A 230,686-nucleotide genomic window follows, 5' to 3' on the forward strand; every position below is an offset into this window, starting at 1 on the left:
GGCACATCGCGGCCGGTAAATGGTCAGCGCAAAAATACATCAACATGGCGCCGCTCTACCAAGAGCAGAACCAAGCACACGGAGCCGTCGCCTGAAAACGAAAGTGCGAAAGATATTTGACACTACCGGCGCTCAAGAACGCTCCCAAGAAGTTGAGTGTCCGGGGGTTGCCTGGCTTCCAGGCGAAAGCCATTTTCAGCCTCTGGTCCGCTGATCTGGATCAGCGGGCGTTTCATCGGAACCGATTTCACGCCCAGAACTGCTCACTTCTTGAGTGGCCGCGCATCTTTGGGGGTTCAATCAAAGTGTCCGATGCGCTAGTCGACGATGCTTTCGCAATAGGTGCGCGCGGCCGCCAGATTGGCGTCGTCAGCTTGAACTTCAATGCGAAGGATCCGGCCATTGGCGCGGGTCAGAATGGCGAGACTGCAATCCTGGCGCGGCGCGGCGGATTTGTCTGCCGTGAGGGTCTTCCGATTGACTGATGACCAGTAATACACCAGCTCTTTCGGGTCGGATTGGGTGACTGTGAGCGGATCCGTACCGGGCGGAACAGCCTCAAACCCGATCACCTGATCGGGTGGACCATATTTCAGGAAGAAATCAGCAGATGGTTTGCCGATGAAGCGGCTGTCGAGCCGGGGACTGGACGATCCGCCGGCGCATGCAGTGACGGACGCCGCCAGGGCGAGGATGCACAAAATTCGCATGGGCCTCGAGGTCTGCACCGTGGTTGACACCTCAGCAGAATGCCATGACGCGCTGTCCCGGTCGACAAGACTGTGCCGCATCGGCAACCTTGACCCCAGAATCGCACCTGATAGGTCAGATGATTTGAAGTTGAAGCGACGGGTGGAGGCGCTGCAGGTTCTTCAGGGATTTCGACTGCCAGGGGATCGACTTCGAGCCCAGAACCTCAATCGCTATACTCGGCTTCTTGCGGACTTCGATGGTGAATTTCGCTAGCAAGTTGATCCCGGAGCTGTTCAGGAACTCAAGCCCGGTCAGATCCAGGCAGATCGCTTCCGGGTTCGAATTCAAAACGTCGTTCATCAGGGACAGGATCGGAGCATATGCTTCCGTACCGGACAACCGCATGGTGCCCTCATAATGAATTTTGGCTCCCTCCACCCAGACACGATAGTCGTTGGTGCTGATTTCCATAATTGTTCCGTTCCTTGAGAAACTTGCGAAACTCACGAAAGCGCAAAAGCCGCGACCGTGGTCAGTTGAACCCTTCCATTTGCATGTTCGGCATCAAAACGCCAGCCTAGACGTGCGTCGTAGTCGTTCATGAGCGTTAAAAGTCCAAGGCCCGATCCACCGGATTCCGGGTCCAGGGCATTTGCTTCGATCCGCTCCAGCAGAAGCTCGCCCGGATCCCGCCCGAGAATGCCATCCAGATAGGTCCTGAACTTTTGTGCCGCTTCTGCACCGATCACATTTTGGATTCGCGCCTCGAACCGATGGTCTTCCAAAGAGCAGGTGACTTCGATGTCACCGGTCTCCCTGAACTTCACGGCGTTTTCCAGAATCTCGTTCAAGATATAGCCGATGCTATGGCGGGCATCGACCATGTCGATTGAGGGGCCGGCGGCCCGGGCAAAATATTCGCCCAAGAAATCGGAAGTGGTTCCGCAATGATGCCAGCCGATGTCCAGCTTGTCCGCCACAAGAAGAACGCGGTATTGGCGGGCGTGTTCGCTGTTTTCAAGTTGGGTAAGCCCCAGAGTGTCCGCCATGGTTTACCTGTGCTTTAGAACAACAAGAGTAATATCATCATAAAGTTTATGCGATCCGATGTGATCCTTCACATCCCGGATGATCGCAGCTGCAATTTCCTTGGCGCTCTTGTGGCTGTTGGCCCTTGCGCAGTCCGACATTCGATCAAACCCGAAGAATTCCCCGTCGGCATTTTCAGCTTCTGTGATCCCATCCGTGTGCAACAGCAGCACATCATCCTGGTTGAAGTCCAGCGTCATGGTTCCCAGGAAGGGTGAAATATCGGCCTCCAGGCCGACGGGGAAACCTAGATCCACTGTATCGATCCGCTCGACGTCGCCATTGGCGCGGATGAGAAGCACCTCTTCATGCTGGCCCGACACGGTGACCTTGTTGTCCTCGTAGTCGACAAAGGCGAGCGTCATGTGTTTGTCGGAATCGGTGCGTTCGATGTTCTTGAACATGCTGCGATTGACGACATCGAGGAACGCAGCAGGGTCGTCGCCGCCCTTTTCCTGCAGCGCACGGGCCACCGATTGGACCATCAGCATCAGCACACCGCTCTCCAGACCGTGCCCGGTGACATCGCCGATGCCGATCTTGATCCGGCTGCCATTCTGCAGGACGTCGTAATAGTCACCGCCGACCTCATCGGCCGGTTCCATGAAGGTGGCGATCTCAACATCTGGAATGTTGTCGAGTTCGGTTGCCTTGGGCAGCACCATCTCCTGAATGCGTTTGGCCACATCGAGTTCCGCCCCAAGCCGCAGGTTTTCCGTCTGGAGGCGTTTGTTCAGTTCGACGATTTCCCGATTGGCGGTCTCGAGTTTGGCGGTGCGCTCCTCGACCAAGTTTTCCAGATTGTTAGTGTAAAGGCTCATCTCCTCGGCCATCCGGTTGAAGGCCGTTCCAACCGCCCCGACTTCATCCTTGCTCGGGATCTGGACGCGCACCGAATAGTCCTTGTTCTGGAGCGCGCGCGCGGCGCCCGCCAGGGCGCTGAGACCCGCAGTGATCCGTCCGGAGATGGCGTAGACAGCGACGAAAACGATTACGAGGCTGATCAAAAGGGCCGCGATCTGCCACTGCACGATGTTGCGTGTCGCATCGGAAATCTTTTCCTGCACCTCGCCGAGCGTCTCGTACATTTCCTGTTCGGAAACCAGAAAGCCGAGGGTCAGGCTCTCCGCGACAATTGTGGAGCCGTTCCACAGGTTGACCGGATCGAGGCGTTTCAAGACCACGATGTAGTTCTGCGGCCCGCCTCCGGCATCGATTTCGATCGTGTCGATTATGGTGTTCGCATCGGTCGGCAGAAGGAGATTGGAAATGGCGGGATACCGGCTCTGGTTCAAGAAGCGGTTGATGCCGGTAACGCCCTGGCCGGCGGCATCGACCGAGATCAGGCCGAGCGTTTGGGCGCCGGCATCGCTGACGGCGATGACGTTGCCGGCGGAACTGGTCAAGAAACCGAACCCAGTATCGGCGATCTGAACGTTCTCCACGAGCTGGCCGAACTGATCAAGGGTCACATCTACGGCCGCCATGCCGGCCACGTCGGTCCGATCCTCGGTCCAAAGCGGCTGGAAGAAGCTGACGATGAGTGCGCCGGTGATCGCGTCGATATAGGGTTCGGTCGCAACAATGTCCCGGGCCACGGGGCGCGAGGCGGGTTCGCCGATCCACGCCTGCCAACCCTCATAAACACCGGGAAAGAAGAAATCCCAGAAATTGGCTTCGTTGTGGCCGGGGTAGAGACGGTCAAAGGTCTGCGCCTGGGTCGTGTAGGGGGTCGTGCGCATGATCGGCGTGTCTTTGGGGCCGACATAATACATTTGGAGCTTGTTGGAGCCGGAGGACATGAGGGCCGGAGCGATCAGGTTGAACGCGGCGCTGTCGATCACCTCCTCCTCGGCACCTGGAAGCAGGTTCCCCTGATCATCCAGAAGGTACCCCCAGATACTGACCACGGACGGGCCGGACAGGTTCTGAGCCCAGCCGCCCTGCGGATCGAATGTGATGTTCTGGTCGCCAAGATCCGGATCGCTTTCCACGGCTTCGCCGATGCGGATTTCGGTTTCAGGGTGATCGATCAGGGACTGGAGCGAGCTGCCCAGCACCTCGACTTCCGAATAGGTCTGATCCAGAAGAAGGTTCGTTCTGAGCGCCGTCGTATCGATATAGGTGTTGAGATATTCCTGCGTTGCCTCGGTCAAACCCTGGCTGACGGTCTCTGTCGCATCACGTGACAGGCGCTGAACGTTCCAGATCGCCACGCCGCCGGCCAGCATGATGTCGAACAGCACCGCCGCTCCGACGACGAGCATGAACTTCGCCCGGAAGCTGTGGCGCGACAGCGGGGTGATTTCTTCCGGCTGCCGGGTCTCAGAGGACGAAGCGGTTTGCAGCATCTGGCTCATAGTGGTTTGCGTCCCGAGGCCGCCCAAATGGGCCAGCCCGCATATCCTTTCGGATGCAGGGCGGCGAAGATGTGATCCTGAAAGCCCTTCCGGAATTCGGCTATCTGCTCAGGACTGTCACCGCGCTCGACGGCCATTTGCCCGGCATAGACATCCTCCCAGGATTGGATGATGTCGGCGAAGTCCTGCGGATTGCCATCAAGGTTCGTGACCATGAAGCTTTCCATGAGAATGTCGTCGAACCCGGCGTCGAGCAGGTAGCGGCGGCTTTTGGGACCGAGTTCGATGTCCATGTTGAAATGAGCCCAAAGCTTTGCAAGCTCGGTATAGGTTTTCTGGATGCTGTCCGCGCGCGGTTCGCCCAGGCAATGGGAGTTCTTTTCGTTGGTGATATAGACCCGGCCACCCGGTTTGCAGATCCTGAAGAGTTCGCGAAGGATCAGTTCCGGACGATCGAACACCTGCAACGCGTGCCGGCAGGTGACAAAGTCGAATTGATCGTCCTCGAGCAGCATGTCCGACGCGTCGCCGTAGACATAGTCGATCCCCTTGATCCCGAATTCCGCCGCGACCTCGCGTGCATAGGCAAGGCTGCTTTTGGAATGGTCGAGCGCGACGATCCGGTCCGGCTCGTATTCCTTCTGCATCAGCACGGCGAAATCACCGATGCCGCAGCAAATATCGGCAACCAGCATGTTGGGCTTCAGGCCGTGCCGGGCCAGCATGGTCTTTTCATGGTGCCAGGTCAGGTTGGTTTGGGTGCGCAGGATCGGGATGAACCCACCTTCCTCCAGGAAATTCTGACCGGGATAGAAATCGCTGTCGTACTCGCTGACGACAATGGCTGGTGCCTGGTCCTGCAGCGAGGAAAATTTCTGCGTGGCCCAGCCGACGACGCTGGATGTGGTCACGTGAATGTTCAGGTCGGGACGTTTTGCGACCGTGTCCAGCAGAGTTTGCGCAAGGGCCTTGAAGGCCACGTTGTTCATCCGCACCAGCCGCCGGACGTTGAGGTAAAGCCGCCCGCGGGCGCGCTGAGCGGCCCCTTTCAACTCATCGAGGCAGGTCGAAAGCTCCTCGGCACGTTGCGGGCGCAAGGCGCCTTGCACGGCAAATTCCTGGTTGTTTTCATTGAACTGCCAGGAAAAGCCCCGATTTTGAATCGCCGTGTTGGTCAAGACGTCTCGTCCTCGATTTCAAGATCCGCGAGGATGCGGATCCGCTGATTGGTGGGATCTGTTTGGAGGGACAGGCGGGCATCGTAATTCAGGGTCAGTTCCAGAATGCCGAGACTTGGATCGAGCCCTTCGGTTTCGAACAGGCACCGGAAATAGGCGTCCCGTGCGTTTGCGGTCTGCGCCTCGGCGACCGCCGTTTCATAAAACCGGGTAACGGTGTCGCTGCTCGGCATGTCGACCTCAATACGGTCGTGGGACCCTTCGCGGAAAAACCGGCAGACCAGCGGCCCGTTGTCACCGTGAACCCGGAAAATGGTTTCCAGTAATTCGTTCAGCGCGGACGAATACAGATTGGCGAAAAGCAGGGAGTCCCGGCGGTTGCTGCTGACCATCTTCGACACATAGGTGGACATCAGGTCGCAGTTGTCCCAAACCCTTGAAAAATCTTCGATATCGACGTCGAGTTCGAGCATGCAGTTGGAAACGGGGGAGGTGGTCTGGCTGGCGATCATCGGCTCAAATCCGCCCTGTCGAACCTATTAGCGGCCGGGCAAAAAAAAAGTGTTCCTGGAATTGGCCAATCATAATCTTCCCCCTGAGATGCGCTGTGATTTGAGGATCGGGCGCAAACCTTGCGTCATCGCTAATTCATGTATTTAACAGAATGGTGTCATTGGGCTGGTATGTACTCACAGATTAGACCCGGGCCGATGACCGGTTCCGGAAATCTCCAACAGATTGCGTAATCTTGCGCAAAACTGTGCCGGATGCGCAACTAACAAATCCTTAGGATGCCGGGAATAGGCGTCGCTGGTGACCCAAATCTGAATGCCGTCTGGTTCCGTCGCGTTCTTTGAACCAAGGTCAAATCGAAGGATATGATCCGCAAATCCGTTTGCTGAAGTAGTCTCGGAATGGAAACTCTGTGAGGGGCGCGCGCAATATTGCCATCGGGATTGTAGTGGCCCGAGCCAAATAAAAGATCACGGTTAGGACCTGAAAGTGAACACTGAAACGATGACCAGTGAATTGGAAACACTGCGTTCGGTACTTGAAAACCTCCGCGCCGAACACGCCGATCTTCAGCTCCTCTACGAAGCCACGATAGAACATGGCGAAGCGGTGGAAGACCAACTGGCCGAAAGCAATATCCGGCTTCAGCTAATGCAGGACCGGCTCACCGCCGAACTGAACGATGCCGGGCGCTATGTCCAATCGATTTTGCCCGACCGGCGGATCAAGGATCCGCAGACGGATTGGCTGCTGGTGCCGTCAACGGAACTCGGTGGCGATTCGTTCGGTTATCATGACTTGGACCAGGACCATTTTGCAGTCTATCTGATCGACGTTTGCGGGCATGGTGTTGGCGCCGCGCTGCTGTCGGTCTCGATCATCAACGTGCTGCGGGCGAGCGCGCTTCCCCAAACGGATTTCAAGGACCCGTCAGAGGTCTTGTTCAAATTGAACAATGCCTTTCCGATGGAACGTCAGGACAACATGTTCTTCACCATCTGGTACGGGGTTTACCAGCGGTCGGCGCGCCTGCTCCGGTTTGCCTCGGGTGGGCATCCGCCCGCCATTCACCTGAAGGCGGATGGCGGATTTCAGATGCTCGGAACACCGGAAGGCATGGTGATCGGGGCCATCGCCGATATGACATTTGAACAGGGCGAGGCCGAGATCCGGCCACAGGACCGTTTGCTTGTCCTGAGCGATGGAACATTCGAAATCGATGTGCCGGGGCAGGGGGTGCTGTCGGTCGAGGATCTGGCCAGATACGCATGTGCGGTGCCGGACGGTGTCACCCCGGCGTTGTTCGAGTGGATCGGCTCGCTTGCACACCAAGCGGCCCTCCCGGACGACTACACCATGGTGGAACTCCGGTTTTAGGATCCAAAGGCGGGAAACAGAAGGTGGCTGCGCATGCATGTGTGCCGGTCCGCCTTAGGGTGCTTCCGCGCCCGTGTCCCGGCTGGGCACCGGCAATCGCACATGGGTCACATTCGTGCCGGTTTGGCGGGTGTTGGTGACCGAATCCGCCAATTGATGAACGAGAAAAAGCCCGAGTCCGCCGATTTCCCGTTGTTCGGCGGATGCCGTTCCGAACTCCACTTCCCGCGCGATTCCCGCATCAAATGCGATGCCGTGGTCCGTCAGGGTGACGTCGGCATGGCGGGTGTCCAGCAGGATCTCCAGCCGGATCTGATCCGCCGTGCCGTGCGGATAGCCGTAGCTCACGGTGTTGGTGAACAACTCCTCCACCACCAGGGAAATGGTCCGGCGCAGATCGTCGCTGGCGCCGGAGCGTTTCGCGAACTGGTCGATGAAGGCGTAAAGGGCCAGAAGGCTGTCGAGCTTGTTTTCGACTGTGATCTGGTCGCTGCTGATCTGCATCCCGCCGGATCCGTTCTGCGGCCTACCTGCCGGTTGGAAAACTCATGTCGCGTTTGCCTTAGAGGCGCCGGAATGGACGAGCGCTTCCGCTTCGCTATCGGCAACGGTGACGATCTTGAGAAACCCGGATATCCGCAAAACCTCAAGCACGGAGGCATTGACGCCGAAGAAGACCAGCTTGTGGCCTGAGGGCGCCAGTTTCTTTGCGACGATGAGGATGGAGCGCAGGCCGAAGCTGGTGACGTAGTCGACGCCGCCCATGTCCACCAGCAAATGGGCGGGTCCGTCCGCCAAAGCGCCGTTCAAATGGGCTTCGAAGTCCTTCGCGGACAAGGTTTCCAGTTTTCCAACCGGACAGATGATGCGAATCCCATCTTCGAACCTGTCGGTGATCGTCAGCAGTGTTGTCTCGGTGGTCATCGTTTCATCCATAAAACTGGCGCGCGGCACCGGTCCGTGTTGGTGTCAAGCCTTGTCGCGGGCATCGGGTGAAGGAAACATGCCCGGGTCTGGCGCTGTCAATCTCCCAAGTTTGTCGATATCCGAAAGGATGGACCTTTTTGTAATTTTCTTGAAGGCAACGCCATGCAAAGCTTGGCTCAATCCAATGGCATATCGGCAATGCGGGGCATCAAGGCATGGCGGACGAAGCGGCGGTTCCTGATCTGGACGATCCGCGCTGTGGTATCGGCGAGGCGCCGCTCCCCGACGGAGCCGCGCCGGATGACTTCCGTGACACGGCGCTGTTCGAACAGCTTGAAGGCGAATTCCGCAAGATGGAAGTCGACGGTCCATCGGCCGTCAACTGGAAAATGCTGAATGAGAAAACGCTCGACGTTCTGTCAAATCAGTCGAAGGATCTCGTGCTCGCAACTCGCCTCGCCTATGGCCTTTACATGGAGGAAGGGTACGGCGGGCTTGCAGTTGGCGCGCGCATCCTCAAGGGCATGTCGGCGTCTCATTGGGAGACCATGATCCCCCCGCTGCGACGCGAACGCGGACGGGCTGGGGCTTTTGACTGGTTTGCCGAGAAGCTCGCGGTTGTGGTCGAGGCTCATCCGCCGGAAGCCGCTGATCTGACCAAGGCGCTATGGGCTCACGATGAAATCGCCGGCCTTGACGCGACGCTTGAGCAGAAATTCACGACAGCGTCTGCCGCACTCGGCCCTTTGATCCGGGCCCTCCGGCCTTTCGCGAAGGAGGCTCGATCGGCGCTTGAGGAAGCGGCCCGCAAAAAGGCAGAGGCCGAAGCAGCCGCGGCGGCCCGGGAAAAGGTGGAAGAGGCAGCTTCCCAGGCGGCCGAGTCCCAGACCGATGGTCCCCAGACCGCGTCGTCGGACAGCCAGCCGGAACCGGCAGCGTCCGGGGCCGCGGCACCGCCGCCGTCTCCCGCGCCCCCTGCTCCGGCGTCGGCCGCGCTGATGGCGGCACCGGCGATTGCCGCTGACGGACCGTCCTCAGAAGCGCTTCAATCTCTGTTCAACGCCGCCTCCAAGATCGCCACGGGCTTGCGGCAGGAGAACCCCGCCGATCCGGGCGCCTATCAATGCAGCCGGTTTGCCCTGTGGGGCCGCATTCGCCAGACGCCGCCGAACCAGGCAGGAAAGACAGCGCTGCCGCCGCCGCAAAAGACGAGAGTCCAAGAACTGGCCGCCTTGAAGGGCGCGGCAAATCATCAAGGCCTGGTCCAAAGCGCTGAGGCCGCCTTCGTCTCCGCGCCGTTCTGGCTGGACGCGCAGCGCCAGCTTCACGAGGCCATGACCGCCCTTGGACAGGATTATGAGTCGGCGCGCCTGGTGGTCGAAGGGGAATTGGCCGCGTTCTTGAAGCGGTGTCCGGGGCTGTTGGATTTGAGCTTCAGCGATGGAACGCCGTTCGCGGACGCAGCCACCCGCGCGTGGATCGCCGAGACAGTATCGGCCGGCGGCGGCGCGGCGACCCAGGCCCCGGACGGTCTGGAAGGCGCCGTGTCCGAAGCGGCGGCCCTCATGCAGGCGGGCAAGCTCTTGGAAGGGCTTGGTCTGATGAAGGCGCATGCATCGGCCTGTGCCCAGGAACGGGACTGGTACCGCGCCCAGGTGCGGCAGGCGGAACTGTGCCTTCGTTTTGAAATCATGGGGCCGTTGTTCGCCCTTTGCGCGCGTTTGCTGGCCATGGCCGAGGAGCGGCAGTTGATGCGCTGGGAGCCGGATCTGGTGGTTGGGCTATGCAGGGTCTATTGGCAGGCGCTGCAGCACAAGAATGCGCGCCAGTATGTTGCCGACGCAGAGGCCGTAGCTCTGAAGCATAAGGTTATGGAAACCATTTCGACATTGGATCTGAGTGCAGCAGCAGAATTGACAGGGAAGAAATAGCGGTAATTCCGTTCTGTTTGCGAACTGGTTGGAGAAAGTAAATTTCTGCCGGTTAAAACAATTGACACGAAGCGCACTTAACAAGGCACTATCGTCTGCACGAAGTGACCGGATGTAACGTTTACGGAATGTCGGACAGCCTCTGGGCGAGATGTGAGGAGAGCCTATGTCGAAAGAATCTTCGGTTGCCCCCAAGGAGCGGGTCAATATCAAGTACAAGCCCGCGACGGGAGACGCCAAGGAGGAGGTCGAACTGCCGTTGAAGATGGTGGTTCTGGGCGATTACACACTGCGCCCGGACGATACCCCGGTCGAGGATCGCGAGCTGATCAACGTCAACAAGGACAATTTCAATGAGGTGATGAAGAGTCAGAACCTCGCCTTGGATATGTCCACCGACAACAAGCTGGTCGATCAGGTAGAGGGCGAAGAGCCCGAGAAGATGACCGTATCGATGAAGTTCGAGAGCCTTGCCGATTTCTCACCGGAAGCCGTGGTCAAGCAGACACCGGAGCTGAACAAGCTTCTGGAACTGCGCGAGGCTCTGGTGGCCCTCAAAGGCCCGCTGGGCAATGTGCCCGCGTTCCGAAAGGCGATCCAGAATGTGCTTGGCGACGAACAGGCCCGAGACAAGCTCTTGGCCGAGTTGACCAACGCCACCGGCAAGCCATCCGGGGATGCCAGCTGACCGATGCCAACTGACCGGCAGGCGGCGCCGCGCCCCGCGCGCTGCCATTCTGCCGGAACAGCCGCCATTTGCCGCAACCCTTCGACGGGAGCAATGAAATGTCCAACACCGATACGCAGCAACAGGCTGGGGTCCAGACCGAAGAACTGGATGCGTCCCTGCTCGACCAAATCCTTCAGGAAACCAAGCTCGCTCCGACCGACGACGGCTACGACGTTGCCCGCAAGGGGGTCGCCGCGTTCATCTCCGAACTGTTGAAGCCAACGTCCGGCGAAACACAGGTCAACAGCGCGGCGATCGACATGATGATCACCGAGATCGACAACAAGCTGAGCCAGCAAGTCGATCAGATTCTCCACCACGAGGATTTCAAGAAACTGGAATCCGCCTGGCGCAGTCTCAAGTTCCTGGTCGACCGCACGGACTTCCGCCAGAACATCAAGCTGGAGATGATGAATGTCTCCAAGGATGAACTCCTTGAGGATTTCGAGGACAGTCCCGAAGTCGTCAAATCCGGCCTTTACAAGCACATTTACACTGCCGAGTACGGTCAGTTCGGTGGTCAGCCCGTGGGCGCCGTGGTGATGAACTATGACTTCGGCCCGAGTTCGCCCGACATCAAGCTTGCCCAGTATTGTGCCAGTGTCGGTGCCATGTCCCATGCTCCGTTCATCGCCGCGGCGTCCCCGGCCATGTTCGGTGTCGATTCTTTCGAGGAAATCCCGAACCTGAAAGACATGGAATCGATCTTCGAGGGACCGAAATACGCCAAATGGAATTCGTTCCGCGAATCCGAGGACTCCCGCTACTTCGCCCTCGCCATGCCGCGCTTCATGCTGCGCACGCCCTACGGGCCGGAGACCACTCCGGTCAAAGCCTTCAATTACGAGGAGGAATCGGGCAACAGCAGCGACAACTACCTTTGGGGCAACGCGTCGTTCGCGCTGGCCTCGAAACTCAGTGACAGTTTCGCGAAATACCGTTGGTGCCCGAACATTATCGGCCCACAATCGGGGGGCGCGGTCGAGGACCTGCCGGTCCACACCTTCGAGGCGATGGGGCAGCTTCAATCCAAGATCCCAACCGAAGTTCTGGTATCCGACCGGAAGGAATTCGAGCTGGCCGAACAGGGCTTCATCTCGCTGACCATGCGCAAGGGCAGCGACAACGCGGCCTTCTTTTCGGCGAACTCCGTCCAAAAGCCGAAATTCTTCGGGAACACGGCCGAAGGCAAGGAGGCAGAGCTCAATTACAAGCTCGGCACGCAGCTCCCCTATATGATGATCATCAACCGTCTGGCCCACTACATCAAAGTGCTGCAGCGGGAAAATATCGGCAGCTGGAAGGACCGCGGCGAACTGCAGACCGAGCTCAACAACTGGATCCGCCAATATGTGTCGGATCAGGAGAACCCGTCGGCGGATGTCCGCTCGCGCCGGCCGTTGCGCAAGGCTTCGATCACGGTCTCGGATGTGGAAGGCGAACCCGGCTGGTACAGTGTCAGCATGGCCGTTCAGCCGCACTTCAAGTATATGGGCGCGGACTTCACGCTGTCCTTGAAGGGCAAGCTGGACAAGGCCTGAGCCTGATCAGGCCGTAACTCAAATGCACTGGGGCGCCACACATGGTGCCCCTTGTTTTGCAAGGAGGACCAGTCGTGCCGGTGAGCCTTTTCCAACGCCTAGAAGAGGACATCACGCTGGGCGACTTCAGGTCCCCCGACGAGGCGCAAAACGCCCTGATGGACAGCGTCCTTCAGGATTTGCGCGTCTTGTTGAATTCGATGGCCGGCTGTTGTGAGATCCGGCCCGACTATGGGCTTGCGGATTTCAACTCCGTTTTCCAAAGTCATCGAGACACGGCGCAGGAGCTGTGCCGTGACATAGAACGTCAGATCCGTGTGTTCGAGCCACGCCTGAAAAACCCAAGGGTTCGCGCCGTGGACGATCCGGACCGGCCTCTTGAGTTCGTGTTCAGTGTCGAGGCCCAACTCGAATATGCGGGGCGTTCCGTTCGGGTCCGGATCGATTCGGTATTGGACAGCAGCGGGCAGATGCGCGTCACCGCCTAATGGGAAGGAGCCCTCTCGGGCATGTCGGTCAATTCCTACTATCGGGATGAACTGAGTTACCTCAAGGAGATGGGGGCCGTATTCGCACGGGCCAACCCGCGCCTGTCGAAGTTTCTCGCCGACGATCCGATGGATCCGGATGTCGAGCGGTTGATGGAGGGCTTTGCGTTTCTGGTCGGGCGTCTGCGCCAGCGGCTGGATGCGGAAATGCCGGAAGTTGTGCAGAGCTTGCTCAAATTGATCTGGCCGCATTATCTCAGGCCCATCGCGCCGATCACGACGGTGAAGTTCAAGCATGCGACCGGCGTCAGCGAATTGGCGATCAAGGTGCCGAAGGGCACGCAGGTCCAGACCGCGGTCGTCGATGGACAGGCCGTGCCGTTCCGCACGACCATGGACCTGGTGGTCCTGCCCTTCGAGGTGAAGGACCTCAAATTCGAGAACCGGAAGGAAAGCGCGCAGCTCGATATCGGGTTTTCCAAGTCGGCGGGGGCCGGACTTCAGGCGTTGGAGGCGGGGCCGCTTGTGCTCTATCTCGGCGGCCAGGCGGATGGCACGACCTCCCGGCAGCTTTTCCTGGCCCTGATGGAGCGCTTGCGCTCGGTTCAGATCGTTCCGAATGGGCAGGAGCCGATCGAAGCCGATGTCACGATAGAGCCGGTTGGCTTTCAAGCCGCCGAGGCGACGCTTCCCTATCCGCCGGGCGCCTTCGAGGGGTTCCGGATCATGCAGGAGTATTTCGCCTGCCCGGAAAAGTTCATGTATGTGCGGGTGGCCGGGCTGCAGAAATACGCCTCCATCCAGTCCGACGGTTTCCGGCTGGTGTTCAATTTCAAGCAGGCTCTGGCGGATGTGACCCGGATCATGCCCTACCAGATCCAGACCAACACAACCCCGGCAATCAATCTGTTTGAGGCCGAGGGGCAGGCCTTGATGGTCGAGCACGACCGAACCGAGTATCCTGTCCGTCCGGTCGGCGGTCCCCACATGCGCAGCGTTCATGAGGTGATTGCGGCGACCGGGTGGGTCCAGGGGTCGAACAAGCGCGTCACCTATGACCGGTTCGAGTCCTTCAGCCACGACGCCGCTGGCCATGACAAGCTGTACTTTCGCACCAGCATCCGTCCGTCGGTGCTCGGCAGCGGGGTGGAACACTATATCTCGTTCCTGACGCGTATGAACCAGACCGGAGTTCCACCCACCGAGACCATTTCCCTCTCTCTTTTGTGTTCAAATGGCCCGCATGTGTCGAACTTCGGTGTCGGCGCGGTCAATCAGCCGACTTCCAGCACGCCGGCCAAACTTGTCTTTTCGAACATCACGCGCATTCAGGGCGAGGTGCCGCCGCCGCTGGACGACCGCGTTCTTTGGACCTTGATCGCAAATCTGTCGCGCAACTACGCCTCGCTCATCGATGTCGATGCCTTGCGCACCGTGATCGGCGCCTATGACTTCCGGGCGTTGGTTGACAAGCAATCCGCGCTTCAGCGCGATCAGCTCTTGCAGAGTTTTCAGAGCTTTCAGCGCAAGGGGGTCGACATATTCCGCAATGGACGCCCCGTGCGTGCCTATGAACTCGTTCTGCGCTTGGCGGAAAGCGCCATGGGTGGAGAGGCGGAAATGTATCTTTTCGGTTCGGTTCTGGACCGATTCTTGAAATCCTATGCGAGCATCAACAGCCTTCACCGCCTGACCCTTGTCGGGACGGATGCGAACGCGACCCTGAAATGGGCCCCGAAAGAGGGGAGCGCTGCGCATCTATGACGGTTCAGGGTCAACCCGAAACACTTGAGGACGTGGACCGGGCCGCCTCGATGGCCCTGTCGCATCATCTGGCGCAAAGTCAGTTTTTCCAGATGGTCCATCTGATCGGGTTGATCCATGCGGATTTGAGCCAGATGGGCCCCGGACACGACCCTGCGGGGGAGCCTGTCCGGTTCCGCGCGACCCGCTCCTTGAGCTTCGGGCGCAGCGATGTGTCCCAGGTTGTGTATGACGCGGGTGCGAACCGGTTTGAGATCCGCGTTAATTTCATGGGGCTGTATGGTCCGGCGTCGCCGATGCCGCCCTATCTGACCGAGCGGATCATCGAGAGGGACGAGGCGCCATCCTCGCTCGAAGACCTGCTGGACATTTTCAACCATCGGCTCATCACGCTGCTCTACCGCATATGGGAGCGCTCCCGCCACCACATCCGCTACCGGGCAGACGGCCTCGACCCGACCTCGAAGTGTTTCCTGGCGCTGTGCGGGTTTCCCATCGAGGACCGGGCGCGCATCGGATCGGTGTCGCGTTCCGCGCTGTTGCCTTATGCGGGGTTGATGTCGCTCTATTCGAATTCGGCCGCCGCGGTTTCGTCCATGTTGTCCGGGTTTTTCGGGATTCTGTGCGAAATACTCGAATATGCGCCGCGAAAGGTTCTCCTGGATGCGGACTCGCGTATAGCCTTGGGTGTGTCGAACACACGGCTTGGGCGCGACATGATTTTGGGAGAGAGCGTGGAGGACGACCTTGGGAAGTTCACTGTGCGTCTCGGCCCCGACCGGTTCGAGACGGTAGCCCCATTCTTCCCGGGTGGACGCAGACACCATGAGATCGGCGAATTGCTCGCAATGGTCGTGAGCGATCCGCTCGACTGGGATGTGGAATACAAGATCGAGCGCGATACGATTTCTCCGGCCGTTCTTGGCGGTGCAAGGCTTGGGGTCTCTTGCTGGATGGGGTCGGAGCAGGGCGACTATCTCGAGACGCCGATCCGCCTTGCCCCCTTTCACTCAGCCGGCGCCGATGCCGGATTGGAGCAGGGGGCTCCGCCCGAGAGGGAACGGACCGGACGCACGAACCAATTGGAGGCCTTCACGTGAGCGCCGAACTCACCTTGACGTGCGCCGCAGTTGGCAGTCAGCACGTGTTCGGTCCGTCCGGTGGCACGTTCGGGCGCTCGAAACGCTGCGACTGGGTCTTGCCGGATCCCTCCCGCACCCTGTCGTCTTTGCACGGGCGCATTATCTGCCAGAACGGGACCTTCATGCTGGTGGACGAGAGCACGAACGGAACCTTTATGGCAGGTTCACCGACACCGGTCGGCCGCGGTCAGGCCATGGTGCTGATGGATGGATCTGTGTTTATTGCAGGACCTTACGAGTTTGTGGCCAAGGTGACGCGCAGCGGGATTGGTGCGGCCAATCCTCTGTCTCAGCCGGGCGGTGTGCCCCTGCCGCCTCAGTCGCGGCCAGACCCTCAGTCGCAGGGTCAGCCGGCGCTGGGGCCCATGGTGGATCCGTTGCAGGCGCTTGGCTCGACAACGCCAACCGCGCACGGTCCACGCCCCGAGGACCAGCTGTTGTCGCGGCAGTCGCCATATGGCGTGCCGACCCGCGGGGCGCCGTCTCTCGATCCGCTCGATTATTTGGGCGGCGGACCGGCGCCCGCGAGCCCGCCGCCAGCCCAGGAAACCATCCCGCCCGGGTTCTACCAGCCCCCCGCACCGGCACAAACGCCAAGTTTACAACCGGCGCCCGGACACCCGGCAAATGCGCCTGCCGCCCAACCCGCGGCCGGTCCCGGTGCTTGGCCGGCGGTCAACCCCGGACAAGCGGGCCCGTTCTCCACGGACGCGGCGCCTTACGGGACGCGGCCCGCACCCCAGATCCCGGATGGGGCAATGCTTTTGCCGGGGCAGGGACCCACGCCGCCGGTGGTTGCGCAGTCCCAGCTGTCAATCATGGCGTCCCCGGCCCAGCACTCGAATTCCCCTATGGCTTCCGGACAGCCCAACAATCCCGCAGCAAATCCTGCTGCGGCCAGTATTCCGGAAGATTTTTGGGCGTCTTTGACCGGAAGCCCGGCACCGGGGTCCGCGGGGGCGCATCCTGGAGGCAAGCCGTCGCGACCTGGCGCCTCCCATCCGGCCGCCTCCCATCCGGCCGGTGAGGCCGGGTCTTTCGGTCCGCAGGCCCCGGCACAACCGCCACAACCGGAACAACCTGCACCTGCAGGACAACCTTCGTCAGCGGCAAACATCCCGGCTCCAGGACAACACGGGTCCGGTGGGCTGGCGGGTCCTGGTGCGGGGCCTGCGCCCATGACTGGTCATCCGCCGGGCATTTCGATGCCGGTTCCCCCGTTGCCTTCCATGCCTGCCCCAGCCGGGCCGTTACCTCCCGGGCCAGGGACGGCGGGCGGGTTGTCCCATCTCGACGCTCTCAAGGCGCGCCGCGAACAGCGCGAGGCCGCTCTGGACGCCAAGGCGAGGGGAGACGGCGCGCCCATTTCGCCAGCCCCTGTTTCGCCAGCCCCTGTTTCGCCGCGGTCCATGCCGCCGGTTCCAGCTTCACCGCCCGCCCCGCCGATCGGAGCACCTTCGCTCGGCGGCGGCCGGAGTGATCCCGCGGCACAGCGCGCCACACGGGCAACCGGTCAGGCTCAGGCGGCGCCTGCGGGCGTCTTGCCGCAGGACGCCATGGTGTTGCAGGCTCTGTTGACCGGTCTCGGGTTTCCCGACGCGGATCTGGAAGCCCATCAGGCGGAAAAACTGGCCAGCGACGCGGGAAAAACCGTGCGCGAGATGGCCTCGGGAATGATCGCGCTGCTGGCGGCCCGAAAGATCATGAAATCCGAATTCCGGATGGACGAGACGCGGATCGAGCCGAAGGAAAACAACGCGTTCAAACAGTTCAAAGTGGCCGAACTTGCGCTCGACGAAATGCTGCTGCGGCAGAACGAAGGATATCTTCCTCCCGACCAGGCGGCGCGGCAGGCATTTCAGGACCTGCAGGATCAGACCATGATCACGGTTGCCGCCATGCAACGGGCCCTGCGGCTTCTGTTCGACCGGATGTCTCCGGACAATCTGGCGCGCGCGGCGGACGATGATGGGGCGATGCGCCTGTTTGGCGGGCGGCGCGACAAGTGGGATCAGACGAAACAGTCCTACGAGCGGTTCAGGTCCGATTTTGACGCGATCATGCGCCAGATCATCATTGAGGCTTTCACGCAGGTGCAGGAAGAGACCGCGCGCCAGCGATCCAAGGACTATTGGGGGAACAAGAAAAAATGAAACTGACACGCCGCTACATGTGTCATGGTTTGCTCATGCTGCCGGCAGCCGGTCTGATCGGATGCTCGCGTGTGCCGCCTCCGACACCGGTGGAGGTGCAGCTTCAGGCCGACGAGAATGTGAACCCGAACGAGAATGGTGATCCGGCGCCGGTTGTGGTGCGGGTCTATGAACTCAAGGGCATGAGCGCGTTCAACAACGGCGAGTTTTTCGATTTTGCCGATGACGATACCAAGCTGCTCGGCGGCGATCTCATCGGCAAGCAGGAATACGAGCTGACACCGGGTCAGACCAAGGAATACGACCGCAGCGTTTCAAGCGAGGCGACCCATATCGGCGTGGTCGCCGCTTTCCGTGACATACAATCCGCGCAATGGCGGGATTCCATTGAACTCGATGCGGAGAAGAAAAATGAGTTTGTCATATACGTGACAAGTCTTGCGGTTCGTATCCAGAAGTTGCGTCGCCGCCGCCTGGGTGTCTTCTAGATGAGTAGTCCGTGTGTATCTGCTGAATCGAAATTGCGAACATTTCCGTTTTTCAGATACTTAACCTTGAGGCACATTACGCTTATGACGAATCGACGTTTCAAAGGTCACGGGGCGGGGGTTACCCATTGAACGCGAGCGGAAAACCGCTTTGGTTGGAGGGCATGTTCCTCAGGCCTCAGCACCTTCAGCAGCATGACCGCTGGGTCGAGACCAGCCTCGAGCAGAGGGTCAAGAACCTGTCCCCCTTCACCTGGGGCGTGCGGCGGCTGGAATTCGATCCGGACGCCATGCAGATCGGACAGCTCCGGGTTGCGCAGCTCGATGCCATTCTCCCGGACGGTACGGTGTTTTCGACAGCCCAGGACCATCGGGTCGCGACTGCCCGGGAAGTCCGGCCCGAGCACCAGGGCAAGAAAGTCTATCTGTCCGTCCCGTTGCATTCCGCCGGAAACGTGGATGTATCTGTGGAGGGATCCGCCCATCATCGCTACGGCCGCTCCGAAACCGAGATTGTCAATTCAAGCGAGGCTGACCGTCCCACGGCGGTGATCGCGGTCGGTCAGCTAACCGGGCGCCTTGTGCTGGAGGGCGAGAGCCTGGACGAGGCAACCTACATTGCGCTCGGCGAAATCGAAGCCGTCGATGCCCAAGGGTCGATCCAGTTGGCCGGAACTTTCATTCCTCCGGTGCTTTATGTCGGCACAAGCCGCCGGATCATCAATCATCTGGAAGAGGTGCGCAGCCTGCTGCGCAAGCGGGCCGAGATCCTGGCATCCAATGCTTCCGGTGAAGGAACCAGTTCCCGCGCCGGGCTTCTGGACCTGATGATGCTGGGTGCGGTAAACCGCTATGAGGTGCTCCTCACGCACATGATCACCTGTGGTCTTCATGCGCCGGAACAGGTCTACAGGGAGCTTTTGGCGCTGGCCGGCGAGATTGCGACCTATGGCACGGACAGCCGCCGTCCGCCGGAACTTCCCGTCTATGATCACCGGGATTTGCGGGCCACTTTTCAGCACCTCCTTGCCGTACTGCGCGACATGCTCAGCTTCGTCGTCGAACAGAACGCCGTCAGCATCCCGCTGACCAAACGGGACTATGGCGTTTGGTTGGGCGACACGTCCGACAAGATGGTGTTTGAGAACCGGGAATTCGTGCTCATCGCCCACGCCAATGTCAGCCTGGAGGTGCTGCGAACGCAAATGCCCATCCAGATCAAGATCGGGCCGGTCGAAAAGATCCGGGAGCTTGTCAATCTCCAACTGCCGGGCGTCGGGATCACGCCCCTGTCCGTGGCCCCGCGCCAAATCCCGTACATCCAGAACGCCGTGTATTTCTCGCTGGATGTGAGCAATGAACTGTGGCCCCAGTTCCAGACCTCCGCCGCGTTTGCCCTGCACCTGAGCGGGGATTATCCGGGCTTGGGCTTGGAACTGTGGGCCATCCAGAAGGGGCAGTAGCGAAAGGCTCATGACCGACGACGACCTGGAGCATCCGACCGTCGCCCGCCGCCTGAGCCCGCGCGCGCGCACCACGTTGGGCGCCGGCGCGGCGCCCCAGGCGGACATAGAGGATGAACCGACCGTCGCCTTCGTCACGACGCCCGATCCGGCCCAAGCCGGGGCTGCACCGGCGCGGGAGGCCTTGCAGCCGGCCAACACATTCCAGGAAACCACGACGGTCCTGCGGCAACTTGAGCCGATCCCCGAACGGGCTCTCGTTCGCGCGGCGGCCCCGCTTCTGCTCTTGATCGCGCAGTTGCGCAACGCCATCGAACAGGCAGATGTCCGGGCCCTCCGGCAGAACGTGGTTGCGGATATCGATCGGTTCGAACAACTCGCCCAGAAACTGGGAGTGGAAGCCGGCGATATCATTGCCGCTCGCTATGTTCTGTGTTCGACGCTGGACGAGACCGTCTTGATGACGCCCTGGGGCAGCCGCAGCGAATGGAGCTCCAACAGCTTGCTGAACCAGTTTCATAACGAAACCTGGGGCGGCGAAAAGGTGTTTTCCATCCTGGAAAGGATCATGGCGGATCCAGCGAAGAAACTGCCTTTGCTGTTGCTGGTTCAAGCCTGCCTCAATCTCGGTTTTGAAGGCCGGTTCCGTGTTCTGGAAGGCGGGCGCGACCGGCTCGAGGACCTGAGGAGCGACCTGTCCCGCACCATCCGGCGCTACAGCAGGGTCAAGCCGGACCAACCCTTGTCCGAGATCAGGGAGGGCTACAAGCGCGGCAAGGCCGTTCACTCCTATCCGCCGATCTGGCTGGTGGCGCTGATCGGAGTGGCCGCGATCATCGTGGTGCGCGCCTATTCGGACTTCATGTTGGATGGGGAACTTGTGCCGGCCCTGGCCGACATCGAATCCCTTGAGGTGAAGTAGGACGCGCCATGTTGAGAACCTACTTCGCCAGCTTGCTCAGACCTGCCAGCCTGCTCATTTTCTTTTTCCTCTGCCTCCTGGCGGCGGCCGTCTATTTCTTTGGCGGGTCGCTGTCTGTCGCCGGGGTAACACCGCTGCAGGAAAGCCAGGTGCGGATCGCCGTCATCATCGGCATTTTCGTGCTGTTTTTTCTGCTGACGTTTCTCCGCCACTGGCTGGCACGGCGGGCGAACGCCAAGCTGATCAACTCCATGCTTGCCAATGACGAGTTGGTCGCCATGGGGCCGGACCGGTCTGCCGACGAGGTGGAATTGATCCGCGAGCGCTTCGAGGCTGCGCTCAAGAAGCTGCGCGACAATCCGCTGGACGGAAATAAGAAACGGAATTTCCTGTTCGAGCTGCCCTGGTACATCATCATCGGCCCGCCCGGCACCGGCAAGACCACGATCTTGCGCAACTCAGGCCTGGAGTTTCCGCTCGCCGAGGACGGGCAGGATGCGATTCAGGGGATTGGCGGCACGCGCAATTGCGATTGGTGGATTTCGAACGACGCGGTCCTGATCGATACTGCAGGCCGCTACACCACCCAGGACGTCAATCAGGGCATCGATTCGGCCGCTTGGAACGGCTTTTTGGAGTTGCTTCTGAAGTTCCGCCGGCGCAGGCCCGTCAATGGTGTCGTGCTGGCCATCAGCATCGCGGATGTGGCCATGACCAGCGAGAGCGAACGCGCCCGTCAGGCAGACATCCTGCGGCAGAGGCTGCGCGAATTGCACCGTGCGTTCGGCATGCGCCTGCCGGTCTATGTGATGTTTACCAAGTGCGACCTTGTGGCCGGTTTCGATGAATATTTCGATCCCTTGAAGGAAAAGGACAGGGAACAGGTCTGGGGCGTCACATTCCCTTATGACGAGAAGCAGGTCACCGTGGGGCCGGCCTTCGAAAGCGGCTTCATCGATCTTGTCGGACGTTTGGAAAAGCAGTTGCCTGACCTAATGGCAGCCGAACGCAACAACAGCCGCCGCTGCCGGATTTACGGCTTTCCCCACGAGTTCGGCAGTCTCGCGCCGGTGCTGCGAAGTTTCCTGTCCGACGTGTTCCGGGTCAGCCGGTATGAAGCGCAACCGCTTCTGCGGGGGGTGTATTTCACCTCCGGCACTCAGGAAGGTACGCCTTTCGATCGGCTTTTGGGAGCCATGGGCCGAAGCTTCTCGATCGCTCCGGCACAACAGCTGCCGCTCAGCGGTCAGGGGAAAGCCTTTTTCATCAAGGACATGCTTCAGAACATCATGTTCGCGGAGCAGAACCTGGTTGGCAAGAACACGCGTCTGGAGCGGCGGCTGGCCGCGCTCTATGCGGGCGGCGTTGCTGGAATTGCCGCGCTTGTGCTTGGTCTGTCGCTCTATTGGCTCGCCGGCCTCAATCACGCCGATCAAACGGCAGACCAAGTGGAGCAATTGGCTCAGACGCTGAGAACCGAGCAGCAATCGGCGGATCAGAACCGGTCCCTGATCAACATTCTACCGACCTTGAACGCCGCAAAGGCGCTGCGCGACGACGTGATCGATCAGGAAAACTGGCTGACGGTGACGCCCATCAGCATCGAGTCCAGGTCGACCCTTCTGCCCGCCGCGCAAAAAACCTACGAGTCCTACCTGACCGGCTATCTGTTGCCGGCCATCACCTCGCGCCTGGCTGCCCAGATTCAGTTGGTGTCGACCGCCCCGGACAGCAACAGCAGCTTGCTTCGCGATCAGCTGGAGACCTATCTCATGCTGACGACGGGTGAAAATTTCAATGCCGGCAAAGTCCAGGACGCCCTCAAATCCCAGAACGAGGCCGCGTTCATTCTGAATCCGGAAAACCGGAACAACATGCAGGCGCACATGGATGCTCTCCTGGCCCTGCTTCCCGTCCGGACGGCGGCGAACATTCCCATCGTTGACGCGGCCCGCAGCCGGATCCAGCGCGTGCCTCAGGCGACGGACATCTACAACCGGATGGTGCGCGATGCGGCCCAGCGCTTCCGCCTGGCGCCGATCGACATGGCCCGGACGGTCGGTTCGGGCGCCCTGTATATCGACACGGCTGTCGGCGGCGGCCGTTCGATCATTCCTGGATTTTACACTAAGGACGGCTTCTACAATTTCTTCCTTGCGCGCCTGCCCGAATATATCCGCTCGTCCACCGGATCCGATTGGGTGATGGGCAGTGGCGGCATGGCGGACAGCACGTACAAGACGCTTGCGAACCAAATCGTCAAAATGTACACCGACGACTACATCAAGACATGGCGCGAGGGCGTGGCCTATATCCGCCTTGTCGAAATCGGGTCCCTGGGCCGCGCGCAGATTGTCCTTCAGGAATTGTCCAGCCCGGATTCGCCCCTGACCAATGTGCTCGGGGTCTTGCGCACCAACACCCAGCTTCCTTTGCCAGGGTCCAGCGCCGATCAGGCGGCAAGCGCGGCAGCGGGCGCCGCACCTCCGGCAGCGTCCGGCGCGGTGAGCGGTTTGGTAGATTCGGCCAGCGAAGCCGCACAGAAGGCGGCCGTTCAGACTGCATTCGGGGATGCGCCCTGGCCGGGGCTTGCCATCGAGGACGCGTTCCGCCCGCTGAACACTCTGGTGGATCCCACCAATGGACAGGCGGCGCTGGACAAGGTTCAGCAACTGTTTGGCGACCTTTACGGAAATGTGTCCGGCGTGGTCACGGCCCCCGATCCGGGCAAGGCGGCTTTTGACTTCGTGAAGGGCAGGGCCCAGTCGCCCCGCAACGACTCGTTCACCAGCCTGCGCTCCGAGGCGGCGATCAAGCCGGAACCGGTGCGCTCGCTCGTGCTCTCGATCGTCAACCGGACCTGGGAGCTGCTCAATCGCACCACCTATGTCTACATCAACGACCGCTGGCAGGATGAGGTGGTCCCCGTTTGCAACGACATCATGGCCGGGCGCTATCCGTTCGTACCGGATGCCAAGGAAGATGTGAGCCTGCAGGATTTCACCGATCTGCTTGGGCCGGCTGGCGTGATCGACAAGTTCTTCAAGGACTTCATGGAACCCTTCGTGGTGGTGCGGGGGCGCCAGTTTACCGAGGTCCAGACCCATGGCAGCGGTCTGGGCATCTCCAACGAAGCGCTGTCCCAACTGTCCAGGGCGCAGACGATCCGGGATGCCTTCTTCAGCGACGGCGGCACGAGCCCGCAAGCGAAGTTCACGGTCATTCCGACCTTTCTCGATCCCAAGGCCCTGAGGTCCACATTCAAGATCGATGACGACCAGATCGTCTATCGGCATGGGCCGGAGCGGGCGAAGGACTTCACCTGGCCGAGCCAGTTCGAGGGAAGCACCGCTCAGGTCACCATCACCTTGCTCGACAACAAGAGGAAAACCCTCGAGGAGTCGGGCACGTGGGCGATCTTCCGCGTTCTTTCGGCCTCCGGATTGTCATCCGTTATCGGCCGGGACCGGTTCGAGTTCTCGATTGAATTGGAAAGCGCGCTGGCAACCTACCGGCTGACGGCGGGAAGCGTCGTCAATCCGTTCAATCTGGGGCTCTATTCCTCGTTCCGGTGTCCGCCGTCACTTTAGAGGCCCAGCCCGCGATTGGCGGCTTTGCTGCCTTTGGGGCCAAACAAACGTCGTTGCAAGAAGGGGCCGGGCCATGCGCGTTTGCGGATATTTCGGAAAACGGCCTGGGGATCGCGATTTTCTGTTCGATGGCTTGCCGGCACGGGTCGCGGACCGATGGGCGGCCATGCTCTCCGGCTGGCTCCAGGCCGCGCAGGCGAGGGACCCGGAGAACTGGCAGCGGCACTATTACGGGGCGCCGATCTGGCGCTTCGCGCTGGCGCCGGGGCATTTGAACGATCAGATCTGGGTCGGGGTGATTGCCGCCTCGGCAGATGCCTTTGGCCGGAGTTTCCCGCTTTCCGTGCTGATTTCCGCGGAAAAGGCGGGGTTGCCGGATTATCTGACCGGCCCGGTGGATCAGCTGATGGATCGGATCGAACGGCAGCTTCTGTCCTTTCTCGACGGTGGCTTGGGCCGTGCGGAGATGTTGAAGGACCTTGAGCGCGTGTCGGATGAACTGCGCCGGGCCCTGGACGTGCCACCGAAAGAGCACCTTGTCATGCTTCCGTCGCTCAGGCCTGAGGAGTTCGCCATCGCCCTTCCGGTTGCCGAACTGCAGGCCAATCCGGAGCGCCCGGGCGCAATGGTGCAATGGCCGGCGCAAACCCGGCGGCGCGAGGAACCGGACCCGTGCTACTGGTGGCACGAGGGCACGGAGACGAGACCTGCGGAACTATGCATTTCGGCGGGACTTCCATCGGGGAGCCCGACTTCTGCGTTTTTCCTGGGGGATTGGACGGGGGCTGGGTGGCGAGCCCGTGTGCATGACAGCGGGATGGAGTAACCTAAGGCACGTTCGATCGCAGCTTGAGCCCCGACCATCGAGACATCCAGTTGGAAAACGCAAGACCGAGCACCAATGCCGTGACCATTCGCGCCGAAGCCGTGACGCATCGCGGGCCACGGCATGCGCAGAATGAGGATTCGTTTTTCTCCAGTCCGGAAACGGGCCTTTTCGCTGTCGCCGACGGCATGGGGGGGCACCGGGACGGACATTTGGCCAGTGCGGCGGTGATCGAAGAAATCGCGGGCCTGCGGCAGTATCCACTGGCCCAGGCTTTCGGCCACAAAGTGGCGGCCGTAGACGCGGCCATTCACCGGGCGAACGAGCGCTTGTACCGCGCCTATCTCGACCAGCCCGAGCTTGGCATCACCGGAACCACGGTTGTCAGTCTCGTGCTGTGCGGCGATCTGGCCACCTGCCTGTGGTCGGGTGACAGCCGGCTTTACCTGTTTCGCGCCGATCATCTGTTCCTGTTGTCAGAGGACCATACCGACAACGTCGGCCGGCTCACCAATGCGATCGGGGCCGATGCGGATCCCGGGCTGGAACAGCGGACCATCGAGGTACTACGCGGCGACACGTTCGTTCTGTGCACCGACGGTTTGTTCAAGGGCATAACCGAAACGGAACTGGCCGACTGTCTGGCGGATTGGTCGGACGGGGCCGCGGACCGCTTGCTGTTCAAGGCGATCGATGGCGGCTCGCGCGACGACATCACTTTCATCATTGCCCAGGTGGCCGGGTGATGAGCGGCCTGTCCAGCCTTCAAGCGAGCAAGATCTATACGCTGGGCGGCGAAACCCCGCCGCCATTCGAGGGGGCACCGGCCCCCGGATGGGTCCTGAAAAGCCGGTTTTTGCTGCTCAAGGAAATCGGGAAGGGCGGTCAATCGCGGGTCTTCAAGGCGCTTGATCTGGTCGCCTGGAAGGCCGGGCTCTCCACCGGTACCGTCGCGATCAAACTGATGGTTGCCGACGAGGAGGGGGTCGAGCCGGATTTCATCGCGCTCATGCACCGGGAAGCGCGACGCCTGCGTGATCTCGTTCATCCCAACATCGTTCGCGTCTACGACATGGACCGTGTGGGGCAGGTTCACTTCATGGTCATGGAGTATCTGCAAGGACAGCCGCTGTCCCGGCTGATCCGGGACGCTCCGGACAGGATCCTGCCGGCCCCGATGGTCAAGCGTTTGATCACCGATGTCGGCGAGGCTCTTCATTTTGCGCACGCGCAAGGCATCGTTCACGCCGACATCAAGCCGGGAAACATCTTCGTCCAGGACAACGGCGTGATCAAACTGATTGATTTCAATATCGCATGTCCCATCGCCCGGTCCATCCGCCAGGATGAAGAGGACACCTTGCGGATCCTGATCCGTATCGGCGCGATCACACCGCAATATGCCTCGCCCCAGAGACTGCAGGGCGCGGAGCCGTGCGAGGCGGATGATGTGTTTTCATTCGCCTTGCTCATATATCTGACACTGGCCGGGCTGCGTCCCTTTGGACCCAAGAACGCGCTTGAGGCGATGGAGGCCGGTGTTCGCCCGAAGCCAATCGACGGTTTGCCCAAGCTGCAATGGGACTGTCTAGCGCAGGGACTGGCCTTTGACGATGCGGACCGGACGTCCTCCATCGGGGCCTTTGTCGAGGCATTCCTGCGCGGCGGCCCGCCCGGGGGACAGAGATGGGTTTGGCCGCGGCTGCCATGGGCGGCCACGGACGCCCGGGAATAGGCTCGCAAAGGGTGGCCGATTCCAAGCACGGGCTACAATCCGATGAAGAACCCGAATTCCTTCGTTGTGGATCCGCCCTGCGCCACATGGGCGTCCACGGCCAGACCATCCGCCCCGGTTTCGTCCGTTTCATGGTGCACGCGAAACGAGACCCCGCCGCCGAGCGAGGCGCACAGGTCGGCGAGGGCATCGGCCAGGGCCGTCGCGCTGGAGTCCGGGTTGTCCCGGTCTGGAGGCGCCGCCACGAAGGCCAGTTGAAGCACCGTGTTGAGCCGGGCAAGCGTGAGGGCATGATTGAGGCTTCCACGGCCATCCTCTTCGCCGGCGGACACGCTTTTCAGAACGGGAGCCGCGCGGAAGAACACATTTGCGCGGTTGGCTTGTCCCTCCAGGCAGCAGATCCCTGCCGAGGCAAGGCTCTCGGCCGTCCCCGGCGCGAGATGTGCGCGTCCAATGCTGGCGACCACGCCTTTTGAGTGCGGGTGTTCCAGAAGTTCCAGATTGTCGAACGAAAACCGAACTCCGGTCGGCAAGAGGGGCCATTGATGGCTTGCCTGTCCGGCAAGGACCGCCAGAAGGCCAATCCAGGCTGCGGGAGCGAAAAGCGCGGGAAAGCCGTCTTCTGCCGACCGCACACAGGCATCGTTCCAGACCAAGGCCAGATGGCCGCCCGCCGTCTCCTGGCGCAATCCGCGATAGGCGGCGAACGCCTCACCCTCGAGGGTCTGATGGGGGGCGTCCATCGCCGCTAGGGCTCCAGCAGGAACGCCCGAAAAATCGGGCTCCAGACTTGTCAGGGCGCAGGTGGCGTTTTCCTCCGCAAGGCGCGTGATGGTTTTGATCAGGCCAGCAGAAGGACCCGTCAGGTCCACCGGGTTGGCGAACAGAACAAGGTCGAACGCCGCATCCGCGAACGGGCCGTCCGGATCGCTCAGCCGGTCATGCGCCGCCTCTGAGCCGGCCGTCCGGTCGAGTTGATAGAAGAAAAGCCGGACCTGCGACGTCTCCGGCAGGTTGCTCAGCAAGATCTTCAAGCCCTGCCAGTTTCCATAGACGGTCTTGAAACGCGGCTGATCCAAGAACAGACCCGCCTGATGGATCAGGGCCGCTTCCAGCGTGCTAGACCGGTCTCCGCTATGCCTGGGCGCGGCGGGCGAGGAGGTGGCGGTGGACGCGATATACGCATTCAGAAGGTTTTTTGCGGCATTTTGATCGGGGCCCTTTTCCGTCGATTGCGCCGGGGGGTCGACCATGGAAAAAAGCCGGTCGAGATCGTCATCTCCGCTATCTGGCGGTGCGGGGTTGCCAGAAGGCAAGGGGGGCGAGCCGGCCGGGGATTGGTGGACCGGGACGCCGGGGGCAGGCGTGTCCCCTGCCGCTGCGCCGATCCGGTCGAACCGCGTGTCGGTCCGCAAATTGCCTGACCGGTCGGCGGCCCGCGCATCGGCGGCAAAGGACATGGTCTTCAACAGGTGCGCGGGACGCAGGTCGCGCGGCTGGGTGAGGCGCAGCGTTTCCGACAGATGCACCGGCATGGACCCAAGATGGTTTTCGGCCTCGATCGTCAGTTCCGGAGCAAGACGCGCCATCAACTCGGACAAATCAAGGCCGCTGATCTCGCACAAGCCGGTTTCGGGCGATGCCAGGTCTCCAATAATCAGCACACGGTAGGGCGGCGGCGGGAGGACAGCCCGGGCGGGGGCGGTGCCGTCGCCTAGTCCCACGGTAAAGGACTTGATGCCAGAAGCCTTTGGATCCTGCTCGTCAACCATGCCTGACTACCCCCTGACGTTCACCCGGGTGGGCGTTGCCTCGATGGCCAAAAAGGCGAGCGACGCCTGATCGATCACCACCCGTCCGTCCACCGAATACCCGGCCGACCGCTCCGCAACATGTCCCGAAACGGCAAAGACGATACGCGGCCGTCCGTTTGACTGGTCGACACCGACCGGCGCAAGGGTCAGGTCGAGGGTCAGCGGCTCGCCATTGCTCATAGTCTCTGTGGTTTTGCCAAGAGCACGCGGTCCGTTGCCGCCCTCAAGATAGACCTTGGGCGCCCGGTTGCGCAGATAGTCATAGATGCAGGCCCGCAACGGATCCGGTTCACGTGTAGCAGGTTTCCAGTTGGCCATGGCGTGTCCTTAGCTGGGGCGGTTCTTGCCGCCGGAGGCGAGCAGGTTGAGGGCCGCGGTCCGGATTTGCGGAACAAGGTCCGGCATGAGCGTCGCCAAGCGGCCATTTTGCGGCGCGCCGACCGGCACGATGCTGGGATACCACAGGCAGTGGCCGTCCCGGTCCGCCCAATACCACGGACGGTCAAAGGCAAGGACCACCACGCCGGGCGTTTGAAGAGCGCCCGCGGCATGGAGCGCAAGGGTGTCCGGCCCAATGACGCAGTCGAGACAGGCCGACAGCGCAGCCAGATCATGCAGGCTGCTAAAGTGCTTGCCGCCGTCCAGAATGCCCGTTCTCCCGTTCAACTGGTGGCGGGTGTCGTCCCAATTGACCGCCACCAGTGTGCCGCCCAGATCGGTGAGAGCCGGCATCAGTGTGTCCAGGGTGATCTTCGTCGGATCACCGTCCCATGCCACGCCAATCCAGGGCTTCGGGTAATCCGCCAAGGCTGTCCGCCAGCGCCCAATCCGGCCGGGATCGGCTTCAAGATAGGGCACAGGCGCTGAGACCTCGCCCCGGACCGCGGCCGGAAGCGCGGTGAACTGGGACACCGGAAAACTGGGTTTGGGGTCGCCGGGCCTGGGGTCGGTGGTCGGGACATCGTTGGCGATAAAGCTCTGGAACCCGAACAGGTCAATCAGCTGGCCCAGCGCCGCCGGTCCGACGATATGAGCGGTCTTTTGCGGGCTGAACACCCTGGCGAACCGGATCAGCGTCATCAGTTCAAGGTTCGAGGTCGCCGGGTCGATCACAAAGGCGGCTTCTTCAAGCCTGGCTTTCAGCCGGCCCGGGTCCTGAATGTCTTCGGGCGGAATCCGCAGGGCTTGGGCAATGACCGGTCCGTCAAGCGTTGCACCGGCCGCATCGACCTGCCCCGTTGCTAGCAGACTGTTGCGCATCAACGCCATGGCTTGGCTGCGCAGGGCCGGGCCGAGTGTTTGCGCGCTCGAAAACAGCGGCGCGAGCAGTTTCAAGGCCTGCGCCGGATGGCCCGCCAGACGGTAGGCGGTCGCCAGCGCCAGTGTGGCCATTGCGGCATCGGGTATACGCTTGGCGATGGGCATGAAAGCCCGAAGGGCCTCCGCCGCTTCGTTCCGCCCGGCCATGATCTTGATATAGAGGAGCCAGCCGTCGACCGACTCGGGAAACAGCAGGGTCGCCCGTTTCGCCAGCCGCAGCGCTTCGCTCGTCTGTCCGACCTCTTCGCAATTTGCCGCCAGCCCAAGCAGGTAGGTCGGGTTGTTGGGCCCGGCCAGATGCGCCTTCTCGAAGAACGGCGTGGCCTTGGCGTGATCGCAAAGCCGGGTCAGAAGATCGGCGACAAAGGCATTTGCATTGGCCTGACCCGGCGCGGTGCGGACAGCGTCCTGGGCCACTTCGAGAGCCGGGCCCAGCAGACCGTAGCCGGCATAAAGGCGCGCAATCGCAAGCAGCACATCCGTGTTCGCGGGGAGGTGATTGCGCAGCGTCGTGAGAAGTACCTCGGCCTCCGGGATCTGACCGGACGCGGCGAGGAACTCCGCTTTCATCATGACCGCGTCAGGGTACGCCTCATCAAGGGCAAGCGCCCGGTCGACGAACCGTTCCGCGTCTTCCGTCTTGCCGCTCAGCATCATGACCTTGGCACACAGGGTCAAAAAGCGGGGATCTTGCATGGTCCTGGACGTCGCGCGGCCCATGCGCTCGCGAGCCCCGTCCAGATCTCCTTCCAGAAGCCGCTGCTCCAAAAGGTGGCAGAGGGCCTCCGGATGCCCCGGCGCGATGTCGAGAATCCCTTCATAGAGGATCGTGGCGTTGTCGTGCCGGCCGGCTTTCGCGTGATCCCGCGCGGCGGTGAGGCGATCATCTACCAGAAGCATCTAACGCACTGTCCTTAAGCAATTTCGTTTTTCACGGCTCCCTGCATCATCCTACGCTGACCCGCTTGGCATCAAGGCGGACATCTTCCTTGGCTGTGACCATCGAGATGTCGCTGGTCTGCGTTGCAACGCTGTCGATGTTTTGAACGAGAATACCGGCTTGCAGCGTGTCCGTTTCCTTGATGGCGCTGGTTCGTGTTGCCGCATTGGTGTTGATCGTGCGCGCCGAAACAAACTTGTCGACGGTTGTTTCCAGCGTTTTGGTGAAGGTCTGAATAAGCTGTTTTCCGGTTTTGGTCAGCGTTTCGGAAATGAGGCTCAGGCGCCGGGCCGTCACGGTCACCTCCGGTGCGGCAAGGTCCAATTGCCTGGCCGCCTTTAACGCCACATGGCTGGCACCGGAGACGGAGAGGGTCGCTTTGCCATCACCGCCGCGCGTGAGGACAGACAGCACGTAGGCTTCGTGCGGGGCCCGATAGAGCAGAACCGTATCGCCGATGTCCGGTTGCAGCAGGCATCCGGCCGCCTGCGCCGCATGGCACGTTTCGTCGGTGTCGAGCCGAACGAGCATCTGCGACCCGGTCACAAGGGCGGTGACCGTGCCGGTTCTCAGGTCGGGGACCTCGCTGGGTCGATCCTCGGCGGTTACGGGCACGTTCAACTTTTGCGGAAAAGGCGTCAACGGTTCTCTCCGGTATCTCGATCCGCGGCGCGGGCGGTTGGCGAGCCGCGCACCGGTGTCAGACCTGGGCGGTGCTTGCGATCTTGGCTTCCCAGAAGGCGATCATGGCTTTGACGTTTCCCGTCTCCGCGGCGACCGCATTGGTGTTCGCGACAGTTGCCTGTGTCTGGGCGGCAACCGCTTCCGTGCGGGCCGTGGTGGCTGTGGTGTCGACCTGGACAGCGGATGAATAGTTGCTGATGGCGTTCGTTTCGATCTTGCCCTTCTTGAATTCGGTCTTGAAGGCGCAGAAGTCGATTTTCCAGTATCCGATATCGGTCTTGATGCCGTACAGCGTGATTTTTGAGACAGGCGCGATTTCGACAGCCCCCGCCAGCAGAACGGCGATCGACGCACCCACATGGGTTGTGAGCTTGAAACCGAAAAAATAAGTATAGCTCGCGCCCAGATGGAGCGTATCGGTCCGGCTCCAGACCTCCTTGTACGAACTGGCGTGATAGATCGAATAGGAGGCGGCTTCGTAATACTTGCGAGATACGCTGTTGACGATCGTGTATTCTTCGCCTCGGACGTCTCGCGTATAGGCTTTTGCCGTGATGTTGACCTTGCCGCGCTTGGTGTTGTCAGTCGCGTTGCCGGCGATAATGTCGATATTCTGGTTATCGCCGGACTTGAGCTTGATGGTGCTGTTGGTGCTTTCGATACCGATCTCGCCCGCCGCGTTGATGAAAAGCTTTTCACCCGCTTTGACCAGCACGCGCCCGTCGCACGCCAGAAGAATGCCCTTTCCGCCGCCGGCGGCATTGGTGTAGATGCCGGTCCCGCTTTCGGCGGCCAGATGCTGGGCCGGATAGTAGCTGGAGTGGGTGTTGCCGGTGTAGGCGGCTTGTTCCATGTCCGAGTATTCGCCCAGGCGGATGAAGCCCCCAAGGCCGGTGTCGTCGCTGAAAGATGTGTTGTCGCCGCCCAGTGTCTTCGGAACGTAGAAATAGGTATAGGCCGTCTGGTAATGCGTCCCGGTATCGGCATCGACAAGGGCGTCGCGGGAGGTGCTGCGCTGCAAATCGTTGATGTCGTCTCCCAGGTCCGAAACGGTATTTGCCAGTTGATCGAGCTGCTGCTGTGTCGTCGACATGGTGCTCTCCTGCGTGAGGATATCTCGTTTCGGGTTCAAGCCGATCCGTCGCTGATCTGCATGATGATACCGGAGGCCGTTCGCGTCCGGTGGGCTACATTCTGATTGGTCGCCGTGACCGGGTTCGTCTGTTCGCTATTCGATACCGCGCCCATGATGGCCGGGCGGTCCGGATCCCCTTCGAGGAAGGCAATCAGCACTTCCGTCCCCACCAGAAGGGTTGAATGGGACCCATAGCCGTCGCCACCGCCGTAAGGTTCCATCTTTCGGACCGTGTGGCTGGCCCGTCCCTTGGACAGACCGCTTTCATCCGACAGGAATTTCACCCGGTACCTGCCCATGGAATCGAGTTCGGCCCGTTTGCCGTCGGATTCCCCGTCGATGATCGCGATCATGTATCCGGATACGATTGGTTTCGGTGTGTCCAGTGCCGGCCGGTAACCCACATCGAACGGAACGCAGACAAAGCTGTTGCGGTAGGGTTCGGGCGACATGTCCGAGGAGCTGAAGCCGAGCGGCGTGCTCTCGATACAATGATGGTTGACTTCGACCACGGTATAGATCCCGTCGAAATCGCGGATCGGATGATCCTTCAACTCGAAGAAAATGCCCGGCCGAAGATTGGGCACATTGCTTTCACCGCGGAAAGTCAGCCGCTCGCAGGTCAGCCGCTCCGCGCGGCGTTTGGCGATAAAGTGCCCCTCGGCGGTCGTCGGGTAATTCTCGCCGTAGCGGGTCATCACTCCCTGGCTTTGAAAACCGGTGTTTTCACTGACGGCGAGCGAGACCTTGGGCGTTTCGGGGTTGTACTCGCGTAGCGCCACCGTGCCGCTTTTGGTGCTGTAGGTGCAGTTGAAGGACCAAAGACCGAGTTCACCGGTCCCCAGAACCTGTTGCTTGCTGCGGTACGGGAGCTTTTCGCTGACCACCTTGCCGGACAGTTTCTTGAAGTGCTCCTTGCGGTCCCCGAAAACAACCTTTTCCTGCCCGGAGGAATGATCGAAGGAAAAGAAGATGCCGAAGCGCTCGCACATGCGGCTGAGAAAATCGAAATCGGTTTCCCGGTACTGCATGACGAAATCCAGCTTGGGATAGTCGCTGCTGCTGGCCAGCATGTCGTGCACGATCTGCCGCGGGACCCGGTCGGAACTCGTGCTGGACGAGGCCTTGTTGGCGTCGCTCAATTCGCCGGCGATGATTTCAACCACCGTCAGATCCTTGTCTGTGCCATAGACCTGATCTTGCGCGCTGTGGCGCAGCAGGGCGAGTTCCGGCTCAACGGTGACCCGGTAGCAGAATTCCCGCGAGGGTGTAGGGTCGAGGCTTTCGGCGCGTCCGATAACGCCGATCACTTGCGTGCTTTCATCGCCGACCTCGATATCGATCGTCGCCGATTTCGCGATCATGTCCTCGAGGTTCAGAATGTCCTTGCTGAGAAAGCTCACGTCGAAGCGGTAAGCTTTTCCGAGCGCCTCATGGCCGCGCAGGGCTTCCACATGCACGTCGTTCTTGGACTTGCCGGGGAGGGTCAGGAAAAGACGGTTCTGCGGGACGACGGTATTCATCTGGATGTCTCCAATTCGTCCATCGGGCCTAAAGGCTAGGGTTTAAAAATCGGATTTGGGACGGCACCAGCGTCATGCCGACAGAGTTCGGGCTCACGCCGTTTTGCATGGTCGGGTCCATCAGCGCGCGTGTTGCCGGCATGCATTGCAAGAACAGCTTGGTCGATCCCTTCACATTTCGGCTGTTGGAGCACACCATGCCGGACGCGACCCCGGGGCCTGGCCCGCTGACCGTCACCGGTGCGAGATTGGTCATGTTGTGCGCGGGCATGCACATGATGAGAGACCGGAAACAGGTCGGGATCTCGGTCATCCGGAACCCCATGGAAAAAAGAGGGATGGGGATCGGCCCGACCGGCGTGGCTTGCAGGTAGACGTCGGGGACAGAAAAATCCATTCCCGGAATGGGCCCTTGCGAGTTGACGAACGGCATCAGTAGATCCCTCCACCGGGTGTTGCTTCGCCATCCAGCCGGACGTGTTCCGGCTTGTAGAGCTCGGCGATCGCGCGGTCTTGATCGGTCTCGATGCGCGAACCCGAGGTTCCCAACATCACCGTTTGATTCACCTGCGCGGCATGCAGTTTGGTGTTGAAGAAGGCGCTTGCCGACAAGGACGCGGCGGACAGATCGGCGTGGGAAAAGTCCGCCTGCTGAAGATTGCATTGCTCCAGCAGGACCGCGCGGCAGTCGGCCTCCTGAAAAACGGCGGAATACAGATTGGAGCCGTTCAGCCGTGCGCCGGACAGGCTCGCCCCTGCAAAATTTGCCATCGGCAGGCGGCTCGCGCTCATGTCCACGCCGTCCAGCTTGCTTTTCACGAATGCGGTTGAGTTTCCGGACACGCCCCGAAGGCTCGCACCGGAGAAGTCGCATTCGGCGAAGACCGAGGCATCCAGAAGCGCTCCGTCCAGATTGGTGGTCTGGAACTGGCCCTTGTGAAAGGTGCAGTGCTGCCAGCTTTGCCCGGACAGATCCATGCCGGAGAGGTTGGCATCCGCGAAAAGGGCGATGTCGATATGCGCGCCCGACAGGTCGGCGCTCCGCAGATCGGCCTCGGTCAGCATGAAGTTGGACAAAACGCTGTTTTCCAGCCGGATATTGTCGATCTGGCAGGACAACGCCACGGTCCGGTAGAACGCGGATTGAGAAAAATCAGTATCCTGAAGGTTGGCCTTTGCGAAGGAGACCTCCGAAAACTGCGTTCTGGAGAAACTGCCTTTCGAGGCATCGCTCGATACAAGCTGGAACCGTTCCAGCATGGTGTCCGACAGGTCCACCGATTGCAAATTGCAGTCGACGATTTGCGCTTCGCGCAAGGTGGCGCCACCAAGGCGGACATTGGCCATGTTGCAGGAAACCAACTGCGCACCGGTGAGATTTACCCGCTCGAAACTGCAGGCGGACAGGTCGCAGGAAATGAACCGGATTTTGGTCAGGTCGCGTGCGGACAGATCGAGCCCGGATGCGTCGCGTTCGATGATCGGCTGCTCATGTTCCCAAAACGCGAGCACGTCTTCCAGCGAGATCGGGATTTTGGGCGGCCGGTCAAGCATGGGTTGGCTGCTCCAACAGGGTAAGTGCGAGGTTCGCGCCGGTGAAATCGCAACTGGCGAGTTTGGCCTCCAGGAGATTGGCGGCGTAGAGATTGGCATTGCGCATGGAGCAGCGGCGCAAATCGGTTTGCGTCAGGGACGCTCCGTACAGATGCGCACCGAAGAAATCGCTGTCGCGCAGCACCGACTTCCCGAACAGGGTGTTGTGAAACGATCCCAGGCGGAAATCGGTAGCCTCCAGCTGGCAGGTATTGAAGAAGACGGAATTGCATCTGGCGCGCAAGAAGCAGCTTTCCGCCATTTGGGCCGTGTTCCAGGAGCTGTCTTGCGCGGAAATTTCGGAAAAGTCGCTCGCGGTCAGGTCGCTATTGCCCATGAACCCCACCGACAGCATTCTCGCGCCGGCAAAAGTGCTGCCCGGCGCTTGAATTTCCGTGAACCCGATGCGTTCCAGGTCGCTTTGGGCGAAATTCGCCGATCCGAGCGAAACCGTGACGAAAACGGCCCGCTCGACCCGGCTTGCGCGCATGGACAGATCCAGAGCGCTGCCGGAAATCAACTGAAGATCGCGGATTTCACTTTCCGTGAAGGCGGTCCGGTCGAGAGTGCATTCGATGAAACGGACCATGCTCAGGACCGCTCCGGTCGCTTTGGTCCCACTGAAATCCGATCGTATGACCACAAGGTCGTCGAGGGTGGCGCGGTCCAGATTGGCCTCCAGCATCCGGACCCCGCTCAAATTGGCCTTGCTCAGGTCCGCATCCGACAGATTGGCCTTGTCCAGACACGCACCGGTAAACACGGCACCGGACAGGTTGGTCCGGGCAAAATTCGCCCCGGTCAGGTCGCATTGTTCGAAGAAGGTGTCTCGCAGGTCGCACCCGGAGAAGTCGATCCCCTGCAATTGGGCTCCAGCCAGGTCGGCGCCCTTGAACGTGTGACCTTTCGCCCGCTCGTCGCGGACGAACGCGCCGAGCCTGTCAGGAACGCCCTCCGGCAGCGCCTCCATCGGGAAAATCGCGGCGGGTGACTGCTGCCGGGCGACTTTCAGGCTTTCCGCGATCTGGGTCTCCGCCTCGTCGAAGCGGATGCGGCCGTCGTCCATGGTTTTCCGGGCAGCTTGCGATGGAGAGAGGCCTTCAAGATCGGCTTTGCCCGCTGTTTCGATTTCTCCGATCACGCCCATCAGGTCGCCCAGGACATCGGCCCCGTCGTCCCGTGTCACAAACGGCATGTTCATGTCCCGAAGCGCTGCTTCGAGCTGATCCGCCAGTTCCTTTGTCTTGGCCTTGCTCTCCTCGCTGACCAGCGGATCGTCAGTCAGGATGCCGGCCCGGGTGAGGGTTTCGGGGGACCCGCCGTCCGGGCCGACAGCGGGCTCGGCGCGTCCGGCCTCGCCAACGAGCGCGGCGAATGTGTCGTTCATTGCGCCGGGCGGCCGTTCCGGCCCCTTGTCAATCTGGTCGATCGCGGACAGATCGAGAACGTTGAGCGTCTGGCGGGCATCATGCAGGATCGACCCCTCCGGCAGTCCCAGCGCCCGCGCGACTGCCTTCCGGTAATGGGTCTCAATGACGTCAGGCCCTTCGCTGGAGCCGTTGTCAAGGTCGTCGAACGCCGATTGCAAGGCGGCCTTGAGATGGTCGACGGCCTCAGGGTTGCCGATTTCTTCGGCGGGAGGAAACGTCGCGCCGGTTTTCGCCTGGTCCAGGCCCCGGCTTGCCGCCTCCAGAGCGTCCTTGACGGACGGGTCCAGCTCGATATCGGCATAACGCGCAAGATGCGCGTCATCGACGATCTCGCGGCTGACATCGCCCGACATCATCCCGGCAGGTAGGGAAGCGACAATGGCACGCCGCTGCAATTCAGCCTGGGCAAGCTCCCGGTTTTGCCGTTCGGTCAAAGCGTCCTGGAGAACCTTCATATCCTCGAGCAGCTCGGCCAGATCGAGGTCTCCGTTTTCGATTTCCTCGGCCGTGGGAATGCCGACCAGCGGAATATCGTCGATCACACTGTCGTCGGGCGGGGGAAGGAGATTGGCGGGCAGCCCCTGGTCTTCCAGGGTCTTGCGCAACCCCCAGTTCTGATTGGCGAGGAACCGGTCGCGGTCCGCCTTCGCCTTTTCAAGCTTTGCCTTACGCCGTGCACTGATTTCGGCCGCATCCCGCTCCGGCATCAACTGAAAATCCGCCAAGGCATACTTGTGCGCCTCGTCCTTGGAGGTGCGCCTGGCGTAAACATCGGCATAGTAGGATGGGTCGCGCGGCGGCGCGCCGGCATCTTCCAGAGCGACCATGACCGCGCTGATGTCTTCAGCGAACCGGTCTTGCCCCCGGACCAGAGCCCGGAAGGTCATGGTGGCCTTTTCGACGTTCGGAAACAGCGTGATCGTGTCGCAGCGCATCTGCGTTTCGATCAGCGCGTTCTCGGCCAGGTTGAAGTAAAAGCAGCGCCCGCGCAGGCGCGGTATCGTACCTCCGACGGCGGGCGCGCCGCACGACATGCCGCTGACGCTAAAGGTCTCGCCGCCCTGGAAAAACGCGTCCAGGCGCTGGTCTTCGGGCGCTTCGCAGTGATAGAGCGGATTGAAGTCGTCCGGTTTGCATGGCGACACCGACTTGATCCACGCTTCATCATAGGTGCCCAGATAGGTTAGGCGCCGCGCGTCATCCGCTGGCAGCGGTCCGAAATGGGCCGGGGCCGGGCAATCATCCACCGATCTGATCAAGGCGCGGGGATCTTCAATGTTCGGCAGCGGCGCATCATAGCCCGCGTCGACGAGCGCGCGCGCACCGTGACCCTTGCCGCGCCGGTTGGCCGCATAATTCTGGCCGCCAAAGGCCTGAACGTCTCCGATCGGCATTTTCAGAAAGGGAACAGGCCGGGACATTTCGATGCCACGGTCGGTCAAGCGCCAGACCCTGTCGCCAAACACCGCCAGGGACTTGGTCAACGCGCCAAAGCGGAGCGTCACCTGCGTCGCTTCCACCGGAGTGTCGGATGGCGACAGCGCGCACCCGGCGACCAGCACCTCAGCTTTCGGTTTGAGCTGTCCCTTGTCGAAAACGGCACCGTTGGGCAATTGTTCGGCAACCATCGGCCAAAGCGCTTGTTCCGTCAAAAGACGCCCGGGTTCGGCGAGATCAAACAGCACGTGCGCGCTCACGGTGGTGTGCGCGCCTCCGCGCACCGGTTCGGTCACGTAGGCAGCGGACACACGTGTGGGTTTGACGATGGCCGGCACTTGGTTCCTCCGTTGACGACGCGGCGCTTGCACCGGTCCCATCAGGGTCACCTGTCTCACAAGTATATGTCAGACACGCGTCCCTGCCGCCGACCAGGGCATGACCAGATGACGATGCTCCCGATCCTGCGGCTTGCCAGCGCTCAAGGTGCGGGACCCGGTCATGACGGTCAATTCCTATTTCTGTTCACACTGTCAGTTTCCGCAAGCCTCCGGTATTTTGAAAAACCCCGGAAATCCGCCGTATTTTGCCGCGGCTGCGGGCGGCGAGGCACGTGTGTCCGGTTCCGGAAGCCGCCAGCAGGCCGCTTTTGCGCGAGAATATCTGCGCGCTTTCTCCGGTATTGTGCAGTTTCCTGCACAGCGTCATATTTTAACGATTAGGGGCATGTCTTGGTTAGGGAATTGAATCTAAAGGAATATTCATGTAGAAACGTGTTTGGCACGGCGCTTGCGTTGAGGGGGTATGCTGGCAACGGCCGTTGGCAGCGCAGGGTTTCAAACCACTGAGAACGGGAGCATCCCATGCCAAACATCGCATATGTATCCATCAAAGGCGCTACCCAGGGCGACATTACCTCGGGTGCCGGCACCGCCGATTCCATTGGCAACAGCTGGCAGGAAGGTCATGAAGACCAGGCTTTGGTCTACAAGTTCGAGTGCAACGCGCTCGTCCCGCGTGACCCGAACTCGGGAACGGCCATGGGAACGCGCAGACACCAGCCTTCCAGCTTCATCAAGCCGCTCGACAAGTCCAGCCCGCTGTTGTGGCAGGCATTGTCCACTGGCGAAAACCTGGAAATCGAGGTGCATTTCTGGCGCACCGCGACCACCGGTCAGCAAGAGCACTATTTCACGATCAAATACACCGATGCGGTTCTGGTGGAGGGTCGGACCCTGCTCCCGGATGTGAACGACGACAGCAATTCTTCCCGCGGTGATCTCGACCAGTTCTCGTTCTCCTACCGCAAGGTGGAGTGGACCCACGAGAAAGCGGGCACTTCGGCATCCGACGACTGGCGGGCTCCGGTGACCTGATGTCCCGGCCGGGACCACAATCTGTGTAAAGTGGATGGCCGCCCCTTTCGGGCGGCCTTTCCCATGCGTCACCATGAAGCGTTAACGACTTTCCAAGATTGTCATCGATGGATGATTCTGCGATCGGAAAAATCGAAGAACGCCTGTCACACATAGCGAGTACCTGAACACCAGACTTTTCATCAAAAAGGGATTGGACAGAGCCGTGCTTGACCTAGACCTGCGCCGCCTTATCGGACGCCTTAATGCCTATTCACGCCGGTCCCTCGAAGCTGCGGCCGGGCTAGCGGTCACCCGGGGGCATTACGAAGTCACCATCGAGCATCTGCTTCATGTGTTCGCGGAAGACAGTCAGCACGACGTGCAGAGTGCCTGCCGGCAGTTCGAGGTCGATCCTGCCAGTTTCAAGAAGGAGCTGCATGCGGTTCTGGAGGGCATGAAGCGCGGCAATCAGGGCCGTCCTGTTTTTGCACCGCTCTTGATCGAGTGGGTTTCCGATGCCTGGCTGATCAGTTCGGTTGAGTTCGATCTGGATCAGGTGAGGTCCGCAACGCTGTTCGGTGCAGCGCTCGCGCAGCCCAACCGGTATGCCGATACCCGATGGCTCGATGTTTTCGATGGCCTGACCTTCGCCCGGTTCAAGACCGAGTTCGCGAACATTCTCGAAGGGTCGGAGGAGACAACCTCCGGGACCGGACGCGGCCATGCGGCGCCCAGCGAGGGAAAAGGGGCGGTCGCGCCGGGAATGAGCCCGGACAGCGCGCTTGCCCGGTTCTGCACGAATTTCACCCAATTGGGGCGCGAGGGCAAAATTGACCAGGTCTTCTGCCGTGACCGCGAAATCCAGCAGATGATCGACGTCCTGGGGCGCCGCCGCAAGAACAACCCGATCTGCGTCGGGGAGCCGGGCGTCGGCAAGACAGCTGTTGTCGAGGGGCTGGCCCGCAAGATTGCCGAAGGCGATGTCCCGGACATGCTCAAGGATGTCGAACTGATCGGGCTCGACCTTGGCATGCTGCAAGCCGGCGCCGGGGTGAAGGGCGAGTTCGAGAACCGCCTCAAGGGGATCATCGACGAGGTGAAGAGCTCGGCCAAACCGATCATTCTATTCATTGACGAGGCGCACATGCTGATTGGGGCCGGCGGTTCAGCCGGCGGTGCGGATGCGGCCAATCTGTTGAAGCCGCCCTTGGCGCGCGGCGAATTGCGAACGGTCGCAGCCACGACCTGGAGTGAATACAAGAAGTATTTCGAGAAGGATCCCGCGCTGGAGCGCCGCTTTCAGCTGATCAAGCTGGACGAGCCCAGCCCGGACCAGGCCATCACCATCATGCGCGGTCTGCGCGGGGCATATGAGAAGAACCACGGTGTCTATATCCGGGACAACGCGGTCGTGGCGGCAGCGAAGCTTTCGGCCCGATATATTTCCGGGCGCCAGCTTCCGGACAAGGCGGTCGATGTGCTGGATACTGCCAGTGCCCGCGTCAAGCTGTCCTTGTCGTCAAAGCCGTTTCTGATCGAGTTGAAGGAAAAGCAGCTCGGCGAACTGAAACGCGAGCGCGATGCGCTGATGCGCGATTTTCAGGCGGATTTCGTCTCCGGAGACGAGGCCCTCGGCGAAGTTGACGGCAAGATTGCCGCAGAGGAGGCCGAGATCGCCGATCTCACACAGCGTTGGGGCCAGGAGAAGGCTTTGGTCGACGAGATCTTGAAGATCCGACACGATCTCGGGCTGAGCCTGGAAGAGGTCGCCGGTGAGATCGCCGAAACGAATGACAACGCGCAACCGGACCAGGTGGCTGCGAATGACAGCGCCGATCCTGACACAGCTTTCGAAGCTGGCGAGGCGAGCCCGGAAGCGGATCCCGAGGCGATGAAGGTCCGCTACGCGGAACTCGCCCGTGCCCTGAAAGATGTTCAGGCCGGCGATCCCTTGGTCTCCTTCGAGGTGACGGAAGACGAAATCGGACAGGTGATCGCCGACTGGACGGGGGTTCCGCTTGGCCGGATGGTTCAAGACGAGGCGGAATCCATCCTTTCCCTGTCGGAAAACCTCAAGGCGCGGGTGATCGGCCAGGACCATGCGATCCAGTCGATCGATGAAGCCCTGCGCACCGCCAAGGCCGGTGTTCAGAACCCGGATGCGCCCATGGGGGTTTTCCTCTTTGTCGGCCCGTCCGGCGTCGGAAAAACGGAACTGGCAACGGCGATCGCCGATCAATTGTTCGGCGGCGAACGGTTTCTCGTGTCAATCAACATGTCCGAATTTCAGGAAAAGCACACCGTATCGAAACTCGTGGGCTCGCCGCCGGGCTATGTCGGCTATGGTGAGGGCGGCGTGCTGACGGAAGCCGTCCGGCAGCGTCCCTATTCCGTCGTGCTTCTGGATGAGGTCGAGAAGGCCGATCTGGAGGTGATGAACCTGTTTTATCAGGTCTTCGACAAGGGCGTTCTGGCCGATGGCGAAGGCCGCCAGATCGATTTCAAGAACACCATCGTCGTCCTGACCAGCAATCTCGCGACCGATGTCCTGACCGAAATGGGAACCTTACCCCAAAAGCCGTCGGTCGATGAATTGACCGCGGCGATCCGGCCCATCCTGAGCGCGCATTTCAAGCCGGCGCTTCTGGCGCGCATGCAGATCGTGCCGTTCTATCCGCTGATCGGCGAGCCGCTGGCCAAGATCGTCCGGCTCAAGCTGAACAAGGTCGGCAAACGGCTTTCGGATAACCAGAAGATGACCCTGGATTACTCACAGGCCGTGGTCGATACGATTGCGGCACGCTGCACCGAGGTCGAGACCGGCGCCCGGAACATCGATCACATCGTGAACCGCACCATCTTGCCGCAGCTTTCGACTGAGCTTCTGACCCGACTGGGGGCGCAGGAGGCCGAATTCACCAAGGCCATGATCGATGTCGGTGCCGATGGACAGTTCACCTATACGCTGAGCTAAGGACCGCATGATTCACACATGCGGATGGAGGAGACAATAACGGCTTGGTTTCCTTCATTCCTTTTTCTTGAACTAGATATGGTGGTTATCAATGGTTCTTGAAAACTTGCTTGAACTGACCTCGGCCCTTGCGGAGGACCGGAAGGTCGAATCGGTGATCGAACTTGTGCTTCAGGCCACCATGAAGCTGACAAAAGCCGACGGCTGTTCCCTCTACACGCTTGATACTCTAGGTCAGCATCTCCACCGGGCCTCCTCGATGTACAACGGGCCAGTCGGGATCATGCCGATTGGTGAGCGTATCCCGATCTACCGGCCGGATTTCTCGCCCAACCTGCAGGAGCCGGCCACGTTGGCGGTCTCCACGGGGGCAACCGTCAACATCAACCATATCGAACATGCAGTCGGTTATGACTTCGCCCGGATCCATGAGGACGACAAGTTGGGCGGCACGGTGACCCAATCGCTTGTGATTGTCCCGCTCACGGTTCAGCGCGACCGGTCGATCGGGATTCTTCAAATCGTCAATCCGCGCAATGGCGCGGGGACGCCGGCGGCCCTGTCGCCGGACACCTTGAAAGCGGTGGCAGGCTTCGCCACCCATGTCGCCCTTCGTCTTTGGAACGGGCGCCTGGTGGAGGAAAACACCCGCCTCAAACGCCAGTTCGACCGCTATCTTGCCGACCTGCCGAAACAGCGGCGCAAGCAAAAACCGCTGCCTCTTCTAAAGAAGCCGCAGGACCTTGTGGGAGACAGCCCGCCGATCGAGCGGGCGATTTCGTTGATCGGCAAGGCTGCGGCCTCCGACATTCCGGTTCTGCTGCGCGGTGAGACCGGGACGGGCAAGGAGATGATGGCGAGCTTCATCCACACCTCCAGTCCGCGTGTGGACAAGGCATTCGTGGTGCAAAACTGCGCGGCGCTTCCAGAGGCGCTACTGGAGAGCGAGTTGTTCGGTCATGTGAAGGGCGCTTTCACCGGTGCGGCGACCAACAAGCAGGGCCTGGCCCATGAAGCGCATAACGGCACTCTGTTTCTCGACGAGATCGGCGACATGCCGCTCGCGCTGCAGGCGAAGGTGTTGCGTTTGCTTCAGGAAGGAGAGGTCCGCAGGGTCGGCGCCACGAAGACGGAGTATGTCGATGTGCGGATCGTCGGCGCGACCAATGCCAATCTAGAGGAAAAGATCGAAGCGGGCGAGTTCCGCAAGGATCTGTACTACCGTCTGAATGTCTTTCCGATCAACATACCGCCGTTGCGGGAACGGCCCTCGGATATTCCGGCGCTGATCGATCATTTCCTGAAGCGCGCGTCGGCCAAGGCCAACAAGCCCGTTCCAGTTGTTGCGGCCGACGCGCTGGAAGCGCTGATGTGCTGGAGCTATCCGGGCAATGTCCGAGAGTTGAAGAACATTCTGGAACGGGCGCGGTTGATGGCGGATGAAGGTTATCCGATCGAACTCCGGCATTTGCCGCCCGAACTGGCGGGCGCCGGGGATGATACGCGCATGTCCCAGATGATGAGCCGGATTCCAGACGGCGATCTCAAATCGATTGTCGGTCAGTACGAAGCTCTGGTGATCGAGGCGAAAATGCGCGAAGCTAACTGGAACAAGAGCAATGCGGCGCGCAATCTCAAGGTCAGCCGCCGGACCATCATTGAAAAGTTGAACCGATACAACATTCACCGGCCGTCGTCGTGAAGGCGCCTTGAGGACCTCCTGACCGGATTGACCCGCCTCGCGGTCATTCAAGCCGGTCAAGGATTTTCAAGCACTTCAAGATGAGCGAGCAACTTTTCCGGTCAGATTGGAGCGTGCCGCTTCAGTCTGGCCGGGAACTGCACGAGCGGGGACAACAAAGCTGAGACTGCCCGGACTGAAATCGCGATCCCGCGCGTCGGAGGAACAGCCGTATGGCACGGCGGCCAGCCTGCAAGCCTTTCTGGGTGGCCGTCTGCCTTATGACGATCTCCTGCGGGGATTGAAGGAAAGCGCGTCGCAGTCCGCGGAAGCGGTTCGCGAGATCCACGCGGCGCTTTCGGAAGCCGTGGAACTGGGCCGCTTGCCGCGCGATCTCGAACTGATCATCAAGACACAGCTTCCAAAACCCGATCCGGTGGATGCAGATGCCGCTGGTGCTATGGCCGGGGCCAGAGCGGGAGCCGGTGAGGGAAACGCGCCCGGGCCGGTGGGACGCCCCGAAAACATGGCTTCTACTGAGAGCGGGGCCGAAGATGATGATCTGGACGCGCCGACCGTGCCGCATGCCGTTGTGGGCACCTCGTCCTTGCCGCATCCGGGTGCCGGGGCGCCGGGGCGCTCCTATCTTCCCCCCTTGCCGTATCTCACCACACCGCCCGCATTGGCCGGCGATGAGATGCGGGCCAAGGTCGATGAGGTCGTCCTGGGCTCCCTGGTCGGTGACTACAAGGGCTTCCGCAAGGCTCGGGAAACAGGGGAACTGCCGGTCCGGAGCGCAGAAAAGCCCGAGAAAGTCGATCAGTTCCTGACCGGTTTCAAAAGCGCCCGCTTTCGCTCCGATGCCCGCCGGGCGGCCTCGGGCCGGTCCCGCGGCGCGGCCAGTGTCGAGGATTTCGACGGCGGCGGGCAGCCGCGCGCCACAGTCGGCTCGATCCTGCGCAACCGGTTCATCCTGGACGAGGAGATCGGCCGGGGCGGGATGGGCGTTGTCTATTCCGCCGTCGACCGGCGCCGGCTCGAGGCCGGGCATGACCAGCCCTATGTGGCCATCAAACTGCTCAGCGATGCCTTTCGCTCCAACGCGGATGCGCTTCGCCTGATGGAAGCCGAAGCCCGCAAGGCACAGTCGCTGGCCCATCCGAACGTCACCAGCGTGTATGATTTCGACCGGGACGGCGGAGAGGCCTTCATCGTCATGGAACTGCTGCAGGGCAAGGTGCTCGATCGCCGCCTGGCGGAACGCGTCGGCCAGGCCCTGCCGGGCGAGGAAGCCCGGCGGATCCTGCGGGAGTTGTGTTCCGGCCTGGCCTACGCGCACAGCCGCGGCGTCATCCATTCCGACTTGAAGCCAGGCAACATCTATGTGTTGCCGGACGGCAGCGTCAAATTGCTGGATTTCGGGCTTGCCGCGGCAGCCAAGGCGGCCGACGGCGCGCAGGATCTGGCCGGTGCCCTGACAACCTCCTATGCCAGCCCTGAAATGTTCGAAGGCGCGCCGCGCGACCCGCGGGACGACATTTTCGCCCTTGGGTGCCTGGCCTATCAGATGCTGTCGGGCCGTCATCCCTTTGCCATGCGGCCGGCCAATGAGGTGGCCGCGTCCGGGGAGCGGCTCAGGCCGCTCGACCGCACCGATCCTCGCCTCTGGGAGGCGATCCGGCGCGCCTTGAGCTTCGGGCGGGACCAGCGGCTTGGAAGCGTCGCCGAATTCCAGGCGGCACTCCCGGGCTGACGGCGGCCCGGCCGCTGGACGGCGGGCGCCGCGGCGTCACGCGATCAGGTCGACAATACCCTCGATGGACCGCGTGAAGGGGTGATCGGGTTCCAGTGTCCGGATCAGGCCGGTGCTGCCGATCTGGATCAGATCGGTGGTCAGCGGCAGGACAGCGGCCACCGGGGTCCGGTAGTTCGAGAAGATGCGCTGGGAAAGGTCCTGGAAGTCGAATGTTTCCAGCGCCTTGTTCACAACAAGATAGAGTTGGGGAACCTCGAGCTTGCGGGCCAGCTCCAGGGTGACGGCGGTGCCCTGATAGTCCTGGATATCTGGGCGGAGGATCAACAGCAAAGTGTCCGAAATGGCGATGGACAACAAGGTTTCCTCGTTCACCCCTGGATGCGTGTCGATCAGCAGGTAATCAAGCTCAAGACCCTCGCACAGTTCCAGAAAGCCGCGATTGAGATCTTCGACATCGTATTTTTCCTTCAGGATCCGGGCGATTTCACCGGTCTTGATGGAGGATGGCACGAGGAAGACCTTGCCGCTCTCGGGCAAAACCGCGTTGCCGTTGGCATCGACCACGCCCGGCGACACGTCGATCGCCGTATCAGTGATCTTGCAGTGGCCCCACAGGTAGTTGTTCAAGGTGTTGACGACCGGTTGCAGATCCACTTTGAACAGGGTGTGGATGCCCGGCGACTGAATGTCGGTATCGACGATACAAACCCGGCGGCCTTGCAAGGCAAGGGATGCCGCAAGGTTCGCGGTCACGTTCGATTTGCCCGTTCCGCCACGATAGGAGTGGGTGGAGATGATCTTGGTCACGGAAGCTCCTGGCAGCTTGGCCCCGGTCAGGAGGACTTGAAGCGGGATCTGAGTTGCTTGGCGCGCGATTGAAGCGATTTGAAATAATCGGATTCCGCCACCTTCTGAACTTCCATTTGCGCCTCGGTTTCGTCATAGGCGACCTCGAACTTGTCGAGGCGAGTCTTCAGTTCGGCGTTTTCCTTGCGCAGCTTCGCCTCGGCGATTTCCAACTGACGTTTGGTCTCGCTGAGATCGGAAATGAGCTGGCTGGAATGGAATTCCCGGGCTTCGACCTGCACCACCATGCCGGCGAAACTTTCGGCAAGGGCCCGGATCTCGCCCGGCACGGCCTCATTGGTGATGACCTCATACAGGTCGTCGATGTCGTCGAAGCGTCCGTTCGCTATGGCTTCGCAGGTTTTCGCCAGGCTGGCGAGAGCGGCTTCCATGGTCATGGGCGTTCCGATGGGGTGTGCGGATCTGCTTTGTGCTTTGCGCATTCTTACAGGAACGCGGCGCGGTTCAAAAGGGGGTTGGCCCTGTGCCCGGCGTCTACCACCCCGGCTGGGGGTCTGGATCAGCTTGATGTCAGAACGGCCGGCAGGCGGGCCTTGCGGTTTTCGGCCGTCATGTCCGGAGGCCTCAGGGTGTCTGCCGCTGGACCATCGCGTTCTCCCATTCCTCCAGAAACGCCCGCTTGTTGAGCGGGTCGAGATAGATCATGAGGGCAGGGCCCAGGCGGATCGGGCCAAAGCCGGGGCTCGTCGTTTCCGGTGTGTGATCGAGCAGGGGGAGCGCCCAGGAGCCGGGCCGATTGCCTTGACCGGCGGCGATCAGGCCATCGACAAAAGCTCCGGCGGCCGCAATGTTCTGTGCCGTTGCAGGAATGATCGCCGTGCGCAGGATCACGTTGGAAAAGTCCTGCATGCGCAGGATCTGGACGCGGCCCGAGGTTTCGTTCGCCGCCTGTTCGGCGGCATAGCTGCCCAGCACGTTGTATGCCAGGGCAAGCTGACCGTTTGCCACGTCCTCGATCATTTGTCCCGAACAGCAATAAAGACGCGGCGCCAAACGTCCCAGCACCTCCGACAAACGCCAATAGGCGTCGGTCGATCGGGCTTCCTGGGTGGCGAAAAGATAGCCGAGGCCGCTGTCGCGCACATCATAGGTGCCGATCGCCCCCTTGAAGCGGTCTGGATTGTCCCGCAACACAGAGATCACCTCCTGGCGGGTTTCGGGGATCGGAAGACCCTGGAAGCGTTCCGCCGAAATGACGACGACTGCCGGCTCCGCCGTGAAGGCGAAGATCTGATCCCGCCAGCGGGCCCAATCGGGCAGGCTGGCTGTTTGCGCGGAGCGGTAGCTCTTGGCAAGGCCGTCATTGACCAACTGGAATTGCAGGTCCATGGCCGAGGAGATCGCGACGTCCACATTTGCCCCATCGCGGATGGCCCTGTGAAGTTCCCCGGAGGAGACGACCGAGTATTCGATGCTGATCTGGGGGTTTCTTGCATGAAAGCTGGCCAGAAAGGGGCTGAACAAGGCCAGGTCGCCCGTTGACAGGATCCGCAAAACGCGTTCGCCCGTCCCCTCCAGGCGCTTGTATTCCTCGACGTCGAGGCTGCTGGCCGTGCCCGTCCACACGGTTACAATCAGGCCGATAAGATAAGCGAGACGCATGCCCCTTGTCCTTCCGGGCCCTTGCCCAGTTCGAGCCGGCCACCATGCGCCTGTATGGCGGCCTCGGCAATGGTCAACCCAAGGCCAGAGCCGACAATACCCTCCACATTGCAGCCGCGCCGGAAGCGTTCAGTCAGGTGTTCAACCGCGCCGTTGCCCAAGCCCGGCCCCTGGTCGGTCACGCTAACGCGGACTGTCTCCACATCCTTCAGGACACGCACAGTCACGGTCGTGTCGTCCGGTGAATACTTGATGGCGTTGTCGAGAATGTTGCGCAAGGCATTGTCGATCAGGATCGGGTCTCCCCTGACGATGGCCCGCTGTGTCTCGATCCGAAGCGCGATGTCCCGCATGGCGGCGGTCGGCTCCAGCGCGTGCGCGCATTGCCGGGCGACCTCGCCCAGATCGACCGGATCCCGTGCCAAAGCTTCGGCCCGATAGACAACGGTCGCGTGATCGAGCAATTGACCTGCCGAGCGCGAGCTTTCATCGACCGCCCTGATCATCTGCCGGAGCCGCTGCCGTTCGGCATCTCCGGTGGTCGCCCGCAGAAGGATCTCAGCCTGGACCCGCACTGTCGCAAGCGGTGTGCGCACCCGGTGCGCGGCTTCCGCGATGAAATCCTCCGATCGACGGATGGATTGCCCCAGTCTTACCATGAGCCTGTTCAACGCATCGAGCAAGGGCGCAAGTTCGGCTGGCGCCTTGTGGTGCAGCGGGCTCAAGTCGGCTGGACCGCGCCGGGCAACGTCGGCCGTGATGGTCTTCAACGGCCTGAGTGAGGCCCGTGCCACAAGGGAGGTGAGGCCGGCGGCCACGAGAAAGAACGCGATGGACAAACCGGCGGCGTGGCGTGACAGATCGGAAGTGATCGCGCCGATCCCGTATCTGGTCTGGGCGACGGTAACCGTTACGGGAACCGGACTGTTGCCGGCTTGAACGAACCGCGTGAGGGAGGCCATCCGGATGTCTTCCCCCAGATAGGACCCGGTGGCGAACCTGACGCGTCCGGGACCCTGGTCCGGTCCGTATCCGGAGGGCACCTGCAGGTCGGCGTAGCCGGTCAGCAAGCGGGAGCCGGCCACGACCTTGTAGAACACCCGGTCCTGGCTGATCGCGCCTAGCATCGAAAAGGCGGAATAAGGCAGCTCGAGGCGCACTTCGCCCTGTTCGGTCCGCAGGGTTTCGGCGATGGTCGTGACCGAGGCCGAAAGGACGTTGTCCTGGGTCCGTTCCGCCGCCTGCCGGGCAAGCCCGGTCACCATGCTCCAGGACAAGACCGACAGCAGGGCAGCCACTCCCGCCAGCAAGAGCGTCAGTTTCCGGCCGAGCGACGTGGTCGCAATCATGGCGACTGCGCCTCGATCCGGTAGCCAAGGCCGCGGACCGTTTCGATCTGAAAGCCCATGCCCTCGATGCGCTTGCGCAGCCTGCCGATATAGACCTCGATGGCGTTTTCGGTCACCGCCGAATCGAAGGTGAAAAGACGGTCCATCAACTGCCCCTTCGACAGGATCTGTCCCGGGTTCAAGGCGAAGACCTCGAGCAGACGGCTTTCCCGGCTTCTCAGGTCCACCTTCGTCTCACCCCGCCGCAAGGTACCGGACAGGGGATCGAAGAGCGCCGGCCCCAGGGCTATCTCGTTCTTGGCGGACCCGCCGCGCCTGCGCAGCACAGCCCGGCACCGGGCTTCCAGTTCGGAGAAATCGAACGGCTTTGTAATGTAGTCGTCCGCGCCCTGGTCCAGCGCGCCAACCCGGTCGGAAACCTGGCTGCGCGCCGTCAGCATGATCACCGGCACGTCCAAGCGCTTGCGGCTTTGGGCCAGAAATTCCCGGCCATCCCCGTCCGGTAGCATAACGTCCAGAAGAATGAGGTCGTAGTCCGCCGCGGCCAGACAGTCTTTGGCCGCCTCAAGGCTCGCCGCATGATCAACCGCGTGCCCATCCATGGCAAGCCGCCGCAACACCGCCTCGGCGAGTTCCTGATTGTCTTCAACCAGAAGATAGCGCAACCCGCCCTCCCAACAAAAGGTGCGCCCGCATTCGCCGGACTGTGTCAGGTTTATGTCAGCTTACTGTGGCGATGATAAGCGGCTGTCTAAATTAAAAAGTCAATTGGGAGGACTTTCATGACACTTTTGAGCTGGACTCGGCGCGGGTTCATCGCCGCAGCGGCGGCTACCATGGTAATGGGCGGTGCAGCCCAGGCCCAAAGCGAGCAGATCCTCGAACAGCTTCATTTCATCGTCCCCGGCGGCGCTGGCGGCGGTTGGGACGGGACGGCGCGCGGAACCGGCGAGGCCTTAACCAATTCCGGACTTGTCGGGTCCGCAAGTTACGAGAACATGTCCGGTGGCGGCGGCGGCGTGGCGATCGCCTACATGATCGAGAATGCGGATAGCCTGGACAACACCTTGATGGTGAACTCCACCCCCATTGTGATCCGCTCGCTGACCGGGGTGTTCCCGCAAAGCTTCCGCGACCTGACGCTCGTTGCCGGAACCATCGGCGATTATGCCGCGCTGGTCGTGCCGGCCGACAGCCCGATCGAGAACATGGAGCAACTGCTTGCGGCCTATGAAGAGCAGGGCAGTGGTTTTGCTGTCGGCGGCGGATCGGTCCCCGGTGGGATGGACCATCTGGTCGCGGCCAAGGTCATGCAGGCGGCCGGGAAAGACCCGATCGCGGTGAACTACATTCCGTATGACGCGGGCGGCAAGGCCATGGCCGGCTTGCTCTCCGGTGAAATCGACGCCCTGTCCACCGGTTTCTCCGAAGCCATTGCACTCGCGGACCAGGGGGAAGTCCGGATCCTGGGCGTGACCGCGCCCGAGCGTGTTCCATCCTACGACAGCGCTCCGACATTCGCGGAGCAGGGGATCGATGCCACCTTCATCAACTGGCGCGGGTTCTTCGCGGCGCCGGGGACCTCCGACGAGCGGGTAGCCCAGTATATCGCGGCGCTCGAAGCGATGTATGAAACGGAAGCTTGGGAAGAAGTCCGGTCCCGCAACGGATGGGTCAACATCTGGAACCCGGGCAGCGACTTCCGGACCTTCCTGGAAGAGCAGGAAAAGGAAATCGGCGACCTGATGCGGACGCTCGGGTTCCTTTAAGGCGTGAGCCCCCACGGGGCTTTGTTTCGGCGGTACCGCCGATCCGATTGCCCGGGCCGCGAAAGGATGCGCGGCCCGGGCCACATTCAAAAAAAACAAAGGGGAGGGGGACCGCCATGGCGCTCGATCGCTGGATTGCGCTGGTCTTCGTGACGTTCTGTTGTGCCTATGGCTACTTGGCCTTTGCGACAATGGACCAGCTGCTGCCACCATTCATGCAACGGAACCCGGTCTGGCCCTCGACCTTTCCGAAGGTTTTGGCCATCCTGGGCGTTATTGTCGGTCTGGTTGTTCTGTTCGGGCTGGAAAAGCCGGACAGCCAATCCGAACCGTCCGCGACCGATATCAACTACCGGCGGCTTCACGAGTACAAACTTGGCCAGGCCCTCATGCTGCTCGGGCTGATGGCGCTTTACGCCCTCTCGCTTCGGCCTATGGGCTTCCTCCTGTCGACGACGGTTTTCCTGATGGCCGGCAGTGCGATCCTCGGCGAACGCCGCTGGGTGATCATGTTCGCGGTGTCCGCCGTTGCGGCCGGGTCCGTCTGGTACCTCGTTCAGCAGGTGCTTGGGATTTTCCTACGCCCGCTGCCGTTCTTCCTTGGAGGCTGAGCCATGCTTGAAGGTATCTTGATCGGCCTGTCCGCGGCCTTTTCCATTCAAAACATTCTGGTCGTTATCGCTGGGTGCCTGATTGGCACTTTCGTCGGCATGCTTCCCGGCCTTGGACCGATGTCGATCATCGCGATCATGATCCCGGTGGCGATCACGCTCGGAGATCCGGCCGCGGCCCTCATCTTGCTCGCCGGTGTCTATTACGGCGCGATCTTCGGGGGGTCGACGTCCTCGATCCTGCTGAACGCGCCCGGTGTTGCCGGAACGGTCGCGACGTCGTTCGACGGCTATCCGATGGCCCGCAAGGGGCAGGCCGGCAAAGCCTTGACCATTGCGGCCGTCGCCAGTTTTTCCGGGGGCGTGATCGGTGCGATCCTGTTGATGGTTTTCGCGCCCGCCCTGTCGTCGGTTGCGCTCCTGTTCCACTCGGCGGAGTATTTTGCGCTGATGGTGGTCGGCCTGTCCGCCATCGCCGCGTTCGCCGGCACCGGCCAGGTGGCCAAGGCGCTGATGATGACGGTTCTGGGTCTCATCCTGGCGACCGTGGGCGAGGGTGCCCTGTTCAACATGCCGCGCTTCACCCTCGGCATGATGGATCTGCAATCGGGAATCTCGTTCATCACACTTGCCATGGCCATGTTTGCCTTGCCCGAAGCGCTCTTCCTTGTGTTGAATCCGGCGCGCGGATCGGCCGCGCAGAGCGGCGGCGCTGGCAAGATCACCGGTTTGCGTTTCTCCAGGGCTGAAGCGAAGGCGATGGCCCCGGTGATTGGGCGGCAGTCGGTGCAGGGGTTTTTCATCGGCGTTCTGCCGGGTGCGGGCGCAACCATTGCCTCGTTTCTCGGCTATGCCGTGGAACGGAACATCGCCAAGGGCGAGGATCAGGCGGAGTTCGGGAAAGGCTCGGTCAAGGGCCTCGCCGCGCCGGAAACAGCCAACAACGCGGCCTGCACGGGTTCGTTCGTCCCGCTCCTGACGCTCGGCATTCCCGGGTCGGGAACGACCGCCATCCTGCTCGGGGCCCTGATCGCGCTCAACGTGACGCCGGGGCCGCGCCTGATGACCGATACCCCGGAGGTTTTCTGGACCGTGATCATTTCGATGTTCATCGGGAACCTGGTGTTGCTGGTGCTCAATCTGCCCCTGATCCCCTATATCGCGAAAGTGTTGGCGATCCCGCGGAACTATCTGATCCCGTTCATTCTCTTCTTCACCTTGATGGGCGCCTATATCGGGCAGAACAACGCGACAGAACTCCTTATTCTGGTCGGGTTCGGCGTGGTCGCGACAATCCTCAGATTCGCGGATTATCCCTTGGCACCGCTTTTGATCGGGTTCATCCTCGGAACAATGCTCGAAGACAATTTCGCCCGTTCCATGCAACTCTACCAGGGGCTTGATTTCATTATCGAGCGGCCGATGACCCTCGCGCTGCTGGTTCTTGCGGCACTTCTGGTTCTGCTGCCGAGCTATCGCGCCCGGCGGGCCCGGAAGCGGGCCGAAGGGGTGGCCGATGGGGACTGAGCCGCAAGAGCGGCCGGGCGCGGGCACCCGTCCCCTTGCGGGGATCCGCGTCCTGGATCTGACGAACGTTCTGGCCGGGCCCTTCGCCTGTCATCAGCTTGCGCATCTTGGTGCGGAAGTGATCAAGGTCGAGACGGTCGGGCGGGGGGATCTGGCCCGCAATCTGGGGTCGGACCCCGAACTCTCCCGCAAAGGCATGGGGATCAGTTTTCTGGCCCAGAACGCCGGCAAGAAATCGATCACACTCAACTTGAAGGATCCCCGAGGCAAGGACGTTCTGAAGCGGCTGGTCCGGCAGGCGGATGTTCTGGTCGAAAATTTCCGGCCGGGCGTGATGGATCGGTTGGAACTGGGCTATGAGCGCCTGCGTTCGGAGGCGCCTCACCTGATTTATTGTGCGATATCCGGGTTCGGCCAGGATGGGCCTTGGGCCCACCGTCCGGCCTATGATCAGATTGTGCAAGGCGCTTCCGGCGTCATGTCGATCACTGGCGATGCCGGGTCCGCGCCTTTGCGGGTCGGCTATCCGCTCGCCGACACGGTGGGCGGCTTGACGGCGGCCATGGCGATCTGCGCGGCCTTGAACGCGGGCAAGCGCGGCGCATTCATCGATGTGTCCATGCTGGAGTCCGTTCTGGCAACCATGGGCTGGGTCGTCTCCAATTACTTGATCGGCGGGCAAACCCCGCAGCCACAAGGCAATGAAAATCCGACATCGGCGCCCTCCGGCACCTTTCAATGCGCCGATGCGCCGATCAATATCGCCGCGAACAAGGATGAACAATGGGTTGTTCTTGCCCGTCATCTGGACCGGGCCGACCTGATCGACAATCCCGATTTCGCAACCCGGGAAGACCGGAAGACGAACAGGCTGCGTCTCAAGGCGGAATTGGAAACCGCCTTGACCCGCCGGCCGGCGCGCGATTGGGCCAGGGAACTCAACAGGCTGGGGGTTCCGGCGGGCGCGGTGTTGAGCGTTCCGGAGGTGCTCTCCCATCCTCAGGTGGTCGGCCGGAATTTTCTGGGTCATTTCGAAGAAACGGGGGACGTCGGCCGGCCCATCGATGTGGTGCGCATTGGCGCTATGATCGGCGGCGAGCGGCCTTCGGTGGACACAGCGCCGCCGTCTCTGGGCGCGCATACCGACGAGATCCTGGAACAGCTTGGATATTGCGCGTCCGAAATCGGGGCGTTGCGGGCGGAGGGCGTCATTTGAGCGGAACAAACGACGTTTCGGACTGGTGGCGGACATCGATCATCGACATGGAGCCGGGCAGGATCTCCTTGCGCGGCCATGCCGTTCAGGACCTGATTGGAACGACGGGATTTGCCGAGATGATCTGGTTGATGGTGACCGGAGACAGGATTTCCGGCCCGCGCGCCAAACTCTTCGAGGCGGCTTTGGTCGCGGCGGTCGACCACGGACCGCAAGCTCCGTCCATCGCAGCGGCGCGGATGGCTGCGACTTGCGGCATCGGGCTCCAGTCCGCCATGGCGACAGGTTTGAACATGCTGGGCGACGTCCACGGAGGGGCGGGCGAACAGGCGGTCGAGCTTTATCGCCGGATCGATGGCGCAGGGCACGATGGGCTTGTCGCCACATTGGACGCCTGGCGGCAGCATCATGGAAAATTTGTCCCCGGCTTCGGGCACCGGTTCCACAAACCGGTCGATCCGCGCGCGCCGCGATTGCTGGCCCTGGTAGGGGAAGCGGCCGGGCAGGGGGCTGTCTCCGGACGGTTCGCGGAAATAGGCCGGGCCATCGAAAGCCGATTGGCCGAGGAACGGGGAAAGCCGGTTCCCATGAATATCGACGGCGCGACTGCGGTGATCTATGCCGAACTGGGGTGCCCGGCCCCTTTGGCCCGCGGTTTCTTCGGCCTGTCCCGGTCTGTCGGGATCCTCGCCCATGCCTGGGAACAAACCGAGCAGGGCGGGCGGAACAAGGGGCCAACCCCGCCCGGATACCGTTGGACCTATGACGGCGGCTAGGATCACGCTCCAGGAGAGCGTGCCGACCCTTTTGATCGGGGCGGGCGGAGCGCTGCTGTTCTGGCTCATCGGCTTTCCCGCCGCGATCCTGACAGGTCCGGCGGCGGCCGTGTCCTTGGCCTCGGTTCTGGGGTTTCGCAGCCATATTCCCGGCCGGGTGCGGGACGCGGTCTTTCTGGTGATCGGGGTCTCGATCGGCAGCACGGTCACGCCGGAAGTGATCGAAACTGCGCTGGCCTGGCCCCTGTCGCTTGGCGTGTTCATGATCACGCTGGTGGTGACGATCCTTGTGGTCCGGGTCATGTTGCGCCGGGTGTTCGCCTTTGATCCCATGACGGCCCTGTTGTGTGCGGCGCCTGGGCATTTGAGCTATGTGATGGGGCTGTCCGTCGACATGAAGGTCGATGTCACCCGCGTTGCCCTCGTGCAGTCCGTTCGTGTCTTGCTGTTGACCCTTCTGGTGCCGGTCATCCTCGTCTTCTGGGGAGCGGAGGGGACCGCGTATATGCGGACCTATGGCATGATCGGGGTCGGACCGGCCGTCGCCGTTTTCGGTCTGGCGTTGGTTCTTGGGCTTGTGTTCAAGCGCCTGTCCGTGCCCGCGCCGCTTCTGCTGGGAGCGATGACCGTCTCGGCTATTGGCCATGGCTCGGATCTGACCCCCGGTTCATTGCCGGACTGGCTCACCGTCGCTGCCTTTGTGGTGATGGGCAGTCTGATCGGGACCCGGTTTCGCGGGCTCACCCGAGCCCAGCTGTTCGGGGCTCTGGGCGCCGGGGTCGCGACCACGCTGGTCGCCTGTTTATTGGCGGCGGCCGGCGCCTTGATCGCGGGCCGTATTGTCGATATGCCGCCTGCGGCCTTGTTGCTGGCCTTTGCCCCCGGAGGCGTGGAGGTCATGGCGGCACTGGCCGTGGAGACCGGGCTTGAACCGGCTTTTGTCGCTGCCTGTCACGTTTTCCGCCTGGCTCTTCTGAGTATTCTGCTGCCGCTTTTCCTGGTGGATCTGAAACGGCGGCGCCGGCCTTGAGTTACGGATGGGCCGAACAGGCGAAACACTATTTCGAATTTATGTATTAACACCTATTCATAATTGCGTTAGTTCTGCTTTTGGGCACATATTATATCCGGGCCAGGAGGGGTCCGTTAAAAAATGCCCGGGAGGAAACATGACTATTCGTAGAATCGCGCTTGCCGTGACGGCAAGCCTTGCCATGACGGCGTCGTCCGGCGCTCAAGAAGTATTCGAAATGACATCCGCATTTGGCCGCAATCTCCCGATCCTGGGGACCGGCGCGGTCAAATTCGCGGAAAAGATCAATGCCATCTCCGAAGAAGTGGAGTTCGAGCAATTCGATCCGGGCGAGTTGGTTCCGGCCCTTGAAGCGCTCGATGCCGTCTCCAACGGATCCGTGGACGCCGCTTATACGACGGCCGGCTATTGGCAAGGCAAACTGCCGGCCGCCGCGCTCTTTTCAGCCGTTCCGTTCGGACCCGAGACCGGCGAGATTCTAGGTTGGATGATGTATGATGACGGACGGGAACTCTATCAGCGTCTGTATGATGAAGGCGGGTTCAACGTCCATGTTATCCCGTGCGGTGTCACCGCGCCGGAAACCTCCGGCTGGTTCAAGAACGAAATCAACACCGTTGAGGATCTTCAGGGTCTGAACATGCGGTTCTTCGGCCTTGGAGCCGAGGTCATGCAACGGCTCGGCGTGTCGACAAGCCTTCTGGCAGGCGGCGACATTTTCCCGGCGCTTGAGCGTGGCGCGATTGATGCGACGGAGTTTTCCATGCCGGTCGTGGATGCGCGTCTCGGTTTTTACAATATCGCCAAGTACAACTACTTCCCCGGTTGGCACCAGCCGGCCACGATCTACGAATTGCTGATCAACAAGGACCGGTGGAACGATCTTTCCGAACGCGCCCAGATGCAGATCGAGATCGCCTGCATGGCCAACCTGACGGACAACTATGCCGAGGGCGAAGCCACCAACTATGCCGCCATGGTGGATAACGTTCAGAACAACGGCGTCACGATCAAGCAATGGTCGCCGGAAGTGCTGAACAAGCTGGAAGAGACCTGGACCGAAGTGGCCCTGGAACTGGCCGCTGAAGATGCATTCTTCAAAGAGGTTTGGGACGACCTTCAGGAATATCGCGCCAACTACAAGGTATGGGGCGATAACATCTATCTGCCGCGCCCGCGGAATTAACCGACAGCCATAGTAGGGTCCGGCATTGCCGGGCCATTGACTCTGGCGCCGGGGCGTTTTCGCCCCGGCTGTTCGCGGGGCGCCGTCTGGCGTCCCGTTTCATGGGCCAGGGGAGCCACGATGGATAAGCCCGAAGAAGTCATTTCGCCCGACGGCAGCGTCGCGATCACCGACCCCGGTGCAGTTGGACGGCAGGAACACAACAGCGGTGACCGGCTTGTGGTGCGGATCTCCAACGTGGTCGCGTGGATCTTTCCGATCCTGATGCTCGCCATCTGCGCCCAGGTGGTGTTGCGCAGTGCGGGGATGAACCAGGCCTGGCTGGATGACTTCCAGTGGTGGCTCTATGGCGTGGCTGTTCTGGTCGGGATCGCCTATGCCGTGACCACCGATAGCCATGTCCGGGTCGATATCCTGTTCGAGCATTTTTCGCAGGAAAAGAAACTCCGGACGAATATCTTTGCCTTGATGTGGCTGTTTCTGCCGTTTGTGATCCTGTGCTGGGACGTGACGTTTCACTATGCCATGACCTCGATCGAGGCCGACGAAGGGTCTGACAGCCCGAACGGGCTGCACAATCTTTGGATACTGAAAAGCTTGATGAACGTGTCCTTCATTCTGATCGGGATCGCAACCTGGGCGATCTACCTGCGTTTTCTTTCCAAATTGACCCGCCCGGTGCTTTGGAAACAGCTTCTCTACGCGTTTCCCTCCACGATGTTTCTGGTCAATCTCGCCGTCTACTATGCAATCTGGTGGGGGGTATGGCTGACAAGCCCTGCCGGCACGGACGTCCGGGAAGTCGGGCGCCACGTGTTGTTCGACGAGGTCGAACTGGGGAACTACGACATCAAGTACACGATCATGATCACGTTGATCGCGACCCTGGCCGTCATCGTGGCGACCCGGGCTTTTGACCGCAAGCGGACCGCGTGAGGATTGAGCAATGTTGGGATTTGTCGGTCAATACCTCACCATGAACGAAATCGCCGTGATGGCGATGTTCGCGACCTTCATCTGGATGCTGTTCCGCGGCATTCCTGTTGCCATGGCCCTGGTGGGCGTGAGCCTCGTCTTCGTTTTGTTGGCGGAGTTTCTGCTCGATCCGAACCGGTCGTTCTTCCGTGGCATCATCGAGTTTGACCGCACCGGGATCAACTACCAACGTCTGCAGGCGCTGTCGGGCCGGCTGTTCGGCAACATCGTCAAGAACCCGGTTCTGGTTGCGTTGCCCATGTTCATTTTCATGGGATTGATGCTGGATCAGTCGGGTGTTGCGCAGCGGATGATGCACGCCATGCAAAAGCTGTTCGGCGGGCTGCGCGGCGGATTGTCCCTGACCGTGCTGCTGATCGGCATCATCCTGGCGGCCTCGACCGGCGTGATCGGCGCATCCGTCACCCTCTTGGGCGTGATGGCCCTGCCGGCGATGATGAAGCAGAACTATTCCAAACCGATTGCGACGGGAACGATCGCGTCGGCGGGTACGCTGGGGATCCTCATCCCGCCATCCATCATGCTGGTCATCATGTCGGACCAGCTGGCCATCAGCCTCGGCGATCTGTTCATGGGCGCGCTGTTTCCGGGCCTCATCCTTGGTGCGCTTTATATCGTCTTCATCATCATCTACGGCCTGATCAATCCAAAGGCGATGCCCGCGCCTGAAAAGGCCGAGGAAATCACGTGGCAGGACATCCGTGATGTCTTGCTCGCCGTTGTCCCGCCGCTGTTGCTGATCCTGCTTGTGCTTGGATCGATCTTCGCCGGGTTCGCAACGCCCACCGAAGCCTCAGGCCTCGGCGCGCTGGGGGCAACTCTGCTCGCCTTGGCAAACGGCCGGTTGAACCTCAAGGTCTTGGCGGATGTCAGCCGCTCCACCTTGAACACAGCCGGGTATATCGTCGGGATCTTTCTGGCCGCCAACTTCTTCGCGTTTGTCCTGCGGCGCTATGGCGGCGACGAGATCGTGCAAAACCTCGTTTTGTCCGTGTTCGAAGATCCCTACATGACGGTTGCCTTCATCCTGTTCATCGTGTTCCTGCTGGGTTTTCTCCTCGACTGGATCGAGATCACGATCATTATCATGCCGCTCATGCTGCCGATCATCCTGGCCCTTGAACTGGCCATTCCCGGCTTCGATCAGGTGCGGGACCCGTCGGTGGTATGGTTTGCCATCCTGGTCGCGGTGACGCTGCAAACGTCGTTTCTCACGCCCCCGGTCGGGTTTGCGTTGTTCTATCTCAAGGGTGTTTGCCCGCCGGGCGTGACGCTTGGGCATATCTATCGGGGCGTTGTGCCTTTCGTCATGCTGCAGTTGCTGGGGCTGCTGATTGTCTTCCAGTTTCCCGCGTTGACGACATGGCTGCCGTCAGTCGCCTATGGCAATTAGCGGGGAAGCATGAGCGCAGACATATTGACTTTGAGCGCGATTGAGTTGAGAGACCGGCTCGCCGCAGGACAACTCACCGCACAGGCTGTGACCCGGGCCTGCATCGCCCGGGTCGAGGCCCGCGACCCGGAGGTCCGCGCCTTTTCGTGGTTCGATCCGCAAGCGGCGCTCGCCCAGGCCGAGCGGCTTGATGCCCTGAAGGCGTCCGGTGCACCGCTTGGACCGCTGCACGGCCTGCCGGTCGGGGTGAAGGACATCATCGATACCGAAGGAATTCCGACAGAGAACGGATGCCCGGTGGATGCCGGACGCGTCCCGGTCCGCGACGCGGCGGTCGTCCGGCGGCTAAAGCGTGCTGGCGCTGTCATGTTCGGCAAGACAGTCACAACCGAACTCGCCTTTCTGCACCCCAACGTCACCCGCAATCCGAACAATCTGGACCATACACCCGGCGGCTCGTCGTCGGGGTCGGCCGCCGCGGTTGCCGATGGCATGGTGCCGCTTGCCATTGGAACGCAGACGGGTGGATCGGTGATCCGCCCGGCCTCCTTTTGCGGCATTACCGGCTACAAGCCGTCTTTCGGCGCGATCTGCAAAGAGGGAGTGCTCGTGCAGTCCCACAGTCTCGACACGCTCGGGACCTTCGCGCGCGATCCGGCCGGTGCGGCGCTCCTGGCGGATGTTCTGTTCGATCCTACGGAAGGCGAGGGCGGGGAAGCGGGCTGCCGGCTGGAAACGGCGGCTTCCAGCCCGTCGGACCGGGCTCCGGTTCTCGGTTTCGTGAAGCTACCGGGATGGGAGCGGGCCGATTCGGCGCTGCATGGCGCGTTTGACGCGCTTGTTGAAAGAATTGGTGGCCAGGTGGTCCATTTGTCCCTGCCTGACGTGTTCGGCGATGCTGCGGCACATCGCGCGGTGATCAATGCGGCCGAAATGGGATACCACCTCAAGCGCTATCTTGACGAGGGGGCGGCGCATCTCGGTCTTGCGACCCGCACCGCCATTGCCGAGGGGCTCGAAGTGCCGGCAGTAGATTACCTCGCGGCCAAGGCCATTCAGGCCAAGATGCCAGAGGCGCTCGTGCCGCTGTTTGCCCAGTGTGACGCCATTTTGTGCCCTGCCGCACCGGGACCTGCACCGGTGAGCCTGACCTCGACCGGCGATTCAATCTTCAACGGTCTGTGGACCATGGCTGGCACGCCCGCGATCACTTTGCCGCTGCTGAAAGCGGAAAACGGCTTGCCCATGGGCGTTCAACTCGTTGGGGCGGTTGGCCGCGATGCGGACCTGTTGGCGGCTGCGGGCTGGCTTTGGTCGAAGCTGAAGACCGGTTGACGGGCGTGGGAGCCCGCTAGTTAGCCCGCCGCGCGCGCCACGCGCTTTTCCTGGTTCCTCTTTGCAAAACAGCGCACAAGGCTTATGTCATCGGTATTCTACGATGTAACGGGTGCGCGTCCTGCCGCGTTCGCCCCTTCTGCCCACTATATTTCCAGGAGAATTCCGCTCATGAGCGAGACCTCGTACACGCCGCCGAAAGTCTGGACCTGGGAACAGCCGAGCGGCGGCCAGTTCGCCAGCATCAACCGCCCGGTCTCCGGCGCCACCCATGAAAAGGACCTGCCTGTCGGACAGCATCCGCTGCAGCTCTACTCCCTGGCCACCCCTAATGGCGTGAAGGTCACGGTGATGCTTGAGGAGTTGCTCGAGCGCGGTTTCGAGGGTGCCGAGTATGATGCCTGGTTGATCCGGATACAGGAAGGCGACCAGTTTTCGAGCGGCTTTGTTGGGGCCAATCCGAATTCGAAAATTCCAGTTCTTGTCGATCGCAGCGGCGAAAAGCCGGTCCGGGTGTTCGAATCCGCGTCCATCCTGTTGCATCTGGCTGAAAAATTCGGGGTTTTTCTGGCCAATGGCGGGCCTGCGCGGACCGAGACGCTGAACTGGCTGTTCTGGCAAATGGGCTCGGCACCCTATGTTGGCGGCGGCTTTGGGCATTTCTATGCCTATGCACCCGAAAAGTTCCAGTATCCGATTGATCGGTTCACGATGGAAACCAAACGCCAGCTTGACGTGTTGGACAAAACGTTGGCCGAACGCCCCTTCATAGCCGGTGATGAATACACCATTGCCGATATGGCGATTTGGCCCTGGTACGGCGGTCTTGTGCTCGGGCGTCTTTACAACGCGGCCGAGTTCCTGTCCGTCCAGGATTACACGCATGTCATGGCCTGGGCCGAAAAGATCGATGCCCGTCCGGCGGTTATTCGCGGTCGAAAGGTCAACAAAACCTGGGGTGAAGAGCACGAGCAGGTGCCCGAGCGCCACAGCGCTTCCGACCTTGATTCCGCGCTGTCCGTGGCCAAGGCGGGCTGATAATCCTGGCGCGGCCGTGGTCGCCGCTGCCGCGCGGTCCTTTGACGGGAGCGGTGGCAGGTTCGGCGACTGGCGCGGGGGCTGGTTCGGTGGTTGGCGCGTTGCCTGCGGCGCGCCCCGTTCCGCCTGTATCCGTGTCCGGCCCATGCGCTGACAGGGCAAGGCCACAAAAACCCGTGGGTATCGAACACTTTACCCGGCAAAACCTATGGTGAGCGAGCCGTCTCGGGTATCGTGAAGGGCAGTCTTCAACGGGCTGTCGGGCCGGACCGGTGCATGTGCGTTCTTATGCACCGAAGGGTTGGGCGGGTCCAGTGTCGCTGCATCCTCAGCCTCCGGCTGGAGCGTAACGCCCCGCGCCTTCGAGGGGCTCCGGCATCAAGTCCACGGCGGGCCATGAAATCGATTGCGATCATACCAGCGCGCGGCGGCAGTGTTCGGGTTCCGGGCAAGAATCTGGCGCTGTTCAGCGGCAAACCGGCGCTGGCTATCGTGTTGGAAACCGTTCGGCTCTCAGGTGTTTTCGAGAGCGTTCTTGTCAGCAGTGACGATGCCGAAATCCTGGATGCCGCCCGCAGGACCGGGGCCGAGCCGGTCACCCGCCCAGCGCATCTGGCGGATAACATCACGCCTATCCTGCCTGTGGTCCAGCATGCTTTGGAAGCCTGGAAGGGGAATGCCGATGCCGTGTGCATGGTGGTGCCCACCGCAGTGTTCATCGAGCAACGGGACCTGATCCGTGCGGGCGAGCTGTTGAGCACCGAGCCCGAGCTTGATTATGTAATTGGCGTCAAACGCTTCGAGTCCGCCCCCCAGAGGGCCTTGTCGATGACGCCGGACGGGCATGTTGGGATGGAGAACCGGGCGGCCGTCGACACCCGGTCTCAAGATCTGGCACCCTTGTTCCACGATGCGGGGATGTTCAGCTTTGGCCGGGTGGCTGCCTGGCGGCGCGGCGTCCATTCCTTTCTCGCCCGCACCAAGGGCGTTGAAATCGAACGCTATCGCGCGATCGACATCGACACCCCGGAGGATCTGGAATTTGCGCGCGCGGTTTACCACTGGCGAAAGCAGATGCCATGACCGACGTGCTGCTCCGCTGCGATTTTTCCCCGGCATCCGGGCTCGGTCATCTCAAGCGCTGCGTGGTGTTGGCCGGAGAACTCGCGTCACGGGGTCTGAAATCCTTGATCCTGGTGGATCATGATGCCCCGGACCCGGCCGTTTTCCTCAAAGGCGATGTGGCGATCGAACGGATCCCCGAGGCGCTGAGCGCTCCCGACGAGGCGGATCTTTTTTCGCGCCGTGTTTCAACGGATCAAATCCGCTGTGTCGTCTGTGACAGCTACACCCGGCTGCCCTTCATGGAACAGGCGCTCGGGGATCGGGTGCCACTGGTGTGTTTTGACGATCTTGGCCAGGCTGCGGCATCGGCGCTGGTGATCAACTACACGCCCGGCGCGCGGCCACCGCATGCCCTGAAGCCATCGTCGCGGTTCCTTGGCGGGCCGGCCTATTTCGTCACGGATGTGGCACGCGCCGACCGCGCCTCGTTGGTTTCGGCGGAAAAGCCAAGACTACTGGCGCATAGCGGTGCATCCGGAAGGTTTGACCACCGGGCGGGCGTTTACCGGAGTATTCAACGGGCGGCCATCGCCAACGACGTCTCGACCGATTGGCTGTGCCCAACCGCTGAAAGCCGGTCTTGGGTTTCGGGCAACATCGAGTTGCGGCGGGGGGATCGCCTCATTGACTGGTCCCGCGACGGCGGATCGGTCTTCGGCCGGTATGACTATGTGGCCGGGCCGAGCAGCACCTCCCTTTATGAAACGCTGATGCAGGGCGCAATCCCTATTTCCTTCGTTTTGTCAGGCACGCAAACGGATGCGAAACCGGCCTGGGCTCGATTGGGCCATCTGCTTCATCTGGACATGGCCGATCTTCAAGAACCGGATGCAATTGAACGGACAATTGCCCTCGCCGTAGCCCAGCGTTCCGCTCTGCTTGAAGTCCTGCAGGAGGGGGCCGCTGTCCTGGATGGACAAGGCGCCGCGCGGATCGCCGGCGAGATTGTGGTTCTGACGACGGGTGCCCCCGGGAAGGACAGCCGCCTGGAGATCCTTGAAGATCCTCCGGTTGACCTGATCCGGTCTTGCGGTCCCGGCGACGCTCCGGCGTGGTGGCAGGCTCGCACTGCGCCGCTGGTCCGCGCCCTTTCGACCCATCCTGACCATCGGATTTCCTGGCCGGAACATGTGAACTGGTGGCTCTCCGAGCCTGCGGGCCGTTTCGCGATCCTCCACCCCGACGGCAGCTACGCGGCCTTTTTCTGGCACAAGGAGCGTTGGATCGGCGATACGCCATATCTCTATGGCGGCTGGTTTCCCGCCTCGGACCGGCCGATTTTCGCAGAGGTGATCCGGCTGCTGGAATGGCAACTCGAGCATTGCGCGGCGCATTTTCCGGGCCACCGCTGGGTGGCGACCATCGATCGCGGCAACCGCGCGGTTCTGGCCTTGAACCGGCGCATGGGCTTCACCGAGGCCGGACCGGAGGCGCGGGCTGCCGCGCGCGTTCTGTTTCCCGGTACAAATGACAGATTCGAAATCCTGGAGCGCTGTGCATGAGACCACTCACCATCGGGTTCATTGGCGGCGGAGAGACTTCCGCGGTGGGCAAAACACATCTCGCAGCGGCTCGGATGGACGGGCACTGGCGGGTGGGACCGGCCATGTTCTCCCATCTCGAGGAGGAAAACCGGGCGTCCCATGCCTTTTATGGACTGGAGTTCAGTCGCCACTACGCGAGCCTGAAGGAGTTCCTCGATGCGGAGCGCACAAAGTTCGACTTGGTCGCCCTGCTGACACCATCGCCCGATCACGCCGACCAGCTTCTCACCCTGATTGAGGCTGGCGTTCCCACGCTGGTGGAAAAGCCGATTGCCTGCACCCCCGCGGAAGCGGACCGGATCGAAACGGCCCTTGCGGGGTCACCACAAGCCTATGTCCGTTTCGTTCACAACTATTCCGCCTATCCGATGGTGCGCGAACTCATGCTGCGCCGGTGGGAGGGCGCCATCGGGGAGGTTCGCGACATACGGATCAGCGTTCCGTCCGATGTTTTCGCCCGTGAAGCCCTGATCGGTCCGCCCCAGCCCTGGCGCCAGGCGGATCCCGAAATCCCGATGCTTCTGCTGGATCTGGGCACACATGCCTATCACTTGGAACGCTGTATCCTGCCACCCAGCCCGGCCCGGGTAGCGGCGCGCATGCGGCGGACGGCGAACAGCTTTGGCGTCGTGGATGCCGCAGAGATCTGGGTCGATCGGGCCGATGGGGTGGGCGTCAGCTATTGGCTGTCCAAATCGCATCTCGGTTTCAAGAATGGTTTGACCATCGAGGTCTATGGCAAGGACGGCGCTCTGCGATGGGTTCAGGAGGATCCAGACCACTTCGTGGTGTCGGACATGCAGTCGGCCCGCAAGCTGGTGACCCGCGGCGAGATCCGGCCCGACCTGGCAAGCGGCGACCGGTTCAAGGCCGGGCATCCCACCGGTTTTGTTGAAGCATTCGGCTATTTCTACCGCGATCTTGCCGAAGATTTCCGGGCGTTCCAAAAGGGTGAGGACGGCGTGTCGTGGATGAGCGGACCGGATGAGGCGATCGACGGTATCCGCTTCCTCAATGCGGCCTCGGCGGCCGAGCGCACATCAACCTGGGTATCGCTATGACCGATCTCGTCAGACTGTTTGATTCCGATGTCCCAAGCCTGCCGCATATTTGCGCGGAAATGAGCGGCAACCATCAAGGCGACCTCGGCAAGGCGTTGTCTTTCGTGCGGGCGGCGAAACAAGCCGGGGCCGACAGCCTGAAAGTTCAGGTCTACCGCCCCGATACAATCACGCTGAACAGTGATTTTGAGGACTTCCGGCTTGCGCCGGACAATGACTGGGCCGCTTACAAGACCTTGCACGCCCTTTATGAAAAGGCGCACACGCCCTGGGATTGGATCGCCGCCATGTTCGAAGTGGCGAAGGAGGTTGACCTGCCGATCTTCGCCTCCGCCTTCGACACAACGGCCGTCGACTTTCTTGAAGGTCTCGATTGTCCGGTCTACAAGGTCGCCTCGCCGGAGATCACCGACATCGGATTGATCGAACGGTTTGCTGCTACCGGCAAACCCGTGATTCTGTCGACCGGGCTTGCGGAAGAGGAAGATGTCCGCCGGGCGGTGGCGCCGCTGCAGCACGCCGGCACACCGTTCATCATCCTCAAATGCACCTCGGCCTATCCATCGCCCCATGAGGCGCTGGATCTGGCCGCGATCCCTTATCTGGCGCGGACCTTCAGCTGCCCTGCCGGGTTTTCCGATCATACCAAGGGGGCCGAGGCGGCGATCGTCGCGGCAGCCTTCGGTGCCAGGCTCATCGAAAAGCACTTCAAGCTGCCCGGCGACGACACGTCCGTGGATGCGGCCTTTTCGATGTCGCTTGGTGACTTGCCCGCCTTCAAGCGCTCGGTGCATCTTGCCGCCCAATCCGTGGGCGAGGCGGGCCTGAGAATATCCGAGGCGGCCCGGCCGTCGCTGTCGGGGCGCCGATCGCTCTATGTGGTGCGCGATGTTCGCGCCGGAGAGGTCTTTTCTATTGAAAATGTTCAGTCCAAGCGGCCAAGTTTCGGAATGCCCCCGCGCTTCCTGCCCGATATCCTGGGGCGAACGGCGCGCCGGGACGTGCGGGCCGGCGAACGCATGTCCTGGGACTTGATAGACGGAGGGTCACCAACCGATGACGCATGATGCAATGCTTGCGGAGGCCTTGAGGGCCATCGGCAAGGCTGGTCCGGCCGATCCGGATGCCTGTCTTTACCGGAGCGGCGTGCTGGACAGTTATGACCTCATGCAGCTTTTGCTCGAGATCGAGATGCGCAGCGGTGCACGGCTCGATCTGGCGGCCTTGGTCGAGCGGCCGATTACCCTGGCAGCCCTGGAGGCGGCGGTCGAAACCGCAACGGCCCGCTGACAGCCAACCGGCGTTGCCCAGACACCGATCAGGATTGACGATGATAGACAGATCCCTCTGGCAGCGTTTTGTGGAGATCGCGGACCGCGATCCGAACCGGCCCGCGATCATTGATGTCACCGCGCAGGCGGAATGGACCTACGGGATGGTCCGCGAGCGGGCCGAAGGCGCGGCCGAAATCCTCGCAAGCTGTCAGGAACAATTCATTGTCCAGATTGGCGAACCGGATGGCGCATCCCTGCCTCTGGTGCTTGCGGCGACCTGCGCGGGCAAAACCTTCGTCCCGTTGAGCGACCGTGAGCCACCGGCCCGGCTTGCGCAAATGATCCAGGGGTTCGGCGACAGACTGGTCGTGTGTCCGGATGCCGGCTGTGCCGACGCGCTCGGTCTTGGCCAAGACCGGATCGGCTTGGGTCTTGACGGCCTGATGGCCTGGCGGGTGGCAGATGATGCCGCCGCCTTGGAGGGAACGGACGCGCCCTTCCTGATCACCCACAGCTCCGGCTCGACCGGCCTGCCGAAGGCCATCGCGATTTCGCAGGCCGTGAAACTCAAGCGCAGTCTCCAGTCCATCGAGTTGTTTGGCATCACGCCGGACGACCGCGTGCTCAGTGTCTCTCCGCTTCATCACAGCCTCGGGCAACGGCACCTGTTCGTTTCCTTGCTGAGCGGGGCAGCCCTCATCAAGGCCTATCCCTTTGTCCCGGACCGCTGGATCACGGCCGCGCGAGCCTATCGCAGCACGCTCGCGATCGCGGTGGCGACGCATTTGAAGGTACTTCAGCCCGCACTTTCCGCCGATCCCGGAATCCTCGACAGTTTCCGGGTGATGGTAACAAGCTCGGCTCCCGCCGAAGCGGAATTCAAGACCAAGGTGCTGGATGCAGCCGCTTTTGAATTCTGGGAAATCTACGGCATGACCGAAGCCGCCTGCGTGACAGCCGTGCGCTATCAGAAAGGGCTGGATACCGCGCATCTGGGAACTGCATTGCCGGGTGTGGAGATCCGGATACGGGACGGCGAGATCCAGCTGAAGTCGGCCTACCTTTGCGACGGCTATTTTGGCGCACCCGCCCGGTGGCAGGATGCCTTCACCGAAGACGGCTGGTTCCGCAGCGGTGATCTTGGCCGGATCGATGAGCGAGGCCGGCTCTACTACCTGGGGCGGCAAGGGGAGAGCTTTCAGTCGGCCGGGCTCGTTGTTTTCCCGGCGGAAGTCGAAGCCGGCCTTCAAGGCTGCCGGGATGTGCTGGATTGTGTTGCCTTCGGCGTTCCGAACACGGTCTTTGAAAACCTTGTGGGGCTGGCCTATGTGCCAAGCCACGACGCGGTGACAGACCGCGATATCCTGGCCTTTGCCAGGACCGCACTGCCCAAACACTGCGTCCCGGCGAGGATTTGTCGGTTTGAACGGTTCCCGACCCTGACCAGCGGGAAGCTCGATCGCAAGCAGATCGTTTCGCTCAGCCTTGAAGCGCTTAGGGATCCCGTTGCGCGCGTGGATATTGTGCAATGAAATTGACGGTCATCATGCCGGTTTTCAACGGTGCGCAAACCGTGTCCCGTGCCGTTGCCTCGGTTGGCCGTCTCAGTTCTCTCATGGATGGTGAGTTGCGCATGATCGCGGTCGACGACTGTTCGACCGACGACACCCACCCGATCCTGATGACGCTCAAAGCCCGGCATCCGTTTCTCGAAGTCTTGCGGTTGCCGCGAAACGGGGGGCCGGGCCCCGCCCGAAATCACGCGCTCGATCAGGTATCGGAGGGATGGATCGGGTTCATCGATGCGGATGACGAAATCATCGCCGAACCTTATGCCGATGTCCTGCGGCGCGGCGAACATCTCAATCGCGATTTCATCACCTTCAATGGCTATTTCATCAGTGAAGACACAGTGGCGCGGAAGTACGATTTCGAGCGGATAGCCGACGATCGCCGCCTGATGGCCAAGACCAGCTTGCGGTCCGAGCTGGATGGATCGGTCATCTTCAGCATCTATCACTCAAAGCTCGTCCAAGCCCATGACCTCAGATTCGGCCGCGACTTCTACGAGGATATCGTTTTTTCCAATCTCGGTTTAATCTTGGCTGAGCGACGTTTGATCCTGAATGCATATTGTTACAAGAAGCACTGGAGCGGGATTTCGATTGTCAACACGGTTTCGGAAAGACACATCAAGGGTCTGCTCGGAGCGATCGTGGACCTGCGGAACCGGCTCTTGGAAAAGGGTTTGTACGGTGCGGATCTTTCGGACGACTTCGCCTATGGCGCGCATGGGTTGTCCACTTAACCTTCTTTCCATGCTATTTTTAGGAAGGAGGAACACGCTATGGGTCAATCATCTACGGCTAAGCGGACGGGGTCCCGTGATGCGGTCAGCAAAGTCGCACAGCAGCGGCTGAGCGTTCTGGAACTGGCCGGGGAACTTGGCAATGTAGCTGAGGCGTGCCGGCAGCGGGGAATGGACCGGAGCAGTTTCTATGAATGGAAGCGCCGGTTTCAGACGCAGGGTTTCGAGGGCTTGAAAGACCTGCCGCCGATCCACAAGAGCCACCCGCAGACGACACCGCCGGAGGTGGTGGAGAAGATCAAGGCGCTTGCGCTGGCCCATCCCGCCTACGGCTGCAACCGGCACGAGGCGATGCTGGCACTGGAGGGGGTCCGGGTCTCGGCGATCACCATCCAGAAGATCCTCCATGATCTGGGCCTGGGTACAAAGATCGACCGCTGGCTGGCTCTGGAGGCACAAAATGCCGGGAAAGCCATCGAGATCACCCCGCAACAAGCCACGTTTCTGGAGAAGCTGAACCCGTGTTTCCGGGAGAGGCACGTGGAGAGTTCCGCTCCAGGTGAGCTGCTCTCGGCCGACACGTTCTTCGTGGGCAACCTGAAGGGTGTCGGCAAGGTCTATCTCCACGCGGTGGTCGACACCTTCGGGTCCTACGCCTTTGGCTTCCTGCACGTCTCCAAACAGCCGGAAGCTGCCGTGGCGGTGCTGCACAACGACGTGCTGCCTTTCTACCGCCATCTCGATCTGCCGGTTAAAGCGGTTCTGACGGATAATGGCCGGGAATTTTGCGGCACCGAGCGCCACCCTTACGAACTCTATCTCGACCTCAACGGCATCGAACACCGCCGCACCAAGGTCAAGACGCCGAAAACCAATGGCTTCGTCGAGCGGTTCAACGGGACCGTGCTGGACGAATTCTTCCGCATCAAGATGCGCGAGACCTTCTATGAAACCGTCGAAGCGCTTCAGGCAGATCTCGATGAGTGGCTCGTCCACTACAACACCCAACGCCCGCATCTGGGCTATCGAAACATGGGACGAAGACCAATCGAAACCGTCATGTCATTCGTCAGTCAAGAAGGTTAAGTGGACAGGTAAATAGAGGCGCTCATCTGTCTTTCTTTGGTGTCAAATGAAGGAAACGCATAAGACACGGACGTCTTTCTGACGAAACCAACAGACGGTTGTCGTCTGTGTAACTCCGAAGCAATTCAATGCTTTGTGTATTTCTTTCTGAGGGCGAAATAATCGCAATATCAAAAAATCTATCAAGATTTTTCAGTAAATCTGGATACTTGTTTTCAAATCCATCAATCCAATTATGTATCTCAATTATTACGGTGCACTTCCCTAGCGCCGCAATTACTTTTTTTGAGAGTAATTGAAATTCAAATCCCTCAATATCAATTAATACAAGTGTTTTGTCTGTTAAATTCGAGGCAACTGACGCAATATTTTTCTTGGTTGCTTCACCGTGAACTTCAAGTTCTCCAGGTTTCTCATTTCTCTGCCAGTTTTCGTTGATTGCGCGTTGTCCTTCTTCGGAAATTTCAAAACATATCGCTTTTCTTGTCTTTTTAGCGTGCAATAATCCAACAGCGTAATAGCCATCTGCAGCCCCTATATCCAAGAAAGTATCGAACGGTGCTCGAGCAGAAATAAAGTCCAAAATTTCCTTTTCATATAGCCCCAGGCATTGCGCACCAAGGTCACTTTTTCCCCACCAGGCATCTCTATTTAGCTGCAGCCCCTTAAACAGTCCTTGTGAAACAGTTCCCTTACAAAGATCATAAGTTTCAAGCGAAACTCGCTCTAGTCTTTGAGCAACGGTTTCTTTACGCCAAGCTTCTCGCGCTTCCTGTGTAGCTTCCTTCTGCCGCTTCAATATCGGCTCGAAGTATTCAAGCTCACTTGAAATGAGTTTATCTAACCTCACCCAGGCTCACCTTCTTGGAAGACCTCTAGTCAATTTTTCATTATCTGAATGAAAAACAATGCTTGTGCTACCGATTGAAAATAGGCATCGATCGTAAGATAATTTATCTAAATATTTTGTGACTTCAGTATGCACTTTCGAGCCATAGTCATGCCAGACAATGCAACCACCCTTTGCGAGCATAGCTAATGCCAACTTAGTATCGTTTTCGATAATTTCTGATGTATGACCACCGTCAATGAAAATTAAATCATATCTGCCCTTACGATGAGAAACGTCTAAACTCATTGAATTATTTTTTAAAAGTTCAACTGAAACGCCAAGGGATCTGGCAACTTCTTTAATTTCAAGGTCGACACTGGCTTTTCGAATTCGCGTCAAGAATCGATCATTCTCTACATCGTTAGATAAATCAAAGTTCTCTCTGGAAATCTCTCCCTCAAAATATTCTAGGTCAAGAGTCGCGACGCTCTCCCCAATTTTATTGGAAATGAAGAGCTTAGTTGTTTCGCCTTTGAAAGTCCCAAATTCAAAAACACTTTTAGCTTCTACTAATCGCCCCAGAACTACGAGGCAAACCTTTTCAAGCATGGATGTTGATCCGATATCTCCGTCTGGAATTTCTGAAACAAAAGCGCGCTGCAAGTCACAGTTATTGAAGAGGGTCAACAAATGTGATGGACGAATCACGTTAATTTTTGACATAATTCCCTCTCATCTCCGATTTTAGGCTTTGAATATTTAAATTTTCTTTTGTGCTTGGAGATCTCATCAAAGCTTGTTGTAGCTTTCTAAGATTATAATGAGGAACTGCTGGAGCCAAATGATGCTCGCTGTGAAAATTCATATTCCAATAAAGTGCCCTTAGGAAAAAGGGCAAGTTCATAGATACCGAGGCTGAAAGCTGAGTGTATTTATTTGCTTCTCCAATTTCCACATTATGCTGAGAAGAGGCCAATAAGTAAGTTGGATATTGAGCAATAAATGATGGCACTGTGAGCAGTAGTACTGGGTAATAGCTGTTTATTGAATAGGACAAGTAGATCATTAAACTGTGAAAGCTTATCGTCGAAAGTGCATCAATTTGAATATTGCTCTTCTGTTTTTCGTCCAAAAGACTTTTCAGTTTCGGATTCTTAAAAGTACCAAGTGCAGACAAAATTGTATAATAAACACGTTTCGAGACATTTGAAGGAGAGAAGAAAATTTTGCCAATTATTTCGAGACTTTTTAACCGTTTACCGTGGCCTAATGTTCCCTCAAGATCATCCTCAAAAAGGAAATTACGATGATGGTTTAAGTGAGTGGCTTTGAACATTGATGCATTGGTCCAAGTAAGGATGCCTAATAGTTTAAAAAAGAAACTGTTTATACTTGTTTGGGTAAAAACGGTGTTATGCGAGAATTCGTGCATAGCGCCGGCGGTACCTAAAAAATTAAATGCGCTACAATAAAGCATAAAAATTAATAAAGAAAGTGAATAGATTTCACTTTGCATGCTTATATTTAAACATGTACCAAGAAAAAAAAGAACGGCAGTATGATAAAGAAGATATGCTGTCGCCACCATATCGTTTTTTTTAGCAAGATTCCGATATTCATCTTTCCTCAAGATCTTTGAAACCGCTATAGGTTCGTATTTGGGATTAATTCTTTTCATGGTAATCATCCCATTTTTCGTCGGGTCGCAAACTGGACTTCAGGCTGCTGCTTTCAGTTTCATTGCTGGCGTCATGCCGCCGATTGCCATGTTGGGCCCCTCGTTGTTGTATGTCCATAGCCAACGCGTGGCTTGGTCCTGTGCATGATTGATCGTTTCGAATATGTTCTGGCCGAGCCATTCATGGCGGACAGTCCAGTTGTAGCGTTCGACATAGGCTGTCTGTTGATTTTCACTGAGAACTGACCCAGTATTTCCACCGAGAATTAACCCGCCTTTTGTGTATTGAACGGCAGTTATGTCGCGGTCAAGATTTTGGTTTTCTCCCTTCGTTGTCGGCCTGATTTGCGGTGCTGTTTTTGAAGCGGAAGCTTTCGTTTCCGGTTTCAAGGATATGGCAGTGATGGGTGAGCCCCATGACCGCCTTCTGATAGGCTGTCTACTTAACCTTCTTTCCACGCTATTTTTAGGACGGAGGAACACGCTATGGGTCAATCATCTACGGCTAAGAGGACGGGGTCCCGTGATGCAGCCAGCAAAGTCGCACAGCAGCGGCTGAGCGTTCTGGAACTGGCCAGGGAACTTGGCAATGTAGCTGAGGCGTGCCGGCAGCGGGGAATGGACCGGACAGGGGGGCTTCGACCGCGCCGGTTTGGCTAAGTTGAGCCGGCTTATAGGAGAAAAGGTATAGGCCGATGAAAAGCTGCACCTATCTTCAAAGCGCGCTTTACATCGCGCCCGATGATGTCCGCACTTGTTGCCAACGGTTTTTTGTGGACGGCCAGTTGAAGGGTGATGTGTCATTAAACATTTCCCCCGACCAGGGAGAACTCAGCTTTGAAAGCTTGGTCGAGGCCAAAAAGGATCTTGTCAGGCAGATCAACGCAGGGACGGACACCCGGTGCGATGGATGCCCGCACCTGAAAGAGGCGGACTGGGAACCCATCGATTAGGAGACCATCAAATACATCTCCTTCGAATACCATCCCGTCTGCAACATGAAATGCACCTACTGTTCCGAGGTCTATTACGGCGGGGTGCGGCCGAAATTCGATATCATCGGATTTGCCGACAGTGTTGAGCGGGTCAGCCCCGACCTGCACATTGCCTGGGGCGGGGGCGAGCCGACGGCCCTGCGAGACTTCGATCAGGTGTTTTCGTTCGCGCAAGAGCGTTTCCAGCCAAAGACCCAGCGGATCTTCACCAACGCCTTGAAGTACTCGCCCGTGATTCAGGCTGCTGTCGATGAGAGGCGTGTGTCCCTGACCACCAGTATCGACGCGGGCACAGCGGACACCTTTGAAAAAATCCGGCGGTCGTCCGGAATGGAAAAGGTATTCAAGCACCTTCAGGCCTATTCGAGGCAGTCGCCCGATCTGGTCACGATCAAGTACATCTTCGTTTCGGAAAATCACGCGAGCATGGAACTCGACGGCTTTGTCGACAAGATCATTGCCCACGATCTGCAGGCCTGTTCCTTTCTGATCAGCACGGATTTCAAGATCGAGAACGAGATTTTCTCCTATCTCGACAGCATCATGTATTTGTTCTTCCGGCTGCAGGAAATCGGGGTCGGGGCGGTGTCCCTGGACGATCATGTCTTCGCCAGGCTGAAGGAAAGAGGGTTTGCGGGACTGCAAGCCGAAGAGACGCCAGACCCGGACCGCAAGATGATCAAGGACCGGATCCAGAAATCGCTCGATCGTTTTGCCGGTTCGGATGTGATCCTGTGGGGAACGGGCGAGTTCGCGCGGCGGCTCCTCGACAATCCGAGCTTCCGCCGGAACTTCAATGTGATCAAGGTTGTCGATCCGAGCCAGACCCGGCACGGGATGGATTTTCAGGGGCACACCGTCCGTCCGGTCTCGGATATCGGTTTGGACGAAACGAACATTGTGATTGGCTCGGTGAACTTTTACGGTGAAGTGTTCAATGAACTGAAGCGGATGCAGATCGACCGCACGAGGGTCGTGCCACCGTTCCTGGTCTATTGAGGCAAGCCGGCTTGCCGCAAGGGGTGCGGGCCGAACACATTGCGGGCAGCGGGTCTGCGTTGCCACTGGCTTTTTTTGAATAGGGAATGAACCGATGAAACTCCTCCGTCATGGCGCCCCTGGGTCCGAGCGGCCCGGACTTCTGGACGAGCGGGGCGTCATCCGTGACCTCACAGGCATCGTGCCTGACATTGGTCAGACGGTTCTCTCCGACGCGGGACTGTCGGCCCTGCGTGGGATTGACGCGGGCAGTCTTCCGGAAATCGATCCGGCCACACGCCTTGGCCCGCCGGTCGCCGGGACGGGGAAGTTCATTTGCATCGGTCTGAATTACGCTGATCATGCGGCGGAAAGCGGGTTGGACGTGCCGCCAGAGCCGGTCGTTTTCATGAAGGCGACCAGCGCCATGTGCGGGCCCCGCGATGCGCTCATCCTGCCGCGTGGCAGCACCAAGACGGACTGGGAGGTCGAACTGGCCGTGATCATCGGCCACGAAACGAAATACGTCTCCGAAGCCGACGCGCTGGATCATGTTGCGGGCTATTGTGTCGCCAACGATGTTTCCGAACGGGCTTTTCAGATCGAGCGGGCAGGGCAGTGGACGAAGGGCAAGTCCTGCGACACGTTCGGTCCGCTCGGGCCTTGGCTGGTCACGCGGGACGAGGCCGGCGACGTTCAGGACTTGGGTATGTGGCTCAAGGTCAACGGCGAGACGATGCAGCAGGGCTCCACGCGCACCATGGTCTATGGCGTTGCCTTCCTGATCTCGTATCTGAGCCAGTTCATGACGCTGCATCCAGGCGATGTCATTTCCACCGGAACGCCGCCGGGCGTTGGAATGGGGATGAGGCCGCCGCGCTACCTGACGGCGGGGGACATCGTGGAATTGGGCATCGACGGTCTCGGCCAGCAGCGCCAGGAGGTGGTTGCCGATTAAGGGGGGAGCCGGACTACCGCCGCCAGGCCCGTGCAAGGGCCCGGTAGGAGGCCTTGGGGGTGCGTGTCTGGCTTGCGAAGTCCACATGCACCAGCCCGAAACGTTTCTCATAGCCGAATGACCATTCGTAATTGTCGAGCAGCGACCAGCAGATGTAGCCCTTGAGCGGAACGCCTTCCGAAATCGCGCTCCGGGCGGCCTCGAAGTGGCGCTCCAGATAGTCGATGCGCGCGGTGTCCGGCATGCCGGGCTCATCGGCGTTGGCCATGCCGTTCTCCGTGACATATAGGGGAAGGGCACCGGTATAGTCTTGCACGGTGCGAACCAGGAACTTCTTGAGGCCCGCTGGATAGATCTCCCAACCCATCTGGGTCTTGGGCAGCGGGCCTTCGACATCTTCATAGCTGGGCCACGCGCTGTCACGGTGACGGATGCGCTTGCGGGTGTAGTAATTCAGGCCCAGCCAGTCGATCGGTGCCATGATCGTGGCGAAATCGTCCTGCCACCCGGGGGGCAGATGTGCCGCAAAGCCGTCCAGCACCTCGTCCGGATACCGCCCCTTGAACAGGCCTTCCAGGAAAAACCGGTTGTAGATCGCGTCGTAGCGTCGGGCCGCGAGGACGGTTTCGGGGCGCTCATCGGCCGGGTCCGCCCATTCGAAATTGCAGACCGCGCCAAGGTTGGTCATGCCCAGGCCGCGCATGACCTCAATCGCCCGGCCATGGGACACAAGCACATGGTGCATGGCGCGGGCTGTGGCCCGGATATCCCGCAGGCCCGGAGCATGCACGCCCTCGAAGTGGGACAGCCAACCGACGCACCACGGTTCGTTGATTGGAGCCGCGGACCAGATCCGGTCGCCCAGCCGGTCCATGGCCAGCTCTGTGTAATCGGCGAACCAGTTGGCCACGTCCCGGTTTCGCCAGCCGCCCTGATCCTCCAGAGCTGACGGCATTTCCCAGTGGTAGAGCGTGACCGCCGGTTTGATGCCCCGTTCCAGCATGCCATCCACGAGCCGGTCATAGAAGTCGAGCCCGGCGTCGTTGACCGGCCCGCGTCCTTCAGGCAGAACCCGGGCCCAGGAAATGGAAAACCGGTAGATGTCGGCGTTCAGATCCCGCACAAGATCGAGATCCTCGGTCCAACGGTTGAGGTGATCGCAGGCAATCGCACCGGTTTCACCGCCAGCCACGTTTCCTGGCGTTGCCGCGAACGTGTCCCAATGGGTCGATCCGGCGCCCCCTTGGGCGTGGCCCTCGATCTGATAGGCAGAGGTGGCGACCCCGAACTCAAAGTCGGGGGGAAAGTCGTCTCTGGTGAAACGCACGGCATGCTCCTCTAGAATTGCGTTCAGCCGGGCGGCGCCGGTCCCGTCGAATAGCCAACGGTCAGTTCGGGCTCCCAAAGCTCCTGGACCGGCCCCGTCTCTGGCGAGACAATGATCTTGATGAGGATTTCAGCGCACCGGCGTCCGGCGGCGCGGACCGACGATTTGGTCGCCGTGAACGCCGGTCCGTCCCGATCGTTGTTCAGGTAGGACAGGACATCGTCGTGGGTGATCAAGGAGACATCCTTGCCCAGCCGCAGTCCGGCATCGCCAATCGCCCGTCGCACGCCCATGGCCGACATCACCGAAGACACGAGAAAGGCGGTGGGCCGCAAAGCGGAGCGCGCGAGCATGTCGGCCGCGGCCAGGTAGCCATAGCCCTCCGTCATGGTGTCCGAGCGCATGAAGGCCGGGTCTGGCGCGATCCCGCGATCCTGGAGCGCGGTTTCGTAGCCCTTGCGCCTGCGGATCGCGAAATCCATCGTCTCCAAACCATTGATGAGTGCGATCCGTGTGTGGCCCAGATCCAGCAGAAACTCGGAGGCCCGCTTGAAGGCCCTGAAATTCGCGATGTCGAGCCAACTGTAGCTGTCATAGTCACCCGTCCGGCCATGGACGAGAAACGGAAGCCCCAATGTCTGCACCAGCGGGATTCGCGGGTCTTCGCGCTTTGGCCCCTGGATCATCACCCCGTCCACCGAGCCGTTCGCGGCCATTTGCCTGAAAGCGCGTTCGACCTCGCTTTCCGCAACGATCGACAGCAGCAGATCATAACCTTCCCGCGCATAGACTTCGCCCGCACCGGCCAGAAAATCGCTGAAAATCGGATTGACCATGTCGGATTCCCCGCTGAGCGGGATAACATGGCCGATGGTCATGGCACGGCCCGTTGCAAGGCGCCGCGCGCGGGCATTGGGCTGATATCCGGCCGCCTTCGCCGCCGCTTCGACACGCAGCCGGGTTTCCTCCCGCACTTCCGGGTATCCGTTCAAGGCCCGGCTGACCGTTGTCTGGGACAGACCGAGCGAGGCCGCCAGCTCCTTGAGATTCATATTTTTTACCGCCGATTCAAAGCGCTTTAAATTTTTCTGGAGAGTAGCCGGGGCAAGGGCCGGCTGTCAAAGGTTCCGCGTTTTGGCGCGGGTTGGGGACAGGAAAATCCCGGCATTTTCGCCAGATGCAACCTCCGAGATTGACTTCCGTGCGGACATGACCGACGCTAGGAACAGAGCCAAAGCGCTTTGGATTTGGTTTGAAGAGTTCTGATCACGCAAAAGCCCTGCACCAGACAGGGCCGTGGAACGGGAGGAATGGCATGAGAAAGACCCTGTTTTCAGGGACGGCGGCGCTGGCCCTGTCCGTCGGCATGACGATGGCCCAGGCGTCCGGGGACCTGATTGTTCCGGTCGGCGAGGGCGCCTTCACATGGGACAGCTACACCGCGTTCGCGGATGGCCATGATCTGTCTGGTCAGAGCCTGACCATCGCAGGGCCCTGGTTGTCGTCCGAAGCGGATCGCTTTGACAATTTGCTCGCCTATTTCGAGGCCGCCACCGGGGTCGATGCGACCTATACCGGATCCGACAGTTTCGAGCAGCAGATCGTCATCGACGCAGAGGCCGGTTCGGCTCCGAACATCGCGGTCTTCCCCCAGCCTGGCCTTGCCGTGACCATGGCTGCCCGCGGGCTGTTGACGCCGCTTGGAGAGGAAACCGGAAACTGGGTGGGCGAGAATTTCGCCGCAGGCGAATCCTGGGTCGATCTTGGCACCTATCCAGATCCGTCGGGTCAGGACCAGTTCTACGGCTTTTTCTTCAACGTCAATCTGAAGTCGCTGGTCTGGTATGTGCCCGAGAACTTCGAGGATGCGGGCTATGAGGTGCCGACAACCATGGAGGAGCTGAAGACGCTCTCGGATCAGATCGTGGCTGACGGCGAAACACCATGGTGCATCGGTCTGGGCTCGGGCGCGGCGACGGGCTGGCCCGCCACCGATTGGGTCGAGGATCTCATGCTCCGCACCCAGCCGCCTGAAGTCTACGATACCTGGGTGACCAACCAGATCCCGTTTGACGATCCGCGGGTTGTCGCGGCCATCGAGGAATTCGGGTCGTTCGCGCGAAACCCCGAGTATGTGGCCGGCGGTGCGGGCGCCGTGGCGACCACCGATTTCCGCGACAGTCCCTCCGGTCTGTTCGCCGCGCCTCCTGCCTGCTACATGCATCGGCAAGCCTCGTTCATTCCCGCCTATTTCCCGGAAGGCACGGTGATTGGCGAGGATGCGGACTTCTTCTATTTCCCGGCCTATGCCGACAAGGACCTTGGCAATCCGGTTCTGGGCGGCGGAACGCTGATGGCTGTCACCAATCCGAACGATGCCGCGATGGCCTTCATCGAGTTTCTGAAAACACCGTTCGCGCATGAAATCATGATGGCGCAGGGCGGCTTCCTGACGCCGCATCAAGGCGTGAACATCGCAACCTATCAGGATGACACTGTGCGCGGGCAGGGAGAGATCCTGCTGGGCGCGACAACCTTCCGGTTCGATGGCTCCGACTTGATGCCGGGCGCCATTGGTGCAGGGTCGTTCTGGACGGGCATGGTGGATTATGCGGGCGGGGCCGAAGCTGCAGCGGTTGCCGGCGAAATCCAGAACAGCTGGGACGCCATCAAGTAGACCGTGAGTCTGCCAGGTGACCTGTGGATCCGGTTCCGGGTCACCTGGCATGGTTCCTCGGGCGCACTGTGAAGCCGGGAGGTGGTCATGAATCCAGCCGTGCAAGGCCTGCTGACAATTGTGGTCGGCGTCGGCGGGTGTATCGGGTACTTCTATCTTTCCAATCTGGTGCTGGACAAGGTGCTGTTCCCGCCGCACGGGCCGAACGCGGGCCGGAATATCAACCGGGCGAATGCGATCCGCCCCTGGGTTTTCCTCGCGCCCGCCCTGTTCGGGCTGGGGCTTTACCTGGCCTATCCGGTGATCGAAACAATTCGCCTCTCGATCACGGACCAAGCGGCGGGCGGGGCCTTTGTCGGCCTCGACAACTACGCGCAAATGTCGGGCGATCCGAAATTCTGGGAAGCATTGCGCAACAATGTGCTGTGGTTGCTGGTGGTGCCGGCAGCATCGACCTTTTTCGGTCTTCTGGCGGCTCAACTCACCGACCGCATCAGGTGGGGCAATTTCGCCAAGTCCCTGATTTTCATGCCGATGGCGATTTCATTCGTTGGCGCGGCCGTGATCTTCAAGCTGGTTTACGATGCCCGTCCCTTGGATCAGGAGCAGATCGGCATCTTGAATGCCGTCTATCTGGCGCTTGGCGGCAACGAGCCGCAGACCTGGCTGACCATCCCGTTCTGGAACAACTTCTTTTTGATGGCGGTCCTGGTCTGGATCCAGACAGGCTTTGCGATGGTGATCCTGTCGGCAGCACTGCGCGGCATTCCGGAAGAAACCGTCGAAGCCGCGATCGTCGACGGGGCCAATCCCTTTCAGGTCTTTTTCCGCATCAAGGTCCCCCAGATCACGGGCACGATCGTGGTCGTTTGGACCACGATCACCATTGTCGTCCTGAAGGTGTTCGATATCGTCTTCGCCATGACCAATGGCCAGTGGGAGACCCAGGTCCTCGCCAACTACATGTACGACAAGCTGTTTCGCGCAAATGATTGGGGCGTGGGGTCGGCGGCTGCGATGATCATCATGCTGATGGTGACGCCGATCCTGGTTTGGAATGTTTACAACGCCCGCAAGGAGATGCGGTGATGGACAATATTGCGGGGACCAAGTCCCGCCTGACATGGGCCGTCAACATCTCCGTCGTTTTTCTGGTTCTGCTGTGGGTGCTGCCAACGGTTGGGCTTCTGGTGTCGTCCTTTCGGACAACCGAACAGATCCGCTCGTCCGGCTGGTGGGCCGCGCTGTTTCCGGCCGAGATCAATCAGACCCTGCGGGCGGCCGATCCCGATGACAATCGAACGGCTGATGGCGCCGGCCGCTACACGGTCGAGGGAAATCTGTTCGTTGCCGGCGGCCACGTTCCGGACGCCGAACAGGTGAGCGCCACGATCCGATCGTGGGGAACTTCATCGCGCGCGATAGACGCGTACCGGCCCGGCGAGACGGCGGATCTCGGCGATGGGGAAACCATGACCGTTCGGTCCAATGGAGACTATTCGTGGTCCGGGAACGGGGATCAGATCAGCGGGCGGGGACAGCGCGTGTTTGTCACCGCCGAGACGCCCCCGGATCTGACCTTTGACAACTACCGGAAGGTGCTTTTCGAACCTGGTAACCGCGAAGGCATGACCAAGGCCTTCTTCAACACGTTGACCGTCACCATACCGGCGACGATCATCCCGATCCTGTTTGCCGCTTTTGCCGCCTACGCGCTTGCCTGGATGGACTTCCCCGGCCGCGCCATTTTGGTCGCCGGGGTGGTGGCGTTGCTTGTGGTGCCCCTGCAACTGGCCCTGATCCCCCTGTTGAAGCTTCACAATGAAATCGGCATCGGCAAGGGCTATCTCGGCGTCTGGCTGGCGCATACCGGGTTCGGGCTGCCGCTCGCGATCTACCTGTTGCGCAATTACATGGTCGGGTTGCCGCGCGAGATCATCGAAAATGCCCGGGTGGATGGTGCCAGCGATTTCCAGATCTTCGTGAGGATCGTTCTGCCGCTCAGCTTTCCCGCGCTCGCCAGTTTTGCGATTTTCCAGTTCTTGTGGACCTGGAACGACCTGCTGGTGGCGATGGTGTTCCTGATCGATAGCTCGGGCCAGACCACGGTCATGACGCGCCAGATCGTCGAACTTCTCGGGACCCGTGGCGGGGATTGGGAAATTCTGGCGACGTCCGCCTTCGTGTCGATCGCGGTTCCGCTCATGCTCTTTTTTACAATGCAGAGATATCTGGTGCGCGGCCTGCTGGCCGGCTCGGTCAAATAGAGATCACACAAAATGAACCTGATGCAGGATATCGCCCGCGATAAGATCGTGGGGCTCGACAAGGACTGGTGGCGCGGGGCGGTGATCTATCAGATCTACCCCCGCAGTTTTCAAGACAGCAATCATGACGGCGTTGGTGATCTGGCCGGCATCATCCACAGGCTGAACCACGTCGCGGAACTGGGCGCGGACGCGGTCTGGATTTCCCCGTTTTTCCGCTCGCCGATGCTCGATTTCGGCTACGATATCTCGGACTACCGCGATATTGATCCGATCTTCGGGACGCTCGGCGACTTCGATGCGCTGATCGATCGTGCGCATGCGCTCGGTCTCAAGGTGTTGATCGATCTGGTCATCTCTCACACATCCAACCAGCACGCCTGGTTCGCCGAAAGTCAGTCCAGCCGGGATAATCCCAAGGCGGACTGGTATGTTTGGGCGGACGCGAAGCCGGATGGAACACCGCCCACCAATTGGCTTTCCGTTTTCGGCGGCTCCGCCTGGGAATGGAACGGCGAGCGGATGCAGTACTATCTGCACAACTTTCTCAAAGAGCAGCCCGACCTCAATTTTCACAATCCGGAGGTTCAGAAGGAGGTTCTGGACATCGCGCGGTTCTGGCTGGAAAGGGGCGTCGACGGGTTCCGCCTCGACACGATCAATTTCTACTTTCACGACACGGAGCTCCGGGACAATCCGCCCCTACCGCCGGAGCAGCGCACGGCGAAGGCTGCGCCGGAGGTCAACCCGTACAATTGGCAGGACCACATCCGCGACAAGAACCAGCCGGAGAACCTCGACTTTTTGAAGCGCTTGCGGGCGATCATGGATGAATATCCCGCGACCGCTGCGGTGGGGGAGGTTGGCGACGGCCAGTATGGCCCCCAGCTCCAGGCCGCCTATACCGGCGGCGGGGACAAGATGCATATGTGCTATTCCTTCGAGTTGTTGTCGGGTCAGACGCCCACCGCCGAGAGCTTGCATGGGATCATTGACGAACATGAGCGGATGATCGGCGACGGCTGGTCCTGCTGGGCCTATTCCAACCACGATGTCATTCGCCACGGGACCCGCTGGGTCCTGAGCGACGCCGCCTATCGTCTTTATGCCGCTCTCCTGTTGAGCATGCGCGGCTCGGTCTGTCTTTATCAGGGGGAGGAGTTGGGCCTGGGCGAAGCCTATGTGGCTTATGAGGATCTTCAGGATCCCTATGGCGTCCGGTTCTGGCCGAAATTCAAGGGCCGCGATGGATGCCGCACGCCGATCCCATGGATCGCGGAGACGCCTCACGGAGGCTTCACGGATGTGAAGCCCTGGTTGCCTGTTGCTGTTGAGCATATCCAGAGTTCAGTCGGCATCCAGACTGGCGATCCGGCTTCCATGCTGTCGTTTTATCGTGACATGATCGCGTTTCGCCGGTTGCATCCGGCCTTGGCGAAGGGCGACTTCACCTTCGTCGAGGCAAAGGACGGGGTGTTGTCCTTCATTCGCAGCCACGAGGGGCAAGAGGTGTTTTGCGCTTTTAACCTGAGGGACACGCCGGTGTCGCTTCACATGCCGCAAGGCGTCTGGACACGGGATACGCGGGCGCCGTTTTCGGCGGACGCGATCGAAGGCGGCGGTGTGCTGCCCGGTTATCAAGCCTGTTTTGCAACCAGGGCACAAGACTAAAACAGCGGGCGGGCAACGCCCCGTCGGGAGGAAGTGATGGCCGAGCTGAAGCTCTCCAAAGTGGAAAAATCCTACGGCAGCGTTCAGGTGCTGCATGACATCGACCTGGATATCGATCAGGGGGAACTGGTCGTGTTCGTGGGGCCGTCCGGCTGCGGCAAGTCCACGCTGCTGCGCATGATCGCCGGTCTGGAAAAGATTTCCGGCGGCGAGCTTCAGATTGACGGGGTTCGGGTCAACGATGTGCCACCAGCCGAGCGGGGGATCGCGATGGTGTTCCAATCCTACGCGCTTTATCCGCACATGACGGTCTATGATAACATGGCTTTCGCCTTGAAGCTGGCGGGAAAAAAGAAGGCGGAGATCGACGGGAAAGTGCGCGCGGCGGCCGACAAGCTGCAATTGACCCCGTTTTTGGACCGTCTGCCGAAGGCCCTTTCCGGCGGGCAGCGCCAACGGGTGGCCATCGGACGGTCGATTGTCCGGGACCCGAAGGTCTATCTGTTCGATGAACCGCTCTCCAACCTGGATGCCGCTTTGCGCGTGGCAACCCGGATCGAGATCGCGCAGCTCAAAGAACAGATGCCGGATTCGACGATGGTCTACGTCACGCACGATCAGGTGGAGGCGATGACCCTGGCCACCCGCATTGTGGTTCTGGCGGGCGGCAGCATTGCGCAGGTGGGGGCGCCGCTAGAATTATACCAGCGCCCCAACTCTGTTTTTGTCGCCCAGTTCATTGGCAGCCCGGCGATGAACCTCCTCGACGGCGAAATCGTGGAAACCGGAGAGACAACCCGTTTGAAGCTCGACCGCGGCGGCGGAACGATCCTGTCCGGTTATCCATCCCGGCCGGAGGACAAGGGTGCGCGTGTTCAAGTGGGCATCCGGCCCGAGGATATGGTGATCACGCAGGACGAGACCTTCGCCTTTCACGGCACGGTCGCGATCACGGAAGCGCTGGGGGAGGTCACACTCCTCTATTTCTCCAAGAACGCTGAGGGAAACGGTGGCATTGTCGCCAAGTTGTTCGGGATCCATACGCAGGTGCGCGGGACCGAGGTCCGGCTCACCGCTACGCCCGACAAGGTTCACGTCTTCAAGGACGGGATCTCGCTTCTATACCGGGACGTGTCTGTGTTCCTGCCCGGGGTCGCGCCGCACTGACCGAACGCATTTGGTTGCAAAATGAGTTGCGGGAACAATCGGCGTGCTCCGTGACCTGAGCCGCTCGTATGGGCCGCATCGAGCCACGTCAGGTCATGGCTGGGCCATGTGCCGCCGGCTCTGCTGGCCGTAGATATCTGAACAGGCTTTTTCATCCGAACTGGCCGCCCGCGGGAGTGTCAGGCTCACCCAGGGGCAAGCCAGCGATCCCCAAATCGCTGATTTGAAGAATTGCTTCGTGATCTGGTGTTCAACTGACCGGCGGCGTCGAAAGATTTCGAATCTTTTGATCTATTAACGCGGCATATAAGAATTTACACTTAGGGTGCCCCTATAATAACAGGGTCCCGACGCATGAAATCAATGGCGATCAGACAACTTTGGAAAGCCGTTCTGCTGCTCGGCCTGGTGATGACGCTCGCCATCACGGTCACCGGCTATTCGGATCGCGTGGCCAATGAGCGCGCAGCCACCGAGAAGGACGCGCGCTTCGTTGCCCGCCAGGCGTCGGCGGTCCTGCAGACGGTGAAACTGGCCTTGGATCAATTGGCGCTGACGATTGCCGAGGACGGCGCGGTCCAGACACAAGCTTCTTTGGCCAATATCGAGGCCGCGCTTCCGGCGCTGAGTGACATCATCGTGGTCAATGCCGAGGGTGTTGTCGTTGCGGAACGCCGGGATGATCTGTTGGGTCTGGGCCTTGATGTCTCCGACCGCTCCTACTTTTCTGTTCATCGCGCGGTCGACCCGGGCAGCCGTGTTCCGCTGTATGTCGGCTCCCCGCTTCAAAGCCGGGTCGATGGCAGCCTGTCCATTCCCGTCAGCCGTCCGGTCCTGGATCGGCAGGGACAGCTTTCCGCGGTGATCGCTGTTGCCCTCAGGCGGGAGTTCCTGAGCCCTGTTCTTGATGCGATGGAAACGGCTGGCGGCTCATGGGTTTTCTTGAAGAGCCAGAGTGCCGCTCTGCCGCTGAGTGGAGGACAGACACAATCTGATCCAGTCCGCCCGGATCAGGCCACGGCGGTGGCCGGTCTCAATCAGCCCGCAGACGCCTTTGCCGTTGCTGAACCGATAGACGGCTGGCCGTTGTCTATTGTGGTGCAGCGTCCGCTTGATGACATTCACGCCCGGGCGCTGGGGGGCAGCTATCTGCAGGGACTGCTTGGTATACTCGCCACTCTGGCGGCAGCGGCGGGAGCCCGTCTTTACGGTCAAGCCTATCGGGCGATGGAGGAGCGCAAGGCGGAAGCGGAAGCCATGGCCGAGCGCCTCGAGCTTGCCAGCAAGGCCGGCCAGATCGGCATCTGGGAATACGAGTGCGACAGCGAAACCCTTTTTTGGGATGAAACGTTGATGGGGCTCTATGGTGTGCCAGCCGGGCAGTTCTCCGGTGAAATCACCGACTGGTCGGGTCGCGTTCACCCCGATGACCTCGAACTGGCCCAAGATCTGTTTCGCAATACCATCGAAAACGGCATTCTTTATGACACCGAATTCAGGATTGTGACGCCGGCTGGCGAGACAAAACACCTGAAAGCCTATGGTATGGCGGTTCGCAACGCCGCTGGGCGGATCGTTCGCGTGACAGGCGTCAACTATGATCTCAGTCTGCTGCGCCGGGCCGAATTGCGGGCCCGTGACAGCGAGCGCCGCTTCAAGGATATTGCCGAAAGCGTTCCGGGCGCCGTGTTTCAGTACGAAATCCTGCCCAACGGCGCGGATCGGGTCCTGTATCTCAGCCCCGGCTGCTTTGATATCTGGGGACTTACATCCGCCCAGATTTCCGGAAATCCGGGCGCTCTTTGGGCGATGATTCTGCCCGAGGATCTGCCTGGAATGCAGGCCTCCGTCGCCAGCTCGGCCAGCAGCCTGTCTGCCTGGGACCACCGGTGGCGGATCGTGACCGCGGAGGGGCAGCACAAGCATCTGCATGGCCGGGCCACGCCCTATCGTCTGGCCGATGGGACGGTCCGTTTCAACAGCATCATTTTCGATGTAACCGAACATGAAGAACAACGGGGCTTGACGGAGAGGGCCCGTCAGGATGCGGACATGGCCCGTCAGCGGTTGGAGCACGCGTTCGAATCTCTGGAGGATGCTTTTGTCGTCTTTGATGCGGATGAGCGGCTGGTGACAGCGAATACGGCATACCGCTCGCTTTTCAAGAACCCCGAAACACTGTTCACGGACCATATGACCCTTGAAGGCCTTGTGCGGACCCTGGTCAGGGAAGGCGTTCGCCCGGATGCGGATGGCAAGGAAGAGGAATGGATCGCCGAACGTCTCAGGAAGTGCCGGTCTCCGGAAGGACCTTTTGAGATGTCGTTTCTGGATGACCGGTTTTTTGAGGTCCACGACAGCCGCAGCGCAAATGGCGACATCGTCATCCTGGGGATCGATATCACGGAAAAACGGCGGCAAACGCGGCGTCTTGAAGAGTTGACCCGGGATCTGGAGCAAGCCAAGGAACGCGCTGTCCATGACAGCTTGCATGATGCCCTGACCGGGCTGCCGAACCGGCGGCATCTTGACCAGTATCTCTATCAGTTGGCCGCAGTATCGGACCCGGGCCGGGAAATCATCGCGATCCACGTGGACATCGACCGGTTCAAGCTGGTGAATGACACGCTTGGCCACGCAACGGGCGACAAAGTGATCATGCAGGTCGCATCGCGCCTTTACGACATTCTTCCCCCAACGGCATTCCTGGCCCGGTTTGGGGGCGACGAGTTCGTCATCGTATGCCATGGATCGGCGGAACACGAAGCGATCTGTCACACAGTCAAGGACGCTTTTGCGAAGCCATTCGAGATTAATCGGCAAACCATCCGCATAACGGGAAGCCTGGGGGTTGCAGTTCTGCCAGCAGACCAGGCGCCCGGCATATTGAAAAACTCCGATATCGCCTTGCATAAGGCCAAGGACAACGGCCGCAACCGGGTGGAGGTTTTCACGCGCGACCTGCAGTGGGAGATGGCGGAGCGCAAACAGCTCGCCGACGAAATCCTGCATGGGATGGAGCGAAATGAGTTTTTCGCGCATTTCCAGCCGCAGTTCGATGCGAAGACACGGGCGTTTTCGGGCCTTGAAGCGCTCATAAGGTGGCGCCATCCGCAACGGGGCATTCTGCCGCCGGCCGCCTTCATGGAGGTTGCGGAAGACCTCAAGGTCATGGGTGATCTGGACCGTGTTGTCCTGCAACAGGCGATTGCCGCATGTTCTCGGCTAAAGTCGGAAGGGATAACGACGCCAAAAATGTCGGTCAATATCGGGTTCTCCCGGATCAGCGACCCGAGCCTCGCGGCGGAACTCGAGGCGATGGATACATGCGGATCCTGGCTGGCGTTCGAGCTTCTCGAAACCATCTTGCTCGATGAGGACTGCGACGAGATCGGCTTCAACATCGACCGGATCCGGGAGCGGGGCATCCAAATCGAACTGGATGATTTCGGCAGTGGCCGCGCCTCGATGATCAGCCTTTTGAAACTCCAGCCGGACCGGATCAAGATCGACCGGCAGTTGGTCATGCCGCTGCTCGACGAGCCGGGGCAGATCGACCTGGTCCGGGCCATCCTTGAAATGGCTACGGCCCGGGGCATTCAGGTGACGGCCGAAGGGGTCGAGACCATGGAACACGCCCGCATTCTCACGGAGTTGGGATGCACGACCTTGCAGGGCTATGCCTTTGCAAGGCCAATGCCGGTGGAAGACCTCGCCCGTTTCCTGCATGACGAGCGTTGGCTCAGCGCGGCCTGAGCGCGCTGCATGTTAAAATAGCTCTTCCAATGGAAGCTCAACCGGGCCTTGCAGCGCCCGGGCTGAGCGATCGTAAAATGTCAGCGGGCGGGTCTAACCCAAGGGAAATATTCAGTTCTTCTTAAGAACGGGGCCATAGAAAGGTCCCGAAGAGGAAACGCGCATGGAAGACCAGCACCCGACGCGATGGGGCTTTGTCGGCGGCTATTTTGTTGCGGTTTGCCTGCTGATGATTGTCGCCATTCTTCAGCCCGTATCGTCCGGACGCGTCGCGGTGTTCGCCGCGCCATGGAGTGACCGGTCGGCGGTCGAGATCATCGCGGCGGCCGGCGGCAGCATCGTGTCCACCAGCGAAAGCGGCATGATCGCGATGTCGGAGGCCGACCATTCAGGCTTTGTCTCATCGCTCTACGCCAACGGTGCGATCTTCGTCGGTTCGGCGGTGGCAATCGCCGCGTGCCTCAATTTGCCTTGGGCAACAGGAGCCATCCAATGACTGAACAAACCTCTACCGCCACAGGGCTCGCAAGCCTTCGGGACGCTTTTTCGAAGTACATGGTGTATTTCGTCTGGCTGAATGTCGTGCTGGTGATCGCAACAACCCTTGTCGTTGGCACGATGCCCGTCTGGGCGCTTGGCGGCTGCGCTGTCCTGGTGGCCGGAGCGGCCACGCTCGCCTGGCTGAAATTCGGCAGTGCCGTTGAGACACGTTTGATCACGTCCATGTCCCTTGCGGTTCTGGTGGCGCTGTTCGTCGCCGCGCTGTCGAACCCGGATCCGGTCGCGTCGTTTCAGCTTGATGGACACCTCTACTTCTTCGCAGTCCTGGCAATCCTTGCCGGTTATGTGGATCGCCGGGCCATCGTCGGTTATGCGGCGGTTGTCGCGGTTCATCATGTCGTTCTGGACCTGACCTTTCCGGCGCTGCTCTTCCCCGGCGGAGAGAATTTCGCCCGGGTGATGATGCATGCGGTCATCGTCGTCGTCGAAGCCGCCGCCCTGATCTGGGTTGTCGGCCGTTTGGAGGCGGCATTTGAGTCCGCGGCGGCCGCCATCACGCAGGCGCGGGCCGCGCAGGAACAGGCGAAGGCCATGCAGACGGCCGAAACCGAGCGCAACGAGGCGGATCGGCAGAACCAGGTCCGGATCGGTCAGCGGATCGAAGACTTCCGCCACGAAATCGAACAGAAGATCGCGGGCGTTCTGGCGCAAGTGCAGGAGATGCGCAGCGCGTCAGGCGAGTTGGGAAGCGTTGCGGAAAATACGGCGGTGGAGGCGAACGAGGCCTCCACAGCCTCCCAAACCGCGTCGTCGAATGTTCAAACGGTGGCATCGGCCGCCGAGGAACTGTCCTCCTCCATCGCCGAGATTTCACGTCAGGTGGACCAGACCACGAAGATCGTCAATGACGCCACGCGCGGCGCGCAAAACAGCAACCAGAAGATTGCCGGTCTCGCGGAGGCCACAAACCGGATCGGAGAAGTGGTGACCCTGATTCAGGCGATCGCCGAACAGACCAACCTGCTTGCTCTGAATGCGACGATTGAGGCGGCGCGCGCCGGTGAAGCGGGCAAGGGGTTCGCCGTGGTTGCGGCGGAAGTGAAGGAACTGGCGACCCAGACCTCCAAGGCGACCGAGGAAATCAGTTCCCAGATATCCTCCATCCAGGCGGAGACCCAGGAAGCGGTCCAGGCCATCGGCGCGATCGCAAGCACAATGGATCAGGTCAACACCTACACGGCCTCGATTGCTTCGGCGGTTGAGCAGCAAGGGGCAGCGACCAATGAGATTTCCCGCAATGTCGGGGAAGCGGCCAATGGCACCAACCGGGTTACGGAAATCTTCGGCAGTGTCAGCAAGGCGGTTGAGCAGACCAGTCAATCCGCCAGTATCGTTGGCAATGCCGCAAGCGAACTGGAAGCCGAGGCGATCAGTATGCGCCAGGCTGTCGAGGATTTCCTTCAAGATGTCAGGGCCGCATGATCCGCTGCCTAGCATATAGCCTCACCGATCTGGCCTGGTCCGAGGAATGCTGACGGCTCTGGAGCAAGCCGGCATACGTCCAAGTTAGCCTTTGCAGCGGGTCTTTACGCGACGTAAACTATGGATTATTCGCCGGCTTCGGACCATTTTAGTGGCTGCTTCACCGGATCGGCGCAGTTTTGGACTGCATTGCCCGCGCGGGCAGGCCGTTAGTGATAAGAACGGGCAAGCATGAAAAGCGAGATGCAAGACCTTCCGCGGCCGGCTGCCTCCCTCTCATGGCCGTTCCCGGACAAACCCGGATCCGGTGACGGTTTTGATCTGGCACGGCGTCTTCGCCATGCCATCTGGGTGTATGACATCGACCGGTGCCGGGTCGTTCTGGCGAACGCGGCGGCCCTGCATCTTTGGAAAGCGAGCTCTGAAGCCGAGCTGGCCGCACGTGATTTGTCAAAGGACATGTCGACGACCGTCGCCAACAGGCTGAAGCAATATCAGGCCGGTTTCGAGGAGAGCGATGCGACCTTCAGCGAACTGTGGACCCTTTATCCCCATGGCGAGCCGGTTTCCGTCGATGTGATCTACACGGGCTACCGCCTGCCGGATGGGCGTGTCGCGATGATGTGCGAAGCCACCGGAATCGCAGAGGACACCCCGGAGACGCTGAGAAGTGCTGAAGCGCTGTTGCACACCGACGTCATGATTTCCTTGTTCGCGGCAAGTGGCAGGGAGCTCTACATGAACCCGGCCGCCCGCAACACGTGGCGGTCCGAAAGCACGCACCTGTCCGACATCTTCGTCGACCCGCATGATCTTGAGTGCATTTTGCGCGATGTTGAGCTGAACGGCGATGCGCGGCGCGTGGTGAGGATCAAGACGGATGCCGGGTTGGCATGGCACGATATGTCCTTGAAGAGTTGCCGGGACGCGGCAACCGGCGAACCGGCCACGCTCGTCACGTCGATTGATGTTTCCGAACTCAAGCGCGCCCGGGACCGTGCGGCCTATCTGGCCGACAAGGACCAGCTGACCGGCTGCTACAACCGGTCCTATCTCCAACGGCATCTGGACGCACTCGGCCGCGAGGACCGGGGCGCCCCGATCGCGCTTCTGTATCTGGACCTGGATAAATTCAAGCAAACGAACGACAGATATGGCCATGATGCGGGGGACAAGCTGCTGGTCGAAACGGCCCAGCGGATCATGACCTGTCTGACCGATGCCGACCTGCTGGCGCGGATTGGCGGCGATGAATTTATCGTCCTGCTCTTCGGCGCGGACTCTTCCTCGGAACTGAACGACCGGATCGACCGGATCAGGGACGCGGTTTGCCAACCGATATCTTACAAGACCGTCATGATCGAAGTCACCACCAGCATCGGCGTGGCGCGGCTGCCGGTCGATGACCTGGATTGTGAGAAATACGTCCGGCACGCGGATATCGCTCTTTATGAATCCAAACGTCTCGGCCGGAACCGATGGTCCCTGTTTACGGACGACATGGGACGGATTGCCGGCGAACGGCTGCGCACCGAGGAGGAACTCGCTTCCGCGTTCCGGCTCGGAGAAATCGTTCTCCATGTCCAGCCTTGCGTCGACTTGGTCTCGGGACAGGTCGTCAGCGCGGAAGTTCTAGCCCGATGGCTCCATCCGAAACGCGGCCTTTTGCTGCCGGTTGATTTCATTGGGGTCTGCGAAGAGACCGGCCTGATCGAGGCGCTGGATCACTTTGTCCTGGAACAAGGCTGCGCGCTGGCCAAACTCTGGAAGAAAGCCGGCCTGAACATCGGTCTGTCCTTGAATGTCTCACCGCGCCAGTTCCTGGACGACGGTTTCATGTCCGCCCTGGCGCTCCACGCCCGCGACCCTGATTTTGTCCCCGGTTCCATCCAACTCGAAATCACGGAATCCGTTCTGGCGGAAGATCAGGATCAGGTCGCCGGCAGGCTGCGTAAAATGACCACGCTCGGATACCGGATCGCGGTCGATGACTTTGGAACGGGCTACTCCAATCTGGCCTATATCTCCAAGTTTCCGATCAGTTGCATCAAGATCGACAAGTCATTCACCGAGACGATCCCGGATTCGGTCCCTGTCATCCGCCTGATTCAAAGACTTGCCGAGGAAATCGGCGCGCACACTGTCGCCGAAGGAATAGAGGACACCGCGGCGCTCGAGACGCTCTCACAGATCGGTTGCCGCCAAATTCAGGGAAACTACTTTTCCGCGCCGATCCCGGTAACCGATATTCGCGAGGCGGTGCGGCGCATCGAACGGCGGATCGCGACCGCCGCATCCGGGCGATAGCCGGCGCGTGCCCGCGCATTACTCTTGAAGGCCGAGGCGGCGCAGGCGGGAGTACAGCGTCGTCGGCTTCATATCCAGCAATTCTGCCGCTCCGCCAGGACCCGAAATCCGGCCGCCTGCGGCTTCGACTGCGGCCTTGAGGTTGGCCACCTCCCGCTCGCGCATTTGGGCATCGGTCTCGATTGCCGGGGCACCGGCCATATCGCCGGTCAGGGCAAGCCTTTGAGGGTGAATGGGAAGCTCGAAGCTCAAACGCCCCCCGCGCGACAAGATCGCCGCCCTTTCAATGACGTTTTCCAGTTCACGCGCGTTTCCGGGCCATTCATAGGCCATCAGGTCCACCACATTGGCCCGTGACAAGGCCGGTTTCGCAATACCGAGGCGCCGGCAGCACAGGTTCAGGAAATGCTCCGCCAAGGGCGGAATGTCGTCCCTGCGGTCCCGCAAGGGCTTCAGGAAAATCGGGAATACATTCAGCCGGAAATAAAGATCTTCCCGGAACCGGCCGGCCTCCACCTCGCTTTGCAGATCCCGGTTGGTTGCAGCGATGATGCGCACATTGGTTTTGCGGGTCTTGGCCTCGCCGACCCGTTCGTAGGATTTGTCCTGAAGCACCCTGAGGAGCTTACCCTGGAGTTCCATCGGGATTTCGCCGACCTCATCCAGAAACAGCGTTCCGCCATCCGCCAGTTCGAAACGTCCCACCCGGTCCCGAAGGGCGCTGGTGAAGGCGCCGCGGACATGTCCGAAAAACTCGCTTTCGAAAAGCTCCCTTGGGATGGCGGCGCAATTGACCCGGATAAGCGGTCGTTCGCGGCGCGCGCTGTCATCATGAATGGCCTGCGCGACCAGTTCCTTGCCGGTTCCGCTTTCGCCGATGATGAGCACATTCGCCTCGGTCGGGGCGACAAGCTCGATCTGCCGGATCGTGTCGGCGATCGCATCGGAGCTGCCGATGATTTCCCGATGATTGCGCTGAGCCCGAATTTCTTCCTGCAGATAGGCGTTTTCCATTTCCAGCCGGCTGCGCAGCCGGTCAACTTCCGCCAACGCTTCGGTCAGTTGCCGTTCCTGTTCCTTTCGCTGGGCAATGTCCCGGAACAAGATCACCGCCCCGAGAACGGCATCGCCGTCTATGATCGGCGTTGACGTGTATTCGACCCGAACCGGTTTTCCGTCCTTGCGCCAGAAGGTTTCATCGTCGACCCTGTTGATCCGGGCATAATGAAAGGAATTGTAGATCGGGCATTTTTCAGCCGGGTAGACCGATCCGTCCGCGTGCTTGTGGTGGATGGCCGAATGCATGTCCCTGCCGATCAGGTCGGCGGCACTCCAGCCCAGCATCCGTTCGGCGGCCGGATTGACGAATGTGGTTTTGCCAGTTGCGTCCACGCCGTAAATGCCGTCGCCGGCCGCGGTCAGGATCAGGTCGTTCAGCCGCGCCATTTCGTGAAAGAACTGCTGTAGCCGGTGCCATTCCATAATCCCGGACCGATGAGCGGAGGTTGTATCCGTCTCGATGTCGCGGCGGGATTGCTCGACCAGATCGGTGGCCGTCAGGACCAGAAGAGTGCGATCCGCCGCGGCGACCGGCTTGCAGACATATTCCAGCGCAAGGCTGTTGCCGGTCCGTGCCCGGCCTTCCAGCCGCCGCGTCCAGGCGGTGCCGCGGTGGATTGCCTCTTCGGCGAAAACCGCGATGTGGGGTTCGCAGCCCGGGTGCAGGCCTGTGAAGCTGCGTCCCTTGAGCCGGTCATAGCCGAACAACCGGCATGCGCCCTCATTGGCGGCCTCGATCCGGTCCCGGCCCGGATCCACCACGAAGGTGGCTTTCGGCATGAGCGAGACGGTCTGGGCCAAGAGATCGCCGGGGCAGGGGGACATGTCCGAAGCAGGCGTGTCCGAAGCGAGCCTGGGCACCAGGTCGGTTTCGTCATGGTTACTCATTTGCATAATTCCGATTATTCAAAATCGTAAATTACAATATTGCATAATTTTCGAATTTCACAGAAGAACTGACAAGTAACAGAAAACGAATAGGAAAATAGATTATCGGGTTCTGGCACGCGCTTTGCAAATTTGAAACCAGACCGGCGCTCTGCCCGAGCGCCCTGGCACTTCCCGGTCCCATGCGGACCGTTTCAGGCAAAGGCGGAAAGGAACCCCAATGGCAGTCAAGAGTCTTGGAAACCCCTACGATGGCGATGTGGATCTGGTCCATGGTGCGGCTTGTGAATGCAAGGCCTGCAGCGCCGGCCACGCACACCACCACGACACACCGCGCACGGACCAGCTGCCCAGCAGCACCGAAGCGATGATGGAGCGGGCGATCGAAAGCGCCGTGGTGCGCTCGGTCTTCGGTCAGAATGAGTTTTCCCGGCGGTCCTTCGCCAAGATGCTGGGCGGAACCACGCTCGCCGGAGCCCTTGCATCTGTGTTCCCGATCGACAAGGCCAAGGCCCTGCTTCTGGACGAATTGGGGGCGCCGGAAAAGACCAAGCTCAATATCGGCTTCGTTCCGATCACCTGCGCCACGCCAATCATCATGGCGCAGCCCATGGGCTTTTACCAAAAGCATGGCCTCGAAGCGGACGTCATCAAGACGGCCGGCTGGGCCGTTGCGCGCGATAAATCGCTGAACGGCGAATACGATGCCAGCCACATGCTGACCCCGATGCCCCTGGCCATGACACTGGGAGCCGGGTCGACCGCCGAACCCTACATCATGCCCGCGGTGGAGAATATCAACGGACAGGCGATCGTCCTGCACAACGATCACATGGACAAGCGCGATCCCAAGCAATGGAAAGGCTTCAAGTTCGGAGTGCCATTCGAGTACTCGATGCACAATTTCCTGTTGCGTTACTATGTGGCCGAACATGGCCTCGACCCGGACCAGGACATCCAGATCCGGGTGGTTCCGCCGCCGGAAATGGTCGCCAATCTGCGGGCCGGCAATCTGGACGGCTATCTCTCGCCGGATCCGTTCAACCAGCGGGCGGTTTGGGAAAAGATCGGCTTCATTCACATCCTTACCAAGGACATCTGGGAAGGCCATCCCTGCTGCGCCTTTGCCTCCAGCAAGGCCTTCGCAGTCGAACTGCCCAACACCTACGGCGCGCTGCTGAAGGCGATTGTCGATGCCACCCAATATGCGGCGAATCCGGACAACCGGGTCGAAATCGCCGAGGCGATCTCGCCGGCCAACTACCTCAACCAGCCCGTTCCGGTGGTACAGCAGGTGCTGACCGGACGGTTCGCGGACGGTCTGGGCAATGTCCTGAATGTACCGGATCGAATCGATTTCGATCCGTTCCCCTGGCATTCCATGGGGGTGTGGATCCTCACCCAGATGAAGCGGTGGGGGTATATCGAGGGGGATATCGACTACAAGAAGGTGGCCGAAGAGGTCTATCTTGCCGCGGACTGCGCAAAGGTGATGAAGGAACTCGGCTACGAGGCACCGTCCACCACCTATGAAAAATACACCATCATGGGCAAGGAATTCGATCCGGACAAACCGGACGAATATGTCGGCTCCTTCGCCATCGGACGGGCCTGACCATGGAGGGGTTGTCCAAGCCTCTGCCGCTCCGGGTGCGATCGATAATTGTATCGGTCGCCATCCTGGTCTGCGCCTTGGGATTGTGGGAGTTGTCCATTCCGCCCCAGCAAGCCGCCGGAGAACTGACGGAATACGAATTGCTGACCGGTGGCGGTGCGCCGAAAGCGGGCATTCCGCCCCCTTCGCAGGTCATGACAAAGGCCTGGGAGCAGCTGTCCGATCCGTTCTATGACGCCGGCCCTAACGACAAGGGCATCGGCATTCAGATCGGCTATTCGCTCTATCGGGTCCTGACGGGATATTTCCTGGCTGCGGCGGTTGCCATTCCGCTCGGATTTCTGATTGGCATGTCGCCGCTGATGTACCGGGCCCTCGATCCCTATATCCAGATCTTGAAACCCATCTCCCCCTTGGCCTGGATGCCGCTCGCCCTGTTCGTGATCGGCGACAGTCAGGCTTCGGCGATCTTCGTGATTTTCATTTGCTCGATCTGGCCAATGCTGATCAACACGGCCTTCGGGGTGGCGAATGTGCGCAAGGATTGGATCAACGTAGCGCGGACCCACGAACTCGGATCGCTCAAGACAGCCTTCATTGTGATCCTGCCGGCCGCCGCGCCGACAATCCTGACCGGCATGCGCATTTCCATCGGCATTGCCTGGCTGGTCATTGTCGCGGCCGAGATGTTGGTCGGGGGAACCGGGATTGGCTACTACGTCTGGAACGAGTGGAACAACCTCGATCTCACATCGGTGATCTTTTCGATCCTGATGATCGGCGTGGTCGGCATGATCCTTGACGCAATCTTCGGCGCCGTTCAGCGCGCCGTTCAGTATGCGGAGTGAACAACGACCCATGGCAAAATCATTTCTAAGCATCGAGGGGTTGGCGAAGAGATTTCCGGCGCCCTCGGGGGGCGGCGGACCGCTGACGGTGTTCGAAGACGTCAGTTTCTCGATCGAAAAGGGCGAATTCGTCTGCATCATCGGGCATTCCGGCTGTGGAAAGTCGACCATCATGAACGTGCTGGCCGGGCTGGACGAGGCGACCGAAGGCGGCGTCATCATGAATGGAAAGGAGGTCCGGGGCCCCAGTCTCGACCGAGGGGTGGTGTTCCAGAACTACTCCCTGCTGCCCTGGCTTTCCGCGCTGAAGAACGTCACCTTCGCGGTGAAGGCGCGGCACAAGAACTGGTCGCGCGAAGAGGTTCTCGCCCATTCCTACAAGTATCTGGAGATGGTGGGGCTGTCGGGTGGAGCTGAGCTGCGCAAACCCTCGCAGCTGTCCGGCGGCATGCGCCAGCGCGTGTCGATCGCCCGCGCGTTCGCGATCCAGCCCGAGCTGCTGTTGCTGGACGAGCCGTTCGGCGCCCTGGACGCGCTGACGCGCGGCACCATCCAGGACGAACTCTTGAAAATCTGGCGCGGGACCAACCAGACCGTGTTCATGATCACCCACGACGTGGATGAGGCCATATATCTCGCCGACCGGATCCTGCTCATGACCAACGGACCGGAAGCGCGGGTGGCTGAATCGGTCGAGGTCGGCATTCCGCGGCCCCGGTCGCGGGACGAAATCGTCGAGCACCCCCACTACTACAAGGTCCGCAATCATCTCGTTCATTTTCTCGCCCGCCGGTCCAAGGAACTGGCGGGGACGAAAAGCACCGCGCCGGGTGGCAAGCCCGAAACCGTGCGCTTCGGCGCGGAAGATGGTGAAGAACCGGCTCGTCCGAGCATCTACGCAATCAATCAATGACTTGAGGAGAGGAATTCATGAATAAGATGATGACAGCCGAGCCGATGATGACCAAGGATGACGTTGCGGCCCTCATTCTGGCCGCCAAGAAGCAATCCGGCCTGAGCTGGGCGGAAATCGCGGACAAGATCGGGATGTCGCCCGTGTGGACCCATTCGGCGTGCGTGGGGATGAACTCCATGCCGGCGGACAAGGCGCAGGCCCTTGTGTCGCTTCTTGGATTGCCGGCGGAGGCCACTGGGGTTCTGGAGGAATGCCCCACGAAAGTATGGGCGCAATCCATTCCGACCGATCCGTGCATTTACCGGCTCTATGAGATTGTCGGCGTCTACGGTCCGACCATCAAGGCTTTGATCCACGAAGAGTTCGGCGACGGGATCATGTCCGCGATCGACTTCGACATGTCGATCACCCGTATCCCCAATCCCAAGGGTGACCGCGTCAAGCTTGAAATGACCGGAAAATTCCTCGGCTACAACGCCTGGTAAGGTAACCAACGCGGCGCCGGGGCGGTTTCATCGCTCGGGCGCCACCCAAAGTCCTGCATTCCACCCGCATCGGACCAGACGATCGGAACATGTCCCGTCCCCCGTTTCCCCCGTTTACGGAACAAACCGCGCGCCAGAAGGTTCGAATGGCCGAAGATGCCTGGAACAGCCGCGATCCGGTGAAGGTCAGCCTTGCGTATACCCCGGACAGTGTTTGGCGAAACCGGTCGGCTTTCTTTCAGGGGCGCGATGCGATCGTGGAGTTCCTGACCTTGAAATGGCAAAGGGAGCTGGACTACCGCTTGATCAAGGACTTGCACGCGTTTGCGGGAAACCGGATCGCGGTCCGGTTTCGCTACGAGTGGCGTGACGCCGACGGCCGATGGTGGCGGTCCTACGGGAATGAAAACTGGGACTTCGACGGCGCAGGCCTGATGCAGCGGCGCGAAGCAAGCATCAACGATATTCCCATTGCCGGAGAAGAACGGCGGTTTCACTGGGCCGCGCCTGGCCCGCGTCCGGACACTGTGCCCGGTCTCGACAACACGCCTTTCTAACGGTTGCTCGGTGCTGTGAGGAACACCGCCGTGTGCTTCGGCCTCTGGACACCGTGGTCCCGCCGCTTGCTCCCGGTCACTTGGTCCCGGTTCCCTGGCCGTGCCTGGCACGAATCCTTGAGGTTCGCCCGGAAGCGGCGCCTTTTAAAGGCACCCGTGAGGCGCCGCGCAAGCCTGCGGGAGGCTTGCGGCGCGCCGAAAAAAGTAGCGGGAAGGTGTTGCATTTGGCGGGCTGTTCACTGTATACGCCCGGCATTCGGCGTGCCTGGTCTTGGAGGATAGAGCACGCAATCGGTTTTGGGGAATAGGTTAACGGTAGACCCGCGGACTCTGACTCCGTTAGTCCTGGTTCGAATCCAGGTTCCCCAGCCAGTTTTTTCTCAACAGAACGCCCGCCAAGCGCGAACCGGATTGTTCGGGTTCCGCCGCTTTTTATGTCCGTCCCATTTGGCCGCACGCCGCCGCGGGTATACCTGATCCAAAACCAAGACGGCAAGCTGGCCCGCCTGTGGTCCGGTATCCAGTCCGCGCCGGACGAGGGGCGCAACCAGGGCTTTGCCAAGCTTCGACAAACTGCTACTGTTTTGGCAACGAAGGAAAAGCGTGGTGCGCGCCGGCTTTTGTGAGCCCAGGCATGAGCGCCGCAGCGAAAGGCAAAAACGTGACTCAGTCAGGTCAGGAACCGCCCGGAACCGGGCCGGCGTCCGCCAGCGGGTCCACAGCGTCTTCCGGCACGAGGCGGGAGACATCTTCCAAGCGGCGGCGCGCCCGTCGCGGACGGAAAAACGGGGCAGGTCCGGATCGTGCAGCAGAACGCCGCGAATTGGCTGGCGTTGATGCGGGCTCCAGGACCTCAGGCTTGACCGGGTTGTCCGGTCCGGCTGCACCGGCTGATGGGCAGGCAGCGCGCGCAGACGCGGCGAAGCGGCCAAAGGGCAGGCGCCCGCGCCGCAGAAACAAGTCCGCTTCGAATGGCGAAGCGGCGGCCTTTGCGGCGGATCATCCGTCTGTCCGGCCGTCAGATGCTTCCCGCAAATTGCGCGAATCGGGTTCCGAACCTGTGCCCGCGATCGGCGATGCCATTTCCAAGAAGGGACTGAAAGCGGGGCGGCGGCGGCGGCGCAAGGCGAAAGGTCAATCGTCCGAGCACAACAGCGCGCAGTCGAACGCGCGGCCAGCCGCGCAAGGTGATGCGGCCGCGCGCAAGGCTGCGCACGGCACACAGAACGTTTCGCGGGCCACTGGCGCTCAGGAGGATATGGCCTTATTCCAGCGCCCAGCGGGTTTTCCGGCAGGCAAGGCCCGTGAGGCGCGTTTGCCCGCGCTCGGGGACTCGATCGGAAGTGCGCAAACGGGACGCCGAGGGCGGCCACCCTCAGGTCAACTCGACCCGGTCCGGCGGTTTTCCGAACCGGATGGCCCGCTTTACGCCGCTTTGGATCTTGGCACGAACAATTGCCGTTTGCTGATCGCCCGCCCGCAGGAGCGGGGGTTTCGCGTCGTGGATGCCTATTCCCGTATTGTCCGGCTGGGCGAGGGGGTTGGAGCCCGCCGGCGGTTAAGCCCGGAGGCAATGGACCGGGCCGTGGAAGCCCTCGCGAATTGCCACCGCAAGCTCGAAGAACGCGGGGTCGAACGGTCGCGCCTGATCGCAACAGAGGCCTGTAGGGCGGCGGAAAACGGGGCCGAATTCATCGACAGGGTCAGAAGGGAAACCGGTCTTGCGCTTGAAATCGTGAACCGGGAAACGGAGGCCCGTCTTGCGGTCGCGGGATGCGTGTCGCTGGTCGACCAGCAGGCCGAGGGGGTCATCCTGTTCGATATCGGAGGGGGCTCCTCCGAGATCGTGTGGCTGGACCTGCGCAACCGCTGCGGGGCGCGCGGTTACGCGCTGACCCGCTTTATCCGGTCTTGGGCTTCCCTGCCGGTTGGCGTGGTCAATCTGGCCGAACGCCATGGCGGTGTCGACGTCACCCCGCAGGTGTTCGAGGCCATGGTCGACGATGTCAGCGACCACCTGGCGAGTTTTCACCTGGCGGATGATCTGAGCGCGGCGATCAGCGGGGGCGGGGTTCACATGCTGGGGACATCGGGCACGGTCACCACGCTGGCAGGCGTCCATTTCGGTTTGAAACGCTACGACCGGCGGCGCGTCGATGGCGCCTGGCTCGATGACGTTCAAGTCACCACCATGATTGATCGCCTTCGTGACATGCCCTACGAGGAACGTGTCGAAAACCCGTGTATCGGTGCCGACCGGGCCGATCTCGTGTTGGCCGGTTGCGCCATTCTGGAGGCAATCCGGCGCCGGTGGAGCTGTCCGCGCCTACGTGTCGCCGACAGGGGGTTGCGTGAAGGAATACTGACCGAATTGATGGCCGCTGACGGTGTTTGGGCGCGGCCGTCGCAGGCACGGCGCGGCTGGAAAGGCCGCTATAGGGGCAAGTCATGAGCAACAATAAAAAGGGGTCGGGCGATCGCGGTCTGCATGTGCGGGTGAAAACCGCGGCGGGGCGGCGTGAGTCCTCGACCCGTTGGCTGGAGCGGCAGTTGAACGACCCCTATGTCCGCCGCGCCAAGGTGGACGGTTACCGGTCACGCGCGGCGTATAAGCTGATCGAGATGGATGACAAACAGCGGCTGTTGAAGCCGGGCTACAGAGTGGTTGATCTTGGCGCTGCGCCCGGCGGCTGGTGTCAGGTGGCCGTGAGCCGGGTCAAATCGACACCGGAAGCCCCTAAGGTTGTCGGCATCGACTACCTCGAGATGGACCACATTCCCGGTGTCGTCCTTTTGAAAAAGGATTTCCTCGACGACGATGCGCCCGAAGCCTTGCTCGAGGCGCTGGGGGGGCTGCCGCCGGATGTGGTGTTGTCGGATATGGCGGCACCCACGACCGGCCACCGCCAGACGGATCATCTGAGAACCACACACCTGTTCGAGGTGGCCGTGGACTTCGCCCGCCAGAACCTGGTGCCCGGCGGCTCCTTTTTGGCCAAGGTTTTCCGGGGCGGTACCGAGAACGCGCTGCTGTCGGACATGAAGCGCGATTTTAAAAGTGTGGCGCATATCAAGCCGCCGGCCAGCCGCAAGGAGAGCCCGGAGCTTTATGTGATAGCAAAAGGGTTCCGGGGCCGGTCAGAGGGGTAGGTGATGCCCTTTTGGCCAACGGGTCCTGGCCCGGGCATGCCGGCCATTGCCGCCCGCCATGCCGCGGAAATCGCGACAAAGAGGGCAGCTTTTGAACGGCCCCTTTTCATTCCGTCACCCGCATGTTAATCACCCGCGCCAACTTCTCCGGCACAGCCGAACCGACTCGCTGCGGCGCGGGGCCAAATGGCCCGGCGTCCGCCGCAGGCATTTTGAAAAGGGAAATTGGCCATGGCGTCCATCTACATTCCATCGACCGGTGCCGAAGCACTGACCTTCGATGATGTCCTGCTCTTGCCGGGCCACTCCACGGTGATGCCCGGAGAAACGGACCTTCGCAGCAAGGTGACCCGGGATCTGGAACTGAATCTGCCCATCATTTCCTCTGCCATGGATACGGTCACGGAAGGGCGACTGGCGATCGCGATGGCCCAGGCCGGCGGGATTGGCGTGGTGCATCGCAACCTGACCCTCGACCAGCAGGCCGAGGAGGTCCGCCGGGTGAAAAAGTTCGAATCCGGCATGGTGGTCAATCCATTGGTGATCGGACCGGATGCCGCCTTGGAAGATGCGCTGAGCATTATGGAAAGGTATGGAATATCCGGTGTACCCGTTGTGGAAAACGGCGGGACAGGTGGCCAGCACACGGGACGCCTGGTGGGCATTCTGACGAACCGTGACGTGCGATTTGCATCCAATCCCGCCCAAAAAGTTCATGAACTGATGACCCGCGAGAACCTTGTCACGGTGCGCGATACGGTGAGCCAGGATGAGGCAAAGCGGTTGCTCCATCAGCATCGCATCGAAAAACTGCTGGTCGTCGATGCGGATGGAAACTGCATCGGTCTGATCACGGTCAAGGACATCGAGAAGGCAAAGCTCAATCCAAATGCCTCCAAGGATGCCCAGGGCCGTCTGCGCGTGGCGGCGGCCACCAGCGTGGGCGAGGAGGGGTTTGCGCGGGCCGAACGCCTGATTGATGCGGAAGTCGACTTGATCGTCGTGGACACCGCGCACGGCCATTCCCAGCGCGTTTTGGAAATGGTTTCCAAGGTGAAACAAATGTCCAACACGGTGCAGGTTCTGGCCGGCAATGTGGCGACACGCGATGGCACCATGGCGCTGATTGATGCCGGTGCCGATGCCGTGAAAGTCGGCATCGGTCCGGGCTCGATCTGCACGACCCGCGTCGTTGCCGGTGTCGGCGTACCGCAATTGACCGCGATCATGGATTCGGTCGATGTGGCTCAAAAACACGGCATTCCCGTCGTTGGCGATGGCGGCATCAAGTTTTCCGGCGACGTCGCCAAGGCGATCGCAGCCGGCGCTTCGACGGTCATGGTGGGATCGCTTCTGGCCGGGACCGATGAAAGCCCTGGCGAGGTCTATTTGCATCAGGGACGTTCGTACAAATCATACCGGGGCATGGGGTCGGTCGGAGCCATGGCGCGCGGTTCGGCTGATCGTTACTTCCAGGCCGAGGTCCGGGATACCCTTAAGCTGGTTCCCGAGGGCATCGAGGGGCAGGTGCCCTACAAGGGGGCGCTCTCCAGCGTCCTGCACCAGCTCGCGGGTGGCCTGCGGGCGGCGATGGGCTATGTGGGCGGAAAGTCGATCCCAGAGTTCCAGGAGAAGGCGGTGTTTGTCCGCATTTCCAATGCCGGACTACGCGAAAGCCATGCGCATGATGTGACCATCACGCGCGAAAGCCCGAATTATCCCTCATCGGTTTGAAGTCAGATCTTCCCCCGCCATTGAAGGGGGGAGACGTCATGGAGTTGAGCATGCGAGATGGTGGACGGCTGGCGGCGGCCATTGAAGTACTTCAAGACATGGAAACACGCCATCGGCCGGCCCAGGTTGCGCTGCGCGACTGGGGAGCGAGCCACCGCTTTGCGGGCTCCGGAGACCGGACGGTGATCGGCAATCTCGTGTTCGATGCGCTTCGCCATAAGGCGAGTCTTGGAGCCGCGCTCGGCACGGCGGACATCCGCGCCCTGGTGCTTGCGACCTATGCCCATACCTGGGGCATGGGAATGGATAAGCTCGAAGAAGTCTTGACCGCCGATCCCCATGCGCCCGACCGTCTGAGCGAGACTGAAAAAACAGCGCTTGCAGGCGTGTCGGCCATCAATCTTGACGGAGCCGCCGCCTCCGATGTACCGGAATGGCTCTGGCCGAGCTTTCAGGCGGCTTTCGGAACCTGTGCGCTTGCCGAGGGCCGGGCGCTGGCCCAACGGGCGCCGATCGACTTGCGCGTGAACACTTTGAAAGCCGACCCAGAGCGCGTTCTGGAACGCCTGCGCCATACGCACCCGGTCCCCGGGACCTTCGCCGCCACGGCGATCCGTATCAAGCCGCGCCCCGGGAGCGGACGTATGCCTCATGTGCAGGCGGAGGAGGGCTACCGAAAAGGCTGGTTCGAATTGCAGGATGAAGCCAGTCAGATTGTTGCCTTGCTGTCCGGCGTCAATGTGGGTGACCAGGTGCTCGACTTCTGTGCCGGCGGCGGCGGCAAGACCCTCGCCATGGCCGCCGTCATGGAAAACAAGGGGCAGATTTATGCACATGACGCGGATCGGCTCCGGCTTGCGCCCATTCACGAAAGACTGCAACGGGCGGGCGTCCGGAATGTCCAGGTCCGCGACCCGGCGTCATCGTCGCTGGACGATCTGAAAGAAGGTATGGACACGGTGTTCGTGGATGCGCCCTGCTCGGGAACGGGTGTCTGGCGGCGGCGGCCGGATTCCAAATGGCGCTTGTCGGAAGGCGCTCTGAAGGACCGGATCGCCGATCAGAGGTCTGTGCTTCGGGAAGCGGCGGGCTTCGTCAAACCCGGGGGGAATTTGGTTTATGTGACCTGCTCGGTTTTGCCGGAGGAAAATGACCATCAGATCGAAGAATTCCTAGCCGAGCATGCCCAGTTCCAGCCGGCCTCGGCCCTGGCGCGATGGCGAGCGGTCTTTCCCGGAAAAGTGGAACCGGTCTATCGCTCAACCCGCGGCGATATCCTGTTGACGCCGGCGACGACCGAAACCGACGGGTTTTTCTGCGCGCTGCTCAAACGAAAACCGGCGTGATCCGGGAGGTGGGGCTCACCCAGCCTTTTCGGGTTCGTTTGTGGTGCCGGTTTCTGGCATTTTGGGTGTCAGCGGCAATTTTGCGTCTCTGTCCATCACTCCCCGGATCCGGGCCAGCGTATCAGCGTCCAGCCGGGCCCAGTTTGCCGCGCATTGCAGAACCGTCCGACCGAGTGTGCTTTCTCCAAGGCCCGTGAGCGCTGCTCCCAAAGCGTTGAGCGCAGCCTTGTTGCCGGGATCCATAACGACCGCGGCAAAGGCGTGGGCCAAGGCGCGGCCAAGCTCCCCAAGCTTGCGGCTCACGACACTCAGACGAACCAGATGGCTTGCGTCGCCAGGAGCCTTTCGGTGCGCTGTGTCAAAGGCGCGATAGGCATCTTCAAATGCCCCATTCAGCTGGAAGGCCTCCCCAAGGATTTTCCAAGCCACGGGATTGGCGGGGTCCAGCCGGGTGGCCTCTTCCGCAAGGCCACGGGCTTCGGGGCCGCGCCGGCGGCGGATCAACAGGTCCGCAAGACCGGTCAGGGCTGGTGCGTAGGACCGGTCGATGGCAAGCGCTTTGCGAAAGGCGGCGATGGCGGCGGACGCCTGTGGATCGTGCGCGCGTGTCTCCGCATAAAGGGTCAATGCGGGAACGCTGTCGGGGATCAAGGCAGCAAGCTGGGTCGCAGGCGCTTGCGCGGCTTCGGCACGGCCTTGTTTCAGACGCACGGAGGCCAAACCGTAGAGAGCGTTGTGGTTGTTCGGCGCGACCTGAAGAACGTGCTCGAAATTCGTTTCGGCGTTGCCCAGATCACCAAGGAGCAATTGGCAGTTTCCGAGGTTGGCCCGGGCACCGATGTGATCCGGATCGACGAAGACGATCCGGCGCAGCTGGGAAACGGCCTCGTCCAGATGCCCATTGCGCAACAGGGCCGTGGCCGCCCGATAGGCGATGTCCATATTCTCCGGGTCGAGATCCAGCGCATCCAGATAGGCCCCGAGCGCGGCCTCGCATTGTCCCGCCTGTTCGAGTGAGAGGGCTTTTTCAAACACCGGGCGGGCGTCAGGCTTCATGAGGGATCCCATCGACTCGGGTGCGACCGAGCCGAATCATATGCCGGGACGGACCGCAACTGCCTCATATTTATGGAGGTTTGGGAAACGCGTACAAGTTGGAACGGGAGCCCGGGGTGAAGCTCTTGTGGGCAGTTTTTCGCCGGCTTGGAAAACCAAGGGCTTACTGGCGGCTTGCCGGTCCCGGCGATGGTGGCGCTTTGCCGCGAAAAACTTTGTTTGTGGCCGAATAGTGGTTCAATTCACCCGTCGAAGAGGATAGAAGCGCGCCATGACACATCATCACGACCGCCTACTCATTATTGACTTCGGATCGCAGGTGACGCAGCTGATCGCGCGGCGCCTGCGCGAACTGAACGTTTATTGTGAAATCCATCCGTTCCAGAACGTGACCGATGCGTTCCTGGCCGGATTTACGCCGAAAGCCGTGATCTTTTCGGGTGGCCCGGATTCGGTGACGCGCGACGGCTCGCCGCGTCCGCCGGAGAGCGTCTATAACCTCGGCGTCCCGATCCTCGGGATCTGCTATGGCCAGCAAGTGATGATGCAGCAGCTGGGCGGCGAGGTGCATGGCGGCAAGATTTCCGGCGGTGGCGGGACGGCCGAATTCGGCCGAGCATATGTGACGCCTGCCGGATCCGATCTGTCGATCTTGAAAGGCTGGTTCGAGGGCGGCAAGGAGCAAGTCTGGATGAGTCATGGCGATCATGTCGCCAAACTTGCCCCGGGTTTCGAGGTCTTCGGCACCTCGCCGAACGCCCCTTATGCGATCACCGCGGATGTGAGCCGGAACTTCTATGCCGTTCAGTTTCATCCGGAAGTCCATCACACGCCCAACGGCAAGACGCTCTACGAGAATTTCATCAAGCTGGCGGGTTTTTCCGGCGACTGGACCATGGGCGCCTACAAGGACGATGCGATCGAGAAGATCCGTCAGCAGGTCGGCGACAAGAAGGTCATCTGCGGTCTGTCCGGTGGTGTCGACAGCTCTGTTGCCGCTGTCCTGATCCATGAAGCAATCGGCGATCAGCTCACCTGCGTGTTCGTCGACCACGGCCTGATGCGTCTGAACGAAGCAGATGAAGTCGTCTCCATGTTCCGGGACAACTACAACATTCCGCTCATTCACGCCGACGAAAGTGAATTGTTTCTCGGGGAACTCGATGGCCAGTCCGACCCGGAGACCAAGCGCAAGATCATCGGCCGTCTGTTTATCGACGTCTTTCAGAAGCATGCCAATGAGATCGAGGGCGCCGAGTTTCTGGCTCAGGGCACCCTCTATCCGGACGTGATCGAAAGCGTGAGTTTCTCCGGTGGCCCGTCGGTGACAATCAAGTCGCACCACAATGTCGGCGGCCTTCCGGAAAAGATGGGCCTCAAGCTTGTCGAGCCGCTGCGCGAGCTTTTCAAGGACGAAGTGCGGGCACTTGGCCGGGAGCTTGGCCTTCCGGAGAGTTTCATTGGCCGGCATCCGTTTCCTGGACCGGGGCTGGCCATCCGCTGCCCGGGCGAGATCACCCGCGACAAGCTCGAAATCCTGCGGAAAGCGGATGCGGTCTATATCGACCAGATCCGGAAACACGGTCTCTATGACGAGATCTGGCAGGCATTCGTGGCCATTTTGCCGGTGCGCACTGTCGGCGTCATGGGCGATGGGCGAACCTATGACTATGCCTGCGCGCTGCGCGCCGTCACTTCGGTGGACGGCATGACAGCGGATTACTATCCGTTCAGCCATGAGTTTTTGAGCGAGACCGCGACCCGGATCATCAACGAGGTCGAAGGGATCAACCGCGTGACTTATGACATCACGTCCAAGCCTCCGGGCACGATCGAGTGGGAATGATCCGGTTTTGTTGAGGTGAAGCGGAGCCGGGGCAAACCGCCCGGAAATGTGGATCGGCGTTTGGATTTTCTGTAACCTCTTGACCCGGCCAATGTATGATTCTAGCCCGGCGCGGCTTCATGCCGGGGCGCTCTGCTTGGGTTGAGGCCCCGGTGGTAAACCGGAGAGTTTTTCGGAAGAACCGGCCGCGGTGGCCCGGGGCGCAGAAAAGGGGGGGGGAGCATGAAGTCCTACTACCGGCATCTGCAAAGCACGCTCACCTTCGGTGAAGACATGCCGGCCGACTATCGGCCGACCATGCGCAGCAGCGCCGCGTTTCCCTTGCGGTTCGAGGCGGATACGATCGACACGGAAGTAACCTTCATGGGTTACTGGCTGTTGAAACGGCAAATGAAAGAGGTCGGCATCGTGCTCACGGTGCGGGACGATCAGGGCCGAAAGCTGCATGTGCAACACCTCGTTGTCTCCAGTCCGAAAGCCTATGTCTGGCGGGCTTCCGCCTTGGCCGGGACCGGCAAGATCGGCCGGGTGTTCTTAGGGTCGGTCGAGGTTGAAGTGTTTTCCACCCGGGACATGGTCTATCCGTATCCGGCGATCACCTTTTCCTTTATTTCGCCGATGGGGCGCGCCTTTGTCCACACTTGTGGTCGGATCTACAATGATTTGGAGGATTTGCGCGAGAATGACGAAGTCACCGTGCCCGAGGCCGGGTTCGATCTGATCCCCGACGATGGATATGAACCATTTTTTTCTTTCGTGAATGGCCCGCTCGACCAGAGCGGATCTGAGATCGAGCTGGAATTCGTCAACCAGGCGGGGCAGTCCTTGGTGATCCCGCGCCGGCTTGGCAGTTTGCCGCCTTATGGAACCGCCTGGATACGCGCTTTTTCTTCGGACCAAGAGCGGGAGCATTTGGGCAGTGGTTTTGGAACGGTCAAAGTCCGCCATGACTTGAAAGGTTTCTTTCCGCGCCTTGTGGCCGGCAATGAGCATATCGGCCCAAAAGCGCTTTCTCTCACGCACAGTTATTACGACACGAGCAGCGAAACGGGCGCCGTGACCTACTGGTCAAACAGCCATCCCGACGCCTTTCACGATGCGGTGATGCCGGTCGCCGTACCGGCTGTGTTTGAGCGCGTGGAGATCGTCATTTACCCGATCTATCCCAGATCGGGCGTATGTCTGCATTTCGACTTTTACCGGCCGGACGGAACGTTTCTGTTTCGCGACCAAACGCCGAGAAGTCTGGCCGAAGGACCGCGCCTTCAGTATGTCAATTGCCGCGCGATAGCGGATGCGCACGGTTATGCGGGCGCAGACCTTCTTTGCAGGGTGATCGTCGAAGGCAGGGGCAAATGCCCCGCACGGCTGAAGTTCGGGATCAACTACGGCAACCGCGGCCGTATTGACATGCCAAGCAATATTTGCAGCAGCGCGTCCATGGCAAATCCGAAATTCATGGGTAAACCCGGGACCTTCAAATGGTGTTCGATCTTCGAACCGGACAACGAACTTATTTATCTGACAAACACCGGGTTTCCCAAGGGCAGTCTCGAGGCGGCCAATGCGCGGGTGCGGCTGTGGCGCCACGCGGACGATACGTCAATCGAATGGGACATCACCGTGCCCTGGAACGGGGTTCTTGAAGTGTTGGGAGACCGGAAAACGGAAATCTCGCAGTTCCTCGGCGGAGAGGTGGGCTGGATGACCTTCACCAGCGACAATCCGTTCCTCAACGGGTTCTATATAACCGATCATGGTCATGGCCTTGTCGGCGCCGATCACATTTATTGACCTAGAACGTCTCCGGCCCGCCTGGCGTCGTTGCTCGCCGTCAATCGCGGGGCCGGATCAGCGGGTGTTCAACCGGAGGCGATGGAGGTCGGGCCGCGTCTCATGAGAGGAACCGGTCCGTGGCGAGGCTGAAGAGGGCGCGGATTGGAAGGGGCTTGGCGCCGCAAGCTGTTGAGAAAAATTTTGTCGGCACCGCGGTCTGTCTGTCCTTAGATCCCTCGTGAATAACACCGGATCGCGGCGGCTGGGCCCTTGCCCTCCAACTGGGATTCGAACACATAATTGGCGCGACGGCTTTATTTTCTCCAGTTCAATTTACAATAAGTCACGGCGAAGCGCGGAGTGGGTTGTGGAAACACCATCTAATCTTGAGATCTACGATCAGTTTCTGGCGCAAACCACTCCGGATCGCCTGCAAAAAATATTGGCCCGCTACGAGCTGTTCAAGATGACCATGGATGTGCCCGGCGACATAGTCGAGTGCGGTGTGTTCAAGGGGTCGGGCTTCTTCACTTTCGCCAAATTGATCCGTCTGTTCCGGCCGAATGACAGTCACAGGTTGGTGGGGTTTGATTTTTTCGAAACCAGCCGGGACATGGATTTCCGGTATGACATCGACAAGACCGTTTTGGACGACCATGGCTCAGGATGGACAAGCCGAGACGAGATCATCCAGACCTGTGGCCGCTGGGGGCAGACCAATGTGCTGCTTTATGCCGGCAACGCCGCCGAGACGACCGCGCAATATGCCAAAGAGCAACTGGGTGCGCGCATTTCGCTCCTCTACATCGATGTCGACAATTATGAAGGGGCTCTGGGCATTTTGAACAACCTTTACGATCTTGTCCCAAGAGGGGGCATTATCGCGCTGGATGAGTATGGGCTACGCGGATATGGGGAATCGGACGCCGTGGACGAGTTCTTTCGGGAACGCGACGTCCGGCTCAAGGCCTTTCCCTGGGCAAACACCCCGTCAGCCTATCTCGTGAAGTGACCGAAGCGTCGATTGCGCGCGGATCGTGTCGATGGGTCGCGGATGGTCCCGGGGACCATATCGCGCTAGGTAATCCCTTGATTTGTCCGTTGCTGTGACCCGATTGTTGTGAAAGGGAGCCATGGCGGGGCGACATTGGCCTCCGCCACAGCCGCGTCCTGTGCGATCCGCAGGGCGTTCAGCGGCTTGCCTTGAAACAAATGGCCTGCGCCATTTTCCCAGGCATCGGGCTCGGCTATATCCTTGTCGCCGTTCTGTGAAAGACGAGGGCTTCTGTCGATTACCGGAACCCCGCCATTGTGCCGTCCGGCCCGGCGTTGCAAGTTGAGCGTAGGCAAATATGAGATTCGGACGGGTGGGTTTCCGGGGGCGGCTTCATGACCTATGACGAGATGAATAGGTTGTTCGATGAGCTTTGGCCGATCGCGCGGTCGATCACCGGGCCCGGCATCGCGTCTTCCCTGGGCATTTTGCAAAAGCACATTCCGCTCATCGTGCACGAGGTTCCAACCGGCGAGCCCGTCTTCGACTGGATTGTCCCGCCAGAATGGAAATTGAATATCGCCACCCTTCATACCGAAGACGGCGAGCAGATCCTCAGCACGGAAGATTCGAACCTTCATGTCCTGAACTTCTCCGAACCCTTTTCGGGCCTCGTCGATTTTGAAGAACTCGACAGCCATCTTCATTCCGATCCATCGCTGCCTGAAGCCACCCCCTATGTCACCAGCTATTACGTCCGGCGATGGGGCCTTTGTCTTCCACACACCCAGCGCACCAAACTGAAACGCGACATCCGGTACCGTGTGAACATCGATACGGAAATCTTCGACGGTCATCTGCGGTACGGTGAGGCCGTCTTGCCGGGGCAAACGGATGAAACGGTCCTGCTGTCTTCGTATCTCTGCCACCCCAGCATGGCGAACAATGAACTGTCCGGTCCGCTGGCGCTCGTCGCGCTCTATCACAAATTGCTGGCGCAGACCGACAGGCACTACACGTACCGCTTTCTGATCATCCCGGAGACCATTGGTTCGATCACTTTTCTAGCCAGGTCTTCGCGGGCCGAACTGGACAAGATCAAGGCGGGGATCGTGTTGACATGCCTGGGTGGGGCGTCGCCGGCGATTTCGTTCAAGCACTCGCGCAGGCATTGGCTTGGGCAGGTCTCACAGATTGACGCTCTGGCGGAGGCCTTTTGCCGCTATGACGCGCACAACTTCACGGCACGGCCCTTTACCCCCATCAACGGCAGCGATGAACGCCAATTCTGTTCGCCGGCGATCAATCTGCCGGTCATTCAGGCGGCGCGCACGGTTTACGGCGGCTATGACCAGTACCATACCAGCTTCGACACCAAGGATATGATGCGCATCAGCTCGGTTATGGACTCGGTCGAAAAGATCAGGCTGGTTCTGAAGGCCTTCGATCTCAACCGATCGCCGCTTACGTCGGAAATCGGAGGCGGCGAACCGATGCTGGGAAGGCGGAACCTTTATCCGACGATGAACAGCTCGCAGATAAGGAACATGTCGGCGGACGGCTTTTCCGATCACCGCTCGCAACTCAACCTCATGCTTGAGGTCTTGTCGTTGATCGACGGAACGCGGAAGATCCTCGAAATCGTCGAGTTTCTGGGCAAGCCCATCGGCGCAGTTGTCCCGATCGTCGAAACCTTGATGGAGGATGGAATGGTGAGGATCTCGGGGTGAGCATCTGCCTGATTACTGGAAGCCATCCGCGGCATCTGTTCCTGGCCCGCGAACTGATACGGACCGGAACGGTCTGTGCGTGGATCATGGAAGAACGCGAGGCTTTTGTGCCCGAGCCGCCGCCGGGATTGGCACCCGATCTCGCCGGTTTGTTCAACCATCATTTTGCGGAAAGGGACCGGATCGAGCAGTTGGTGTTCACAAGGGCGGGTGGTCCCGACAAAACACCGGATTTCGTCGTGGGGACGTCCGGGCTCAATGACCCGGAAACCATCGCCTTTGCGAGGAATTCCGGCCCCCAACTGGTGGTGAGTTACGGTTGCTCCAAGCTGTCGGAGGGTTTTCTCCGCACGGTGGGGTGCCGGTTCTGGAATGTGCATGGCGGGCTTTCGCCCGACTATCGCGGCGTGGCGACGCATTTCTGGCCGAGCTACTTCCTTGAGCCCCAAATGACGGGTGTGACGCTGCATGAGACAACTGATTTCCTCGACAGTGGTGCATTGATCCTCACCACGAGCGCGCCCATGACCCGCGGCGACAGCTTGCACAGGCTGGCGGCCCGGAACATCGAGCATTTCGCTGAGGTCTTTTGCCGGTCTGTCCGGGGATTGGACTTCGCCAGCCTGCCCGACGGCAAACCCCAGAAGAAATACGGCAAGGCCTTTCTGTCGGGTGATTGGCGGCCGGAACATCTCCGGTTGATCTATGAGGTCCATGACGACCGGATCGTCGACCACGTGCTGGACGGAAAGCTGACGGGCAGGGTGCCGCGGCTGATGTCGGTGCTCGACTGAAGACGCGGGGGCAGGCCGGGCCGGCACCGGTGGATGAAAACCTTTCTCAAGAGCGAGTGGATTTAAACAGATGTCGACTGGCGACCGCCCCACCCGAACCGATCAGGCAAGTAACGCGCCTGTCGCTGCCACATATGCGACCGACCAGGAAACCTTTTGGGCCGGTGAATTTGGCGATGACTATATCTCGCGAAATCAGTCCGATGTGTTTTTTCACCGCAAGGTTGCGGTTTGGGCACGCATGCTCGGGTCGGCGCACGGCGTCGGGTCGATCATGGAATTCGGGTGCAATATCGGACTGAACCTGCTGGCCATCCACAAGCTGACACCGTCCGTCACGCTCCATGCCCATGAGATCAACGCCACCGCCGCAAAACGCGCCGCCGAACTGGGCATTGCCTCGATCCACCGGGGCAGCATTCTGGAACCGATGAAGGGCGAGCCCGTTGACCTGACATTCACCTCCGGAGTGCTGATCCACATCGCACCCGATCAGCTGGACAAGGTGTATACAAACCTCGTCCGGATGAGCCGTCGTTATGTGCTGGTCGCCGAGTACTATAATCCAACACCGGTGACGGTGCCCTACCGGGGCCACGAGGATCGGCTGTTCAAGCGCGACTTCGCTGGCGATCTGATCGACGGTTACGGCCTGAAACTGGTGGACTACGGCTTCGTCTATCATCGGGACAACATGGCGCCGCTCGACGATTCCACTTGGTTCCTGCTGGAAAAATAAGGCGCGCCTGTTCTGCCGGACCGGTGAGGACCGTAGACCTTCCGGGCCGCGCGTTTGCAAAGCGGACGCGGAACGCGCGGTGTCCTAACTGAAATGGGGCTTCACAAGCGTGACAACCCCGTCCGCCACGAATTGAACGGACAAGGCGGCGAGCAACACCCCAAGCAGCCGGGTAATCACAAGCTGGGCGGTGTCGCCGAGCCGCCGTTCGATCTGGTCGGCCAGGAGAAACGCCCCGAGACAACTGATCAGGATGATGACAATGACGCCGCCCAGGCCAGCATAGGCAACCGTGTCCGGCGCCTGGCTGGACAACAGGATAATGGCCGAAATAGCCGCTGGTCCCGCGATGAGGGGGATTGCCAGAGGAAACACCGCGAGCTCATAGATGGTTCCATGGTGCGCTTCCACCGATTCGACAGCTTTTTCAGCCGTTTGGCTTTTGCGGGCCTGTCTTTTGCCGAATACCATCTCAAGAGCGATTACGAACAACAAGATCCCGCCGGCGATCCGGAAAGCCGACACCGAGATGCCGAGAACATTCAGGACGGTTTGCCCGGTGGCATAGAAGACCAGCAGGATGGCCGCACCCGTTATGGTCGCGCGCACGGCAATCTTGCGCCGGTCAGACGCCGACATGCCCGCCGTCAGTGCCAAAAACATCGGGGCCAGACCGACCGGATCGATCGTCACGAACAGGGTTGCAAACGCGTTGATGAAATAGTCGGTCATGGTCCCGTTCCGCTCCCCGAACTGCTATGTCCGGACATGTTCTACCCGGCTTTTGAAGGCGGCATAACAGGTCAAGGCCCGCCGCTTCAAAACTGCTGGTGGATATTATTTTAAGATATTGAAATTAATGCATTATTGAGGTCTGAATTCCCGGGTGAAAATTTGGTTCTCAGGCCGGAATCGTCTATAAGGTTGAAACAACAACAACAGTGACATGAGAACAATCCTTGGCTGATCAGGACAACAGCACTCCGGCCGGTGGCAGGCATTCGGATATCAAGCCGATTTCGATCGTCGATGAAATGAAAGCAAGCTACCTCGATTACGCGATGAGCGTGATCGTGAGTCGCGCCTTGCCTGATGTGCGCGATGGCCTCAAACCCGTCCACCGGCGCATTCTCTATTCGATGAATGAAAACGGCTACGAGTGGAACAAGCCGTACCGCAAGTCGGCCCGTGTGGTTGGGGACGTGATCGGTAAGTATCACCCGCATGGCGACAGCGCGATTTACGAGGCGCTGGTGCGCATGGCGCAGCCCTTTTCCTTGCGGCTGCCGCTGATCGACGGGCAGGGCAATTTTGGTTCGGTTGACGGCGACCCGGCCGCGGCCATGCGCTACACCGAGTGCCGGCTTGAGAAGGTGGCCCATAAGCTTCTGGACGATATCGATAAGGATACCGTCGATTTTCAGGACAACTACGATAACTCCGAAACAGAGCCGGTCGTTCTGCCGGCCAAGTTTCCGAACCTTCTGGTCAATGGCGCGGGCGGCATCGCCGTGGGCATGGCGACCAACATCCCGCCCCACAATCTGGGCGAAATGATCGACGCGGCCATCGCGATCATGGAAAATCCGGGCATGACGGTTCAGGAGCTTCTGGAGATCGTGCCTGGTCCGGATTTCCCGACCGGTGCCATGATCCTCGGACGGTCCGGCATCCGCTCCGCTTATGAAACGGGTCGTGGCTCGGTGGTGATGCGGGCCAAGGTCGAGGTTGAAGAGGTCCGCAAGGATCGCAACGCTCTGATCGTCACCGAGATCCCTTATCAGGTCAACAAGTCGACCATGATCGAGAAGATCGCGGAACTGGTCCGTGAGAAGCGGGTGGAGGGGATCTCCGATATCCGGGACGAGAGCGACCGCTCGGGCATGCGGGTTGTCATCGAGTTGAAGCGGGATGCGGTGCCGGATGTGGTCTTGAACCAGCTTTACCGCTTCTCCCAGCTCCAAACGTCGTTCGGCTGCAACATGGTGGCCTTGAACGGCGGTAAGCCCGAGCAAATGAACTTGCCGGACATGCTCAAGGCATTTGTCAGCTTTCGGGAAGAAGTTGTTCAAAGAAGAACGAAATTTCTTTTGAAGAAAGCCCGGGACCGGGCTCATATCCTGGTCGGTCTGGGCATTGCTGTCGCCAATATTGACGAGGTGATCCATCTGATCCGCACAGCGCCGGATCCGGCGACGGCCCGGGCAGAGCTCATGGAGCGGGATTGGCCGGCCAAGGATGTGGAGCCCCTGATCAAGCTGATCGACGATCCCCGCCACATGGTTCTGGCCGATGGAACCTACAAGCTCTCCGAGGAACAGGCTCGCGCCATTCTGGATTTGCGCCTGCAGCGCCTGACGGCTCTCGGACGGGACGAGATCGCGGACGAGCTCAACAAGATCGGCGGCGAAATTGCCAACTTCCTCGAAATCCTGCGGTCGCGCGCCCGCATTCAGGAAATCGTGCGCAACGAAATGCTGGAGATCAAGGACGAGTTTGCGACGCCGCGCCGGACAGAAATCGTGGACGGCGGCGCCGACCTTGAAGACGAAGATCTCATCCAGCGCGAGGACATGGTCGTGACCGTGTCGCACAACGGGTACATCAAACGGGTTCCGCTCGCGACCTATCGTGCCCAGCGCCGTGGAGGCAAGGGCCGCTCCGGCATGGCCACGAAGGACGAGGATTTCGTTACGCGGCTGTTCGTTGCCAATACGCACACCCCTGTGCTGTTCTTTTCCTCGCGCGGCATCTGCTACAAGATGAAGGTCTGGCGTTTGCCGCTTGGCGGGCCGACGTCGCGTGGAAAGGCATTGGTCAACATGCTGCCGCTCCAGCAGGGCGAGTGGATCACCTCGATCATGCCTCTGCCCGAGAACGAGGACAGCTGGGCCAATCTCGATGTCATGTTCGCCACGGTGCGCGGCACCGTGCGGCGGAACAAGTTGTCCGATTTCGTTCAGATCAACCGGAATGGCAAGATTGCCATGAAACTCGACGAGGGCGACGGCATCGTCGGTGTGGACACCTGTTCCGAACATGACGATGTCATGCTCACAACCGCCACCGGGCAGTGCATCCGCTTCCCCGTCAACGATGTCCGTGTCTTTGCCGGGCGCAATTCCGTCGGGGTTCGGGGCATCAAGCTCGCCGATGGCGACAGCGTCATTTCCATGCAGATCCTGCATCACCTCGACGCCAGCGCCGAAGAGCGGGCCGCCTTCCTCAAATACTCCCGGGCGCTGCGCGGGGAAACGGAAGAGAACGGTGGCGGTCAGGACGAGGAGTTGGTCGACGCCGGTCCCCTGAGCCAGGAACGTTATGCGGAAATGAGCGCCGCCGAGCAAATCATTCTGACGATCTCGGAAAATGGCTACGGCAAGCGAACCTCCTCGTTCGAGTACCGCGTGACCGGGCGTGGCGGAAAGGGGATCACCGCCATGGCCGTGAACGACCGGAATGGCAACCTGATCGCCTCGTTCCCGGTGGAGGACAACGATCAGATCATGCTGGTCACAAATGGCGGCCAACTGATCCGCTGCCCTGTCGAGGGCATCCGGATTGCCGGCCGGGCGACCCAAGGGGTGATCGTCTTCAAGACCGCCAAGGATGAAAAGGTGGTCGCTGTTGAGGGGATCTCCGAGGTCGACGATGAGGACGGCGACGAGAACGGGCAGGGTGACGCGGAGCCCATTGCCGGCGGACCCGATGACCCCGACCAAGGAACCATTGGCGAAGCTTCCGATGACCAAGCTCCGGAGACCGACAGCTGAGGCCGGTCACCGCTCTATAGATCAGAAAAAAACGGCCGGGCATCCTATCGCCCGGCCTTTTTGTGAGTTGGGGACTTTGGTGCTCGCGTGCGATTTCAATGCGATGCCTGAACCCGTGTCAGGATTGTCTCGTTGGCAAGGCCGGACGGATGCTCAACCGTGACGTAACCGACGCTGCGGATTCTGGTTGCTCCCGAAAGGGCGGCCGCGCAGGTCGCATCCCACGCACCCCAGGCTTGCCCCTGGCAGGCACTCGGACCGCGATCGCCCTTGGCCGCCATCGATGCGGCTTCAACCGGGGAAACCGCGTTGCTGGACTGCGCCTCGCCGAATGTCAGCAACGCCGCGATTGTGACCGCAAGAAAGCCGGTGATGAATATGGCGGCGAGTTGCCGGCCGATCAGTGAACCGGCGTGAGCGTTGCCGTTGCGGAATTTCGGTTGCCGATGGATACCACGCATAACCCTGCCTCCGTTTATTGGTGGCTATCAGTTTCCACTGTCAGGATCGAATATGGGGACGGAGCCGCCGGCATGCTGTGACGGGTGTCACACAAATTGGTGTCTCCCTGCGATCTGGGTGTTTGCAGCGGGTTGCCGCCAAAGGGGCGGGAAGGTATGCAAGAGCCTATGAACCACACTGCGCTTTATCCAGGGTCCTTCGATCCGATCACGAATGGCCACCTTGACATCCTTCACCAGTCCCTGGCTCTTGCCGACCGGGTGGTGGTTGCCATTGGCATTCATCCGGGGAAGGCGCCGCTCTTTTCGTTCGAGGAACGGGTGGAAATGATCCACACCGCGGCGCGCGAGGCCTTCGGTTCGCAAGATGCGGCGCGGATAGAGGTGATTGCCTTTTCCAATCTGGTGATCGAGACCGCCCGCCAGCATGGCGCGGCCTATCTGGTGCGCGGCCTGCGCGATGGAACCGATCTGGACTACGAGATGCAGATGGCGGGCATGAACGGGACCCTTGAGCCCAGTATCCGGACAGTCTTCCTGCCCGCGTCTCCCATGGTGCGGCACATCACGGCGACCTTGGTGCGGCAGATCGCCAAGATGGGGGGCGACATCACCGCGTTCGTGCCGCCCTCTGTCGTGCCAAGTCTTGTGGCCCTTGCGTCGGGCACACCCGCAACCGACCCGGGCAATTGATTCCCCAACATTGATGGAGTGACCATGTCACGTATCTTTAGAGTTGTTGCGTTGCTTGCCGCCATGGCATTCATGCCTGCGGTCGCCGGTGCCCAGTCTCCGGATCTGGAAAACACGCTTTATCTGGATTTGAAAGACGGCCGGGTCACCATCCAGCTCCGTCCCGATCTTGCTCCCAACCATGTCGAGCGCATCAAGAAGCTGGCGCGGAACGGCTTTTATGACGGGATCGTGTTTCACCGCGTCATCGATGGTTTCATGGCCCAGACCGGCGATCCGACCGGGACCGGCATGGGCGGGTCGGACGAGCCGGACCTTGCGGCCGAATTCTCGAACGAGCCGTTCCGCCGGGGCGTGCTGGGGATGGCACGCTCGCGCAGTCCGAACAGCGCCAATTCCCAGTTTTTCATCATGTATGCAGACGGCGATTGGCTGAATGGTCAATACACAGTGTTCGGCGAAGTGGTCGACGGCATGGAGCACGTGGACGCGATCACCAAGGGCGAACCCCCGGCAAACCCTGACAAGATCCTGAAAATGCAGGTTGCGGCCGACGCTGGTTGATTGGCGGTCCGCGCAGTTCCCCAAATATTTCCATCAAAAACGGAGGACATCATGTCCGAGATCAAAGATCCTGAAAACACCTTGCTCATGGAAACCACCCAGGGTTCGGTCATCATCGAGATGAGGCCGGACCTGGCCCCGAATCATGTGGCCCGCATCAAGGAACTCGTGCGGGAGGGGTTCTACGATGGCATCGTCTTTCACCGTGTGATCGAAGGCTTCATGGCGCAGACGGGCTGCCCGAATGGAACCGGCACGGGGGGCTCCGGCAAGAAACTGAAGGCCGAGTTCAACAAGGCGAACCACAAGCGCGGCGTCTGCTCCATGGCGCGCGCTCAGAACCCGGATTCGGGCGACAGCCAGTTCTTTATCTGCTTTGCTGACGCGTCTTTCCTCGACGGGCAATACACCGTGTGGGGCGAAGTGCTTGAAGGCATGGAGAATGTCGACAAGATCAAGCGCGGCGAACCGGTCGTCAATCCGGACAAGATCACATCTTTGAAAGTCGCCGCCGACGCGGCATGACTCGGGCCGGTTTCATCGGTCTGACTAGGCGCGGGCGGTTATCCGGCCGCGCCTTTTTCATCCGCGCCGCGTTTTTTCTCCCCGACTTTCGGAAAATGCTGCCGGCAGTTGGCTGACACGTAGAGACCAACCGGGAAACGCTCAAGAACCGTTTCCGAAAACTCCAGAGACTGGCGCTCTGTTGAACCCGCGGGAAAGCCGCTCAAGGTGGTGTTGTCAGCGAACGCATAGTCGACCCGGCCGGCAAGCAGCAGTTTGATGCCCTGTTGCACGGTTTCCACATCCACAAACTGGGCTCCAGCGGTTTCGATGGGTGCCAACAGGCCTCCGCTTGTGCGGGCGCGTAAAACCGCGATTTTCCGGTTTTTGAAATGTCCCAGATCTGTCCACAGAAAGGGACCGGGGATCTTGCGGCGCAAGAAACCGACATCGATTGCCCGGTTGCTGACTTGGATAAAATGACCGATTTCCGCTGGTGGCGGGTAGAGACTCGCGCACCATGCATCCGACCGCACCATAACTTGAGCCCTTGCGGGAGGAACAAAGACGGGCACAAGCGTCAAATCCAGTGCTTGGTCTGCCAGCCATTGCCTGATTTCAGCAAAAACCGTTCCTCCGTCCGCTCTTGTGGCGGTCGTAAAGGGTGGGTATTCGACGGCGATCACCTCGACAGACTGCGCGTGCGCGCATGCGGGCCAAGCGAAGGCAATGAGGCAGAACCAGAGCACTGTCAGTCTCATGTAATCTCCAATTTGCTTGCTCGCCGGAGCAGCGCGGCCGGAAATGGTTATATCACGCTACGGCAAAGCGGCCCGTTCGGTTTTCCATGCAGGTTAACCAAGCGGAAGTCTGTGTTTGAGTTGACCCGGCGCAAGCCCTTGGATATGGACCCAGCGATCCCTCCGGATGCACAGCGCCGTCCGGACAGGCCAGTTTCCCCAAAAGGACCGTAGCCACCATCATGCGCGTAGATGATTTTGATTTTGAGTTGCCGAACGAACGGATCGCTTTGCGGCCGGCACGTCCGCGTGATTCCGCCCGCATGCTTGTCGTGCGGCCGGGTAGCGCGCAGGAGCTTTCAGACCTTGGTGTGCGCGACCTGCCCGGTCTTCTTCATCCCGGAGACGCCTTGGTGTTCAACGACACGCGGGTGATCCCGGCGCAACTGGAAGGGCACCGTTTTCGGGACGGGGTGAGCGCAAAGATCGGCACAACCTTGCATATGCGCACCGGACCTGATCGCTGGAAGGCTTTCGTGCGGCCGGCCAAGAAGCTGCAACAAGGGGACGAGATCGTTTACTCTTCGCAGGACGTGACCTTGACCGCAAGGGTCGCCGAAAAAGGGGATGGCGGCGAGGTTTTGCTCGCGTTCGACCAAACCGGACCCGCGCTCGACGAGGCCATTGCCGCGGTCGGGCATGTGCCCTTGCCGCCATATATCGCGCAAAAACGGGGGGAAGACGAACAGGACAAGCAGGATTACCAGACCATGTTCGCCGAGAAGGACGGAGCCGTCGCCGCGCCGACCGCGGGCTTGCACTTCACACCGGAGCTTCTCAGGGCCCTGGAAGAGCGTGGGATCGAACAACACCGGGTGACGCTACATGTCGGCGCCGGGACTTTTCTGCCTGTGAAGGCCGACGACACCGATGATCACAAGATGCATGCCGAATGGGGCGAGATCTCGCGGGAAACGGCGGATGCCCTTCGCGCCGTCAAGGCGCGCGGCAACAAGGTCGTGAGTGTCGGCACGACATCATTGCGGATCCTGGAGAGCGCCGCGCAGGGCGGGCAGGGTATTCAGCCGTTTCGGGGCGAAACGGCCATATTCATCACGCCCGGCTACCGTTTCCAGGCCATCGACGCGCTGATGACCAACTTCCATCTGCCGCGTTCGACCCTGTTCATGCTGGTGTCGGCCCTGTCCGACCTGGATGTCATGCGCCGCGCGTATCAGCACGCGATTGACGGGGAATATCGCTTTTACAGCTATGGCGATGCCTCGTTGCTTTTCCCTGCCACGGCTGGCGACCAAGGATTGACGCATGGCGGCTGAGACAAAAGCCTTTTCCTTTGAGCTTTTGAACACCGATGGCATGGCGCGGCGCGGACGGATCACCACGCCCCATGGTACGGTTGAAACGCCGGCCTTCATGCCCGTTGGAACTCAAGGCACGGTCAAAGCGATGTATCCGGGGCAAGTGCGCGACCTGGGGGCCGAGGTTGTGCTGGGAAACACCTATCACCTGATGCTGCGCCCCGGGGCGGAGCGGGTGGCCCGGCTTGGCGGCCTTCACACCTTCATGAATTGGCCGCACACGATCCTGACCGACAGTGGCGGGTTTCAGGTCATGTCGCTGGCGCAGCTGCGCAAGCTCGACGAAGAGGGTGTGCGGTTCCAGAGCCATGTGGATGGGCAGAAATACCACCTGACACCCGAACGGTCCGTCGAGATCCAGGGACTACTGGGATCCGACATTCAGATGCAGCTCGATGAATGCATCAAGCTGCCCGCCGAGCCCGACGATGTCAAACGGGCCATGGAGCTGTCTGTTCGATGGGCCGAGCGATCCCGGCGCCAGTTCGAGGATATGAACGGACCGGCGAAAGGGCAGGGCCTTTATGGGATCGTTCAGGGCGGAGACGTGCCCGACCTGCGTTTGAAATCGGTTGAAGCGCTTCTGCAGATCCCATTCGAGGGCTATTCGGTCGGCGGCCTCGCCGTTGGCGAGCCTCAGGAGGTCATGCTCAAGATGCTGGAGGTGACCACACCCGCGATGGCGGCGGATAAACCCCGCTACCTCATGGGTGTGGGGACGCCGGATGACTTGCTTGAAAGCGTCAAGCGCGGGATCGACCAGTTTGATTGCGTGATGCCAACCCGGGCGGGGCGCCACGGTCTGGCCTACACCCGTTTCGGCAAGGTCAATCTGAAGAACGCGCGTCACGCGGAAGATCCGCGCCCTCTCGATGCGCAAAGCGCGTGTGAGGCGGCCAATACCTATTCGCGTGCCTACCTGCATCATCTGGTTCGCACCGGCGAGGCGCTTGCGTCGATGCTGCTCACCTGGAACAACCTCGCCTATTACCAGACACTGATGGCCGGAATGCGGGCGGCCATCGAAAATGGCTCGTTCGAGGACTTCTACCAGGAAACCAAGGCCAACTGGGCACGCGGCGATATAGCCGCCCTTTAGGCACCCGGACCAGCGTTGGCTTCTTCCGGAACTTTACGCTGAAAAACCGGGGTCCTTGGTCAGATAACAGCCGGATATCCGCCATGTTCCGTCGGGCTGTTTCTCGAAGCTGTAGATCGCCCGCCATGTCTGGCCCTTGGGTCCCGTCACATAAACCTCCTGAACCGGACCATGCGGTGTCGCCTTGGATTGTCCGAAGATGACGTTGCTGGGCCGATAGACGGGCGCATATCCGTTCTTGACCATCTGGATGAAGACATCGGGGGTCTGGAACTGTTGTTGCAGGCGCGGCGCGGCATGGGAAAAGGCCCGCACGGCGTCGCCACTTTGAAATGCATTCATCTGATCGCGGATTATGGACTGGAATGCGCCGCTGTCGATTTCCTGCGCCATCACGGGGCGCGGTCCAACCGTGGCATCGATGACGGCGAAACTGCCGAATGTCAGCACGGCGGACAGGACGAACGCCCGAAAGACATGAAAGATCCGCATAACTGGCCTCCTTTTCCAGAGCTCCCGAAAGTGTACGACGGAGCGAGGGAAAAGGACCTAGCGAATCTCAGGAAAGATGAATGCCCGGTTTCATCATAACCGCCAGAGAGTGACCCCGGGGGGCGTTTCCTCCCTCGGCATGCGGGCCGGCAGATCGGCAACCAGGCCGCGCCCGCCGCGCAGCAGGGGCGTCACGTTTGCCCAGGCGTCGCCACGCTCGAAAAACACGTCGTGCGGCACGGCCAAAATCACGGCATCGGAGCCGTAAAGCTCTGACAGGGAAGCGAGTTCTAGGCCATATTCGGCACGGGTTTCCTCCGGATCGGCCAGCGGATCATGCACGCGGATGTCTGCTCCGAAGTCTCGAAGTTCCCGGACGAGATCGATCACTTTCGAATTCCGGGTATCGGGCACATTCGCCTTGTAAGTCACACCGAGAATGGCGATTCGGGGCGGCATGGGACCGCCGAGCTTCACGCATTTTTGAATGACCTTCCCCGCAACGAAAGCAGGCATGGCCTCGTTGGTTCCCCGTCCTGCGAGAATCACCTGAGGAGTCAGGCCGATTTCGTGTGCCTTGTGGGTCAGGTAGTAGGGATCGACGCCGATGCAGTGACCGCCGACAAGGCCGGGCTGAAACGGCAGGAAGTTCCACTTCGTGGCCGACCCCGTGAGCACGTCCCGCGTATCGATATCCATCGCATTGAACAGGATGGCCAGCTCATTCATCAACGCGATGTTCAGATCGCGCTGGGTGTTCTCGATGACTTTCGCCGCTTCCGCCACCTTGATCGACGGGGCCTTGTGAATGCCGGCGGACACCACCGATCCGTAGAGCGCCGCGAGCCGGTCTGTGCATGCCTTGGAACTTGCGGCGACAATCTTCGTGATTTCGCTGAACCCGCGCACGGTGTCGCCGGGATTGATCCGTTCGGGAGAATACCCGACCTCGAAATCCGCGCCGAAGGCAAGACCTGACCGCGCCGCCAGGATTGGCACGGCGATCTCCTCCGTTGCGCCAGGGAAGACCGTCGATTCGAAAACGACAACCGCGTCCTTGCCCAGGTGGTCACCGACCGTTTCGGCAGCATTCCTGAATGGTGTCAGATCGGGACGCTTTGCGGCATCGACCGGGGTTGGAACCGCGACAATGTAGATGTCCCGCCCGCGCAGATCGCTGGCAACGGACGACAGCCGCAAGTTGGACCGCGTCAGTTCGGCAGGCGTCACTGATCCGGTTCGATCGTCGCCAGACATGAGCGCCCGCACCCGCGCCTCGTTGATGTCGAACCCAAGGACGTCGTAGCCGGCTTTTGCGAAAGCGCAGGCGACGGGCAGGCCGACATAGCCAAGACCGACTATCGCCAGTCGCGGCAGAGAGGAAGGGGTCTGCATCATGAAGTACATCCTTGGCGGGAATCGCTCGGTGCCGGAGCATTAGCCGAAAAGATCTGCTGCAGGAACGGTCTTTGCGCCTCGGCCTTGGCAACGTTACGCACCCGCAGGTCCGCGGGTGCGGTGCCGGGTGCCAGCTGTCGGCGGCACCCGCAACAGTACAGAACCGTCAGCCGCCGGCTGGCCGGTCCGCCAGCATGGTGTGCAGCAGAGGCACAAGTTCCGCGGCAAGCTCCGGATTGTCCAGCGCATAGGCGATGTTGGCGCTCAAGAAACCGGCCTTCGATCCACAGTCATAGCTTTCGCCATCAAAGCGCAAGGATGCGAATGACTGGCTGCCCATCAGTTCGAGCATGCTGTCGGTCAGCTGGATCTCACCGCCAGCGCCGGTTTCGTGCCGTCCGAGAAGGTCGAAGATTTCCGGTTGGAGAATGTAGCGGCCGGTGATCATCAGGTTTGACGGCGCCGTGCCGGGTGCGGGCTTTTCGACCATGTTCGAGATACGGCTGGCCCGCTCGTTGATCGTCTCCGCCAACTCCACAATCCCGTATTGATGGGTCTGATCGTCCGGAACCTCTTCAACGGCGATGATGTTGCCGCCGTGGTCGTTATAGACCTCCACCATCTGCTTCAGGCAACTGACCTGAGACTTGATGATCACGTCAGGCAGAAGTACCGCGAAGGGTTCGGCGCCGATAATGTCACGGGCGCACCAGATCGCATGTCCCAGCCCGAGCGGATCCTGTTGCCGCGTAAAGCTTGTCGACCCGGCCGGTGGACGGATTTTCTCCAGGAGTTCGAGGGCCGCGCCCTTGTTGCGGCTCTTCAGTGTGTCTTCGAGTTCGTAGGCCCGGTCGAAGTGATCGGCGATCACCGTCTTGTTCCGGCCCGTGACGAATACGATATGCTCGATCCCGGCGGCCAGTGCTTCGTCGACCACGTATTGCACGATCGGCCGATCCACGATCGTGAGCATTTCCTTGGGAACCGCCTTTGTGGCGGGAAGGAAACGGGTGCCCAGTCCCGCAACGGGAAGGACAGCTTTACGAATGGGCTTGTGCATTTGGTATCCAAATTCTCCCTGTCGAACCGCGCCTGTCGCGTCGGACCCGGATCGCGGTCACTGACGCGGTGGTTAGCATGGTTTCGATGTCCTGACCAAGGCTCGTTTGGCCGGTCGCGAAAGTCCCGCCGTCCCGCGCCGCGACGGCTCCGGGGAACCGTGCCATTGTCCCGGTCGAAGAAGCTTCGGCGGTTGCGGGTCGTGACAAACCAAGATAAGGAACGCGCAGCTTCAAGCCCTTGCCGATGAGCGTTGTCCGCCATGTCACATGCCAATTCCGTCGTAGAGATCGGCTCCGTCCGCTTCTCCAATCGTCTCCCGTTCAGCCTGATCGCCGGGCCCTGTCAGTTGGAAAGCCGGGATCATGCGCTCGAATGCGCGGCGGCGATCAAGGAGATCGCCGGCGGATTGGGAATCCCGGTCGTCTTCAAGGCATCCTTCGACAAGGCGAACCGCACGTCGATTTCGGCAACACGCGGCGTCGGTTTGAGGGAGGCATTGCCGGTTTTCGCGGAAATCAAGGAAAGCCTCGGCCTTCCGACGCTGACCGACATCCACAATGCGGATCAATGCGCGCCGGTGGCCGAGGTGGTGGACGTGTTGCAGATCCCTGCCTTCCTCTGCCGCCAGACGGATTTGCTGGTTGCCGCGGCCCGGACCGGGGCGGTTATCAATGTCAAGAAGGGCCAGTTTCTTGCTCCCTGGGACATGAAAAACGTTCTTGGGAAAGTGGTTGAAAGCGGCAATCCGAATGTGCTTTTGACCGAGCGCGGGGCAAGCTTTGGATACAACACCCTAGTCAGTGACATGCGGGCTCTGCCGATCATGGCGGAGACGGGGGCGCCGGTGGTGTTCGATGCAACCCATTCCGTTCAACAGCCGGGCGGATTGGGCACCTCGTCGGGCGGCGACCGGCGCATGGTGGCGGTCTTGTCGCGGGCAGCGGTTGCGGTTGGGGTCGCCGGGCTTTTCATGGAAACGCACCCCGATCCAGACAACACCACATCCTCGGACGGCCCCAACATGATCCCGCTCAAGGACTTGCCGGCCCTTCTGGCGCAGTTGACGGCCCTCGATCGTGTAATCAAGACCGCACCCGAAGCGCCCTGATCGGCGATTGACCGATCTGCCGGGCACACCGTGTCCACCTTTGCCTGCCGCCCGACCGGCGCCGGCGCATGGATTCAACAAGGCTGGTTGGAACTGGAAACCGGCCGCAAGGAGTGAAGACCGATGACCGCAATAATCGACATCGTTGGCCGCGAAATCCTCGACAGTCGCGGGAACCCGACCGTGGAAGTGGACGTTTTTCTGGAAGACGGCTCCTTCGGCCGCGCTGCGGTTCCCTCTGGAGCCTCGACTGGCGCGCATGAGGCGGTGGAACTGCGCGATGGCGGGGACCGGTATCTGGGGAAGGGCGTCCAGCAAGCTGTTGACGCGGTCAATGGAGAGATCTTTGACACCATAGGCGGCCTGGAAGCGGAAGATCAGTTGAAGATCGACAGTGCCATGATCGATCTCGACGGTACGCACAACAAGGCCCGCCTTGGTGCGAATGCGATCCTCGGCGTGTCACTGGCGGTTGCCCGTGCGGCCGCGCAGGCCTCGGGACTGCCCCTTTACCGGTACGTTGGGGGCACCTCGGCCCGCACCTTGCCGGTGCCGATGATGAATATCATCAACGGTGGGGCCCATGCGGACAACCCGATCGACTTTCAGGAATTCATGATCATGCCGGTCGGGGCTGAAAGCCTGAAGCAGGCCGTGCAGATGGGCGCCGAGGTTTTCCATACGCTGAAAAAGGCTTTGAACGCGGCCGGCCACAACACCAACGTGGGTGACGAGGGCGGGTTCGCGCCGAACCTCGCATCGACCGACGAGGCCATCGGATTCGTCATGAAGGCGATCGAGACCGCCGGCTACACGCCGGGCGAGGACATTTTCCTGGCCCTGGATGCCGCCTCGACCGAGTTTTTCAAGAACGGCAAGTACGAACTGGCCGGGGAGGGCAAGTCTCTCGATCCGGAACAGATGGCCGGATACCTTGAAGATCTGGTCAAGCGCTATCCGATCATCTCCATTGAAGACGGTCTGGCGGAAGACGACTGGGCCGGCTGGAAGGCGGCGACCGATCTGTTCGGCAACAAGTGCCAGCTCGTTGGCGATGACCTGTTCGTGACCAATTCGGCCCGTTTGCGTCAGGGCATCAAGCAGGGCGTTGCCAACTCGATCCTGATCAAGGTCAACCAGATCGGAACCTTGTCTGAAACCCTCGATGCGGTCGAAACGGCGCACAAGGCAGCCTACACCGCGGTCATGTCGCACCGGTCCGGAGAAACGGAAGATGCGACCATAGCGGATCTTTCCGTTGCGACGAATTGCGGGCAGATCAAGACTGGATCGCTGGCGCGATCCGACCGGTTGGCGAAGTACAACCAGTTGATCCGGATCGAGGAAGAACTCGGCGGACAAGCGGTTTATGCGGGCCGGACCATCCTGCGCGGGTAACCATCCGACTTAAAGAAAGCCGGCCGGGGCTTCCGGCTGGCTTTCAGCCCGGTGACAAACCGTGTCCGTCCTCTTGAATGATCACGGCAATGCGCGGTGCGACACGGAATCGGAACGCAGCAGCTCATCGCGTTGATGCAAGGGTGGTTTCGTTGCTTCTCGATGCAAGATCGCTGCAGTCCGCTGTCCGAAAGAGCGGGACTTGCCGCCAAGAATAAAATCCGCGAATTGCCCTGGCCGGGTTTCTCTCACTGATCACACAATTCATGCCTGCTCGCCAGCCTTTGTGGCTTCCGCATGCATGATGGCCGCGGCAATGGTCTCCGGCTTTTCGGCACCGGCAACGGCGAACCGCCCGTCGATTATAAAAAAAGGTACTCCGGTCACGCCCATCTCATGGGCTTGGCCGATCTGTTTTTTTGTTTTTTCCAGATCGGAGTCCGTTTCAAGAAGCTGTTCGACAAGATCGGCCTCCATGCCGGCATCTTCCGCGATCTGCACAAGCGTCCCGGGTTGGGTCAGGTCTTCTCCGTCGATGAAGTAGGCTTTGAACAACCGTTCGACCACTTCGTTTTGCAATCCGTCGGCTTTGGACCACAGGATCAAACGGTGACTGTCGAGTGTGTTCGGAGAGGTCTGGATCCGGTCGAAGGCGAAGGGAATGCCCTCTTGTTTGCCGGCTTGGGAGATCTGGCTGTAGACCGCCTGCGCCCGCTCGCGTCCGCCAAACTTGTCGCTCAGATACTGGCTCCGGTCCTTGCCCTCCGCAGGAAGAGTGTCGTCCAGTTGGAACGGATGCCAGCGAACCTCGACCATCACATCGGGCACCGATTTCAATGCCGATTCCAGCCGGCGCTTACCGATATAGCACCAAGGGCACATGACATCCGAAATCACATCGATGGTCAACGGGGTCGAGGCGGTCATAAGGCAGTCCCTTTGAATCTGTCCAGGACAAGGATAACCGGAGTTCCTCGCAAGTGCCAGCGATGGCCAGTTGCTCAAAAAACGGTGTGGGACAGGATCGCATTGATCCGGGCCATGATCCGGGCCTTGCCGCGATCGGACTTCAGAACCGCGACCGGCCCCTTGCCGGCGACCACGCACACAAGGTCTTCTTCCCGGCTAGTGGCATCCGCAATCGTCATAAGGGTGGCAAACACGTTGGACGTATCGCTTTCTCCTGATGGGGTCCCCGGCAGTCCTTCTGCCGGTGCGAGCCAGACTTCCTCCAATCGCAAGCCGCGAAGCTCCAATCCGCTTTGCGTCCTGTCGAGATAGGCTTGATAAACGCTTTCGGGCACCCCTCCGGCGGAGGCTGTCTGCATCAGCCATTTACGGCTTTCAGCCAGGATCCGGTCGGCCAGCCGGCGGCGCTTTCCGGCCCGGATCAGGACCCTCATCCGGGCCTTCAGGTTTTCGGCTGTGATGCCTTGCGGAAGAACATCGGTCGCACCCGCCTCCACCAAGGCATGCGCCTCACCTTGCCCGGAACTAAAGACGAGGACGGGAAGCGTCGCAAAGCGCGCATCGAACCGAAGTTGCCGCAAGGTCTCCAGAGCGTCGGGCAATCCGCCGTCCAGAATGACCGCGTCGAATGCCCGTTGTTTGAGATAGTCTTCCGCAAGGCGTTGATCGAACGCGCCGACCACATCGACCTTGTCTTCCGCCGTGGCTTCCAATTCCAAAAAGCGGTGTCCGACGCCGATCACCAGAAGCCCGCTCGGCCCGCTATGGTGCGGGGCCGGCGCCGATCCCGCCAGGCGGCCGAACACAAGCCGCCGGACCCGGGCCTCCTCGAAACGCAAGAGATTGCGTTGCAGTGCGCAGACCCGCTCGAAGACATGTTGCGGTGCCATACCGAAATGGATGACTGCGTCGGCCCGTGGTCGCTCCGGAACCACATCTTCCGGTCCAATGAAGAGGATCAAAGGCACTTCGCAAGCAAGACCGGATACCAGAGCGTCGAGCCACTGGAAAAACGCGCTCTGCTCTGTCGTCGTGCCGAGCAGGGTCGGTGTAACCGCTATGGCGGATGGAAGCGCCCCGGAGGGATGCGATCCTGCCTGAAAATGCGTCAGAAGATCCTCATCGGTACGAAGCCCGGGAATTGCCCCGGACAATTCCGCTGGCCGGAAGCCCGCATACCAAAGCGGGCCGTGCCACATCAATGAGGGATCTGCGTCCATATCGGCTGCGTCGGTCCTCAAGCAACTGCGGCAGGCAGGCGCTGTGCCCGCATGCTCAACCGCTCCCGGTCCGGGCTTCCGTTTTCCAGCGCCGGCAGCGCCTGGAGAATGAGAACACGGTGCGGCATCTTGGCAAGATCGACCCCTTCTGCATCCAGATAGGCGAAGAATGCACGCACATCCGGCACCGTGCCATGGGCCGGAACAAGGGCAGCGTGTAGCCGCGCGCCGAGGGTCGGTTCGTCAACCAGGAAGGCGGCCGCCTCCCGGATGCCAGGAAAGCCGGAATAGATTTCGTCGATCACCCTGAGATCCCCGGTCGCCACGGCATATCGCCCGGGTATTCCAAACCCGGCGAGACCGCCCGGGATCGGTTGAACCTGAATGCCGGTGTTCAGATAGCCGTCGGCATCGGGCTGCTTTTTCCGGTTCGGCAAAGTCGGCCAGCCGACTTCGCCAACCATGGCACCCTTGACGAGGAGTTGCGGTTGGGTCTCCGGAAGGTCTGTCCCGGTAATGTCGATTTCCAGTAGGGTTGGCCTGCTCTCACACCCGTTCGGCCCGCTATGCTTTCCCAGCGCGGTGGCCTGTATTCTCGCGGACGGGCCGCGGGCCTTGGCGACGAGTGCGTACTCGTCCGCCAGATGCAGATCGACGATCGAATGCCGGGGAACGAACGCGGCCGGTTCAGGCGCGGCGATGTTCCATGCGGCCACGATCGTCGCTGTGTTGGAGGTCAGCCCCTTGTCCATCAGCTGGACGAGGGGCCCGGGCGTCAGAACCAGATCCGCGTTCACCGCATTGGCGTGTTTGGTCAAACCTGAAAGCGATGTGGGGTGATGGAGATGGAGCGTGCCGCCGGTCAGCAGCCAGGGAACGATCCCGGCCCCAAGACCCGTCAATCCGCTGAGCGAATAGGGAACGAGCACGGACGGGGCCTCGGGAAGGGAAACTGCGCCAAGAATATGCGATGCGGCGGCAATCCAGTGATTGTGACAGCGGGTGACTGGCACCGTCTCTTCCCCGGACCGGCTCCAGCAGATGGTGGCCGTGCGGTCTGCCGAGCTCTCGAGCGGGCTGTCGGGCAGATCGTCTCCCATCTCGGCGATGACCGGCCCGAGCTCAATCAATCCGTCCGGAATATCCTTTCCGAGCCCGAAAACGAACCGCAAGCCGAACAGTTCGGCGGCTATGTCGCGCGCCGAGGTGGCCACCTGCCGGGTTTCGATCCGGTCGGCGGCGATCAACCCCTTTGCGCCAACACCGTTGAGAGCGTCGAGGACATTTTTCTGGCGCCAATGCTGCGGCAGCGGCGACACGATCAAGCCCGCGCGCAAGGCGCCGAGCAACGCAAGAACGGTCTCGACCGTATTGGGGGCCTGAATGCCGATCACGTGATCGGGCCCGAGACCGATGGCGGCGAAAAACGCGGCCAGACGCCGGATATCCAGCTCGGCCTCCGCATAGGTCATCTGGCGCGGCGCTCCCCCGGTCCAGTTGACCCTGTCCGGTGCGTCAACGATCGCGACCCGGTCCGGATAGGCGGCTGCCGTATCCCGGAACAGGCCATCCAGGCTCTTGTCTCCCCATGCGCCCGTGGCGTGATAGGCGGCGATAAGCGTGTCAGGCGTCGTTTTCATCGTCTCGGTCCATTGGCCCGGTCATTTGGCCCGGTCATTTGGAAGGCGCGTCTTTCGACCACCAGGTGTCGAACTGGTGACCGTAGAGCGAATGGGATTGCGGCGGCACGACCGTTGTCCAGTGACCGAGCCAGTCATCGGGTATGTGGAACAGCGGCACGGCGTAGGCGCCGGAAATCAGCACCCTGTCCAGGGCGCGCACGGCGGAAACGAATTCGTCGTCAGTTCGCGATCCGACCAGCGCATCGATCAATGAATCGATCGCGGGATTGCGCGCGCCAACGAAATTGAACGTTCCAGGTGCGTCGGCCGCCTCCGAGGACCATCGGCCATATTGCTCGGCCCCAGGGGACAGGGAGGCGGTCCAGGTATTGAACACCATGTCGAATTCGCGCTTCGTGCGCCGATCCTCGAATTGCGAGGGATCCACGGTGCGGGCGGCGACGGAGATACCGATCAGTTCCAGGGTCCGGATATAGGCGAGGGCAAGTTTTTCCTCGTCTTCGTTCTTGGTCAGGATCTCGAACGCCATTTGCTGGCCGGTGTCGGCATCAACCAGGCGCCGGCCGTCGAGCGTGAAGCCGGCCTCTTTCAGCAATGCCAGGGCCGCCCGCAGGACGCCGCGGTCACGGCCGGATCCGTCGCCCTCGGCCGGACGCCAGGTCCCGGCCATAACCTCTGGCAGAACAGCATCTGGATGGTCCGCAAGGAGCGCCAGTTCCCTCTCCATGGCCGGGCGTCCGATGGACGACAGGACGGAGTTGTCCCAATACCCTGCGGTCCGCTTCACAAGGCCGAAATAGAGGTTCCGGTTCACCCACTCGAAATCGAACACCATCGACAGCGCCCGGCGGACCCTGACATCGGAGAAGATGTCCCGGCGCGTGTTGAAGGCGATGCCCCGGACATTCGGCGGTACCTGAAGCGGTATCGCCAATTGTGTCACGCGGCCGTCCTGGGCTGCGGGAAAGTCGAAACCTTGTGACCAGCGCACCGGATCGCGAAACTGAAGAGCGTCGATCAACCCCTTTCGGAAAGCTTCCTGAAGCGTCGTCTCATCGCGAAAATAGTCGATCCGGATCTCATCGAAATTGTCGAAACCCGCCTTGATCGGCAAATCCTTCGCCCAATAATCCGGGTTCCGTTCATAGACGACCCGCCGGCCCGGATCGACTTCCTTGAACATGTAGGGGCCGGACCCGACCGGCGGCGTCAAGGTTGACTTGTCGAACGCGTCCCGGTCCGTATGCGCCTTCGAAAAGATCGGTGCGAGGGACACCAGAAGAGGAAGTTCCCGGTTGTCACCGTTCTTGAAGGTGATTTTCAGCCGGTTCTCGCCGGTAACGTCCATCCGGCTGATTTCACTGTACCAGTTGCGGAAGGGCGGGCGCCCCTTGTCGCGCATGAGTTCCAGCGAGAAGATCACATCGTCCACACCCAAACGGCTGCCATCGGAAAACCGGGCCGCAGGGTTCAGCTCGTACTCGATCCAGTCGCGGCTATCGGGCATGCGGACCCTTTCGGCGATCAGACCATAAAGCGTGAACGGCTCGGCATAGGAGCGTGCGAGCAGGCTTTCGAAGATATTGTTGCCGAACTGCCGTTCGCGCATGCCGCGGGCGGACGTCCACCCGCCCTGAATGATGAAGGGATTGAGACTGTCGAACGTGCCCTGGACGCCAAGCTTCAGGACGCCGCCTTTGGGCGCTTTTGGATTGGCATAGGGCAGGGCGGTGAAATCGGCTGGAAGCGCCGGTTCGCCGTGCATAGCGATCGCGTGCGTCCAAGGCACGGCGTTTTCCGCATCGGCATGTGTTGAGGCGGCAAACGCGGGGGCGGCAGGCGGGAGGAGCTGCAGGACCAGAACGAGGCCGCCCAGAACGAGGCTGCCCAGAACTAGGCTGCCCAGAACTAGGCTGCCCAGGGCAAGCCCGCCTTTGGCGCTCGCATGCGCAAACGCCATTACCCCCGCAAGGTGGGACCTGAATTGGCCCGTTGATTGACCCCTGATTTGGCCAATGACCTGGAATAAACGCATGGCAACCCGGCGTGAGGTTTGATTCTGTGCTACAAGCCTACCACAGACGGCGAGGGTGAGAGCGCCCGGCGCGCGCATTTCGCGGGATATGCAAAACTCTTCTTGAAACGTGCGTTGCATATTCGTCACCCTCTGGCCGCAATTCACACAATACACTGAGAGTTGAGGGTTCTGGGCGTCTGCGGCCTTGAAGTCGGTTTCCGGATGCAGCAGAACAGCGCAATGTCAGCGGTCGCGTGATTGAGGGTGTTTCAAATGCTGAAAGTTTTCACCAGAGGATTGATGGGCTGCGCTCTTGGGGCGCTGGCGATCTCCTCGGCGGTTAGCGGTGCACATGCCCAGGAGCAGGAGTCGCCGTGGGTCAAGGTCTGCAACCAGGATCCCCAGGCCAACAAGCAGGTTTGCCTGATCACTCAGGAATTGCGCACGAACACCGGTCAGTTTCTGAGCTCGGTTGCAATTCGCGAAATCGAGGGCGAAGCGCGCAAGACGTTGTTGATCGCCGTGCCGACAGGGATGCTGATCCAGCCGGGCTTGCGGGTGCAGGTCGACAGCGGCCAGCCAGCCCAGGCCAAATATGGCATCTGTTTCCCCAATGCCTGTTATTCGGAGCTGGTGATCGAGGATTCGTTCATCCAGTCCATGAAACAGGGGGGCAAGCTTATTGTGACCGCCTTGAACCAGCAGGCGAAGGCGGTTCCGCTCGAATTGACCCTGATCGGCTTCACCAAGGTCTATGACGGCGAGCCGATGGATGTCGCGGAACTGGAACAGAAGCAGCAGCAGCTTCAGTCCGAACTCCAGCGCCGGGCCGATGAAGCCCGCCAGAAGCTCATCGACGCTCAAAAAGAAAGCCAGTAGGCTCTTCTATAGGGTGCGACATGCAGGGCCGAAGCCGGCGGGCCATCCGCCGGCACTTTCGCTTGGACGGATGCTTGACCTATCGAATGGGTAGGTTGGGCTGCGGATACGGCCATGGGTCTTCCCGATATCAGTCCTCGACATCGTGGATGTCCGGAGCAGGAGCTGATCGCTCAGTTTCGCCTACCGACCGGTAGCCAACCGGTGTTTTGCCCCGGAAAGACCGTTCAGTCCGGCTTATGAAAACTTCAAGTCGGCAGCAATCAACACCACCGCCCGTTCCGTCGGTGTAATTTCACGCCAAACCGCATCCGGCGGCAAGTCAAGCCTAATGCATGTCGACGCTGCGCGGCAGGTAAGAGCCGTCCGACTGCTCCTCGAAGATCTCGTCGACCTGCGGATGGCGAATGGGTTCGCCCGTCATGTCGGGAACGAGGTTTTGCTCGCTGACATAAGCGACATATTCTGTCTCTTCATTTTCCGCCAGCAGATGGTAAAAAGGCTGGTCACGGACCGGCCGGACATCTTCCGGGATCGCCTCCCACCATTCCTCGGTGTTGGAAAAGGTGGGATCGACATCGAAAATGACGCCCCGGAAAGGATATATCCGGTGCCGTACGACCTGACCGATACTAAATTTTGCCGTACGCATGGTCTGACTTCCGTTCAACGCTTCCTCGCCCACATACCGTGCTCTCCGCAGGCTTGCAAGTTTTCCAATCTCCCCCAACATCCCCAGTCTAGCAAGCGACCGTCTAAAGACCGTAAACTTGCGCGAGATCCGGGTCCTTGGAGGCAACTTGGGTTGCAAGATCGACAATCACCTTGGCCTGTTTCCAGGTCGCATCGTCCTGCATCTTCCCATCGATCATCACCGCGCCCGTGCCGTCGGGCATCGCCTCCAGGATCTTCAGCGCGAACGCAACCTCTTGCGGGTCCGGGCTGAACACGCGTTTCGCGATGTCGATCTGGCTCGGATGCAAGGACCATGCGCCCAGACAGCCCATCAGGAAAGCGTTCCGGAACTGGCTCTCGCAGGCCTGCGGGTCCGAGAAGTCACCGAACGGGCCGTAAAACGGCTTCAGGCCGTACGATAGGCAGGCATCGACCATCTTGGCCACGGTGTAGTGCCACAGGTCCTGCTGATGAGCGGTGCGCTGCTGGCCTTCCGCAGGGTCGCTGAGAACCATGTAGTGCGGATGCCCACCGCCCACGCGGGTCGTTTTCATGCCGCGCGAGGCGGCAAGATCGGCCGGGCCAAGGCTCATGCCGTGCATGCGCGGCGAGGCCGCAGCGATTGCCTCCACATTCTTGACGCCTTCCGCCGTTTCCAGGATAGCGTGGATCTGGATCGGCCGGGCGATCGCGTGTTTCGCCTCGAGTTGGGCCAACAGCTGGTCGAGATAGTGGATATCCCAAGGGCCCTCCACCTTGGGAAGCATGATGACATCCAGCTTGTGTCCCACAGCGGGGACGATCTCCAGAATATCCTCAAGGAACCAGGGGCTGTTGAGGCAGTTCACCCGGGTCCACAACCCGGTTTCGCCGAATTCCGTATCCTTGGCCATCGCGATGAAGCCGCGGCGCGCGGCCTCCTTGGCATCGGAGGGGATGGCATCCTCCAGATTGCCGAGAATGACATCCACCTTCGCCACCAGATCCGGCACTTTCGCGCGCATCTTTTCCAAATGCGGGGGCACGAAATGGATCATGCGTTCAAGCCGGACCGGATTCTCGCGGAACGGCGCGGGCGCGCCGATGGCGAGCGGCAAATAAAAGGAACGGGGGCTTTTCATTGAGGCACCTGGATTGTGGACTTCGACAACACTGGCCTCAAGCTATAGCGGCTGGTGTGCGGTGCAACCATTCCCCGAAAGGCGAAGGAGCGGTTCACCCGTTCGCCTTCGCCCATTTGCGGTGGATCCACATCCATTGTTCGGGGTGCTCGCGGATCCAATCCTCGAAGATCGCATGGATGTCCGCGGTGCCTTTCTCGATATCCGCCTGCCGGTCGTGTGTGACGGGAACCTGGTATCCGCGCCCCTCGATCTTGAAGGTTGAACCGGATTTGCGCACGGTCCGGCCGAGGATGATCGGAACGCCGCAGCTGCGGGCGAGCGACACGGGCACGGGATTGGCAAAAGCGGGGCGTCCGAAAAACGGAACCTTCAAGCCTCTGGTTTCGCGCAAATCGCCCATGATCGCAACGACGCCGCCCTTTCTCAGGATGCTGATCAGCTTGCGGGCGGTCTGATGTCCCTTGGAATGCAGGCCGCCGGCATAAAGGCTGTGGCGCATGTCGCGGAGCATTTCGTCGGCGATCGGGTTCTTCAGGGCTTGATACACCCCCGCGATCTCAACGCCGTTTGCGGCCGCCGGCTGGACGCACAATTCCCAGTTTCCGGTGTGCAAAGACACGAAAATCGCGCCCGTTTCACCGTTCAACACCCGCCGGGTGGCTTCGTCGGCAACCGGCTCGAAGCGTTTTCCGTCCTTGAGCAGACGGTCGATGAAGAATGTTTCGGCCGCGACCCGCCCCAGATTGTCCCACATGCCCCGTGCGATTGTCTCGCGCTCTGTGCCGGTCAGCTCTGGATAGGCCGTTTCGAGATGGGCCAGGGCCCGCTTGTGGCGGTGGGTGAAGGGCGCGATGGTGCGCCACAAGAACCCCATGATCGACGCGGCCAAATCGACAGGGATCAGACGGAACAAGCCGACGGCGAGCCGCAGAGCGATCGCTTCCATGCGGTGGAGAAGACGGGTCGGGAGGGACACGGCGGATGTCCTGGACATCGAAATCGAGCTCGGCGGGTGGCCCGGGCGCCGGAGGCCGCGCGGGCGAGACATTTTGAAGAGGCGTACCGCAACGGAGCCTCGCTAGATTGACCGGCATGGTCTGACGGGTTACGCGTCAGTACCCAAGCTCCTGCCGGGATGCAAGCGTTGGAGGACGAGCCGCTGGTTCTCCACACCGTTGGCCCGGCCAAAGGCTTCCGTCGGACCCGTTCATGCAAGACGTCATTTCGCTCGCTTTTCCCTTTTTCGGACTGATTTTCTTGGGGTTTCTCGCAGGAAAAATCGCCAAGCTGCCGGAGAGCGGTTTGGCCTGGATGAATTTCTTCATCATTTATGTCGCCCTTCCGGCGTTGTTTTTCCGCCTTTTGTCGCAAACACCGATCGAGGAACTGACGAACCTTGCCTATATCGCGGCGACAACCTTCGCCACCTATTGCGTGTTCGCGATCGCCTTCTGCATCGGGGTTTTGGCGACCCGCGGCAGCATTCCCGAATCCACGATCCTCGGGATCGCTGGCGCCTATTCGAATGTCGGCTATATGGGACCGGGCCTGACGCTGGCGGTGCTGGGGCCGGAGGCCACCGTTCCGACCGCCTTGATTCTGTGTTTTGACAACATGCTCATCTTCATCCTCGCGCCGTTGATGATGACCATGGCCGGCACCGAAAAGGAACGATTGTCGCGGACCCTTGGCCGGATCGCCTGGCGGGTGCTGAGCCATCCCTTCATTCTGGCAACGATTGCCGGTGTCACGGCAGCCGCGTTGAAGGTCCAGCCGCCGCAGGCGATTGATACGATGCTGGAGTATCTGAGCAACGCGGCCGCGCCGAGCGCCTTGTTCGCCATGGGGGTGGGGGTTGCGCTTCGGCCGGCCGGCCGGTTTCCGATCGAATTGCCAGCGGTCCTCGTGGTGAAGCTCCTCGTCCATCCGGTTCTGATCTATCTGTTGTTGCTGTGGATCGGCGGCATCGACCCGATCTGGGTGGCCACAGCGGTGCTGATGGCCTGTCTGCCGCCGGCGACCAACGTCTTCGTGATCGCGCAGCAATACAATGTCTATGTTCAGCGCGCGTCCAGCTTCGTTCTGATCGGAACAGTCGTCTCCGTCGTGACGGTGACTGGCTTCATATGGGCGATATCCAGTGGATTTCTGCGCCTGTCATGATGCGTGTCAGGGGCGCTGATGGGCAAGGGGAGGAGGACGGATTGCAGCCGCTTGAGGGTTTGACGGTTCTGGATTTCACAACCTTGCTGCCCGGCCCGCTGGCCAGCTTGATGCTGGCGGAAGCGGGGGCGAGGGTGATCAAGGTGGAGCGGCCCGGGGGCGAGGACATGCGCCGCTTTCCTCCCTTCGTCGATGGACAATCCGTGCTGTTCGCGCAACTCAATGCCGGCAAGCAGATCGTCACCCTCGATCTCAAGACATCCGAGGACCGGAGAAGGCTGGACCTGCTGATTGCCGGCGCTGATGTTCTGCTGGAACAGTTCCGGCCGGGTGTCATGGCCCGGCTGGGTTTAGACTATGAAACTCTCAGCGCTCGCCAGCCGGGCCTGATCTACTGTTCGATCAGCGGGTATGGCCAGACCGGGCCGCGCGCCGGCGCCGCCGGCCACGATCTGAACTACCAGGCGCTGACCGGACTGCTCGCGCAATCTTGCGGTACAGCGGCTCACCCGGCGCTTCCCCCGGCGCAGATCGCAGATATCGGCGGCGGATCGTTTCCCGCCGTGATGAACATCTTGCTTGCCGTGCTGCAACGGCAGAAGACGGGCAGGGGATGTCATTTGGACGTTGCCATGAGCGACGCCATGTTCACCTTTGGCCTGTTCGCGCAGGCGCAGAGAATTGCCCGGGTTCCGGTCGATGAACACGGGACCGGTCTTTTGACCGGAGGCTCACCGCGTTATCGGCTATACCCCGCCTCAGATGACCGCCAGATCGCCGTCGCAGCCCTGGAAGACAAATTCTGGTGGGCCTTTTGCGATGTGATCGGCCTGCCTGACGCTTTGCGTGACGATCGAAAGGATCCCGGTGCGACGGCTGCGGCCGTTGCCGGGATCATCGCATCCCGTTCGTCGGACGACTGGGGGCCCATGCTGGAGGCGGCCGATTGCTGTGTGTGCGTGGTCCGGCAGGTCCACGAGGCGCGCGCGGATCCGCATTTCGTGGACCGCTGGCTTTTCTCGCGTACGATCTCACCAGGGGATACGGCGATGGAGCAGATTGTGCTGCCGGTCGATCGGGCGTTCCGCGGATGAGGCCGCCCGTCCGGCCTGCAAGCGCGAGCCGAGGGAACGTTGGCCTTTTGCCGGAGGCCGGCCGGCTTTTGGGCAACAGGATCCCGGTCGCGGATGTCACGCCCGGCCGCTGACCTGCCGCAAATCGCCGCGGCGCAGGCCCGGCGCCATACCTTCGCGCATTAAAATCCTGCGCAGGAACGGTACCTTGTCGGCCATGTAGAGACCCGCGCTTCGCGCCAGCTGGAACGGCAGCAGATCGCTCAGCAGCGACCGGTTCAGCGCGTCCACCGCGCTTGTCCGCGTCAGAATATCGGCGCGGCGCTTGCGTTCGTAGGCTTCCAGAACCTCGCCTCCGCCGACATCGCGCCCGGCCCGCCGGGCCTTCGCGGCCATGTCCACAAGCGTCGCCACATCGCGCATGGACAGGTTCAGCCCCTGTGCTCCGATGGGTGGAAAGACATGGGCCGTTTCGCCGATCAGGGCGACCCGGGTGCCAGCGAGGGACCGGGCATTTAGGCCCGAAAGCGGATACATCTGCCGCCGCGTGGCGATGGTGAACTTGCCGAGGATGGAATGGGCCCGGCGCTCCAGTTCAAGGGCGAGGTCGCCGTCGGACATCTCCCCGAGCCGAAGCGCGCCTTCCGCCGTTTCCACGCACACCAGCGAGGAACGCTTGCCCGGAAGCGGGACCAGGGTGAACGGGCCGGTCTTGCGATGGAATTCGGTGGAGATGTCATGATGCGGGCGCTCGTGCTCCAGGTTGAGCACCATCGCGACTTGCGGGTAGGACCAGGTGCGCACCTCGATGCCCGCCGCCTCCCGCAGCTTGGAATTTCGTCCATCGGCCGCCACCGCCAAACGCGCCGTGACATGACCGCCTTGATCGGTGGAAATCTCAACACCATCGGCGGAAAAAGCGAATCCCGCCGCATGTCCGGTCACGACGGTCAGGTTGTCCGTGTTTTCCGCCCGGTCGGCCAGAGCGCCGTTCAGGTCCGCGTTGCCGATGTTGTAGCCAAATGCTTCTAGGCCCAGTTCGGTGCTGTCGAAGGTGACTTCCGGTGCCCGGAACAGCCGGCCCGTATCGTCGATCATCCGCATCCGGGCCAGGGGGGCGGCCTTTTCTTTGAGGTCAGCCCAGACCCCAAGCTTGTCAAGCAAGCTGATCGAATCCTGCAACAGGGCCGTTGTCCGTCCATCCGTCCGGTTGACTTCGGGCGCGATCAGGGCGGTGGACAAGCCTTCATAGGCAAACAACAGGGCGGCGGTCAGCCCGGACGGACCTCCGCCAACGACAACGACGTCATGATCCGGCAATGTGGGCGTATCTGCGTTCATTTGGCTATCCATTGAGTTGACCCGCCCTCCGAGAATGGGGCGAAAGATCCGAATGGCAATGCCCGGCATCTTTGCGAAAAGGGGCCGTTTGCCGCAGTCTGGTACTGCGACTGCCGGAAACCTCCATGAGAAATATCAAAGCCCTAGTGGTGGGAACAAGGTAATTTGCGCTGATAGTCGGGATTCCGAGGTCTGCTGAATGAGTAAAATGGGGTTTGCGGAAGCGCAAAACGGGCGTCCATCCGAAACACGCGGACCGCGCCATGGGGCGAGGGACGGGACCTGGCTTGCTGTTCTGGTCTGCATTTTGGGGCTGACATTTGCCGGCTGGGCCTATCTTGGGGCCATGGTCGCCGACATGGTGCCCGTGATGGATATGACCGATGCCGGCCCGGGCATGGTGATCTTCAACGCGTTCAACCAATTTGCCGGCTTGCCGCCGGAAGCACGGGCCGCGCTCGCGGCCATTTGTCTGCCGACCTCGGCCGCCACGTTCGGAATGCCCTCCGGTCTGTGGACCGCATTCGATCTCCTGAAGGTGTTCATGATGTGGCTGATGATGGCGCTGGCGATGATGCTGCCCGGCGCCATTCCCATGCTGCGGGCCTATCATCGCCGTGCCGCCGTGAGGGGTCGGCCAAGCGCCGTTTCCACAGGGGCGGTGGCGCTCGGGTATCTCGGCGTGTGGACCGGCTACGCGGTGGTGGCGACCGGCCTTCAATGGGGTCTCACCATGATCGGGGCACTCGACCAGATGATGGCTCCGGCGCATATGTCCTTGGCGGCCTGCGTCCTGTTGCTGGCCGGGGCCTACCAGTTTACCGCGGCCAAGCAGGCCTGCCTTGAGCGCTGCTGGTATCCGCGCTGGAACTTTATCAACCTGACAACGGATCAGCGAACCCTGCGCCTCGATTTCAAGGAGGGCTTGGCCCAGGGGCTTGTCTGTCTTGGATGTTGCTGGGCGGTGATGACAGTGATGTTCGCAGTCGGGCTGATGAATGTGATCTGGATCGCGGTGCTGGGCATTTTGATGGCCGCGGAGAAAGCATTTCCGACCAAATGGCTCGCGCCGGCGATCGGCGCCTTGATGCTCGGTTGGGGCGGCGCCCTGGTTCTTTTGATTGTCCAGCCGTAAACGGCTTCGACCGGACCCCTGATCCTCTTTCTACAACAATTGACCGCAACGCCCTGTTCTTTGCGTCACAAAAATGAAATGCTGCCCGTGAGGTCGTTTGGCGCGCACGGGAACACCCTGCACTTGCGCAACCTGCCTGCAGCCAGGCGGACGGGCTCAAGACTATCAGCCTTAATGGATGCACCGTGACCGATATCACCCCGGAGAAAGACCGCCGCGAACCGGCCCTGTTCCTGATCCATCTTCTGACAGCATCCGGTGCGCCGATCGCACTGATTGCCCTGCTGGCCGGATCCAGGGGGAATTGGGGCGAGATGTTCGCATGGCTGGGGCTCGCTCTTGTCGTCGACGGGATCGATGGTCCGCTGGCGCGGCGTTTCAGGATTGCGGAGCGCTTGCCGCGATGGTCCGGGGCGTCACTGGATTTCGTGATCGACTACGCGACCTACGTGTTCCTGCCCGCATTTGCCTTGTCCGCAAGCGGCATGCTCGACCAGCCCTGGAACTGGATCTGCGGGGGGCTGATCGTGTTCACTGGAGCGCTTTATTTCGCCGATAATGGAATGAAGACCCCCGACGGATCCTTCAAGGGCTTCCCCGCCGGCTGGAACATGGTTGTGTTCGGACTTCTGGTCCTGTCCCCATCCCAAACCTTCACCATCGTCTTTGTCGGCCTGTGCTGCGTTCTCACCTTCATGCCGGTCCGGTTCGTGCATCCTGTCCGCGTGAAACGGTGGCGGACGGTGACGTTACCGGTCACGTTCGTTTGGCTCGGGCTGGCAGCCTATGCCGTCGGCAACGGGATGGTACTGCCCGATGCCCTGGAGGCCTTCTTTGTGGCCACGAGCCTTTACCTGTTTTCCGTGTCGGCGGTGCACCAGCTTCTTGAGCGTTACGGTTAGACCGACCGCCGGCAAGGCGCAGCCGACGTTTTCCCGGATGCTTCGCGCTTGGTGAGCAGACCGATATTTTTGGGCCGCGCCCCTTCTTGCCCTCTCCGGGTCCGGCTCCTAAGGTCTCGCCCTGATCCCGGCCGGCATCGTGCCAACTGGGTATAGTTTTGGTCAAGGAGAGGCAATTCATGACCCATGCCATTCGCGTGCATCAAACCGGCGGTCCGGAGGTCCTGACCTGGGAAGAGATAGAGGTCGGGGAACCCGGTGCCGGCGAGGCGCGGATCAGACATACCGCGATCGGTCTGAATTTTATCGACACCTATTTCCGTTCAGGCCTCTATCCGGCGCCGAACGGCTTGCCGTTGATTCCCGGAAACGAGGGTTCGGGCGTTGTGGAAGCCGTGGGGGAGGGCGTGGACCATATCAAGGCCGGGGACCGGGTGGCCTATGTGGGTCCTCTGGGCGCCTATGCGCAGGAGCGGGTTTTGCCGGCGGACCGTCTCGTCAAGGTCCCGGACGGTATTGATGACAAGACCGCCGCGGGCATGATGCTGAAAGGAATGACCGCGCAATATCTTCTCCGGCGGACTTATCCGGTGACCGGCGAAACCGTTCTGCTGTTTCATGCGGCCGCCGGCGGTGTCGGTCTGATTGCCGGACAATGGGCGGCGCATCTGGGTGCGACAGTGATCGGCACGGTCGGGTCGGAGGAAAAGGCGGCTTTGGCCAAGGCAAATGGCTATACCCATGTCATCAACTACCGGACCGAGAATTTTGTCGAGCGGGTGAAGGAGATCACCAACGGCCGCTTGTGCGATGTCGTCTATGATTCGGTCGGCAAGGACACCTATCCCGGCAGCCTGGATTGTCTTAGACCGCGTGGCCTTTGGGTGAGCTTTGGCCAGTCATCCGGCCCGATCACCGATTTCAATCTGGCGCTTCTCGGCCCCAAGGGGTCGCTTTTCGCCACGCGGCCGACCCTGTTCAATCACATCGCCTCGCGCTCGGATCTCGAGATGACAGCGGGAGATCTGTTCGACGTGGTCGCCTCCGGCAAGGTCCGGATCGATATGAACCAGGAATACAAGCTGTCGGATGCCCGTACCGCCCACGCCGATCTCGAAGGGCGCAAGACGACCGGCACCACGGTTTTTCTCCCCGAATGAGCCAGCGCGGCACTGTCACGGGTCCTGAGCGGGCGCGTAATCTTTATGCGCCCGCCATGCGTTACTTCGCGATGGTGGCGGAATGCGGCTCGATCCGCGCCGCCTCCCGGGCTTTGAATGTCGCGTCTTCCGCCGTGAACCGGCAAATCCTCTGGCTGGAGGATGCCTTGGGCTTGCAACTGTTCGAAAGGGTTGGGCGGCGGCTTCGGCTGTCTCAAGCCGGGGAGGTTTTGCTCGCCCATGTCCGGCGGACCTATTCCGACTTCGATGGAACGATGGCGGAACTGGATGCGTTGAAAGGACTGCGGCGGGGCACCGTCAATGTGGCGACGGTCGAAAGCGTATCCGAACTGTTGCTGCCCTCCGTTGTCGGCAGCTTCCGGAAGTCTTTCCCGGGCATCTACCTGAAGGTTGTTGTAACGTCATCCCTAGAGGCGGCACGCCTCGTGGAGGCGGGCGAGGCGGATGTCGGTTTCACCTTCGATCCGCCCGAGACGTCCGCCCTCACCGTGGCCTTTCATCAGGATCTGGTGATCGGCGCGCTGATGGCACCCAATCACCCCTTGTCGGTGCGCGACACGCTCACTCTTGCGGACTGCCTGAAATATCCGGTGGTCCTGCCGGCCGAAGGCCTTTCCCTTCGCACCCGCATCGATGCCGTGCGCCGGACGATCCCCGGCGCATCGAAAACCTATGTGGAATCCAATTCGCTGAAATTCATGCGCGCGCTCGCCCGTCAGGAGCATGTGATCGGTTTCCAGACACGGATCGGCATGGAACAGGATATCGCGGACGGACGTCTGGTTTTCCGGCCGCTCACGGACCATCCGCTCCAGAACGACCGGCTCTGCGTGGTGACATCCTCCCTGCGGGCTCTGGCTCTGGCCCCTGGCATGTTTTTCAATCATGCGGTGGCCGCTTTGAAGGATCATCTTCCTTCCCTTGATGCCGAAAAGGCATCATAACGAGCGCAAATGAGCGCTATGGTAGCGCGACAATTTGCGGCACCTTTTCATGACAGTTCTGTGGCGGGCCGTGAGCGCACGGCCGGTCTTGAGGGAGTAGGACCAAGATGGGGCGTTTGACGACGCATGTACTGGACACGGCGCTGGGGTGTCCAGCGGAAGGCTTGACCATCGAGCTGTGGTCGGTGGACGGCGATCCCGTTCATCTTGCGACCCATGTCACAAATGCCGACGGCCGGATCGATGGGCCGATCCTTGATGGCGATGCGTTCGATGTCGGCCAGTATGAACTGCGGTTCCATGCCGGCGATTATTTGAAAACCTCCGGACAGACATTGCCCGATCCCCTGTTTCTCGACATCATTCCGATCCGGTTCGGCATTGCGGAGGCCGGTGGCCACTATCATGTGCCGCTTCTGCTCTCGCCGTTTGGCTATTCCACCTATCGCGGGAGCTGAGGAATGCGCGAGACGATCCGGTTCTTAAAAGGCGGCGAAGTCATCGAGCTTTCCGATGTGCGCCCGACGGAAACCGTTCTCGATTATTTGCGTTTGCGGTGCCGTCTGACCGGAACCAAGGAAGGGTGCGGGGAGGGCGATTGCGGTGCCTGCACGGTCGCGCTCGGCCGCCTTGTCAATGGCAGGATGGTGTACCGGCCGATCAACAGCTGCATCCAGTTGCTCGGCATGATCGACGGCGCCGAACTGGTAACAGTGGAAGATCTGGCCGCCGATGGGCGTCTGCATCCCGTGCAACAGGCCATGGTGGATCTGCACGGGTCGCAATGCGGCTTCTGCACACCCGGTTTCATCATGACGCTGTTTACGCTCTACCACGCGGAGGGGGAGGAGAAGAGCCGCAAGACGGTGTGCGATTGGCTTGCCGGAAATCTGTGCCGCTGCACGGGCTATCGTCCGATTGTCGACGCTGCGCTCAATGCCTGCTTCGAGGCCGCCGGCGATGCTTTCGCCTGGCGGGCGAACGAAACGCGCGACAAACTTCGCGCGATCATGGACAGCCGTGACATCTACATCAATCGTGACGGGTTTTTCGCATCGCCCGCCACGGTCGACGGGCTTGCGTCTCTTTATGCGGCCAACCCGGATGCAACGCTGGTTGCGGGAGCGACAGATGTCGGGCTCTGGGTCACCAAGCATCTGGCCGATCTGCCGAAAATCATCTGGCTGGGACGCATCGCGGGACTGGACCGGGTGGAGGAAAGCCCTGCAGGTGTGCTGATGGGAGCCACGGCCACCTATGCCGACAGTGAAGCGGCGATGGCGGGATTGTCACCTGCCCTTGGCGAACTCTGGCGCCGGATCGGGTCGAAGCAGGTGCGGGCGTCCGGCACGATTGGCGGCAACATCGCCAACGGGTCGCCGATTGGCGATACCCCGCCCGCCCTGATCGCGCTTGGAGCCACATTGGAACTGCAGTCGAAGGACAATGAACGGACCTTGCCGCTTGAGGACTTTTTCTTGGAATACGGCAAACAGGACCGCAAACCGGATGAATTCGTTACTGGCGTGTTCGTGCCCCGTCCCGATGCAAATCAGATTTTCCGCTGTTTCAAGATCTCGAAGCGGTTCGATCAGGACATCTCCTCGGTCATGGGCGCGTTCCGGTTCACCGTCGTCAGCGGGACGATCACCGACGCCCGGATCGCCTATGGCGGGATGGCGGGCACACCCATGCGCGCCAAAGGCGCCGAGACCGCGTTGATCGGGGCGGTGCTCGACAACCCGGCAAGCTGGGGAACGGCGATGAAGGCGCTGGTGTCCGACTTCAAGCCCTTGACGGATATGCGGGCATCTTCCGAATACCGGATGGAAACGGCGCGCGCCTTGCTCGCCAAGGCGTTGATGGAGGCCAGCGGTTCGGATCCGGCGGGCTTGAACGTGCTTGATCACAGGGAGGCCGCCGATGACCGCGCCGCTTGATCCACGCAAGGGACAGCCCGCTGCGGCCGCGACACTGGCTCAAGTGCGCAAGCCCCTTGCGCATGACAGCGCCCAGAAACACGTGACCGGGACGGCGGCTTATGTCGACGATGTGGTCGAACCGGTTGGAATGCTGCATGTCGCTCCGGGTTGGGCCCGAAACGCCGTGCGTGGAAAGATCCTGAACCTCGATCTCGACAAGGCAAGGGCCGTAGACGGCGTGGTTGCGGTTCTGACCGCCGCCGATGTTCCAGGCATCAATGACTGTTCGCCAGCTCTCGGCGATGATCCGGTCTTCGCCGATGGCGAAATCCAGTTTTTCGGACAGGTCGTTTTCGCCGTCGTCGCCGAGACCCGCGATGCCGCCCGCCGGGCCGCGCGGCTGGCAGCAGTGGAGATCGAGCCGATCACGGCCATCATCTCGCCCGAAGATGCTGTGGCGGCCGACACCACGGTCCTGCCGGACTATCAATTCCGCCGGGGGTCGCCCGAAACCGGAATGACGGCGGCAGATCACATCTTGTCGGGCGTCATGCATATCGGCGGCCAGGAACACTTTTATCTGGAGGGACAAGCCGCCTTTGCCGTGCCGCAGGAAGACGGGGGCATGTTTGTCCACTCGTCCACGCAGCATCCCACGGAAGTGCAGCACACGGTTGCCAAGGTCTTGGGCGTGCCGGATGCGCTCGTGACCACCGAAGTGCGGCGCATGGGCGGCGGCTTTGGCGGCAAGGAGAGCCAGGCGAACCAATGGGCGGCGATCGCGGCGATTGCCGCCGCTCACACCGGCCGGCCGTGCAAGCTGAGGCTTGACCGTGATGACGACATGATCATGACCGGCAAACGGCACGATTTCCGGGTCGAGTGGCAGGTGGGACATGACGGTGAAGGCCGGATCCGCGCCGTCGAGCTCGATTTTCTGGCCCGCTGCGGCTATTCCGCAGACCTGTCGCTCGGCGTGAACGACCGCACCATGTTCCATGCCGATTCCAGCTACTTTTATCCGGACGCGGCAATCCGCAGCCGGAGGCTGAAGACCGACACCGTGTCCAACACCGCGTTTCGCGGCTTTGGCGGCCCTCAAGGGATGCTGGCGGCCGAACGTCTGATTGATGCCATCGCGATTTCCACCGGCAAGGATCCGCTGGAGGTCCGCAAGATCAATTTCTATGACGCTGAGCGGAATTTCACGCCCTATGGCATGCCGGTGGAAGAACATCATGTCTTGCACGACCTGATCGCCCAGTTGGAGAAGAGTTCCGGTTACTGGGACCGGCGGGAGCGCGTCCGGGCTTTCAATGCGGCGAGCCCGGTGCTCAAGAAAGGCTTGGCCCTGACCCCGGTGAAGTTCGGAATTTCTTTTACACTTAAGCACTTGAATCAAGCCGGGGCGTTGGTTCACCTCTATACCGATGGCTCGATCCAGCTCAATCATGGCGGCACCGAAATGGGGCAGGGGCTCTATCAGAAGGTTGCCCAGGTAGTTGCCGACGAATTCGGCGTCGGCCTCGACCGGATCCGCATCACCGCGACCAACACGTCCAAGGTGCCCAACACCGGCCCGACGGCCGCTTCATCGGGAACGGATCTCAACGCGATGGCAGCCAAGCGCGCGGCAGAGGCGATCAAGGCCCGGTTGATCGGATTCTTGTCAACCGAGCATCAGGTGCCGGAAGACCAGATCCATTTCGCCTCCAACAAGGTGTTCGCCGGCGAGAAGGTGCTGACGCTTGCCGAAGTGGCGAAGGCCGCGCACATGGCGCGGATCCAGATGTCCCACGCCGGTTTCTATGCGACCCCGGGCATTACCTGGGAGCGGGAGAGCGCAACCGGCCGCCCGTTCCTCTATTTCGCCTATGGCGGAGCGTGCGCGGAAGTCACCATCGACACCATGACCGGTGAAATGACCGTGGACCGGGTCGATATTCTCCATGACGTTGGCCATTCCATCAATCCTGCCATCGATATTGGGCAGATCGAGGGCGGGTTCGTTCAGGGGATGGGCTGGCTTACGACGGAGGAACTGTGGTGGGACGACGCTGGACGGCTGCGGACACATGCGCCATCGACCTACAAGATCCCGACGGCGTCGGATATCCCGCCGGACTTCCGCGTCGCCCTTTACGAGGGCAACGGCAATCCGCAGGACACAATCTATCGTTCGAAAGCGGTCGGCGAACCGCCCGTGATGCTCGCGAATGCCGTGTTCTGCGCCATCAACGATGCGGTCGCCAGCCTCAAGCCCGGGATGATTCCCGAGTTGAACGCCCCCGCCACGCCGGAAGCGATCATGAAGGCGGTGAGAGGCATGCGGAGAGCCAAGGCGCCGCAATCGCACGAACCGGTGCAGGCATGATCGTCTGGGCCCATATCGCGGAGACACTGGAAACGGGAGCGGGCTGTGCCCTGGTGACAGTGGCCCGCGCGGAAGGCTCGACGCCGCGTGAGGCCGGGGCCCGGATGGTGGTCCGGCAGGATGGTGCCTTTTTCGGCACGATTGGCGGCGGGAGCCTGGAATACGAGGCGATAAAATGGGCCCGGGAGGGTTTGGCCGAAAAGGTGCCGGGCTTGACCATCAAACGCATGTCTTTGGGACCGGACCTTGGCCAATGCTGCGGCGGGCGGACGGATATCGCCATCGAAGTGCTCGGCCCGGGCGCGCTCGACACCGCGCGCCAGCTCGCCGCGTTTGAACGGACCGGCGGGCGGTTTTCCACCGTCGCCCGGATCGTGGACCATGGTCCTATCATCCGCAGCATCGAGGAGGCGCCGGACAGCCCCGACTTCGAGTTGGATGGGCATGGACGGCTGCGCGAGCGTTTCGGAATGGACCGCCGCCCGGTCTTCTTGTTTGGTGCCGGCCATGTCGGCAGGGCACTGGTCCTCGCCCTTGCGCCTTTGCCGTTCCAGGTGACCTGGATCGACAGCCGCGCGGAGCAGTTTCCCTCTGCCGTTCCTTCCAACACGCAAAAACGGCTTGTCGACCGGCCTGCGGAGGTGCTGGCGCACGCGCCGGCTTCGGCCTTCATTTTGGCCATGACCCATTCCCATGCCCAGGACGAGGACATCATGGCCGCAGCCCTGGCGCAGCAGCGCTTTGCCTATTGCGGTGTGATCGGCAGCCGAACCAAACGCGCGCGCTTCGTCAAAAGACTGAAACAAAGAGGAATTCCTGAGGCGATCGTGGCATCGATGGTCTGTCCCATCGGCCTTCCATCGGTGCGGTCGAAGCTGCCCGCCGCCATTGCGGCCGGGGTCGCCGCAGACCTTCTTTTGCGGGATGAAGCAGCTCATCAACAGGCCGGTGCTGGCAAAGGGCTTGCACAACAAATAACACATGGTCAATAAAGCGGCAGAACCTTGGGGGTGAACAGGTGGCAGAGGTGTTGATGGCGGGCGAGGAAGACCGCACCCACGCCCAGAAAAGACCGGAAACGGGCACGCTGCTCGATGCGCGTGGCTTGACCAAGCGCTTTGGTGACATCCTGGCCAATGACCGTGTCGATCTGGCGATCAACACCGGCGAGATCCATGCGCTTCTGGGCGAGAACGGGGCCGGGAAATCCACCCTCGTCAAGATGTTTTACGGATCGCTGGAACCGGATGGGGGGGCGATTTCGTGGCAAGGGCGGACGGTCGCCATCACAAGCCCGGCGGAAGCCCGTGCGCTCGGCATCGGCATGGTGTTCCAGCATTTCTCCCTGTTCGAGGCCCTGACCGTCGCCGAGAACATCGCATTGGCCTTTCCCAAGCCTGGAAACATGCGCAAACTGGCGGCCCGCATCCGCGAGGTGTCCGAAGACTACGGCCTGCCGCTTGACCCTGACGCGGTGGTCGCGGATCTGCCGGTCGGTATTCGCCAACGGATCGAGATCGTCCGCTGTCTGCTTCAAGAACCGCGCCTCATCATCATGGATGAACCCACATCCGTCCTGACACCCCAGGAGGCGGACCGGCTGTTCCTCACTTTGCAACGGCTGGCCAGCGAGGGCTGTGCTGTGCTGTATATCTCCCATCGTCTGGAAGAGGTTCAGCGGATCTGCCATCACGCCACGATCCTTCGGCACGGCAAGGTGGTTCGCGAATGCGATCCGACCCGCGAGACGGCCGCTTCGCTTGCGCGCATGATGGTCGGAACAGAGGTCATGGGCGTTTCGATCACCGATCACGAACCCGCCATTGGCCGAACCCGTCTGGCCCTGAGAAACCTGACTTCCCCCGCTACCAACCCGTTTGCCACCGAATTGCGGGGCATCAACCTGGATGTCCGGGCGGGGGAGGTGGTTGCCATCGCGGGCGTTGCCGGCAATGGCCAGGGCGAACTGTTCGATGCCGTTTCCGGGGAAGTGCGCGTTGGGCCGGACATGGTCTGCCTGGACGATGGTCCGTGCGGCAACCGGGACATCACCTGGCGGCGGCGCAGGAACGCGGCATTCGTGCCCGAGGAACGCCTCGGGCACGGCGCCGTGCCGGGCATGAAGCTGTCCCAGAATGTCATCCTGACGCGCCACGGCACGGGCGATGGCTTGTCGAGTGCCGGTTTTCTTTCCAGCAAGATGGCTGTCGGCATCGAGCAGCGGATCAAGAAAACCTATGACGTCCGCATGTCGCATGATGATCCGGAGGCCCGTTCGCTATCGGGCGGAAATCTGCAAAAATTCGTGGTTGGCCGGGAACTCGACCGCAAGCCGGGCATTCTCGTCGTCAATCAGCCGACCTGGGGCGTCGACGCCGGCGCGGCCGCTTTGATCCGCCAGGCCTTGATCGATCTGGCACGGTCCGGATCCGCCGTACTGGTGATCAGCCAGGACCTTGATGAGATCTTCGAGATCGCTGACCGCATTGCGGTCATATCGCGCGGGCATCTGTCCGGCGCCGAAGATGCCCGCACCATGACCCGCGAGCGCATCGGCCTGCTCATGGCGGGTGATGCGGAAAAGGCGGGAGCGGCGTGATGCGGATCGAACTCGTCAAACGCAAGGAACAAAGCCGGGCGATGCTGCTTCTGTCGCCATTGATCGCGGTCGGCCTCACCTTGATCACCGCAGCGCTGCTGTTCATAGTGACCGGCAAGGACCCGGCGCTCGGCCTCTACAAGTTTTTCATCGAGCCGCTGACAGACACCTGGTCGCTTCAGGAAATCGTGGTCAAGGCGACCCCCCTCATCCTGATTGCCTGTGGATTGTCGGTCTGTTTCCTGTCCAACAACTGGAACATTGGCGCCGAAGGCCAGTTTGTTTTTGGCGCCATTTGCGGCTGCTTCCTGCCAATCCTTTTTCCTGAATTCGCAAACGGGGCGACCCTGCCGCTGATGCTGCTGTTCGGGGCGCTCGGTGGAGCAGCCTGGGCGTTCATCCCCGCGATCCTTAAGACGCGCTTCAACACCAACGAGATCCTCACAAGTCTGATGCTGGTCTATGTCGCCGGCCTTCTGCTCGATTATCTAGTGCGCGGTCCCTGGCGCGATCCAGGCGGCTTCAATTTTCCCGAATCCCGGATCTTTTCAGATGCGGCAACGCTGCCGGCCATCGGCGATGGACGGATGAGCCTGTCCGCCCCCATTGCCCTGATCGTCGTTGTGGTTCTGGCCATCGTGCTCGCCAGGACCATGAAGGGATTTGAGATCCGCGTGATGGGCGAGAGCCCGCGTGCGGGCAGTTTCGCGGGATTTTCCGCCAAGAAGCTCACGCTTTTTGCCTTCGCGTTTGCTGGCGCGATGGCCGGTCTGGCTGGAACGATGGAAGTCTCCGGATCACTCAACCAACTCCTCCCGAGCATTTCTCCCGGGTACGGGTTCACCGCGATCATCGTTGCTTTTCTGGGCCGGTTGAATCCGGTCGGGATCCTCGTGGCGGGGTTCATTCTGGCTCTGTCCTATATTGGCGGGGAAGCCGTGCAGGCCTCCATGGGAGTGTCGGACAAGATTGCCAGCGTGATCCAGGGGCTGCTGCTTTTCTATGTGCTCGCATGCGATACGCTCATTCTCTATCAGGTCCGTTTGAGCCGCGCGCGTCCAGCGGCAATCGCCGGGGAGGCGGAACATGTTTGAGGCCGTTCTTCTCACAGTCATCACTGCGGCTACGCCCCTGCTGATCGCCGCCATCGGCGAACTGGTCGTCGAGCGGTCGGGCGTTCTCAACCTCGGCGTCGAAGGCATGATGATCATGGGTGCCGTTGTCGGCTTCGCGGTCGCCAACCAAACAGGCTCGGGAAGCCTGGGCGTTGTGGCAGCCATCGGAGCGGGGATGGCCATGTCGGCCCTGTTCGCGTTCCTCGTGCTGGTCATGGTGACGAACCAGGTGGCAAGCGGCCTCGCGCTGACCATCCTTGGACTGGGGCTGTCCGGCATGATCGGCGAGGCCTTTATCGGGGTTCCCGGTCTCAAATTGCCCGAACTCCATATTCCGTTTCTTTCGGACCTCCCGTTCATCGGGCCTGTGGTGTTCCAGCAGGATGCCCTAGTCTATGTGGCCTTCGCTTTGGTTGCCGGGGTCAGCTACATGCTCTTCCGCACCCGCATGGGCCTGGTGCTGCGTTCGGTTGGCGACAATCACGCCTCCGCGCATGCCCTTGGATATTCGGTCATCAAAGTGCGGTTCCTGGCGATCCTGTTTGGCGGGGCCTGTGCCGGACTGGCCGGGGCCTACATGTCGCTCGCCTATACGCCGCAATGGGTTGAGAACATGACGGCCGGACGGGGCTGGATAGCCCTGGCCCTGGTTGTCTTCGCCTCCTGGCTGCCCTGGCGTGTGGTTGCCGGCGCCTACCTCTTCGGGGCCGTGACCGTCCTGACATTCCACGCTCAGGCGCAAGGTTTCGGTATACCGTCCCAATTCCTGTCCAGTCTGCCGTATCTTGCCACCATCGTGGTGCTTGTCTTGATTTCGGCAAATCGCAGACTGACGCTGGTCAACACTCCGGCCTGCCTCGGCAAGCCGTTCGTACCGGACCGGTAGGGCCTCCCAGCCGCCGGTTCATGCCAGGCCCGCCGCGATCCGGGCTTTGGCAAACAGCATGATCGCCGCAAATAGATCAACCAAGAGGGGAAGTCGTGTAATGAAAAACGTTCTGAAATCCGCTGTCGCGGGTCTGGCCCTGATGGCCGGTGCCTCCGCCGCGAATGCCGCCGACCTGAAGGCCTGTTTCGTCTATGTCGGACCCGTTGGGGACTTCGGCTGGAGCTACCAGCATGATCAGGGCCGTCTTTCCGTCGAAGAACATTTCGGCGATCGGGTTGAAACCGCCTATCTGGAAAGCGTGAAGGAAGGCCCGGACGCCGAGCGGGCGATCGAGCGCTTTGCCCGCGACGGATGCGGCATCATTTTCACCACCTCCTTCGGGTTCATGAACCCGACGATCAAGGTCGCCGCAAAGTATCCGGATGTGAAGTTCGAGCATGCGACCGGATACAAGACCGCGGAAAACGTCGCGACCTATAACTCAAAGTTCCATCAGGGCCGCTACATCATCGGTCAGATTGCCGCCAAGCAGTCAAAGACCGGTGTTGCCGGCTACATCGCCTCTTTCCCCATTCCGGAAGTCGTGTCGGGCATCAACGCGTTCATGCTGGGCGCCCAGTCGGTGAATCCGGACTTCCAAGTGAAGGTTGTCTGGGTGAACACCTGGTTCGATCCGGGCAAGGAAGCCGACGCGGCGAAGGCCCTGATCGACCAGGGCGCGGATGTCATTTCCCAGCACACCGATTCCACGGCGCCGCTTCAGGTCGCCCAGGAGCGGGGCGTTCACGGGTTCGGGCAAGCGTCCGACATGATCGCCTTCGCACCGGATGCGCAATACACCTCGATCATTGACGAATGGGGTCCATACTACATCCACCGGGTCGAGGAAGTGTTGAACGGGACCTGGAAGAGCCATTCTTCCTGGGAAGGGCTGGCTGAAGGCCACGTGGTGATGGCGCCATACACCAATCTGCCCGAGGATGTCGTTGCGATGGCCAAGGCAACCGAACAGAAGATCATCGATGGATGGGAGCCCTTCACCGGCCCGATCACCAAGCAGGACGGCACCGTGGCCGCCGAAGATGGTGTCCGGTTGGATGACGGCGCGATTCTTGGGATGAACTGGTATGTAAAAGGCATCGACGACAAGCTGCCGCAATAAAACGGTCTCGGGCCGCCGCCGCATCCCAGCGGTTCCGGCGGCCCGGTTCCTGACCCTGTTTGCGCGCCGGGAGACGGGCTTGACCCGGCCGGTGCGCCCCTCATCCGCATTTCTTGGACGGAGCGCGCATGACCCTTGCCTTTGCAATGGATTGGTTGAACCTGCTGTTCCGGTGGGCCCATCTCGTTGTTGGGATCGCCTGGATCGGGACTTCCTTCTACTTCATCGCGCTCGATCTCTCGCTGAGAAAGCGCGAGAAAATGAAGGAAGGTGTGTTCGGCACCGCTTGGGAGGTTCATGGCGGCGGCTTCTATCATGTCGAAAAATACACGGTCGCGCCCAGGGAGCTTCCCGAAGATCTGATCTGGTACAAGTGGGAGGCCTATCTGACCTGGGTCACGGGCTTCGCCCTGCTGATTGTCATGTACTACTTCAATGCCAGCGCCTATCTGATCGATCCCGCGAAAATGGACCTGCGTCCGCTCGATGCGATTGCAATATCGGTTCTGTCGCTGGCTGCGGGATGGCTCGTCTATGACCGGTTGTGCCGTTCGAGGATCGGCCAGAACACGGGGTTGCTCGCGATCTGCGTGTTCCTGCTGATCATGGCGGCCACCTATATGTACACCCATGTCTTTTCCGGCAGGGGCGCGTTGATCCATGTGGGCGCCTTCATGGGAACGATCATGGCGGTCAACGTCTTCGGCGTGATCATCCCGAACCAGAAGAAGATCGTCGCAAGTCTTCTGAAAGGCGAGGCACCCGATCCGGCACTGGGAGCGATGGGCAAGCAGCGTTCGGTGCACAACAATTATCTGACCTTGCCGGTGCTCCTGATGATGGTGTCGAACCATTATCCCATGTTGACCGGGCACCCCCAGGCCTGGCTGCTGGTGGCCCTTGTTCTGGTGATCGGCGGCATGGTGCGTCATTTCCTGAACCGGCACGATGCCGGTGACAGTATCCGGAAGTTCTGGTGGACCCTGCCGGCTGCCGCCACCGGTCTGGCGGTTGCCCTCGTGATGACCGCTCCGCGCGACTTTTCCAGCATCGGCGGCCCGCAGATCGCCGATGCGACCGTGGTTGCCATCACACAGACCCATTGCGCGACCTGTCACGCGGCCACTCCAACTTATGAGGGCTTCGACGAGGCGCCCAAGAATATTCAACTTGAAACGGTGGAAGATCTTCGCCGCTATGCGGATCTGGTCATGGCGCAGGCCGTCCAGTCGGATGCCATGCCGCTTGCAAATGAAAGCGGCATGACACGCGAGGAGCGGGATACTCTGGGTCTCTGGTTGGCGCAGCAACGAAAATGAACGGCGCGGGGGAGGGGAATGTATACGATCGAAACGGTGAATGGCTGGGACAAGCAGGCCTTCGTCGCCGCCTTTAGCGATGTGGCCGAACATTCACCCTGGGTGGCGGAACGGGCTTTCGCCGCCCGTCCGTTTGCCTCGCGCGACGGCGTGATCGCTGCTTTCGAAGCCGCCATGCACATGGCGGCCGAACAGGACCAGATCGCGCTGGTGCGGGCCCATCCGGATCTTGCGGGAAAGGCGGCGCTGGCCGGCGAACTCGCCGAGGATTCCAGGCGTGAACAAGCCGGGGCCGGGCTCGACAGCCTGACGCAGGAAGAGTTCGACAAGTTCACCGCGCTCAACACCCGCTACAAGGAAAAGTTCGGTTTTCCCTTTATTTTCGCGGTCAAGGGCGCCACCAAGGATCAGATCCTGACGGCCTTCGAACAGCGATTGGAAAACGACGGCGGAACGGAATTCGAAACCGCTTTGAAACAGATTGCCCGCATTTTCCGGTTCCGGCTGGAAGACCGCATCACGGGAGCTTAGGTTCATCGGCAGATCCGGCAGTGCAACGGTGCTCTAACGGTTGATGGGGCGGGCGATGGGCGGGCGATGATTGGGCGGCGCGATGTTCTATCCGGAGCGAAGGTTGCCGGCGCGTCTCCGGCGGCCGCCGGGGCTGGTTCTGGGGCTGGTGCTGGTCACATGCCGTCCTTAGAAACGTCCTCTTTCCAGTCCGGGATGAAACCGGGAAACGGCGGGTTTCAACTCGCGCTCGGCGGCGGAGCCGCCAAGGCGTTCGCTCATATTTCGGTTCTGGAATCAATTGATGAACTCGGCATCCGGCCAACGGCCATCGCCGGAACCTCGATGGGCGCTATCCTTGGCGGGTTCTATTCCAGCGGGATGCCGGCAAGCGAGATCCGGCGTTTCGCGGTCGAACTGTTTAAACGAAGGAGCCAGCTCTTCCAGAAGCTGTTCTTGACCGGTGGCCGAACCTGGGCGTCATTGCTCGATTTTGGCCGCCCCTCAATCATTGATCCGCTTGTCTTGTTCGAAACGGTTTTCCCGGCAGGACTGGCAGAAACCTTCGAGGACCTGGACATCCCACTGCACGTCGTTGCCACCGATTTTCACACCCAGTCGGAAACGGTGCTGTCATCCGGTCCTTTGCTGCCGGCAATTGCAGCCTCGTCGGCGCTGCCCATGCTCCTGACGCCGGTCGTGATCGGGGGGCGGGTCTTGATCGATGGCGGGTTTGTCAATCCCACCCCCTTCGACGTGTTTGCCGACAAGGAGGTGCGAACGGTTGCGGTCGATGTGACCAGCAGCGACTTTTCCACGATCAAAGGCCTCCCAAGTGGTATCGAAACCTGGCTCGGATCCATCTCCATCACGTTCCATTCGCTTGTGGCCGCAAAATTGGCCTGCTCCCGCCCGGACCTTCTGATCGAACCGCCAATCGGTCATTTCAAGACGATGGACTTTTTCAAGATCGAGGAGATCCTGTCGGCTGCGGACGCTTCCAAGGAGATTTATAAACGTCAGGTTTCGAACCTGCTGGATATCCGCTGAACTTTCCTGACACACAGACTTTCGCACCGGAACGGTTTTTGGAATGTGTGCAAGGTTGCCGCCTGATTCAGCCGGGAGCATCCGCAACGCAGGGTGAACCGCGACTGCCGTTGCCCTGAACCGGCGTGCGTCGCTTTGAGACGGATCCACCGGCAGAAAAGCCGAAACAATCGGAGGCAAAATATTTAGAGCTGATTCAGGGCTTTGTGTTTCAGTAGCGTCAAATGGACGTGGATTACTGGACATGTCCGATCAGCCGCCGGCCGAGAGAAAAGGATGATCTTGGCAATACTACGCAACCCATATGGTCCCGCAATGATGGCTCTGGAGGGCCGGTCTTGGCATGCGACGCCGGTTTCAAGGCGCGCTGCCGGCCGTTCGGCCCCTGAGGCCTTTGGCCTGTTCTTGCCCGTGATTGTGGTCTTGATGTGGGCGCTCTGGTCCGCACCTGCTGCCGCTCAGCCGGTCGCCGAAACCTCTGTGCCGGTGTCCTTTGCCGTGGTGATCGCATCATGGGCCGCAGCATTGTTTGCCACTGGCGCGGCTGTCCTGATCTATTCCAAGTATCGGGCCCTTCGGCGAAGACTGCTGGAAGAGACACGTCATGGCCAGTTCTTGAACGACCATGACATGCTGACCCAGTTGCCCAACCGGCAGGCCTTCAACATGCGGGTCGAAAGCGCGCGCGGCGCGATGCTTGAAGGCGACCGGATCGGCATCATCGCCTTCGATCTTTCTGCGCTTCGCCGCATCACCGACAGTCTCGGATACGCGGCGGGCGATGCGCTTTTGAAGGAAGTGGCCGATCGCGTGGGCGTGCACCTGGCCAATATCGATCCGCGAAACGTCCTGGCCCGGGGAACCGGCGCGGGATTTCTGTGCATGGTACGGATCGACAGGGACAGCGGGACGGACCTTCTCAAGATCGCACACGATATTGCCGGCCTGTTCCGCCAGCCCATTGAAACCGCCTACGGGACGATCCTGGTCAGCCTGTCGATTGGGGTGGCGCGCACTGGCAGGGTGGACGACGTCTATACCGATCCGGTTCAGAACGCCGAACTCGCCCTCAATGCCGCAAAGCGCAAGCCGCAGGGTCAAATCGTGACCTACAAGCCGATCATGCGCGCTGAACTGCAAAGACGGCTCATGATCGAGGCCGAACTGGGAAAGGCCATCGACCAGTGTGGTGTCATCCCTTACTACCAGCCGCAATTCGATCTCAAAACCGGTGAGATCAGTGCTCTGGAAGCTCTGGCGCGATGGCATCATCCCGATCTTGGCTGGGTCTCGCCCGCCGAATTCATTCCCGTGGCCGAATCCAGTGGTGACATTGTCCCACTCGGCCGCCTGATCCTCGAGACGGCTTGCACCGAAGTGCAGCTTGTCTCTGACAGCCTGCCGGTCTCCGTGAACCTGTCGGTCTCCCAGATCTTCAATGACGATGTCTGTGGAATGGTGCGCGAATGCCTGGCGCGCACGGGGCTTCCGGCGCATCGCTTGAAACTGGAAGTAACCGAGTCGGTTTTCATGACCGACATTGATCATGTCTATGAGACGCTGCAAACGCTCAGCGATTTCGGCGTTGAGATATCCCTGGACGATTTCGGCACCGGGTATTCGGCCCTGTCTTATCTCAGCCGCTTCAAGTGGAGCGAACTCAAGATTGACCGGTCATTTGTCAATCAGGCTTTCAAAAACGATCTCACGCTGGAAATCATCGCCATGATGCTCGCGCTTGCCCGCAAAATGGATGCGGGTGTGGTCGTGGAGGGAGTGGAGACGATTGAGCAACGGGATTTGTTCGCATCGCTCGGATGTGAGTTCGGGCAGGGCTATCTGTTCGGCGGCCCGATGTCGATCGAAGACATCGCGCTCTTGTTCTTCGACACGGAGGCGGCTGTCGGGGCCTCCTGATCTGGCAGCTTTCCCAGACGTTCCCTAACGATGACAGCCTGCGGCTGAACGGCGTTTTCGCGACCCCATCAGGCCCGGCTCAAGAGCGCATGGGCGGCCCCTTCAAACGCAGTGAATTATTCTCAAAGCGCCGTTGGTTTGTGGTCACAACGCGGATGCCGGAAACCGTCTGTTAAGTCTAAGACGGCACCATGCCTCTACAAAGCCCAAAGTACATGTGTAAGGGTTTCCTCCGTGCCTGCACCAACCCGTCAGCGTAAAAAATCCACTCTCCGCCGTCTTGTCGTTCCGGCGGCGGCTCTTGCCGCCTTGAGCTATTTCGGATTTCATGCGCTAAATGGAGAACTGGGGCTTGTCGGCAGGGCCCGTATCGAACATGAAGTGCGCGCACTCGAGGTGGAGCACGACCGTCTTGTCAAGCAGCGCGAAGCGCTGGTTGCGCAGGTGACACTGCTTCGGCCCGAGAGCCTGAACCCTGACATGCTGGACGAACAGGCGCGCCGCAACCTGAATGTGGTCCAGAGCGATGAACTGGTCATTTTGACGACCGGCAGGTAGAGGCGTGCAATTAACTCGAAAACGATTAATGGACGACTGTTAATCGGATTTCAGTTTACGACTAAATATCCCATCAAAACAAAAAGATATCAGTATTTGTGCGTGCTACATGCAGACTTGGATTGAAGTCTGTGACGGGCTACGTTTTGCTCTGATGTCTTAGGGGAAACGTCACGTCGAGAAGAGGGTTATGGCCACAGCAACAAAATCCACCACCGGCACGGGTGCAAGAACCACCGGCCGGTCCCGCGGAGCTGCCAAGAAGGCCGCGCCCGCGATCGCCGAGTTCGACAAGGACCAGGAACTCCACGCCTACAAGGAAATGCTGCTGATCCGGCGGTTCGAGGAAAAAGCCGGTCAACTTTACGGCATGGGCTATATCGGTGGCTTCTGCCATCTTTACATCGGTCAGGAAGCCGTCGTCGTCGGGATGCAGATGGCCAAGAAGGACGGCGATCAGATGATCACCGCCTATCGCGATCACGGTCACATGCTCGCGATGGATCTTGACCCGAAGGGCGTGATGGCCGAACTCACCGGACGCAGGGGCGGCCTGTCCAAAGGCAAGGGCGGCTCCATGCACATGTTCTCCAAGGAAAAGCACTTCTACGGCGGCCATGGTATCGTCGGCGCCCAGGTGTCGCTCGGCACCGGCATCGGCTTTGCGAACAAATACCGGGAGAACGGCAATGTTTGCATGACGTTCTTCGGCGACGGCGCCGCCAACCAGGGCCAGATTTACGAGAGCTTCAACATGGCGGCCCTCTGGAAGCTGCCGGTGATTTATGTGATCGAGAACAACCGGTACGGCATGGGCACCAGCGTCGAACGGGCGTCGTCGACCACCGACCTGTCCCAGCGCGGCGTGTCTTTCGGCATCCCGGGCGAACAGGTGGACGGCATGGACGTGCGCGCGGTGATGGCCGCATCCGAAAATGCGCTCGAGTACTGCCGCGCCGGGAAGGGGCCGTTTATCCTTGAAATGATTACCTACCGCTATCGCGGCCACTCCATGTCCGACCCCGCGAAATACCGGTCCAAAGACGAAGTCCAGAAAATGCGCACGGAGCACGACCCGATCGAACAGGTGCGGGCACGGCTGCTGGACGCCAACTGGGCAACGGAGGACGAGCTGAAGGCGATCGACAAGGACGTCCGCGCGCGCGTTGCCGAAGCGGCCGAGTTCGCCCAGACCGATCCGGAGCCGGATCCGTCCGAACTTTACACCGATATTTTGCTTTAAGGGCGGGGGACACCATGCCGATTGATATTCTCATGCCGGCCTTGTCGCCGACCATGGAAGAGGGGAAGCTCGCCAAGTGGCTGAAAGCCGAAGGTGACACCGTCTCTGCCGGGGATGTGATTGCCGAAATCGAAACCGACAAGGCCACCATGGAAGTGGAGGCTGTCGACGAAGGGGTCTTGGGCAAGATTCTGGTTGCCGAGGGCACCGACGCCGTCAAGGTCAACGAAAAGATTGCTGTTCTGCTGGGCGAAGGCGAAGACGCCTCAGCGCTGGACGCGGCCGCAAGCGCCCCGGCTCCTGCCGCGGACAACGGTCCCGCCCCGGTGCCGGCACAACCTGTGGCATCGGCTCCGCATCCTCAGGCCCCTGCCATCGACACACCGGCGGATCCGGAAGTGCCGGAAGGCACGCAGATGAAGTCCAGCACGGTGCGCGAAGCCTTGCGCGATGCGATGGCCGAAGAAATGCGCCGCGACGGCGATGTCTTCATCATGGGCGAGGAGGTAGCCGAATATCAGGGCGCTTACAAGATCACCCAGGGCTTGCTGGACGAATTCGGCCCCAAACGCGTCATCGACACGCCGATCACCGAGCACGGCTTTGCAGGCCTTGGCGTTGGAGCGGCCATGACAGGTCTGAAGCCTATCGTCGAGTTCATGACCTTCAACTTCGCCATGCAGGCGATCGACCAGATCATCAACTCCGCTGCCAAAACGCTTTACATGTCGGGTGGCCAGATGGGCGCGCCAATCGTGTTCCGCGGTCCGAACGGCGCGGCGGCCCGGGTCGGAGCCCAGCATTCACAGGACTACGCATCCTGGTACGCGCATGTGCCGGGCCTCAAGGTGGTTCAGCCCTATTCGGCCGCCGATGCGAAAGGTCTGCTGAAGGCCGCGATCCGCGACCCGAACCCGGTCGTCTTCCTGGAAAACGAAATCCTGTATGGACATTCTTTCGAAATCCCCGACATGGAGGACTTCGTTCTGCCGATTGGCAAGGCGAAGATCGAACGCGCCGGCACGGACGTAACGCTGGTGTCTTGGGGTATCGGCATGACCTACACCATGAAGGCAGCGGATGAGCTGGCCGGCATGGGCATTTCCGCAGAGGTGATCAACCTGCGCACCATCCGGCCGCTCGACATCGACACGGTTCTCGCCTCTGTCCGCAAGACGGGCAGGATCGTGACCATCGAGGAGGCCTTCCCGATGTGCTCGGTCTCCGCCGAGATTGCCTATCAGGTACAGGAACAGGCCTTTGATTATCTCGATGCGCCCGTTTTGCGGGTAACCGGCAAGGACGTTCCGATGCCGTATGCCGCCAATCTGGAAAAGCTGGCCCTGCCGAGCGTTCCGGAGGTCATCGACGCGGTCAAGGCCGTCACTTACACGGCTTAACGAGAGCAAGGGAGGCAAACATGCCGATCAATATCACCATGCCCGCGCTCTCGCCGACCATGGAAGAGGGCAATCTGGCCAAATGGATGGTCAAGGAAGGCGACACGGTCTCGGCCGGCGATGTCATTGCCGAGATTGAAACCGACAAGGCGACCATGGAAGTGGAAGCCGTCGACGAAGGCACCGTCGGCAAGATCGTCGTTCCGGAAGGCACAGCCAACGTGAAGGTCAATGCGTTGATCGCCATTCTTCTGGAAGATGGCGAAGACGCCGGCGCCATGGACAGCACAGCTGGCTCCGGTACGGGTGCGGGCCCGGCACCGGCAGCAGACGCGGTTCCGGCCGCTCCGGCCAACAACACGGTGATCGAGGTTGGCGCGAAGGCGGCGACCGATCCGATGCCTGCCCCGAAAACAGCCGATGGCGGACGGGTTTTTTCCTCGCCTCTCGCCCGCCGGCTTGCCAAGCTGAACGGCCTTGATCTTGCGCAGCTCAGCGGATCCGGTCCGCATGGCCGGATCGTGAAGAAGGACATCGAGGCGGCCCTTGAAAAGGGGATTGGAAAGGCTGCCCCCGCAGCTGCCGCAGCTGCTCCGGCCGCTGCAGCCCCCGCGCCCGCAGCCGCGGCCCCCGCTGGTCCCTCCAAGGATCAGGTGCTCAAGCTGTTCGAGGAAGGGTCCTACGAACTCGAGCCGCATGACGGAATGCGCAAGACGATCGCCAAGCGCCTGACCGAGTCCAAGCAGACCATTCCCCATTTCTACGTGACGGTGGACTGCGAACTGGATGCCCTTATGGCCTTGCGGGCGCAGCTCAACGGCTCGGCCTCCAAGGACAAGGACGGCAAGCCGGCCTTCAAGCTGTCGGTGAACGACATGATCATCAAGGCTGTCGCGCTCGCGCTGAGGGACGTGCCGGATGCCAACGTGTCCTGGACCGATGAGGCGATGGTCAAGCACAAGCATGCCGATGTCGGCGTTGCCGTGTCGATCCCTGGTGGCTTGATCACCCCGATCATCCGGCAGGCCGAAATGAAGCCGCTCTCCGTCATCTCCAACGAGATGAAGGACATGGGCGCGCGGGCGAAGTCGAAGAAGCTGCTGCCGCATGAATATCAGGGCGGCACCACCGCCGTGTCCAACATGGGCATGATGGGCGTCAAGAACTTCTCCGCTGTCGTCAATCCGCCCCACGCCACGATCCTGGCGATCGGCGCGGGCGAGAAACGGCCGATCGTCAAGGACGACGCGCTTGCGATCGCCACCATGATGAGCGTGACGCTCTCCACCGACCACCGCTGCGTGGACGGCGCCCTGGGGGCGGAACTTCTGGCGGCCTTCAAGGGCTACATCGAAAATCCGATGAGCATGCTGGTCTAGTCTGACCGAACCGGCGGCGCGGCTTTTGCTGAAGGCCGCGCCGGTCTTTCTCAATCGACAAAAGGATCGATCAGATGGCTGACAACGCATATGACGTCATCATCATCGGCTCGGGCCCGGGCGGCTATGTGACGGCCATCCGCGCGGCCCAGCTCGGACTGAAGACCGCCATCGTGGAACGCGAGCATCTGGGGGGCATCTGCCTCAACTGGGGCTGTATCCCGACCAAGGCGCTGCTGCGCTCGGCCGAAATCATGGATCACGCAAATCACGCCAAGAGTTTCGGCCTGACGCTGGACGGCACCATGAAGGCCGATGTGAAGGACGTGGTCGCGCGCTCGCGCGGCGTCTCCGCCCGGCTCAACGGCGGTGTCGGCTTCCTGATGAAGAAAAACAAGATCGATGTGATCTGGGGTGAAGCCAAGCTCACCAAACCGGGTGAAATCGTCGTCGGCAAACCGTCCAAGCCTGCGGTCGAGCCGCAGCATCCGGCCCCGAAAGGAACCAAAGGCGAGGGCATCTATACCGCCAAGCATATCATCGTGGCGACCGGCGCGCGTCCGCGTGCCCTGCCGGGGATCGAGCCAGATGGCAAGCTGATCTGGACCTATTTCGAGGCGATGAAACCGGAAAAAATGCCCAAATCGCTCGTGGTCATGGGGTCGGGGGCGATTGGGATCGAATTTGCCTCGTTTTACCGCTCGATGGGCGTCGATGTGACCGTCGTGGAACTGATGAAGAACGTTATGCCGGTGGAAGACGAGGAAATCTCGAAATTCGCCCGCAAGGCGCTGGAAAAGCGCGGCCTGAATATCCTGACCGAAGCCAAAGTGACCAAGGTCGACAAGGCCGCGAACGCCATCACCGCCCATATCGAGGACAAATCCGGCAAGGTGACCCAGATCACGGCCGACCATTTGATTTCCGCTGTTGGTGTTCAGGGCAACATCGAGAACCTTGGCCTTGAAACGCTTGGCGTGAAAACGGACCGGGGCTGCATTGTCATTGATGGTTATGGCAAGACCAACGTCCCAGGCATCTACGCAATTGGCGATGTAGCAGGTCCGCCAATGCTGGCGCACAAGGCCGAACACGAAGGCGTCATCTGCATTGAAAAGATCGCCGGCGTGCCGGGCGTTCATCCGATGGACCACCGCAAGATACCGGGCTGCACCTACTGTAATCCGCAAGTTGCCTCGGTCGGGCTTACGGAAGCCAAGGCCAAGGAACAGGGTCATGACATCCGCGTTGGCCGCTATCAGTTCAACGCTAACGGCAAGGCGATCGCGCTTGGCGAAGACAACGGCATGATCAAGGTGATCTTCGACAAGAAGACCGGCGAGCTTCTGGGCGCGCATATGGTTGGTGCGGAAGTGACCGAACTGATCCAGGGTTTCGTGGTGGCCATGAACTTGGAGACAACCGAGGAAGACCTCATGCACACGATCTTCCCGCACCCGACTCTGTCGGAAATGATGAAGGAATCCGTGCTGGACGCGTACGGACGTGTGCTGAACGCCTGACGTCTTTCATTGAAGCTTCATTAGACCCGGACGGTAAAATGGTTACCGTAACGCCGCCCAGGCAGTATCGTTTTCAGGAGGACCTTATGGACGTAAAGGCAATTTTGATTTGGGTCGTGATTGGGATCGTTGCTGGCTGGCTGGCCAGCGTTGTTGTCGGTGGCGGGGGGTTGATCCGTTATCTGATCACAGGCCTGATAGGTGCGTTTGTCGGGGGCTTCTTGTTCAAATTGGCAGGGATTAACATCAACCTCGGCCATCCCCTCGTCAACGAAATCGTTGTTGCCGCGATTGGTGCGATCGTGGTCGTTCTGCTGGCACGTTTGATCGCCTGATTGACTTGAACAAGGAGCACCCGCGATGGGTCTGATCGTTACCGTTATCATCGGCCTGATTGCGGGTGCCATCGCACACCGGGTTCTGAACAGCCGGGGCGGGTTCCTCGGAAGCCTTGTGGTTGGCCTCGTTGGCGCGTTCGTCGGCGGTGAACTGGCGCATCTGCTGAACCTCAATGTGACCGGCGGTTTCCTTGACCAGTTGATCGTCTCGACCCTCGGCGCGGTGCTGTTTCTGTTCCTCTGGAAAAAGATCTTCGGCTGAGGAGCAGATCGACCGACCATGACAGAACCGGACAACGCCACGCCCGCGATCGAAGCCTATCCGGTCCGGACCCGGGACAAGCTTCGCTATGCCGATACCGATAGGCAGGGGCATGTGAACAATGCGGTCTTCGCCACGTTCCTGGAAACCGGGCGGGTCGAATTCCTGTATGACGAAACCGGTTCTAGAGGCGATGCCGGCTGTACATTCGTCATCGCGAAGCTGGAACTGGAATTCCTGCGGGAAATCAATTGGCCGGGAGACGTGGAGATCGGGACCCGCGTTGCCCATGTGGGCCGCAGCTCGTTTGCGCTCGACCAGGGCGTCTTTCAGAATGGTGTCCTGGCGGCGAGCGCCCGGACGGTGATTGTTCAGATGAATGAAGAAACGCGCAGGTCTCACCCCTTGTCGGACGCGCTGTCGAACATGTTGAAAAAACTGGGCTGATCTGCGGCCCGCGCATGGCGGATGCGGCCAAATACCGCTTGATTTTTAAGCAGGAGGACGACACTTAAGGCCCATGGTTACGATCCTCGACACGCTCAATCGCCCGCGGGACGCTGACAAAGAGCGGCCTCGCCATCCGGAAAAGGCGCATCGTCCGGATAACCCGGTCCAGCGCAAGCCCAAGTGGATCCGGGTGAAGGCGCCCACGTCGCCTGTATATCGCGAGACCCAACAGGTTGTGCGCGAAAACAATCTGGTGACCGTTTGCGAGGAAGCCGGCTGCCCGAATATCGGGGAATGCTGGTCCAAGAAACACGCCAGTTTCATGATTTTGGGCGACACGTGCACCCGCGCCTGCGCCTTCTGCAATGTCCGCACGGGCATGCCGGGGCCGGTCGATCAGAACGAGCCCACCGGCGTCGCGGAAGCCGTCTCCCGGATGGGTCTGGAACATGTGGTCATCACGTCCGTGGACCGGGACGATCTGGATGACGGTGGAGCCAAACATTTCGCCAATGTCATCAAGGCAATCCGCCAGCGCTCGCCGGGCACCACGATCGAGGTCCTGACGCCTGACTTTCTGCGCAAGACCGGCGCGCTGGAAACGGTGGTCGAAGCGCGTCCCGATGTGTTCAACCACAACCTGGAGACGGTTCCCTCCAAGTATCTCAAGGTGCGCCCCGGTGCGCGGTATTTCCATTCGATCCGGCTGTTGCAGCGGGTCAAGGAACTCGATCCGGCCATGTTCACCAAATCGGGCATCATGGTCGGTCTCGGCGAGGAGCGCAACGAAGTCCTGCAACTCATGGATGATCTTCGCTCCGCCGAAGTGGATTTTCTCACAATCGGTCAATACCTTCAGCCGTCCAAGAAGCATCACCCGGTTCTGTCCTTCGTGACGCCGGAGGAATTCAAGGCCTATGAGCGAATTGCCTACGCCAAGGGGTTTTTGAAGGTTTCTGCCAGCCCGTTGACCCGTTCTTCACATCATGCGGGTGAAGATTTCGCCGAACTGAGAGCCGCACGGGCCGCCAAGCTCGGGCATTGAAACGCGCTCGCGAACGGAAAGAACGAATAGGACGAAAGAAACGGGATGCCCAGTTTCTCATCCTCCCACAAGGTCAATCACAACGCGGAAGACATGTTCAGGCTTGTCGCGGACGTGGAGCAATACCCGCAGTTTGTTCCGCTCTGCCAGAACCTGCATGTGCGTGGCCGGAAGGATCTCGGCGACGGCCGAACCGTGCTGATCGCGGACATGACCGTCGCCTACAAGGTGTTCAAGGAAACGTTCACCAGCCGTGTTGAGCTGCGGCCAGCCGATAAGGTCATTCTGGTGGAATATCTGGATGGACCTTTCCGGCACCTCGAGAACCGCTGGACTTTCGAGGATGCGGGCGAGGACATTTGCATCGTCGGTTTTTACATCGATTATGAGTTCAAGAGCCGGACTTTGGGATCGTTGATGGGCGCCATGTTCGACCGCGCGTTCCGGAAATTCTCAAGCGCATTCGAGGCGCGGGCGAACCAGGTTTACGGCGCGTGAAGGCCAGACGACAGGTTGCGCAATCGTAACTGGCGGTGAACGCGGTTACTTGAAATCCTTGAAAGCCTCGCTGATGATCCTCAAGCGGTTTCGCACTGGCGCTTGAGGATCGCTGTTGTCCCGCAAGACCTCGATCTCGGTCTTGGGCAGTCCCAGGCTGTCCAGATTGACGTAGGTATGCGCATCGGCGCAGATCAGGTCCCGTCCGGAGCGGGTCTCGGCCTCGACCACGAGACGGCGTCCGGCGGCAGCTTCCCGCTCCGTCCAAAGCACCGTTGTATCACTGACCCAAAACGTCCGGTCACAATAGTTGACCTTGAAGTAGCCCTCTTTGGGACGGGGAAGGATCTCGTGGAACCCGCTGAACTGTCCGCGCGCCACTTCGGATCGGATGTAATAATCCCCGCCCGCCGCAAGAGCCGGCAGGCATAGACCCGCGGTCCCGGAAATTGAGAACCAAATCACAGAGCGCTTGAGCATGGGACCGTCCAACCTGTTCGACAGTGCTGGGAATTGCTGCAATCAACTCCATTTGGCTTTCCCGGGCCTGATCGCATAGGCCGGGAAGCACGAAACTCGTTATTGTGAGTTCAAGATGGTTAGGATTTGGTTTACCCAGCGCCTTTGTCTCGGGTGCAGGTCTGCAAACCGTTCTAAGCCGCTGCAACGGCCTTGAAGCAAACCCCTTTCCCGGCAAGAACCATGTCCAGTTCATCGCCCGCCGATTTACTGGCCGTGATAGCTGCGCGCCGCGCGGCCGCCGGAAGCGCCGCGAAACGATTCGGCAATTGCCGCAAATCTGTTGACCCGCTTAAGGCCGGCATCGCTGGAACCCAGAACGTATCGCGGCTCCATTTGAAATCCGATATCGGCGACCGTGACCTGGTCGCCGGGCCGATTGCAAAGCGGGCGCCAGCCCAGGCCTCTGTTGTATTCGATACGCACAAAGCGCTTGTTGGTCTGCTCAATCTGGGACCAGGCGACGGTCTGCGGCCGCACCCAATAGGCTTGGCCGCAATATTGCACCTGGTGAAGGCCGGACGCCGCGCGAAGGAAGATCTTGTGGCTGCCGAGGAACTCGCCGGTCGAGCCGCGGGAAATGATGTAAAAATCACCCTCTTTCGAACTTGCCCCGGCCGCTTGCGCCGGACCGAACGCAGCGAAGAGCGCGAGCATTGCGCCGATCCACGATTTCATATCGTTCCTACCATCCGTTTGACATTTCGGAGTGCGGCTGCGGGCTCGAAGAGGTGCGCAGTCAACCTCGGTTGGAAGCAACACTACAGGCAGGATCTAACGACCGTCCTTACCTCCGCCGCGCAGTTTGATGAAAATTCGAACCAATAGCGGCGGGAAACGGCGGTCAGTTGCCCCGGAATGCCCGGCCGATCGCGCCAAACCGGCTTTCCAGCGTTTGGCTTTCGCCCTGATCGAACGTCACCTGGCTTGGATCAATATCAATCCCGAGGTCCGCAAGGGTCACCTGTTTCTGAGGGTCCTCGCAGATCGGGCGCCATCCCTTGCCCCAATTGTATTCCACCCGAACATGGTTTCCAGATTCCGATTGCAGCTGTGTCCATGCAACCGTATGGGGCCGGACCCAATAAGTGCGCCCGCAATACTGCACTTCTTTCATGCCATCCGCGGCGCGCTGGAAAATCTTGTGGCTCGACCGGAACTGCCCATCCGCGTTCCGGGAGATCATGTAGAAATCTCCCGGCTCGGGCATATCCTGAGCGGTGGCCGGCAGGAGGGTTGTCAATGTCAAGCAGGCGGCGAAGGCTGTTCGGACCATGGCGTTTCCCATTAGAGTTGCACCAAGGTCCATGAATGGGGTTTCCAAAGACCTAAACCGCTCCGCGGCGCCCACCGTTGTTTGTCGACAAGATTAACCGCCCGTCGACACGGGCAGGTGTTTTGTAATCAATTCGAGGGCTTCGAGCACCGTCTGAAAGCGAATGGTCCGCCGTCCCGCATCTGGAAACCGGACATGCACGTGCTCCACGGGGGCGCCGGTTCTTGCCAGCCCAAAATGAACTGTCCCAACCGGCTTTTCCGGCGATCCGCCACCCGGTCCGGCAACGCCGGTGACCGCGACCGCGATATCGGCCCTGGACCGCTCGAGTGCTCCCACAGCCATCCGTTTCGCCACATCGGGGCTGACCGCGCCCTCGCGCAGGATCAGATCCCATGGCACGCCAAGCAACTCGGTTTTCGCTTCATTCGAATAGGTCACGAAGCCGCGGTCAAACACCGCTGAAGATCCGGCCACCTCCGTGATCGCGGCGGCAATCAGCCCCGCGGTACAGGATTCGGCTGTCGCTATCATCAGTTTCGCCGCCCGGGCCCGGGCAACCACTTGGCCCGCCTTCTCCGCAAGGTCATCCAGATCGGGGGCGCCGGCCGGCTTCTGGTCAAACGGCATGGCCGGTCTCCTCACTGTCGTCGAACGGCAACCGGACGGTTGCGGTTGCGAGAGCGGCAATTCCTTCGCCGCGGCCGGTAAACCCAAGGCGCTCGGAGGTTGTCGCCTTGACCGAAACCCGCGACACGGACAGTTTGCAGATGTCCGCGATCGAAGCCCGCAGCGCCTCCCGGTGCGGCCCGATCTTGGGCTCCTCGCACACGATTGTAACGTCGACATGCGCCACCCGCCCGCCGCGCCGGGCGACCCTTCCGACGGCGTCGACCAGGAAACGGTCGGACGAAGCGCCTTTCCACTGGGGATCCGACGGCGAAAAATGGCTGCCGATATCACCGTCGCCGAGGGCGCCCAGAATGGCATCTGTAATCGCATGCAATACGACGTCGGCATCCGAATGGCCCTTCAGGCGCTTGTGATGCTGAAGGGTCACGCCGCCGAGAATGACCGCCTCTCCGGGCTCGAACGCGTGGACGTCGTATCCTGTGCCAACGCGCACATCGCAAAGGCTGGATAGAGGGGGAAGGCGGCCGGGGGCCGGAGAGTTGGAAGCTTGAGACATGGCTAGGATCCGTTCGGCGCGGGGCAGGTCGGCCGCGGTTGTGACCTTGAAATTGTCGGCGTCGCCTTCTATCAGCTGGACCGGCACACTGGCCCACTCCATCAAGGCCGTATCATCGGTAAAATCGGACAGACCGCTGGTCCTCGCTTTCAGATGGGCATCGAGAATGGCGTCGAACGCGAAACCTTGAGGCGTTTGGGCGGCCCATAGATGCGTCCGGTCAACGGTTTTCAAGGGTGCCGCTGGGGCGTCCGGCCCGCCGCTGCGCTTGAGGGTATCGACGACCGGCACCGCGGACAGAACGGCCTTGGCGCCGTCCGCGAGCGCGGCGATGACGCGGTCCAGGATCGCGGAGGTGACGAGCGGCCGGGCGGCGTCATGGATCAGAACCAGACCCGGCGCCTCGGCCTCAAGGGCCGACAAGCCGTGAAGAACGGACACCTGCCGGGTTTCGCCGCCTTTGACCGGGGCGGCGCATTTTGGCAAAAGAGCCGGGTCGATCTCATTCAGAACGGCGGCAAACAGGGCGCCATCCTGCGAACCGATCACAGGGACGACCCTGGAAATCGCGGGATGGTGGAGAAAGGCTTCCAAAGTGCGTGTAAGGATCCGCTTCCCCGCAAGGGGACGATACTGCTTGGGAAGATCGGAGTGCTGGCTGGACAGTCGCGTCCCCCGGCCAGCTGCCACGATCACGGCTGCCACGCTTTGGGTCATGAGGATCTCCGTTTGGCCCGCATGAGCGGTGGATGGGATGTATTCCGTCTTCAACCACGTTGGGCAACGGGAGGCAATTTGCCTCTTGCTGCCCGGATTGATCTGTCTATTATGTGGGCAATACAAAGAGTGCACATCATATGAGCATGGAATTGGCAAAAGGCCTGAAACAGAACCATAATTCAATACGGATCGGGCCTCATGTGTTACCCAATCGGGCCATACTGGCGCCAATGTCCGGGGTCAGTGATCTGCCGTTCCGCCGGCTGGCCGCCCGCTTTGGTGCCGCCATGGTGGTCTGCGAGATGGTTGCCAGCGAATCTTTCGTGAAGGGGGACGCGGAAACCCAGATGCGGGCGGAAGGGCAGGAAGCTGGGCTTCATGTCGTGCAGCTTGCCGGCCGCGAATCCCGCTGGATGGGGGAGGCGGCAAAGGTCGTCGCCGGATTGGGCGCGGACATCATCGATATCAACATGGGTTGCCCGGCCAAGAAGGTGACCAGTGGCTACTCCGGCTCGGCGCTGATGAAGGATCTCGATCATGCCCTGACCCTGATCGAGGCCACGGTTGCCGCGGTCGATGTGCCCGTCACCTTGAAAATGCGCCTTGGTTGGGACGAGCGAACGATAAACGCGCCGGAGCTCGCACGCCGTGCGGAGGGCGCGGGGGTTCAACTCCTGACCGTGCACGGGCGCACCCGAAACCAGTTTTACAAGGGCACGGCCGATTGGCGGGCCATCGCGGCCGTGAAAGACGCCGTTAGCGTGCCCGTGATCGCCAACGGGGACTGCGTCTGTTTCGAGACAGCCGGCGAAATGCTGCGTCAGTCGGGTGCAGACGGGGTGATGATCGGACGCGGTGCCTATGGACGCCCCTGGATGCCGGGCCACATCGGCCATTATCTGGACACCGGCATTCGAAAGCCTGCTCCGCAGCTGAGCGCGTTGGCAGATCTGGCGGAGGAACATTACACGGCCATCCTCGACCACTACGGCACCGAGGCCGGTGTCAGGATCGCGCGCAAGCATCTGGGTTGGTATCTCGATCAGGCGCCAAGCCGATCCACGCTGGTGGACAAGATCCGGACTACGATCCTCACCAGCACCCAACCGGATTGGGTGATTTCGGCTTTGCGTAGGTGGGGCACGCAAACGGGTCCGGAAAGGGCGGCAGCATGAGTTCGGCAGTGAAATCTGGGCGGGCCGCTGCTTTGTTGAGCGATGGTCCGACCATTTTGGACGCACTTCCCCATCCGGTGCTTTTGGTCGCCCCGGACGGTGTGATTGAATCCGCGAACATGGCGGCCGAAATCTTCATGCGGGCAAGTGTGGCTGTCCTGCGCCGTCATCCGATCAGCGACTTCGTTCCGTTCGGCAGCCCGCTCTTGACGCTGATCGATCAGGTGAGGGACCGTGGCGCGGCCGTAAACGAGTACAAGGTCGACATCGGAAGCCCGAAGATTGGTGCTCCAAAGGTGGTCGACATCAATGCCGCGCCCGTGACGGACCGCCCCGGAGCCGTCGTACTCATGTTTCAGGAGCGGACCATGGCGGAAAAGATCGACCGTCAGCTCAGCTCGCGGGGGGCGGCCCGCACCGTGACCGGGCTTGCCGCAATGCTGGCGCATGAAATCAAGAATCCGCTGTCCGGGATTCGCGGCGCGGCGCAGCTTCTGGAGCAATCGGCCAATGAGGATGACCGGGCACTGACGCAGCTGATCACGAATGAAACCGACCGGATCGTGAAACTCGTTGACCGCATGGAGGTGTTTTCGGACGAGCGGCCGATCGAGCGCGATCCGGTGAACATTCATGTTGTTCTCGATCATGTCAAACGCCTGGCCGACAGCGGTTTCGCACGCCACCAGAAGATCACTGAAGAATACGACCCGTCTCTTCCGGCCGTTTATGGCAACAAGGATCAACTCATCCAGGTCTTCCTGAACCTCATCAAGAATGCCAGCGAAGCGATCGGAGAGGCACCCGAAGGCGAGATCAAGATTTCGACCGCATACCGCCCCGGGGTCCGGCTTTCGGTTCCAGGAACCAGCCAAAGGGTCAGCCTGCCGCTTGAGTTCTGTGTCGAGGACAACGGTCCCGGCGTACCGGAGGAGTTGGTTCCTCATCTGTTCGAACCGTTCATTACCACGAAGATCAATGGTTCCGGCCTCGGGTTGGCGCTTGTCGCCAAGATCATCGGGGACCATGGCGGTGTGATCGAATGCGACAGCCAGATCCGCCGGACCACGTTCCGCATCCTGATGCCTGCCTATGCCGAGCCGGCCAGCCCCCATCCAGCCCCCGACAGGACAGATTGACATGCCCTCAGGCACCATCCTCGTTGCCGATGACGACGCAGCCATCCGGACCGTTCTCAACCAGGCGCTTTCAAGGGCCGGCTACGCGGTCAGGCTGACCTCGAATGCCACCACCTTATGGCGCTGGGTGAGTTCCGGTGAGGGCGATCTTGTCATCACCGACGTTGTGATGCCCGACGAGAATGTTTTTGACGTGCTGCCGCGGATCAAGAAGTTGAGGCCGGACTTGCCGGTCCTGGTGATGAGCGCTCAGAACACGTTCATGACGGCGATCAAGGCATCGGAAAAGGGGGCCTACGAATACCTGCCGAAACCGTTCGATCTGAAGGAGATGATCAGCATCGTCGGCCGCGCCTTGGAAGAACCCAAGCTGCGCCGGCCGGAACCGGAGGCTGACGGCGGCGAGAACATGCCGCTTGTCGGACGTTCGCCGGCCATGCAGGAAATTTACCGGGTTCTGGCGCGGCTGATGCAGACCGACCTTACGGTCATGATCAACGGCGAATCCGGCACGGGCAAAGAACTGGTGGCGCGCGCGCTCCACGACTATGGAAAACGGCGCAACGGACCTTTCGTTGCCATTAACATGGCCGCCATTCCAAGGGATTTGATCGAGGCGGAGCTTTTCGGTCATGAAAAGGGGGCTTTTACCGGGGCGCAACACCGCAGTTCCGGACGGTTCGAACAGGCCGACGGTGGCACTCTGTTCCTGGACGAGATCGGCGACATGCCGATGGAAGCGCAAACGCGTTTGCTTCGTGTGCTTCAACAGGGGGAATACACGACCGTGGGCGGGCGTACGCCGATCCAGACCGATGTCCGGATCATCGCGGCGACCAACAAGGACCTCCGGCAACTTATCAACCAGGGTCTGTTCCGTGAAGACCTTTATTTCCGTTTGAATGTGGTTCCGATCCGGATCCCGCCTCTGCGGGAACGGATCGAGGATATTCCGGACCTTGTCCGGCATTTCTTTGCCCTGGCTGAAAAGGAAGGCCTGCCACCCAAACAAATGGACCAGTCCGCCCTGAACATGCTGCGCCAGTACCGCTGGCCGGGCAATGTCCGAGAGCTGGAGAACCTGGTCCGGCGGCTGACTGCGCTTTATCCGCAGGATGTGATTTCCGAGAGCCTACTCGAACATGAACTGAGCCAACCGACCGTCACCTCGCTTGACGAGGAGACGGGTGAACCGGTCAATCTGGGCGCGTCGGTCGAGCGATATCTCAACACGTATTTCGAAACCTTCGGCGATGCGCTGCCGCCGCCCGGCCTCTATCACCGCATCCTGCGCGAAGTGGAGTATCCGTTGATCGGCGCCGCGCTTGCCGCGACTCGCGGCAACCAGATCAAGGCTGCGGAATTGCTCGGGGTCAATCGCAACACTCTGCGCAAGAAGATCCGGGATCTTGACGTGCAGGTACTCCGCAGCGCCCGCTAAAGATCGGCCCCAACGCAATCTTCAACAGATGACTGGCGGTCCCAAGGCTTCAATGTCTCAATTTCGCAACAATGTGTGGTAAGTGTGCCGCAGTTTTTCGTTGCGTTCCCGGCCGCTGACTCGGCCGGCTGCGCCAGACAGCAGGTCTCATGATCTTAAGCGCTGCACAAGAAACAGTGGATGGCTACGGAAACCGGAGCCGGATTGGCCGCCGCGTAGGTCTGGCAGTCATGATTTTTGCGCTGACCTCCATTTTCGTCACCTTCGCGATTTTGATGGGGTTGACGCCCATAGCCCCGACCCAGGGCGTGGTTCGCAGCGCCATGAGCGTCAACGCGATCCTGGCCCTGTTGCTCTTCGGCGCCATCGGTTGGGAAATATGGAAACTGTTTTCGGCCCGCCGCAAGGGACGGGCGGCGGCCCGTCTTCATGTCCGCATCGTCGCGCTTTTCAGCGTGATTGCGGCCATTCCCGCCGTCCTGATGGCCATCCTGGCCACAGTCACCCTCGATCAGGGGTTGGATCGCTGGTTTGAAGACCGCACGCGCAAGATCATCGACAACGCGCTGACCGTTGCCCAGGCCTATCTCCAGGAACACGCCAGGGTCCTTCAGGGCGATGTGATCGCGATGGCCAACGACATCGACCGGGCCAAAGCGATTTACGATTTTGAACCGACACGGTTCGATAGCTTCTTCCGCGCGCAAACCTCTGTCCGGGGACTGTTGGCGGCTTTCATCATGGACGGGGATGGACGGGTCGTGACCCGTGTCGTCACCGACCCGAGGGCCGATGTGCTCCTGCCGCCAGCCGATACGTTCGAAAAGGCAGCCAATGGCGAGCCGGCCTTGATCGCGCCGGGTGATTCAAACCTCGTCGGCGGGGTGATGAAACTGTCCGCCTATGACGATTTTTACCTCTATGCCACACGGGTCATTGACCCGCGCGTTGTGGACTACATGCGGCTGGCCGAGGCGGGCGCCTCGGAATACCGGGAGATGGAAATCAGCCGCTTCGGCGTCCAGGTCGCGTTCGGTCTCGTCTATCTAGGGGTCGCGCTGGTTCTCGTTCTTTCCGCCATCTGGATCGGCTTCGGCTTCGCGAACCGTCTTGTCGCCCCCATCCGCGCCTTGATTTCGGCCGCCGACGCGGTCTCGAAGGGTAATCTTGCGGTCAAGGTCGAGACACACAAGGCCAGCGGCGATCTCTCCAATCTTGGGGCCACGTTCAACAAGATGACCGGTCAGTTGCTCGGCCAAAGGGATGCGCTTCTTGCCGCGAACGAGCAGATCGACCGCCGTAGGCGGTTCAACGAGGCGGTCCTGTCCGGTGTCTCGACAGGCGTTATCGGTATTGACGAAGAAGGCGAAATCCGTCTGGTGAACCGCTCCGCCCAGGAACTTCTGGAAGTCGCGGAAGTCGCCATCTTGAACCAGCCGATCATCGAAGCCGTGCCCGAACTCGCCGAATTCGTTGATAAAGCGTTGACAGACGGACCCGACCGCACTCCGGAGACCCAGATCGAGATCAAGCGCGGAGGCCGGCTGCGCACAGTGAATGTCCGGATCACCAGCGAACAATCGACCCGTCAGGAACACGGCTATGTCGTGACCATTGACGATATCACCGATCTGGTCTCCGCGCAGCGCAACTCGGCCTGGGCAGATGTCGCCCGGCGGATCGCGCACGAAATCAAGAACCCGCTCACGCCGATCCAGTTGTCAGCGGAGCGGATCAGGCGGCGTTACGGCAAGAAGATTGAAGATGACAGCACGGTGTTCGATCAATGCATCGACACGATCATCCGTCAGGTTGGCGATATCGGACAGATGGTGGATGAATTTTCCTCTTTCGCCCGAATGCGCAAGCCCAAGAAGACCGAAGCGGACCTGCGCAACACGGTGCGCGAAGCCGCGTTCATGCAGACTGTCGGAAACCCGGATATCTCGATCACGACCGACCTGCCCAATGAAGAAGTGCGTGCGACCTTCGACACACGTTTGATCGGTCAGGCCTTGACCAACGTGATCAAGAACGCCGCTGAGGCAATCGAGGGGCGGGAGGGCACCGACCTTCCCAAGGGCAAGATCGTCGTGACGCTCCATCCGGTTTCGGACGAAACCATCGTGATCGACGTCACAGACAACGGTCGCGGCTTGCCCGATGAACATCGGCAGCGATTGCTTGAACCCTATATGACGACCCGGGAAAAGGGGACCGGACTTGGGCTGGCGATTGTCCGGAAAATCATGGAAGACCACCAGGGTGGCGTGGAACTCCTCGATGCTCCAAAACTGGCCCCCACCGATACCGGAACACGGGTTCGCCTGCGCCTGGCCGCCAACGCGGAACCGGACCGCGATGAAAAACAAGAACCAGAAACTGGAACAGTGATCGAACATGGCACATGATATTCTGGTCGTCGACGACGAGACCGACATTCGGGAAATGATAGCGGGCATCCTCGATGATGAAGGATACGGCACCCGGATGGCTGCGGATTCCGACAGCGCGATCGCAGCCATCAAGAACCGGCGGCCATCCCTGATCGTTCTTGATATCTGGCTCCAGGGCAGCCGGCTCGACGGCCTGGCGCTCTTGGATGTCATCAAGAACACGGATGCCGATCTTCCCGTGGTGATCATTTCCGGTCACGGAAACATTGAAACGGCCGTTTCCGCCATCAAACGCGGGGCCTATGATTATGTCGAAAAGCCATTTAAAACAGATCGCTTACTTCATATTATTGAACGAGCACTTGAAGCTACCAGCCTCAAACGCGAGATCCGTGAACTGAAACAGCGCAGTGTCGATACGTTCGACATCATCGGGGAATCGGGCGCCGTTCATCAGCTGAGGCAGACCATTCAGAAAATCTCGGCGACCAACAGCCGCATTCTGATCACCGGGCCGTCCGGCTCGGGGAAGGAGCTCGCCGCGCGCATGATCCATCAGACGTCGCCCCGCTCGAGAAGTCCTTTTGTTGTGCTGAACGCCGCGACCATCACACCGGAGCGCATGGAAGAGGAACTGTTCGGCATCGAGGACGAGGCCGGAAACCTGAAGAAGGTCGGTGCTCTCGAGGAAGCCCATGGCGGAACGCTATATCTGGACGAGGTCGCGGACATGCCGGCGGAAACGCAAGGCAAGATCCTGCGGGTCCTTGTCGATCAGAGTTTTGCCAGGGTGGGCGGCACCTCGAAGGTCAAAGTGGATGTGCGGATCCTGTCTTCGACCTCGAAGGACCTGGAAGGCCATATTTCAGCGGGTTTGTTCCGTCAGGATCTTTACCATCGGCTCAGCGTCGTGCCGCTGACTGTTCCCGGCCTGGCGGAACGGCGGGAAGACATTCCGGTTCTGGTGACCCATTTTATGGAACAGATTTCCACCGCGTCAGGCATCCCGCTGCGTCCGATCGCGGATGATGCGATGGCCGTCTTGCAAACCCACGATTGGCCGGGCAATGTCCGGCAGTTGCGAAACAACGTTGAGCGGCTCTTGATCCTCAGCCGGGGAGATCCGGACAGTGTGATCACCGCGGATCTCCTGCCGGCGGAAATTGGCTCGATGCTGCCGAACCTTCCCACCACCGGCGGGGGCGAGCATCTGATGTCGGTGCCCTTGCGCGAAGCGCGGGAAATGTTCGAACGCGACTACCTTCAAGCGCAGATCAAACGGTTTGACGGCAACATTTCCCGGACCGCGGAATTCGTCGGAATGGAGCGATCCGCCCTCCACAGAAAGCTGAAAACGCTCGGCCTGTCTTGACCAAAACCTGACAAGGGGGCATGGATCGGAACCCAATCGGTGCGGCATGCCTGTTAAGAGGACAAGTCCATGAAGGTCGTGATCTGCGGAGCCGGACAAGTGGGTTACGGCATTGCCGAACGTCTGGCGGCCGAACAAAATGATGTGTCGGTGATCGATTCATCGCCCAGGCTCGTCCAGGTTATCCAGGACAGGCTCGATGTTCGCGGCTTTGTCGGCCACGGTGCGCATCCCGATGTCCTCGCCCAGGCTGGCGCGGAAGAAGCGGACATGATCGTGGCTGTGACCCTCTACGACGAAGTGAACATGGTGGCCTGTCAGGTTGCCCATTCCCTTTTCAACGTTCCGACCAAAGTCGCGAGGATTCGGGCCCAGTCCTATCTGCAGGGCCGGTGGCGCAACCTGTTTTCGCGCGAAAACATGCCGATTGACGTGATCATCTCCCCGGAGATCGAGGTCGGCGAGATGGTTTTGCGCCGGCTGTCGCTTCCCGGCGCTGTCGAAACGGTTCGTTTCGCCGACGATCAGGTGGTTGTGGTCGGGATCATGTGCGAGGATGACTGCCCGGTCGTGGACACGCCGCTGCGGCAGTTGACGGAACTGTTTCCGGATCTGGGCGCGGTGGTGGTCGGCATTTATCGGGGCAACCACCTGTTCGTTCCGAAAAGTTCGGACTCCATATTGGAAGGGGATCTCGCCTATGTCGTGGCCCGGCGCGATCAGGTCCGCCGGACCCTTGGAATTTTCGGACATGAAGAACCCGAAGCCAGCCGGGTTGTGATCGCCGGTGGGGGAAATATCGGCCTTTATGTCGCCCGGGCGCTGGAACAGCGGCAGAAAAGCACCCGCATCAAGCTCATCGAATCGTCCCGTGAACGCGCGGTCGCCGTTGCCGATGAGCTCAAGCGGTCTGTGATCGTCCATGGCAGTGCGCTGGATCTCAACATCCTGGAAGAGGCCGATGTGGGAGACGCGGACACGCTGGTCGCCCTGACCAACGAAGACGAGGTCAACATCCTGTGCTCGGTCATGGCAAAAAAGCTGGGCTGCCGGCGGAATCTTTCGCTTCTCAACAATCCAAGCTATCCCGCCTTCGCCAATGCCTTGGGGATCGATGCATTCATCAACCCGCGTGCCGTCACCATTTCGAGGATTTTGCAGCATGTGCGCCGCGGACGGATCCGCGGGGTGCATTCACTCCAAAATGGGGCTGCGGAAATTGTCGAGGCCGAGGCACTGGACACTTCGCCCCTGGTCGGCCGACCGCTTCGGGATATCGACTTGCCGTCCGGTATCAGGATCGGCGCGGTTTTCCGAAAGGGAGAGGTCTTGACTCCGAACGGAGAGCTCCAGATTCAGGCGCAGGATCGGATTGTCATTTTCGCGGTCGCCAGCCGTGTCCGGCAGGTGGAGCAAATGTTCCGGGTGAGTATCGAATTCTTCTGATCCAAGCCGCAAGCACCGAGCCGGACTTGTCAATTTCATTCGGGCGCGCCAAACATGCGCGTCTGGAAGCGCGTGGTGATCGCCGGGGAAGCGGGCCGTCCCGCGGGGTCGTCCAATACCAAGGGGAACTGGAATGAGCCGAATTGCATTCGTGAATGGTCAATATGTCCCGCACAAGGATGCGGCGGTGCATGTGGAAGACCGGGGCTACCAGTTTGCCGATGGTGTCTATGAGGTATGCGAGGTCTGGAAATCGGCCATTATCGACATGCCTCGCCATATGGACCGCCTCGACCGGTCCTTGCGCGAGTTGCGCATTGACTGGCCGTTGCACCGCAAGGCCCTGGAATTCGTCATGGCGGAGACCGTGCGCCGCAACAGAGTGTCCGATGGCATAGTCTATGTTCAGGTCACGCGCGGTGTCGCCCGGCGGGATCATTTCTTCCCTTCAGGCGATGTCGCCCCGTCGATTGTGGTGACTGCCCGCAGCGCCAATCCCAAGGTGGCCGACAAGCAGGCTGAAACAGGGATCGCGGTGGTGACCTATCCGGAAAACCGCTGGCCGCGGGTGGATATCAAGACCGTGGCGCTGCTGCCGAATGTGCTGGCGAAACAGAACGCGAAGGAACAGGGCGGCAAGGAGGCCTGGTACGTCGATCAGGACGGCAATGTGACCGAAGGCGGGTCGACCAACGTCTGGATCGTGACCAAGGAAGGCACGTTGGTCACGCGCCCGGCGGAAAGCGGGATTTTGAAGGGCATCACGCGCGCCGTGGTGCTGGACCTGGTGGAACGGCACGGCATTGCCTTCGAGGAACGCCCGTTTTCGCTGGAGGAAGCCAAGCAAGCGCGGGAAGCCTTTGTGACAGCGGCGTCAACTTTGGTCATGCCCGTCGTGAAGATTGACGGTTCGCCGGTTGGCAACGGTCATCCGGGAAGCGTTGCGACCGCATTGCGTGATCAATTCCATACTGCTACTGATTTACACAGGTTGTAAATTGGCAGCCGGTCACCGGCACGGATCGCGCGTCGGGGGCCTTGAGACCTGAGGAACAGCAAGCGGCTTCGTCTATGGACAAATATGCGGAGCACAATAAAACTTCTAAGACCGGCGGGGGGCAGCTTCTTCCGAAAAGCACTCGCAGGCGGAAACTCGGATGTGTGGATGCACAGCCGCATCCACGATAAACAGGAAAAAATAAAGCATGGCTGAGCGCGCGCAAAACCTCCAAGACACTTTTCTCAATTACGTACGCAAGCAAAAGACCCCACTGACGATTTTTCTGATCAACGGCGTCAAGCTTCAGGGGGTCGTGACGTGGTTCGACAATTTCTGCGTGTTGCTGCGCCGCGACGGGCACTCGCAACTGGTCTACAAACACGCGATTTCCACGATCATGCCAAATGGTCCGGTCCAGTTGTTCGAACCGGCCGAAGACACACAGGAAAAGGCAGGCAACTAATTGGAACCGAAGTCTCGGGATGACGACTTCTCCAAACACGATATCTCTGCCGGTCGCAAGGACCAGCGGCCGGGAGTAGATCGTCGGCCGCAGCCCTATCGGGCCATCATCGTCGAGCCGGTGCTCACCGGCCGCCGGGAGCAGGCGGACGACCTGCGCGCAAACCGCAGCCCCGAAGCACGTCTTGAAGAAGCCGAGGGCCTGAGTGCGGCGATCAATCTGGATATTGTCAGCGCGGGTGTAGTGAAAATCGCCGCGCCAAAACCCGCAACCTTGTTTGGTGAGGGCAAGGTGGCCGAGCTTGCCGGCATCGTCGCCGCTGAAGACGCGGACCTGGTCGTTGTCGATCATCCGTTGTCGCCGATCCAACAACGCAATCTGGAGCGGCGGCTCAAGACAAAGGTGATCGACCGGACCGGGTTGATCCTGGAAATCTTCGGGGACCGCGCGCGCACAAAGGAAGGACGGCTGCAGGTCGATCTCGCCCACCTGACCTGGCAGAAAAGCCGGCTGGTGCGATCCTGGACGCACTTGGAGCGGCAGCGGGGTGGTGTTGGATTCATGGGTGGCCCGGGCGAAACCCAGATCGAGGCCGACCGCCGCCAGATCCAGGAACGGATCATTGCTCTCCAGAAGCAACTCGATCAAGTCCGCCGGACACGCGACCTGCATCGGCAGAAGCGCAAGAAAATCCCGCAGCCGGTCGTCGCGCTGGTCGGCTATACCAATGCCGGCAAGTCCACCTTGTTCAATCGCATGACCGAGAGCGAGGTCTTTGCGAAAGACTTGCTGTTTGCAACGCTCGATCCCACGCTCAGGCGGATTCGCCTGCCACATGGGCGCGAGGTCATTCTCTCCGACACGGTGGGCTTCATCTCGGATCTCCCAACCCATCTGGTCGCCGCGTTCCGCGCAACCCTCGAAGAAGTTCTGGAAGCCGACCTGATCCTTCATGTGCGGGATATCTCACACCCCGATACGGAGGCGCAGGCTCAGGATGTTCGCAAGACCCTCGATGACCTTGGGATCGATGCCCAGACCGGAGCCCCGGTGATCGAAGTCTGGAACAAGATCGACCGTCTCGATCCGGCTTACCGCCAAAAACTGTTAGCCGATGCCCGCAGTGACGGGCCCGTGGCCCTGTCAGCGGTGACTGGAGAGGGCATTGAGCAGCTGTCGGCCCGGATCGACTCCTTCATTGCCCAACACGATGACGTCATGACCGTGCGGGTCCCGATTTTCGAGGGGGCGTTGCTCGCGAGGCTTTACCAAATGGGCGAGGTTTTGGAGCGAACGGATGGCGAAACCGCAGTCGATGTCGAGATTCGCGTATCGGACAAACAACGTGGTCCCTTCCGCGATGCATATGGCAGATTCGTCGTGGAGTGATGCCGACCTGGGGCGCCGCGCTGTGCTTGCGCGCCAGCTGTCAATCCACCCGGATCGACTTGTCGTGAGACGGACAATCAAGCACGCAGATCTCGACGAACTGCTCCGGACCGGGCAGATCGATCGTCTCAAGCAGCATGTTCGCGCTTCTCGCGAGTTCCGGCTTCACCGCCAGTACCAGCGGGATCTCCATGCTCACAGTGCTTTTCAGAGCATCCGGCTCGAAGCCCAGGCGATCGAACACGTTCCTGATGACAAAAGGGTCGGTTAGCGCGACATCTATCCGCCTGGCATGAAGCAGACGCGCGAGATGCGTTTCATCAATCGCACCGCTCACAGTCGCAGAGTGTTTTTCGATCAAATCTTGAATCTGTGGCGGATAGCTGTGCGGGGTTAAAACGCCCACTCGGGCCTGAGCAAAAACATCTTCGAAACTCCACCAGCCCTGAGCCTGTCCATCGAGGGTATTGGCCGAGAGTGTGGAGGTGGCAATCGGCTCGGATGCCTGGAAACCTACCCTAACCTCCCAGGGCCAGGCAGGGAAATAGCCCGCATAGTCCGGCGCAAGTGCCACGCGCTGCGCCCGGGTGAGGGGATAGTAGGAGACGTCAAGCCCGATCCCCAGGTCAGCCAGACGGGACTGCAGTTCCATGACCGCCGTCCCGCCGCCAGGAAGCCCTGGCCCGCTATAGGGAGCCCATTCGGGGGCGGCGACCCGCCACGTCTTCTCGCTCGCGATCGCATCAAAAGGAAGCATCATGGCCACGACGGCCACGCCAATCCGCATCATGTTGTTTCCAATGCAACAGGCTCCGAGCAACCGCTAATGACAGGCAGACTGACATATTTTTTGAAAAAGGTCACTACAAGTGTGGCATACTTTTATGCACGTTTTGATTTAGCGCGCTGCCAGGCTTCCTCCATCTCGTGAAGTGACATGGCTTCCAGTGTTTTCCCGCTTTCGGCGGCACTGTCCTCAATCGACGCAAACCGAGTTCGAAACTTCCGGTTGGTTCCACGCAAGGCTTCTTCAGGATCGATTTCAAGGTGTCGGCCCAGATTTGCGAGGGCAAATAGCGTATCGCCGAGTTCGTCGGCCAGCCGGGCCTTGTCCGGTGCGGGCGCGGCCAACTCGTGTTTGAGTTCTTCGGCCTCCTCGCAGATCTTGTCGAGCACCTGCAACGGATCGGGCCAATCAAATCCGACCTTGGCGGCCCGCCTCTGCAGTTTCTCGGCTTCCTGAAGGGCCGGGAACGCGGTCGGCACCGTGTCCAGAAACCGGGTCGTGCCTTCTTCGGCAAGTCCGAGTGCCCGCCGGCGCGCAGCGCGCTCCTCTTTTTCGTCCGCTTTGATCCTGTCCCACATGCCTTTCGCCATGCCGGCCGAGCGCGCATCCGCGTCTCCGAAGACATGCGGGTGCCGGCGGATCATCTTGCGGGTAATTCCTTCGACAATATCGCCAAACGCAAAGTGGCCGGCTTCTTCCGCGATCCGGGCGTGGTAGACGACCTGAAGCAGCAGGTCGCCGAGTTCCTCGCAAAGATCGGTCATGTCATCCTTTTGGATGGCGTCCGCAACCTCATAGGCTTCTTCCAACGTGTAGGGTGCGATGGTCTTGAAAGTCTGTTCGAGATCCCAGGGGCACCCGGTTTCGGGTGTCCGCAGGGCGGCCATGATTTCAAGAAGACGGGTAATTTCTCGGCTGGGTGTCATCGGCGGGCCTGTGTATCGCGGTCGGGGAATGAGGGGCAAGACAGGGCTTCTGGTTAGCGGAAAACGTCCGCGAAAGCCAAGGCCGCCGCTGACACCGGGGCGAAAAAACGTCTCTCTGGCGGTTGCGTTGTCTTTGCAATGTCACAATTCGCTTCTAGCCCTAGGGAACACCCACGGCGTCGCAGAACACGGCGCCGTTTTTCGTTATCCGTAACCTCCGGTCCGGCCAAGGCGGAGATGCCAGATCAACTCCAGAAGACAAAGGAGCCTCCCATGTCCCGAAAATTCTGCCTCGCCGTTTTTGCCGGCGGCATGATCTGGTCCGGCGCAGCTGTTTCCGAAACTTGCGGCGACATAACGATTGCGGAAATGAACTGGGCCTCCGCCGGGGCGATGGCGCAGATTGACAAGATTATTCTGGAGGAAGGGTACGGCTGTTCCGTCGAATTGATTACCGGCGACACCGTGCCGACCTTCACTTCCATGGTCGAGAAGTCCGAACCCGATATTGCCCCTGAAATCTGGATCAACTCGGTTCGGGTGCCGCTGGAAAACGCCGTTCAAGAGGGAAAACTGATGATCGGCGGAAAGGTGTTGCGGGAAGGGGGCGAGCAGGGCTTCTGGATCCCGTCCAACACCGCACAAGAGCATGATCTCAAGACGGTCGATGACGTGCTTGCCAGACCGGACCTCTTTCCGGGCGCCGAAGACAAAACCAAAGGCGCCTTCTTCACGTGTCCGACCGGGTGGGACTGCGGCCCGATCAGCGAAAACCTCCTGACTGCCTGGAAGGCCGAAGACAAGGGGTTCGAAATCGTCCCAACGGGGTCGGCGGCTGGCCTGGACGGCTCCCTGGCCAGGGCCATGGAACGGGGGGAAGGCTGGTTCGGCTACTATTGGGGCCCAACCGCTATGCTCGGCAAATATGACATGACCCGCCTCGACTTTGCCGTGCCCTACGACGATGCCGAGTGGCAGAGATGTACCTCGGAACCCGGTTGTACGGACCCGAAGAAAAACGACTGGCTGCCGGGTGACGTCTATTCCATCGTCACGACCGGTTTTGCCGAAAAGGCCGGGGTCGGGCTGGACTATGTCAAAGCCCGGAGCTGGGACAACGCGACCGCCAGCAAGGTGCTTGCCTGGATGGAGGAAAACCAGGCCAACACCGAAGATGGCGCCTATTATTTCCTCGAAAACTTTGAGGACGTTTGGACCGAGTGGGTTCCTGCGGAGGTTGCCGAGCGGGTAAAAGCCGCGATCTGACGCTCGCCATCCGATGCTGCTGCAGGCCAGTCCGGGGGGCTCAGGCCACGATCATTCGATCGTGGCCTTTTCGTTTCCCGGGGGAGAGGAGAGAACGGTGGCGTTCTTCTCGTCTCCCAGCATGACGACCGCCAGGATCCGCGCGGCGGTTTCGCCGGTATTGCGCGCCTGGTGGATCGTGTCGATGGCTTCCAACAGGCCGTCGCCGGCCTCAAAGACTTCCTTGCCGTGACCGTCATAGGTCACCGTGACCTCACCCTCCAGAACATAGGCGAACATGGGTGCCTGGTGCATGTGCCAATCGGTGGTTTGCCCAGGCGTCAAAGTGACGACATAGGCATGCAGCGAGGGGTTGACCTGCGGGAATGCCAGCGGCCCGCCGGTTACCGTCTGACCGGTTTTCAGCACATCCTGAACCGCCGGATAGGGGGTCTTGGCCGCTTCTTCCACTGCTTTTGCCGCGGCTGATCCCGGTTTGGCATCGGGGGACGCCGGGCCCGGTTTGCTGTCCGGCGTCAGCGATTTGTCCGCCGCATACCCTGGACCTGGACCGAGGGCGAGCGCCGCGAGGAAGGCGGCGGCCAGGCCGGAAACGAACACCTTTTGTTTGCAGGTCATGTCAGCTCCATCTAGATCCGAAAGTCACATCCGTGACCGTCAGGATGCGCGTAAAAGCGGTAACTTTTGGGCAAAGGTGCGCAGACCCACCGGTTTTAGTCCAGTCAATCCGGTCGGTTTCCCATCACATATCGCGGTCCCCGGCCGTGCCGGGCGGCCGCGTCTCCCGCGTTGTAGAGCTGGCACGACTTCAAGGACAGGCAGCCGCAGCCGATGCAACTGTCCAACTTGTCCCGAAGAGCCATCAAACGGTCGATCTTGTCATCCAGATGGGCACGGAAACCTCTGCTGATTCTGGTCCAATCGGCTTTGGTCGGGGGTCGTCCGTCAGGCAGCTTCGCAAGCTGGTCCGAGATTTCGGCGATGGTGAAACCGAATTCCTGCGCGGCCAGAACGAAAGAAAGCCGCCGAATATCCGCTCTCAAGAACCGCCGCTGGCCGCCCGCGTTCCGGATCGGGTGGATCAACCCCTTGGTTTCATAGAACCGGATTGCGGTCACGCTCAGACCGGTCCTGTCGGCCAGTTCGCCAATCGAGAGGATGTCCGAGGATTTCATGATTCCTCCATAGGAAACCGCACAAATACCTTGACCTCAAGTTAGCTTAAGGAATTATCAAAAGTGTTCCAAGCCGGAATTGGCCGGCAAGTGGCGTGAACTTTAAAAAGGAGAGATCAAATGCCCACTGCGTATCTGGAACATGTCAATTTCACCGTCGAGGACCCGGCTGCCACTGCCAAGCACCTTGAAACCTGGTTTGGCTGGAAGGTGCGTTGGAAAGGCCCGTCCAAGGACAATGGCACCACCTATCATGTGGGCAACGCCACCAGCTACATTGCCCTTTACACCAAGGGGGACCCGGCCGGGCAGACCCAGGACAGCTATGACACCAGGGGCGCAATGAACCACCTGGCAATCGTTGTCGACGATCTGGATCAGACGGAAGAAAAAATTCTTGCCGATGGCTTCAAGACCCACAATCACGGGGACTACGAGCCGGGCCGCCGGTTCTACTTCCACGATGACAACGGCGTCGAGTTCGAGATTGTCAGCTACGCCGACTGAGGAACGATCTTCTGACTGTCCCGGAAAAAGTCCGGGACAGCCGCCTTTTCAGACCCGTCGCTTTCAAATTGGTTGGCAGGTCGGGCAAAAAAATGCGCGCCGCATGTCGATCTCGACGCGGGTAACAGGCCCCAGACAGGCGGGGCAGGTGTCCTTTCCGAAAATGTTGGTCCGTTCCCTGTAGCGCCCGCGCCCGGGGGGCGCCGCGTCCACCGTGATGATGGCGTTGCGCTTCACCCCGGTTTCCAGCAGGTGCACGGCATCGGCCCACAGCCGGTCAAATGCCTCGCGTGTGAGATCCTTGCCCGGAAGATCCGGATGAAGCCTTTGCCGCCAGAGGATCTCGGTGCGGTAAATGTTCCCGATACCGGCGAGCACCGACTGATTCATGAGCAATTTGCCGATGCCGGACCGGCTTCTGGAGATGCGGGCAAAAGCCCGGTCCGGGTCGGCGTCCGGCCGCAGCACATCGGGACCGATCCGGCCAGTGAGGGCGGCGAGTTGCACGGGGTCCAGAATTTCGCAGGCCGCCGGGCCGTTGATGTCCACCAGGTGGGTGTCGCCCACGAGCCGCACCCGGACGGCGCCTCTCGGTTCGGGCTCGGGCAGCGGGCGCTTGCGGATGCGGCCGAACAGGCCAAGGTGAACGTGCAGGGCCTGTTCGCCCTCGAACCGATAAATCAGGTGCTTGCCGAAGGCTTCGACCTCCTCGCAGCACCGGCCGTCGAGCCAGGCGGCCCCGTCCTCGAACCGTCCCTGCGGCGAGGAGACGTTCAAGACCTTGTTCTTGAATATTTTTCGGTGATCGCGCGCGGCGCGGTGGATCGTATGGCCCTCGGGCATAGCGGCTTTCTGTCGGGATCAACGGCCGAAACGGCCTTGGTCAGATGATCCCGACTTAGGGCAGATACGGACGATGGAAAGGACGGGCCATCTCTCTCAGGCCCGCCCGCCTCTGGTCGAGGGATGCCAGAAGGTGACGGCGCGCTCCAGAAGCGCGATGGCCCCATAAAACAGCGATCCTGCAAGCGCCGCCATGGCGATTTCCGCCCAGACCATGTCGACATTCATACGGCCAACTTCCGTCGAGATCCGGAAACCCATGCCGACAATCGGCGTGCCGAAAAACTCGGCCACGATGGCGCCGATCAGAGCCAGCGTCGAGTTGATCTTCAGGGCGTTGAATATGAACGGCATGGCCATCGGCAAACGGAGCTTGAACAGCGTTTGCCAATAGCCGGCGGCGTAGGTGCGCATCAGGTCTTTCTGCATCGCATCGGCCGCAGCAAGACCGGAGACCGTGTTCACCAGCATCGGGAAGAACGTCATGATGATGACGACAGCCGCCTTGGACGGCCAGTCGAAGCCAAACCACATGACCATGATCGGCGCCACGCCGATAATCGGCAGAGCGGAGACGAGGTTGCCAATCGGCAAAAGACCGCGCCGCAGGAACGGCACCCGATCGATCGCGATCGCGATCAGGAACGCCGACCCGCAGCCCAGAGCGTATCCGATCAGGACAGCTTTGAGAAAGGTTTGCTGGAAATCGGCCCAGAGGATGGCCGTGGAGACGGTGATCCGCACCCAGATCTCGCTCGGGGCCGGAAGCAGGACTTTTGGCACGCCGAAGCCTTTGACCAGGAGTTCCCAGATCATCAGCAATGTGGCCCCGAACAGGACCGGGATCAAAAGATTGACAGCCCGCACGAGCCCCGGATTGCCTGGCTTCCAAGCCGCCATCCGGTCGACGAACAACCAGCTCGCGAGCCAGAACCCGATGACGAGCGCCCAAAACCCGAAGCGCGCGTCGCCCGCGTGGGCATGGGCCACAGGGACGAGCAAACCCGCGCAAACGCCGGTGAGGGCGCCAAAGATCAGGTCCAGAAACGGATGCGCCGGCCGGCGCGCCGCATAGGGGATCGCCAGGATCGCAAGAACACCGAACGCGGCGGCAAGGGTTGGCGTGTTCAAAATGGCAACGTCGCCCGCGATGGCCGTGCTGAACAGGGCGCCTGCGATGCACAGGATGATGCCGCTTGCCAGGGCCGCCGGAGTGCCGAAAGCCGGTCTGGTCGGTTTGCTGGCCGTCATCGCGCCATCCCCATGCGTTTAAGGGTGATTTTTTCCATGACCCCGATCAGAGCAACCAGCGATCCGGCAAGAAACGCCGCCATCAGGAGCGCTGACCAGATCTGAACGGTCTGCCCGTAGTAGGAGCCGGCCAGCAAACGGGCACCGAGGCCTGCAACGGCGCCGGTCGGCAACTCGCCGACAATTGCGCCCACGAGCGAAGCGGCCATGCCGATTTTCATGGAGGTGAACAGATACGGCACGGCATAGGGAAGGCGAAGCTTCAAAAAGGTCTGGAGACGTGTTGCCGAATAGGTGTGCATCAGGTCCATATGGATGATGTCAGGCGAGCGCAGCCCCTTCACCATGCCGACGGTGACCGGAAAGAAGGCCAGATAGGTCGAGATCATCGCCTTGGGCAGAAGCCCGGAGATGCCGACGGCGTTCAGCACCACGATGATCATCGGCGCGATCGCAAGGATCGGAATGGTCTGGGACGTGATCACCCAAGGCATCAGGGATTTGTCCAGCACCCGGCTGTGCACGATCCCGACCGCCAGAAGAATGCCGAGCGCGGTTCCAAGCAGGAACCCGAGCAAGGTGGAGGACAGGGTGATCCCGGAGTGATAAATCAGCGACCGCTTGGACGTGATGTTTTTCTCGACCGTGGTTTCGTAGATCTCGATGAACACCTGGTGCGGGGCCGGCAGCACCGGCCGATCCTGCGCCAGCGTCGCGGCGACGAACTCGTTCATCGGCACATCCGCGCGGCCCGCCCGCTCAAACAGTTCCTGCTGGAAGGGCGCATTGAGGCCGACGGCCGCCACATACCAGATCGCGAATATGGCCAGCACGACAACAGCGACCGGACCGGTTGTTCCCGACATCAACCCGGTGAAGGGGCTGGTGCCGCGTGGCGAAGAGGAAAGAGAAATATCAGTCATCCAGCTGTCCTTCCCTCAATTTGGTGCCGTGTTATCCGAGCCGCTCCGCGATAACGGCGGGACATTGGAAGGTTCAATCGTCATAGGCGTGTCCCGCCTTCAGGCCTTCGCGGACGCGATGGGCGATCTTGAGGAACTCCTCGCTTTCGCGCATGTCGAGGGTGCGCTCACGCGGCAAGGTGCTGTCGATCACGTCATAAACACGGCCCGGGCGCGGGCAAAGCACAACGATCTTGGTGGACAGATAGACCGCTTCCGGGATCGAGTGGGTGACAAAGACGACCGTCTTGTTGGTCTTGGCCCAAAGCTGGTGAAGCTGGTCATTCAGGTGGTCCCGCACGATTTCGTCAAGCGCCCCGAACGGTTCATCCATCAAAAGGAGATTGGGCTCGACGGCAAGCGCCCGGGCGATGGAGGCTCTCTGCTGCATGCCGCCGGACAACTGCCAAGGATACTTCTTTTCGAACCCGGCAAGGTTGACGAGCTCGAGGTTCTTCTTGATCCGCGCGTCCTGTTCGGCCCTCGACAAGCCCATGATCTCAAGCGGCAGGGCGACATTCTTGGCAATCGAACGCCAGGGATAAAGGGCCGCGGCTTGGAACACATAGCCATAGGCGCGGTTCAGCCGGGCCTGTTCCGGCGACACGCCATTGACCGTGATGGAACCGGCGGTCGGCCGTTCCAGATCCGCGATGACGCGCAACAGCGTTGTCTTGCCGCAGCCCGATGGTCCAATGAAGGATACGAAATCGCCGGGCTCGATCGCCAGATCAATGTCCGACAGCGCATGAACCGGGCCGTCATTTGTCTGGAAAGTCAGCGACAGCTTGGCGATATCGATCACCGGGTCGGGATGTCTCATGGCGTCCTCCAGTCCGTCTTCGATTTCAGACCCGGTCAGCATGTGTGTCGTTCCTCAGGTGCTCGTGTATCCGTCTACCCATTGGGACGGAAGGTGTCTTGCAGTGTGCGCAGTCTGGGTTCTGGCCACAATCGGTCGAAGGTTTTCGCCCCCACCCCTAGCCCCTTCCCACAAAGGGGGAGGGGGACTTTGGCCCCAATCGAACCGAGCGAACGCCAGCCGCGCCAAGCGCCCCACACCAACCCTGGATCTTCGGAGCCCCGAACCCGGCACGCCCAGCTCCCTCCCCCCCGTGGGGAGGGTTGGGGTGGGGGGCGCCCCGATTGGCCTCACACGCCGCTGACGGGAATCCCGGTGCGCTCCACCTTGCGCGGTGCGGTGAGTTCCTTCCAGGTCGAAAGCGCCCTGTTGACAGCCTGGAACGGCTCGCGTTTGACGAACTGGCCGTGCCCCTGGGCGGGAACAACCTTGCCGTCATCGACCGCGACCCGGCCGCGGGTCAGCGTGAAACGCGGCAGTCCCCTGACGTGCTTTCCTTCGAAAACATTGTAATCGATGGCCGATTCCTGTGTGGCGGCGGAGATCGTATTCTCCTTGTTCGGATCCCATACGACCAGATCCGCATCCGCGCCGACCAGAACGGCCCCCTTTTTCGGATAGACGTTGAGGATCTTGGCGATGTTGGTCGAGGTAACCGCCACGAATTCGTTCATGGTGAGCCGACCCGTGTTGACCCCATGGGTCCACAACATCGGCATCCGGTCCTCCAGGCCGCCCGTGCCGTTCGGGATCTTGGTGAAGTCGCCGACGCCCGTGCGTTTTTGGTCCGTTGTAAAGGCGCAGTGGTCGGTGGCGACGACTTGCAAGGAGCCTGAGGCGAGACCTGCCCAAAGGCTGTCCTGGTGTTTCTTGTCCCGGAACGGGGGTGACATGACCCGGCGGGCCGCATGATCCCAATCGGGGTGCTTGTATTCACTGTCATCGAGCGTGAGATGCTGGATCAGCGGTTCTCCGTAGACACGGATGCCGTTCTTGCGGGCCCTCCGGATGGCCTCATGGGCGTCTTCAGAGGACGTATGAACGACATAAAGCGGCACGCCAGCCATATCCGCGATCATGATCGCCCGGTTGGTGGCTTCGCCTTCCACTTCCGCCGGACGCGAATAGGCATGAGCCTCCGGCCCGTTGTTGCCTTCGGCCAGGAGTTTCTGCTGGAGCGTGGCGACCACATCGCCGTTCTCCGCGTGAACCAGGGGCAGGGCACCCAGCTCTTCGCAGCGCTGGAACGAGGCAAACATCTCGTCGTCGTTCACCATCAAGGCGCCCTTGTAGGCCATGAAGTGCTTGAAAGTGTTGATGCCGCGCTCGCGGACGACCGTTTCCATCTCGTTGAAGACCTGCTCGCCCCACCAGGTGATCGCCATATGGAAGGAGTAGTCGCAATGCGCCATGGTGGACTTGTTGTCCCACATTTGCAGCGCCTCGAGCAGGGATTGTTCCGGGGCGGGCAGGGCGAAATCGACGACCATGGTCGTGCCGCCCGACAGGGCAGCCCGGGTGCCGCTGTCGAAATTGTCCGAGGAATAGGTGCCCATGAACGGCATTTCGAGGTGGGTGTGCGGATCGATGCCGCCGGGCATGACAAAACAGCCGCTGGCGTCGAGCGTGGTGTCACCGGACAGGTTTTCGCCGATCTCGATGATCCTGCCGCCCTCGATCTTGACATCGGAGGTGTAGGTCAAATCGGCGGTGACGATCGTGCCGCCCTTGATCACTGTCGTTGCCATTCTTGATCCCCTCGTTCTGGTTTCGGCGTTCCGCCTGTTTGATCATCTGCCCCCGGCTCAAGGCCAGCACGGCAGCAAGGTTCGGTGACACACTTCGGTTCCCGCTTGTGCCGCCCCGGACGTGATCCGGGGCCCCAACCCGCCTAACCCACAATCTCGGCAGTCTCGACCACCGCATGGAACAAGACATCGGCGCCGGCCTTGGCCCAGTCCTTGGTGATTTCTTCCGCCTCGTTGTGCGACAACCCGTCGACACAGGGGCACATGACCATGGCTGTGGGTGCGACGCGGTTGATCCAGCAGGCATCGTGGCCGGCACCCGACACGATGTTTTGATGCGAGTATCCGAGCCGCTCCGCCGCGCTGCGGATCGCGCTCACACAGGTCTCGTCGAACGTGACCGGATCGAAATGGCCCACCGGTTCGATTTCGACGGAAAGCCCGAGATCTTCCGCAATTTTCGGCGCGCAGGTTTCAAACTCCGCTTTCATGCCGTCCAAAATCCCCTGATCTGGTGATCGGAAGTCGATAGTGAAAACGACCTTCCCCGGAATGACATTCCGGGAGTTGGGGTGAAAATCGCAGTGGCCAATGGCGCCAACCGCCGCCGGCTGGTGTTTCATGGCGATCTCATGGACGAGTTCGGCCATCCGCGCCATGCCGAGCCCGGCGTTCCGGCGCATCGGCATCGGTGTAGAACCGGTATGGCTGTCCTTGCCGGTCAGGGTGACTTGCAGCCACCACAGGCCCTGGCCATGGGTAACCACACCGATGTCCTTGCCTTCGGCTTCCAGGATCGGCCCCTGCTCGATATGGAGCTCGAAAAAGGCGCGCATCTTGTCCTTGCGCGCGCCCACCTCCTCGTGGCCGACCCAACCGATCCGCTTCAGTTCGTCGCCAAATGTCTTGCCTTCGGCATCCTGACGCTCATAGGCCCAGTCCTGATCGTGAATTCCGGCGAACACACCGGAGGCGAGCATGGCCGGGGCGAAACGCGTGCCTTCCTCGTTTGTCCAGTTGGTCACCACGATCGGATGCTTGGTCTTGATGCCGAGATCGTTCATGCTGCGCACGACCTCCAGACCGCCAAGCACGCCAAGGACGCCGTCATACTTGCCGCCGGTCGGCTGGGTATCGAGGTGAGAGCCGACATATACGGGCAGGGCGTCCGGGTCCGTGCCGGGCCGGGTCATGAACATATTACCCATGGTGTCGACGCCCATGGTCATGCCGGCGTCCTCGCACCACTTCTGGAACAGTTTCCGGCCTTCCCCGTCGGCATCGGTCAGGGTCTGGCGGTTGTTTCCGCCGGCCACGCCCGGACCGATCTTCGCCATCTCCATCAGGCTGTCCCATAGCCGGTCGGGATTGATGCGCAGGTTTTCGCCAGGTGCCGCCATGGTCGGTACGTCCTTTGAGTCCTCTGGTTTCGGGTGGGGAAGGGGAGCCACGTCCCCTTCCCGGAGGTGCCGGGTCAATGCGTGTTCATCAGCACCTTGCGCAGTTTGCCGAACAGCTCGTCGATCTGGTCCTTGGAAATGATCAACGGCGGCGACAGCGCGATGATGTCGCCAGTGGTGCGAATGAGGATCCCGTCCTCATAGGCTTTCAAGAAGGCGGAAAAGGCGCGCTTCGTCGGTTCGCCCGCGATCGGCTCGAGCTCCACCGCCCCGATCAGGCCGAGATTGCGGATGTCGATCACATGCGGACAGTCCTTCAGGGAATGAAGGCCGTCCTCCCAGTACTGGGCCAGCCCGGCGGCGCGTGTCAGGAGCCCTTCTTCCTCGTAGGTGTCAAGCGTACCAAGAGCCGCCGCGCAGGCGACCGGGTGGGCGGAATAGGTGTAGCCGTGGAACAACTCGATCACGTGTTCGGGACCATGCATGAACGCGTCGTAAATGGTCTTGGTGCAGAACACCGCTCCCATCGGTACCACACCGCTGGTCAAGCCCTTCGCCGTGGTTACAAGATCCGGTTTGACGTCGAAATAATCGACCGCGAACGGCGTTCCCAGCCGGCCAAACCCCGTGATGACCTCATCGAAGATCAACAAGATGCCATGCTCGTCGCAGATCTGGCGTAACCGCTGCAGGTAGTGCTTGGGCGGGATGAGAACGCCGGTCGAGCCGGCGACGGGCTCGACGATCACCGCGGCGATCGTGGACGGGTCATGCAATTGCGCGATCCGGATCAGATCCTCCGCATATTCCGCACCGCTTTCCGGCATGCCCCTGGAAAACGCATTGCGGGACGGGTCGTGCGTGTGGCGCATATGGTCGACGCCGGTCAGAAGGCTGCCGAAATGCTTGCGGTTGTTGACGATCCCCCCAACGGAGATACCGCCGAACCCGACACCGTGATAGCCGCGCTCCCGGCCGATCAGGCGCGTGCGCGTGCCCTGACCGATGGTGCGCTGGTAGGCGAGCGCGATTTTCAGCGCGGTATCGACGCTTTCCGATCCCGAACCGGTGAAGAACACATGGTCCAGCGGGGAGGGCATCAGCGCGGACAACCGCGCCGCAAGCTCGAACGCTTTGGGATGGCCCATCTGAAACGCGGGCGCGTAATCCATCTCGGCGACCTGTTTCTGCACCGCCTCGACGATCCTCGGCCGTCCGTGCCCGGCGTTGCAGCACCACAGGCCGGCGGTTCCATCCAGCACCTGCCGCCCATCGGCCGTGGTGTAATGCATGTCCTTCGCGCCGACGAACATGCGCGGGTTCTGCTTGAATTGCCGGTTCGCCGTGAACGGCATCCAAAAGGCTTCGAGATTGTTGGTCACCGCTTGCGCGGCGGATGCCGTTGTCGACATGCGTCCTCCTCACGGCGGGCCAGGGCTGCTGCCGCCGGTTGTCTTTCATTTTCTCAACCGGGAGGGGCCGGAAAACCGCGCCTTGCGGTCAACGGCGGATCACCCACCCGAGCTGTTCCCACTGTCGCACCATCGGCAGCCTTTTTTGTAGAGGCTTTTTGCGCGAGAGCCTGTTTATTCTCTGGATCGGCGCCTTTGGACGCCATGCCGGCGGGCGCCGGTCGTCTTGTTCTTGGGCTTGATCGGGCCTGCGCCTTTGAGGAATTCTTGGCAAAACCTGACCAAACGGTCAAAATGAGGTTATGAAGACTGACAATGGCGGTCAAGAACCGAATTCGGTTCGCGTGATGCTTTTGTTATCACACCCTGATTTGTTTTCGGGCATTTGCCCCGCCGTCCCGTTCCGTGTCAGGATCGGAGGGTGAAACACCTGGCGGCGCAACGCGGGAAGGGCGGGCCCTTGAAGAAAAAAACACAGATCGCGCAAGGCTCGTTGAGCCGGATCCAGGAAAAGAACCGGGCCCTGATTCTCGAGGCGGCGCTGCAGGAGTTTTCGAAAGTGGGCTACTCGGGCGCAACAGTGGAGCGCATCGCGACCGCGGCCGGCATGTCCAAATCCAACCTGCTTTATTATTTTCCCTCCAAGGCGGCCATGTATGAATCGGTTCTTGGCCGCATCCTCGATGACTGGCTGGCGCCGCTTCGCACGCTGGATCCGCTGGGCGATCCGGCCCAGGAACTGAGGGCCTATATCGGGTCCAAGCTGACAATCTCCGCCCGCCACCCGCAAGCCTCGCGGCTCTTCGCCAACGAGATCATGCGCGGCGCGCCCAGGCTGGGACGGGTGCTCGAAACGGATCTGAAGGCCCTCGTGGCCGACAAATGCGACGTGATCGAAAGCTGGATCAAGGCGGGAAAGATCCGGCCGGTCAATCCGGTCCATCTGATTTTCACAATCTGGGCCACCACCCAGCACTACGCCGATTTCGCGCCGCAGGTCCGCGCGATCACCGGGACCGACCTGTCCGACCCCGATTTTTTCGCCGAGACGGAGAAGACCGTGACGGATCTGATTCTTGCCGGCCTCGGGCTGCAAATGCCGCAAGCGGCGAAGGTGGCCTGATGGGCCCGGAAGACACCCAAGGCGGCGGCCGGACGCGAATTGCGATCACGGACCGGTTTCATATCTCGTCCGCCGATCTGCGGGAGGACTTTATCCGGGCCTCCGGCCCGGGAGGGCAGAATGTCAACAAAGTATCGACCGCCGTTCAACTGCGCTTCGATCTGGAAAACAACGCGACGCTGCCCGCTGACGTGAAGGCCCGGGCGGCCCGTCTCGCGGGCAGCCGGCTCACGCTGGGCGGTGAAATCGTGATCCAGGCCGACCGCTTCCGCACACGGGAACGGAACCGGGAGGATGCCATCAACCGGCTGGTTGAATTGCTGGCCCGCGCCACGGACCGTCCCAAGCCGCGCAAGGCCACCCGGCCGACCCTCGGCTCGAAACGGCGCCGGCTGGACACCAAGAAAAAACGCGGGGAAACCAAGAAACTGCGGGGGAAGGGCAGTTTGAGCGACTAGATCCCCGCGCGTTTTTAGGCGGGTCGACCAATACGACCGCCGCGCGAAGATTAAAGAGATAACGCACCCGTCCAAGGCCTATGGACAAGCTGCGCGCCGATCGTTTGGAATAATCAGCGGCATCTTTTCGATCACCGTGCCTGGTTATCGGCAGATGGAAAACAGGTCCGGTCGCAAGAAGCAGGGAATTGAATGACCATGCCGGCAACCAGCTTCTTCAAACGGCGCATCGTGCCTGTGTTGCTCTACCTGATTGTGTTCGGTGTTACCGCCTGGGCTCTCTGGTCTTGGTTCGCGCCGACCGCCCATGTGCGCTACCGGCTGGACGTGACGCTGGAGGTGGACGGTGCGCCCGTCACCGGCAGCGTCGTGCAGGAGATGACGATCTCCGCGTTCCCGTTTGATTTATTTCCGGATGGAGGGGGCTCGGGCCGCAACGTCCGGGGCCAGGCGCTGGCGCTGGACCTGCCCGGGCGCGGCACGCTGTTCGTGGCCATGACCCGCTACTGCACCGGAACGACCGAGTGGGGACAGTGCGAGGGCGACTATGGCTATCTCGTGGACCAGGCCTGCGGCATCAAGCGGGAACAGCCGAATTTCGCGGTCTATGTACGGCGATTCAAGCGGCTCGACGGCTCATGTCCGCTCACAGCGGACCAATTGCCTGTGATGGTCCGGTTTGACGATGAGAACGATCAGTCTTCGGTGCACGTAGTGCGGCCAGAGCATCTGGCGGCGGCCTTTGGGGCCGGTGTCCGCTTCATCAACGCCAGCGTCACGTTCACAGGCGCACCGCTGACAACCGGGCTCCGGACGCGTCTTCCCTGGCTCGCAAAAGACCCTCCTCCTTCTTATTCAGTGATGATCGAGGACGCGGACGGCTCGCAGCGTCCTTTTGTTCCGCAATTCTACTTTGAAAGGATTTGACGATGGCACTCAGGCCCGAAGATTTGGACTACGCCCTTCTTTCGATGGACGACTATAACCGCGGCGACAGTCCTTCCATGAACGTTCCAAATCCGCCGTATACAATAACCGATAGGAGCGATCCTTCAGATTCCCAAAACTACGGCTTTTCCGCCACCGCCTATCAGGTCGGCGGCACGGCCGTGATTGCCTTCCGCGGCACGGATGGGGAATTCCCAGAATTCAATTTTTTAACCGATGTCTGGAACGGCTGGGGCGTGGGAGCCGGCAGCCTGGAGGGCAAGCAGGCTGAAGGGGCCGTGAAGTGGCACCAAAGGGTCAAAGGAGTAGCGGCGGCATTTTGAATAGCGCCGGCCATAAGAGGGCTTTCGCCCGAAGTGCAAAAACATATTTCGCATAATATATATTATGGAACTTTTATATATGGCGTGATCAGCTGCCGGGCCGGTGCCCGGGTCCATTGACCGGTCCGCTTACCGGCCGTCCTCGATTTCATCCCCGGTCCTTGAATCAATCACCGAGATGGCAAGCGACACCTGAAAACCGGCCCGGCACAACGCCGCGACATCCCGGTCCCGTTTTTCCGCCCGTTGCGCGTCCGGCCGCCATGGGCCCAGACGGCGTCTGCGGGCAAAGGTTCTCGCGGCGTCTGTCTCGGTGTCCGGCGTATCGGCGATGACTGTCTCGGCCAGATCCGGATCGACGCCCTTGTTCGCCAGCGCCGCGCGGATCCTGCGCGCGGACCCGCCGCGCTGGCGCAGGCCGAATGCCTTGGACTGGGCATATTTCTCGTCGTCGACAAGACCGAGTTCAATGCATCTCGTCACCACCGCGTCCACATCCTCGCGCAAGCGTGCCGCCACGGCCCCATCCGGGCGCTCATCCGCCGGATCATGTGCTGGCCCTTGATCGGGAAGCTTTCCCTGCCGCGCCCACCGCCGGGCCTTGCGCCAAAGAACCGAACGCAAATTCTCCACCGAGGACCCGTACCGGTTCAGATAATGAAAGCCCGCGTTCAACAGTTTTTGCCGGATCCTCGTTTCCATGCCGTCTCTTCTTGTGGTTCGCGCTGTTCATCCGCTGGGCGGAGTGGTTCGCAAAGCGGGCGCCTTCGTGCGGTGCTGCGCCCGTCATTCGACCTGGACACCTCGAAGCAAACCGTTTTCAACCCAAACCGGTGAAGGTCAAAGGCAAAGGCCGTGCCGCCCGGGCGCCTGTGCCAAGTCATGGCAATCTGCGCGCACCTGCATGCCATCGAAGGCTGGGGTGACATGGGGCGGAAGCCCGGTGCACAAGGTCGCGTAATCCATGTCATTGTGCATGTTGGTCAAGATGGCGCGGGCCGGCGCAAGGCGTTCAATCCAGGACAAGGCATCGTCCAGACAGAAATGGCTCGGGTGCGGCCGATGGCGCAAAGCATCGATGATGAGAGTCTGCAGCCCCTGGAAATGCGGCACGGCATCGTCTGGAATATCCGAAACGTCGGGAAGATATCCGAGGTCCCCGAACCGGAAGCCCAGAGCATTGATATCGCCGTGCTCCACTTCCACCGGCAAGGCGGGTATTTCGCCCCCCTCGCCGCTGACCGCCACCGCCTGTCCCGCGTGAAGGCCGTGAAAGTCCAAAATCGGCGGATAAGCCGAGCCGGGCGGCGAGGCAAAACAGTAGCCGAAGGCCGTGGCGGCGCGATCATAGGTTGGCCGGTCCATATAGACCGGCATCCTCTTGCGATTCCGGATCGTGAAGACCCGCAGGTCGTCGATCCCGTGCAAGTGGTCGGCATGGGAGTGGGTGTAAAGGACACCGTCGAGTTCGGAAATCTCCGCCCGCAGCATCTGTTCGCGAAGATCGGGCCCGGTGTCCACGAGGACACGGGTTTTCCCGGCCGCGGAGGCCCGCTCGACGAGAATCGAACAGCGCAAGCGCCGGTTCCGGGGCTCCCGGGGATCGCATTGCCCCCAATCGTTGCCGATCCGCGGGACCCCGCCCGATGATCCGCATCCTAAAATCGTAACGGTCAGCGCAGCGTTCATGTAAGCGCCTCGGATGCCGCTAGAGCAGTCTTCGGTACCTTTTTGAAAAGACGAAAGAAATTCTCGGTTGTCTGCGCGCAGATTTGATGGAAATCGACGCCGCGCGTTTCCGCGAGAACGGCCGCGGTCATCGCCGTATAGGCCGGTTCGTTCCGCTTTCCCCGGCGCGGCTGCGGCGCGAGATAAGGCGCGTCGGTCTCAACGAGCAGGCGATCGGCAGGCAGGTCCCTTGCGATCCCGCGCAGCTCCTCGGAGCGCTTGAAGGTGAGGATTCCAGAGAACGAAACGTAAAGGCCAAGGTCGATCCCGGCCAACGCCAAACCGCGCCCGGACGAAAAACAATGAAGCAAGGCGGGAAATGCGCCATTGCGCATCTCTTCGCGCAGGATCGCCTCCATATCCTCGTCGGCGTCCCGGGCATGGATCACCAGCGGCAATCCCGTTTCCCGGGCGACGGCGATATGGGTGCGGAGCCCGGATTTCTGGTCTTCCCGAGGCGATTTGTCATAAAAATAGTCGAGCCCCGCCTCCCCCACGGCCACGACTTTCGGATGCTCGGTCAAGGCAGCTATGTCCCGCGCCGGGATCCCGGCCTCTTCGCCCGCATTGTGCGGATGGGTTCCGACCGAGCAAAAGACCTGCGGGTGCGCCTCGGCAACGGCAAGCACCTGCGGGAATTTCCGCACGCGGGTGCAGATGGTGACCATCAGTCCGACCCCGGCCTCCCTTGCCCGCTGAATCAGCGCTACGTGTTCCCCGTCAAAATCAGGAAAATCGAGATGGCAGTGGCTGTCGACTAACATGAAACCCCGGATCGGTTATGCGAATTCGGAACGCCGCAAAGCTCCGGCGCCCAACACCAAATCGAGCACCACCTGCTTTCTGTCAAGGTTGAGCGCGTCGGTATCGGCCACAGTCTTCTGGAACCGGTCCCAGAGGTGGGAAATCGCATTCATGGTGCGCTTGTCATGCGGCGCGTGCCGCGCTGTCGCGCGAAGCCAGTCGTGAAGAAACCGGCGTGTGACGTGCTGAAAACTCTCCCAGTTGTCGGTTTGCCCCCGTGCCGCAACCAGATCCGCCAGGCCATGGAGCGCGGCCGGATCAGGACGGGACGGGGCTTCGATCAAAGGCCCAAGGCCGCGGGCGATGGTCAGACCGTCCCCGGACAACAGCAGCAGAGCGGACCGCAAACTGCCTTCGGCAAACCGTGTCGCATCCGACAGATCGGCCGGATCGGAGATCCAGTCTCCGGCGAGCGTTTCCAATCCATGCGCCAGGTCTGGTTCCGGCAATGGAGCAAGGTCGAGGCGGCGGCACCGCGACCGGATGGTGGGAAGAATCCGTCCCGGTGTGTGCGACAAGACCAGAAACAGACAACGTTCCGGCGGTTCCTCCAGGATCTTCAAGAGCGCGTTGGCCGAGCTGGAGTTCATGTCATCGGCCGCATCCACGATACATACGCGCCAGGACTCCGCCGAAGCCGTGCTCCCGAAAAAGGCAACGGTGCGCCGCACCTCGTCGACAGGAAGCTCGGACTTGAACCGCTTGCGCTTTTCATCCCAGGGCCGGCGCAGGTGCAAAAGATTGGGATGCCCCCCGCCCGCGACCTGCCGGGCAATCCGGTGATCGTCCGGTATCGACAGGTCCCGGGCCGCCGCGACCTCCCGGCCAAACCGGTCCGGGTGGGCCAGCATGAACCGGGCGAACCGGAAGGCCAGTGTCGCTTTCCCGATGCCCTTCGGCCCGCCCAAAAGAAGCGCGTGATGGAGCCGCTGGGAGCGGTAAGCGTCCAGCAGTTTGCGCTCCGGATCCTCATGGCCGATCAGGACTTCTTGCTCCCGGGGCAGCGCAAGGCCCGCAAGCGCATCCACCTCGGGGGTGTCGACAGGTTCAGATCGCCGTGCCATCGCCTGCTTCCGTTTCTGGCCGAGGAGTGTCAGAGGTTGGCGCGCCGGCATCCGCCAGAGGACGCAACAGATCACGGAAATGGGCATAGACCCCAACCCAGATCCGCATCTCGACATCGGAAGGGTCGCATGCGCCGTCGACGATCAGAAACCGTCCCGGTTCCTGTGCCGCCAGATCCAGAAATCGCTGCCGGCGGCGTTGATGGATCGTCAGGTCGTCCTGTTCGAAACGATCCGGGGCCTCCCCGGCCCCCGTCTCGGCGCGCCGCGAAACCCGGGACAGTCCGAGTTCGGCGGGCACGTCGATCAGGATTGTCAGATCCGGACGGCACCCATCGACGGCAACGGCCTCCAGCATGGCCAAGGCATCCGCGGACACGCCGGCCTCGCCCTGATAGACCCGCGTGGAATCAGCGAAACGATCACACAGGACCCAGGTTCCCTCGGCCAGGGCCGGCTTGATCAGGCGGTCCACATGATCGGCCCGGGCGGCGGCGAACAAGATGGCCTCCCCCCGGGCGCCCAACCCTTTGGCGGCACCGCTCAGCAGCACGGACCGGATTTTCTCTGCGCCTTCGGAACCGCCCGGTTCCCGGGTCACCCTCACGGCCAGACCAAGGCCCTCAAGCCGTGCCTTCAGGCGCGAGATCTGGGTCGTTTTGCCGGCACCCTCGCCGCCCTCGAAAGTGATGAATTGTCCGGTCACGCGTGTCCCATCCGCCTTGCGGCTCCCCTGGCGGCCCGTTCGTCGCCGGCGTCCTGTTTAAATCCAGCCGAACAGCAACTCAACCAGTCCATCCAGCGCGCGGGTCACCAGCGTGCCCTTTTCGATGGCGGGTCCCCCGGTTTCGAGCGGGGCACGGTAGACAATCCCGGTCTCGCCGAGAACCAACAATTCCCCGGCGCGCAGGCCCGGCGTCACCGGCGCCGTCAACGGGCCGTCATAGGTGACCCGCAGCCGGTAGCCCAATGTTTCGCCGCGCGGCAAAAGCACCTCGATGGGGCCGGATGCCACCAGCGGGACTTCCCCCGCTGTTCCCCCGAAAACCCTTGCCATCGCAACAGTATCGCCCCGGTCGAACAGCGTCCGGACGCCGAAATACTCCCATGCGCCGTCGACAAGGTCATCAAGTGCCTTCTCGCGGGCCGATTCAGATGGAAGATTGGCGACAACCGCAATGATGCGCCGGCCATCCCTTTCGATAGAGGCAACGGCGGCATAGCCATCCGTGTCCGAGCGCCCGGCGCCAAAACCGTCCAGGCCCCGGATTTCGCCGATCAAGGGGTTCCGGTTCCGTTGAAAAATGCCGTTCCAGGTAAATTCGGGAGACGAGAAAAGCGTGTACCGGTCCGGGAATGTTTCCAGAATATAGCGGGCCAGACGGGCGAGGTCCGACGCGGTGGTCTGGGCCTCCTGCGCGGCATATCCGGTCGGATTCGCGAAAAGGCTGTTCTCCAGCCCGATGTCCTCGGCGTCCTCGTTCATGCGCCGTGCAAAGGCCGCTTCATCACCATCCAGGCATTCGGCCAGAACAATCGCCGCGTCGTTGGCCTGCTGGATCAGCAGACCCTGCAAAAGGTCCGAGATGGCAATGTTTGAATTCAATTCGGCGAACATCGTGGCGCCGCCCGCCGGCGCTCCCCCGGTCCGCCAGGCATGCACACTGACCGGGCACAGCGTCGTCTCCTGGACTGTCCCGCTTTCCAGCGCACGAAAAACACTGGCCGCCGTCATGATCTTTGCCAGCGCACCGGGCTGAAACGGGGTGACCGGGCTCTTTGAGAAAAGAACCGTGTTGGTTTCGACCTCGCTCAAATAGGCAATGGGGGCGCTGGATGAGAGAGTGTCCGCGTGGCCACTCCCCACGCCGCACACGATAGCCAAGCCGAGGCAAAAGGCTGAGAATCTCATCCTTTGCGCGATTGAAAGAAATAGGAACAGACTCATTGTGCGGCCCGGATGCTCTGTTCAGCCACGCGGCACCTTCACGCGACAAATCGCGATATTAGCGCTGGCCGTGAAGCTTCGTCAGTTCCGCCATCGACAATCCGCCGGTTCCAACGGCTTCGAAGGCTGCGTGAGCCGCCCCGATACGGTCGGCCGGGGAATAGGACGACAGGGCCGAGGGATCCATCGGCGTCCCCGCTGCCGGAACGCGCAAGACACCAAGCGAATTGGCCGCCGGAGCGGATGGCTCATTGAAAGCTGCCGGCGCAATCGGAACGCCAGTGCTGCCGGCCGACGCGAGGCGCACGGGCTGCTGGGACGCTTCGAAAGCGATCGCGGGATCGAAGGCAACCTGGTAACTGGATGCGGCCGCTGGGCCGGACGCCACAGCGGTCAAAGCCGGATAGGGCCGCGGGCTGGGAATGCCGCCGCCCAGAAGCAGTTGCGGGGGAACCTGGGCCAGTTGTGTGCCGGGCATGGTCCCACCGGGTGTAACAGCGCCGGGACCCGTATAGGAGGCCAAGAGGTATGTTTCGTCTTCGCCATCCAGGCGCGCCCGGCCGACATATTCCACCTTAACCTTGGCAAGCCCCTGCGACTTCGTATCCAACATGGTCGCCACACGCTCGGACAGGTCGATCGTGCGGTTGCCGTGGAAAGGGCCGCGATCGTTCACGCGCACGATCATCGACCGGCCATTTTCAAGATTGGTGACCCGGGCATAGGACGGCAGCGGCATCGTCGTGTGGGCCGCAGTCAGAGCGTTCCGGTCAAAAATTTCGCCATTGGCCGTCTTGCGGCCGTGGAATGTCGGCCCGTACCAAGAGGCCAGACCGACCGAGGTGTAATCAGGGTCGTGTTTCGGATGGTACCACCGGCCGGCGATCTTGTAGGGCTTTCCAACCACATAGCGGCCACCGCCTTTTGGCACCGGCTCACCGGCCGCCACCATGCGGGGGCTTCCTTTCACACCGTATTTTTCGGGGCTGAATTTGGCTTTCTGTGTCGGTTCAGGAGTGGCGCTGCATCCGGCCAGAAACGCGGCAGACAACCCGATCAGGATGGGAACTTTCAAGGACAAGCCAGTTGTGACAACCGACCCGGACGATACTTTTCGGATTGCGCTCACGCCGTTCCCCTGCATCCCGCCATTTGCTATTTGCGCGATAGCGGCCCCTGCTCGCACATATCACAAACGCCACCCGACCGGACCCGTCACAGGTGACACCCACCTGCGTATACCTGTCGTGACGGCAAAACTATTCCTCAAAAGCAACCTGCCCCCGCAAGGCCACCTACCGTTTCATAAACCCCAACTTTCTTACTGGAAAGTGAATCTTGACCGAATCAGCCAAAAATGCGGGCTTCCCCGTTCGAACGACGGAAACGAGACTCCCACCGCCACCTGCCAATGGAACCTGACCATGCCTGATGATGACTACGTTGTCGACGCGCTGGATCACCAGCACCCAACAGCATCGATCGGAACGCCATGGGAACTGGTGGAGGACGGCGTCATGGGCGGGATGTCATCCGGCACGCTCACTCGCGGGATCGTCCGGGGACGGGAATGCTGGCGCCTTCAGGGGGAGGTCTCGCTTGAGAACAATGGCGGATTTCTCCAGACGGCTTTGGATTTGGTCCCGGGATCCGGCACTTTCGATGCATGTACCTGGACCGGAGTGGAAATCGACGTGCTCGGAAATGGCGAGCCTTATAATTGCCACTTGCGGACCGCGGACGTTTGCCGGCCATGGCAATCCTACCGAGCGACATTTGTTGCCGATCCGGACTGGAAAACCGTCTGGCTGCCCTTCTCCGCATTCGAAGCGCACCGGATCGATGCCCCACTCGACCGGTCGCGGCTCCGCCGGCTGGGGATTGTTGCGATCGGGCGCGCCTTCACGGTGGATATCGCCGTCGCGGATATCCGGTTCCGGGCTTGAGCCATAGGGGCCGTCCCAAGCCGCGGCAGGCCGGGACCGCAAATCACCTGTCTTGTTTACATCTCGGCACGGTTCAGAAAAAAGTCTCACGAATTCCTAAGCGCTTTTACCACGGTCAATTCAGGCGGATCGCGAATAAACTCCGGAAAATCAACGGTGGGGGCTGCGTTTACTTACCAATTAGTTGCGGAAATCACGGGAATTTGTGATTCGAATTACACCAATTTCCTCAAATGTGGTGCAATAGTGGCAGTACCGTGGCAATCGATCGACCGGAAACGGGCCGGATAGAGCCCCATCCCGTTCGTGATACGCGGTCCTTGGTTCACTTATGGCCTTGGGAGGCGCATGATGTACCGGACTTTTAAAACCGCAGTGTGCGCTGCGGTTGCTGCCGGATTTGTAGCCGGAGCCGCTGCCGCACCCATCCCGCAGGAAACGTTCAACCTGCCGGATGACGATCTTGCCGTAACTGTGGCTTCCGCGAGCCTGGCTCAAGCGGATCCTTTGGAAAGCGATCTCACTATTTGGGTCGGCGAGGTGGAGATCGAAGGCCGCAGGACAATCTGGGTCGAATTGATCGATACCTATGGCGAGGTGATTTACAGCTCTGAAGTCAACAACAATGAGACGCACCTGCTCCCGGATGGGCGGGCCGTCGTCGTGCATGCCATCGATCCGGCGCTGACCGTGGCAAAAACCGATGAATCCCGCCTGCTGACCGAGGGGGAGACGGTTGTGACACGGCGTGTTGTTGAGGAAAGCACGGCCGGAACATCGGTCGAATTCATTGAGGTTACGGAACACAGTCTGGGGCCAGACACCGAGAAATCGGGGCTCTTGCGGCTTGCGGAATTCGGCGACGCGGTTTGGGCATCGCTGCTCGGTTTGGTGCATGCAGCGGCCGTCAGCGCTCAAGTCGCCTGGAACTGGATCGTCGACACGCTACACGCCTGACCATTGCCGTGGTTGCTACATAATCGCAGTCCGCTGAGCGCGGACTGATTTTTTCATTAATATCAAGCATTCCGTCTGCTTTTAGCTGATCTGCGCTCGCGAAAATCGCGTAAGGTAGCGACACAGTCAAAGGTTCGCGCCTCCAGCCGGCCTACGGCTCCTGCCATTGGGAAAACAGCACAAAGGATTGGCCATGCGGATTGCCGTGATCGGCGCCGGGATTTCCGGAAACAGCGCAGCTTGGGCTCTGAGCAAGACCAACGAAGTGACACTCTACGAAAAAAGACTTCGGCCGGGCGGGCACAGCGCGACAGTCGATATCGATTATGATGGTACGCCGATCAGCGTCGACACAGGGTTCATCGTCTACAACACCCTCAACTACCCGAATTTCACGGCAATGCTCGATCACCTCGGGGTCAAGACCGAAGACAGCGACATGAGTTTTGCGTTCTCGGCCAATGGTGGACAGCTGGAATGGGGCGGCGATTCTCTCGCCTCGGTCTTCGCGCAGAAGCGGAACCTGTTTTCCCCCCGGTTCCTGATGATGCTCCGGGAAATTTTCCGCTTCAACAAACAGGCAGCGATCGATCTTGCGGCAGGCGCGCTCAAGGGGGTTTCCCTTGGCGACTATCTGACCCAAAACCGCTACTCTACAGCCTTTTCGGACCGTTACCTGCTCGCCATGGGCGGCGCGATATGGTCGACGCCCCGCGAGGAAATGAAGGACTATCCGGCCGAAAGCTTCATTTCCTTTTTTGAAAACCATCGGTTGATCCATCCATCATCGGAGCGGCCGATCTGGCGGACAATTTCCGGGGGCAGCCGCAATTATGTCGCCAAACTGCTCGAACCAATCATGGACCGGGTGCGGCTTGGGGCGCAGGTTATCCGCATCGAGCGCAGCTCCGACCATGTGACCGTGACCGACAGTTCCGGCTCAACCGAGACCTATGATCAAGTGATCCTCGCCAGCCATACCGACCAGTCGCTCGCGATGCTGGGCGACGATGCGTCCGCCACTGAGCGGGCGCTCTTGTCAGCCATGCGGTACCGGCCCAACGATGTCTATCTTCACCGGGACGAGGCCTTGATGCCGAAACGCAATAAGGTCTGGTCTTCGTGGAATTTCATGGCAGATAGCCGGCAGGGCGACCGCGAAATAACGGTGAGTTACTGGATGAACCGCCTGCAGAACATCGACCGTTCCAAGCCGATTTTCGTCACGCTCAATCCGGCTGAAGCGCCTCATCCGGACAAGACATTCGCGCGCTTCACCTACGATCACCCGCAATTTGACGCTGCCGCTTTGGCCGCAAAGAAGCGCCTGAGCGAGATCCAGGGCGTGAACCGCACATGGTATTGCGGCGCGTGGGCGGGACATGGCTTCCACGAAGACGGCATGGCGTCGGGGCTTGCCGTCGCAAGGGCACTTGGGGCACGCTTGCCTTGGGATGCGGATGCATCCGCTCAGCCTGTGATGGAAGCGGCCGAATGATCAAAAAAGGGGCGACCAGTCTGCGCGACAATGCGGCTCCGCCGGAAGCCGCGGCCGCCCTTTATTCGGGCCAGGTCATGCATCACCGCATGAAACCGAAGGTTCATCGCTTTACCTATGACGTGTTCACCTTGCTGATCGATCTGGACCGGCTTGGCGAGGCAGGTCGCGCAAGCCGCCTCTTTTCGGTCGGCCGGTGGAACATGGTTGCCTTCAATGCCCGGGACCACGGCCCGAGGGACGGCACGGACCTGCGCCAGCATGTGGAAAGTCTGCTCGATGCCCACGGCCTGCCCTCGCCCGCCCGCATCCTGCTTCTGGCATATCCGAGGATCCTCGGATACGTCTTCAATCCGCTGAGCGTGTATTACGCCTATGACCGCAGCGGGACGCTGATCGCAATCGTCTACGAGGTCCGCAACACCTTCGGGGATTTACACACCTACGTAGCCCCGGTTGAGCCCGGCCAGATGACCGACGCCGGCTTGCGCCAGGACCAGGCCAAGGAGTTCTACGTTTCGCCCTTCATCGATATGGACCAGCACTATCATTTCCGGCTCCTGCCGCCAGGCCGGTCAGTGCGGGTCCGGATCCTCGAAACGGACAAGGACGGCCCGCTTCTGTCGGCGACGTTTTCCGGCGAATACCGCCCCTTCACAACCCGCAATCTCTTACACCTTTGCTTGCGTATACCGCTTTTAACAGTGAAGGTTATGGCTGCCATTCATTGGGAGGCTTTTAAACTTTGGCGCAAACGGCTGAAATATCATCCGAAATCCGCATCGCGTTTGGCTGGAAAATCGGGAACGGACACATCCGGCCCGGTTGCAACCGGTCGGTGATCAACCGTCTCGTACGAGGTTTTGGACATGACTGATCCCATCGTTCTCAACAGGGACAATGCAAAAGCGGCCTTGGCCGGGCTACCGCGCATGACACGCCTGGGCTTCAACCTGCTGCTTTCCCTGCAATACGGGTCCCTCAAGGTGAGTTTGCCCGATGGCCAGACCTTTTTGATCCGGGGCAAGGAGCCGGGCCCGGATGCGGTACTTGACATCCACGACATGAAATTCGTCCGGATGGTGGTGCAAAGCGGCGATGTCGGTGTCGGCGAGGCCTATATGGCCGGGTACTGGTCATCCCCGGACGTCACATCCTTCCTTGAACTGTTCTGTATCAATGGCGAGGCAACACTCGAAGCCATTCAGGGCCGGCCCGTGATGCGGTTCATATTGTCCGTCCGCCACTGGCTGAACACCAACACCAAGCGGGGATCCAAGCGCAATATTTCCGCGCATTACGACCTTGGCAACGCGTTCTACCGGGAATGGCTCGATGAGAGCATGACCTACTCATCCGCACTTTATGACGACCGGACCCAATCGCTGGAGGCGGCACAGGCGCAGAAATATGCAGCCCTTGTGCGCGAAACGGATATCAGGCCGGATCATACGGTGCTGGAAATCGGCTGTGGCTGGGGTGGCTTCGCCGAATTCGTCGGCAAGGAAGTCGGTGCGAAGGTGAAAGCCCTGACGATCTCACGGGAGCAACACGACTTCGCGCGCGAACGCATATTCAAGGCGGGTCTGAACGACAAGGTCGAGATTTGCTTCCAGGATTACCGCGATGAACGGGGAACCTATGACCGGATCGCCTCGATCGAGATGTTCGAAGCCGTCGGTGAACGCTATTGGCCGACCTATTTCAAACAGCTGGCCACCTGTCTGAAGCCGGGCGGGCATGCCGGTCTCCAGATCATCACAATTCAGGATGAAATGTTCGAGGACTACCGCCGCGGGACGGATTTCATCCAGCGGCACATCTTCCCCGGAGGGATGCTCCCTCCCCCGAGCAAACTGGTCGACATGGGCAGAGCGCTCGGCCTGCATTTGAAGGGACAGAGGATTTTCGGTCAGGACTACGCCCGAACCCTGGCAGAATGGCGCGAACGGTTTTGGGACGCCTGGCCGCGGATCAGTCCGCTCGGGTTTGATGAACGGTTCAAGCGGCTTTGGGAGTTTTATCTCCACTATTGTGAAGCCGGCTTCCGGGCCGGCAATATTGACGTACGTCAGCTGGTCTATGTGAAAGCAGGCTGACACGCCATATGAGAGACCGGGCGGTTCACAACACTGCCCGGTCATCTTTGACTTTTTTGGGGTTGTTGAGCTTCAAACGACCGTGATTTTCGCCAAGCACATCGGGCTTTGAGTTTGACACGCCTAAAGATGCGCGGCCCAACAAGAAACGATCAGCTTTGGGCGAGAGATCGGTTCCGATAAAACGCCCGCTGATCTGGCCACCCGGTGGCCATCCTATTCAGCCATAGTCTTCTTCGACCAACCTGTCGCTTTGGCCATGAGCGGAAAATAGAAGCGGTAGGGAACGAGCTTAAGCAGTTTCAACCGGCGGACAAAGGGGCGGGGAAAGGCGATCTCGAACCGCTTGGGGTCCTGCAATCCCTTGATGATTTCTTTCACAGCCTCTTCAGGCGTCATCAGGAAGGGCATGGGAAACGGGTTCGACTTCGTTGCCGGCGTGTCGACAAAACCGGGGTTGATCACCTGGATCCGGATTCCGGCAAGATCGAGATCGAATTTCAGGGCTTCCGCCATATTGATCAGGCCGGCTTTGGTCGCGCCGTAGGCCGCCGATGTGGGAAGGCCATTGTAGCCGGCAACCGAAGCCACGACGGCAATCTGACCCTTGCGGCGGATTTTCATCCGCTCGATCACCGGCAGCATCACATTGACCGTGCCTTTCAGGTTCACGTCAAAAGAGGTGTGCCACTCTTCCAGTTTCCCGTTCAATCCGTCCTGCGGATAGTAGACACCCGCATTGGCAATCAGCAACGCAACCGGTCCGCAGGTTTGATCGATGGACGTTGCATGAGAGGACATCAGTTGGGCGTCGGAAACGTCTCCGGCAAATACTTGGATCGATCCCGGGAGACTGGCGGCCTCATCGGCCAAGCCCTGGAGAGCGTTCTGAGAACGGGCGGTCACCGCGACATTCCACCCGAGACGGGCGAGATCGAGGGCGAGTTGACGGCCGATGCCCGTGCTGGCGCCGGTAATCCATGCGCAACCATCACTGGGCTGCGCACAATACAATGATGAAGACAAAAGAACCTCCGTTGTGGGTTACTAACTATACGCCGCACGACGGAGGTTTGGATTGATGTCAGTTCCGGACAAAAGGCGCGATGAACCGGCCGACAAGACCGGTCAGTTGCAAGCGCCCTTCTGTGACGGCGAAACAAATGCAGTCTTCACCGTCATCCGCGATCGGCCGGTGGTCGACACTGTCATCGGCGAAGGCAATGTCGCCGCGCACATAGTGTCCACTGAGATCGCTGAAACCGCCCTGAAGAACGAGCGTCAATTCCGTCCCGTGGTGCGTGTGAGACGGCATGGCGCGCCCGCCCTTGACCCAGATGGCGCTGACATTGCAGCCATCGATCTCGCCGAAGCGGCACTCCTTGACCCCTGGAAGCAGGGTTTTCCAAGGTAAGTCGGCGATGGGGCCCTTCGCGATCGACAGCAGGCTGGTCGGCAGATCGGAAGACACCGCAGACCGCTCAACCTCGATCGGGTCGCCTGATGGATGCACACCCTCGAAGATTGCTTTCAGCGCGGCGTCCCGGTCCAAAAACGCGACAGGGTCGACTTCATCAAGTCCGGTGCCGGCGAGAGCTTCCATCGACGCAACATAACTCCTGTTCCGGTCCGCCAGTTCGAGATGAGCCCCGACCAGCGCATGGGCGGGGGCAGCAAGTGTTCCGGCTGCGTATCCAGCCAGCAGCTCGTCCAGCCCGGTAATGTTCTGTTGCATCTCTCTACTCTTCAGGTCCGCGCGGCCTGTAAAGGTGCGCGTTCGTTGAATTTGTCCACTTTACGTGACACTCAAATCCATGGATCATCTTGTTTCCGCTTTTTTATTCGGAAATCTGTACGAGATCTAGAACCTGGGAAGAATAGGCAAACCCAGACTTTCAATGGATTTATCCCCGAGCCCGGCCGCTTTGGCTTGATCGGCGGCGGGAGGCCGACTAGCGTCTGCCCCAACACTTAGAAAAATCGGGAAACGTCTCATGTCCGCGTATCATTCCGTCGTCGATGCCATTGGCAATACGCCCTTGATCCGCCTCACGGCGCTGTCAGAGGAAACCGGCTGCGAAATATTGGGCAAGGCAGAATTTATGAACCCGGGCCAATCCGTCAAGGACCGCGCCGGACGCCAGATGATTCTGGAAGCGGAAGCGCGCGGCGACCTGAAACCCGGGGGATTGATTGTGGAGGGCACCGCGGGCAACACGGGTATTGGCCTTGCTCTGGTGGCCAGTGCGCGCGGCTATCGCACCGTAATCGTCATTCCGGAGACCCAGAGCCGGGAAAAAAAGGAAATGCTGAAACTGTGCGGCGCGGAACTTGTCGAAGTGCCGGTCCGGCCCTTCCGCGACCCCAACAACTATCAGCACGTGGCCAAACGCCTCGCAGAACAACTTGCTGAAACAGAGCCGAACGGTGTGTTGTTCGCGGACCAGTGGAACAATCTGGACAACCGGAAGGCGCACTATCTCACGACTGGCCCGGAAATCCTGAAACAAACCGATGGAAAGGTCGATGCGTTCATCTGCGCAGTGGGCACGGGCGGGACACTGGCCGGCGTGTCGACTTACCTGCGGGAACAAAAGCCCGGCATCGTCATTGGATGCGCCGATCCGATGGGAGCGGCAATGGCGAACCTTTTCACGACCGGAGAGGTAAAGGCAACCGAAGGCGGATCGATCTCAGAGGGGATCGGTCTTGGCCGCAGCACGCCGATTGTGGAAGATATCAAGGTTGATCACGCCTGGTCGATCCCCGATACCGAAGCACTGCCCATCATCTACGACCTGGCGGAGACTGAAGGGCTGCTTCTGGGCGGGTCTTCGGCGATCAACCTTGCGGGCGCACGCCGACTGGCCAAGGAAATAGGCCCCGGCCACACCATCGTGACCATCCTGTGCGACCATGGCACGCGCTACCAGTCTAAGCTCTACAATCCCGTCTTCTTGAAATCGAAGAGCCTTCCGGTCCCCGACTGGCTCGAAAAGGAAACGACATTGAAAGCCCCCTACGTGTGAACCCGCGAGACAGGGGCCGATGATCAACGAGGCAAAAGCTGCTGTCGACCCGACAGGTCCTGGACCGGCGCGTCAAATCGTTGCCGATGTCGCGAGAGACGCGACGATGCTGGAGGTTATTGCGAACAATCTCGGGCTCCTCGCGGGATTGTTGTTCCTTGTCTATGCCGCCGCGATTGTCTGTGCGATCCGCGAGATCATGAACAGCCGGACGGCACAGGGCTCGATTGCATGGCTCCTGTCGCTGTTTTTCATCCCCTACGTGACGGTCCCGCTTTACTTCATCTTTGGTTGGCGGGCTTTTGCCGACTACACCAAGGTTCAGGTCAGACTGGGGCGGGAGGAACGCAGGCGGCGTGCCGAAGAGTTGCGTTTGGCGGACCAGGAGGAAACTCGCGACTGGCCCGTTCTGTCGCGGATCGCCAGCATGCCGTTTCTCGCCGGACACGCTTGCGAGCTGCTGATTGACGGCGATGCCACATTCGCATCGATCGAGGCCGGGATTCGCGGCGCGAGCAAGACCATTTTCTTCCAGTTTTTCACCGTGGCCGATGACGGTTTGGGCAACAGGATGGCCAATGCCTTGATCGAACGGGCGCAAGCCGGGGTTCAGATCTACTTCCTCTACGACGACGTCGGGAGCCGCGGTATCGGCAATGCCTATCTGAACCGGCTCAAGAGAGCGGGAATCAAGGTCAGCGGGTTCAATGAACGGCACCGCTATCTTCGCCTGCTTGGCCCGATGCGTCTGAATTATCGCAACCACCGGAAAATCGTGGTCGTCGACTACCAGCATGCATGGGTTGGGGGACACAATGTGGCAGATCAATATATCGGTCTGTCAAAGCGGTTCGGGCACTGGCGCGATACCCATGCCAAGATTTCCGGTCCGGCCGCCCTGTCCTGCGCCATCTCGTTTGTCGAGGATTGGCTGTGGGCCAATGGCGAGGAAATCACGTTGCCGCAATCCGGTGAAATCCCGAAACCTGGCGACGAGTCCGTTCTGGTGATGCCGACTGGTCCGGCTGACGATCTCGAGGAATGCTCGATTGCCTTCGCCGAAGCGGCCGCCCGCGCGCGGCACCGTCTCTGGATCGCCACCCCCTATTTCGTGCCTTCCGTCGACATTCAGACCGCTCTTTATGCGGCTGCCATGCGCGGGGTGGATGTCCGGATCCTGTTACCCGAAAAACCGGATCACAAGATTGTTTGGCTGGCAAGCCATGCCCACGCGGACACCATGGTGGCGCGGGGCGTGAAGGTTTTCCGTTACAAAACAGGGTTCCTGCACCAAAAGATAACCCTCGTGGATCACGATCTTGCATCCGTCGGAACGGTGAATTTCGACAATCGCTCCTTCCGGATCAATTTCGAGATCACACTCTGGTTCACCCACGAACGAATGATCTCCAAGGTTGCTGACATGCTCGACGCCGATTTCCGGCAGGCCCGGATCACGGGAGCACACGAATTGGAAAATCGCAGCTATGCTTTCCGGGTCCTGGCGCAAGGAGCCCAGTTGCTTTCACCGATCCTTTAGGCAACTCTGACCGGGAACCAAACCGACGGGCACCGCATGGCTTTCATTCCAGACCTTCCAACACTGCTCGCGTTCACCCTGGCCGCTGTTGTCCTCATCATCACGCCAGGACCGGACATGACGCTCTTTCTCGGCAAAACGTTGACCCAGGGGCGCAAGGCGGGTGCGGCGGCTGTGATCGGAGCGGCCTGCGGCATTGTCGTGCATTCCCTTCTGGCCGCGCTCGGAATCTCGGCTCTACTGGCCGCGTCGGAAACCGCCTTTCTTGCCCTGAAGATCGGAGGGGCCGGTTATCTGGTTTGGCTCGCCGTTCAGGCGGTCCGCAAAGGTTCGGCCTTCACTCCGGATATGCAGACCGGCAGGACCGAGTCCTTTCTCGCGGTCTGGACCAAAGGGCTTACGATCAATCTCCTGAATCCCAAGATTGTGCTCTTCTTCGTGACCTTTCTGCCGCAATTCGTGTCGGCAACCGACCCCGCCGCGGCGCAAAAATTGTTGTTTCTCGGAGCCTACTTCATAGCCCTTGCCGTTCCTTGTTGCCTGGCTATGGTTGCGGGGGCCGCTTCGATCGCCCGGTTTCTCAGAAACTCGCCTCGGGTCTTGCGCGCCTTTGATTGGACCTTTGCCGGGATCATGGGTGCCTTCGCCCTCAAGCTGCTCGCGGCACAGTCTCTTGCGCGCTAACCCGTACCCGCCAGCGCTGAAAGGCGTTCATCACCCGTCCGCCAACGCAAGGTTCGCCCATGCCGACGACCCCTCTGTTCCGTGAAGATGCCTACCTTCGCACCTGCGAAGCCAAGGTGGAGGCCGTGACCGACCGCGGCGGCATCGTTCTTGACCGGACCGTGTTTTATGCCGCCGGTGGCGGGCAACCCGGTGATACAGGCGAGCTGGAGCTTGAAGATGGCCGCCGGATCGCCATCGCAGCCACAGTCTATGACGATGACAAGGCCACCATCATCCACGTTCCGGCAGAAGGGCAGGAAGTGCCCGTACCGGGCGCCCGGATCACGGCGCATATCGACTGGCCGAGACGGTACCGGCTAATGCGCATGCATACAGCACTCCATCTGCTCTCCGTGGCACTTCCCTATCCGGTGACCGGGGGTCAGATCGGCGATCCGGAGGGCCGGCTGGACTTCGACATGGGCGATGATGCCCTCGACAAGGAGGCCGTTCTTGACACCCTCAACGGGCTGGTGCGGGCCGACCATCCTGTCAGCAGCGAATGGATCACGGACGCGGAACTGGATGCCAATCCGGGCCTTGTGAAGACCATGTCGGTCGCCCCGCCGCGCGGCGCTGGAAAAGTGCGGTTGGTCCGCATTGGCCTGGACACCGATTTGCAACCTTGCGGGGGAACCCATGTCGCCTCCACTGCGGAGATCGGTCTTTTGGACTTGGGAAAATCCGAGAAAAAAGGCAAGCAGAACCGGCGGGTCCGGATCCAGCTTACCGATTGAGGGGCTGTCATGATACTTGAAGGCAGCTGCCACTGCGGTTCGATCCACTTCTCGGTGCACAGCAACACCCCCTACCCCTATATGCGGTGTTATTGCTCGGTCTGCCGCAAGACAACCGGCGGCGGAGGCTACGCCATCAACCTGATGGCGGATGCCGCAACACTGGATGTCCACGACCCCCATCGGGTCCGGAAAATCTACCAGGCCGAGTTTGATACCGGGGTCAGCCCGGCAGAACGCTCATTCTGCGGAACCTGCGGCAGCCATCTTTGGCTGTGGGATCCGCGCTGGCCGGACCTGATTCACCCATTGGCCTCGGCCATCGACACCCCCTTGCCCAAAACGCCGGAAACAGTGCACATCATGCTGGAAAGCAAACCGGATTGGGTCGATTTGCCGGCCGGCGATACCCATGTGCATTTCCAGGAGTATCCGGTCCTGTCCATTGAGGATTGGCACAAACAAAAGAACCTTTTCGGGAGGAATACACCATGAGCGCCGCTTCACCGCTTGTCTCCACGGACTGGCTCGCCGAAAGGCTCGCCTCCCCTGACCTCGTGGTCGTCGATGGATCCTGGTATCTGCCGCAAATGGGACGGGACGCGGAAGCCGAATACCTTGAGGGGCATATCCCCGGTGCTGTTCGGTTCGATATCGACGACGTGAGCGACCCCGCCTCGGGGCTGCCGCACACGCTGCCCGCGCCACATGTATTTTCCTCAAAGATGCGGAAAATGGGGATCGGAGACGGCCAGCGCATCGTCGTGTATGATGGCATCGGCCTGTTCTCCGCGCCGCGCGTATGGTGGATGTTCAAGGTGATGGGCGCCGGTGAGGTCTTCGTTCTGGATGGCGGGATCCGCAAATGGAAGGCGGAAGACCGGCCTTTGGAAGACGGCCGGATGACCGCTCGTCCTGATCGGCACTTCACGGCCAGGCTCAATCACATGGCGCTCGCCGATCTCAATGATGTCCGGAACACGATCGTCAATAGGTCCGGCCAGATTCTTGATGCCCGCCCTGCTGGCCGGTTTACAGGGGACGAAAAGGAGCCACGGGAGGGTATGCGGTCCGGGCATATGCCGGGAGCGCGAAACCTGCCCTTTTCCGAGCTGATGAACGACGACGGAACGGCCAAGGATGCGGACACGATTGGGCAACTCCTGGCCGCTGCAGGGATCGATCTGAACAAGCCGGTGACCACAACCTGCGGCTCCGGCGTCACGGCGGCCGCGCTCACCCTCGCCCTTGAAATCGCCGGGGCAAAAAACCTGACGCTTTACGATGGATCCTGGAGCGAATGGGGCGGGCGCGACGACACCGATGTCGTGACGGGGCCGGCTTGAGCTTCTAACCGCCGGCGGTCAGGACAATCAGATCCGTCTGACCGCCATCGGTCAGCACGAGTTGCTGATTGTTTCCTTCAAGGCGATACCCTTTCACCGCGCCGACCACTTTCAGGAACGCAGCTTCAAGTTCCATGATGTCGGGTTGGCATGCCTTGCGCGTCACAGCCAGGGGCCCCAGCCGGATGCTGCCCCGTTCGTCGCGCAATGGACCGAAAAGCGTATTGCATCCGGCTGACCCGGCGATCGTGCCGGACTCCTCGAACTCGATGGACATAGGCGCATCGGGCCGGGCCGGAGTGCCGTCGAACGACTGCACGGTCCACACTCCGATCAGACCGAATGGCACGTCGCTATCCTGGGCCAGGGCGGGTGCTGTACTCCCGAGGCACACAGCCATCACACCGGCAACGGCCGCCCGTCTCAATCCTGTCAAGCCCTCAGGCTTCCGCTGGTGGGTCATGCGCGTCTCCTCCTCAGCCATTGACCGGCGTTCCCGCCGTCCTTGACCTATTATTGGAAGCGGGAAACACCCAGCGTCAATTGGAACAAGTAACCCATCGGCAAGTTTGGTGACCAAAAAAACGCGGGACCCGAAGGCCCCGCGCGAAAAGCGATCCGGACTTGACGGCTTGTCAATGATGCAGGATCTGGCTGAGGAACAGTTTGGTCCGCTCATGCTGCGGATTGGTGAAGAACGGCTCCGGCTCGTTCTGTTCCACGATTTGCCCCTGATCCATGAAGATGACCCGGTTCGCGACCTTACGGGCAAAGCCCATTTCGTGGGTCACACAGAGCATGGTCATCCCGGATTCCGCGAGGCCCACCATCACGTCGAGCACTTCCTTGATCATCTCCGGATCGAGCGCGGAAGTCGGCTCATCGAAGAGCATGATTTTCGGGTTCATGCACAAGGACCGGGCGATCGCGACGCGCTGCTGCTGACCACCAGACAATTGCCCCGGATACTTGAGCGCCTGCTCCGGGATCTTGACGCGTTCCAGATAATGCATCGCGACCTCTTCGGCCTCCCGCTTCGGCATCTTGCGGACCCAAATCGGGGCCAGAGTGCAATTCTCGAGGATCGTCAGATGCGGAAACAGGTTGAAGTGCTGGAAACACATGCCGACTTCTCGGCGGATCTCGTCGATCTTCTTCAGGTCGTCCGTCAGTTCGATGCCATCGACGACGATTGACCCTTTCTGATGCTCTTCAAGCCGGTTGATGCAGCGGATCATGGTGGACTTTCCGGACCCGGACGGACCGCAAATCACGATCCGCTCCCCCCGCATCACCTTGAGATTGATATCCCGCAGTACGTGGAAGTCCCCGTACCATTTGTTCATGTTCTTGATTTCGACCGCCACATCCGTTTCGGAGACGGTCATTTTCGACCGGTCTGGGGTGTAGTCGTCGGAAAGGACAGCGTTGTCACTCATGGGTCTTAACTCCGAATTCTTGTGTCTTGTGGGGGGCGGCGCGCCAGCAGCGGGCCGCCCCTCGATCAAGGCCGTCCGACGGCTATCGTTTGTGTCCGGTATGCAGCTTGCGTTCCATGAAGATGGAATAGCGCGACATGCCGAAACAGAAGACGAAGAAGATCGCGGTTGCGAACAGATACCCCGTGTAGCTCTGTGTCGGCGTGGACCAGTTCGGATCCGAGAAGGACGACTGGATCTGACCGAGAAGGTCGAACATTCCAACGATCAGAACCAGTGTGGTGTCCTTGAACAGGCCAATGAACGTGTTGACGATTCCCGGGATCACCATCTTCAGAGCCTGCGGCAGGATGATGAGATACATCATCGGCCAGAACCGCAGTCCAAGCGCCTGTGCCCCCTCGTACTGCCCCTTCGGGATCGCCTGCAAGCCACCGCGCACGACCTCGGCCATATAGGCGGAGGCAAACAGCGTCACCCCGATCAGCACCCGCAGAAGCTTGTCGAAGGTCACCCCATCGGGCAGGAAAAGCGGCAGCACAACCGATGCCATGAACAGCACCGTGATGAGCGGCACCCCCCGCCAAAACTCGATGAAGATGATCGACACGAGTTTGACGATCGGCATTTGCGACCGCCGCCCAAGAGCCAAGGCGATGCCCAGGGGAAGCGAAGCCACGATCCCGGTGACCGCGATCACCAGGGTGACAAGCAGGCCGCCCCACTGGGCCGTTTGGACGATCGGCAGGATGACGTTGTCGCCAATGACCAGGCCGGTCAGCAGGAAATAGGCGACGACCGGGAACACGACGAGAAACAGGATCGCGTTCAATCCCTTGCGCGGGAGGCTGGGAATCAAAAGCGGCACCATCGTGAAGACGAGCAGAACAAAAACGACATCGACCCGCCAGCGTTCTTCGAGCGGATAACGGCCATAGATGAACTGCGGCAGATAGGCTTTGACATAGGCCCAGCAGGCCCCGACCGTTTGTCCCTCCTGGGTCGCCAGACAGGCCTGGCGGTCGTCGCCCGTCCAGACCGCGTCTATGAAGGCAAACTGGATGATCGGAGCAATGATCGAATAGGCCAGCCAGATGCCGATGAAGGTAAGAATGGTGTTCCCAACGGACGAAAAGAGGTTCTTGCGCATCCAGCCGATCGCCCCGGTCGTCGAGACCGGAGCCGGCAGGGTTGGCGCTTCCTCGCTGCGCACGTGGGCAAGATCAGCATTTGCCATGTCTTGATCTCCTTAGCGTTCCACGAGCGCCATGCGCTGGTTGTACCAGTTCATGAACATCGATGTGAGCAGACTGAGTGACAGGTAAACCATCATCCAGACAGCGATCACCTCGATCGCCTGCCCGGTCTGGTTCAGAACCGTCCCACCGACAGACACCAGGTCCGGAAAGGCAATCGCGACGGCCAGAGACGAGTTTTTCGTCAGGTTGAGATACTGGCTGGTCAGCGGCGGAATGATGACCCGCATCGCCTGAGGAATGATCACCAGCCGAAGTGTCGGTCCCTGGCGCAATCCCAAGGCATGCGCCGCCTCTGTTTGACCGTGGCTCACGGCCTGGATCCCTGCACGGACAATCTCGGCAATGAATGCCGAGGTGTAGATCGCCAAAGCCACCGTGAGCGCCAGGAATTCCGGGATCACGTTGATCCCCACATTCAGTTGAAATCCGCGTTGCAGCATCGGCCCTGTTTCGTTGAACACCGGATGCTCCAGGCCGATCGGCATGCCCATCACGAAAAAGGTGATGAGTGGAAGCCCCAGGATGAGTCCGAAGCCGGTCAACAAGGAGGGGAACTGCTGACCGGTCGCTTCCTGGCGTTTCCTGGCCCACCGCGCGATGAAGACGGTTGCGGCGATTGCGGCCAACAGCGCGTAAAAAACGATGTCGGAGCCCGATTCAAAGAGGGGTTTGGGAGCGCGCAGTCCGCCGATGTTGAGATGAAATGTATCGAATAAAGACCATTTGTCGCGCTTGCCCGGGACAGCGCGAAGAACGGCGAAGTACCAGAAGAAGATCTGAAGCAGCAGGGGAACGTTGCGCAGGATCTCCACATACCAGTATGCGATCTGGGAGATTACCCAGTTGGGAGACAGCCGCGCTATCCCAGCCACAAAGCCGAGGACGGTGGCCAATGCGATGCCGACCACGGCCACCAGCAGCGTGTTCAAGAAGCCAGCGAACAGAGCCTGCCCGTAACTTGAGGTTTCCGCGTAAGGCACAAGGGTCTGAATGATCCCGAAGCCTGCTGTGTTGTCCAGAAATCCGAAACCCGAGGCAATGTTTTGCCGTTCAAGGTTTACAATCGTGTTCGAGACGATGAACCAGCCTGAAAGCACGAGGAAGGCCACCAGAAGTACCTGGTAGAAAATCCCGCGGATTTTAGGATCGTTCATCAACGAAGCACGCGCCGGCGTTGCCGCCGTGTCCTGCTCCAATACTGCCATTAACCCTCGCCCGATTTGCGGTGCAGCCGCCGGGCCCGGCCAAGTCTGGCCGTGTCATAGCTGCAACCAAGGGCTGTTTCCTGTCTTGATGTCCGCTTGCGCGGATCTTCCCCTGCCGGTGGAAACAGCCTGCCCTCTAGTGAGCCGCCCGCCTGTGCCGATGGTTCATCCATTCGGTCCCGGAACGGCCGATTTGTTGTTAGGGCTTCGGCAGTCTTCCAACTGCCGAAGCCCAGCATCCCGGTTGGTCTACCGACGCGCTTAGCGGACCGGCGGAGCGTAGAGAATGCCGCCCTTCGTCCAAAGCGCGTTTATGCCGCGCGCGATACCGAGCGGAGTATCGGGACCAACATTGGCGTCGAAGGTCTCGCCGTAGTTGCCCACGTGCTTGAGAATGCGCGCCCCGAAGTCGTTGGTCAGGCCGATGCCTTCTCCGAACGCGCCTTCAACGCCGAGCAGGCGCTTCACGGACGGGTTGTCGGAAGACATCATTTCATCAACGTTTTCAGAGGTCACGCCGAGCTCTTCGGCGTTGATCATCGCATTGAGGGTCCACTTTGCGATGTTGAACCATTCGTCGTCACCCTGACGCACGACCGGTCCGAGCGGCTCCTTGGAAATGATTTCCGGCAGAACCATGTGGTCGCCCGGGTTGGTCAGCTTGAGGCGCTGGGCGTACAGACCGGAAGCGTCCGTGGTGTAGACGTCGCAACGGCCGGCATCATATGCCGCGACAACTTCGTCGGCCTTTTCAAAGGCGACGATTTCGTACGGCATGTTGTTCGCGCGGAAATAGTCGGCGACGTTGAGCTCGGTGGTGGTGCCGGTGTTGGTGCACACGGAGGCGCCCGACAGTTCCAGAGCCGAGGTCACGCCAAGATCCTTGCGGACCATGAAGCCCTGACCGTCGTAGTAGTTCACCCCGGCAAAGTTCAGGCCGAGCTGGGAGTCACGGGACATGGTCCAGGTGGTGTTCCGGGAAAGAATGTCGACTTCGCCGGACTGCAGAGCCGTGAAGCGCTCCTTGGCCGAAAGCGGCGTGAAGTTTACCGCGGACGGATCATCAAAGATCGCAGCAGCAACGGCACGGCAGTAGTCGACGTCGATACCGGTCCAGTTCCCCTGTGCGTCCGGGTTGGAAAAGCCCGGCAGGCCCTGGCTCACGCCGCACTGGACGAAGCCCTTGGCCTTGACGTCTTCAAGGGTTGTCGCCGATGCACTGGTCGCGGCGACGCCCATGGCAGCGCCAAGAACGAGCGGAAGGATTGTTTTCGACATGGATATGCAGCCTTGTATTGTTACCCATACTTTTGTGTCATCGGGACGAACTGATGCCCTCCGCACCGGCACCCCCGCAAACACTTGAGCGGCAGCAACCGTAACGCGCTCGACCGGATCAAACGGTCGATTCCTCCGGGCACCCCTGCCCGTCCCAATGGACCTATACGATGGTATTTGGCGGGGCGGGTCAAGAGGTTGACGCGGCCGAATACGGATATTTCCGTAACGCTGGTCCGATTCCGAGAAAAACCGGTTTGCACAGAAGGTGAACATGGTGATTTGCAATGCAGGCCTGCCCAAATGGTTGGCAGACACCTTTCCAAGTCATTCCAGCAGCTTGCATCAATAGCTTGAAAAGAGACGGGCGCCACTTTGGACAATCAAGGTGCAGTTCGGAAGACTGGGCGATTGTAAACGGATGATTGGCGCTTTGTCATTCCGGCCGCCCTGATCTCCCCACCGCTTTTCATGCCCACCGGTTTGTCAGCCGTTTGGTTGATTGTTAATGCTTTTGTCTGGCACATACCAACCACCCTGCGAGGTTTGCCCCTCCCGGGCGCTCCGCCCAGCCTGTCCGTTCCCGGGTCCGCGCAAGCCCGCCCGAACGAGAAAGAAGGACAAAATGACGACCAAGCCGGACAAGAACATCAGAAAACCGGATACCCTTCTGGCCCATTCAGGCCGGGATCCGGCAGGCTTCCACGGTTTCGTCAATCCGCCGGTGGTGCACGCATCCACCGTCTTGTTTCCCGACATCGAAACCATGACGTCCGGCGGTCAGAAATATGTCTATGCCCGGCGGGGAACGCCCACCACCGAAGCGCTGGAGACCGCATTGACGGAGCTTGAGGGCGCGGCCGGGACCAAGCTGGCGACCTCCGGCCTTAATGCCATCGCCCTTGCCTGCCTGTCCTGTCTGAAAACCGGCGATCATCTCTTGGTGCCCGATACGATCTACGGTCCGACCCGTCATTTCGCCGATACTGTCCTGCCGAACTTCGGCATCGAAACGACTTACTACGACCCCGCCCTTGCGGATGACATCCGGGCCGAGTTCAAACCGAACACGCGGGCCATATTCACCGAGGCTCCCGGGTCTCTCACATTCGAAATGCAGGACGTGCGCGCGATCACCACGGCGGCCCGGACAATCGGCGCCACGGTTCTGATGGACAACACTTGGGCCAGCCCGCTCTATTGCCAGCCGATCTCGCTTGGGGTGGATCTGTCCATCCAGGCCGGAACAAAATACATCGTCGGCCACTCGGACGTGATGCTGGGAACCATTTCGGCAAGCGAGCGGGCCTGGCCGGCCCTTGACCGGACCTTGTCGGCGATGGGCACCCACATCGCCCCGGACGATGTTTATCTGGCGCTGCGCGGATTGCGCACCTTGTCGGTCCGGCTGGAGCGGCACATGAAAAACACGCTTGTGGTCGTCGACTGGTTGAAAACGCGCCCGGAAGTGTCCGCCATTCGGTATCCCGCCCTTGAGAGCGATCCCGGCTACACCCTTTGGAAACGGGATTTCAGCGGCGCAAGCGGCTTGTTCGGCTTTGATTTCATGGCAGGCACCACGGACGCGCAGTCGACGGCCTTCTTCAATGCCCTCGAATTGTTTGGCCTGGGATACTCCTGGGGCGGGTTCGAGAGCCTGGCGATCCCTGTCCGGCTGAAAGGGATCAGAACCACCACCACACCGGATCCGGCGGTGAAATCGGCCCGGATCCACATCGGCCTGGAAGACCCCGAAGATCTCATCAAGGATCTCAAGCGCGCGCTTGAGGTCGCCTTCTTGTGAGCGGTGTCAAACGGACAGCGTGGGGAAGTGAGAAAGCTGCCCGGCTTCGGTACCTGATCGGTTTCGACATGTTCGAACCGGCGCTAAATTGTCGGGTCCTGCCGTTTTTCGCGGAAGATTAGCCACAAGTTCCGGAAATAGATCAACAGGCCAAGACCCTGCCCTGCGATAAACACAGGGTCTTGGCGTTGGATCGCGTAAACGAGCAACAGCGATCCGCCGGCCACGGAAAAGAACCAGAAGGCAACCGGGACGATCGAACGGCCAACCCGCTCAGACGCGATCCACTGGATCACGAACCGCATCATGAACATTGCCTGGGCCACGAATCCCAGAACGATCCAGAAGCTGAATTGCTCGACGAAAACCTGGTAGAACCAGTCGATAATCGCAGTCATGGGCGTTTCATCTTTCAATCCGCGGTCAGAGGCGGTGCGGGATCGGGGACCGTTTCGACGCTGAGGGCGCTGATGATGGGACGCCGTTTCCGGCGGCGGCGCAACCACCAAACCCCGGCAAGATCAACAACGCCGACAAGCGCCCTGTCAAAGATTCCGTATTTCGACGAGCCGAACCGGCGGTTCCGGTCTTCCACATCGAGATGCACGACAGCGTACCCTTCCCGGATGACCAGCGCGGGCAGAAACCGATGCCAGCTGTCGAAATAGGGAAGCTGCAAAAAGACGTCGCGGCGCAAGACTTTCAGGCCGCATCCGCTGTCGCGGGTATTGTCCCGCAAGATCGCGCCGCGAACCTTGTTGGCAAGCTTCGAGGCATAGCGCTTGGCAGGGCTGGCCTTACGCCCCACCCTTTGGCCAGCGGCCAGGGCCACACCCGGTCCGGCCGCATCCAAAAGATCCAGCAGCCTTGGAATATAAGCCGGGTTGTTTTCCCCATCGCCGTCGATGGTCGCGATCACGCGTCCGCGCGAGTTAAGTAAGCCCGTGCGAACCGCGCAACTCTGGCCGCAAGAGGTCTCGTGCCGGAACGGCCGGAGCCACCGGTGGCGTTCGGCGTAAGCGATCAGCGCCTGGGGTGTTTCATCGGTCGAGCCGTCATCGACGACGATCACCTCGAAGGCGCGGGCCGAAAGCGCGTCCGATATCTCGTCCAGGAGGATCGGAAGGTTCTCCGCCTCGTTCTTTGCTGGAACCACAACGGTCACATCAAGACCTTGGGTTTCCCTGGATAGCATCTCGGCAACGCTGCTGGGCATTGGATTTCCTATTGAGCAAGACCGGTCTGGCCCGGTGTCGCGCCAGCCGGACAGCCCAAACGGATGGCACCGCGCCGTCCCATGATGACATGCCAGACGGAGCGGGCGCAGGCCTTGGCCGACCGGGCACTGATGATCGGAACCAGATGCCCGTCCGGGGTGAAAGTGAACCCGATCCGCCGGCGGGCGAGCGCACGCGCCACGAAATAGGTGAAACTCACGCCGAGCAGGGTCCCGGCGATCACGTCACTTGGAAAATGAGCCCCGACCATGACCC

Annotated in this window: 206 protein-coding genes, 1 tRNA gene and 3 pseudogenes (1 of these 210 cut by a window edge); 133 read left to right on the forward strand and 77 right to left on the reverse strand. The window is 60.6% G+C overall.

All coding sequences use genetic code 11. The features are described from left to right. Positions 1-317 precede the first annotated feature (317 nt). From F0184_RS07245 to F0184_RS07270, 6 genes are all read right to left on the reverse strand, one after another. Positions 318-710, reverse strand: a complete 393-nt coding sequence (locus tag F0184_RS07245) for a hypothetical protein (protein ID WP_150495518.1) — start codon at positions 708-710, stop codon at positions 318-320. A 115-nt stretch (positions 711-825) separates the two neighbouring features. Next, complete coding sequence (locus F0184_RS07250; RefSeq protein ID WP_150495519.1) at positions 826-1,164, reverse strand: slr1659 superfamily regulator; 339 nt, start codon at positions 1,162-1,164, stop codon at positions 826-828. A 32-nt stretch (positions 1,165-1,196) separates the two neighbouring features. Continuing rightward, positions 1,197-1,742 carry a slr1658 superfamily regulator gene (locus tag F0184_RS07255; protein ID WP_150495520.1) on the reverse strand — a complete coding sequence of 182 codons (546 nt, stop codon included), beginning with the start codon at positions 1,740-1,742 and terminating at the stop codon, positions 1,197-1,199. A 3-nt stretch (positions 1,743-1,745) separates the two neighbouring features. Then, positions 1,746-4,133 (reverse strand): SpoIIE family protein phosphatase, encoded by a 2,388-nt coding sequence (locus tag F0184_RS07260; RefSeq protein ID WP_172972053.1) that lies wholly within the window; start codon positions 4,131-4,133, stop codon positions 1,746-1,748. 5 nt (positions 4,134-4,138) lie between these two features. Then, the gene (locus F0184_RS07265) at positions 4,139-5,320 is read right to left on the reverse strand and encodes a class I SAM-dependent methyltransferase (RefSeq protein ID WP_244299049.1); all 1,182 of its coding nucleotides are present in this window, start codon (positions 5,318-5,320) and stop codon (positions 4,139-4,141) included. Beyond that, entirely contained in the window at positions 5,317-5,832 is a 516-nt protein-coding gene (locus tag F0184_RS07270; RefSeq protein WP_150495522.1) for a hypothetical protein, read from the reverse strand. Before F0184_RS07270 ends, F0184_RS07265 begins: the two co-directional genes overlap by 4 nt. Positions 5,833-6,322: 490 nt before the next feature. Between F0184_RS07270 and F0184_RS07275 the strand changes: the two genes are divergently transcribed. After that, complete coding sequence (locus tag F0184_RS07275; RefSeq protein ID WP_150495523.1) at positions 6,323-7,210, forward strand: PP2C family protein-serine/threonine phosphatase; 888 nt, start codon at positions 6,323-6,325, stop codon at positions 7,208-7,210. A 54-nt stretch (positions 7,211-7,264) separates the two neighbouring features. Here the strand turns inward: F0184_RS07275 and F0184_RS07280 are convergent, their stop codons facing one another. Next, a complete protein-coding gene (locus F0184_RS07280) occupies positions 7,265-7,714 on the reverse strand; it encodes an ATP-binding protein (protein ID WP_150495524.1) in 450 nt (149 codons plus the stop codon). 42 nt (positions 7,715-7,756) lie between these two features. Further along, entirely contained in the window at positions 7,757-8,134 is a 378-nt protein-coding gene (locus tag F0184_RS07285; protein ID WP_172972022.1) for an STAS domain-containing protein, read from the reverse strand. Between the two features lie 218 nt (positions 8,135-8,352). Between F0184_RS07285 and tssA the strand changes: the two genes are divergently transcribed. From tssA to F0184_RS07355, 15 genes and pseudogenes are all read left to right on the forward strand, one after another. After that, positions 8,353-10,068: a type VI secretion system protein TssA gene (tssA, locus tag F0184_RS07290; protein WP_150495526.1), complete on the forward strand. Its 1,716-nt coding sequence runs from the start codon at positions 8,353-8,355 to the stop codon at positions 10,066-10,068. A 166-nt stretch (positions 10,069-10,234) separates the two neighbouring features. Then, positions 10,235-10,756 (forward strand): type VI secretion system contractile sheath small subunit, encoded by a 522-nt coding sequence (gene tssB, locus F0184_RS07295; protein WP_150495527.1) that lies wholly within the window; start codon positions 10,235-10,237, stop codon positions 10,754-10,756. Between the two features lie 98 nt (positions 10,757-10,854). Further along, positions 10,855-12,339 carry a type VI secretion system contractile sheath large subunit gene (tssC, locus tag F0184_RS07300; RefSeq protein ID WP_150495528.1) on the forward strand — a complete coding sequence of 495 codons (1,485 nt, stop codon included), beginning with the start codon at positions 10,855-10,857 and terminating at the stop codon, positions 12,337-12,339. A gap of 74 nt (positions 12,340-12,413) precedes the next feature. Continuing rightward, positions 12,414-12,827, forward strand: coding sequence for a type VI secretion system baseplate subunit TssE (gene tssE / locus F0184_RS07305; protein WP_172972023.1), 414 nt, complete (start codon positions 12,414-12,416; stop codon positions 12,825-12,827). A 21-nt stretch (positions 12,828-12,848) separates the two neighbouring features. Next, a complete protein-coding gene (tssF, locus tag F0184_RS07310) occupies positions 12,849-14,591 on the forward strand; it encodes a type VI secretion system baseplate subunit TssF (protein WP_150495530.1) in 1,743 nt (580 codons plus the stop codon). Beyond that, positions 14,588-15,691 (forward strand): type VI secretion system baseplate subunit TssG, encoded by a 1,104-nt coding sequence (gene tssG / locus F0184_RS07315; protein ID WP_172972024.1) that lies wholly within the window; start codon positions 14,588-14,590, stop codon positions 15,689-15,691. Before tssF ends, tssG begins: the two co-directional genes overlap by 4 nt. A gap of 44 nt (positions 15,692-15,735) precedes the next feature. Beyond that, positions 15,736-15,942: pseudogene (locus tag F0184_RS21120) on the forward strand (FHA domain-containing protein); the annotation flags it as partial. 1,071 nt (positions 15,943-17,013) lie between these two features. Continuing rightward, positions 17,014-17,886, forward strand: coding sequence for a type VI secretion system-associated FHA domain protein (locus F0184_RS20865; protein WP_244299051.1), 873 nt, complete (start codon positions 17,014-17,016; stop codon positions 17,884-17,886). Then, positions 17,883-18,374 (forward strand): type VI secretion system lipoprotein TssJ, encoded by a 492-nt coding sequence (gene tssJ / locus F0184_RS07325; RefSeq protein WP_150495532.1) that lies wholly within the window; start codon positions 17,883-17,885, stop codon positions 18,372-18,374. The genes F0184_RS20865 and tssJ overlap by 4 nt, the downstream gene beginning before the upstream one ends. Before the next feature lie 155 nt (positions 18,375-18,529). Then, entirely contained in the window at positions 18,530-19,837 is a 1,308-nt protein-coding gene (tssK, locus tag F0184_RS07330) for a type VI secretion system baseplate subunit TssK (RefSeq protein WP_280176936.1), read from the forward strand. A gap of 10 nt (positions 19,838-19,847) precedes the next feature. Next, positions 19,848-20,759 (forward strand): type IVB secretion system protein IcmH/DotU, encoded by a 912-nt coding sequence (icmH, locus tag F0184_RS07335; RefSeq protein ID WP_150495534.1) that lies wholly within the window; start codon positions 19,848-19,850, stop codon positions 20,757-20,759. An 8-nt stretch (positions 20,760-20,767) separates the two neighbouring features. Beyond that, on the forward strand, positions 20,768-24,349 hold the full coding sequence (gene tssM / locus F0184_RS07340) for a type VI secretion system membrane subunit TssM (RefSeq protein WP_150495535.1): 3,582 nt from the start codon (positions 20,768-20,770) through the stop codon (positions 24,347-24,349). Positions 24,350-24,422: 73 nt separating this feature from the next. Continuing rightward, on the forward strand, positions 24,423-25,175 hold the full coding sequence (tagF, locus tag F0184_RS07345; RefSeq protein WP_150495536.1) for a type VI secretion system-associated protein TagF: 753 nt from the start codon (positions 24,423-24,425) through the stop codon (positions 25,173-25,175). Between the two features lie 23 nt (positions 25,176-25,198). Continuing rightward, positions 25,199-25,921, forward strand: a complete 723-nt coding sequence (locus F0184_RS07350) for a PP2C family protein-serine/threonine phosphatase (protein WP_150495537.1) — start codon at positions 25,199-25,201, stop codon at positions 25,919-25,921. Continuing rightward, positions 25,921-26,910, forward strand: coding sequence for a serine/threonine-protein kinase (locus tag F0184_RS07355; protein ID WP_150495538.1), 990 nt, complete (start codon positions 25,921-25,923; stop codon positions 26,908-26,910). The genes F0184_RS07350 and F0184_RS07355 overlap by 1 nt, the downstream gene beginning before the upstream one ends. A 32-nt stretch (positions 26,911-26,942) precedes the next feature. On the opposite strand, the gene F0184_RS07360 is transcribed toward F0184_RS07355, so the two are convergent. Genes F0184_RS07360 through F0184_RS07400 form a run of 9 tightly spaced genes read right to left on the reverse strand, consistent with a single transcriptional unit; the run spans position 26,943 to position 39,124 of the window. Further along, on the reverse strand, positions 26,943-28,682 hold the full coding sequence (locus F0184_RS07360) for a hypothetical protein (RefSeq protein WP_150495539.1): 1,740 nt from the start codon (positions 28,680-28,682) through the stop codon (positions 26,943-26,945). A gap of 6 nt (positions 28,683-28,688) precedes the next feature. Beyond that, positions 28,689-29,042: a hypothetical protein gene (locus tag F0184_RS07365; protein ID WP_150495540.1), complete on the reverse strand. Its 354-nt coding sequence runs from the start codon at positions 29,040-29,042 to the stop codon at positions 28,689-28,691. A 9-nt stretch (positions 29,043-29,051) separates the two neighbouring features. After that, a complete protein-coding gene (locus tag F0184_RS07370) occupies positions 29,052-30,944 on the reverse strand; it encodes a tetratricopeptide repeat protein (RefSeq protein WP_150495541.1) in 1,893 nt (630 codons plus the stop codon). A gap of 46 nt (positions 30,945-30,990) precedes the next feature. Continuing rightward, the gene (locus tag F0184_RS07375) at positions 30,991-31,626 is read right to left on the reverse strand and encodes a DUF3540 domain-containing protein (protein ID WP_150495542.1); all 636 of its coding nucleotides are present in this window, start codon (positions 31,624-31,626) and stop codon (positions 30,991-30,993) included. Positions 31,627-31,684: 58 nt separating this feature from the next. Further along, a complete protein-coding gene (locus tag F0184_RS07380) occupies positions 31,685-32,761 on the reverse strand; it encodes a hypothetical protein (protein ID WP_150495543.1) in 1,077 nt (358 codons plus the stop codon). 35 nt (positions 32,762-32,796) lie between these two features. Then, positions 32,797-34,326, reverse strand: coding sequence for a type VI secretion system Vgr family protein (locus F0184_RS07385; RefSeq protein WP_150495544.1), 1,530 nt, complete (start codon positions 34,324-34,326; stop codon positions 32,797-32,799). 28 nt (positions 34,327-34,354) lie between these two features. Continuing rightward, positions 34,355-34,759: a PAAR-like domain-containing protein gene (locus F0184_RS20505; protein ID WP_172972026.1), complete on the reverse strand. Its 405-nt coding sequence runs from the start codon at positions 34,757-34,759 to the stop codon at positions 34,355-34,357. Next, positions 34,759-35,880 (reverse strand): pentapeptide repeat-containing protein, encoded by a 1,122-nt coding sequence (locus F0184_RS07395; RefSeq protein ID WP_172972027.1) that lies wholly within the window; start codon positions 35,878-35,880, stop codon positions 34,759-34,761. Before F0184_RS07395 ends, F0184_RS20505 begins: the two co-directional genes overlap by 1 nt. Further along, positions 35,873-39,124: a DUF2169 domain-containing protein gene (locus F0184_RS07400; RefSeq protein ID WP_172972028.1), complete on the reverse strand. Its 3,252-nt coding sequence runs from the start codon at positions 39,122-39,124 to the stop codon at positions 35,873-35,875. Before F0184_RS07400 ends, F0184_RS07395 begins: the two co-directional genes overlap by 8 nt. A 163-nt stretch (positions 39,125-39,287) precedes the next feature. Between F0184_RS07400 and F0184_RS07405 the strand changes: the two genes are divergently transcribed. From F0184_RS07405 to F0184_RS07425, 5 genes are all read left to right on the forward strand, one after another. Beyond that, on the forward strand, positions 39,288-39,533 hold the full coding sequence (locus tag F0184_RS07405) for a hypothetical protein (RefSeq protein ID WP_150495548.1): 246 nt from the start codon (positions 39,288-39,290) through the stop codon (positions 39,531-39,533). Positions 39,534-39,649: 116 nt separating this feature from the next. Further along, positions 39,650-40,162, forward strand: coding sequence for an Hcp family type VI secretion system effector (locus F0184_RS07410; RefSeq protein ID WP_150495549.1), 513 nt, complete (start codon positions 39,650-39,652; stop codon positions 40,160-40,162). A gap of 205 nt (positions 40,163-40,367) precedes the next feature. Next, positions 40,368-43,118 carry a type VI secretion system ATPase TssH gene (gene tssH / locus F0184_RS07415; protein WP_150495550.1) on the forward strand — a complete coding sequence of 917 codons (2,751 nt, stop codon included), beginning with the start codon at positions 40,368-40,370 and terminating at the stop codon, positions 43,116-43,118. Positions 43,119-43,209: 91 nt separating this feature from the next. After that, entirely contained in the window at positions 43,210-44,820 is a 1,611-nt protein-coding gene (locus F0184_RS07420; protein ID WP_150495551.1) for a sigma-54-dependent Fis family transcriptional regulator, read from the forward strand. A gap of 106 nt (positions 44,821-44,926) precedes the next feature. Further along, on the forward strand, positions 44,927-46,552 hold the full coding sequence (locus tag F0184_RS07425; RefSeq protein WP_150495552.1) for a serine/threonine-protein kinase: 1,626 nt from the start codon (positions 44,927-44,929) through the stop codon (positions 46,550-46,552). A gap of 36 nt (positions 46,553-46,588) precedes the next feature. Here the strand turns inward: F0184_RS07425 and F0184_RS07430 are convergent, their stop codons facing one another. The 5 genes from F0184_RS07430 to F0184_RS07450 all read right to left on the reverse strand — a co-directional run bounded on the left by F0184_RS07430 (position 46,589) and on the right by F0184_RS07450 (position 51,038). Further along, entirely contained in the window at positions 46,589-47,362 is a 774-nt protein-coding gene (locus tag F0184_RS07430; protein WP_150495553.1) for a MinD/ParA family ATP-binding protein, read from the reverse strand. A 26-nt stretch (positions 47,363-47,388) separates the two neighbouring features. After that, entirely contained in the window at positions 47,389-47,799 is a 411-nt protein-coding gene (locus F0184_RS07435) for a hypothetical protein (protein WP_150495554.1), read from the reverse strand. A 187-nt stretch (positions 47,800-47,986) separates the two neighbouring features. Next, the gene (locus tag F0184_RS07440; RefSeq protein ID WP_150495555.1) at positions 47,987-49,024 is read right to left on the reverse strand and encodes an ABC transporter substrate-binding protein; all 1,038 of its coding nucleotides are present in this window, start codon (positions 49,022-49,024) and stop codon (positions 47,987-47,989) included. After that, the gene (locus F0184_RS07445; RefSeq protein ID WP_150495556.1) at positions 48,997-50,373 is read right to left on the reverse strand and encodes a sensor histidine kinase; all 1,377 of its coding nucleotides are present in this window, start codon (positions 50,371-50,373) and stop codon (positions 48,997-48,999) included. Before F0184_RS07445 ends, F0184_RS07440 begins: the two co-directional genes overlap by 28 nt. Further along, complete coding sequence (locus F0184_RS07450; RefSeq protein ID WP_150495557.1) at positions 50,370-51,038, reverse strand: response regulator transcription factor; 669 nt, start codon at positions 51,036-51,038, stop codon at positions 50,370-50,372. The genes F0184_RS07445 and F0184_RS07450 overlap by 4 nt, the downstream gene beginning before the upstream one ends. A 117-nt stretch (positions 51,039-51,155) precedes the next feature. Here F0184_RS07450 and F0184_RS07455 point away from each other — a divergent pair, with 117 nt between their 5' ends. The 19 genes from F0184_RS07455 to F0184_RS07540 all read left to right on the forward strand — a co-directional run bounded on the left by F0184_RS07455 (position 51,156) and on the right by F0184_RS07540 (position 71,651). Then, positions 51,156-52,142 carry a Bug family tripartite tricarboxylate transporter substrate binding protein gene (locus tag F0184_RS07455; RefSeq protein ID WP_150495558.1) on the forward strand — a complete coding sequence of 329 codons (987 nt, stop codon included), beginning with the start codon at positions 51,156-51,158 and terminating at the stop codon, positions 52,140-52,142. A 116-nt stretch (positions 52,143-52,258) separates the two neighbouring features. Then, entirely contained in the window at positions 52,259-52,753 is a 495-nt protein-coding gene (locus F0184_RS07460; RefSeq protein ID WP_150495559.1) for a tripartite tricarboxylate transporter TctB family protein, read from the forward strand. 3 nt (positions 52,754-52,756) lie between these two features. After that, positions 52,757-54,280 carry a tripartite tricarboxylate transporter permease gene (locus F0184_RS07465; RefSeq protein WP_150495560.1) on the forward strand — a complete coding sequence of 508 codons (1,524 nt, stop codon included), beginning with the start codon at positions 52,757-52,759 and terminating at the stop codon, positions 54,278-54,280. Continuing rightward, a complete protein-coding gene (locus F0184_RS07470; RefSeq protein WP_150495561.1) occupies positions 54,270-55,496 on the forward strand; it encodes a CaiB/BaiF CoA transferase family protein in 1,227 nt (408 codons plus the stop codon). The genes F0184_RS07465 and F0184_RS07470 overlap by 11 nt, the downstream gene beginning before the upstream one ends. Continuing rightward, entirely contained in the window at positions 55,493-56,272 is a 780-nt protein-coding gene (locus tag F0184_RS07475; protein ID WP_150495562.1) for a citryl-CoA lyase, read from the forward strand. The genes F0184_RS07470 and F0184_RS07475 overlap by 4 nt, the downstream gene beginning before the upstream one ends. Further along, a complete protein-coding gene (locus F0184_RS07480; RefSeq protein ID WP_172972029.1) occupies positions 56,259-57,302 on the forward strand; it encodes an AbrB family transcriptional regulator in 1,044 nt (347 codons plus the stop codon). The genes F0184_RS07475 and F0184_RS07480 overlap by 14 nt, the downstream gene beginning before the upstream one ends. A 139-nt stretch (positions 57,303-57,441) precedes the next feature. Then, complete coding sequence (locus F0184_RS07485; RefSeq protein WP_150495564.1) at positions 57,442-58,491, forward strand: TRAP transporter substrate-binding protein; 1,050 nt, start codon at positions 57,442-57,444, stop codon at positions 58,489-58,491. Between the two features lie 120 nt (positions 58,492-58,611). Continuing rightward, positions 58,612-59,427: a TRAP transporter small permease subunit gene (locus F0184_RS07490; protein ID WP_150495565.1), complete on the forward strand. Its 816-nt coding sequence runs from the start codon at positions 58,612-58,614 to the stop codon at positions 59,425-59,427. Between the two features lie 10 nt (positions 59,428-59,437). Beyond that, entirely contained in the window at positions 59,438-60,880 is a 1,443-nt protein-coding gene (locus tag F0184_RS07495; RefSeq protein ID WP_150495566.1) for a TRAP transporter large permease, read from the forward strand. Between the two features lie 9 nt (positions 60,881-60,889). Further along, positions 60,890-62,215 carry an amidase gene (locus tag F0184_RS07500; protein ID WP_150495567.1) on the forward strand — a complete coding sequence of 442 codons (1,326 nt, stop codon included), beginning with the start codon at positions 60,890-60,892 and terminating at the stop codon, positions 62,213-62,215. Positions 62,216-62,386: 171 nt separating this feature from the next. Next, complete coding sequence (gene yghU / locus F0184_RS07505; protein ID WP_150495568.1) at positions 62,387-63,253, forward strand: glutathione-dependent disulfide-bond oxidoreductase; 867 nt, start codon at positions 62,387-62,389, stop codon at positions 63,251-63,253. A gap of 396 nt (positions 63,254-63,649) precedes the next feature. Further along, positions 63,650-64,336 carry a pseudaminic acid cytidylyltransferase gene (gene pseF / locus F0184_RS07510; protein ID WP_172972030.1) on the forward strand — a complete coding sequence of 229 codons (687 nt, stop codon included), beginning with the start codon at positions 63,650-63,652 and terminating at the stop codon, positions 64,334-64,336. After that, positions 64,333-65,880, forward strand: coding sequence for a hypothetical protein (locus tag F0184_RS07515; RefSeq protein ID WP_150495570.1), 1,548 nt, complete (start codon positions 64,333-64,335; stop codon positions 65,878-65,880). The genes pseF and F0184_RS07515 overlap by 4 nt, the downstream gene beginning before the upstream one ends. Beyond that, positions 65,877-66,983, forward strand: a complete 1,107-nt coding sequence (locus tag F0184_RS07520) for a Gfo/Idh/MocA family protein (RefSeq protein ID WP_150495571.1) — start codon at positions 65,877-65,879, stop codon at positions 66,981-66,983. Before F0184_RS07515 ends, F0184_RS07520 begins: the two co-directional genes overlap by 4 nt. Then, the gene (gene pseI, locus F0184_RS07525) at positions 66,980-68,050 is read left to right on the forward strand and encodes a pseudaminic acid synthase (protein ID WP_150495572.1); all 1,071 of its coding nucleotides are present in this window, start codon (positions 66,980-66,982) and stop codon (positions 68,048-68,050) included. Before F0184_RS07520 ends, pseI begins: the two co-directional genes overlap by 4 nt. Next, positions 68,040-68,273, forward strand: a complete 234-nt coding sequence (locus tag F0184_RS20510) for an acyl carrier protein (protein ID WP_172972031.1) — start codon at positions 68,040-68,042, stop codon at positions 68,271-68,273. Before pseI ends, F0184_RS20510 begins: the two co-directional genes overlap by 11 nt. A 40-nt stretch (positions 68,274-68,313) precedes the next feature. Then, the gene (locus tag F0184_RS07530) at positions 68,314-69,789 is read left to right on the forward strand and encodes a class I adenylate-forming enzyme family protein (protein WP_172972032.1); all 1,476 of its coding nucleotides are present in this window, start codon (positions 68,314-68,316) and stop codon (positions 69,787-69,789) included. Beyond that, positions 69,786-70,565 carry a glycosyltransferase family 2 protein gene (locus tag F0184_RS07535; RefSeq protein ID WP_150495574.1) on the forward strand — a complete coding sequence of 260 codons (780 nt, stop codon included), beginning with the start codon at positions 69,786-69,788 and terminating at the stop codon, positions 70,563-70,565. The genes F0184_RS07530 and F0184_RS07535 overlap by 4 nt, the downstream gene beginning before the upstream one ends. 39 nt (positions 70,566-70,604) lie before the next feature. Continuing rightward, positions 70,605-71,651, forward strand: coding sequence for an IS481 family transposase (locus F0184_RS07540; protein ID WP_150495575.1), 1,047 nt, complete (start codon positions 70,605-70,607; stop codon positions 71,649-71,651). Positions 71,652-71,673: 22 nt separating this feature from the next. Here the strand turns inward: F0184_RS07540 and F0184_RS07545 are convergent, their stop codons facing one another. The 4 genes and pseudogenes from F0184_RS07545 to F0184_RS07560 form a co-directional block, all read right to left on the reverse strand. Beyond that, positions 71,674-72,501 (reverse strand): class I SAM-dependent methyltransferase, encoded by an 828-nt coding sequence (locus F0184_RS07545; protein WP_150495576.1) that lies wholly within the window; start codon positions 72,499-72,501, stop codon positions 71,674-71,676. Positions 72,502-72,507: 6 nt separating this feature from the next. Next, positions 72,508-73,206 carry a class I SAM-dependent methyltransferase gene (locus F0184_RS07550; protein ID WP_150495577.1) on the reverse strand — a complete coding sequence of 233 codons (699 nt, stop codon included), beginning with the start codon at positions 73,204-73,206 and terminating at the stop codon, positions 72,508-72,510. Further along, positions 73,193-74,161, reverse strand: a complete 969-nt coding sequence (locus tag F0184_RS07555) for a fatty acid desaturase family protein (RefSeq protein WP_172972033.1) — start codon at positions 74,159-74,161, stop codon at positions 73,193-73,195. The genes F0184_RS07550 and F0184_RS07555 overlap by 14 nt, the downstream gene beginning before the upstream one ends. A gap of 39 nt (positions 74,162-74,200) precedes the next feature. Next, a pseudogene (locus F0184_RS07560) lies at positions 74,201-74,389 on the reverse strand (integrase core domain-containing protein); the annotation flags it as partial. Positions 74,390-74,647: 258 nt separating this feature from the next. Here F0184_RS07560 and F0184_RS20870 point away from each other — a divergent pair. From F0184_RS20870 to F0184_RS07585, 4 genes and pseudogenes are all read left to right on the forward strand, one after another. Continuing rightward, positions 74,648-74,791: pseudogene (locus F0184_RS20870) on the forward strand (IS481 family transposase); the annotation flags it as partial. A gap of 65 nt (positions 74,792-74,856) precedes the next feature. Continuing rightward, entirely contained in the window at positions 74,857-75,114 is a 258-nt protein-coding gene (locus F0184_RS07575) for a hypothetical protein (protein ID WP_150495579.1), read from the forward strand. Between the two features lie 15 nt (positions 75,115-75,129). Then, positions 75,130-76,155, forward strand: coding sequence for a radical SAM protein (locus tag F0184_RS07580; RefSeq protein WP_342212491.1), 1,026 nt, complete (start codon positions 75,130-75,132; stop codon positions 76,153-76,155). 94 nt (positions 76,156-76,249) lie between these two features. After that, entirely contained in the window at positions 76,250-77,092 is an 843-nt protein-coding gene (locus F0184_RS07585; protein ID WP_150495581.1) for a fumarylacetoacetate hydrolase family protein, read from the forward strand. Positions 77,093-77,105: 13 nt separating this feature from the next. Here the strand turns inward: F0184_RS07585 and F0184_RS07590 are convergent, their stop codons facing one another. Then, the gene (locus F0184_RS07590; protein ID WP_150495582.1) at positions 77,106-78,419 is read right to left on the reverse strand and encodes a GH1 family beta-glucosidase; all 1,314 of its coding nucleotides are present in this window, start codon (positions 78,417-78,419) and stop codon (positions 77,106-77,108) included. A 23-nt stretch (positions 78,420-78,442) separates the two neighbouring features. After that, positions 78,443-79,471 carry a substrate-binding domain-containing protein gene (locus F0184_RS07595; RefSeq protein WP_150495583.1) on the reverse strand — a complete coding sequence of 343 codons (1,029 nt, stop codon included), beginning with the start codon at positions 79,469-79,471 and terminating at the stop codon, positions 78,443-78,445. 263 nt (positions 79,472-79,734) lie between these two features. Here F0184_RS07595 and F0184_RS07600 point away from each other — a divergent pair, with 263 nt between their 5' ends. The 9 genes from F0184_RS07600 (at position 79,735) to F0184_RS07640 (ending at position 94,247) form a co-directional block, all read left to right on the forward strand. Beyond that, complete coding sequence (locus F0184_RS07600) at positions 79,735-81,096, forward strand: ABC transporter substrate-binding protein (protein ID WP_150495584.1); 1,362 nt, start codon at positions 79,735-79,737, stop codon at positions 81,094-81,096. Between the two features lie 87 nt (positions 81,097-81,183). Beyond that, on the forward strand, positions 81,184-82,185 hold the full coding sequence (locus F0184_RS07605; RefSeq protein WP_150495585.1) for a carbohydrate ABC transporter permease: 1,002 nt from the start codon (positions 81,184-81,186) through the stop codon (positions 82,183-82,185). Beyond that, positions 82,185-83,363, forward strand: coding sequence for a carbohydrate ABC transporter permease (locus F0184_RS07610; protein ID WP_150495586.1), 1,179 nt, complete (start codon positions 82,185-82,187; stop codon positions 83,361-83,363). Before F0184_RS07605 ends, F0184_RS07610 begins: the two co-directional genes overlap by 1 nt. 21 nt (positions 83,364-83,384) lie before the next feature. Further along, positions 83,385-85,034: an alpha-glucosidase family protein gene (locus tag F0184_RS07615; RefSeq protein WP_150495813.1), complete on the forward strand. Its 1,650-nt coding sequence runs from the start codon at positions 83,385-83,387 to the stop codon at positions 85,032-85,034. A 36-nt stretch (positions 85,035-85,070) separates the two neighbouring features. Beyond that, positions 85,071-86,201, forward strand: coding sequence for an ABC transporter ATP-binding protein (locus tag F0184_RS07620; protein WP_150495587.1), 1,131 nt, complete (start codon positions 85,071-85,073; stop codon positions 86,199-86,201). A gap of 363 nt (positions 86,202-86,564) precedes the next feature. Then, the gene (locus F0184_RS07625) at positions 86,565-89,957 is read left to right on the forward strand and encodes an EAL domain-containing protein (protein WP_172972034.1); all 3,393 of its coding nucleotides are present in this window, start codon (positions 86,565-86,567) and stop codon (positions 89,955-89,957) included. Between the two features lie 163 nt (positions 89,958-90,120). Next, positions 90,121-90,453 carry a hypothetical protein gene (locus F0184_RS07630; RefSeq protein ID WP_150495589.1) on the forward strand — a complete coding sequence of 111 codons (333 nt, stop codon included), beginning with the start codon at positions 90,121-90,123 and terminating at the stop codon, positions 90,451-90,453. Continuing rightward, the gene (locus F0184_RS07635) at positions 90,450-91,940 is read left to right on the forward strand and encodes a methyl-accepting chemotaxis protein (protein WP_150495590.1); all 1,491 of its coding nucleotides are present in this window, start codon (positions 90,450-90,452) and stop codon (positions 91,938-91,940) included. Before F0184_RS07630 ends, F0184_RS07635 begins: the two co-directional genes overlap by 4 nt. A 231-nt stretch (positions 91,941-92,171) precedes the next feature. Further along, the gene (locus F0184_RS07640) at positions 92,172-94,247 is read left to right on the forward strand and encodes a putative bifunctional diguanylate cyclase/phosphodiesterase (RefSeq protein WP_208998374.1); all 2,076 of its coding nucleotides are present in this window, start codon (positions 92,172-92,174) and stop codon (positions 94,245-94,247) included. Between the two features lie 18 nt (positions 94,248-94,265). On the opposite strand, the gene F0184_RS07645 is transcribed toward F0184_RS07640, so the two are convergent. Continuing rightward, the gene (locus F0184_RS07645; protein WP_244299055.1) at positions 94,266-96,194 is read right to left on the reverse strand and encodes a sigma 54-interacting transcriptional regulator; all 1,929 of its coding nucleotides are present in this window, start codon (positions 96,192-96,194) and stop codon (positions 94,266-94,268) included. 220 nt (positions 96,195-96,414) lie between these two features. On the opposite strand from F0184_RS07645, the gene F0184_RS07650 reads away from it, so the two are divergent. The 10 genes from F0184_RS07650 to F0184_RS07695 all read left to right on the forward strand — a co-directional run bounded on the left by F0184_RS07650 (position 96,415) and on the right by F0184_RS07695 (position 106,845). After that, positions 96,415-97,809, forward strand: coding sequence for a CmpA/NrtA family ABC transporter substrate-binding protein (locus tag F0184_RS07650; RefSeq protein ID WP_150495592.1), 1,395 nt, complete (start codon positions 96,415-96,417; stop codon positions 97,807-97,809). Between the two features lie 2 nt (positions 97,810-97,811). Beyond that, the gene (gene ntrB / locus F0184_RS07655; RefSeq protein ID WP_150495593.1) at positions 97,812-98,657 is read left to right on the forward strand and encodes a nitrate ABC transporter permease; all 846 of its coding nucleotides are present in this window, start codon (positions 97,812-97,814) and stop codon (positions 98,655-98,657) included. Positions 98,658-98,667: 10 nt separating this feature from the next. Next, entirely contained in the window at positions 98,668-99,570 is a 903-nt protein-coding gene (locus tag F0184_RS07660) for an ABC transporter ATP-binding protein (protein ID WP_150495594.1), read from the forward strand. 17 nt (positions 99,571-99,587) lie between these two features. Then, on the forward strand, positions 99,588-100,058 hold the full coding sequence (gene cynS, locus F0184_RS07665; protein WP_244299058.1) for a cyanase: 471 nt from the start codon (positions 99,588-99,590) through the stop codon (positions 100,056-100,058). Positions 100,059-100,147: 89 nt separating this feature from the next. Then, a complete protein-coding gene (locus F0184_RS07670; RefSeq protein ID WP_150495595.1) occupies positions 100,148-100,615 on the forward strand; it encodes a nuclear transport factor 2 family protein in 468 nt (155 codons plus the stop codon). Between the two features lie 298 nt (positions 100,616-100,913). Next, positions 100,914-100,987 (forward strand) — tRNA-Gln (locus F0184_RS07675). A 496-nt stretch (positions 100,988-101,483) separates the two neighbouring features. Continuing rightward, the gene (locus F0184_RS20760; protein WP_371871079.1) at positions 101,484-103,067 is read left to right on the forward strand and encodes a Ppx/GppA phosphatase family protein; all 1,584 of its coding nucleotides are present in this window, start codon (positions 101,484-101,486) and stop codon (positions 103,065-103,067) included. Further along, a complete protein-coding gene (locus F0184_RS07685) occupies positions 103,064-103,765 on the forward strand; it encodes an RlmE family RNA methyltransferase (protein ID WP_150495596.1) in 702 nt (233 codons plus the stop codon). The genes F0184_RS20760 and F0184_RS07685 overlap by 4 nt, the downstream gene beginning before the upstream one ends. Positions 103,766-103,996: 231 nt before the next feature. Next, on the forward strand, positions 103,997-105,499 hold the full coding sequence (guaB, locus tag F0184_RS07690; RefSeq protein WP_150495597.1) for an IMP dehydrogenase: 1,503 nt from the start codon (positions 103,997-103,999) through the stop codon (positions 105,497-105,499). A gap of 50 nt (positions 105,500-105,549) precedes the next feature. Next, on the forward strand, positions 105,550-106,845 hold the full coding sequence (locus F0184_RS07695; RefSeq protein WP_150495817.1) for an RsmB/NOP family class I SAM-dependent RNA methyltransferase: 1,296 nt from the start codon (positions 105,550-105,552) through the stop codon (positions 106,843-106,845). Positions 106,846-106,860: 15 nt separating this feature from the next. Here the strand turns inward: F0184_RS07695 and F0184_RS07700 are convergent, their stop codons facing one another. Next, entirely contained in the window at positions 106,861-107,901 is a 1,041-nt protein-coding gene (locus F0184_RS07700) for a tetratricopeptide repeat protein (RefSeq protein WP_172972035.1), read from the reverse strand. Between the two features lie 271 nt (positions 107,902-108,172). Between F0184_RS07700 and guaA the strand changes: the two genes are divergently transcribed. The 6 genes from guaA (at position 108,173) to F0184_RS07730 (ending at position 115,780) form a co-directional block, all read left to right on the forward strand. After that, complete coding sequence (gene guaA, locus F0184_RS07705) at positions 108,173-109,747, forward strand: glutamine-hydrolyzing GMP synthase (RefSeq protein WP_150495599.1); 1,575 nt, start codon at positions 108,173-108,175, stop codon at positions 109,745-109,747. A gap of 222 nt (positions 109,748-109,969) precedes the next feature. Beyond that, positions 109,970-111,541 (forward strand): hypothetical protein, encoded by a 1,572-nt coding sequence (locus tag F0184_RS07710; RefSeq protein ID WP_150495600.1) that lies wholly within the window; start codon positions 109,970-109,972, stop codon positions 111,539-111,541. 349 nt (positions 111,542-111,890) lie between these two features. Further along, complete coding sequence (locus tag F0184_RS07715) at positions 111,891-112,535, forward strand: TylF/MycF/NovP-related O-methyltransferase (protein ID WP_150495601.1); 645 nt, start codon at positions 111,891-111,893, stop codon at positions 112,533-112,535. Between the two features lie 377 nt (positions 112,536-112,912). Further along, positions 112,913-114,247 carry a DUF4910 domain-containing protein gene (locus tag F0184_RS07720; RefSeq protein WP_150495602.1) on the forward strand — a complete coding sequence of 445 codons (1,335 nt, stop codon included), beginning with the start codon at positions 112,913-112,915 and terminating at the stop codon, positions 114,245-114,247. Then, positions 114,244-115,041 (forward strand): formyltransferase family protein, encoded by a 798-nt coding sequence (locus F0184_RS07725; protein WP_150495603.1) that lies wholly within the window; start codon positions 114,244-114,246, stop codon positions 115,039-115,041. Before F0184_RS07720 ends, F0184_RS07725 begins: the two co-directional genes overlap by 4 nt. A 70-nt stretch (positions 115,042-115,111) precedes the next feature. Then, on the forward strand, positions 115,112-115,780 hold the full coding sequence (locus F0184_RS07730; protein ID WP_150495604.1) for a pseudaminic acid biosynthesis-associated methylase: 669 nt from the start codon (positions 115,112-115,114) through the stop codon (positions 115,778-115,780). 84 nt (positions 115,781-115,864) lie between these two features. Here the strand turns inward: F0184_RS07730 and F0184_RS07735 are convergent, their stop codons facing one another. Continuing rightward, entirely contained in the window at positions 115,865-116,512 is a 648-nt protein-coding gene (locus tag F0184_RS07735) for a MarC family protein (RefSeq protein WP_150495605.1), read from the reverse strand. Positions 116,513-116,814: 302 nt separating this feature from the next. On the opposite strand from F0184_RS07735, the gene gyrA reads away from it, so the two are divergent. Further along, entirely contained in the window at positions 116,815-119,553 is a 2,739-nt protein-coding gene (gyrA, locus tag F0184_RS07740; protein WP_208998391.1) for a DNA gyrase subunit A, read from the forward strand. Positions 119,554-119,648: 95 nt separating this feature from the next. Here the strand turns inward: gyrA and F0184_RS07745 are convergent, their stop codons facing one another. After that, complete coding sequence (locus F0184_RS07745) at positions 119,649-120,014, reverse strand: hypothetical protein (RefSeq protein WP_150495607.1); 366 nt, start codon at positions 120,012-120,014, stop codon at positions 119,649-119,651. Positions 120,015-120,182: 168 nt separating this feature from the next. On the opposite strand from F0184_RS07745, the gene coaD reads away from it, so the two are divergent. Genes coaD through F0184_RS07760 form a run of 3 tightly spaced genes read left to right on the forward strand, consistent with a single transcriptional unit; the run spans position 120,183 to position 121,796 of the window. Further along, positions 120,183-120,707: a pantetheine-phosphate adenylyltransferase gene (gene coaD, locus F0184_RS07750; protein WP_150495608.1), complete on the forward strand. Its 525-nt coding sequence runs from the start codon at positions 120,183-120,185 to the stop codon at positions 120,705-120,707. Between the two features lie 24 nt (positions 120,708-120,731). After that, a complete protein-coding gene (locus F0184_RS07755; protein WP_150495609.1) occupies positions 120,732-121,271 on the forward strand; it encodes a peptidylprolyl isomerase in 540 nt (179 codons plus the stop codon). A 51-nt stretch (positions 121,272-121,322) separates the two neighbouring features. Then, on the forward strand, positions 121,323-121,796 hold the full coding sequence (locus F0184_RS07760) for a peptidylprolyl isomerase (protein WP_150495610.1): 474 nt from the start codon (positions 121,323-121,325) through the stop codon (positions 121,794-121,796). A 38-nt stretch (positions 121,797-121,834) separates the two neighbouring features. Here the strand turns inward: F0184_RS07760 and F0184_RS07765 are convergent, their stop codons facing one another. Next, a complete protein-coding gene (locus F0184_RS07765; protein ID WP_150495611.1) occupies positions 121,835-122,536 on the reverse strand; it encodes a substrate-binding periplasmic protein in 702 nt (233 codons plus the stop codon). Between the two features lie 221 nt (positions 122,537-122,757). On the opposite strand from F0184_RS07765, the gene queA reads away from it, so the two are divergent. Continuing rightward, positions 122,758-123,852 carry a tRNA preQ1(34) S-adenosylmethionine ribosyltransferase-isomerase QueA gene (gene queA / locus F0184_RS07770; protein ID WP_150495612.1) on the forward strand — a complete coding sequence of 365 codons (1,095 nt, stop codon included), beginning with the start codon at positions 122,758-122,760 and terminating at the stop codon, positions 123,850-123,852. Then, positions 123,842-124,993, forward strand: a complete 1,152-nt coding sequence (gene tgt / locus F0184_RS07775) for a tRNA guanosine(34) transglycosylase Tgt (protein ID WP_150495613.1) — start codon at positions 123,842-123,844, stop codon at positions 124,991-124,993. The genes queA and tgt overlap by 11 nt, the downstream gene beginning before the upstream one ends. 33 nt (positions 124,994-125,026) lie before the next feature. Here tgt and F0184_RS07780 read toward each other — a convergent pair whose 3' ends face one another. From F0184_RS07780 to galU, 3 genes are all read right to left on the reverse strand, one after another. Next, positions 125,027-125,485: a DUF4864 domain-containing protein gene (locus F0184_RS07780; RefSeq protein ID WP_208998376.1), complete on the reverse strand. Its 459-nt coding sequence runs from the start codon at positions 125,483-125,485 to the stop codon at positions 125,027-125,029. Between the two features lie 93 nt (positions 125,486-125,578). Next, positions 125,579-126,883 carry a nucleotide sugar dehydrogenase gene (locus tag F0184_RS07785; RefSeq protein WP_206668315.1) on the reverse strand — a complete coding sequence of 435 codons (1,305 nt, stop codon included), beginning with the start codon at positions 126,881-126,883 and terminating at the stop codon, positions 125,579-125,581. A 166-nt stretch (positions 126,884-127,049) separates the two neighbouring features. Further along, positions 127,050-127,943 carry a UTP--glucose-1-phosphate uridylyltransferase GalU gene (galU, locus tag F0184_RS07790; RefSeq protein ID WP_150495614.1) on the reverse strand — a complete coding sequence of 298 codons (894 nt, stop codon included), beginning with the start codon at positions 127,941-127,943 and terminating at the stop codon, positions 127,050-127,052. 261 nt (positions 127,944-128,204) lie between these two features. Between galU and kdsA the strand changes: the two genes are divergently transcribed. After that, positions 128,205-129,053: a 3-deoxy-8-phosphooctulonate synthase gene (gene kdsA / locus F0184_RS07795; protein ID WP_150495615.1), complete on the forward strand. Its 849-nt coding sequence runs from the start codon at positions 128,205-128,207 to the stop codon at positions 129,051-129,053. 123 nt (positions 129,054-129,176) lie between these two features. Continuing rightward, positions 129,177-130,451 carry a phosphopyruvate hydratase gene (gene eno, locus F0184_RS07800; protein ID WP_150495616.1) on the forward strand — a complete coding sequence of 425 codons (1,275 nt, stop codon included), beginning with the start codon at positions 129,177-129,179 and terminating at the stop codon, positions 130,449-130,451. A 264-nt stretch (positions 130,452-130,715) separates the two neighbouring features. Here the strand turns inward: eno and F0184_RS07805 are convergent, their stop codons facing one another. From F0184_RS07805 to F0184_RS07820, 4 genes are all read right to left on the reverse strand, one after another. Further along, positions 130,716-131,378, reverse strand: a complete 663-nt coding sequence (locus F0184_RS07805; protein WP_150495617.1) for a DsbA family oxidoreductase — start codon at positions 131,376-131,378, stop codon at positions 130,716-130,718. A gap of 74 nt (positions 131,379-131,452) precedes the next feature. Further along, a complete protein-coding gene (locus F0184_RS07810; protein ID WP_150495618.1) occupies positions 131,453-132,640 on the reverse strand; it encodes a response regulator in 1,188 nt (395 codons plus the stop codon). A gap of 17 nt (positions 132,641-132,657) precedes the next feature. Then, complete coding sequence (locus F0184_RS07815) at positions 132,658-134,280, reverse strand: AMP-binding protein (protein WP_150495619.1); 1,623 nt, start codon at positions 134,278-134,280, stop codon at positions 132,658-132,660. A 34-nt stretch (positions 134,281-134,314) separates the two neighbouring features. Then, entirely contained in the window at positions 134,315-136,243 is a 1,929-nt protein-coding gene (locus F0184_RS07820; RefSeq protein ID WP_150495620.1) for an extracellular solute-binding protein, read from the reverse strand. Between the two features lie 330 nt (positions 136,244-136,573). Between F0184_RS07820 and F0184_RS07825 the strand changes: the two genes are divergently transcribed. Beyond that, positions 136,574-137,179, forward strand: coding sequence for an invasion associated locus B family protein (locus tag F0184_RS07825; RefSeq protein ID WP_150495621.1), 606 nt, complete (start codon positions 136,574-136,576; stop codon positions 137,177-137,179). Between the two features lie 328 nt (positions 137,180-137,507). On the opposite strand, the gene hspQ is transcribed toward F0184_RS07825, so the two are convergent. From hspQ to F0184_RS07840, 3 genes are all read right to left on the reverse strand, one after another. Further along, the gene (gene hspQ / locus F0184_RS07830) at positions 137,508-137,831 is read right to left on the reverse strand and encodes a heat shock protein HspQ (RefSeq protein ID WP_150495622.1); all 324 of its coding nucleotides are present in this window, start codon (positions 137,829-137,831) and stop codon (positions 137,508-137,510) included. A 103-nt stretch (positions 137,832-137,934) separates the two neighbouring features. Next, positions 137,935-138,975 carry an HpcH/HpaI aldolase/citrate lyase family protein gene (locus F0184_RS07835; RefSeq protein WP_150495623.1) on the reverse strand — a complete coding sequence of 347 codons (1,041 nt, stop codon included), beginning with the start codon at positions 138,973-138,975 and terminating at the stop codon, positions 137,935-137,937. 94 nt (positions 138,976-139,069) lie between these two features. Continuing rightward, the gene (locus tag F0184_RS07840; protein WP_208998377.1) at positions 139,070-139,954 is read right to left on the reverse strand and encodes a lysophospholipid acyltransferase family protein; all 885 of its coding nucleotides are present in this window, start codon (positions 139,952-139,954) and stop codon (positions 139,070-139,072) included. Between the two features lie 233 nt (positions 139,955-140,187). Here F0184_RS07840 and F0184_RS07845 point away from each other — a divergent pair, with 233 nt between their 5' ends. Both F0184_RS07845 and F0184_RS07850 read left to right on the forward strand, forming a co-directional pair. Beyond that, on the forward strand, positions 140,188-141,141 hold the full coding sequence (locus F0184_RS07845) for an AEC family transporter (RefSeq protein ID WP_150495625.1): 954 nt from the start codon (positions 140,188-140,190) through the stop codon (positions 141,139-141,141). Between the two features lie 41 nt (positions 141,142-141,182). Beyond that, complete coding sequence (locus F0184_RS07850) at positions 141,183-142,235, forward strand: CaiB/BaiF CoA transferase family protein (protein WP_206668316.1); 1,053 nt, start codon at positions 141,183-141,185, stop codon at positions 142,233-142,235. Positions 142,236-142,331: 96 nt separating this feature from the next. Here F0184_RS07850 and F0184_RS07855 read toward each other — a convergent pair whose 3' ends face one another. Further along, on the reverse strand, positions 142,332-143,555 hold the full coding sequence (locus F0184_RS07855) for a UbiH/UbiF family hydroxylase (protein WP_150495627.1): 1,224 nt from the start codon (positions 143,553-143,555) through the stop codon (positions 142,332-142,334). Between the two features lie 199 nt (positions 143,556-143,754). Between F0184_RS07855 and F0184_RS07860 the strand changes: the two genes are divergently transcribed. The 26 genes from F0184_RS07860 (at position 143,755) to F0184_RS07985 (ending at position 171,270) form a co-directional block, all read left to right on the forward strand. Beyond that, positions 143,755-144,690 (forward strand): DUF2182 domain-containing protein, encoded by a 936-nt coding sequence (locus F0184_RS07860; RefSeq protein ID WP_208998378.1) that lies wholly within the window; start codon positions 143,755-143,757, stop codon positions 144,688-144,690. Positions 144,691-144,875: 185 nt separating this feature from the next. Then, positions 144,876-145,592 (forward strand): CDP-alcohol phosphatidyltransferase family protein, encoded by a 717-nt coding sequence (locus tag F0184_RS07865; protein ID WP_150495628.1) that lies wholly within the window; start codon positions 144,876-144,878, stop codon positions 145,590-145,592. A gap of 179 nt (positions 145,593-145,771) precedes the next feature. Next, the gene (locus tag F0184_RS07870; RefSeq protein WP_150495629.1) at positions 145,772-146,752 is read left to right on the forward strand and encodes a quinone oxidoreductase family protein; all 981 of its coding nucleotides are present in this window, start codon (positions 145,772-145,774) and stop codon (positions 146,750-146,752) included. Between the two features lie 56 nt (positions 146,753-146,808). Further along, positions 146,809-147,717, forward strand: a complete 909-nt coding sequence (locus tag F0184_RS07875; protein WP_208998379.1) for a LysR family transcriptional regulator — start codon at positions 146,809-146,811, stop codon at positions 147,715-147,717. A 107-nt stretch (positions 147,718-147,824) separates the two neighbouring features. Next, the gene (gene uraH, locus F0184_RS07880) at positions 147,825-148,175 is read left to right on the forward strand and encodes a hydroxyisourate hydrolase (RefSeq protein ID WP_150495631.1); all 351 of its coding nucleotides are present in this window, start codon (positions 147,825-147,827) and stop codon (positions 148,173-148,175) included. 3 nt (positions 148,176-148,178) lie between these two features. Further along, positions 148,179-149,657 carry a xanthine dehydrogenase small subunit gene (gene xdhA, locus F0184_RS07885; RefSeq protein WP_150495632.1) on the forward strand — a complete coding sequence of 493 codons (1,479 nt, stop codon included), beginning with the start codon at positions 148,179-148,181 and terminating at the stop codon, positions 149,655-149,657. Further along, positions 149,641-152,013, forward strand: coding sequence for a xanthine dehydrogenase molybdopterin binding subunit (xdhB, locus tag F0184_RS07890; RefSeq protein WP_150495633.1), 2,373 nt, complete (start codon positions 149,641-149,643; stop codon positions 152,011-152,013). Before xdhA ends, xdhB begins: the two co-directional genes overlap by 17 nt. Beyond that, complete coding sequence (gene xdhC, locus F0184_RS07895; protein ID WP_150495634.1) at positions 152,010-153,005, forward strand: xanthine dehydrogenase accessory protein XdhC; 996 nt, start codon at positions 152,010-152,012, stop codon at positions 153,003-153,005. The genes xdhB and xdhC overlap by 4 nt, the downstream gene beginning before the upstream one ends. A 41-nt stretch (positions 153,006-153,046) precedes the next feature. Then, entirely contained in the window at positions 153,047-154,612 is a 1,566-nt protein-coding gene (locus F0184_RS07900; RefSeq protein ID WP_150495821.1) for an ABC transporter ATP-binding protein, read from the forward strand. After that, on the forward strand, positions 154,612-155,706 hold the full coding sequence (locus F0184_RS07905) for an ABC transporter permease (protein WP_150495635.1): 1,095 nt from the start codon (positions 154,612-154,614) through the stop codon (positions 155,704-155,706). Before F0184_RS07900 ends, F0184_RS07905 begins: the two co-directional genes overlap by 1 nt. Further along, the gene (locus F0184_RS07910) at positions 155,699-156,613 is read left to right on the forward strand and encodes an ABC transporter permease (RefSeq protein ID WP_150495636.1); all 915 of its coding nucleotides are present in this window, start codon (positions 155,699-155,701) and stop codon (positions 156,611-156,613) included. Before F0184_RS07905 ends, F0184_RS07910 begins: the two co-directional genes overlap by 8 nt. Before the next feature lie 100 nt (positions 156,614-156,713). Next, positions 156,714-157,778 (forward strand): BMP family ABC transporter substrate-binding protein, encoded by a 1,065-nt coding sequence (locus F0184_RS07915; RefSeq protein WP_150495637.1) that lies wholly within the window; start codon positions 156,714-156,716, stop codon positions 157,776-157,778. 128 nt (positions 157,779-157,906) lie between these two features. Further along, positions 157,907-159,097: a urate hydroxylase PuuD gene (locus F0184_RS07920; RefSeq protein ID WP_150495638.1), complete on the forward strand. Its 1,191-nt coding sequence runs from the start codon at positions 157,907-157,909 to the stop codon at positions 159,095-159,097. 18 nt (positions 159,098-159,115) lie between these two features. Continuing rightward, the gene (uraD, locus tag F0184_RS07925) at positions 159,116-159,628 is read left to right on the forward strand and encodes a 2-oxo-4-hydroxy-4-carboxy-5-ureidoimidazoline decarboxylase (RefSeq protein ID WP_150495639.1); all 513 of its coding nucleotides are present in this window, start codon (positions 159,116-159,118) and stop codon (positions 159,626-159,628) included. Between the two features lie 159 nt (positions 159,629-159,787). Continuing rightward, positions 159,788-160,657, forward strand: a complete 870-nt coding sequence (locus tag F0184_RS07930) for a patatin-like phospholipase family protein (protein WP_244299061.1) — start codon at positions 159,788-159,790, stop codon at positions 160,655-160,657. 282 nt (positions 160,658-160,939) lie between these two features. Then, positions 160,940-162,574, forward strand: coding sequence for a putative bifunctional diguanylate cyclase/phosphodiesterase (locus F0184_RS07935; protein ID WP_206668318.1), 1,635 nt, complete (start codon positions 160,940-160,942; stop codon positions 162,572-162,574). A gap of 234 nt (positions 162,575-162,808) precedes the next feature. Then, entirely contained in the window at positions 162,809-163,132 is a 324-nt protein-coding gene (locus tag F0184_RS07940; protein ID WP_150495642.1) for an FtsB family cell division protein, read from the forward strand. 190 nt (positions 163,133-163,322) lie between these two features. Next, entirely contained in the window at positions 163,323-164,375 is a 1,053-nt protein-coding gene (pdhA, locus tag F0184_RS07945; RefSeq protein WP_150495643.1) for a pyruvate dehydrogenase (acetyl-transferring) E1 component subunit alpha, read from the forward strand. A gap of 14 nt (positions 164,376-164,389) precedes the next feature. Further along, a complete protein-coding gene (locus F0184_RS07950; protein ID WP_150495644.1) occupies positions 164,390-165,775 on the forward strand; it encodes a pyruvate dehydrogenase complex E1 component subunit beta in 1,386 nt (461 codons plus the stop codon). A 20-nt stretch (positions 165,776-165,795) separates the two neighbouring features. Then, on the forward strand, positions 165,796-167,154 hold the full coding sequence (locus tag F0184_RS07955) for a pyruvate dehydrogenase complex dihydrolipoamide acetyltransferase (protein ID WP_150495645.1): 1,359 nt from the start codon (positions 165,796-165,798) through the stop codon (positions 167,152-167,154). A gap of 74 nt (positions 167,155-167,228) precedes the next feature. Beyond that, on the forward strand, positions 167,229-168,677 hold the full coding sequence (gene lpdA, locus F0184_RS07960) for a dihydrolipoyl dehydrogenase (RefSeq protein ID WP_150495646.1): 1,449 nt from the start codon (positions 167,229-167,231) through the stop codon (positions 168,675-168,677). 86 nt (positions 168,678-168,763) lie between these two features. Beyond that, complete coding sequence (locus tag F0184_RS07965; RefSeq protein ID WP_150495647.1) at positions 168,764-169,012, forward strand: GlsB/YeaQ/YmgE family stress response membrane protein; 249 nt, start codon at positions 168,764-168,766, stop codon at positions 169,010-169,012. A 25-nt stretch (positions 169,013-169,037) separates the two neighbouring features. Beyond that, positions 169,038-169,277: a GlsB/YeaQ/YmgE family stress response membrane protein gene (locus F0184_RS07970; protein ID WP_150495648.1), complete on the forward strand. Its 240-nt coding sequence runs from the start codon at positions 169,038-169,040 to the stop codon at positions 169,275-169,277. 18 nt (positions 169,278-169,295) lie between these two features. Further along, a complete protein-coding gene (locus F0184_RS07975) occupies positions 169,296-169,724 on the forward strand; it encodes an acyl-CoA thioesterase (RefSeq protein ID WP_150495649.1) in 429 nt (142 codons plus the stop codon). A gap of 73 nt (positions 169,725-169,797) precedes the next feature. Further along, on the forward strand, positions 169,798-170,772 hold the full coding sequence (gene lipA / locus F0184_RS07980; protein WP_150495650.1) for a lipoyl synthase: 975 nt from the start codon (positions 169,798-169,800) through the stop codon (positions 170,770-170,772). Positions 170,773-170,817: 45 nt separating this feature from the next. Next, entirely contained in the window at positions 170,818-171,270 is a 453-nt protein-coding gene (locus F0184_RS07985; RefSeq protein WP_150495651.1) for a type II toxin-antitoxin system RatA family toxin, read from the forward strand. 45 nt (positions 171,271-171,315) lie between these two features. Here the strand turns inward: F0184_RS07985 and F0184_RS07990 are convergent, their stop codons facing one another. From F0184_RS07990 to F0184_RS08010, 5 genes are all read right to left on the reverse strand, one after another. Next, the gene (locus F0184_RS07990) at positions 171,316-171,750 is read right to left on the reverse strand and encodes a hypothetical protein (protein WP_150495652.1); all 435 of its coding nucleotides are present in this window, start codon (positions 171,748-171,750) and stop codon (positions 171,316-171,318) included. A 246-nt stretch (positions 171,751-171,996) separates the two neighbouring features. Next, positions 171,997-172,467: a hypothetical protein gene (locus tag F0184_RS07995; RefSeq protein WP_150495653.1), complete on the reverse strand. Its 471-nt coding sequence runs from the start codon at positions 172,465-172,467 to the stop codon at positions 171,997-171,999. Between the two features lie 166 nt (positions 172,468-172,633). Next, positions 172,634-173,098, reverse strand: a complete 465-nt coding sequence (locus tag F0184_RS08000) for a hypothetical protein (RefSeq protein ID WP_150495654.1) — start codon at positions 173,096-173,098, stop codon at positions 172,634-172,636. Between the two features lie 60 nt (positions 173,099-173,158). Continuing rightward, positions 173,159-173,695 carry a CinA family protein gene (locus F0184_RS08005; protein WP_150495655.1) on the reverse strand — a complete coding sequence of 179 codons (537 nt, stop codon included), beginning with the start codon at positions 173,693-173,695 and terminating at the stop codon, positions 173,159-173,161. Further along, positions 173,685-174,971, reverse strand: a complete 1,287-nt coding sequence (locus F0184_RS08010) for a bifunctional 2-C-methyl-D-erythritol 4-phosphate cytidylyltransferase/2-C-methyl-D-erythritol 2,4-cyclodiphosphate synthase (RefSeq protein ID WP_150495656.1) — start codon at positions 174,969-174,971, stop codon at positions 173,685-173,687. The genes F0184_RS08005 and F0184_RS08010 overlap by 11 nt, the downstream gene beginning before the upstream one ends. A 140-nt stretch (positions 174,972-175,111) precedes the next feature. Between F0184_RS08010 and dusB the strand changes: the two genes are divergently transcribed. From dusB to hflX, 9 genes are all read left to right on the forward strand, one after another. After that, complete coding sequence (gene dusB / locus F0184_RS08015; RefSeq protein ID WP_150495657.1) at positions 175,112-176,149, forward strand: tRNA dihydrouridine synthase DusB; 1,038 nt, start codon at positions 175,112-175,114, stop codon at positions 176,147-176,149. Further along, the gene (locus tag F0184_RS08020) at positions 176,146-177,288 is read left to right on the forward strand and encodes a two-component system sensor histidine kinase NtrB (protein ID WP_150495658.1); all 1,143 of its coding nucleotides are present in this window, start codon (positions 176,146-176,148) and stop codon (positions 177,286-177,288) included. Before dusB ends, F0184_RS08020 begins: the two co-directional genes overlap by 4 nt. A 1-nt stretch (position 177,289) precedes the next feature. Continuing rightward, positions 177,290-178,729 (forward strand): nitrogen regulation protein NR(I), encoded by a 1,440-nt coding sequence (gene ntrC / locus F0184_RS08025; protein ID WP_150495659.1) that lies wholly within the window; start codon positions 177,290-177,292, stop codon positions 178,727-178,729. A gap of 149 nt (positions 178,730-178,878) precedes the next feature. Continuing rightward, positions 178,879-181,140, forward strand: coding sequence for a sensor histidine kinase NtrY-like (locus F0184_RS08030; protein ID WP_371871068.1), 2,262 nt, complete (start codon positions 178,879-178,881; stop codon positions 181,138-181,140). Next, positions 181,130-182,497: a nitrogen assimilation response regulator NtrX gene (gene ntrX, locus F0184_RS08035; RefSeq protein ID WP_150495661.1), complete on the forward strand. Its 1,368-nt coding sequence runs from the start codon at positions 181,130-181,132 to the stop codon at positions 182,495-182,497. The genes F0184_RS08030 and ntrX overlap by 11 nt, the downstream gene beginning before the upstream one ends. Positions 182,498-182,566: 69 nt before the next feature. After that, entirely contained in the window at positions 182,567-183,943 is a 1,377-nt protein-coding gene (gene trkA, locus F0184_RS08040) for a Trk system potassium transporter TrkA (RefSeq protein ID WP_150495662.1), read from the forward strand. A 133-nt stretch (positions 183,944-184,076) separates the two neighbouring features. Then, positions 184,077-184,940, forward strand: coding sequence for a D-amino-acid transaminase (locus F0184_RS08045; RefSeq protein WP_150495663.1), 864 nt, complete (start codon positions 184,077-184,079; stop codon positions 184,938-184,940). A 208-nt stretch (positions 184,941-185,148) separates the two neighbouring features. Beyond that, positions 185,149-185,406 carry an RNA chaperone Hfq gene (hfq, locus tag F0184_RS08050; RefSeq protein WP_150495664.1) on the forward strand — a complete coding sequence of 86 codons (258 nt, stop codon included), beginning with the start codon at positions 185,149-185,151 and terminating at the stop codon, positions 185,404-185,406. Further along, positions 185,407-186,795, forward strand: coding sequence for a GTPase HflX (gene hflX, locus F0184_RS08055; protein WP_150495665.1), 1,389 nt, complete (start codon positions 185,407-185,409; stop codon positions 186,793-186,795). 40 nt (positions 186,796-186,835) lie between these two features. Here hflX and F0184_RS08060 read toward each other — a convergent pair whose 3' ends face one another. Both F0184_RS08060 and mazG read right to left on the reverse strand, forming a co-directional pair. Continuing rightward, positions 186,836-187,585 carry a hypothetical protein gene (locus F0184_RS08060; RefSeq protein WP_150495666.1) on the reverse strand — a complete coding sequence of 250 codons (750 nt, stop codon included), beginning with the start codon at positions 187,583-187,585 and terminating at the stop codon, positions 186,836-186,838. A 92-nt stretch (positions 187,586-187,677) separates the two neighbouring features. After that, positions 187,678-188,508 (reverse strand): nucleoside triphosphate pyrophosphohydrolase, encoded by an 831-nt coding sequence (gene mazG, locus F0184_RS08065; protein WP_150495667.1) that lies wholly within the window; start codon positions 188,506-188,508, stop codon positions 187,678-187,680. Between the two features lie 273 nt (positions 188,509-188,781). Between mazG and F0184_RS08070 the strand changes: the two genes are divergently transcribed. Next, entirely contained in the window at positions 188,782-189,774 is a 993-nt protein-coding gene (locus F0184_RS08070; RefSeq protein ID WP_150495668.1) for a glycine betaine ABC transporter substrate-binding protein, read from the forward strand. Positions 189,775-189,825: 51 nt separating this feature from the next. Here the strand turns inward: F0184_RS08070 and F0184_RS08075 are convergent, their stop codons facing one another. Both F0184_RS08075 and soxR read right to left on the reverse strand, forming a co-directional pair. Next, positions 189,826-190,392: a cupin domain-containing protein gene (locus F0184_RS08075; RefSeq protein WP_150495669.1), complete on the reverse strand. Its 567-nt coding sequence runs from the start codon at positions 190,390-190,392 to the stop codon at positions 189,826-189,828. Between the two features lie 104 nt (positions 190,393-190,496). Then, positions 190,497-190,949, reverse strand: coding sequence for a redox-sensitive transcriptional activator SoxR (soxR, locus tag F0184_RS08080; RefSeq protein WP_150495670.1), 453 nt, complete (start codon positions 190,947-190,949; stop codon positions 190,497-190,499). A gap of 120 nt (positions 190,950-191,069) precedes the next feature. On the opposite strand from soxR, the gene F0184_RS08085 reads away from it, so the two are divergent. Then, positions 191,070-191,456 carry a VOC family protein gene (locus F0184_RS08085; RefSeq protein WP_150495671.1) on the forward strand — a complete coding sequence of 129 codons (387 nt, stop codon included), beginning with the start codon at positions 191,070-191,072 and terminating at the stop codon, positions 191,454-191,456. Between the two features lie 63 nt (positions 191,457-191,519). On the opposite strand, the gene F0184_RS08090 is transcribed toward F0184_RS08085, so the two are convergent. The 7 genes from F0184_RS08090 to aptA all read right to left on the reverse strand — a co-directional run bounded on the left by F0184_RS08090 (position 191,520) and on the right by aptA (position 199,934). Then, positions 191,520-192,299 carry an Fpg/Nei family DNA glycosylase gene (locus F0184_RS08090; RefSeq protein ID WP_150495672.1) on the reverse strand — a complete coding sequence of 260 codons (780 nt, stop codon included), beginning with the start codon at positions 192,297-192,299 and terminating at the stop codon, positions 191,520-191,522. A 96-nt stretch (positions 192,300-192,395) separates the two neighbouring features. Next, positions 192,396-193,550: an ABC transporter permease gene (locus F0184_RS08095; protein WP_150495673.1), complete on the reverse strand. Its 1,155-nt coding sequence runs from the start codon at positions 193,548-193,550 to the stop codon at positions 192,396-192,398. Next, entirely contained in the window at positions 193,547-194,416 is an 870-nt protein-coding gene (locus F0184_RS08100) for an ABC transporter permease (RefSeq protein WP_371871077.1), read from the reverse strand. Before F0184_RS08100 ends, F0184_RS08095 begins: the two co-directional genes overlap by 4 nt. Positions 194,417-194,546: 130 nt before the next feature. After that, positions 194,547-195,335, reverse strand: a complete 789-nt coding sequence (locus F0184_RS08105) for an ABC transporter ATP-binding protein (protein ID WP_150495822.1) — start codon at positions 195,333-195,335, stop codon at positions 194,547-194,549. 329 nt (positions 195,336-195,664) lie between these two features. Continuing rightward, on the reverse strand, positions 195,665-197,122 hold the full coding sequence (gene hydA / locus F0184_RS08110; protein ID WP_150495675.1) for a dihydropyrimidinase: 1,458 nt from the start codon (positions 197,120-197,122) through the stop codon (positions 195,665-195,667). Between the two features lie 143 nt (positions 197,123-197,265). Further along, a complete protein-coding gene (locus F0184_RS08115; protein WP_150495676.1) occupies positions 197,266-198,522 on the reverse strand; it encodes a Zn-dependent hydrolase in 1,257 nt (418 codons plus the stop codon). Positions 198,523-198,596: 74 nt separating this feature from the next. Next, entirely contained in the window at positions 198,597-199,934 is a 1,338-nt protein-coding gene (aptA, locus tag F0184_RS08120; RefSeq protein ID WP_150495677.1) for an omega-aminotransferase AptA, read from the reverse strand. A gap of 460 nt (positions 199,935-200,394) precedes the next feature. Between aptA and F0184_RS08125 the strand changes: the two genes are divergently transcribed. From F0184_RS08125 to F0184_RS08140, 4 genes are all read left to right on the forward strand, one after another. Beyond that, a complete protein-coding gene (locus F0184_RS08125) occupies positions 200,395-201,057 on the forward strand; it encodes a TetR family transcriptional regulator C-terminal domain-containing protein (RefSeq protein ID WP_208998380.1) in 663 nt (220 codons plus the stop codon). Further along, positions 201,057-201,515, forward strand: a complete 459-nt coding sequence (gene arfB, locus F0184_RS08130; RefSeq protein ID WP_150495678.1) for an alternative ribosome rescue aminoacyl-tRNA hydrolase ArfB — start codon at positions 201,057-201,059, stop codon at positions 201,513-201,515. Before F0184_RS08125 ends, arfB begins: the two co-directional genes overlap by 1 nt. Positions 201,516-201,707: 192 nt before the next feature. Then, entirely contained in the window at positions 201,708-202,442 is a 735-nt protein-coding gene (locus F0184_RS08135) for a hypothetical protein (RefSeq protein ID WP_150495679.1), read from the forward strand. A 2-nt stretch (positions 202,443-202,444) separates the two neighbouring features. Continuing rightward, a complete protein-coding gene (locus tag F0184_RS08140) occupies positions 202,445-202,786 on the forward strand; it encodes a hypothetical protein (RefSeq protein ID WP_150495680.1) in 342 nt (113 codons plus the stop codon). A gap of 129 nt (positions 202,787-202,915) precedes the next feature. Here the strand turns inward: F0184_RS08140 and F0184_RS08145 are convergent, their stop codons facing one another. From F0184_RS08145 to F0184_RS08175, 7 genes are all read right to left on the reverse strand, one after another. Beyond that, positions 202,916-203,488 carry a regulatory protein RecX gene (locus tag F0184_RS08145; RefSeq protein ID WP_150495681.1) on the reverse strand — a complete coding sequence of 191 codons (573 nt, stop codon included), beginning with the start codon at positions 203,486-203,488 and terminating at the stop codon, positions 202,916-202,918. Between the two features lie 138 nt (positions 203,489-203,626). Continuing rightward, positions 203,627-204,475 carry an MBL fold metallo-hydrolase gene (locus tag F0184_RS08150; protein ID WP_150495682.1) on the reverse strand — a complete coding sequence of 283 codons (849 nt, stop codon included), beginning with the start codon at positions 204,473-204,475 and terminating at the stop codon, positions 203,627-203,629. Further along, complete coding sequence (locus F0184_RS08155; protein ID WP_150495683.1) at positions 204,472-205,278, reverse strand: TatD family hydrolase; 807 nt, start codon at positions 205,276-205,278, stop codon at positions 204,472-204,474. The genes F0184_RS08150 and F0184_RS08155 overlap by 4 nt, the downstream gene beginning before the upstream one ends. A 15-nt stretch (positions 205,279-205,293) precedes the next feature. Beyond that, positions 205,294-206,382, reverse strand: a complete 1,089-nt coding sequence (locus F0184_RS08160; RefSeq protein WP_150495684.1) for a DNA polymerase III subunit delta' — start codon at positions 206,380-206,382, stop codon at positions 205,294-205,296. After that, positions 206,366-207,088: a dTMP kinase gene (tmk, locus tag F0184_RS08165; protein WP_150495685.1), complete on the reverse strand. Its 723-nt coding sequence runs from the start codon at positions 207,086-207,088 to the stop codon at positions 206,366-206,368. The genes F0184_RS08160 and tmk overlap by 17 nt, the downstream gene beginning before the upstream one ends. A gap of 57 nt (positions 207,089-207,145) precedes the next feature. Beyond that, positions 207,146-208,249, reverse strand: a complete 1,104-nt coding sequence (locus F0184_RS08170; protein WP_208998381.1) for a D-alanyl-D-alanine carboxypeptidase family protein — start codon at positions 208,247-208,249, stop codon at positions 207,146-207,148. 139 nt (positions 208,250-208,388) lie between these two features. Further along, the gene (locus F0184_RS08175; RefSeq protein WP_280176935.1) at positions 208,389-209,459 is read right to left on the reverse strand and encodes a septal ring lytic transglycosylase RlpA family protein; all 1,071 of its coding nucleotides are present in this window, start codon (positions 209,457-209,459) and stop codon (positions 208,389-208,391) included. A gap of 295 nt (positions 209,460-209,754) precedes the next feature. Between F0184_RS08175 and F0184_RS08180 the strand changes: the two genes are divergently transcribed. The 5 genes from F0184_RS08180 (at position 209,755) to F0184_RS08200 (ending at position 214,830) form a co-directional block, all read left to right on the forward strand. After that, positions 209,755-210,276 carry a CIA30 family protein gene (locus tag F0184_RS08180; protein ID WP_150495688.1) on the forward strand — a complete coding sequence of 174 codons (522 nt, stop codon included), beginning with the start codon at positions 209,755-209,757 and terminating at the stop codon, positions 210,274-210,276. Between the two features lie 348 nt (positions 210,277-210,624). Further along, positions 210,625-211,233 carry a hypothetical protein gene (locus F0184_RS08185; protein WP_208998382.1) on the forward strand — a complete coding sequence of 203 codons (609 nt, stop codon included), beginning with the start codon at positions 210,625-210,627 and terminating at the stop codon, positions 211,231-211,233. Positions 211,234-211,426: 193 nt separating this feature from the next. Beyond that, the gene (locus tag F0184_RS08190) at positions 211,427-212,731 is read left to right on the forward strand and encodes an NAD(P)/FAD-dependent oxidoreductase (protein WP_150495689.1); all 1,305 of its coding nucleotides are present in this window, start codon (positions 211,427-211,429) and stop codon (positions 212,729-212,731) included. Then, positions 212,728-213,573 (forward strand): DUF1365 domain-containing protein, encoded by an 846-nt coding sequence (locus F0184_RS08195; RefSeq protein WP_150495690.1) that lies wholly within the window; start codon positions 212,728-212,730, stop codon positions 213,571-213,573. Before F0184_RS08190 ends, F0184_RS08195 begins: the two co-directional genes overlap by 4 nt. 27 nt (positions 213,574-213,600) lie before the next feature. Further along, complete coding sequence (locus F0184_RS08200) at positions 213,601-214,830, forward strand: SAM-dependent methyltransferase (RefSeq protein ID WP_150495691.1); 1,230 nt, start codon at positions 213,601-213,603, stop codon at positions 214,828-214,830. Between the two features lie 216 nt (positions 214,831-215,046). Here the strand turns inward: F0184_RS08200 and F0184_RS08205 are convergent, their stop codons facing one another. Further along, entirely contained in the window at positions 215,047-215,856 is an 810-nt protein-coding gene (locus tag F0184_RS08205; RefSeq protein WP_150495692.1) for an SDR family NAD(P)-dependent oxidoreductase, read from the reverse strand. 58 nt (positions 215,857-215,914) lie between these two features. Next, complete coding sequence (locus tag F0184_RS08210; RefSeq protein ID WP_150495693.1) at positions 215,915-216,565, reverse strand: ChrR family anti-sigma-E factor; 651 nt, start codon at positions 216,563-216,565, stop codon at positions 215,915-215,917. A 259-nt stretch (positions 216,566-216,824) separates the two neighbouring features. Between F0184_RS08210 and F0184_RS08215 the strand changes: the two genes are divergently transcribed. From F0184_RS08215 to sseA, 6 genes are read left to right on the forward strand one after another with little or no spacing between them, the layout of a single operon-like run. Beyond that, on the forward strand, positions 216,825-217,859 hold the full coding sequence (locus F0184_RS08215) for a cysteine synthase A (protein ID WP_150495694.1): 1,035 nt from the start codon (positions 216,825-216,827) through the stop codon (positions 217,857-217,859). Between the two features lie 19 nt (positions 217,860-217,878). Next, a complete protein-coding gene (cls, locus tag F0184_RS08220; RefSeq protein WP_150495695.1) occupies positions 217,879-219,399 on the forward strand; it encodes a cardiolipin synthase in 1,521 nt (506 codons plus the stop codon). A 36-nt stretch (positions 219,400-219,435) separates the two neighbouring features. Continuing rightward, positions 219,436-220,083: a LysE family translocator gene (locus F0184_RS08225; protein ID WP_150495696.1), complete on the forward strand. Its 648-nt coding sequence runs from the start codon at positions 219,436-219,438 to the stop codon at positions 220,081-220,083. 59 nt (positions 220,084-220,142) lie between these two features. After that, the gene (locus F0184_RS08230; protein ID WP_150495697.1) at positions 220,143-220,862 is read left to right on the forward strand and encodes an alanyl-tRNA editing protein; all 720 of its coding nucleotides are present in this window, start codon (positions 220,143-220,145) and stop codon (positions 220,860-220,862) included. Between the two features lie 9 nt (positions 220,863-220,871). Further along, positions 220,872-221,357, forward strand: coding sequence for a GFA family protein (locus tag F0184_RS08235; protein WP_150495698.1), 486 nt, complete (start codon positions 220,872-220,874; stop codon positions 221,355-221,357). Further along, a complete protein-coding gene (gene sseA, locus F0184_RS08240; RefSeq protein WP_150495699.1) occupies positions 221,354-222,208 on the forward strand; it encodes a 3-mercaptopyruvate sulfurtransferase in 855 nt (284 codons plus the stop codon). Before F0184_RS08235 ends, sseA begins: the two co-directional genes overlap by 4 nt. A 4-nt stretch (positions 222,209-222,212) precedes the next feature. Here sseA and F0184_RS08245 read toward each other — a convergent pair whose 3' ends face one another. From F0184_RS08245 to F0184_RS08265, 5 genes are all read right to left on the reverse strand, one after another. Then, positions 222,213-222,671: an META domain-containing protein gene (locus F0184_RS08245; protein WP_172972039.1), complete on the reverse strand. Its 459-nt coding sequence runs from the start codon at positions 222,669-222,671 to the stop codon at positions 222,213-222,215. Between the two features lie 172 nt (positions 222,672-222,843). Continuing rightward, on the reverse strand, positions 222,844-223,647 hold the full coding sequence (locus tag F0184_RS08250) for an amino acid ABC transporter ATP-binding protein (protein ID WP_150495701.1): 804 nt from the start codon (positions 223,645-223,647) through the stop codon (positions 222,844-222,846). A gap of 82 nt (positions 223,648-223,729) precedes the next feature. After that, positions 223,730-224,884, reverse strand: a complete 1,155-nt coding sequence (locus F0184_RS08255; RefSeq protein ID WP_150495702.1) for an amino acid ABC transporter permease — start codon at positions 224,882-224,884, stop codon at positions 223,730-223,732. Between the two features lie 12 nt (positions 224,885-224,896). Continuing rightward, positions 224,897-226,111: an amino acid ABC transporter permease gene (locus F0184_RS08260; RefSeq protein ID WP_172972040.1), complete on the reverse strand. Its 1,215-nt coding sequence runs from the start codon at positions 226,109-226,111 to the stop codon at positions 224,897-224,899. A 261-nt stretch (positions 226,112-226,372) separates the two neighbouring features. Further along, positions 226,373-227,389 (reverse strand): amino acid ABC transporter substrate-binding protein, encoded by a 1,017-nt coding sequence (locus tag F0184_RS08265; RefSeq protein WP_206668319.1) that lies wholly within the window; start codon positions 227,387-227,389, stop codon positions 226,373-226,375. A 625-nt stretch (positions 227,390-228,014) separates the two neighbouring features. Between F0184_RS08265 and metC the strand changes: the two genes are divergently transcribed. Next, a complete protein-coding gene (gene metC / locus F0184_RS08270; protein ID WP_150495703.1) occupies positions 228,015-229,193 on the forward strand; it encodes a cystathionine beta-lyase in 1,179 nt (392 codons plus the stop codon). Between the two features lie 83 nt (positions 229,194-229,276). Here the strand turns inward: metC and F0184_RS08275 are convergent, their stop codons facing one another. The 3 genes in view from F0184_RS08275 to F0184_RS08285 are tightly spaced (at most 14 nt apart) and all read right to left on the reverse strand, a layout consistent with a single transcriptional unit that may run on beyond the window. Next, entirely contained in the window at positions 229,277-229,591 is a 315-nt protein-coding gene (locus F0184_RS08275) for a lipid-A-disaccharide synthase N-terminal domain-containing protein (RefSeq protein ID WP_150495704.1), read from the reverse strand. A gap of 14 nt (positions 229,592-229,605) precedes the next feature. Further along, entirely contained in the window at positions 229,606-230,409 is an 804-nt protein-coding gene (locus tag F0184_RS08280; protein ID WP_206668320.1) for a glycosyltransferase family 2 protein, read from the reverse strand. Positions 230,410-230,417: 8 nt separating this feature from the next. After that, positions 230,418-230,686: the 3' end of a phosphatase PAP2 family protein gene (locus F0184_RS08285; protein WP_172972041.1), read on the reverse strand. The gene runs 664 nt beyond the window's last position; only the last 269 of its 933 coding nucleotides appear in the window; the start codon falls outside the window, past its right edge — the gene reads right to left on this strand; it ends in the stop codon at positions 230,418-230,420.

It is taken from the genome of Roseibium aquae (assembly GCF_008711285.1).
Classification (GTDB): domain Bacteria; phylum Pseudomonadota; class Alphaproteobacteria; order Rhizobiales; family Stappiaceae; genus Roseibium; species Roseibium aquae.

Coding starts and splice junctions, on each gene's coding strand:
- F0184_RS07245 (WP_150495518.1), bottom strand. CDS start 710: ATGCGAATTTTGTGCATCCTCGCCCTGGCGGCGTCCGTCACTGCATGC.
- F0184_RS07250 (WP_150495519.1), bottom strand. CDS start 1,164: ATGGAAATCAGCACCAACGACTATCGTGTCTGGGTGGAGGGAGCCAAA.
- F0184_RS07255 (WP_150495520.1), bottom strand. CDS start 1,742: ATGGCGGACACTCTGGGGCTTACCCAACTTGAAAACAGCGAACACGCC.
- F0184_RS07260 (WP_172972053.1), bottom strand. CDS start 4,133: ATGCTGCAAACCGCTTCGTCCTCTGAGACCCGGCAGCCGGAAGAAATC.
- F0184_RS07270 (WP_150495522.1), bottom strand. CDS start 5,832: ATGATCGCCAGCCAGACCACCTCCCCCGTTTCCAACTGCATGCTCGAA.
- F0184_RS07280 (WP_150495524.1), bottom strand. CDS start 7,714: ATGCAGATCAGCAGCGACCAGATCACAGTCGAAAACAAGCTCGACAGC.
- F0184_RS07285 (WP_172972022.1), bottom strand. CDS start 8,134: ATGACCACCGAGACAACACTGCTGACGATCACCGACAGGTTCGAAGAT.
- tssA (WP_150495526.1), top strand. CDS start 8,353: ATGGCGGACGAAGCGGCGGTTCCTGATCTGGACGATCCGCGCTGTGGT.
- tssB (WP_150495527.1), top strand. CDS start 10,235: ATGTCGAAAGAATCTTCGGTTGCCCCCAAGGAGCGGGTCAATATCAAG.
- tssC (WP_150495528.1), top strand. CDS start 10,855: ATGTCCAACACCGATACGCAGCAACAGGCTGGGGTCCAGACCGAAGAA.
- tssF (WP_150495530.1), top strand. CDS start 12,849: ATGTCGGTCAATTCCTACTATCGGGATGAACTGAGTTACCTCAAGGAG.
- tssG (WP_172972024.1), top strand. CDS start 14,588: ATGACGGTTCAGGGTCAACCCGAAACACTTGAGGACGTGGACCGGGCC.
- tssJ (WP_150495532.1), top strand. CDS start 17,883: ATGAAACTGACACGCCGCTACATGTGTCATGGTTTGCTCATGCTGCCG.
- icmH (WP_150495534.1), top strand. CDS start 19,848: ATGACCGACGACGACCTGGAGCATCCGACCGTCGCCCGCCGCCTGAGC.
- tssM (WP_150495535.1), top strand. CDS start 20,768: ATGTTGAGAACCTACTTCGCCAGCTTGCTCAGACCTGCCAGCCTGCTC.
- tagF (WP_150495536.1), top strand. CDS start 24,423: ATGCGCGTTTGCGGATATTTCGGAAAACGGCCTGGGGATCGCGATTTT.
- F0184_RS07355 (WP_150495538.1), top strand. CDS start 25,921: ATGAGCGGCCTGTCCAGCCTTCAAGCGAGCAAGATCTATACGCTGGGC.
- F0184_RS07360 (WP_150495539.1), bottom strand. CDS start 28,682: ATGGTTGACGAGCAGGATCCAAAGGCTTCTGGCATCAAGTCCTTTACC.
- F0184_RS07365 (WP_150495540.1), bottom strand. CDS start 29,042: ATGGCCAACTGGAAACCTGCTACACGTGAACCGGATCCGTTGCGGGCC.
- F0184_RS07370 (WP_150495541.1), bottom strand. CDS start 30,944: ATGCTTCTGGTAGATGATCGCCTCACCGCCGCGCGGGATCACGCGAAA.
- F0184_RS07380 (WP_150495543.1), bottom strand. CDS start 32,761: ATGTCGACGACACAGCAGCAGCTCGATCAACTGGCAAATACCGTTTCG.
- F0184_RS07385 (WP_150495544.1), bottom strand. CDS start 34,326: ATGAATACCGTCGTCCCGCAGAACCGTCTTTTCCTGACCCTCCCCGGC.
- F0184_RS20505 (WP_172972026.1), bottom strand. CDS start 34,759: ATGCCGTTCGTCAACTCGCAAGGGCCCATTCCGGGAATGGATTTTTCT.
- F0184_RS07395 (WP_172972027.1), bottom strand. CDS start 35,880: ATGCTTGACCGGCCGCCCAAAATCCCGATCTCGCTGGAAGACGTGCTC.
- F0184_RS07405 (WP_150495548.1), top strand. CDS start 39,288: ATGACGGTCAATTCCTATTTCTGTTCACACTGTCAGTTTCCGCAAGCC.
- F0184_RS07410 (WP_150495549.1), top strand. CDS start 39,650: ATGCCAAACATCGCATATGTATCCATCAAAGGCGCTACCCAGGGCGAC.
- F0184_RS07420 (WP_150495551.1), top strand. CDS start 43,210: ATGGTTCTTGAAAACTTGCTTGAACTGACCTCGGCCCTTGCGGAGGAC.
- F0184_RS07435 (WP_150495554.1), bottom strand. CDS start 47,799: ATGACCATGGAAGCCGCTCTCGCCAGCCTGGCGAAAACCTGCGAAGCC.
- F0184_RS07440 (WP_150495555.1), bottom strand. CDS start 49,024: ATGCGTCTCGCTTATCTTATCGGCCTGATTGTAACCGTGTGGACGGGC.
- F0184_RS07445 (WP_150495556.1), bottom strand. CDS start 50,373: ATGATTGCGACCACGTCGCTCGGCCGGAAACTGACGCTCTTGCTGGCG.
- F0184_RS07455 (WP_150495558.1), top strand. CDS start 51,156: ATGACACTTTTGAGCTGGACTCGGCGCGGGTTCATCGCCGCAGCGGCG.
- F0184_RS07460 (WP_150495559.1), top strand. CDS start 52,259: ATGGCGCTCGATCGCTGGATTGCGCTGGTCTTCGTGACGTTCTGTTGT.
- F0184_RS07465 (WP_150495560.1), top strand. CDS start 52,757: ATGCTTGAAGGTATCTTGATCGGCCTGTCCGCGGCCTTTTCCATTCAA.
- F0184_RS07470 (WP_150495561.1), top strand. CDS start 54,270: ATGGGGACTGAGCCGCAAGAGCGGCCGGGCGCGGGCACCCGTCCCCTT.
- F0184_RS07480 (WP_172972029.1), top strand. CDS start 56,259: ATGACGGCGGCTAGGATCACGCTCCAGGAGAGCGTGCCGACCCTTTTG.
- F0184_RS07485 (WP_150495564.1), top strand. CDS start 57,442: ATGACTATTCGTAGAATCGCGCTTGCCGTGACGGCAAGCCTTGCCATG.
- F0184_RS07490 (WP_150495565.1), top strand. CDS start 58,612: ATGGATAAGCCCGAAGAAGTCATTTCGCCCGACGGCAGCGTCGCGATC.
- F0184_RS07495 (WP_150495566.1), top strand. CDS start 59,438: ATGTTGGGATTTGTCGGTCAATACCTCACCATGAACGAAATCGCCGTG.
- F0184_RS07500 (WP_150495567.1), top strand. CDS start 60,890: ATGAGCGCAGACATATTGACTTTGAGCGCGATTGAGTTGAGAGACCGG.
- yghU (WP_150495568.1), top strand. CDS start 62,387: ATGAGCGAGACCTCGTACACGCCGCCGAAAGTCTGGACCTGGGAACAG.
- pseF (WP_172972030.1), top strand. CDS start 63,650: ATGAAATCGATTGCGATCATACCAGCGCGCGGCGGCAGTGTTCGGGTT.
- F0184_RS07515 (WP_150495570.1), top strand. CDS start 64,333: ATGACCGACGTGCTGCTCCGCTGCGATTTTTCCCCGGCATCCGGGCTC.
- F0184_RS07520 (WP_150495571.1), top strand. CDS start 65,877: ATGAGACCACTCACCATCGGGTTCATTGGCGGCGGAGAGACTTCCGCG.
- pseI (WP_150495572.1), top strand. CDS start 66,980: ATGACCGATCTCGTCAGACTGTTTGATTCCGATGTCCCAAGCCTGCCG.
- F0184_RS20510 (WP_172972031.1), top strand. CDS start 68,040: ATGACGCATGATGCAATGCTTGCGGAGGCCTTGAGGGCCATCGGCAAG.
- F0184_RS07530 (WP_172972032.1), top strand. CDS start 68,314: ATGATAGACAGATCCCTCTGGCAGCGTTTTGTGGAGATCGCGGACCGC.
- F0184_RS07535 (WP_150495574.1), top strand. CDS start 69,786: ATGAAATTGACGGTCATCATGCCGGTTTTCAACGGTGCGCAAACCGTG.
- F0184_RS07540 (WP_150495575.1), top strand. CDS start 70,605: ATGGGTCAATCATCTACGGCTAAGCGGACGGGGTCCCGTGATGCGGTC.
- F0184_RS07550 (WP_150495577.1), bottom strand. CDS start 73,206: ATGTCAAAAATTAACGTGATTCGTCCATCACATTTGTTGACCCTCTTC.
- F0184_RS07555 (WP_172972033.1), bottom strand. CDS start 74,161: ATGAAAAGAATTAATCCCAAATACGAACCTATAGCGGTTTCAAAGATC.
- F0184_RS07575 (WP_150495579.1), top strand. CDS start 74,857: ATGAAAAGCTGCACCTATCTTCAAAGCGCGCTTTACATCGCGCCCGAT.
- F0184_RS07585 (WP_150495581.1), top strand. CDS start 76,250: ATGAAACTCCTCCGTCATGGCGCCCCTGGGTCCGAGCGGCCCGGACTT.
- F0184_RS07595 (WP_150495583.1), bottom strand. CDS start 79,471: ATGAATCTCAAGGAGCTGGCGGCCTCGCTCGGTCTGTCCCAGACAACG.
- F0184_RS07600 (WP_150495584.1), top strand. CDS start 79,735: ATGAGAAAGACCCTGTTTTCAGGGACGGCGGCGCTGGCCCTGTCCGTC.
- F0184_RS07605 (WP_150495585.1), top strand. CDS start 81,184: ATGAATCCAGCCGTGCAAGGCCTGCTGACAATTGTGGTCGGCGTCGGC.
- F0184_RS07610 (WP_150495586.1), top strand. CDS start 82,185: ATGGACAATATTGCGGGGACCAAGTCCCGCCTGACATGGGCCGTCAAC.
- F0184_RS07615 (WP_150495813.1), top strand. CDS start 83,385: ATGCAGGATATCGCCCGCGATAAGATCGTGGGGCTCGACAAGGACTGG.
- F0184_RS07620 (WP_150495587.1), top strand. CDS start 85,071: ATGGCCGAGCTGAAGCTCTCCAAAGTGGAAAAATCCTACGGCAGCGTT.
- F0184_RS07625 (WP_172972034.1), top strand. CDS start 86,565: ATGGCGATCAGACAACTTTGGAAAGCCGTTCTGCTGCTCGGCCTGGTG.
- F0184_RS07630 (WP_150495589.1), top strand. CDS start 90,121: ATGGAAGACCAGCACCCGACGCGATGGGGCTTTGTCGGCGGCTATTTT.
- F0184_RS07635 (WP_150495590.1), top strand. CDS start 90,450: ATGACTGAACAAACCTCTACCGCCACAGGGCTCGCAAGCCTTCGGGAC.
- F0184_RS07640 (WP_208998374.1), top strand. CDS start 92,172: ATGAAAAGCGAGATGCAAGACCTTCCGCGGCCGGCTGCCTCCCTCTCA.
- F0184_RS07645 (WP_244299055.1), bottom strand. CDS start 96,194: ATGAGTAACCATGACGAAACCGACCTGGTGCCCAGGCTCGCTTCGGAC.
- F0184_RS07650 (WP_150495592.1), top strand. CDS start 96,415: ATGGCAGTCAAGAGTCTTGGAAACCCCTACGATGGCGATGTGGATCTG.
- ntrB (WP_150495593.1), top strand. CDS start 97,812: ATGGAGGGGTTGTCCAAGCCTCTGCCGCTCCGGGTGCGATCGATAATT.
- F0184_RS07660 (WP_150495594.1), top strand. CDS start 98,668: ATGGCAAAATCATTTCTAAGCATCGAGGGGTTGGCGAAGAGATTTCCG.
- cynS (WP_244299058.1), top strand. CDS start 99,588: ATGAATAAGATGATGACAGCCGAGCCGATGATGACCAAGGATGACGTT.
- F0184_RS07670 (WP_150495595.1), top strand. CDS start 100,148: ATGTCCCGTCCCCCGTTTCCCCCGTTTACGGAACAAACCGCGCGCCAG.
- F0184_RS07685 (WP_150495596.1), top strand. CDS start 103,064: ATGAGCAACAATAAAAAGGGGTCGGGCGATCGCGGTCTGCATGTGCGG.
- guaB (WP_150495597.1), top strand. CDS start 103,997: ATGGCGTCCATCTACATTCCATCGACCGGTGCCGAAGCACTGACCTTC.
- F0184_RS07695 (WP_150495817.1), top strand. CDS start 105,550: ATGCGAGATGGTGGACGGCTGGCGGCGGCCATTGAAGTACTTCAAGAC.
- F0184_RS07700 (WP_172972035.1), bottom strand. CDS start 107,901: ATGAAGCCTGACGCCCGCCCGGTGTTTGAAAAAGCCCTCTCACTCGAA.
- guaA (WP_150495599.1), top strand. CDS start 108,173: ATGACACATCATCACGACCGCCTACTCATTATTGACTTCGGATCGCAG.
- F0184_RS07710 (WP_150495600.1), top strand. CDS start 109,970: ATGAAGTCCTACTACCGGCATCTGCAAAGCACGCTCACCTTCGGTGAA.
- F0184_RS07720 (WP_150495602.1), top strand. CDS start 112,913: ATGACCTATGACGAGATGAATAGGTTGTTCGATGAGCTTTGGCCGATC.
- F0184_RS07730 (WP_150495604.1), top strand. CDS start 115,112: ATGTCGACTGGCGACCGCCCCACCCGAACCGATCAGGCAAGTAACGCG.
- F0184_RS07735 (WP_150495605.1), bottom strand. CDS start 116,512: ATGACCGACTATTTCATCAACGCGTTTGCAACCCTGTTCGTGACGATC.
- gyrA (WP_208998391.1), top strand. CDS start 116,815: ATGAAAGCAAGCTACCTCGATTACGCGATGAGCGTGATCGTGAGTCGC.
- F0184_RS07745 (WP_150495607.1), bottom strand. CDS start 120,014: ATGCGTGGTATCCATCGGCAACCGAAATTCCGCAACGGCAACGCTCAC.
- coaD (WP_150495608.1), top strand. CDS start 120,183: ATGAACCACACTGCGCTTTATCCAGGGTCCTTCGATCCGATCACGAAT.
- F0184_RS07755 (WP_150495609.1), top strand. CDS start 120,732: ATGTCACGTATCTTTAGAGTTGTTGCGTTGCTTGCCGCCATGGCATTC.
- F0184_RS07760 (WP_150495610.1), top strand. CDS start 121,323: ATGTCCGAGATCAAAGATCCTGAAAACACCTTGCTCATGGAAACCACC.
- F0184_RS07765 (WP_150495611.1), bottom strand. CDS start 122,536: ATGAGACTGACAGTGCTCTGGTTCTGCCTCATTGCCTTCGCTTGGCCC.
- queA (WP_150495612.1), top strand. CDS start 122,758: ATGCGCGTAGATGATTTTGATTTTGAGTTGCCGAACGAACGGATCGCT.
- tgt (WP_150495613.1), top strand. CDS start 123,842: ATGGCGGCTGAGACAAAAGCCTTTTCCTTTGAGCTTTTGAACACCGAT.
- F0184_RS07780 (WP_208998376.1), bottom strand. CDS start 125,485: ATGCGGATCTTTCATGTCTTTCGGGCGTTCGTCCTGTCCGCCGTGCTG.
- F0184_RS07785 (WP_206668315.1), bottom strand. CDS start 126,883: ATGATGCAGACCCCTTCCTCTCTGCCGCGACTGGCGATAGTCGGTCTT.
- galU (WP_150495614.1), bottom strand. CDS start 127,943: ATGCACAAGCCCATTCGTAAAGCTGTCCTTCCCGTTGCGGGACTGGGC.
- kdsA (WP_150495615.1), top strand. CDS start 128,205: ATGTCACATGCCAATTCCGTCGTAGAGATCGGCTCCGTCCGCTTCTCC.
- eno (WP_150495616.1), top strand. CDS start 129,177: ATGACCGCAATAATCGACATCGTTGGCCGCGAAATCCTCGACAGTCGC.
- F0184_RS07805 (WP_150495617.1), bottom strand. CDS start 131,378: ATGACCGCCTCGACCCCGTTGACCATCGATGTGATTTCGGATGTCATG.
- F0184_RS07810 (WP_150495618.1), bottom strand. CDS start 132,640: ATGGACGCAGATCCCTCATTGATGTGGCACGGCCCGCTTTGGTATGCG.
- F0184_RS07815 (WP_150495619.1), bottom strand. CDS start 134,280: ATGAAAACGACGCCTGACACGCTTATCGCCGCCTATCACGCCACGGGC.
- F0184_RS07820 (WP_150495620.1), bottom strand. CDS start 136,243: ATGGCGTTTGCGCATGCGAGCGCCAAAGGCGGGCTTGCCCTGGGCAGC.
- F0184_RS07825 (WP_150495621.1), top strand. CDS start 136,574: ATGCTGAAAGTTTTCACCAGAGGATTGATGGGCTGCGCTCTTGGGGCG.
- hspQ (WP_150495622.1), bottom strand. CDS start 137,831: ATGCGTACGGCAAAATTTAGTATCGGTCAGGTCGTACGGCACCGGATA.
- F0184_RS07835 (WP_150495623.1), bottom strand. CDS start 138,975: ATGAAAAGCCCCCGTTCCTTTTATTTGCCGCTCGCCATCGGCGCGCCC.
- F0184_RS07845 (WP_150495625.1), top strand. CDS start 140,188: ATGCAAGACGTCATTTCGCTCGCTTTTCCCTTTTTCGGACTGATTTTC.
- F0184_RS07855 (WP_150495627.1), bottom strand. CDS start 143,555: ATGAACGCAGATACGCCCACATTGCCGGATCATGACGTCGTTGTCGTT.
- F0184_RS07860 (WP_208998378.1), top strand. CDS start 143,755: ATGAGTAAAATGGGGTTTGCGGAAGCGCAAAACGGGCGTCCATCCGAA.
- F0184_RS07870 (WP_150495629.1), top strand. CDS start 145,772: ATGACCCATGCCATTCGCGTGCATCAAACCGGCGGTCCGGAGGTCCTG.
- F0184_RS07875 (WP_208998379.1), top strand. CDS start 146,809: ATGCGTTACTTCGCGATGGTGGCGGAATGCGGCTCGATCCGCGCCGCC.
- uraH (WP_150495631.1), top strand. CDS start 147,825: ATGGGGCGTTTGACGACGCATGTACTGGACACGGCGCTGGGGTGTCCA.
- xdhA (WP_150495632.1), top strand. CDS start 148,179: ATGCGCGAGACGATCCGGTTCTTAAAAGGCGGCGAAGTCATCGAGCTT.
- xdhB (WP_150495633.1), top strand. CDS start 149,641: ATGACCGCGCCGCTTGATCCACGCAAGGGACAGCCCGCTGCGGCCGCG.
- xdhC (WP_150495634.1), top strand. CDS start 152,010: ATGATCGTCTGGGCCCATATCGCGGAGACACTGGAAACGGGAGCGGGC.
- F0184_RS07900 (WP_150495821.1), top strand. CDS start 153,047: ATGGCGGGCGAGGAAGACCGCACCCACGCCCAGAAAAGACCGGAAACG.
- F0184_RS07905 (WP_150495635.1), top strand. CDS start 154,612: ATGCGGATCGAACTCGTCAAACGCAAGGAACAAAGCCGGGCGATGCTG.
- F0184_RS07910 (WP_150495636.1), top strand. CDS start 155,699: ATGTTTGAGGCCGTTCTTCTCACAGTCATCACTGCGGCTACGCCCCTG.
- F0184_RS07915 (WP_150495637.1), top strand. CDS start 156,714: ATGAAAAACGTTCTGAAATCCGCTGTCGCGGGTCTGGCCCTGATGGCC.
- F0184_RS07920 (WP_150495638.1), top strand. CDS start 157,907: ATGACCCTTGCCTTTGCAATGGATTGGTTGAACCTGCTGTTCCGGTGG.
- uraD (WP_150495639.1), top strand. CDS start 159,116: ATGTATACGATCGAAACGGTGAATGGCTGGGACAAGCAGGCCTTCGTC.
- F0184_RS07930 (WP_244299061.1), top strand. CDS start 159,788: ATGCCGTCCTTAGAAACGTCCTCTTTCCAGTCCGGGATGAAACCGGGA.
- pdhA (WP_150495643.1), top strand. CDS start 163,323: ATGGCCACAGCAACAAAATCCACCACCGGCACGGGTGCAAGAACCACC.
- F0184_RS07950 (WP_150495644.1), top strand. CDS start 164,390: ATGCCGATTGATATTCTCATGCCGGCCTTGTCGCCGACCATGGAAGAG.
- F0184_RS07955 (WP_150495645.1), top strand. CDS start 165,796: ATGCCGATCAATATCACCATGCCCGCGCTCTCGCCGACCATGGAAGAG.
- lpdA (WP_150495646.1), top strand. CDS start 167,229: ATGGCTGACAACGCATATGACGTCATCATCATCGGCTCGGGCCCGGGC.
- F0184_RS07965 (WP_150495647.1), top strand. CDS start 168,764: ATGGACGTAAAGGCAATTTTGATTTGGGTCGTGATTGGGATCGTTGCT.
- F0184_RS07970 (WP_150495648.1), top strand. CDS start 169,038: ATGGGTCTGATCGTTACCGTTATCATCGGCCTGATTGCGGGTGCCATC.
- F0184_RS07975 (WP_150495649.1), top strand. CDS start 169,296: ATGACAGAACCGGACAACGCCACGCCCGCGATCGAAGCCTATCCGGTC.
- lipA (WP_150495650.1), top strand. CDS start 169,798: ATGGTTACGATCCTCGACACGCTCAATCGCCCGCGGGACGCTGACAAA.
- F0184_RS07985 (WP_150495651.1), top strand. CDS start 170,818: ATGCCCAGTTTCTCATCCTCCCACAAGGTCAATCACAACGCGGAAGAC.
- F0184_RS07990 (WP_150495652.1), bottom strand. CDS start 171,750: ATGCTCAAGCGCTCTGTGATTTGGTTCTCAATTTCCGGGACCGCGGGT.
- F0184_RS07995 (WP_150495653.1), bottom strand. CDS start 172,467: ATGAAATCGTGGATCGGCGCAATGCTCGCGCTCTTCGCTGCGTTCGGT.
- F0184_RS08000 (WP_150495654.1), bottom strand. CDS start 173,098: ATGGACCTTGGTGCAACTCTAATGGGAAACGCCATGGTCCGAACAGCC.
- F0184_RS08005 (WP_150495655.1), bottom strand. CDS start 173,695: ATGCCGTTTGACCAGAAGCCGGCCGGCGCCCCCGATCTGGATGACCTT.
- F0184_RS08010 (WP_150495656.1), bottom strand. CDS start 174,971: ATGACCCAAAGCGTGGCAGCCGTGATCGTGGCAGCTGGCCGGGGGACG.
- dusB (WP_150495657.1), top strand. CDS start 175,112: ATGAGCATGGAATTGGCAAAAGGCCTGAAACAGAACCATAATTCAATA.
- F0184_RS08020 (WP_150495658.1), top strand. CDS start 176,146: ATGAGTTCGGCAGTGAAATCTGGGCGGGCCGCTGCTTTGTTGAGCGAT.
- ntrC (WP_150495659.1), top strand. CDS start 177,290: ATGCCCTCAGGCACCATCCTCGTTGCCGATGACGACGCAGCCATCCGG.
- F0184_RS08030 (WP_371871068.1), top strand. CDS start 178,879: ATGATCTTAAGCGCTGCACAAGAAACAGTGGATGGCTACGGAAACCGG.
- ntrX (WP_150495661.1), top strand. CDS start 181,130: ATGGCACATGATATTCTGGTCGTCGACGACGAGACCGACATTCGGGAA.
- trkA (WP_150495662.1), top strand. CDS start 182,567: ATGAAGGTCGTGATCTGCGGAGCCGGACAAGTGGGTTACGGCATTGCC.
- F0184_RS08045 (WP_150495663.1), top strand. CDS start 184,077: ATGAGCCGAATTGCATTCGTGAATGGTCAATATGTCCCGCACAAGGAT.
- hfq (WP_150495664.1), top strand. CDS start 185,149: ATGGCTGAGCGCGCGCAAAACCTCCAAGACACTTTTCTCAATTACGTA.
- F0184_RS08060 (WP_150495666.1), bottom strand. CDS start 187,585: ATGATGCGGATTGGCGTGGCCGTCGTGGCCATGATGCTTCCTTTTGAT.
- mazG (WP_150495667.1), bottom strand. CDS start 188,508: ATGACACCCAGCCGAGAAATTACCCGTCTTCTTGAAATCATGGCCGCC.
- F0184_RS08070 (WP_150495668.1), top strand. CDS start 188,782: ATGTCCCGAAAATTCTGCCTCGCCGTTTTTGCCGGCGGCATGATCTGG.
- F0184_RS08075 (WP_150495669.1), bottom strand. CDS start 190,392: ATGACCTGCAAACAAAAGGTGTTCGTTTCCGGCCTGGCCGCCGCCTTC.
- soxR (WP_150495670.1), bottom strand. CDS start 190,949: ATGAAATCCTCGGACATCCTCTCGATTGGCGAACTGGCCGACAGGACC.
- F0184_RS08085 (WP_150495671.1), top strand. CDS start 191,070: ATGCCCACTGCGTATCTGGAACATGTCAATTTCACCGTCGAGGACCCG.
- F0184_RS08090 (WP_150495672.1), bottom strand. CDS start 192,299: ATGCCCGAGGGCCATACGATCCACCGCGCCGCGCGCGATCACCGAAAA.
- F0184_RS08095 (WP_150495673.1), bottom strand. CDS start 193,550: ATGACGGCCAGCAAACCGACCAGACCGGCTTTCGGCACTCCGGCGGCC.
- F0184_RS08100 (WP_371871077.1), bottom strand. CDS start 194,416: ATGTCGGGAACAACCGGTCCGGTCGCTGTTGTCGTGCTGGCCATATTC.
- F0184_RS08105 (WP_150495822.1), bottom strand. CDS start 195,335: ATGAGACATCCCGACCCGGTGATCGATATCGCCAAGCTGTCGCTGACT.
- hydA (WP_150495675.1), bottom strand. CDS start 197,122: ATGGCAACGACAGTGATCAAGGGCGGCACGATCGTCACCGCCGATTTG.
- F0184_RS08115 (WP_150495676.1), bottom strand. CDS start 198,522: ATGGCGGCACCTGGCGAAAACCTGCGCATCAATCCCGACCGGCTATGG.
- aptA (WP_150495677.1), bottom strand. CDS start 199,934: ATGTCGACAACGGCATCCGCCGCGCAAGCGGTGACCAACAATCTCGAA.
- arfB (WP_150495678.1), top strand. CDS start 201,057: ATGGGCCCGGAAGACACCCAAGGCGGCGGCCGGACGCGAATTGCGATC.
- F0184_RS08135 (WP_150495679.1), top strand. CDS start 201,708: ATGACCATGCCGGCAACCAGCTTCTTCAAACGGCGCATCGTGCCTGTG.
- F0184_RS08140 (WP_150495680.1), top strand. CDS start 202,445: ATGGCACTCAGGCCCGAAGATTTGGACTACGCCCTTCTTTCGATGGAC.
- F0184_RS08145 (WP_150495681.1), bottom strand. CDS start 203,488: ATGGAAACGAGGATCCGGCAAAAACTGTTGAACGCGGGCTTTCATTAT.
- F0184_RS08150 (WP_150495682.1), bottom strand. CDS start 204,475: ATGAACGCTGCGCTGACCGTTACGATTTTAGGATGCGGATCATCGGGC.
- F0184_RS08155 (WP_150495683.1), bottom strand. CDS start 205,278: ATGTTAGTCGACAGCCACTGCCATCTCGATTTTCCTGATTTTGACGGG.
- F0184_RS08160 (WP_150495684.1), bottom strand. CDS start 206,382: ATGGCACGGCGATCTGAACCTGTCGACACCCCCGAGGTGGATGCGCTT.
- F0184_RS08180 (WP_150495688.1), top strand. CDS start 209,755: ATGCCTGATGATGACTACGTTGTCGACGCGCTGGATCACCAGCACCCA.
- F0184_RS08185 (WP_208998382.1), top strand. CDS start 210,625: ATGATGTACCGGACTTTTAAAACCGCAGTGTGCGCTGCGGTTGCTGCC.
- F0184_RS08190 (WP_150495689.1), top strand. CDS start 211,427: ATGCGGATTGCCGTGATCGGCGCCGGGATTTCCGGAAACAGCGCAGCT.
- F0184_RS08195 (WP_150495690.1), top strand. CDS start 212,728: ATGATCAAAAAAGGGGCGACCAGTCTGCGCGACAATGCGGCTCCGCCG.
- F0184_RS08200 (WP_150495691.1), top strand. CDS start 213,601: ATGACTGATCCCATCGTTCTCAACAGGGACAATGCAAAAGCGGCCTTG.
- F0184_RS08210 (WP_150495693.1), bottom strand. CDS start 216,565: ATGCAACAGAACATTACCGGGCTGGACGAGCTGCTGGCTGGATACGCA.
- F0184_RS08215 (WP_150495694.1), top strand. CDS start 216,825: ATGTCCGCGTATCATTCCGTCGTCGATGCCATTGGCAATACGCCCTTG.
- cls (WP_150495695.1), top strand. CDS start 217,879: ATGATCAACGAGGCAAAAGCTGCTGTCGACCCGACAGGTCCTGGACCG.
- F0184_RS08225 (WP_150495696.1), top strand. CDS start 219,436: ATGGCTTTCATTCCAGACCTTCCAACACTGCTCGCGTTCACCCTGGCC.
- F0184_RS08230 (WP_150495697.1), top strand. CDS start 220,143: ATGCCGACGACCCCTCTGTTCCGTGAAGATGCCTACCTTCGCACCTGC.
- F0184_RS08235 (WP_150495698.1), top strand. CDS start 220,872: ATGATACTTGAAGGCAGCTGCCACTGCGGTTCGATCCACTTCTCGGTG.
- sseA (WP_150495699.1), top strand. CDS start 221,354: ATGAGCGCCGCTTCACCGCTTGTCTCCACGGACTGGCTCGCCGAAAGG.
- F0184_RS08245 (WP_172972039.1), bottom strand. CDS start 222,671: ATGACCCACCAGCGGAAGCCTGAGGGCTTGACAGGATTGAGACGGGCG.
- F0184_RS08250 (WP_150495701.1), bottom strand. CDS start 223,647: ATGAGTGACAACGCTGTCCTTTCCGACGACTACACCCCAGACCGGTCG.
- F0184_RS08255 (WP_150495702.1), bottom strand. CDS start 224,884: ATGGCAAATGCTGATCTTGCCCACGTGCGCAGCGAGGAAGCGCCAACC.
- F0184_RS08260 (WP_172972040.1), bottom strand. CDS start 226,111: ATGGCAGTATTGGAGCAGGACACGGCGGCAACGCCGGCGCGTGCTTCG.
- F0184_RS08265 (WP_206668319.1), bottom strand. CDS start 227,389: ATGTCGAAAACAATCCTTCCGCTCGTTCTTGGCGCTGCCATGGGCGTC.
- metC (WP_150495703.1), top strand. CDS start 228,015: ATGACGACCAAGCCGGACAAGAACATCAGAAAACCGGATACCCTTCTG.
- F0184_RS08275 (WP_150495704.1), bottom strand. CDS start 229,591: ATGACTGCGATTATCGACTGGTTCTACCAGGTTTTCGTCGAGCAATTC.
- F0184_RS08280 (WP_206668320.1), bottom strand. CDS start 230,409: ATGCCCAGCAGCGTTGCCGAGATGCTATCCAGGGAAACCCAAGGTCTT.